Source organism: Aliirhizobium cellulosilyticum (genome assembly GCF_014198105.1).
GTDB classification, from domain to species: Bacteria; Pseudomonadota; Alphaproteobacteria; order Rhizobiales; family Rhizobiaceae; genus Neorhizobium; species Neorhizobium cellulosilyticum.
This window is the reverse complement of record NZ_JACIGW010000004.1, coordinates 57,436-288,121: the sequence shown is the minus strand read 5'-3', so window position 1 is coordinate 288,121 and position 230,686 is coordinate 57,436. Positions and strand designations below refer to the sequence as shown.

Genomic DNA, 230,686 nt, shown 5'->3' with positions numbered 1-230,686 from the left:
CCTTTTCGTCGGCCTTGGCTGGTGGCCGGCGATCATCGGGCTTTGATCGACAGCATTGCCGCGCTGGCGGCGGGTGTAACCTTTCTTAACGTGACGACACACCGGCCGCGCGTCTGATCGCTACGGTTCCTTCCGGATCATCCGCAGACATGTGCGGATAAAACGGAAAGGTGCCTCATGTACGGGATATCCCGATCAGTGCTGCCGCAACTGCGTCTTGCCGTCTCGGCATTGGTGCTGTGGCTGATCTTCTTCTCGGCGTCACAGGCTGAAAGCCAGACGCCGGTCACGGTCGTCGTCGCTCGAAAAGGCGAGGTGACCGAGAAGATCCCCGTTGTCGGTTCGCTTGTCGCCAGGGAAGAGGTGGAGGTTCGTCCTTTCATCGAGGGACGGGTGATCGAACACATCCTTGCCGAAATCGGGCAACGGGTCGAGAGAGGACAGCTGCTTGCGCTGATCGACACGACCGAGGCACGTATGCTGCTCGACAAGAATTCGGTCAGCATGCTGCGGGCAAGAGCCGCTGCCGAAGTGGAGGAAAGCAGGCTCGAGGTTGCCGCGGTCAGCGAGGCGGAGGCGCGCAAGGTGCTGGAACGCAGCCGGGCGCTGCAGCCGAGAGGCGCCGTATCGCAGCAGCTTCTGGACGAACATGAAAATGCCCATGCCCGCGCGGTGGCGGAACTGCGGCTTGCGCGTCAATCGCTTGCGCTGGCGGAAGCCGATGCTGAGCTGATTGCCCGCGAGCGGAAGGAGATCGAGCTGACGATCGAGCGCAGCACGGTTCGCGCACCCGATGCCGGGTTGGTGCTCAAGCGAACAGCGCGCATCGGGGCGATGACGTCTGCTTCCGCAAATCCGCTATTCGTCATCGCCAAGGATGCTGAAATCGAGTTTTCCACGCAGGTGACGGAAACGAGTTTTCTGCGGCTCGATGAAGGCATGCGGGCGCAGATCAGCCTGCCGGGATATGAGGGTCAGCTAGGTGGCAGGTTGCGGCTGAATGCAGCGCAGGTCGATCTTGTTACGCGCAGCGGCGAAGTGCGCATCGAACTGGATGAGGCGGATGGGCTGAAGCCCGGCGTCTTTGCCCGCGGAAGCATTAACGCTCCGGCGCGGCGTAACATTCTCCTACCCGGCAGTGCGGTGAATACCGCAAGCGGCGCAAGCAATGTCTTCGTCGTCAAGGATGGTGTCGTGGATCGTCGCGACGTGACTGTCGGCATCCGGCAGGAGGGCTTTGTCGAAATCATTGCCGGTGTCAGCGATGGCGAGATGGTCGTGCTGAAATCCGGCGGGTTTCTGAAAGCCCAGGAAAAGGTGCGGCCCGTCATGGCCATGTCGGAGCGGTCTGTTTCCGATCACATGGCCTCCGCCCTTGCCGTGGAAAGCAGGGAGATGGCGCGATGAACGGCAATATTTCCGCCTGGGCGATCCGCAATCCGCTTCCCTCCATCCTGCTTTTCGTCATCTTGACAGTTGTCGGCATCTACAGCTTTACCCGGCTACCGATCACCTATTTCCCGACGATCATAACGCCTGCCGTGAAGGTCACGGTCGAGCAATCCGGCGCCACGCCGGTCGAACTGGAAACCGAGGTGACGCGGCTTGTCGAAAATGCGATCGCCTCGCTTCCGGCGATCAAGGAATTGTCGTCGACGATCGGCGAGGGGCGTTCGGTCACCACGGTCGAATTCGAACTCGGCCTGGTTTCGCCGGATCGGGCGATGAACGATGTGCGAGATGCCGTGACAAGGATCAGGGGTGATCTGCCGAGCGCGATCGACGAGCCGATCATCGAACGGATCGAGGAGGAGGCGCAATCGATCGTCACTTATGCCGTCTCCAGCCAGGAGATGACGGTGACCGAACTATCCTGGTTAATCGATGACACGGTAAAACGCGACCTGCAGGGGCTCTCCGGCGTCGGGCGTATCGATCGGATTGGCGGGGCCGACCGCGAGATCCATGTCGAGCTCGATGCCGACCGCCTGCAGGCATTGTCGCTTTCGGTCAACTCGGTCAACGAGACGATCATGGAAACCCAGCTCGACCGTTCGGGCGGGCGCAGTGATATGGAGGGCCGCGAGCAGGTGCTGACGACAGCCGCCGCCGCGAGCACCGTTTCCGGCTTGGCGGAAACCCGCTTGTCGCTTGGTGGCGAAAACTCGGTCCGGCTGGCGGATGTCGCAACCGTCAGCGACACCTTTGCCGAACCGCGCGCGTTTGCGACTCTGAACGGTTCCGATGTCGTCGGTTTCTCAGTCTATCGGTCCCAGGGCGCAAGCGCCGTCACCGTGGCGAATGAAGTATTCGCTGCGGTCGAAAAACTGCGTCTCAGCCATCCCGGTCTTCGCTTCGAGATTGTTGATGACACGATTTCATACACGGAAGGAAATTATCATTCGGCGATCAATACCCTGCTCGAAGGTGCGGCACTTTCGATCATCGTCGTGTTCCTCTTCCTGCGCGATTGGCGCGCGACGCTGGTTGCGGCTGTCGCATTGCCGCTGTCGATCATCCCGACATTCTTTGCCATCGACATACTCGGCTTTTCGCTCAACATCCTCAGCCTGCTCGCCATCACGCTGGTGACCGGCATCCTGGTCGATGATGCGATCGTCGAGATCGAAAACGTCGTCCGACATCGCAACATGGGAAAATCCGCCTATCGCGCGGCACTCGATGCATCGGACGAAATCGGTCTGGCAGTGATTGCGATCTCGGCAACGATCATCGCCGTCTTTGCGCCTGTCGGGCTGATGAGCGGTGTCGTTGGGCTCTATTTCCGCGAATTCGGCCTGACAGTGGCTATCGCGGTGTTCTTCTCGCTTCTCGTCGCGCGGCTGATCACTCCGGTCATGGCGGCCTATATCATGACCGCCGCTCCGCCGGTCGAACCGAGAAAAGGAAAATTGTCGCTCGCCTACGAGTGGCTGCTGCGGCTGACGCTGCGGTGGAAATGGTTGACGGTCACAGCCGCTTTCGGCCTGTTCGCGCTGGCGATGATCTCGCTGATGTCGGTTCCGACCACGTTCCTGCCGGAAGAAGACACCGGCCGTCTGACGCTGACCGTCGAATTGCCACCCGGCACAAACCTCGACGAGACCCGTCAGGTCACCGACGGGATCGCCGCCACGATCGGCAAGCTCGCCGAAGTCGAGGGTGTGCTGGTTCGGGCCGGATCGAGCATGAGCGGCCAGCAGGATGTGCGTTATGCGGTCGTCTCGGTCGACCTCGTGCACAAGGCGGAGCGTAATCGGTCTTCCTTTGCAATCGAAGCGGAACTCGAAAAGGCGCTGGTCGATATTCCAGATGTGCGACTGCGCTTTCTCAACGATCGCGGCGGTCGCGACATATCTTTTTCCGTGCTGGGCAGTGACGGCGATGCCGTTCAGGCCGCGACCGATCGGATCCTTCGCGAGATGGCATCAGACAGCAGCTTTGTCGGCCCTTCGAGCGACAATGTCGCGATGCGGCCGGAGCTGCGCATGACGGTCGATACCGAAAAGGCGGCGACGCTCGGTGTCTCCACCGCAGCCATTGCCAGCACGATGCGGATTTCGACGATCGGCGATGTGGATTCGCGCCTGGCGAATTTTATCGAGGGCTCGCGGCAGATCCCGATCCGCGTGGTTCTCGATCGCGCCGCGCGAGGAAATTTGGCGGTCTTCGAGACGCTGAGCGTTCCGGCGGCAAATGGTGGACAATTGCCGCTGTCGGCGGTCGCCACCATCAGTCTCGATGAGACAGTTGCGGCGATCGATCGTTTCGAGCGCCAGCGCCGGATCGAGATCGGTGTTGACATGGCGAATGGCCTCACATCAGGCCAGGGGCTTGAGCGGTTGATGCAGCTCGAAAGCGTGAAGACCCTGCCGGATGGCGTGCGTGCCCAGGCGACCGGCGATTCGGATACGGAAGGAGAGATATTCGAGAGTTTTGCCGTTGCCATGGGTGGCGGCATCATGCTGGTGCTCATCGTGCTGATCCTGCTTTTCAAAAGCGTCCTGTCGCCTTTCACCATCCTGGCATCGCTGCCACTTTCCATCGGCGGAGTCGTCGCGGCGCTGCTTCTCAGCGGCTACCCGATATCCCTGCCTGTCGTGATCGGTATCCTGATGCTGATGGGTATCGTCACCAAGAATGCGATCATGCTGGTGGATTTCGCCGTCGAGCGGGAGGCGCATGGGCTTTCGCGCGGAGAGGCGGTTGTCGAAGCCTGCCGCGAGCGGGCGCGCCCGATCATCATGACGACGCTTGCCATGGTAGGCGGCATGTTGCCCTCGGCTTTCGGTATTGGAGAGGGGGGCGAGTTTCGGGCTCCGATGGCAATCGCGGTGATCGGCGGGCTGCTGGTTTCCACCATCCTCTCGCTGGTGGTGATCCCCTCCCTGCACCTGATCGTCTCCGCTGGCGGCGATCGTGCAGGCCAAATCTTCAGGCCTTTCCTCCAGTCGGCCGAAGCGGACCTGAAAGAGGTCCAGAAATAGGCGCGCCATGATCCGACGGCCCCCCAGGCCGATTCCCGGCGCGTCTGGACGGGGCCAGCTTCCGCAGGCTGGCCCCGTCATCCGTTTCTGCAGATTGTTTGGGAATGCGATATCCGCAAGCTGGAGCTTAGTGCGTCACCTATCCCGAGCTTGCCGCAGGCGAGGCGTGGCCTCGATACTTCAATAGCTGCGATCCACCAAAAGCATCAGGATAACAGGGCCGCCCAGAAGTGCACCGGCAAGAACTGCCGATATCAGTACCTGAAAAATCAAACGTGAGAGGGGGCTTCTAGGCATTCAAAGCAACCTGCATCGGATGAACGTCAAATTCCTTGGCGAAGCTGTGAGAAGAAAAGGGATGCAAAAACAGAGCCATGCCGAAAGGCATGGGCCTTTGCTTCCCGGCACGTAAATTCTCAAAGCCGATCCGTCCTGGCGTTCGCAGAGGCTTGCAGATGTCGGATAATGTCGCCGACCGTCAGAAACCGGTCGGCCAGGTCGTCATCGATGGTAAAGCCAAACTCTTCTTCGAAGGCCATCACCATCTCGGTGATCTCGAGCGAGTCCGCACCCAGATCCTGCGACAGGCTTGCGTCTTCGACGAGGAGCTCTTCGGGAAGATCAAGATAGGTCGCGATGATGCTCTTTACCCTGTTCGCCAGGTCTTTTGTGATGGGCTGGTGAGACCCGGTAAGGCGGGAATTTTCCATGGTGAAATCTCTTTGGCGTTGTCATGAAATAGGCCGCAGCCCGAAAGCTCGGGCTACGGCGCAGATGCGCGATATCGACATCGGTCGGGGTTTTCACACCGGGTACGCCTCACCATTCTTCTCGACAACAAATCGGACCCGCTGGACTTGGCGCAGCAGCAAATCCGCTGAGAGCATCACGATGGTGACGATGAGCATGGAGAGTACGACGTCGGAGAGATAATGCCCGCCGAACAGAATGCGGTTGAACGACAATGAGACGGCTAAAATGCCGAGCAGGGTCTGCACTATCCTGCGAATTGTCCTCTGGCCGGCCGGGAGGAGATAGACGAGAGACATCATCGCCATCGCGCCTGCTGCTTCTCCCGACGTGAACGAGCAGTTCGATGCACACGCCTGGGAAAATTCCCAGGCAGCGGACAGAGAATCCTCACCACCAAGCCCAAATGTGTCGCGCGGCCTTGCCCTTCCAAACGTGTTCTTCAGGACCATGTTCACGATAAGACCGACGCCCACGCCATAGGTGATCAGCGGAACAAATGTGCGGCCGAGACTGACACCAATCGCATTCCTCAGACGCTGCGAGAGCAGCAGGAGCATTGACGCACCTATCACGACCGTACCGGCCCAGAAATTCGCCTGCCGCAGTGTCTGCAGCGATCCATTATGCTGAGGGGGAATTGTTCGCCGTCAAAGAAATGCTGTGAAACGGTCATGTCGATGGATGGATTGAGATAGAATGCGATACTCGTAACCACCGTCGCCATGACGACGAGCGAAAGGTGGAAGCCTGCTTGCTTGTTGCGCGAGACTGGTAACGTCATAGGTTTGCTCCAGGTTTTCGGAGCAAGCTATTCCTGGCGACATGGCCGGTTCATTTTGTCTTGTTTCGTATTGTTGCGTGCCATCTCACAAAGCTTCTCGAAGGCTTTTCGGGCATGCAGAAATGCGTTAACTGCTTGTATTGTCGATTTCTTCCCAAACTTGGTAACAAAACTTAATAAAGCGAAACATATGCTCCCCGGCGGGCATGCGAAACGCGTGCAGTCAGGCGATCAAGGACGACAGCCGTGCAAGCAAACTCAGCCAATGCAAAGATCCTGATTGTCGAGGATGATCCCGAAATCGGCAAGCTGCTCGCGCTCGCCATTCAGGAAAACGGCATGGTGGCGACCGTTGCCGAAGACGGGCATGTAATGAATGCCCTCTTACGCAACAACGAATTCGACCTCATCATTCTGGATGTCATGTTGCCCGGTGAAGATGGTCTGAGCATCTGTCGACGCATCCGCTCGGAAAAGACGACGCCGATCATTCTTTTGACCGCGCTCGGTGAAGAGGTTGACCGTATCGTCGGGCTGGAGGTCGGTGCCGATGACTATGTCACCAAGCCGTTCAGCCCCCGCGAAGTCGTTGCCCGTATCCGCAGCTTGCTTCGGCGTGCATCCTACGGGCTGGTGAACACCGCGGTTCAGCGAAAGCTCCGCTTCGAAGGCTGGCAGATAGACCCCCTGCGCCGGCAGTTGCAGTGACGACGACGGAATTCGACCTGCTGCTTGCCTTCTGCCGCAACCCCGGCCGGGTTATTACGCGCGAAGAGCTTCTTTCGCTCACCCATACCGGCCTTGCCGGTCCGATCGAACGCAGCGTTGATGTCCATATCAGCCGTCTCAGACAGAAGATCGAGGCAGATCCGAAAAGCCCGGTTCTGCTGCAAACCGTGCGGCTCGGCGGCTACATGTTTACCGCCAATGTCGAACAGGCTTGAATGGCTGCGGTGCGCTCAGGAGCGGGTGCAATGCACCCGATAAAAAAGCCGGGGCAATGCCCGGCTTTCATCGTCTTTGACGCCCGTCTTCTTCAGAATTTGTAGCCGACGAATAGAGAAGCGGAGGGCTGTGTCTTTTCTTCCACGATCGGGCTGTCTGCAGCGTCTCCTGTCAGGAAACCAACGCCGGCTTCGCCGCGGATGAGCCAGTTTTCGCTCAACAGGTAGATCGCCGATGCCGAAACGTTGACGCGTTTCAGACCGGCTTCGGCCTTGTATTCCGCAAGACCGGATCTTGCCGCCTGGGCGGCGGTGACACCGAAATAGGATTGCATGTGCTTGTCGTTGGCCACCACGGCCTCGACGCCTGCGCCAAGGATCAGCCGTTCGCTGACCGGCGCCTGATATTCTGCGCCGAATGTGCCGATCAGGCTCTCGCTGCCTTCGATGGTCTGGTCGACGCTCGCATAAATCTCGAAGCCGTCCCATTTATAGGAGGCCTTGGCGCCGACGGTGGCTGCGAAGTCGATATCGCCCAACCCCCTCAGGCGGTCAGCGTCGTCTTCATCGCGTCCGCCTTCGTAACCGACCTTGGCGGCGAGTGCGAAACCGTTGTGCTCGAATGCAGTGATCGTCACGCCGCGCGGATCGATCTCCAGCCACTCGCCATAGGTGAAGACGACGAATGGTACGGGCTGGACCTTGAAGTCGCCGCTACCTTCATATTCCGGCTCGTAAATTCCACCGGCGCCGACGATGAGGCTCCAGTTGCGTTCCGGTTTTTCCTTGTTGAACCGCTCCTGGTCGAATGGCGGTTCCGGCGGCTGTCCTGCAAGGCCTGCATCGGCGGCGAGCGTGGTCGAAACCGTGCCGGCGATCGCGAGCGTGACGTATATGGCGCTTGCGAGAAGTCGCCGATCGGTCCGTTGGATAAAAGACATGGGTGCTCCAGTGAATTTAACACGGGCACCACCTCAAGGGCGAGCCGTGCATGCAACACGTCTGTCCTGTCACGGATGGATGCGGTGCAGCATGTCTTTGTGTTACGCTTTGTTGCGGGCTAGGCGGATTGGACGGCCTGGGTGCAAGGCAGGGTGCGATCGACACAAAACTTAATGTGGTTTTGCGGCGGATGGCCTTATCTTCAGGGCAATGGGCCTGCGATAAGGGCCGCAATGCAATCTGTACCGGGCGGAACGGCCCAAGGGGGCGTTTTGGGATTTCGGGTCTCCCGGTTGATTTCGACCATTCACGGCCAGATCACCGCAGTCATTTTCGCCTGCCTGATCATTGCTTTCATCATCGGTTCGACGCTCGAAAGTTGGGTCAGGGAGGAATACAGCGCTCCAGATATGGAAAGTATGTCGGCCCACGTGACCGCGATCGCTTCTGTGTTTGCGTCGGCAACGCCCAACGACAGAGATGTGATACTGGCGGCGGCTAATCACGAAGACGGGCGTCTGACATTGCAGCCGCTCTCGTATTCAGAACGTTTCACCACGTCCTCGCCTGACGAGCCGTTCCTCCAAGTCATCCTCGATCGCCTACTTCCTCCAGAAAACCACCCCGTACCATTTGGTGGCTGGAGGACATTTGCCGACGGCAGACGTGTGCTTGCCGCGCAAGTTGACCACGATACACTTCTCGTCATGGAATTGCCCGAAAGCTTCCTTCGCAACGATGCGCTGATATTCGGTTCGAACTATCTGGTGGCAACAGTCACGCTGCTCATCCTGTTTTCGCTTTTTGCAGTACGGGCGCTGACCAGCCCTTTGCGACGTATCGCTTCCGCGGCGATGAAAGCAGACATTTCTCTCGGCCCGGCGATCTTCGAAGAACGTGGAAGCTCTGAAATCGTCACACTCGCCCGGGCGCTGAACGGCATGCAGCGGCGAATCTCGACGATGGTGGAATCGCGAACAAGGATGTTGCGTGGCATCAGCCACGACCTGCGGACGCCGCTGACGCGTCTGCGGCTGCGTGCGGAAAGGGTGGGCGAAGAAGAGATCAGGGAAGGCCTTCTGGGAGATATCGAGCGGATCGACAGGCTGTTGAAGGAAAGCCTCGGTTATCTTCGCGACAACCACCAACGCGAAGTCTCGCAACGCGCGGATCTCGCTTCCATGCTGCAGACGACCTGTGATGAGTTCGCCGATATGGGGCATGACGTGCAGTATGATGGCCCGGCGCGGATGGTCACAAACTTCAAGCCGCTGGCGCTGACACGCGCGATTACCAACCTGTGCGAAAACGCGATCAAGTTCGGCACGCATGTGACTGTCGAGCTTCGCGCAGTCGATGGTCAGGCGATAATCGACATCAGCGATGACGGGCCGGGAATTCCCGAGCAATATCGCACGCGCGTACTGGAACCATTCTTCAAGGTGGATACGGCGCGCCAGGACACGGAAACCGGGTTTGGCCTCGGCCTTTCCATCGTTGCCGAAATCATCCAGGCGCATCACGGAAAGCTGGTTCTGCTGGATCGTCAGCCCAATGGGCTCGTGGCCAGGATCATCCTGCCTCTGGAGCACAAATAAAAAACGGCGAGCCGGTGGGCTCGCCGTAACTTTCTCGATCCCGAGCTATCAGGCTGCTACCAGCGCTCCGGCTTTCGCGTCATTCAGGTATCGAACGAGATTCTCGATGGTAATGACCAGCAGGCCGTTCTGTTCGGCGAAGATCTCGAGCTGTGGAAGACGGGCCATCGTGCCGTCTTCATTGGAAATTTCGCAGATGACGCCTGCAGGGGATTTTCCGGCCAGCCTGCAAAGATCGACTGCCGCTTCCGTGTGACCGGTGCGACCGAGAACGCCTTCCGGGTTTGCCCGCAATGGGAAGATATGGCCGGGGCGGGCAAAATCTGCAGGGAGGGCGGTCGGGTCGACAAGCGCCTTGACGGTCGCGGCGCGGTCGGCCGCCGAGATGCCGGTCGTGGTGCCCGGAATGTAATCGACGGATACGGTGAAGGCCGTTTTCATCGATTCCGTGTTGTTCGGCACCATGAGGGGAAGTTCGAGTTCGTCGATGCGATTGTGGTCCATGGCGATGCAGATCAGGCCACGGGCCTTGTTCATCATGAACGCGATCTTTTCGTTTGTCGCATCTTCTGCAGCAAAGATCAGATCGCCTTCATTTTCGCGATCCTCGTCATCGACAACGACAACCATTTCGCCGCGGGCGAAGGCTTCTACTGCATCTTCAATTCTGGAAATCGTCATTTCAAGTCTTTCAAGGGTTAAGCCGGTGAAGGCTGTTGCATCGGCTTTCGCCGACAAAACTTATCCCTTGGGCGAACAAGCGCCACGGGCAGCCCGGTCAAAGGCCGCCGCGGGTTGGTCTCTTCCATCCGGACTATAACCGTCGGCTCCGGCATCTCACCGGATCTGCTGACCTTCCTTTTGGGAAGCGCTCGCGGGCTCCGGGGGAGACCCCGATACCGCCGGTGGGGAGTTGCACCCCGCCCTGAGAACGGGCCAAGTTTATTTCAACAGACGCTTGAATTGCAACAGGCAAACGCACCCAGAAAATTCAGATAGGGATGAAAATATTGCGCAATCGCTGGAAGATGCGCTTTATTTTGCTATCAGAACCTCGATACCGCGCTTCTCGAATTCTTTCGCATCCCGGTCGGAAATCCCGTCATCAGTGATGAAGGAATTGATCACGTCCAGCGAGCCGAGACGGGTGAAGGACGAGCGGTTGATTTTGGTGCTATCGGCGACGAGATAGACATGCGCCGCGGCCTTGATCATCGCTTCCTTGAGCTGAAGGTCGGCAAAGCTCGGATAGGTGAGACCCGCATCGAGCGCCACGCCGGCGGTGGCGAGAAACAGCTTGCCGGCGAAGATGTTGCGGAAATACTCGACCGACTTGTCGCCCGAGAGCGACAGCGTCGGCGATTTGAACTGGCCGCCCGGCATATGCACCGCAAAGGTCGGTACCGAGCCCAAGATGATCGCGATGTTCAGCGCATTGGTGATCAGCGTCAGGTCGCGCCGGTTGGTCAGTCGGGTGGCGATTTCGGTCGTCGTCGTGCCCGCATCCAGGATCAGCGTCTCGCCGTCCTTGACAAGGCTTGCGGCAAGCGCGCCGATACGGCGCTTCTTGTCCATGTTCTCCTGGTGGTGGAGCGTCATCGTGCCGGTCGCGGGCGCTGCGGTGTTCAGATAGGCGCCGCCATGTTCACGGGTGATGAAGCCTTCGCTTTCCAGCCGCTCCAAATCCTGCCTGATCGTCGCTTCCGACACGCGGAAGGCGCCGGCGAGATCTCTCACCCGCGCCGACCCTTCTTCCTGTAGCCATTCGAGGATACGGCGCCGTCTCGGCTCGGACAGGAGGCCGATCATCGACTCCGAAGCATCCTGCTCTTCTCTCGCTTCCATTCCGGCCTGCCTAATCCTTTAATCGCAAACAATCGAAACCATTCGATTCACTTCCTATGGGATCATTACAGGAATGGCCTTGCGCTTTAAATCCTCAATTCGCGTTCTGCTGCAGGACGACACGAGCCTGCAGCTTCTGCTGCACCTGATCGACGACAACGGCGGCGATGATGACGAGACCTTTGATGACGGTCTGCCAGAAGGACGAAACGCCCATCATGATAAGCCCGTCGGCAAGAATGCCGATCACGAATGCACCAACAATGGTGCCGGCGATGCGGCCGCGTCCACCTGACATGGATGTACCGCCAAGAACGGCTGCGGCAATGGCGTTGAGTTCGAATGTCTCGCCGGTCGCCGGATGGCTGGCCTGCAGCTGTGACGAAATGATCAGGCCGACAAGTGCGGCGCAAACCCCGGAGAACATGTAAACGAACAGTTTCGTGCGGTCGACATTGACGCCGGAGAGTGCCGCCCCGCGCTCGTTGCCGCCGACAGCATAGATATGCCGGCCAAGCGGTGTGCGCGTTGCAAGATAGGCAGCGCCCAGTGCGACCACGACCATGATCCAGACGGAGACGGGCAGGCCGAAGAATGTACCCGAGCCGATGATGCGGAACGTGTCCGATCCGTATTCCGAATTGCCCGCGAGGTTGGGAAAGGTCCGGCCGTCGGAGAAGAGAAGCGCCGAGCCGCGGGCGACATAAAGGATGCCGAGCGTCGCGATGAATGGCGCGACATTCAGCTTTGTTATCAGCATCCCGTTTATCCAGCCTATGAATATGCCGACGACAAGGACGATGAGGCAGATCTCGATCGTGTTGAACTGGACGCTGTAGGCGACGCCGACAAAGCCGAGGTCGATTCCGTAGAGAACCAGATAACCGGCCACCATGGCGCAGAGGCCGACGATCGAGCCAACCGAAAGGTCGATCCCGCCGGCGATGATGACGAAGGTCATGCCGATCGCAAGGATGGCGTTGAGCGCCACATGCTTGGAGATGATCAGCATGTTGCCGGTCGTCAGGAAGTTCGGTGCCGCGATGGCGAAGAAGGCGAAGACCAGGATCAGCGCCACGAAGGTGCGCATGTGCAGAAGCAGCAGAAGCGCCGACGTTCTGGATTTGTGACCGCCGATCACGGTCTTGGCGTTGCCCGAGGCGTCGATGCTGCTCATTGTGTTTCAACCCTGTTCAGATTTGGGGTGGCTGCGGAAACGACCTCCGCAGCGCTTGCGCCGGCCGGAAATTGCCCGGTCAGCCGTCCATTCGCCATCACGAGTACGCGATCGGAAAGGGCGAGAACTTCTTCCAGATCGGATGTTACAAAGAGGATGCCCAGGCCATCCGCCGCGAGCCGGCGCATGGTGCGAAAAATCTCCGCCTTGGCGCCGATATCAATGCCGCGCGACGGCTCGTCCATCAGCAGTATTTTCGGCCTTGTCATCAGCGCCTTGCCGATGACGACCTTCTGCTGGTTTCCGCCGGAAAGGCTGGAGACCGGATGTTCGAGGCTGGCGATCTTGATGGCCATGCGCTTGACGAATTCCGCCGCCTTGGTGGCTTCCGCCTTCAGCGACAGGTGAAACCCGCGGGTGAAATCCAGAAGCGACGACATGGTCAGGTTTTCGCGGATCGTCATGATCTGCACGAGGCCGTCGCGTTTGCGATCTTCCGGGATGAGTGCCAGACCGCGACGAATGCGGCCGGACACGCTTTTCTCCTTCACCGGCTTGCCGCCGATGAAGATCTGGCCCGAGGAGTTCGGGTGCTGCGCCATGATGCATTCGAGAAGCTCGGAGCGGCCGGCGCCCATCAGGCCGTAGAGCCCGACGATCTCACCCTCGCGGACGGAAAGCGACATATGGTCCACGGCATAACCGCCGGCCGGGCTCGGAAGGCATACATTGTCGACACGGAACACTTCATTGCCGAGTTCATGGTCGCCGGTCTTCGGAAACTCCTTGGAGGCGCTGCCGATCATGTTGGCGACGATCCAGGGAATATCGACGCCCTGCATCGATCGCGATCCGGTAATGGCGCCGTCTCGCAGAACGGTGATGTAGTCGCCGATGCGGATCAGCTCTTCCAGCCGATGGGAAATGTAGACAATGCCGATGCCCTGCTTCTTCAGGTCGTTGATCACCCTGAACAGAACCTCGACCTCTGTGGCCGACAGCGCGGACGTTGGCTCGTCGAGGATCAGGATGCGGGCGTTTTCGGCAAGCGCCTTGGCGATTTCGACGATCTGCTGCTGGCCGATCCGCAGGTTTCCGAGCGGCGTATCCGGGTCGATATTCTGCTCGAGACGTTTCATCAGCGCCGCTGCGGCTGTTCTCTGCGCCTGGCTGTCGATATGGATGCCGGCGCGGGTCTTTTCATGGCCGACGAAGATGTTTTCCGCCACGGTCAGATTGGGGAACAGGTTGAGTTCCTGAAAAACGATACCGACGCCGTGTTTTGCGGCATCCGTCTTGTCGGCGAAGACGACCTGCTGGCCGTCTATTTCGATCGTGCCGCCGTTCAGCTGTTCGACGCCAGCGATGATCTTCATCAGCGTCGATTTTCCGGCGCCGTTTTCACCGACGAGAACGTTCACCGCTCCCATGCGCAGGTCGAAATCGACATTTTTCAGCGCCTGGGTGCCGGGATAGATTTTCGAGCCATTGCGGATCGAAAGGCCGATGGGATTGGCTTCCGTCATGGCGTGACCTCGATCGATACCGGCGTGATCAGCGGCTTTTCGCTGGCCGAACGGATGACCACGGCACCGACAAAATTCACCTTCTTGCCCTTCAGCTCGATATCGGCAGCGGGAAGCTTGGAGACGGCCTTGTCGTTCAGCGCGCGGCCGAGTTTCGCGTATTCGATCTGGTCGCGGAATGTCGAGAAATCGTAGAGATTGGTGGTGTCGCGCAAGGCGCTGCCCTTGACGACCGGGCCGAGCTGCAGCGTCGCATCAGCCTTTCCGTCGCCATCGACGTCGATTTCCGCAACGCCGGCCTTGGTGCTGGCGCGGGTATCTTCCAATACGGTGGCCGTGCCCTTGACCGGGAAATTCCAGCCGCCTCCGGCACCGCCAACACGGACGCCGTAGCTTTCGCCCGCCTTGTCGAGGCTTCTCTTGATCGCATTTTGCAGCGTTGCAAGGTCGGCCGCCTTTTCGGTCAGGGCCGGAACCAGCTTGGTGTCGAATGTCGTCTCGACGATCTCGGCGATTGGATCGGCAGCAGCTTCGCTATCACCGGTTTTCACCAGTTTGCAGCCGGAAACGGACGCGGCAAGAAGGCTTGCCACAAACAGGGTCGTGATTTTCATGGTACCCGCACTTCTTTAAGGCAAGAGGCACCCGGGACATATAGCATGTCCCGGGTGGGGATGGCGGTCTTATGGCTTCAGCGCGAAGGTCTCGAGCTTTTCGGCATTGGCGGCATTGATGAGAATGCAATCCATCAGCTGCTTTTCATCGAGGCCCGTCTTGCCGGTCTTGATGAACTTGTCCGCCTGTTCGACGGCGTTCTGCGCTTGCTGGTAGGCCGGCTGGAGAACGGTCGCCTTGATGCCGCCCTTCTTGATCGAGTCACGGACGTCGTTGGAACCGTCGAAGCCGACGACGATCACATCCTTGCGGCCGGCGGCCTCAAGTGCCGCATAGGCGCCCATGGCCATCGTGTCGTTGCCCGAGATTACACCCTTGATATCCGGATGTGCCTGCAGCATCGATTCCATCACGGTGTAGGCTTCGGTCTGTGACCAGTTGGCCGTCTGCTTGGCAACCAGCTTCATCTCCGAATACTGGTCGATGACATCATGATAGCCCTGCGAGCGAATGCCGGCATTGGTGTCGGATTCCTTGCCGAGCAGTTCGGCATAATTGCCCTTTTCGCCCATCAGCTTGACGAATTCTTCCGCCCCGAGCTGGGCACCCTGGTAGTTGTTGGAAACGATCTGCGAAACGGCAACGCCGGCCGTGGTGATCTCGCGGTCGATCAGGAACGAGGGAATGCCCTTGTCCTTGGCCTTCTGTACGGCGGCAACGGAGGCATCCGCGCCTGCATTGTCGAGAATGATGGCCTTCACGCCAGCTGCGATGGCGCTGTCGAAAAGTTCGCTTTGCTTGTTCGCGTCATCGTCGTGAACCAGAACCATGGTCGCATAACCCAGTTCCTTCGCCTTTGCCGCAGCGCCATCGGCTTCAGCCTTGAAGAATGGGTTGGAATGGCTCGGCGTGATGATCGCGATCGTATCGGCAGCAAGTGCCGTGCCTGACATGGCGCCGGCAATACCCAGCGCGACGACGGACATCAAAAGACGTTTCGTAAGCTTCATGATTACCTCCCGTTGAAAAAACACCCTCCCGTGGCGTCTATTGCGAACTATCGATCACTTTCGTTTAATGTCAATATGTTTTTGTTGTCTGCGCTTTTGTGCGTCAGTCACACCTTGTTGTTCTCGCTTATGTTGCAATGCGGCATATTTTTTAGACGGCATGCCGCCTGAAGTTCCAATAATTCACTTGAATGTTCTCTCGACGTATGTCAGTTATTTTGAAAACGAAAGAGATCGAAAGCAATCAAAAGTCTTTTGTTGGTTTGTTCGGGATGAACGCCTCATTCTGCGGAGGAAGGCGCATGGCGGCGCCATGAGCGCGCGGCATCATTCTTGAGATCCGATGGGGGCGATACGGAATAATCGGAGGAAACATTATGACTACACAACGTTTCGGCGCCGGAATCTGGCATTTCGCAACCTATCTCGACCGTTATGCGACGGATGGCTACGGCACGCCGCGCAGCGTCATCGAGGCGATCGATCTGGCCGGCCAGGTCAAGGATCTGTCGGTCGTCGATATCAACTATCCCTTCTTCGGCGGTGACTTTTCCAATGCGCAGGTAAAAGAGGCGCTCGATCGCAACAAGCTCGGTGTCATCGGCATCACGCCGGAAATCTACACGCGCGAATTCGTCAAGGGCTCCTTCACCAATCCGGATGCCGGCGTCCGCCGCCGCACCCATGAACTGGTGACCGAGGCCTGCGATCAGGTCCGTTATTTCGGCGCCGATTACGTCAAGCTGTGGCCGGGTCAGGATGGCTGGGATTATCCGTTCCAGGTGGATTACGGCACGCTGTGGAAGCATTCGCTTGATGGTGTCGGCCAGCTCGCCAGCGAAAACCCGGATCTGAAATTCGTCATCGAATACAAGCCGCGCGAACCGCGCGTTCGCATGAGTTTCGGTTCGGTTGCCCGCACGCTTCTCGGCATCGAGAAGATCGGCCTGCCGAATGTCGGCATCCTGCTCGATTTCGGCCATGCGATCATGGGCGGTGAATCAGCCGCCGACAGCGCCCAGCTCGCCATCGACTATGGCCGGCTGTTCGGCATGGATGTCAACGACAACTACCGTTCCTGGGATGACGATCTGGTCGCCGGCAGCCTGCATCCGATCGAAATCTTCGAGTTCTTTTATGTTCTGCGGAAGAACAGGTGGGAAGGCGTGTGGCAGCTCGACCAGTTCCCGTTCCGTGAAGACAGCGTCGCGACCGCAAATCACGCGATCGATTTCCTCAAAGCGGCCGACAAGGGGCTCGAGGCGCTCGATGTGGATGCATTGAAGGAAGCGCAAAGCCGTCACGATGCGATCGGTGCGCTGAAAATCGCGCAGAAGGCCCTGTTCGGCGCCATGTAGGCGCCGCTTGCGGCAACAGCCAGGTCCGGCTCAATCCGGCAATGAAAGGCCAATACCCATGTTGAAGAATGACCTCGTCGATACCATTCGCGAGAAAGCGTTGTGGATGCGCCGCAGGGCCTTCACGATGGTCCATGATGCCCAGCTCGGACATCCCGGCGGCGATTTTTCGGCGATCGACATCATTGCGACGCTCTATTTCGGCGTAATGCGGTATGACCCGAAAAAGCCGGATATGCCGGAGCGGGATCGCTTCATCATGTCGAAAGGTCATGCAACGGGCGCGCTTTACACCGCCCTTTGCGCTGCCGGCTATTACCCGGAAGACTGGCTGAAAACCTATATGCAGCCGCAGTCGAAGCTGAACGGCCATCCGAACCGCAATTATCTTCCCGGCGTGGAAACCAATACCGGACCGCTCGGCCATGGCCTGCCGGTGGCACTCGGTATCGCGATCGCCGGGCAGATGACCGGCAGCGACTACCGCACTTTCGTGCTGACCGGCGACGGAGAGCTGCAGGAAGGCTCGAACTGGGAAGCGGCGATGAGTGCCGGCAATCGCAAGCTCGGCAAGTTCACGCTGATCGTCGACCGCAACCGGCTGCAGCAGGGCATGGGAACGGAAGAGACCAACGGTCTCGATCCGCTCGACGACAAGTTCCGCGCCTTCGGCTGGGATGTCGAAGTGATCGACGGGCATGATGTCGGCGCTCTCGTCAACGCTCTGTCCGAACCGCCGGGCGGCCGCTCGAAGCCGCTCTGCATCATCGCCAATACGATCAAGGGCAAGGGCGTCTCCTTCATGGAAAACAAGGCGTCATGGCACCATGGCGTGCCGAATGCCGAACAATATAATACCGCCATGGAGGAACTGGTCTGATGGCTGCACCCGCCGCAAAACAGCAGGGTTTTTACGATTGTCGCGATGCCTGGGCACGCACGATCGAGGAGCTTGCCGAAAACGATCCGCGTATCGTCGCCGTCGTCAATGACTCCGTCGGCTCCTCCAAGCTCGGCGGCTTCCAGAAGAAGTTCCCGGATCGACTGGTGAATGTCGGCATTGCCGAGCAGAACATGGTGGGTGTCGGCGCCGGTCTTGCCAATGGCGGCCGCATCCCCTTCGTCTCGGCCGCATCCTGCTTCTTGACCGGCCGTGCGCTCGAACAGGTCAAGGCCGATATCGCCTATGCCGGCTTCAACGTGAAGCTTGTCGGTCAATCATCCGGCGTCGCCTATGGCGAACTTGGGCCGACACACCATTCGATCGAGGATTTCGCCTGGCTCAGACCGCTGAGCAATATCAAGGTCGTGGTTCCGGCCGATAGCTGGGAAACGGCTGAAGCGGTCAAATGGGCGGCAGCATATGAAGGCCCGGTCTATATCAGGCTGAGCCGCATGCCGGTGCCGGATCTTGTGGTCGAAAACCGGAAATTCCAGCCCGGTAAGGCGGAACTCGTCCGCAATGGTAATGACGTCACGATCATCGCCTGCGGCACCATGGTGCATCTGGCCGTCCAGGCAGCAGTAGAACTCGAAGCCGAAGGCATTTCCGCCCGTATCCTCAACATGGCGACCATTTCGCCGCTCGACGAGGCTGCTATTTCCGCGGCTGCCGGCGAGACGGGCGCGATCGTTACGGTCGAGGAAGCCAATATCCACGGCGGTCTCGGCGGCGCGGTTGCCGAGCACACCTCCGCCAATCTTCCGGTGCCGATCGAGCGGATGGGCTTTCCGGGCTTCGTGCCGACCGGCTCGGTCGAATGGCTTTTCGATCATTTCGGTCTGACAGCTTCCGGGATCGCCAGATCCGCACGCAAGGCGATCGGGCGCAAGCGGGGATGAGTGACGCCGGGAGGGGAGAATTCATCATTGCCGTTGACCAGGGGACGACGAATACCAAGGCGATCCTGGTCAATTCGGCGGGGGAGGTCGTCGCCAAGGCGTCTGCTCCCCTGACATCCAGCTATCCTCGCCCCGGTTGGGCGGAGCAATCGGCAGAGGATATCTGGGCGACGGTGCAGGCGGTCATCGCCGATATCGTCGGCAAGGCCGATGCCAGGATCGCCGGGCTTGCGATCGCAAACCAGCGCGAGACATTGGTCGTCTGGAATGCCGAGACGGGCAAGCCGATCGCGCCGGCCATCCTTTGGCAGTGCCGCCGCACGGCAAAGGCCTGCGAGGCGCTGATTGCCGAAGGCCGCGACCCGACGGTGGTCGAGGCGACCGGGCTTTCCATCAACGCGCTTTTTCCAGCCTCCAAACTCGCATGGGTGATGGAAAACGTGGCCGAAGCAAAAACGCTCGCCGCGCAGGGCCTGCTTCGTGCAGGCACGGTCGATAGCTGGTTGCTCTACAAGCTGACGGGCGGAAAGGAATTCGCCACCGATCATTCGAATGCATCGCGAACGCAGCTGTTCAATACCGGCACGCTGCAATGGGACGAAGGTCTCTGCGATCTGTTCGGCGTTCCTGTCACGGCCCTGCCCGAAGTCCGCTCGTCTGACAGCCGGTTCGGCGAAGTGGCCGAAGGCGCGACTGCACTCGATGCCGGTGTGCCGATCCTTGCGATGATGGGGGACAGCCACGCGGCACTCTATGGTCATCGCGTCCGTGCGCCGGGTCTTGTCAAGGCAACCTATGGAACCGGATCGTCGCTGATGACGCTGACGCCCGGACGGGTGTTGTCGAAAAACGGCCTTTCCAGCACGATCGCCTGGAGCGACCGGAACGGCATCGCCTATGCGCTGGAAGGCAATATCACCGTTTCCGCGCAGGCTGCCGCCTTTGCTGCCGAGATGCTTGGCCTGCCGGATGCAAAGGCCCTCTCCGCTCTTGCCCAGAGCGTTCCGGATGCCGCCGGGGTTGTCTTCGTCCCAGCTCTTGCCGGGTTGGGTGCTCCCCATTGGAACGATAATGTTTCGGGCACGATTTCCGGCATGACACTGGCAACGACCCGCGCTCATCTGGCGCGCGCTACGCTCGATGCCATCGTCCTGCAGATAGCGGACGTCTTTACCGCCATGGAAAAGGATCTCGGGGCAAGGCTTGATGGCTTGCTGGCCGATGGCGGTGCATCCTCGAACGATTTCCTGATGCAGATGCAGGCAGATGTTCTGGATCGGCCGGTCGCGAGGAGCGGTCAGGCTGAGGTCGGGGCGATCGGCGTCGCGATGATGGCGCTGACGAGCCTTTATGGGGATGCCCCAGGCACCGATGAAACCCGGAGCGAGTTCCGGCCTCAGCCCGACGCCAGTGCCTGGCGGCTGGAAGCGACGCGCGGCTGGCAGGCTCTGCTGAGGAGGTTGATTGCGCATTAGGATCGGCGAAAAGCGACACTGCCCGCAGCTGGCGGCGCTTCATTGCCGAGGCGGTAATCTGAAAGGCCGGCATGGCCTTTGGTTCGTGGCGGCCGGCCAGAGGATGTCGCTGGATGTTTCGACTACTTCCGCGAGTGGCTTTCAAATGAAAGCAACTTGGTTCTGAAATCAAACAAATCGGATAAATTCGAAAACATTTGACATGAAACGAAAATGATTTGATAGTCCTCGATCAGGACTTCAAGCGATCTTTGGGAGGAGATCTTATGAAAACGTTCGCAAGGCTTTTGGCTGCATCTGCACTGGCAACGGTGGCGACGGCAGCGCATGCAGAGGATCTGACCGTCTGGACGATCAGCTATTCTGCGGAATCGCAGGTGAAGGCGCTTCAGACTGCGGCCGAGAATTTTGAAAAATCCCATCCCGGTGTAAACGTCGAGATCGTCATGCGCGGCGTCGACGAGCACAAGACCGCCCTGCGTGTCGCGGCCGGGTCGGACAGAGGGCCGGATGTCTATATGAGCTGGGCAGGCCTCGGGCTTGGCGGTGAATATGTCAAGGCAGGTCTCAGCAAGGACATTACCGCCGATTACGCCAAATACGGCTGGAACGACCGTCTGACTGCCCCGTCTCTGGCATTCTCCAAGAGCTACGGTTCCGGCCAGCACGGCGTGCCTTTCCGCTTCTCCGGCGAGGGCCTGTATTACAACAAGGCGATGTTTGAAAAGGCGGGCATCACTCAGGAGCCGAAGACCTATGACGAATTGGTCGAGGCAGCCAAGAAGCTGAAGGCAGCCGGTATTCCGGCCTTCACTTTCGGCGGTTCGGTCAACTGGCACCTGATGCGCCTGATGGACGAAATCCTCGAGACCACCTGCGGCGCCGATGTGCATGACCAGCTGAAATCGATGAAGGCGGACTGGAGCAAGACCGAGTGCGCCACAAAGGCCTTCGCCGAGATGAAGATGTGGGGACAGAACTATATCCTGTCGCCGTTCATGGGCGTCGACCAGAAGCAGTCCTTCACCCTGTTCCTGGCAAAGCGCGCTGCGATGATGCTCGAAGGCGACTGGCTCGTCTCGCAGATCAAGGAAGGCGGTAACGTCGACGACTACGACGTCTTCCCGTTCCCCAACGGCACCGGCCGCCTCTATGGCTTTGCCGAATATTTCTACATCTCGTCGAAGACCAGCAAGGCGGATCTCGCCGCCGAGTTCATCAATTCGTTCACCTCGACCGAATTCCAGACCCAGATTGCCGGCACCTTCGGTGCGCTGTCCGTCAACAAGGAAGTGAAGCTGAAGGACGATGCGTCGGCCATGCACAAGGAATGGACGCAGATCTTCGCCGACGCGAAGGGCACGTTCGTCAACGGCGACCAGGCATTCCCGCTCGATGTGACGACCGAATATTTCCGCGTCATCAACGATGTCGCGGCAGCAAGGATCGAGCCTCAGGCGGCAGCGGCTGCAATGCAGACGTTTATCGGCAACCGCAAAAAGTAAATCGGGCCTCTGCCTGGTCTCTCCGCGGCGTCTTCGCCGCGGAGACTGTCGACCTGTGTCGCAGGTCAGGACTCGGGACAAACGGGTTTCCAATGTTCAATTCGAAAATCATGCAGTCCTCACGGGCGCAAGCCCTGATGCTTATCGGCCCGGCGCTGGCGGTTTATGCCACCTTCGCCATCTGGCCGATGATCGAAGTGGTGTTCTTGAGCTTCCAGCACTGGAACGGCCTCGATCCGCACCGGGAATGGGTGGGGCTTGAGAACTATCGCTACATTCTGACGAATGACGCGGTGTTCTGGGTTGCCCTGCGCAACACCATCACCTGGACAATTCTCGCCGTCATCTTCCCGCCCACGATCGGCCTGCTGCTGGCACTCGGCCTCAATCAGCAACTCTTTGGTCGGGTACCGATGCGCGCCGTCTATTATTTGCCGGTCATCATCGCACCGATCGCGGTCGCGACGATCTGGCGATGGATGTATGACCCGTTCTTCGGCCTGTTCAATCAGGTCCTCACCAGTCTGGGCCTGCAGTCGCTGATCAGCGACTGGCTGGGTGACCGCGAGATCGCTCTCTATTCGATGTTCGTCGCTTATACCTGGCAGTATGTCGGCTTTTCCATGGTGCTTTTCCTCGCCGGCCTGCAGAGCGTCGATCGTTCGCTTGTCGAGGCCGCACGCATCGATGGTGCGAGCCGCTGGCAGGTTTTCCGGCATGTGACGCTGCCGGCGCTGCGGGTAACGTTGGCGATCGTCCTCGTCCTGTCGACCATTTCCTCCCTCAAAGCCTTCGATATCGTCTACGGCATGACCGGTGGTGGCCCGGCCCAGTCGACACAGATGCTGGCTCTATGGGCCTTCATGCAGTCGATGCAGATCTTCGATTTCGGCAGAGGCTCGGCTATCTCGGTCATCCTGCTTCTGGTCACGCTGACCATTGTCGTTCCCTACCTGCGCTGGTCGCAACGTGATGAAGGAGCAGGCGAATGACTGCTATAGCACCCCGCCGCGAAGACGACGCCCTGCTGCTCAAGCCGCGCCGGGACCCGTTTCTGATCATCCTCTGGATCATCCTCGTTACCTTTGCGCTCGTCTGGATTGCGCCCGTCGTTCTGATCGCATTCACGGCGCTCAAGTCGAATGCCGAGGTTATGGCAACAAGCGCGTTCACGCCGCCGGAAGCCATCGCCTGGAACAACTTTTCCGGTGCCTGGGCGCGTGGCAATTTCGAGACGACGTTCAAGAACAGCGTCATCATCACCGTCATCAAGGTGCCGCTCGGCCTGATGTTTTCGGCGATGGCTGCCTATGCTCTGGCAAGGATCAGGCTGCGCTTCGGCAAACTGCTGCTTTTGTTCTTCCTCTTCGGTGCGATGATCCCGTTTCAGGTCATGCTGGCACCGATCTTCACCCTGGTGAACGGTTTCGGCCTGATCGATACCTATCCCGGCGTCATCCTGCCTTATCTCGCCTTCGGCGTGCCTTATCAGGTCTTCATCCTGCATGGTTTCTTCAAGGCGGTGCCGAAGGAGTTGTCGGAAGCGGCGCTGATCGACGGGGCCTCGCATGTCACCGTCTTCCGGCGGATATTCCTGCCGATCTCGCTGCCGGTGCTGGCTGCGCTGCTGATCCTCGATTTCGTTTCCACCTGGAACGAATTCGCCATGGCGCTGGTGCTGCTGCAGGACCGTCACATGTGGACCCTGCCGCTCGGCCTGATGTCCTTCCAAGGGCAGTTCTCGACCGATTACGGCCAGCTTAATGCGGCGATCGCCATGACCGTGTTCCCCGCCATCCTCGTCTACATGATCTTCCAGAGATACTTCGTCAGCGGACTGACCTCAGGCGCGGTCAAGGGCTGAAAATCCAATCATATTCAGGAGTTAGAAATGTCAGAACAAGTGAGCCGCTGGGATGTCTTCGAGTTCTCCGCCAAAGGTCCGGCAGGCGGCAATCCCTATCTCGACGTCAGTTTCGCAGCGACGTTCTCGCTCGGCAACCGCGATGTAACGGTTCCCGGCTTCTATGACGGCGACGGCGTCTACAAGGTGCGCTTCTGCCCGGAAACCGAGGGTGATTGGCGCTTCGTCACGACGTCGACCGACAAGGCGCTTGAAGGCCTGAACGGTCAACTCACCGTCGGTCCGGCCAAATTGGGCGTTCATGGCCCGGTACGGGTGCGCAACCAGTTTCATTTCGCCTATGCCGATGGCAAGCCATACCTGCCCTTCGGCACGACCTGCTATGCTTGGACGCACCAGACGGTCGAGCTGCAGGAGCAGACTTTCAAGACGCTCGAGACGGCGCCGTTCAACAAGATCCGCATGGGCGTATTCCCGAAGGACTATATCTACAACACCAACGAGCCGCTCTTCGACGTCTATGAGAAGCGCGCAGATGGCAGCCATGACATGGACCGGCCAAATTTCGAATGCTTCCGGCATTTCGAAACCCAGATCGGCCGCCTGATGGAAATGGGGGTCGAGGCCGATATCATCCTCTTCCATCCCTATGACCGCTGGGACTATTGCACGATGACGGAGGAGCAGGATTTCCGATATCTCCGTTATATCGTCGCGCGTATCGCCGCCTACCGAAATGTCTGGTGGTCGCTTGCCAACGAATACGATTTCCTTCTCGACACGAAGCCGATGGAACGCTGGGACCGCTTCTTCCAGATCATCGAGGAAGGCGATCCGCTGCGCCATCCGAAGTCGATCCACAATGGCGATGTGGACAAGAATTACGATCACCGCAAACCCTGGGTGGATCACGTCTGCATCCAGAACTGGGACGTCAAGAAGACGCTCGACTGGCGCGCCGCCTATGGCAAGCCTGTCGTCAACGACGAGCCGGAATATGAAGGCAACATCCCGAAGGAATGGGGCAATATCGACGCTCACGAGCTGATCCATCGCTATTGGCTGACCCTTTGCCGCGGCGGCTATATCGGCCACGGTGAAACATTCCTCGATGCCAATGACGAACTCTGGTGGGCAAAGGGCGGCGTGCTGCATGGCGAGGCGCCGGCGCGTATCGACTTCCTCCGCAAGATCTTCGAGGAGGATGCGGTCAATGGCCTGACCCCCATGCTGGAGCGGGGCACGACCTACAAGCGCGTATCCGCGGCGCAGGATGGCGACGTCCGTTACATCTATTTCGGCGAGCATCAGCCGGTCGAATGGGCGCTCGGCCTGCCGGAAGAGGATGGCGACTGGGAAATCGATCTCATCGATGTCTGGAACATGAGCATCACGCCGCTGGAGAAGGGGCCGCTGCCGAAGGTTCACCCGCAGCGCATTACCGGTGGTTCTCATATCACCAACCAGTTTGCCGCCGCGTTCGGGCTGACATTGCCGGGCCGGCCATATCTTGCCGTGCGCATACGCCCACGCAAGACGCATTAGAGAGGTATCATCATGGCGACGGTTCAAGTCTCCGATCTGCGCAAGAGCTTTGGTGCGCTCGAAGTGGTCAAGGGTGTTTCGATCGACATCCGGGATGGGGAATTCCTCATCCTGGTTGGCCCGTCGGGCTGCGGCAAGTCGACCCTTCTCAGAATGATCGCCGGCCTTGAGGACATATCCGCAGGGCGTATCGATATCGGCGGGCGTGTGGTCAACACGCTGTCGCCGAAGGAACGGAACATCGCCATGGTGTTCCAGAACTATGCGCTCTATCCGCAGATGACGGTTGCCCAGAACATGGGCTTTTCGCTGGAAATCTCCGGCATGAAAAAGGCCGAGATCGACAAGAAGGTTGCGGAAGCATCCGAAATTCTCGGACTGACCCCGCTCCTGCAACGCAAGCCGTCGCAATTGTCCGGCGGCCAGCGCCAGCGCGTCGCCATGGGCCGCGCGATCGTTCGCGATCCCGACGTCTTCCTGTTCGACGAACCGCTTTCCAACCTCGATGCCAAGCTGCGCGTGCAGATGCGCGCCGAGATCAAGGCGCTTCATCAGAGACTGGCGTCGACCATCGTCTATGTCACCCACGACCAGGTCGAGGCGATGACCATGGCCGATCGAATCGTCGTCATGCGCGGCGGCTGCGTCGAACAGATCGGCACCCCGCTGGAGCTGTACGACCGTCCGGATAACATGTTCGTGGCCGGCTTCCTCGGATCGCCTTCAATGAATTTTCTGCGCGGCAAGATCGAGGGCCAGTCCCTTCTTCTTCCGGGCGGAGAGCGACTGGCGCTGCCATCGCTGCCGAAGGGTGGAAGCAGTGGTGACGTCGTGGTTGGCATCCGTCCGCAAGGCTTTGCCGTCGGCACGCAGGATGGCGCCAAGGCGACGATCAAGGTGGTTGAGCCGACCGGCGCAGACACGCATGTTCTGGCCGATGTCGGCGGCACGGAAGTCACCTGTGTCGTCAACGACCGGGTGGATTTTGCGCCCGGTGAGGAGATCCGTCTGTCGATCAGTTCCGCCAAGGTCCACTTCTTCGATCCGACAAGCGAAGCGCGGCTCGACTGATCCCGCCAATGCAGGCACCGCGAGAATGCCATCCCGTTTCTCGCCGTGCTTGCATGACCCACTTGACCGGCCAACCGGCCTGTCATAGCCTCATCGCATTCACCAGGGGTGTCCCGGCAAGGGGCTGAGATTCTGCTATCGCGCGCAGTGACCCGTTGAACCTGATCCAGTTCATACTGGCGTAGGGACGGTGCAAAACGCTGCGATAATTCTCAAATCCGTAAACCGGATTCCGTGATCGGCGTTCTTCCATCTTTCCGGCTCTAGGACTGGGTCTCCAACCTTGAAACTTGGAGCCTCACGATGAATATTGCCGCCAAAAATCAAAGCCCGACCGTTACCTCGGGCGCGTTTCCGGCTTCCACCAAGATCCATGTTGCGGGCAGGGAGTATCCCGATCTCCGCGTGCCGATGCGCGAGATCGCGCTTCACCCGACATCCGGCGAGCCGCCGGTCACCGTCTACGACAGTTCCGGCCCCTATACCGATCCTACCCATATCGTCGCTATCGATCAGGGCCTTCCGCGCCTGCGCGAAAACTGGGTTATGGCTCGCGGCGATGTTGCCCGATACGAGGGGCGGCACGTCAAGCCGGAGGATAACGGTTTTGCCACCGGCGAGCTGCTGACGCCCGAGTTCCCCATCCGCAACATGCCGTTCAAGGCGAATGCCGGTCGTGCGGTTACCCAGCTCGCCTATGCCCGCGCCGGCATCATCACGCCCGAAATGGAATTCATCGCCATCCGCGAAAACATCGGCCGGCAGGCGGCGAAGGAAGCCCTTGTGAGGGATGGCGAGAGTTTTGGCGCGCATATCCCGGATTACATCACGCCGGAATTCGTCCGCCGCGAAGTGGCCGAGGGTCGCGCCGTCATCCCGGCCAATATCAACCACCCCGAAAGCGAACCGATGATCATCGGCCGCAATTTTCTGGTTAAGATCAACGCCAATATCGGCAATTCCGCCGTCACCTCGTCGATGGCGGAAGAGGTGGAAAAGATGGTCTGGGCGATCCGCTGGGGCGCCGATACGGTCATGGATCTTTCGACCGGCCGCAACATCCACAATATCCGCGAATGGATCATCCGCAATTCGCCGGTGCCGATCGGCACGGTGCCGCTCTATCAGGCGCTGGAAAAGGTCAACGGCATTGCCGAGGATCTCACCTGGGAGGTCTATCGCGATACGCTGATCGAGCAGGCGGAACAGGGCGTCGACTATTTCACCATCCATGCCGGCGTACGGCTTTCCTATATCCACCTCACCGTCAATCGCGTCACCGGCATCGTTTCGCGCGGCGGCTCGATCATGGCCAAGTGGTGTCTGCATCACCACCGCGAGAGTTTTCTCTACGAGCATTTCGACGAGATCTGCGACATCGCCCGCGCCTATGACGTGACCTTTTCGCTGGGCGACGGCCTGCGCCCCGGCTCGATCGCCGATGCCAATGACGCCGCCCAATTTGCCGAGCTGGAGACGCTCGGAGAACTGACGAAGATCGCCTGGGAGAAGGATTGCCAGGTGATGATCGAAGGCCCCGGCCATGTGCCGATGCACAAGATCAAGGAGAACATGGACAAGCAGCTGAAGACCTGCGGCGAAGCGCCGTTCTACACGCTCGGTCCGCTCACCACCGATATCGCTCCCGGTTACGACCATATCACCTCGGCGATCGGCGCTGCGATGATCGGCTGGTTTGGCACCGCCATGCTCTGCTACGTCACGCCGAAGGAACATCTGGGCCTGCCGGATCGCGATGACGTCAAGACCGGTGTGATCACCTACAAGATAGCAGCCCATGCCGCCGATCTCGCCAAGGGGCATCCGGGTGCGCAGATGCGCGATGATGCCCTGTCTCGCGCCCGTTTCGAGTTCCGTTGGGAGGATCAGTTCAACCTGTCGCTGGACCCGGACACGGCACGGAATTTCCACGACGAGACCCTGCCCAAGGATGCACACAAGGTGGCGCATTTCTGCTCCATGTGCGGCCCGAAATTCTGCTCGATGCGGATCTCCCACGACATCCGCGCCGAGGCGCAGAAAGAGGGGCTGGAGGCGATGGCGGCCAAATATCGTGACGGTGGCGATCTCTACATGCCGGTGGAAAATCCACTGGCAAATGCCGCGAGCCCAGTCTTGGGGAGTGAGGTCTTGGGGAGTGAAGCCTGATGTCTCTCTTTCTCGTTAAAGGGGCCGGCGTCGCCGGCCTCACGGTGGCTCTTGAGCTTCTGAGACGCGGTGAAGATGTCGATATCGTCGATTATCAGGACACGATTGGGCAGGGCGCATCGCATTTCGCCGGCGGCATGCTGGCGCCCTTTTGCGAGCGCGAGGCGGCAGAAGAGATCGTGCTGACGCTCGGGCTGGATGCCGCCGACTGGTGGGACAAGGCAGTGCCGGGCGCGGTCATTTGCAACGGCACGCTGGTCGTGGCGCAGCCGCGCGATCTGGCCGATCTTGTCAGGTTTGCTTCCCGCACACGCGGTCATGTCTGGCTGGATAAGAACGAAATCGCCGATCTCGAACCTGCGCTTGCAGGCCGTTTCGACAAGGCATTGTTCTTCGAAGGTGAGGCCCATCTCGATCCCCGTCGGGCATTGGCGGGATTGGCCAAGGCGATCCGCAACCATGGCGGAGAGTTCCATCTCGGCTGGGGGCCGCCGCCGAAGAAGAACTATACAGCCGTGCTCGATTGCACCGGCCCGGCGGCCATCCCGAACATTCCAGGTCTTCGTGGCGTGCGGGGCGAGATGCTCTATCTGGAAACCGCAGAGGTAACGCTGTCGCGGCCAGTCAGGATGTTGCATCCGCGCCATCCGATCTATGTCGTGCCGCGCGACGACCACCGTTTCATGGTCGGTGCAACGATGATCGAGACGGAGGATGACGGGCCGATCTCGGCGCGCTCTCTGATGGAACTGCTGAACGCCGCCTATGCGCTGCATCCGGCCTTCGGCGAGGCGAGGATGGTGGAAACCGGCGTCGGCATCCGCCCCGCCTTTGATGACAACGTTCCGCGGGTGGTGGAGATGGAAGACGGACTGGCGATTGCCGGCATGCACCGCCACGGCTTTCTGCTTGCGCCGGCCATGGCGAAAAAAGCCGCGACCCGTCTCTCCAACGGTTATGTCCTTCAAGAGGAGCTGATCCCATGAACCTCATCGTCAATGGAGAAAGGCAGTTTCTGCAGGCGTGTACGCTCGCAGACCTCCTCATGACTCTCGAATATGAGGGCGACTGGCTGGCGACGGCCATCAACGGCGATCTCGTCCATCGCGAGGATCGGGCGGATGCGCGTCTCGCAGAGGGCGACCGGATCGAAATCCTCTCTCCCATGCAGGGAGGCTGAACCATGCTGAAGCTTTACGATATCGAATTGTCCTCGCGCCTGTTGCTAGGCACCGCGCGTTATCCGTCGCCCGCCATTCTCTCCGAGGCGGTCAAGCGCTCGAGCGCGGGCATCGTCACCGTCTCGCTGCGCCGCGAGACATCCGGCGGCAAAACGGGTGGCGCGTTTTTCGAGCTGATCCGTCAGCTTGGCGTGCGCATCCTGCCCAACACTGCCGGATGCCACAGCGCATCGGAGGCGGTGCTGACGGCAAAAATGGCGCGGGAAGTGTTCGGCACCAACTGGATCAAGCTCGAAGTCATCGGACATCACGACAGCCTGCAGCCGGATGTCTTCGAATTGGTGGAGGCTGCGCGCATCCTCACCGACGAAGGATTTGAGGTCTTTCCCTATACGACGGATGACCTAATCGTCGGTGAAAAGCTGCTGGCCGCCGGCTGCCGGGTGCTGATGCCCTGGTGCGCGCCGATCGGTTCGGCAGCGGGTCCGCGCAATCCATCGGCGCTTGTCGCAATGCGGGCGGCCTTTCCCGAAATCCCGCTGATCGTCGATGCAGGTCTCGGCCGGCCGTCGCACGCGGCCACGGTCATGGAACTGGGATACGACGCCGTGCTGCTCAACACGGCGGTTGCCGGTGCCGGTGATCCGCCGGCCATGGCCGAGGCCTTTACGAAGGCGATTGAGGCGGGTCGCCTCGCCTATCTCTCCGGAATGCTGGAGCCGCGCGACATGGCAGTGCCTTCCACCCCCGTCATCGGCAAGGCGGTGTTTTCATGAGGCTCGATCCTTTCTATCTCATCGTCGACAGCGCCGATTGGATCGAGCGGCTGGTGCCGCTTGGCGTCAGGCTTGTGCAACTGCGCATCAAGGATAAGACCGACGCCGTGTTGCGCGCGGAAATCCGTCGCGCGAAGGCGATATGCTCGGCCCATGGCTGCCAGCTTGTCGTCAACGATTACTGGCAACTGGCGATCGATGAAGGCTGCGATTTCATCCATCTCGGCCAGGAGGATCTGGCGGAAGCCGATCTCGGTGTCATTCGCCGGGCGGAACTGAAGCTCGGGGTCTCGACCCATGATATCGCCGAACTCGATACGGCTCTTTCCGCAAAGCCGGATTATGTCGCGCTCGGCCCCGTCTGGCCCACCATCCTGAAAAAGATGAAATGGCAGCCGCAGGGCGTCGAACGCATCGCCGACTGGAAGCGGCGGATCGGCGATCTTCCGCTTGTCGCCATCGGCGGTATTACCGCCGAACGCGCGGCGCTTGTCCTCGAGCAGGGAGCGGAAAGCGCCGCCGTGGTGACCGACATTGTGCTCAACGAAAACCCGGAGGCCCGCACCCTCGAATGGCTGGCGGTGACGGCCGCGTGGCGGCAGGAGCTGGAAATACAGGTCGGATGAAGGTTTCATGACAGGGCCTGTGCATGCGTGTTCCTGTCAAAACCTGTCATGAAAGCGTTATGGGAGGACAGTAGAAACGGCGCCGATTGGTTCGCACTTGCACGGCTGTGCAGTCGCCGATCAGCGCCGCCTCCGGTCATATTTCGATTGAGTTGGCGGTTCCCAATTTTACTCGCCCGACTGAATCGGAGATAAAGATGAAACGCCGTACTTTTATGATGTCCGCAGCCGGTGCCGCCGCCGGTCTTGCTCTGGCTCCGCGCATGAGCTTTGCCGCCAAGGGCCAGATCGACTGGTACACCAGCTCGGACACCAACATTCTCGATTTCTGGACAAACATTGTTAAGCCCGCATTCGAGGCTGCCAATCCGGGCCTCAAGCTCAACCTCGTCGATGCAGGCGATGGTGCCGGCATCATCGCGATCGGCGAGCGCGCAATCGCCGCCAAGCAGACCAATGCCGATCCGCAGGCCGACTATTTCGAATCCGCCGACGCTCTTCTGCCGGCCGGCGCCATCAAGGCCGGCGTTTACACCAACATCAAGGCTGCCGGTCTTTCCAACTATTCCAAGGTCAATCCGCTTGCCATCGAAAGCGAATACAGCCTGCCTTACCGCGGTAGCCAGGTTCTGCTCGCCTATGACACGACCAAGCTGAAGCCGGCCGATGCGCCGAAAACCTGGGACGCTCTCGTCACCTGGATCAAGGCCAATCCGGGCCAGTTCGTCTATAACCGTCCCGACAAGGGCGGTTCGGGCGGCAATTTCGTCCGCCGCGCCATCCATCAGGCAAACGGCCTCGACCCGAAGGCATTCAAGGTCGACAACTATACCCAGGAATTCGGCGACGAAGCGCTCGGCAAGGCCTGGAAGCTGCTCGCCGATATCGCGCCGCATCTCTACGACAAGGGCGCTTATTCTTCCGGCAACACCCAGTCGCTGCAGCTGCTTTCCCAGGGCGTCGTCACCATGATCCCGGTCTGGTCCGACCAGGTTCTGCAGGCGATCGAACAGGGCGTGCTGCCGGCTGAAACCGGTCTGGTACAGCTGCAGGATCTAGCGCTTTGCGGCGGTTTCACCCGCTCCGTCGTCATCGAGAATGGTGCAAACCACGAAGCTTCGCTGAAGCTCGCCGATTTCATGCTGTCGGAAGAAATGCAGAGCGCCATCCTCACCGAACTCGGCGGTTTCCCAGGCGTTTCCTGGGATCACGTCTCGGCAGACCTGCGCAAGAAGTTCGCCGACATCATTCCGCAGTCGATCCCAACCTTCCCGGGCGGCAAGTGGGAAGCCGCCATCAATGACGGCTGGTATCGTCACGTGGCTCCGAACGTCGACCGCAAGTCGTGAGCGAATTCGTCGAAAGAGCGGTTTCGGTGCCCACTGAGACCGCAGCAGGCAGGAGGCCCATCGGCCTCCTGCTTGTCGCCATACCCGTTTTTCTGGTGATCTGGCTGGTCATCTGGCCGGCCATCAACGCGATCAGCCGCACCATCTGGCGCACGGATGCCGATGGTCATTCCAGTTTCGATCTGTCGAGCTACGCGTTTTTCTTTTCCGATCGCTACAGCCTCGACAACCTGGCCGTCACGCTCTGGACGACGCTTGTCTGCGCTGTCCTGCTTCTGGTCATCTGCCTGCCGATCGCGCTGTATCTGCGTTTTTCGCACGGTCGTCTGCCGGCCTATGTGCAGGCGCTCGCGATCCTGCCGATGTTCGTGCCGTCGATCATCCTGGCCTTCGCCTTCATCCGCGTGCTCGGCCCCAATGGCATGGTAGATATCCTCTTGAATGCAGTCGGACTGCCAAAGATCCGCACGCCCTATCTCACGCCATGGGGGCCGGTCATCGGTCTTGTGTGGGATAATATTCCGCTGACTGTCCTGATCCTGCTTTCGGGTCTCGGCAGTGTCGCCAACCAGTCCATCGAGGCTGCGCGCGATGTCGGTGCCAACACCATCCGGGTTTTCTGGCACATCATCCTGCCGCGCATTTCAAACTCCATCCTCGTGGCGCTTTCCTTTTCGGTGCTCGGTATCTTTTCGTCCTTCACGCTTCCCTATCTGCTCGGTCCGGCCTCGCCGGAAATGCTCGGCCCCTTCATGCAGCGCACGCTGCGCGATGTGCAGGACCCGATCGGCGCCATGACGCAGGCCGTCGTCGCCTTCGGCTTCTGCATCCTGTTCGGACTGTTTTATGTGCGCTCCGTCGCCAGAAACCGGGGGAAATGAGATGACCTCGCTTACGTCCAAGCGCGCGCGCATCGACTGGTCCGGCATCGCCTTCGCGGTCATTCTGACGCTGGTCATCATCGGGCCGCTCGTCGTCGTTGCCACCTGGGCCTTTACCGAAGTCTGGCGTTACCCCAACATCATTCCGCAGAAATTCGGCTTCCGTTTCTGGGGCCAGACGCTTGGACGACCCGACGTCTGGAACGCGCTGATGCTCAGCCTCAAGCTCTCGACGGTGGTGACGCTGCTGTCAGCACTGATCTGCTTGCCCGCGGCCTATGCCTTTGCGCGGATGAAGTTTCCAGGGCGCGACATCCTGTTCTTCTCCTTCCTCGCCGGTCATGCCTTTCCGAAATTCGGCCTGCTGGTGGCGATTGCCGCAATCTTCCTGCAGCTCAATCTCATCGGCACCTTCTGGGGCGTCGTGCTCATCCAGTTGGTCGGCACGCTGATGTTCATGATCTGGATCCCGGTCGCGGCCTTCCAGGCGGTCGATCGGCGCATGGAAGAGGCCGCCCGCGATGTCGGCGCAAGCCCCTTGCGGGTGTTCTGGTCGATCACGCTGCCGCAGGCAGGGCCGACCATCTTCGCCGCCGTGCTGTTGAGCTTTGTCGGCACTTTTTATGAAACCGAAGGTGCATGGCTGATCGGGGCTCCCGGCATCCGCACCATGCCTGTTCTGATGATCAGCTATATCAACAACCAGATGGTCATTCAGTATGGCGCCGTTCTTTCGGTGCTTCTCTGGGTCCCCTCGTTCATCGCCCTCATGTTCGCCCGTCGCGTCATCGGCGGCGGCGCATTTGCCCGCGGTTTCGGCGGTTAGGAAATATCATGTCTGTTCTTCATATCGCTGAGGTCACCAAGACCTTTTCCGGCGGCACCCATGCCGTCAACAGCTTCTCTCTCGATGTCGCCGATGGCGAACTCGTCTGCCTTCTGGGGCCTTCCGGTTCCGGCAAGTCGACGCTTCTGCGCATGGTCGGCGGCTTCGAACAGCCGACCAGCGGCCGCATCACCATCGATGGCGAAGACGTCACCCATCTGCCGCCAGAGCGCCGGCCTACCGGCATGGTGTTCCAGAGCCATGCGCTCTGGACCCATATGAACGTCTTCAAGAACCTCGCCTTCGGTCTCAAGCTGCGCCGCATGCCGGCAGGTGAGATAAGGGAAAAGGTCGAGGCCGTGCTCGAACTGGTTGGCCTCGCCGGTTATGGCGACCGCATGACGAACCAGCTTTCCGGCGGCCAGCAGCAGCGCGTGGCGCTTGCCCGCTCGCTGGTGCTTGAACCGAAGATCCTGCTTCTCGACGAACCCTTTGCCAGCCTCGACCAGCATCTGCGCGAGCGCCTGCGGGAAGAAGTGCGCGATATCCAGCAGCGGCTCGGCATCACCACCCTGTTCGTCACCCACGGCCAGGATGAGGCGCTTTCCATGGCCGACCGTATCGTCGTCATGGCCAACGGCAAGACCGAGCAGATCGGCCGCCCCGATGTCGTTTATCGCGACCCGAAGACGCCTTTCGTCGCCGGTTTCATCGGCACGATGAACCTCGTCGAGGGCGAAGTCCAAAACGGCCAGTTCGTTCGTTCGGATTTCACCTTCCCGCTGGCGATCGCGGATGGTCCGGCAACGCTTGCCATTCGCCCCGAGGTGCTCGATCTCACCGCCTCGGACACACCGAAGGCGACAGTGCATCGTGTGACCGACTACGGTTCGCACGGTCTGGTCGACCTCGATCTTGCCGATGGTACGCGGCTGAAATCGATGGTAGCCCATCCCGATCTTTTCCGGACGGGGCAGGGCGTCGATCTCAAGCCCCGCGCCGTCGCCGCCTATCGCAACAACCAGCAGATTTTCCGGAGCTGACCCGTGAGTGCACCCATCCATCTTGACCATGATGGCCACCGCACGGCCATCAAGTGGCATCGCGGCCGCCGCCGTATCTCCGATCCGGTCTTTACCGGCGGGCTTATCGTCGAGGCGATGCGGCTCGGTGCGAGCGTCGAAGTCGATCTCGTCGTTCACGGCGATCATGGTTTCGCGGTCCTGCATGACCTGACGCTGGAGCGGGAGACGACCGGTCGCGGCAATGTGCGCGACACATCCGCTGCCGCCCTGCGCGAACTTCATCTGCGCGGCAATGACGGTGAGGCGATCACCGACAGGGTTCTGCTTTTGGAAGATCTCTGCACGCTTCTAAGCCGAGAGGGCGTGCATCCGGATGCGCTGCTGCAGCTCGATTACAAGGAAGATCTTGAGGCGCTGACGCCTGAAGCCATCGCCAATTTCGGCAAGAGCGCCGCGCCGATCGCCGCATCGCTGATCCTGTCCGGCGGCGATTTCGACGCTATCCAGGCGCTGGCAAAGGCCGCTCCCGGCATCGCCACCGGATATGACCCCTGTTACGGCGAAAGCCTGGCGCGGCTGAAGGCAACGGGCGATTATTCGAGCTTCATCGAACAGGCGCTGAAAACGGCACCCGATGCCCGGATGATCTATCTGGACTACCGCATCGTGCTTGCCGCCGCAGACGCCGGTTTCGATCTCATTGCCCCCGTCCATGCAGTCGGCCGCCGCGTCGATGCCTGGACGATCAATCACATCACTCCTGAAACCATCCCTCAGGTCGAACGCCTGCTTAAGCTCAAGGCCGACCAGATCACCACAGATGACCCGGAAGGGTTAGCCAAGGCATTCAGTTCATGACAGTCAATTACAGCAAGATCCTCGATCACATGGTTGAAACCGCCCGTGAGGCCGGCGCTCTGACGCTCGAGCATTTCAAGCGCTTTCGCGATATCGAGATCGGCATCAAGGGACCGGGCGATTTCGTCTCCGATGCCGACAAGCAATCCGAAACGCTGATCCGCGAGCGCCTGCTCAGCCAGTATCCCTGGGGCCTGACCGGCGAGGAATTCGCGCCCGTCGAAGGTTCCGACAGCGAACATCGCTGGCTGGTCGATCCGATCGATGGCACGACGAACTTCATCTATGGCCAGCATTACACGATCACGATTTCGCTGCGCCGTGGCAACGAAACGATGTGCGGACTCGTCTACAATCCAGTTTCCGACGAGATGTTCACCGCGATCAAGGATGAGGGCGCTTATCTCAACGGTACGCGGCTCAATGTCAGCACCTCGACCGATGTGGCGCTGATGTGCGTCGGCACCGGCCTTCCAACGCCGAACCTGTCGCTGCACCCGGGCGCCTATCAGCGCCTTGACGAAATCCGTGCTCCGATCGGTGCGGTCCGCATCGTCGGAAGTGCGGCCAATTCCTGTGCCTATGTCGCCTGCGGCCGGCTCACCGGTTATTACGAGGAGACGGGTTTTGTCGATACGGCAGCCGGAATCCTCATCGTCCAGGAAGCCGGCGGTATCGTCACCGACTGGTGGGGGCGCGGCCCGGAAGTCTATGAAAAGACCGGCACGCTGATCGTCGCCAACCCGGCCACCCACGCCTATCTGCTCGAGCGCCTGCGCGGAGCACCGCCGAAAGATGCGGCCTGAATTCTTGCTCCATACCCGCCTTTAGGCGGGTATGGAGCTCTTGCCTCTCGCGATGTTCTCTCGTCTGGCAAACCTTATTGCCAACCTTCAAGCCGCCGCCCGTTCAAGGCAAATGCCGCGTGCAGCACTCGGCAGATATTTGCGACAGATCAAAAGATACCCTGCGGTTCATTGTAACAATGAGCCAAAGGACACGTCGAACATTTTCCGGTTTTCAAAAGGCGCTGGTGCCGTCTGATCAATGTTGATCTCATTGATCTTCTGACGTGATAAACTGCTATGGCGTCATTTGCTCACCGCCTTGTTCCAGATACAATTCGCGGCAAGATCCTCGCGATTTTCGGTGTCGCGGTCATTTTGCCGATGGTTGCTGCGGGCATCCTGATGGAGCGTGAGGGCAAGTCTGCCCTGCTGCATGAGAAAGAGCAGAAACTCTTCGGCATAACGAGAATTCTCGACCTCTATCTGGATGCCGATTTGAAAGATCTGCTTGCCGACAGACAGGCTTTGTCAATTGCTGCCAGGCAGGAACATCTCACGCAGCTGAACAACAGGCTTTCCTCCTTCACGGACATGGTTGCCGCTGCCAATCCGGGGATCGGCATCGGATATTATTCGAAAGCTCTGGATGCGATCGTTACCTATGGTCCGAGCAGGCAATATGGCCGCGCGATCGGAATGCCGATTGCTGCGGACCATCCGGGGCGGATTGTCATGAGAACCGGCCATGAGCGGATAGAGACCGGTCCGCAGGTCCGTGGTTCGATCATGAATGCGATGCGCCCGATCAAGCAAGGTGAAGAAATCGTCGGTTACATATGGGCAAACGAGCTGTCGACAGATGTCGAGCGGCAGACTTTCGCAATCGATCGGGCCGCCATATGGGTCTGCGGAACGGGTATTCTTCTTGGTACGGTCCTCGCCTTCGGCCTTTCCCGTGGCCTTGATCGCGATATCAAAAGCATCACGCGCGGATTGGCGCAGATGCGCACGGATCTGAGCGTCAAGATTCCCGAGCCGCGCGGGGAAATCGGTGCAATCGCGATCGAGATCAACGGGATGGCGCGCGCGGTTCTGGATGCGCGATCGGTCACCGAACGGATTTTACACAGCATCGCCGATGGGGTTGTCGCCGTGGATAGCTCCAGCCGGATCACATCGATAAATCCTGCCGCGCAGAAAATGCTCGACGTGACCGCGCAGGAGGCGATTGGTCATCCTTCCGATCTTGTATTCGGAGAGAATTATATCTTTTCACGATTGCTGCTCGATGCGCTGGATGCGGGAGAAGAGCATACGGATATTCCTGGCGAGATCGTTCTGCAGGAGCGCAGCCTGCATGTGGCAGTGTCCAGTAATGTGCTGCGTGACAGCAGCGTGAAAACGATGGGCGCTGTTGTCGTCATCAAGGATCTTACTGAGCAAAGCCGCCTTCGAACGCAGGTCATGAGGGCCGACAGACTTGCGGGGCTCGGCGAACTCATGGCCGGCGTTGCGCATGAAATCCGCAATCCGCTGACATCCATCCGCGGGTTTATGCAGTTCCTGGAAAGCTGCGACGACATCGAGGAGTGGCAGAAATATTCCCCCTTGATCATCCGCCAGGTCGACAGTCTCAACTCTATTATCGCTGAGCTCCTGGAGTTCGGAAAGCCGCGGCCACCTGCGATCCAATTCGTCCAGATCAACGATCTGTTGAGAGAAGTGCTGCTTCTGGCTTGCGGCAAGTCGAGCGTCCATGTGGTGCTGGACCTGTCGCCCGACCTGCCCCCCATCGAGGGAGACGGCGAATCCCTGAAACAGGCGTTTCTGAACATCATCATCAACGCGCTTCAGGCGATCGGGAGAAACGGCAGGATCGAGATTTCCACCTCGATGCAGACGAACAGCGTGGCACTGATCCGTTTCAGGGATGATGGCGAAGGGATTGCTGCCGAGGATCTCGAAAAGATCTTCGATCCTTTCTACTCCACCAAGCCGAATGGCACCGGTCTCGGCCTCGCCATGGTCCACCGCATCGTCGACGCGCATTACGGAACGGTGACGATCTTCTCGAAGCGAGGAAAGGGAGCTGAGGTCAACCTCCGGCTTCCCCAGTTACACCATAGAACCGATGAGTTGCCCGTATCATGAATAGATCCACCAGCACCGCCCTTGTCGTCGACGATGACGAGGCTATTCGTCAGATGCTCATAGCCGTGTTGACGAAGGCGGGTTATGTCGTCACCACGGCCCGTGATGGGATGGAAGCCGTTGCGGCATTTTCGACGCAGCGGCCCGACATCGTCCTGATGGATATCCGGATGCCGAACATGACCGGTCTTCAGGCTCTAGCCGAGATACGCCGGATAGATCGGGCGGCAACCGTAATCCTGATGACTGCCTATGCCGAGGTCGGCACCGCTGTGCAGGCGATAAAGGACGGCGCATTCGATTACATCATCAAGCCGTTCGATATCGAGGAGGTCATGCTCCTCATCGGCAGGTCGCTCCAGATGCGGACCATGCGCGACGATATCGCAGCGCTTCAGCGGGAGCTTTCTGCCAGCTACCGCATGGATCGCATCCTCACCAATAGTCCGAAAATGCTGAGCCTGCTGCAGATGGTGGCCAAGGTTGCGAGAAGCAATGCAACGGTACTGGTGACGGGAGAAAGCGGCACCGGAAAGGAAATGATTGCTTCGGCCATCCACTATAACAGCACGCGCAGCAACGGCCCCTTCGTCAAGATCAACTGCGCGGCCGTGCCTGAAGGATTGCTCGAAAGCGAATTCTTCGGCCACGAGAAGGGGGCCTTTTCCGGCGCGGTCTCTCGCCGGTCGGGACGCTTCGAGCAGGCGGATGGCGGAACCCTGTTTCTGGATGAAATCGGCGATATTTCCGCCAGCCTGCAGGTAAAGCTCCTGCGGGTCCTGTCGGAGCGGGAGTTCGAGCGTGTCGGTGGCGACAAGCTCATACCTGCGGATGTTCGCATTGTCGTCGCGACCAACAGGAACCTGGAGGAAATGGTCCGGCAGAACCTGTTCCGCCAGGACCTCTATTTCCGTCTCAATGTCGTTACGCTGCGAACGGTTCCGTTGCGGGAAAGACCGGAGGACGTCCGCCTTCTGTCCAGCCATTTCCTCCAGCGCTTCGCTTCCGAAAACCATATCGACGTCGATGGCTTCGATCAGAATGCCGTCGAATGCCTGATGCGATATTCGTGGCCGGGGAATGTCCGCGAGCTTTCCAATGCTGTGGAGCGCGCGGTCGTCATGAGCACGGGCGGCCTGGTTTTTGCCGAAGACCTGCCGGAAAATATCAGATGCGGCCTGGAAGAAGGCAGCGACCTGACCGTGACAACGGAGCCGGACGATCGGGACAAGGCGCTGCGCGACCTGATCTCGGATTATGAAGCCAGGGTCATCGCCGAAGCCTTGACGCGCAATGGTGGCAACAGGGTCAAGACGGCCCGGCAGCTTGGGATCAGCCGCCGCTCGCTGCTTTACAAGCTCCAGGAATACGAACTTACCTGAACCGCCCGGCTTTGCCGGATGTGGTGCGCAACGCTGTGCGCACTATGCAGGATCTTGCACCGATAACCTCTTCCCCAGCTATCAAACCGCAAGCCTGAAGCGCTCTTGGCGCTGAATGAAGGTGGCACGCTTTATGCAATTTAAATAGGCGAACCGCCTGAAAAGGTCTCTCGTGAAGCATTTTTTCCAGGCAGTTCAGGAGGATCAGTCCTGCCGGCGCCTATCCGCGTCGACAGGCAAATTCTCCTTCCCGTCAAGGAAAGGATGAATATTTCATGAGTAAATTGCGAAACCTGGAAGATGCCGTTGCGGCTATTCCCGATGGTGCGGTGTTGATGATCGGCGGCTTCATGGGCGCCGGCACGCCCCACCGTCTAATGAACGAACTCGTGCGGCAAGGCAAAAATGGCCTGACGGTCATTGCCAATGACACCGCCCGCCCGAATGTCGGTATCGGCAAGCTGATCGATGCGAAACTTGTAGCAAGGCTGGTAACCAGCCATATCGGCACCAATCCCGAAACACAGCGGCAGATGATTGCTGGAGAAACGCAGGTCGAGCTCGTGCCTCAGGGCACGCTTGCGGAGCGCATTCGCTCCGGCGGTTTCGGGCTTGGCGGCGTTCTCACGCCGACAGGCGTCGGCACGACCGTGGAGGAAGGCAAACAGACAATCGAGATCGACGGCAAAACCTATCTCGTCGAGAAACCGCTAAAGGCGGATTTCGCCCTGATCAATGCCAAGCGCGCTGATTATTACGGAAACGTCGATTACGCGCTAACGGCGCGAAATTTCAATCCACTGATGGCAATGGCGGCCGAAACCGTGATCGTCGAAGCCGCGGACATCGTTCCCGTCGGCGTTATCCCACCGGATGTGGTCGTCACCCCGAATGTGCTGGTGGACTACCTCATTGCTACGGAGAACCGTCATGGATGAAAAGACTTTGATCGCCAAGCGTGTTGCGCTTGAACTACAGGATGGTTTCCTGGTCAATCTGGGTATCGGCTTGCCGACGATGGTTGCCGCCTACCTGCCCAATAACTTGAATGTTTTCTTCCAATCGGAAAACGGCATCATCGGCATGTCGGCGCTTCCTGAACAGGGCTTTGCGCTCGGAGATCTGACCGACGCCGGCGGCGCTTTCATCGGCGCCCTGCCGGGAGCCTGCGCCTTCGACAGCGCCACGTCCTTCGGGCTTATCCGGGGCGGCCATCTCGATGTCACGGTCCTTGGCGGCCTGCAGGTCGATCAGTCGGGGCAACTCGCCAACTGGATGGTGCCGGGCAAGATGGTGCCGGGCATGGGCGGGGCGATGGACCTCGTTTCGGGTGCAAAGCGCGTGATCGTTGCCATGCAGCATACGGCCAAGGGCAAGTCTAAAATCGTGCAGAAATGCACGCTGCCGCTGACCTCGGTGCGCCGCGTCGATCTGATTGTCACGGACCTTGCCGTTCTTCAGCCAAGCGCAGAAGGCCTTATCCTCAAGGAGACCGCGCCTGGCGTCTCGATCGATCAGGTAAAGGCCGCAACCGACTGCGAGCTGATCATTCCCTCGAACGTTCCCGAGATGCAGATCACAGAGTGATCCTTCTCTCATTCAGAAAGAGATAAATCATGTCGTCCGTTCCCAGCGGGGAAACGAGCGCGAGCCGTTTCAACCCCATTCACGCCCTGACAAAGGGCCTTTCAAGCCTTGTAAGCCGTTACCTACCTGATCCACTGGTCTTTGCCATTCTCCTGACGATCATCACGTTCGCCCTTGGCGTCTTCCTGACGCAGTCCTCTGTGCTCGACATGGTGAATATGTGGGGCGACGGTTTCTGGAACCTTCTGGCATTCTCGATGCAGATGGCTTTGGTTCTGGTGACCGGCCATGCCCTAGCCAGTTCCGATCCCATCCACAAACTGATGGTGAAGCTGTCCTCCATTGCAAAGACACCGCGCCAGGGCGTCATGCTGGTCGTGTTTGCCTCGAGCGTTGCCTGCGTCATCAACTGGGGCTTCGGTCTGGTTGTCGGCGCCATGTTCGCCCGTCAGGTAGCGCGTCGTATTCCCGCAGCAGATTATCGCCTGCTGATTGCGTCGGCCTATATCGGCTTCATGACCTGGCACGGCGGCCTTTCGGCCTCTGTTCCGCTGGTCGCCGCCACTCCGGGCAATCCAATGGAGAAGTCGGTCGGTCTCATCCCGATTTCCGACACGATCTTCACCGGCTACAACATCTTCATCACAGTCGCCCTTATCGTCGTCCTGCCGTTCCTGTGCCGCTTCATGCACCCTGCCGAAAAGGATGTCGTCGCAATCGATCCCAAGCTCCTGAAGCCGGAAGAATCGACGAAACGTGTTCTGGGGCCGGATGCCACCTTTGCGGAACGCCTGGAAGAAAGCCGCGTCTTCGTCTGGATCGTTGCTGCGCTCGGTATTGTTTATCTGGTTCAGTATTTCCAGAGCCATGGCTTCAACATGACGGTCAACATCGTCAACCTGATCATGGTGATTGCCGGCTTGCTGCTGCACCAGACCCCGATGGCATATGCTCGCGCCATCAGCAATGCCGCCCGCGGAACGGCAGGGATCATGATCCAGTTCCCGTTCTATGCCGGCATTCAGATGATGATGGAGCATTCCGGTCTGGGTGGTCTGATCACCAACTGGTTCGTTGAAATAGCCAACAAGGACACATTCCCGGTTCTGGCATTCCTGTCGTCCGGCTTCATCAACTTTGCCGTACCTTCCGGTGGCGGACACTGGGTCGTTCAGGGTCCCTTCATCATGCCGGCGGCACAGGCTCTCGGCGTGGACAAGGGCATGGCCGCCATGGCGATCGCCTATGGCGAAGAGTGGATGAACATGGCTCAGCCCTTCTGGGCACTGCCGGCACTTGCAATCGCTGGACTCGGGGTCCGCGACATCATGGGCTATTGCGTGACCGCACTCATCGTCACGCTGCCGATCTTCCTTATAGGCCTCTACTGCTTCTGACATCAGCGCGCGCCGGCAAACCCCGGCGCGCCTGTTTCTCCTTTTGAAAATGGCCCAAAGTGCCGGAGTAAAAACCATGACCAATATCGTAATCGTTTCAGCCGCCCGCACTGCGATCGGCAAGTTCATGGGTGGGCTTTCCACCCTTCCCGCAAGCGAGCTTGGCTCGATCGTCATCCGCGAAGCTCTCGAACGGGCCAAGCTTGAAGCCTCCGCCGTTTCCGATGTCGTGCTCGGCCATGTGCTGAGCGCCGGCCAGGGCCAGAACACCGCCCGCCAGGCAGCCGTTGCCGCCGGCATCCCGATGAGCGCCACGGCACTCACCATCAACCAGGTCTGCGGCTCGGGCCTGCGTGCCGTCGCACTCGGCGCCCAGTCGATCCTTGCCGGCGACGCCGATGTGGTCGTTGCCGGCGGCCAGGAGAACATGAGCCTTGCCCCGCATGCCGCCGTGTTGCGCACCGGCATCAAGATGGGCCCGGCCGAGTTCGTCGATACGATGATCAAGGACGGATTGTGGGATGCCTTCAACGACTACCACATGGGCATCACCGCCGAAAACGTGGCGACCAAATACGCACTGACCCGTGAGGAACAAGATGCATTCGCACTCGCCTCGCAGACAAAGGCTGCCGCAGCAATTGCGGACGGTCGGTTCAAGGCGGAGATCGTGCCGGTGACGATCAAGACCCGCAAGGGTGACATCATTGTCGATACCGACGAGAACCCGCGCGCCACGACGCTCGACGTTTTGGCCGGACTCAAGCCCGCCTTCAAGAAGGACGGCACGGTGACGGCCGGTAATGCCTCGGGTCTCAACGACGGTGCTGCCGCCGTGGTGCTGATGCGCGAAGAGGAAGCTGCCCGCCGTGGTCTCACCCCGCTTGCCCGGATCGCCTCGTTTGCAACGATGGGTGTCGATGCGGCCATCATGGGCACCGGTCCTATCCCCGCCTCGCGCAAGGCGCTGGAACGGGCCGGCTGGACAATCAACGATCTCGATCTGATCGAGGCCAACGAGGCGTTTGCGGCACAGGCGCTGTCGGTCAGCAAAGAACTCGGCTGGGATCCCGCCAAGGTCAATGTCAATGGCGGCGCGATCGCCATCGGCCATCCGATCGGGGCTTCCGGTGCACGTGTCCTCGTCACGCTGCTGCATGCGCTGAAGGCCCGCAACGCCAAGAAGGGTCTCGCAACGCTGTGCATCGGCGGCGGCATGGGCATCGCGCTTTGCGTCGAAGCGTTCTGATCTCGTTTGGTCAGCGGCTGTTCCCCAAGGCCGTTGATCATCTCGCAGGCGTCTCTCCTCAGCGTCCCCGCGGGATATGTACCGGGCAACTCGATTTGGTAGGGTTGCCCGGTGCATCTGACCTCTGAGGGAAATACCTGCAGAAGTGGCTGGCGATTGGCTGAGCATATCGTCGTCGCCGTCTTCACACCCAAGTGTGTGGCTATTCAGCCCAATTTGCCTACGGGCTATTGCCTGTTTGCGAGAGATGCTTATCTCCGGGACATGGAGACAATCTCGATTACACAAGGCTCGATGACACAGGTGAAGTGATGGCTTTGGCCGCAGCCGTCGCGATCCTGTTGGTGGGGTTGCTGTTTCTCTTTAATCGACGCGCCGCCTATCCAGCATTGGCGCTGGTGGCGATCATCGGCGTCACTGTTGCTGTCGCAACTGCGCTGCAACCTTCAACACGCCAGAACACCAGGGAAGCGGTTACGGCAAAAGCGTCGGTAGACCCGGCCACTTGCACCGACCCGTCAAAACCCGTCGCGATCGAATTTCTCAATGGCAATGATGCGTCGGTTCAGCGGGTATCCTTCAGCCTCCTGGGGCGTCTGAAAGGACATTCGTCGGTCACCTATCGCGGCTTTATGCGGGACGATACGATCATCGAGCCGGGTCAGACTGTCGTCACCTGCCATGGCCTGCTTCCGCTCGGCTTCGCCTCGCCAAGACCAGCGATCATTACCCCCGAAGACTATAATTGGTTCGTCGATATCTCGCTGGTCGATTTTTCGGCGCATTAGTCTCCCCAGGCGGAAATCCGGGGAGACTGGTTTCGGTCAGTCGCCGAACACCGGCACGGCAATTCCTTCGTTGCGGAAAAGCTGCTCCAACTCCTGTATGTCGGGGCATTTCGGCGGGTTCTGCAACAGGTCCGCACCGAAATCGGCCTTCGGCAATGCGACGGCCGCCGTTGCAAGCACCGTCGTTCCGGTGGCGATCTCGCCGCGAAGCTGAGGAACCAGCGTCTTGGCGTGGATGAGATTGCTGTTGGCAATGGCGCTGATGGCGGTGCCGTTGCGCCTGAAGGCCGGCGACAGGTCGAAAATAGCGCTGCTATCCGTTTGGCCGTGCCATACGGCCTGCCCTTGGGATTGTTCTGCGATATCGACATTGAAGTCGGCCCGCGGGATAGCAAAGCCGCCTTCGCTGGTCTGCAGCGGGCGCTGTGTCACGATACGGTGCAAGCGGATATGCCAGGGATTGGCCGGCAGCAGCCAGGTCTCGACCGTAACATCTCCCCATGGCTTCCAGCGGGAATAGAGCTTGTCGCCGGCAATCAACGCCTCCTCCAGCGTCTCGCGCATACGGAAATGCACGCCATCGTCGGAAAGACCCAGCAGGCCATCGAAGCTTGCGGCAACAAAGTGTCGGTCGTTGAGTTCGATGTTGAAGCCATATCGCGTCGAATAGACGAATTTCGAATATTTCTCGTTTGCGCCGAGCATCTTGTCATGGCTCTGGCCGGAGGAAAGGATGACCGTGTTGCCGGGCGTGTGCATGGCCACCATGCCGGCTTCCTTCAGCGGCACCGGATCGACAAATTCGGGAGCATCGGTCTCCTCCGCCGCCCAGAACGGATGATCGGCGGAAAGCGCCAGCGGCAGGAAGAATTTCAGCGCCCAGTAGGGCGAGCCGGCGGAGTTATAGCTCTCGCTCATCATCAGGTTCGGATAGCCGTAGCCGATGGAGAGCACACCATCGCGCTCGGCGATCGGAAGCTCCGACCACCAGCGGATATGGCGCATGTAATAGCCCTTGATCTCGCTCCACGGCAGAGCCTCGACACCCGCAAAGGCGAGCGCACCCCAGATGCCGCCGCAGGCAAAGCGATAGGTCTGGCTGCGGCCGAAGGCGAGTGCTGCGCCGTCCGGTCCGAACCAGTGGCGGATATCCCTGGCAAACACATGTGCGCGCTCGCGATACGCGGCCGCTCTCTTCGCGTCGTGCTTGGCAATGACGGAATAGATCAGTGCATAGAAATGCAGGGCGAAGGGCACGTAATGGTCGGCGCGCTTCACCGGCCCGTCGCGATACCAGCCTTCACCAAGCCGGAACGCTTCGACCTCATCGAGATATTTTTCGGTCAGCGAGCGGTCGAAATCGATACCGGCGCGTGTTAGCCCCAGGTCGATCAGAACACGGAAGAATTTCCAGTTGTTGTCGACGAATTCCTTGTCGCGCGCCGAAATCAGATAGGCGGCAATCCTCTTCTTCTGGGCTTCGTTCAGCGGCTCCCAGATGAATTGCGGCACCATGGCAATGGCAAAGCCGATCGCCGCAAGCTCCACCTGCCGCTGGTCGGTGCGGGAAACATCGCCCCAATATTCCGGGTGGGAGGGATCCGTGCCGTTTGCCAGACCGCGCCGATAAAGCTCCCAATGTGGAAAGTCGTATCCGCCTGCGGCGAGCGGCACGATGCCCCAGAGCGGTCGGGCAAAACCTTCGAGATCGGCTGCGGCACGGTCGAAATGGGCGCCGGTTGCGCTGAGGCGCACGCGCGCGCCACCCTCGGAAAAGTAGGGAAGCAGCGGCTTGAACAGATCCATCACCGCTTTCGCGATGTCATCGCGCGTCTTGAGGGGATTGCCATGAAGCGGATTGGCGCGGGCGGGATCGTAGATCATCGGTCTTCCATTCAATCGGGCATGTGTTCGGTCAAAAGAAAACCCCGCGGCAACCAAGGTCACCGCGGGGGCAGGGAGTGTTACTTGATGGCCTTCACGCCATCGGTCATTTCCTTCAGACCGTCGTCGATCGAGATATTGTCGGTCATCAACGAGTCATGCGCACGGTTGAGGATGACCTCGATACGGGCTGCATTCGGCGTCACGGCCATTTCCAGATAGGACTTGCCGGGTTCCAATGCCGCCTTGCTGGTCGAGTCCTGCGGGAAGCCGTCGAGCGAGGCGATCTTGGCCGTCACTTCCGGCGTACGCACCGTCGGGATCGTGCCGGTCGATGCGATGATCGAGGCGCCTTCCGCACTTGTGACGAACTTGATGAAATCGAGAACCGCTTCCTTGTGGGTGGAATTACTGTTCACCGAAAGGCCGGAGATCTGTGCTGCGGTCGTGCCGGCAACAACACCTTCCGGATGCGGGAACTTGACGATACCCCAGTTCTTGCTCTTCGATTCACCCGACTTGACCTTGGCGATCTGCGTGCCGACGAACCATGTGCCCATCGGCAGCATGCCGATCGTGCCGTTGAAGAACGGACCCGAATAATGGGTGTTCGAGGTCTTCAGCGTTGCATAAGACGGGACGACGCCGTCCTTCTGCAGTTTGAGCGCACGCTCGTACCAGGGCTTCAGGAAGGAATAATCCGGGCCAGCCAGCGTGTTCTTGCCGTCTTGAATACCGGCCAGTTGAACCGTGGAGCGCCAGGTATGCAGAAGCGCACCATAGGTCTTGTTGACACCCATGCCGCCGGCGAGCTTGGTCGCCGTCTCGTCGAACTGTGCCCAGGTCATGTCATTGGTCGGGTACGGCACGCCGGCTTTGTCAAAGATGTCCTTGTTATAATAGACGACCCAGAAGTCCGAGCGGAACGGCAGCGAATAGATCTTGCCGTCTACCGTCATTTCTTCGGCCAGACCGCCGAAGGAGGCCGGGTCGATATTGGCTTCTTTCATGTAGGCCGAAAGATCCATGATCGAACCGGCGCGGATGAGGTTCGTGTAATTCGGCACGTCCTTGACAGTGACGATGTCGATGTCCTTCGAACCGCCAGCGAGCTGCGTGGCGATCATCTGCTGATAGTCCTGCGAGCCGAGGTCGATATGCTCGAACTTCACATTGGGTTTCTTGGCCTGATAGGCTTCGATCAGCGGCTTGTAATAGGCAACCTTGTCCCAGTCCCACAGCGCCCAGCGCAGCGTGACGGCGTCACCGGATTGCGCGAGCGCCGCACCTGCGGTGGAAGCCGCAAGGGCCAGGCCCGCCAGAGCGAGCTTCATGCCTCTCCCGAAAGTCTCCAAATACATCCTGTTTCTCCTTCCCTGGATTGTCTCTGGTTCAGATATGCTTTGCGGCTGCCGCCTCCGCCTGGAGGTTGGGCTGTGTCGCAACAGGCAGGGCAAGCACCATCATGGCGGCGCGGTGCGCCGCAAAGGTGATGGCAAACATGCCGATAGAAAAATTGAGTGTTGCCGGCATGAACACCGACACGGGATAAAATGCGATATGGGCGAGCCACAGGCCCGCCACGAAAAGCAGCGCCGCCATCACCGGCAATGGCCTGATGATCGAAGCGATAGCCGAAAGCTGCAACAGCGTTTTGGCCGGCATATCGCGCATCACCATCAGCACCAGTAGATGGCAGGCCATGAGGCTGAGGAAAACGGTCACGACAAAGGCAATCGCCAGCGGCACCGCCATCATCAGGTTATCGCGCGCTGCCGAGGCGTAGGTGCCGATTGCGTAGACGCCCAGACCGATGGCAACGGCAAAAAGCAGCCCCCAGATAGTCGCGCGCCAAAAATAGCGGCGCAGAGCCTCGAGGAAATCGCGCAGCAGATAAGTGTTGCGGTCCTCCACAAAGGCTACGCAGACAAAGGCCATGGCTGCGAGTGCGGCAGGCAGCGGGATGATAAGAAGGGCGGCCAGAATGAACAGGATGTTCAACTTGAGCATTTCCCACCATTCACGGGCAAATGTCTGGCCGAAAAGGGCAAGGCCGGTCTTTTTCGGCGCATTCTTCGGAATGCCCGGCCCTTCCTTCGTCCACATGTCCCGCAGCCACTGCATGGCCTTCCTCCAGACTCGATCTCCTCAATAGAGGATCGAGCGTTCCGTTTCCTTGTCGAACAGCTGCATATTGGTCGTATCGACAACCAGCTTTGCCGTTTCGCCCGTCTTCGCCTTGAAGCGCGGCGAGACACGAACGGTCATCGCCTTGTTTCCGGCGGTGATGTTGAGATGAATCTCGGACCCCATCGGTTCTGCAAGATCGACCACGGCGTCGAACGGCGCGATGTTGTCCGGGTTGATGTCGCCCGGCGCCAGTTCGTGAAAGTTTTCCGGGCGAATGCCGACGATGACTTCCTTGCCTTCATAAGGGGCGATGCGGGCCTTGTCGAAGCTTGCCGGGATCGGCAGCACGCGGCCATCGAACACGGCGACATAACCTTCGCCGCGCTTCTCGATCTTCGAAGGCAGCATGTTCATCTGCGGTGCACCTATGAAGCCGGCCACGAACATGTTGATCGGGCGATCATAGAGGTTCTGCGGCGTATCGACCTGCTGGATATGGCCGTCGGCCATGACGACGATACGGTCGGCCATGGTCATGGCTTCGATCTGGTCGTGGGTCACATAGATGAAGGTCGAGTTCAGCCGCTTGTGCAGCTTGGTGATCTCGGCGCGCATCGTGCCGCGCAGTTTTGCGTCGAGGTTGGAGAGCGGCTCGTCGAGCAGGAACACTTCGGGATTGCGCACCATGGCGCGGCCCAGCGCCACGCGCTGCCGCTGGCCGCCGGAAAGCGCCTTGGGCTTGCGGTTCAGAAGATGCGTGATGTCGAGGATTTTTGCCGCTTCCTGCACCTTCTGGTCGATGACCTCACGCGAGGCTTTCCTGAGCTGAAGGCCGAACGCCATGTTCTTGTAGACAGTCATATGCGGGTAAAGCGCATAGTTCTGGAACACCATGGCGATGTCGCGGTCCTTGGACGGCACGTCGTTGACCACATCGCCACCGATGATCAGTTCGCCGCCGGAGATTTCCTCGAGACCTGCGATCATGCGCAGCGTCGTGGATTTGCCGCAACCGGACGGGCCGACCAGAATGATGAATTCCTTGTCGGCGATTTCCAGATCGATATCATGAACAACGGTCAGTGCACCGTAGGTCTTGTTCAATTTCTTCAGTGAAATGCTGGCCATCGGTTTACTCTCTCACCAGTATGAAGACCACGAACGCGACAGGCGCGTCAGGGCTTCCATGTAATAATAGTCACCCCACGACACGCACTCGTCGACGCCTTCGCCGCGGCAGGTGTTATAGGGGGATTTTTTGGAATAGGTGCCGTGCAGGACCAACCCGTTCGAAATCGCGGGATCTTTCACGGCGTAATGATCGGCAAGGCTTTTGATCATCCGGCGGGCGAGATCGCGGTAACGATCGGCCGCCTCGCCACCGACAAGATCCGCCATTTCCAGAAGACCGCAGGCAACGATCGAGGCCGCCGACGTGTCGCGCGGTTCGTTGTCGCCGTCGGAAAACACCATGTCCCAATAGGGCACCATGTCCGCCGGAAGCTTGTTCAGGTAGAAGGCCAGAAGCCGGTCGAACGTGTCGCGATATTCGTCGATGCGTTCGTAACGATAGGAAAACGCCATGCCGGCTACGCCCCAGGCCTGACCGCGCGCCCAGAAACTGTCGTCTGCATAACCCTGTTTGGTGGCGCCGCGCACAGGCGCGCCGGTCTCCGGGTCCATATAGAATGTGTGGTAAGTGGAATCATCCGGCCGCACAGAGTTTTTCAGTGTCGTGCGAGCATGGATCAGCGCGATATCGCGGTATTTCTGGTCGCCGGTCTGTTCGGTTGCCCAATAGAGCAGCGGCAGGTTCAGCAGGCAATCGATAATGTAGCGGTATTCCTCCGCCACGCCCTTGCGGCCCCAGGCCTGAATGAACTGGCCGATCGGCTGGTAACGCTCGATCAGCTGGTCGGCGGCCAGCAGCGCTGCCTTGCGACCATCCTCATCCCCCACCAGTTTCCATGCGGCGATGCAGGAAGGCGAGTAGAGGAAGCCCATGTCGTGGTGGTCGGTTTCGATGCGGTTTTCGATTCGGTGCAGAAAGCTCTGCACCTGGATCTGCGCCGCATACTGAAAGGTCTTGTCGCCGGTATGCTCGAAGGCCAGCCAGATTTCGCCCGGCCAGAAACCGGCAGTCCACTGGTTGTTGGCAACGGGCGGATAGAAGTTGTTCACGCTCGAATGGTTCTGGGCGCTGTAGGTAAATTCCGGCAGATTGCGACGGATCTGCGCCACAGCGACGTCAAGAGCGGCTTTCACCTCTTCATCGGTAATCGGCTGCGGAGCGATGGAGGAAACGGCGTTCATGAACTTAACCCTTCAGACCGGAGGATGCGACGCCTTCGACGAAGAAGCGCTGCAGCGACAGGAAGACGATCAGGACCGGGATCAGCGCCACCACGGAGGCGGCCATGATCAGCCCGTATTCGGCCGAATATTGCGAGATGAACATGCGCAGGCCGATCTGGATGGTCTTCAACTCGGTCTTGGTCAGGTAGATCATCGGCCCGAGAAAATCGTTCCAGGTGGTGACGAAGGTGAAGATCGTCAGCGTGGAAAGCGCCGGCTTGGAGAGCGGCAGCATGATCTTTGCCCAGATCTGGTATTCGTTCATGCCGTCGATACGGGCTGCTTCGCAAAGCTCGGTCGGGATCGACATGTAGAACTGGCGCATCAGGAACACGCCGAAGGCGGTGAAGGCCTGAAGGCAGATCAGCGCCAGGTGCGTGTTGTTGAAGCCGAACTCGCGCATCAGTAGGAACTGCGGCACCATGTAGACCTGCCATGGCATGGCGATGGTGGCGATATAGCCCAGGAACAGCGCGTTCTTGTAGGGGAAGTCCAGCTTGGCAAAGGCATAGGCCGCGAAGCTTGAGGTGAACAGCTGCATCAGCGTGACGATGATCGTCAGCTTGGATGTGTTGTAAATGAACAGCGCCAGCGGGATCTTTGTCCAGATATCGACGTAGTTCTGCCACTGCGGGTTGGACGGGATCCATTCGATCGGGAAGACGAAGACTTCGCTGCTCAGTTTCAGCGAGGCCGACAGCATCCATGCGAAGGGAAGCAGCATGATTATGGTGATCAGGATCACCGTCACATAGATGGCGGCGAGTTTCCCGGTGAGTTTCTGGCCGGCAATACGCATGGCTCAGTCCTCCTTCTGGCGGCGGAACTGGATGACGGTGATACCCAGCACGAGGAAGAACAGGACGAGCGCGATCATGCTGGAATAACCGAGATCCCAGGAGACGAATGCCTCGTTATAGATGTGATAGACGAGTACGAGGGTCGAGGTGCCGGGACCGCCCTGCGTGATCATGTAGATCTGGTCGAACACCTTGAAGGACTGGATGGTCAGCATCACGGTGACGAAGAAGGTCGTCGGACCGAGCTGCGGTACGGTGACGTAAAGGAATTTCTGCCAGGCATTGGCGCCGTCCAGATCGGCGGCCTCATAAAGTTCGGAATTGATGCCCTGCAGGCCGGCCAGATAGATGACCATGAAATAGCCCATGCTCTTCCACACGCCGAACAGGATGACGGTGACCATCGCCCAGTGGCGGTCGGCGGCCCAGCCCGGCATATCCTTCGGGTCAAGCCCGAGCGTGTAGAGAAGCATGTTCACCGGCCCCATTTCGGGGTTGAAGATCATGTTCCAGACGACGGCCACAGCCACCAGCGAGGCGACGTAGGGGAAAAACATCGCGGTGCGGAAAAAGTCGCGACCGAGGATTTTCTGGTTCAGAAGGATGGCAAGACCGAGCGCGCAGGCAAGCGTCGCTGGCACTGAGACCACCGTATAGATGATCGTGTTCCAGAAGGCGGCGATAAACGCCTTGTCCTCGAAAAGTCGCCAGAAATTGTCAAGGCCAGCAAAGGTCATGGCATTGCTGCCGTCCCAGTGCATGAAGGCCAACACGAAGGCGAACAGGATCGGGCCAAGCGTGAAGACGGCAAAGCCTAGGAAATTCGGGGCAATGAAGGAATAGGCGACGAGCGCGTCCTGCACCCTGCGACGACGTCTGGACACGACCTTGCGTCGTCTCGTCACGATCGGCGTATCGCCGGCGGCAATGGTAGAGTTAGCCATCATACTCCTCCGAGAAAAGATGCCGCAGACAACGCTTCTTCGTGAGCCTATCCGCAGATGCACGGCAAAAAATTGATCTGCCTTCCGTGCCTCCTCCCACGATCGACATATCATATCCACGACATTGGTCAAACAACTTCTAAATGGATAATATGAATTCTGTAGAAAAGCCAAAATACATATGATAGGCGATGTCTCACGCGGTTTTGATGGCAGGAGGAAGCGATGTTTCGCGAGGCTGCAGCGCACATCCCTTCGGTTTTCCCAGAATTTCTCCCCGGTGCTCGGTTTGATGATCGAAATGCATGGCGGGGCGTCGCCGATGAATTGAAGGCGCATGTGCTCAAGGATGCCGAAGCGGCATCCGGTCGCAGATGGTCGGTGATCAGGGCGGAGGACTACCGGCAGTTTTCGATTACCGGCAACAGGGCGGATTTCGAGGCCCTGTATTTCTCCCGTCGGCGGATGCTGAACGATCTTGTGCTTGGCGAACTGGTCGAGGGCGCAGGCCGCTTTTTGCCGTCGATCGTCGATGGCGTCATTTTGATCTGTGAGGAAAGCGGCTGGCAGCTTCCGGCGCATAATTCCTATGAGCGCGGCGGTGTGCGCCATCCCCTTCCGGATGTCGAGCGTCCGGTCATCGATCTTTTCGCTGCCGAAACCGGTGCATTGCTCGCCACCGCGGCGGCGCTGCTTGGCGGACCGCTGGATGAGGTCAGCCCCGTTGTCCGACGCCGCATCGAGCATGAAGTGCATGTTCGAATTCTCGCCCCCTATCTCGGGACTCATTTTTGGTGGATGGGCAACGGTGCGGAGCGCATGAACAACTGGACAGCCTGGATTACCCAGAACGTTCTCCTCGCGACCTTCAGCCTCGATACCGATGATGAATTGAAGCGCCGTGTCGTGGAAAAGGCGCTCGGCAGTCTCGACTGTTTCATCAAGGATTATGCCGAAGACGGCGCCTGCGAGGAGGGCGTTGTTTACTACCGGCACGCCGCCCTTTGCATGTTCGGCGCGATGACGATCCTCGACACCGTCGCGCCCGGCTGCATGACGTCGCTCTGGGCAAAGCCCAAGATCCGCAACATGGCGGAATACATTCTCCATATGCATGTGGACGGCCGCTATTATTTCAATTTCGCCGATTCCGCTGCCGTCATTGACCCCTGCACAGCTCGCGAATACCTGTTCGGCAAGGCTGTCGGATCGGATGCGCTGGCGGCCTTTGCCGTAAGGGACCGCGCGGTGAGCAAGGCGCCGCATCTGCCGGAAGAATGGAACCTCTGGTATCGCGTTCAGGAACTGCTGACCAAGGTGCAACTGCCTGCAGGGGACGTGCTTCCCGCCGCGGATGCGTCCTATCCCGGCATCGGCCTCTACATCGCCCGTGACGATCGCTTCGCGCTTGCGGTCAAGGGTGGAAACAACGGCGAAAGCCACAATCACAATGATGTCGGCAGCGTCACGCTCTACAAGAACGGCCAGCCGTTCCTGATCGATGTCGGGGTCGAGACCTATACGGCGAGGACGTTTTCGTCCCGGCGCTACGAGATCTGGACGATGCAGTCCGTCTTTCACAATCTTCCGACATTCGGTGGTGTGATGCAGTCGGACGGCGCGGCCTTTGCCGCGCGCGACATGCAGGCGGAATTTTCGGCCGAAGTTGCGGAGATCTCGCTCGATATCGCCGCTGCCTATCCGCAAGAGGCAAGGCTGCGCGCCTATCGCCGCAACGTTTCTCTGCGCCGCGGCCATGGTGTGGAGATCGCCGATGTCCACGATGGAGACTTGCCCGCTGTCCTGTCGCTGATGACCCGCGATGAGCCGGTCCTTCGCGGCGGTTCGGTTCGTGTGGGCGAATTGGGCCGCATCGAGATCGAGGGGGGCGGGGAAGTCGATATCGAGGCGATCGAGATCGACGATGCTCGCCTGGCGATTTCATGGCCCTCGAAAATTTATCGGCTGCGCATTCCGCTTGTCGGCAAGCAGCTGAAATTGCAGATCGTCTGAGGAGGACGGAATGGAACTGAGACTGAAGGTAGTAGGCGCAAGCGGTGTTGTCCGTTGCGAGACGGCCAATACGGACGAGGCATTTCTCATTTTCCGTGACGCTTACGAAGATGGTGACCGGGTTGTGGTCGAGGCCTCAGAAGCCGGGCATGTCGTGCTTGCTCTCGATGATGCGATGAGCCCGACACTCGTCTACCTGAAGGGCAGGGATTACGCTCTTGCTGTTCCCTTCGATATCCGCCGTGCGCCCTATTCGCCGCGCGCTTTCGTTGGCGAACTGCATCGCCTGCATGTCCGCAAGGCTCGCGCCGAAGAGGTGGCGCAGCGCCGCAATCTTGCGCTCAATCCGTGGGACGACAAGGGCAATACGACGCTGTTCCCGCATGCGGAAGCAAATGTCCAGACCCGCGGCGAGACCCAGTTTGCCGCGCGAAACGCCATCGATGGTGAAAAGGCCAATGATGACCATGGGCGCTGGCCCTATACCAGCTGGGGTATCAATATGGACCCGGCGGCGGAACTGACGGTCGAGTTCGGCCGGCCCGTCAAGGTCGACGAGATCGTACTCTATCTGCGTGCCGATTTCCCGCATGATGCCTGGTGGAAAAATGCCAGCGTCACGCTCTCGAGCGGACAGGTACACAGCTTTTCTCTGGTGAAAACCGGCAATGCGCAGAGTTTCAGGATCGAAGAACAGCAGGTGGAGTGGGTCAAGCTGCATAGCCTGATCAAGGCCGAAGACCCTTCGCCCTTCCCGGCATTGACGCAGATCGAAGTATGGGGTCGCGATATAGGCTGAGCCTATCGTTAGTCCCGGTTGGTCAGCGAGGGTCAGCCGGGGATGGCACGCGAGTTGCGCAGCAGTTCGCGATAGCGGGCCTGGCTGCCTCTCAGGTGGTCGCGCATGGCGTTGCGTGCGGCCTCTTCGTCGCGATCTGAAATCGCCATGACGATAGCTTCGTGTTCCTTGTGTATCAGGCGGCGATAGGCGGTCTGCTCGGCAAAATCCGGGTCCGGCAGCGGGCGTGATTGAGGGATGACGGCGGTGCCGTGAAATTCCAGATGCTGGCGAAACAGTGGATTGTTGGTCGCCTCGGCGATTGCGACGTGAAGCGCCAGATCGGCCTCACGGATCGATTCATTTTCCTCGATGCAGCGCAGGACCTGCCTGTGACATTCGAAGATCGCCTCTTCCTGAGCCGGCGAGCGACGCGCAGCGGCAAGGCCGGCCGCCTCGATTTCCAAAGGTGCACGGACTTCCAGCACTTCGAGATCGGACGATACGCGTGCCTTGTCGACAATTCGGGCCGGTGTCATCTGAAAGGCTGGATCGAGCACGAAAATCCCTGCACCTTGCCTGACCTCGACAATGCCATCCGATTTGAGCGCGGCAACGGCCTCACGAATGACCGTGCGGCTCACCTTGTGGGTTTCGGTCAGCTCCACCTCGCTCGGCAATTTCTGCCCGGGCGAATACTGCCCGCTCGAAATGGCGTGCCGGAGGCTTGCCCCCACTTTTGAAACCAGTGATCCCGGTCCCTTTTGCCGAACCTTGGTCTGGACCGTCACAGCTGTTCCTCGCGATACCGCGGATAGGTCGAACCGATTTCCGGCATATCCGCATGCTTCCTAAATAGGTATGACAAATTTCAATTATTATCAATCGCAGAAAGATGATCTCCAGAGGTTTTGCGTCCAATTGACGCTTTTAAGTTGAGGGAAACGAAAGCTGGACGCAGGTATTTGTCTGCTGTATCTCTCGAAATCGAGCGCAGCCATTTTAGTCATATGATGACATGCGCGGCAGCATTTCGGGAGGATGCAGGCGTCATGGCCATGAATGACATTTTCGATCAGCGTCGTTGCGAACTCGGGGAGGGTGCCTTCTGGCATCCGCAGCGTCAGCAATTCTTCTGGTTCGATATCGTCAACAATCTGCTCTTGAGCCGGGAAGGCGACAAGCCGCTTGAATGGGCATTCGATGAGAACGTGTCGGCCGCCGGCTGGCTTTCCACCGATGAATTGCTGGTCGCGGGAGAAAGCGGCCTTTCGAGCTTCAATCTCGTATCCGGAAAATGCGAGCCCGTCGCCGCATTCCCGCATGATCCGATCCTGCGATCCAATGATGGTAGGGCAGACCCCCATGGTGGTTTCTGGATCGGCACGATGGGCAAGCGCTCGGAACAGGAAGCCGGAGCGATCTGGCGTTACTGGCGCGGCGAGTTCCGCATTGTCTTCGACAGGATCAGCATCACCAATGCCATCTGCTTCGATGCGGAGCGTTCGCTTGCCTATTTCTCCGATACCCGCCTGAAAAAGATCTGGCGTGTCCGGCTGGATGGGCAAGGCTGGCCCTCGGGTGAACCGGACCTGTTCGTCGATCTGACCGAGGTAGGCCTCAATCCCGATGGCGCAGTAATCGACGCCGCGGGTAACCTGTGGAGTGCCCAATGGGGCGCGCGCCGGGTGGCCTGTTACGCATGGGAGAGCGGAGAGGAAATCGCCGCCGAATATTTCGAGGCGACGCGCATATCCTGCCCGGCTTTCGGCGGTGCGGATATGCAGAGCCTTTTTGCCACCTCGGCCTGCCAAGGCATGGGCGCCGAGGCACGCGAGGCCGAACCGCTGGCCGGCATGACCTTCGAGCGCAAACTCTCCGTCCGCGGGGTTAGCGAGCCGCAGGTAATCCTCGGCTGATCCCTTGCTCCGGCAGACGGAACCCGATGCTGCAGGCATGAACAGGAAAATCGGATGAACCACGCAATGCAGGCAGACCCTGATACGGACGAGGCGGTTCTGGAGCGCAAGGCCCGGCTGGAGTTCATGACTTGGGAGCGCAAGCCGGCTGAAACCGACGGTGCTGACCAGAGGGCGTTGAAGCAGAAGCTTGCGCGCTCTGCCAATGCGCGGATTGCCGATACGGCCTATATCGCCGAGGATGCGCGCATCTTCACCACGTCGCTCATCGTCGGCCACCGTTCGTGGATCGCGGCCCATGCGCTGGTTCGCGGAGATATCGAACTCGGCTCGAACTGCTCGGTCAATGCCTATGCCTGCCTCTCGGGAAAGGTGCGTTTCGGGGACGGCGTGCGGATCGCCTCGCTGGTCTCGATCGTCGGCTTCAATCACGGTTTCGATGACCCCGACACGCCCATCAATGACCAGCCGCACGAGATCAAGGGCATCGTCATCGGCGACGATGTCTGGATCGGCGCCAATGCGGTCGTTCTCGATGGCGTGACGATCGGCAACGGAGCGGTGATCGCGGCAGGCGCGGTCGTCAACAAGGATGTGCCGCCGCTGGCGATCATGGCCGGCGTGCCGGCAAAGCTCATCCGCCGTCGCGGCGAAAAGCCGGTGGCTGCAAAGTCCCGCCGCGGCGAAGTGGAAAAAGCGCTTCGTTCGATCAGTGGCATGGCGGAAAGCCAGTGGCGGGATGTCCTGAACCATTATCGCCGGCCTGAAGGTTATGTCTCGCCGGATGCCAGCGGTGTCGCCAGCGAGAGTTCCCGGCATCAATGCGACGCGATCGAAATTGCCGCAGGTTTTGGTGCTCCGCCTTCCGGCGACGAGGCGAAGGCGATCATCGATCGCCTGCAATCGATGCAGGACTCGCAGACCGGGTTGTTTCCCGATCCCTACACACCCGCCGATCCGTCTCTGCCGGTTCTGGAGGATAACCTCTCTCTCTATAACGTGCTGGCAGTCGGCTATGCTCTCGAAATCCTCGGATCCAGACCGAAATACCGGGTCGCCAGTGCGGAAATGGATGCGGTCGCCCTATGCGACTGGCTGGACGCCTTGCCGTGGAAAAAGCGCGCCTGGCGTTGCGGCGATCGCATCGATGGCATCGCGACGGCGCTTTATTTCAATGCGCGCTATTTCGAAAGCGGCGAGGGGCGAGACAGGGGGCGTGAAGTCCTGTTCGGCTGGCTGGCAACCCATGCCGACCGCGCCACCGGCCTTTGGGGGCATCCGACCGCGGAGCAGGGGCTTCTCCAGCCTATCAACGGCTTTTATCGCCTCACGCGTGGAAGCTATGCGCAATTCGGCTTGCCCGTTCCGCATCCGGATGCTGCGATCAATTCGGTTCTGACCCACTACCGGAATTACGAGGGTTTTTCCGGCGAAAACTACACCGCCTGCAACCTGCTCGACACGATCCACCCGCTCCGGCTTTGCCTCAAGCAGACGGATTTCATGCGCGCCCAGGCAGAGCTCGTGGCTGAAGCCATCATCCTGCGCGCGCCGGAACGGTGGCAGGCCGGGACCGGTTTTGCCTTCGCGGATGGTCAGCAGGCCGGCCTGCAGGGCACCGAAATGTGGCTTTCGACCCTGCATCTCGCCGCCGACCTTCTAGGCCTCAAGGATCAATTCGCCTTCGTGCCGCAAGGCGTGCATCGCACCCGCGCTGCCGGGCTGGGCATTTAGGTCAGTCGGGGATCGCTCCTCAATCAAGCATGACCATGTAGGACGCCACCTGTTCCTCGAAAAATTTCGAGAAGGAGGCGATGCGCGGCGGCAGGGCCTGATAGGGCGGATAATAAAGCGTCAGCCAGAGTTCCGGCGGCGCCCAGCCCTGCAGCACATGAACGAGGCGACCGGTTCTCAAGTGTTCGGCAATGTGGAAGCCGGGCAGCATCGCAACGCCGGCGCCGTCGGCCGCCATGTCTGCAAGCACCTCGCCATTGTTGGCGCTGAAGGCGCGACCGGCCGAAATCGTCATGCTTGAGCCGCCATCCGAAAGCACCCAGTTCTCCCGCCGGCTCTCGCCGCTATAGGCAAGGCAATCGTCAGGCGAAAGCTCGCTCGGATGCTGCATGTCGACGAAACGGCTGCCGGGAGCGGCAACCAAAATGCGCGGCACAACGCGGATCTTGCGCCAGATGGTGAACTTGTCTGAGGGCTGGGACGAGATGCGGATCGCCAGATCGTAATCGTCGTCGACGATGTTGACGAGACCATCGGAGAGCGAGATCTCGAAGCTCATCTTCGGATAACGTTCCTTGAAGCCCGAAAGGATCGGCGGCAGCACCGCCTTGCCGAACCATGTGGGGGCGCTTATCCGCAGCCGCCCCTCATCGGTCTTGTGGGCGTTCATCACATCCCGGCGCGCATTTTCAAGCGCCTCTATGGCCGGCTGGACCTGCGCCGCAAAAACCGCACCGTCCGTCGTCAGTGAAACCTGCCGCGTGGTTCTGACGAAAAGCTGGACGCCAAGATCGGTTTCCAGCGCAGCGATGGCACGCGTCACCGCGGCCGGCGTCATGTCGAGTTCACGGGCGACCTGGGCGAAATTTCGCTTTTCGGCGGCAAGCAGAAAGATCCTGAGGGCTTTGTAATCGTTCATCTGATTATTTCAAAAATTGCAACTCAATCGAAAGCAATATTGCAATTCCGCGCGCTGATCAATCGGCCTAAATCTCTGTCCACGAACACAGACAACCGCCGAGAAAGAAAGGCACTCAGATGATCAAGGATATCAAGGGACTGCACCACGTCACGTCTATGGCGTCGGATGCCCGTCAGAACAACCGCTTCTTCACCGAAACGCTCGGCCTGCGCCGGGTCAAGCAGACCGTCAATTTCGACGATCCCAGCGTCTACCACCTTTATTACGGTGACGAAAACGGCTCTGCCGGCACGGTCATGACCTATTTCCCGTTCCAGCACATGATGCTTGGCCGCCCGGGCGTCGGCGAAGTCGGCGAAACCCAGTTTTCGATCCCCAAGGGCGGATTGAAGTTTTGGCAGGACCGATTTGCTGCACAGGGCGTCAGCGGGCTTGAAACCGATACCGTCTTCGGTGCCAACCGGTTGCGGTTCATGGGGCCGGATGGCGATGCGCTGGCATTGATCGAATCTGCCGATGACGGCCGCAAGCCCTGGCTTGCGGAAGGGATCCCCGATGATGCGGCGATCCGCGGTTTTGCCGGTGCACGTTTCAACCTGCACGACACGGCGGCGACGGAAGAACTGATCGGCTTCATGGGCTATCAGCGCGCCGAAACCGAAGGTGATGTCACCCGCTTCATCATCCCCGGCGGCAATGGCGCCGATACGATCGATCTGGTTTCCCTGCCGAAAACGCCCTTCGCCCGTCAGGGTGCAGGCTCGGTGCATCACATCGCCTTTGCCGTCGACAACCGTGAAAAGCAGCTCGAAGTCAGAAAAGCGCTGATGGATACCGGCTATCAGGTAACCCCGGTCATCGACCGCGACTATTTCTGGGCGATCTACTTCCGCACGCCGGGCGGCGTGCTGTTCGAGATTGCCACGAACGAGCCTGGCTTCAACCGTGACGAGGATACCGCGCATCTTGGTGAAGTGCTGAAGCTGCCGACTCAGTACGAGCCCTTCCGCGACCGCATTGAGGCCAATCTTGAGCCGTTGGCTGCGTAACGGCTGGTAGAACAACAAAAATTGAAACGCCGCGTGTCCCAGTGACCGCGGCGTTTCAATGTTGATGCCGGGAGCGTCCGTAGCGCTTGGCAATATGGGCGTTGAACGCCAGCGCCACATGCACAAGCAACCGGTCGCGCACATCATCGGCCATGTCGAAAAGCGGCATCAGGGCCGCGCCGATATTATGCACGGTGCGATCCTCGATCCCCCGACAGATCGCCAGATCCTCGACGCGCGGTTCGCCCGCCTCGTCGGCAAGCTCTGCCAGGTGCTGGCGCGGAATATGGAAGACAAGCGCTTCGAAGCCGCCGCGTATCGCAATGCCCGCTCCCTGTCTCAGGCTGATCAGGCAGATGGAGCCTTTCGGATAAGACTTTATCGGTGCCGCCGGCCTGTCCGGCCAGACATCGCGATGCTCGACATCTGTCAGATAGAGTACGACGAGAAAGGCGTCATCGGCCGGCAGGATAACCGGCTGGTCGACATCCTCGTAATTGCGCCAGAGATGGGTGATGGACAGTTCCGCCCGCCGCAGCGGCCTGGTCACCATCAGGCGGGCATTGTCCGTTCCGAAATATTCGGCAATCCTCTCGCCTACGGGCAATGCTTCACTCACATGCGTCTCGCTTGTTCCCGTTTCGGCAGCTTCTGTGCCGTTCGTGACGGGTATTGAGAAAGGTTGCAGGGTCCGGTTAGCCATTTCGACTGAAGCGGTATGGCGTAATCAATCATAATCGACAATCATGTGCGGTATAGAACGGAATAGACTAAATCTCGCAGCCATGGCATCAAATAGCGTGTCACCCATAAGCGGTTGAAAGAGAAAGTAGTGCCCCTTGCTCCGTAAATCCATTAGCGGGTCGAAATATTCTGCCGGCCAGAAAACCGACAGTTTCGGATGCCCTTTCGACAAACTCTACAAGGATCAATCTCTCCAGGGGGCGGATATCTCTTTTTTCCGCAAGGGCACGCGTGAGAACAGGATCGAGCAGGTCGTAACGCCTGCCAGCGATCGTGGTTTTGCCATCGGCATATCCACGCTTGCAGGTCACACACGCCGGATCTTCCACGAACATCATTCGACCACCCACGCCTTTGAAGAAAATTCGCTCTACATCCGCAATCTCGCCGAACCCTACAGGGCCGATCTCATCGGGGCATTTGACATGCTCCTGCTTGAAATCTCCCCGGCGTCGCTGAGAAAGATTGCCGAGGAGGCCGATTTTTCCGGCGTCGCAATGTTGGACGCGGAAACCGCGTCGATCGACCCGGTGCTTGCCAATCTGGTGCGCGCGCTGATCCCGGCGTTGGAGCGACCGGAGGAAGCGAGCAAGCTGTTCGTCGATCAGTTGGCAACGGCGATCGGCACGCATCTGGTCCAGCGTTACGGCGGCAAGATACAGCCACCCTTGAGCCGATCAAGGAAACTGTCGCGTGCACATGAGGCGCTTGCCAAGAATCTTCTTCTCGAAAACCTCGATGGAGACATATCCATTCTGGATGTCTCGCGTGCCTGCAATCTGTCGCGAGGCTATTTTATCCGCGCCTTTCGCGAAACGACCGGCGTGACACCCTATCAATGGCTCCTCAATGAGCGGATAATGCGCGCACGCGAATTGCTGAAAGGTTCGGAGGCGCCGCTTTCCGAAGTGGCCATCGCCTGCGGTTTTGCCGACCAGAGCCATTTTACCCGCGTTTTCACCAATGTCGTGGGAACGACGCCCGGGCACTGGCGGCGCAACGCCTGAGCGGAAGCCGCTGATTTAAACGCTATCGGCTGCCGGCGCAGAGGTCTGCAGCCCCGCGGCCGTTCTTGCCGTCTGTCAAACTAACGTTCCTAACGTTCAATCCGCAGGACTTTAAGACAAGACCCTTGCCGGTAATTAAGCAATTTTCCGCAGAGCGCCGAATGAGTGTTTGGCCACGGCCAACGATGCGAGCTGTAGAGAAGGTGCAACTACATTGTTTCGAAAATCGCAATTCATTCGAAATTAATATTGCAATTCCGTGAATTTCAAAATCGCTTTAGGTTCCTTCTCAGCAGCCAAGATGAACGAGAGTGAACGGAGCGGCAAAGCCTGAAAGGCTCCGAGAACTTGAGAACTTCCTGAAACGAGCGCCGACACCCCGGCGCCCGCGGGGTGCTGCTGCCAAGTCAAAACCTGCCGCATCAGCGGTTCAAAAAACGCACAGAGGAACCTTAAAATGTCCAAGCTCGAAGTCCTGACCCCGAAGAACAGCCAGCTTATCTTCATCGACCAGCAGCCGCAGATGGCTTTCGGCGTTCAGTCGATGGACCGCCAGGTGCTGAAGAACAATGTCGTCGGCCTCGCCAAGGCCGCCAAGATTTTCGACATCCCGACCACCATCACCACGGTCGAGACGCTCTCCTTCTCCGGCCACACTTTCCCGGAACTGCTGTCCGTCTTCCCTGAAAACGATATCCTCGAACGCACCTCGATGAATTCCTGGGATGATCAGAACGTTCGTGACGCGCTTGACAGGAACGCAGCAAATGGCCGTAAGAAGATCGTCGTTTCGGGCCTGTGGACCGAAGTCTGCAATACGACCTTCGCGCTGTCTGCACTGAACGACCGCTCCGACTTCGAAATCTACATGGTTGCCGATGCCTCCGGCGGCACGACGGCCGACGCCCACAAATACGCGATGGACCGCATGGTTCAGGCTGGTGTTATCCCGGTCACCTGGCAGCAGGTGCTGCTCGAATGGCAGCGCGACTGGGCGCACCGCGAAACCTATGACGCCGTCACCTCGCTCGCCAAGGAACATTCCGGCGCCTACGGCATGGGCATCGATTATGCCTACACTATGGTTCACGACGCTGCCGAGCGCGTCACCCACGGCAAGCGCATCGGCCCGAACCCCGCCAACAAGTAGGGCCTGATGAAACCGCTCCGATAGCCCCTGATCGGAGCGGTTTTCTGTCACCGAGGAGGTTTCCCCATGAAAGTCTATCTTCTGTCTCTTGGCGCCGGTCTTCTGGTCGGCATCGTCTACAGCCTGCTCAACGTTCGTTCGCCAGCGCCGCCGGTCATCGCTCTCGTCGGTCTGCTCGGCATTCTTGTCGGCGAACAGATCATTCCCCTGGCGAAAACCCTGTGGGCCAAGGAGCCCGCGGCGATCTCATGGATCCAGCAGATCAAGCCGCACATGTTCGGCCACATGCCCAAGGGCAATGAGCGCACTGCCGATCTCGCCGGTAGTCAGATCTCATCGACAAAGGAGCAAGGCTGATGCCGACGCGCCGAACCCTTCTCGGCGCGGCGTCCAGCCTCGCCTTTCCTTCGCTTTTTTCGTCGGCCCGCGCTGCCGATCCCGTCAAAACCGGAACCGATACGATGAATCCCGACACCATTCTCCATAACGGCCGGGTCACCACGCTCGACCGCACCAATCCAAATGCCACGGCCATCGCCATCAAGGATGGCCTGTTCCAGGAGGTCGGCACCGATGCCGAGATCATGGCGCTTGCCGGTCCCGACACGAAGATAGTCGATCTCAAGGGCAAGCGCGTCCTGCCCGGCCTGATCGACAACCACACCCACGTCGTGCGCGGCGGCCTCAACTACAATATGGAGCTGCGCTGGGATGGCGTCCGCTCGCTGGCGGATGCCATGGACATGCTCAAGCGCCAGGTAGCGATCACGCCCGCCCCGCAATGGGTGCGCGTCGTCGGCGGCTTTACTGAGCATCAGTTCGCCGAAAAGCGCCTGCCGACCATCGAGGAAATTAATGCGATCGCCCCCGATACGCCGGTCTTCCTGCTGCATCTTTATGACCGAGCGCTGCTGAACGGCGCTGCTCTTCGCGCCGTCGGTTACACCCGCGATACGCCGAACCCGCATGGCGGCGAGATCACCCGCGATGCCAACGGCAACCCGACCGGTATGCTGCTCGCCAAGCCGAATGCCGGCATCCTCTATTCGACGCTGGCCAAGGGGCCGAAACTGCCCTTCGACTATCAGGTCAACTCCACCCGCCATTTCATGCGCGAACTCAATCGCCTCGGCATTACCGGTGTCATCGATGCCGGCGGTGGAAACCAAAATTACCCGGACGATTACGAAGTCATCCAGAAGCTTTCGGATGAAAACCAGCTCACCGTTCGGCTTGCCTACAATCTCTTCACCCAGAAGCCGAAGGAAGAGAAGGAAGATTTCCTCAACTGGACGCAGTCGGTCAAATACAAGCAGGGCAACGATTATTTCCGCCACAACGGTGCCGGAGAAATGCTCGTTTTCTCCGCTGCTGATTTCGAGGATTTCCGTCAGCCGCGCCCGGAAATGGGCCCGGAAATGGAAGGGGAGCTGGAAGAGGTCGTGCGGGTTCTGGCCGAAAACCGCTGGCCTTGGCGCATGCACGCCACCTATGACGAAACCATCTCGCGCTCTCTCGATGTGTTTGAGAAGGTCAACAAGGATATCCCGCTCGAAGGCCTCAACTGGTTCTTCGATCATGCCGAGACCATCTCGGAACGCTCGATCGACCGCATCGCAGCGCTTGGCGGCGGCATCGCCACCCAGCATCGCATGGCCTATCAGGGCGAATATTTCGTCGAGCGTTACGGACACGGCGTTGCCGAAGCCACGCCGCCGATCCGCCGCATGCTCGACAAGGGCGTCAACGTTTCGGCCGGCACGGATGCCACCCGCGTCGCTTCCTATAATCCGTGGGTATCGCTTTCGTGGATGGTGACCGGCAAGACTGTCGGCGGCATGCAGCTTTATCCGCGCGCCAATTGCCTCGACCGCGAAACCGCGCTGCGCATGTGGACCGAAAAGGTCACCTGGTTCTCCAACGAAGAGGGCAAGAAGGGCCGCATCGAAAAGGGCCAGTTCGCCGATCTCGTCGTGCCGGACAAGGACTTTTTCTCCTGCGCCGAGGACGAGATCTCATTCCTGACCTCGGACCTGACTATGGTCGGCGGCAAGATCGTCTACGGCGCAGGTGAATTTTCCGCACTCGACGAAAGCAATATTCCGCCTGCCATGCCGGACTGGTCGCCGGTGCGCAAGTTCGGTGGTTACGCCGCCTGGGGCGAGCCGGAAGGCGCCGGTGCCCGCTCGTTGCGCCGCACGGCGATTTCGACATGCGGCTGCGCCAGCGACTGCGGCGTCCATGGTCATGACCACGCCGGCGCATGGACCTCGAAACTGCCGATCGCGGATATGAAGGGCTTCTTCGGTGCGCTCGGATGCTCCTGCTGGGCGGTGTGAGGCCGGGGCATAGGGCTGTCGGATAAGAAGCACCCCCCCCTCTGGCCTGCCGGCCATCTCCCCCACAAGGGGGAGAAAACCAACCGCAAGCGCCTGACTCGATTGAGCTTCGGCGGATCAGCTGGGTTAAGCCCTCACCCTTGTGGGGAGGGTGGGGAGGGGCCTTTCTGTCCTAGGTGACAGCCTATTCGATAGATTTAATTGCGATTTTCGCAATTAAATCTGAATTTTTACTGCAATTGTTGGCGGCAATCTTTCCGGCCAATATCGCTCCATCAACAGACAACAGCGCCGCTCGGCTCGACCGGCCAAACCCTAGAGGAGCAGACATGACCGATCATTCTCCAGCCGCAACGCGCCCGGGCACATTGCTCACCCGTGTAGTCACCGCCCCTGCGACGCGCTCAATCGCACTTCTGGCTCTTTGCGCTGCCTATATCCAGGGGCCGCTGACCAAGATCTTCGATTTCAACGGCGCTCTGGCCGAAATGGAGCATTTCGGCCTGCATCCGGCCGGCTTCTTCGCCGTTGCCGTCATCGCCTTCGAACTGACCGCCTCCGCCATGGTCGTGTCCGGCTTCCTGCGCTGGGCAGGCGCGCTTGCGTTGTCGGGCTTCACGCTTCTCGCAACCTTCATTGCCCTTCGCTTCTGGGAAATGGCACCCGGGATGGATCGCATGATGGCCACGAATGCCTTCTTCGAACATCTCGGCCTCGCTGGCGCTTTCGTCATCGTCGCCGCAATCGATCTGACTAAAGGACAAGGCAAATGAGCGCCGCAACATCCAAGTCTGGCGGAGGCAGCTTTGCCCCGCTCGCCCAACCGGTCTTCGCTGTCCTCTGGGCGGCCACGGTTCTCGGCAATACCGGCAGCTTCATGCGTGATGTCGCAAGCTCCTGGCTGATGACGGATCTTTCCGCATCGCCGGCCGCCGTTGCCATGGTTCAGGCGGCAGGCACGCTGCCGATCTTCCTGCTCGCCATTCCGGCGGGCGTACTCACCGACATTCTCGACCGCCGCAAATTCCTGATCGCGGTGCAGATCCTGCTGGCATCGGTTAGCCTCACGCTGATGGCGCTCGCCCATACCGGCCTTCTGTCGATCAGCTCGCTGATCGCGCTCACATTCGTCGGCGGCATCGGCGCGGCGTTGATGGGGCCGACATGGCAGGCGATCGTTCCCGAACTCGTGCCGCGACAGGATGTCAAAAGCGCCGTGGCATTGAATTCACTCGGCATCAATATCGCCCGGTCGATCGGCCCGGCTGCCGGTGGTCTCCTGCTTGCCGCCTTCGGGGCAGGTGTCACCTATGGTGCGGACGTTGCGAGCTATATCGTTGTCATCGCCGCTCTCGTCTGGTGGCCGCGGGCAAAGAACGCCAATGATGCACTTGCAGAAGGTTTCTTCGGCGCATTCCGCGCCGGCCTTCGATACACCCGTGCCAGCCGTCCGCTGCATGTCGTGCTTGTCCGTGCCGCGATCTTCTTCGCCTTTGCCAGTGCCGTCTGGGCGCTCCTGCCGCTGGTAGCGCGGCAGTTGCTTGGCGGTGATGCCAGCTTCTACGGCATCCTGCTTGGTGCGGTCGGTGCCGGTGCCATCGGCGGTGCGCTGATCATGCCAAAGCTTCGTCAGCGTCTCGATGCCGATGGTCTTCTGCTCGGTGCGGCGATCATCACTGCGCTGGTCATGGGAGCGCTTGCACTCGCCCCTCCGAAATGGCTCGCCATCGTCGTTCTTCTTTTCCTTGGCGCCGCCTGGATCACGGCTCTCACCACGCTCAATGGTGCTGCCCAATCCATCCTGCCCAACTGGGTGCGTGGCCGCGGACTTGCCGTCTACCTTACCGTCTTTAATGGCGCGATGACGGCAGGCAGTCTTGGCTGGGGTGCGGTCGCTGAAGCTGCCGGCATTCAAGGAACGCTGCTGATCGGCGCTGCCGGATTGCTCGTCGCCGGCGTGATCATGCACCGCCTGAAACTGCCGACTGGCGATGCTGACATGATCCCATCCAACCACTGGCCCGAGCCGCTTGTTGCGGAACCCGTCGCCCATGACCGCGGCCCTGTGCTGATCCTCATCGAATACCATGTCGAAAAGCACCACCGTACAGCCTTCCTGCATGCTCTCGACGAACTCTCCCAGGAACGCCGCCGAGATGGTGCCTATGGATGGGGTGTGACCGAAGACAGCGGCGATCCGGAAAAACTGGTGGAATGGTTCATGGTCGAATCCTGGGCCGAGCATCTGCGCCAGCACAAGCGGGTCTCGAATGCCGATGCCGATCTGCAGGGTAAAGTGCTCGCTTATCACAGCGGCCCGGAAAAGCCCGTCGTGCGTCACTTCCTGACAATTAACCGGCCCGGTACGGCTTGAGCAGAGACGGAGAGGCGGTGTCCGCCGCCTCTCGTGATAATTTCAAAAATCGCAATTAATTCGAAATTATTGATGCAATTGTTGGCTGCAATATTTTTCGACAATATTCGGTGCATCAGACACGCATACCTTGGCTTTCAAAACCACACGGACACCCCCGGAGTTCAAGATGACCAACACGATCCTCCCCCTCACTCGCCGCGGCGCTTTGCTCTCCGGAGCTGCCGTTGCTGCAACTCTCGCAATTCCAACCTCGTTCACCCTTGCAGACAATGCTGCATCCACCAAGCACCCCACAGAAGGAAACAAGACCATGGCTTATGTAACCACCAAGGACGGCGTCGAAATCTTCTACAAGGACTGGGGCCCGAAGGACGCCCAGCCGATCGTTTTCCATCATGGCTGGCCGCTGTCGTCGGACGACTGGGACGCGCAGATGCTGTTCTTCCTCTCCAAGGGCTATCGCGTCGTCGCCCATGACCGCCGTGGCCATGGCCGTTCTGCCCAGGTCTCCGAAGGTCACGACATGGACCATTATGCAGCCGACGCATTTGCCGTCGCCGAGCATCTGGACCTGAAGAATGCGGTCCATATCGGCCATTCTACCGGCGGCGGCGAAGTTGCCCGTTATGTCGCCAAGCACGGCCAGAAGGCCGGCCGTGTCGCCAAGGCGGTTCTCGTCTCTGCCGTCCCGCCGCTGATGCTGAAGACCGACAGCAATCCGGAAGGCCTGCCGATGGAAGTTTTTGACGGTTTCCGTTCTGCACTCGCCGCCAACCGCGCGCAGTTCTTCCGCGATGTTCCGGCCGGCCCGTTCTATGGCTTCAACCGTGACGGCGCCAAGGTTCAGGAAGGTGTGATCCAGAATTGGTGGCGTCAGGGCATGATGGGCGGCGCAAAGGCACATTACGACGGCATCAAGGCCTTCTCCGAGACGGACCAGACAGAAGACCTGAAGGCGATCACCGTACCGACGCTCGTCCTGCATGGCGAAGACGACCAGATCGTTCCGATCGCTGATGCGGCACTGAAGTCGATCAAGCTTTTGAAGAACGGCCAGATCAAGACCTATCCCGGCTTCTCGCACGGTATGCTCACCGTCAACGCCGACGTCCTGAACGCCGATCTGCTGGCGTTTATCAAGGGCTGAAATTGAACAAGGGCCGCGGCATTGCATTGCCGCGACCCTTTCTGTCTGCGCCGGATAAGGACGCAGTGAGATTTGTTCCTGTTTCATGACAATGATCAATCTCCCCCTGCTCTCGATGCTTTAGCCATTATTTCGATCCCCCGCCTCGGCGGACGGCATTTCGCAATGCCAGCCCTCAGGCGATCGAAATGAAACGTCTATGCGAAAGAGCCCGGTTCCCATGGCCCTTCCTCCCAGCTCCCGCCAGGTGCGCGCCTTTCTGGCCCTTGTGCAGCATCTGAAATTCACCCGCGCGGCCCAGGAACTGAACGTCTCCCAGCCCACATTGACGGTGCAGATAAACCAACTCGAGGAACAACTGGGCATCAAGCTATTCGACCGCAACAAGCGGCGCGTCGAGCTGACACCGGCCGGGCGCAACATCCTGCCGCTGATGGAACGCCTCGCCATGAACATGGACGAGATCCTGCTCGCGGCAACCGACCTCACATATGCGCGCAGGGGTATAGTCAAGATCGCCGCCCTGCCATCGGTTGCGGCAAGTTTCCTGCCGCGTGCGATCATGGTTTTCCGCGATCAGAACCCCGGCATCGAGATCAATGTCTGGGATGTCGTCGGTGAAGATATTATCAAGCTGGTAAAAGCCGAAGAAGTCGATTTCGGCATTGGCACGCGCATCAGTTCCGACCGGACGATCAAGGTCGAGGATTATGTGTCCGATAGCCTCTGTGCGTTCTTTCCTGTCGACCACCCGCTGGCCAATGCTGCGCCGGTTCTGCAGATCAGTGACTTTGCCTCCTATCCGCTGGTACTGACGCGAAAAAACAGCACCGTCCGGGTGCTTTTCGAGCGTTCGATGGAGCGTGAAGGCTGCGAGGTGAGCGTCGTCATGGAAGCCAACTACATGTCGACGGCGCTGAGCATGGTGCGGGCAGGGGTCGGCGTCGCCATTCTGCCGACCTCCGCCGTCGAGGCAGGGAATATGACAGGTCTTGCCTACAAGCTCGTGGATGCTCCCTGGTTCAATCGCCGGGTGGGCATTATCCGCAAGGCGGACCGTTCACTCCAGCCGGTCGCGCAGCGTTTTATCGAAACCATGCACAGCATGCCGGATCTTCGCACCGACGAAAGTTTCAAATCGGTCCGCAGGCTCGATAAGGTGCCGGCCAGAACATCAGGACCGGGGGGCGGCAGATCGGATGGTTTACTGGCCTCGGCTCCATGAGGGTCGGCCTGATCGGCCGCGGCCAGTCCCGCCGAACTGGCCTTAAATTGCACAAGCCTCTGCGTAGGATTGTAGCCTAACCTTAAGCGGCGGCGATTGCCTCGATCTCAAGCAGCCACTCGGGATCGTAGACATCCGTGATGATCGTCGAGAGAGCGACAAGATGCTCGCCCATCACCTCGAAGCGCACCTTTGCATTGATATCGCGGTCTTCATAACGCTTGAGGAAGGTCGTGACCTTGACCAGGTTAGACAGGCCCATTCCTGCGGCTTCGAGCTGGGCAATGACATTGGCCCAGCAAAGCCTTGCCTGCTCTTCGAAGCCTGCAGGCACCTTGCCGTCCTTGTCTGCCGGTATCTGCCCGCTGATGAACAGCAGCCTGCTGTGGCCGGATAGATCGACCGCCTGCGAATAGCGCCGATGCAGGGATTGCGGTGCGTTCTCGGCATTGACTGGTGTGATCTTCAGTTCGTCTGTCATGCAAAATACTCTTCATCATTGAGCCGGGACGCGCGCACATGGCATGCCGCCTGCTCCTGCATACCAACCTTGACGAGCGGCGGCGGCTCGCGTCGGCAGATCTCTTCGGCCAGCGGACAGCGGGTGACGAAAGAGCATCCGACCGGCGGATTGGCCGGGCTCGGCAGGTCGCCTGTCAGAATTATTCTTCTGCGGGCTCGTTGCGCGATCGGATCGGGCAGCGGTACGGCAGAAAGAAGCGCCTCGGTATACGGGTGAACCGGCCGCGCAAAAACCGCTTCCGTAGGCCCGGTCTCAACCAGTTTTCCCAGATACATGACCGCCACGCGATCGGCGAAGTGACGCACGACCGAAAGATCGTGGCTGATGAACAGGTAGGAGAGGCCGAAGCGCCTCTGCAGGTCGAGAAGCAGGTTGAGGATCTGCGACCGGATCGACACGTCCAGCGCCGAAACCGGCTCGTCGAGAATGAGCAGTTTCGGCTGCAGCGCCAATGCCCGTGCGATGACGATGCGCTGGCGCTGGCCGCCGGAAAATGCGTTTGGCCGCCGCTCTGCATGCTGCGGATGCAGGCCGACAAGCGAAAGCAGTTCGGCTACCCGCTCGGCCCGCGACTTCGCATCGCCCACGCCATGGATAGCCAGCGGTTCGGCAATGCTGTCGCCGACCGACATTTTCGGGTTGAGTGCCGAAACCGGATCCTGAAACACGGTCTGGATATCGCGGGAAAGCCGGATACGGGTCTGGCGTTCTCCATGCCTGACCTCCTCGCCGGCAAAGGAGATCGTGCCTGCGGTCGGGATCTGCATTCCAAGGACGGCCGCACCGAGCGTCGATTTTCCACATCCGCTTTCGCCGACCAGCGCCATGCTTTCGCCGGGAGCGATATCGAAATCGACGCCGTCCACGGCTTTCACATGACGGATATCGCGGCCCCACAGGCCTTTGTTGATGGGAAAATGGACTTTCAGTCCACGGACGGAGAGAAGAGGAGCCATCAGACAAGCGCCTCCACGCGATCGCTGTGCCAGCAGGCGGCGCGGCCGGTGTCGGGCCTTGGCGCAAGTGCCGGCAGTTCGCTCAGACACCTGTCGCCGGCCACCGGACAGCGTGGGTTGAAACGGCATCCGGCCGGCCATGAGCCGATATCAGGCACCGTGCCCTCGATGACCGGCAGTTCGGTCTTCGCTTGCCCGTCGAGCCGGGGGATGGTGGAAAGAAGAAGGCGCGTATAGGGGTGGCGCTGGCTGGTAAAGATCGTTTCGACCGGCGCCTCCTCGACGATCCGGCCGGAATACATCACCGCAACGCGGTCCGCCATATCCGCGACCACACCCATATCGTGGGTGATCAGCAGGATAGCCGTGCCCGTCTCGTCCCTCAGCCGTTTCATCAGTTCGAGGATCTGCGCCTGGATCGTCACGTCGAGCGCGGTCGTCGGCTCGTCGGCGATCAGGAGTTTCGGTCGACAGATCAGCGCCATGGCGATCATCGCGCGCTGGCACATGCCGCCGGAAAGCTCGAACGGATATTGCCGGTACCGCAGCTGCGGCTCGGGAATGCCGACCTCCGCCAGCATGTCGATGGCGGCGGCCTTGGCCTCACGGGACGAGACGCCGCGATGGATGATCACGCTTTCCTCGATCTGCCTGCCGATCGGCATCAGCGGATTGAGCGAGGCGACCGGTTCCTGGAAGATCATCGCCAGCTCAGCACCGCGAAGCAGCCGTCGCCGTTCCTCGCTGATGCTGACGAGATCGGAGCCGCCGAGCTCTACTCTGCCTCTGTCTATCTTCGCCACCTTGGGAAGCAACCCCATCACGGCAAAGGCCGTCATCGATTTGCCGCAGCCGGATTCTCCGACCAGCGAGAGGATCTCGCCCGCATCGATCGCAAGCGACACCCCGTCCACCACCGTATTGCCACGGATCGAGACAGAAAGATCGCTGACTTCGAGTAAAGGCCCGGTCATCGCACCTCCTCGGCCGTCGCAGCCCAAGGATGGTTCGGATGGGCCATGGCGACGAATTCATCGCCGTCGCGCATCACGGCGGAAGGGATGGCGAAGTTCACGGGATAAAGCGTGTCCTCGACGATCTCGACCGGAAACTCGCCGGACAGCCGGTTCGCGACATCGGCCCGCGCCCGGCGATCGACCATGATCGTCACCCCGCTCGCATCGATGCGCGGGCTCATGAATGCGTCTTCCAGAGACAGTCCGAAACAGGCCACATAGGAGAGAAGCTGCACGACTGCAGGCATGATCTGCCGTCCACCTGCGGCACCCAGCGCCATATATGGCCTGCCGTCGCGGGTGGCGATGATCGGGCACATGTTGGCGAGCGGCCGCACACCCGGTGCGATCGAATTCGGTTGTCCTTTTCGCGGATCGAACCACATCATGCCGTTATTCATCAGGAAGCCGGTCTGCGGCAGCACCACTTTTGAGCCGAAACGGGAGAGCAGCGTATTGGTCAGCGACACCATAGTGCCGGTAGAATCGACGACGCTGACATGGGTGGTGCAGCTTCCGCTGCCGGCATGGCCAAGGCTGCGCAGGCGGTGTTCCGATGCCCGGCGCAGCGCCCGCGCAAAAGCAAGCGCGCTCTTGCCGGACAGGGGATCTTCCGTCGGCAGGGTCTTGTCGAGTTCGGAAATCGCGTCGATCATCGTCGGCCCACCGGACAGCCCGCCCATGGCGTAGATGTCGAGGCCGCGATAACCGTGTTTCAGTGGTTCAAGCCAGCGCGGACGATAGCTCGCCAGATCCTCGGCCCCGATGGGCGATCCACCATCCTGCAGATCGGCAACGATCCTGCGGGCCGTCTCGCCCTCATAGAAGTCTCTCGCACCGGCCTTTGCCAGCCGCTCCAGCGTTGCAGCCTTTGCCGGCATCGGCAGAAAGGCGTCGACGCCGCGCTCGGGCGCACGCGGCGGGCGGCCATCGACCAGGAATATCTCGGATGAGGCGGGGAAACGCGAAAGCCCGGCAGCATCTATCGCCAGCGCCAGAACGGTAAACCAGTCGAGCCTGGTTCCCCGGCGCGCATGCTCGATCGCCGGCTGCAGAGCCTCTTCCCAGGTCAGCGTCCCGAATTTCTCCAGCGCTTCCGCCAGTCCCGCAATGGCGCCCGGCGTGCAGATCGAGGAATAACCGATGAGATTCCGGTCGCCGACGATCGATGGCCAGTTGAACCAGTCGCCATCGCGGCCGGCGGTCAGCGGATAATCTTCCGGATCAAGGTTCCCCGCCGAGATCACGTTGAAATCGAGCGTGTCTACAACGCCTGTAGTGCCATCCGCCCGTAGCATGAAACCACCGCCGCCGATGCCGGAAAGCCAGGGTTCGACGATGCTCAGCACGAGTGTCGTCACGACAGCCGCATCGACGGCGTTGCCCCCGCGCGAAAGCACGGCGGCGCCTGCTTCGGCTGCAAGTCGGTTCTGACAGGCGACCAGCCCGTTACGGCTGCGGGTCTCGCCCTTGCGAATGGTCCAGCTCTCGGTCATGCGTTCTTTCCAAATCGCCGCGCGCCGATCGGCTGTGGTATTCTTGCCTCGACGGCGAAGCGTTTTTGATTGGCAGAGCCCTGATGAAAACGGGCGATCTCGTCTGCGGTGGCCACCCAGGCCGCCGGCTCGGCCGCAATCTCCTGCAGCAGATCTTCGAGCAGCGCGATGCGCTGGGCGCGACCGGAAATCCAGTCATGTACGGTAAGGGTAAAAAGACCGCCGAAACGGTGCAGGGTGCGCCATTCGGATTTCCAGTCCTCCAGCACCATCCGGCCGGACTGCATGGGAAAACGATCCCGCCCGCCGCCTTCGAACTTGAAGAATATAGCGTCATCGACTGCCCATTGGACGGGGATTTCCGTCACGCCCTCGATCTCGTAAGGGTGGTCGAAGCCGGAAAGCGAGCTGTCATAGCTGAGACCGAGTCGCCTCACCTCGGACAGCATATGCGGCGTCATCTCCCAGGCGGGCGAGCGAAATCCGGTCGGGCGCTTGCCTGTCTGTTTGACAAACAGGTCGAGGCTCGCCTCGATCGCGCCGGTAAACTCGTCATCGGAAATTTCCGAGACGATCTCGTGGAAATATCCGTGCAGGCCAATCTCGTGCCCGGCATCCAGCAGGGCCGGCAGCATGTCCGGATGCTGTTCGGCGACATGGCCTGGCACGTAGAAACTCGCCTTGAAGCCGAACCGGGCGAAAAGTTCGACCAGCCGCCATAGCCCGGTGCGTGGGCCGAAATTGCGGATCTCGTGAGTGCCGAGCCGTTCCGGCGCACTGTCCCCTTGCGACCACAAAAAGGGAGAGTTGGCATCGACATCGACGGACAAAAGTACCGCGGACTGCTTTTCCTCCGGCCATTGATAGGCAGGGAAGGCGGAAAGTGGGGCAGCCGGATCGGGCTTCTCATCTGACATTGCGTCCTCCTCGGCCTAGAGGGCTTTCTTCTTGTCCTGGTATACGGCGAGCGATCCGATCGAATTGCCGCCATCGACGGCAAGCGTTGCGCCGGTGATGTAGGACGCGGCGGAAGACGACAGGAACAACACGGCATTCGACACGTCGTCGCTGCTTGATGCACGGCCGAGCGGAATGGCGTCGGTCACTGTCTTGATGTGTTCCTTGCTCAGGGCGCTGACGCTGCTGCCGGCCGCAAAACCCGGCTCGACGATGTTCACGCGAATACCGTATTCAGCAAGCTCGATGGCAAATCCCTTTGTCAGCCGATCGAGTGCGGTCTTGGAGGTCGAATAGGTTACGGCGGTGCGCCGCATCTTGCGGGCGGCACCTGAGGAAATGTTGACGATCGATCCCTTCACGCCCTTGCCGACCATCTGCCGGGCAAACAGTTTCGACAGATAGAAAGGCGCCCTGAGGTTCACGCCCATGATTGCGTCGAAATCGTCGATATCCATGTCGAGCAGAAAGCCCGAGGGATAGATGCCGGCATTGTTGACGAGAATATCCGGCGCACCCCATCGTTTGGCAATCTCGGCGGCGAAACGGTCCATGTCGGGCGAACTCATCAGGTTCGTCGTGATACCGAAAGCCTGATCTCCGTAGATGCCGACGGTTGCTGCCAGCGCTTCGGCGCGGTGGTCGGTGAGGCAGAGCTGCGCGCCGGCCTCCGCGAAGGCCTTGGTTATCCAGCCGCCGATGATGCCACAGGCACCTGTTACGATGACCTTCTTGTCGGCAAATTCATTCTTGAAATCCATGTCGGGATTACCTTGCTTTCGGATCGAGGCGGTCACGCACGTGGTCGCCGATCAGGTTGATCGATAAAACGAGAAGGAAGAGGGCAAGCCCGGGGAAGGTGGCGATCCACCAGGCCGTTGCCACATAGTTGCGGCCGGTCGAAAGCATCGCCCCCCAGCTTGCCGTCGGCGGCTGAACGCCGAGGCCGAGGAAGGAAAGCCCCGCTTCGAAAAGCACCATCAGGCCGAATTCGAGCGTCGCGACGACCGCAAGCGAGCCTGCAATATTCGGCAGCACATGCCGGCCGAGCAGCCGCAACCAGCTTGCGCCCATGAAATGCGACAGCCGCACATAGGGCATGTTGGCGACCGAAAGCGTCTGGCCATAGGCGACGCGCGCATAACGAGGCCAGCGGGTCAGCGCCAGCACGATGACCACGTTGACGAGGCCCGGCCCCATCACCGCAACGGTGATGATGGCAAACAGGATCGCCGGTACCGACAGCACGATATCGACCAGCCGCATGATGACGATCTCGACCCAGCCGCGATAAAAGGCGGCGATCATGCCCAATATGCTGCCGAGCGTGCCGGACAGGAGGACCGAAGAAAAGGCGACGAACAGCGAAATCCGTGCGCCGTAGATCAGCCGGCTCAGGACATCGCGCCCGAGTTCGTCCGATCCGAGAATATAGGTGACGCCGCGCGAGACAGTGCCGGGTGCCTTCAGCCGGGCAAGAAGGTTCTGCGTGTTCGGATCGACCGGCGCCACCAGCGGTGCGGCGAGCGCGAGCAGCACCATGGCTGTGATGATTATGAGGAAGGGCAGGGCAGCCCAGGGTATATTGGAGGACCGTGCCGGTTTGGTGGGCGCGACAGATTGTGGTTGCGCACTCATGAGCCGGCTCCCATGCGGATGCGCGGATCGATCAGGCTGTAAAGCAGGTCGGCAACGAGATTGAGGCCGATGGCCGTGATCGCGCCGAGCATAACCACACCCTGCACGACCATGAAGTCGCGGGCGGTGATCGCCTGTATGGTCAATTGTCCAAGCCCCGGCCAGGCAAACACCGTCTCGACAATGACCGCACCGGCCAGAAGATTGGCGATCTCCAGCGCCGAGACCGTCACGACCGGGATCGATGCATTGCGCAACAGGTGGCGGAAGATGATGCGGCGCATCGGCAGGCCCTTGGCGTGGCCGGTTCGCACATAATCCTTCTCCAGTTCGTCGAGCACGGCCGTCCTTGCAACGCGAGCGAACGTCGCCATCGACAAAAGGCCGAGCGCGATCGAAGGCATGACGATGCTCGACAGTTCACGCGCACCCGATGGCGGTGCCCAGCCGAGCCAGACGCCGAAGACCATGATCATCAGGATGGCGCTCCAGAAGGTCGGCATGGATTGTCCGGCAAGCACGAGGGCGGAAAGCAGCCGCGCGATCGGCCTGCCGCGGCGGATCGCAAGCGTGATGCCGACCGGAATGCCGATCCCGAAGGCCACCACCAGCGCACCGGCGGCCAGCATCAGCGTATAGGGAACGCGGGTCCAGATCAGTTCGGCGACCGGGATGTTCTGCACGTAGCTGCGCCCGAGATCGAAGAACATGAGGTTGCTGATATATTCGAGATACTGGATGGCGACCGGCCGGTCGAAGCCAAGCGCGATCCTCATCCGGTCGACATCCGCCTGCGAGGCATCCATCGGCACCAGCAGCAGAACCGGGTCGCCAGCCAGCCGCTGCAGGAAGAAAATCAGGGTCATCACGCCGAAGATGGCGATCAGCGCTTGAAAAAGGCGCTTGGCAAAGAAAATCGGCACTTGCTTTTCCGCTGGTTGGGAGGGCAGCGATCCGACGATTGCAGATCGCTGCCGGCTTCCATCAGTCGTTCCAGGACATACGGTTCAGGAACATGCTTTCGTTGGCGGTCGGCTGCCATTCAAGGTTTTTGGCTCCGCCGTAAAGAACGGCAGCTTCGTAGAGCGGTACCATCGGCACGTCGTCGGCGACAAACTTGGCGACGCCGTCATAGGCCTGCTGGCGTTCCTTGTCATCGAGCGTATTGCGGGCGGCGACAAGCAGCGCATCGATCTTCGGATCCCGCAGTGACGACCACGAGCTTGAGGAATGCAGAAGCGGGAAGAGCACGCCGTCGACATCCTGGCAGGCGCAGGACCAGCGGCCGAAGGCGAAATTCGCCTGCTGCGCCGGTTCGCTCTGGGCACGCTTCAGATACGCGGCCATGTCGGTCAGCTGGATATCGACATTAAAGCCGACATCGGAAAGCATCTGGGCGAGCGCCTGTACGATACGCTGGTCGAAGACAGGCGAGGTCGCAAACGAAAGCTTGGTCTTGCCGGCGCCTGTCTCCTCGACGATCTTCTTGGCGCCTTCCGGGTCGAATTCCACGTTCTTCAGGTTAGGCACGAAACCGAAATAGGTATCGTTCGCCATCTGGCTTGCCGGCTTGTCGAAGCCGCCAAGCAGGCCTTCGACAATGCCCTGCTTGTCGATCGCCATGGCGACAGCCTGGCGGACTTTCGGGTTGTCGAGTGGCGCGATTGTCGGGTTGAGCTTCAGATAGGCGATACGCTCCGTCAGCGCACTCAGCACCTTGGCCGAACCACTGCCTTCCAGCTGCTTTGCCTGGTCGGCATCGAGTGTCACGATCAGATCTGCATTGCCGGCCTGGAGATCGGCAAGGCGCGTTGCGGCATCGGGAACTGCGCGAAATTCGGCCTTTTCGAACGGTCCCTTATCGCCCCAGTAATCGGCATTGCGGGAAAGTGCGACCAGCGAGCCGCGGTCCCAGCGGTCGAACTTGTAGGGGCCGGAGCCGACGGGTGCCGCATTGAAGGCGTCGTCGCCGATTTTCTCGACCACATGCTTCGGCACGATCGACAGCTTTACCAGCTGCGCAAGCAGAACCGGATAAGGTCCGTTCGTGGTAATCGTGACCTCGTTCTCGCCTGTCACCGCAGCCGACTTGATCTTGTTGAACTGGCTGAGCTGCGGGCTCTTGAAGGCCGGATCGATGATCCGCGTGACCGAGAAGGCGACATCCTCGGCGGTCAGTTTCTCGCCGTCATGAAACTTCACGTCGCTGCGCAGCTTGAAGACGACTTCGGAAGGAGACTTGTATTCCCAGCTTGTTGCGATCTGCGGTGCGATCTTTCCCGCATCGTCGCGAGTGATCAGGTTGTCGAAGACGTTGCGGTAGACGTAATAGCTGTCGGGGTTCCACTGCTTCTGCGGATCGAGCGAGGATGGCTCGTTCACCAGATCGACGACGAACATGTCCTTGGCGCTCGCGGGGCCGCTAAGGAAAGTTGCTCCGCCCAGAGCGGCGGCAAGCAGAAGTGCCGAAGTAATACGTCTCAAACCTGGCATTGTCAGTTCGTCCTTGTTCGTTCCTGGTTCGGTTGAAATTCATTGGTCTCGGCCTTGGTCCTTGCGGCCCGCTTGCGGCGGGTGACCGGTTCGTTAAGGATGGCCGAAGATTCAAGAAAGCGTGCTGCAAGATAGGCTTCCAGCTGGTCGGTCGCTGCGGCGAAATGCGCCCTGGCGCCTTCGCTGTCGCCAGCAAGCATGCAGGCTCCAAGTGCCGCACGGTCGGCTCCCTTAAGCTTTGCCGTGCTGCGTGCCTCGAAGAATGTGACGAGCCGCGCCGAACGATCCCAAAGGTCGAAAAGCCAGCCGCTCACCGTCGGCATGTTGAGCCGTGTTGCCAGCAGTGAAAGCAGGTCGCGTTCGGCGCGCCGCAGCGTTCCCTGCAGATCGAGCGACGGGTCGCTGCGTCCGTGAAGGGCAGCATACATGTCGCACAGCTTGGCCACATGTGCCTGGTCCGCCTCGGTCAGTTTCACCTCCGCCAGAATGGCTTCCAGATGCCGCCGCCCGGCAACGATCTCGCGAATCTCGCCGGCAGAAACCGGGGCGACCTGCCAGCCGCTTCTGGGTGCCGCCGTCACAAGGCCGCTCGCCTGAAGGCGCTGCAGGGCCATGCGCACCGCACCGCGGCCGATGGCGAACTCATCGCAAAGCCGGGCTTCCGAAAGCACTTCGCCGGGCTTCAATACGCAATGCACGATTGCACTGCGCAGCGTCTGTTCGGCAGAGAGACCTTTGCCCAGACCGGGCACCGGCGACGAATAGGCATCACTATCAAGCATTCTGGTATCTCAATTCGTTATTCTGGCAGCCGAAATGGCCGTCCTCTGATCCCTTCATCGTCAGATTCACGAAACTTGTCAAAGCTGATTCCTGGAGCCGACCGTGTTCGGCCATACCCTCTAACCTTCAGCTCTTCCGGCTTTCTGGCATCAGGCTGTTCACCTCGACAATCAGGATTGCATAGCGAAATTTAAGATGTCAACATGAGTTTATGAAATGTCATTTATTTTAATTGACATCTCAGAATTAGAATAAAGTTGCATGACCTGTGCCGGTCTGCAGTTCAAGCTAAGGCGTTTCGAGAACTGATTTTCGCTGATAAGGGGAACAACTCATGCGATCACACAGGCATATTCTCGCTGGCATCATTTTCGCCGCAACCAGCATTGCATTACCGTTACAGGCTTACGCCTCTAAGGATCTTTTTGTCATTGATCTGCCGGGTGAGCCGTCGTCGCTTGACCCGCATGTCCAGTGGAATCCAGACAGCTACAACGTCTATCGCAACGTCTTCGACAACCTCGTCACGCGTGATGACGAGGGCAAGATCGTCCCGCAGATTGCCACCAGCTGGGACTATCTTTCCGACACACAGATCCGCTTCAAGATCCGCGATGACGTCACCTTCCATGATGGGACTAAGCTGACGGCCGAAGATGTCGCCTTCTCGGTGAAGCGCATCACCGATCCCGCCTTCGCCAGCCCCCAACTCGGACAGTTCAACCAGATCACCGATGCGGTCGCTGACGATCCGACGACGATGACGCTGACCACCAACGGCCCGTATCCGCCTCTCTTCGCGCAGTTGGTCAAACTGTCGATCGTGCCGAAGGCCGTGGTCGAGAAAGTAGGCAAGGACGCCTTCAATCTCAGCCCTGTTGGCTCTGGCCCGTACAAGTTCGAAAAATGGCAACGCGGCGTCGAGGTGACGCTCGCGCGCAATGAGAGCTATTGGGGTGACAAGGGAGCCTTCCCGAAAGCCGTCTTCCGCGCCGTGCCGGATGCCGCTACCCGCGTTGCCAATCTGCAGGCTGGTGCGAGTGATCTTGCGACCTATCTGAACGGCGACCTTGTTGCGCAGATCCAGTCGTCGGGCAAGGGCAAGGCGCTGGTCGGCAATACGGAGCGTGTCGCCTATCTCGGCATGAATGTCACCAAGGCGCCGCTCGACAAGCCTGCGGTTCGCGAGGCAATCGCCATGGCGATCGACAAGGTCGGCATTGCCGAGGGCATTCTCGCGACCGGAGAAAAGCCGGTCCCGGAAATCGCCTCACCCGCCCATATGGGCTGGGTCGAAGGCATCGAGGCGCCGCCTTTCGATGCGGCCAAGGCAAAGGAGATCATCTCTTCCACGCCCGGCGCGGACACACCCATCAAGCTCCTGACTTCGCCGGTCTACGACCAGCGCGTCGTGCAGGCGATCCAGCAGATGCTCAACGATGCCGGCATGAAGATCGAGATCGAGATGACCGACATGCCCAACTGGCTGAAGCAGATGCAGGGCGGCCCGAGCGTCATTCCCGCAATCGCCTTCAGCCGTTGGAGCTGCGGATGCCAGGATGCCGACGGAATTCTCTATCCGCTGCTGCATTCGTCGAGCGGCTGGTCGAGCATAAAGAATGCCGAGATCGATGCAGCGCTCGATCTGGCCCGCAAGTCGCTGTCGCAGGACGAGCGACTGGCCGCCTACAAAAAGGTGCATGAGAAGGTGAATGCGAAAAACCTCATCATCCCGCTCTATCAGGCCTCAGTCGTCTACGGCGCCGCCGAACAGGTCTCCTTCACGCCGACGCCGAACGAAAGCATTTTCCTCAACCGGATCGAATGGAAGGATTGAGCGTCGCCTCGTGGAGGAGGTTGTCTCGACCTCCTCCAGCGATATTTACGCTCCCCCGCCGAGCCGGGATTGGTTGGTGCGTGACGATCGACAAAAGTGCTCCGCGAAAAATCATTATATCCGGATAAATATAACGCTGGCCAAGGTGGCGCGTCTCGATATATTTGCCGGGATATTTCGATGATTGAGGGAGCCTGACAATGAAAATCGTTGACCGTCGCTGGATCAATAAAGCCGTAGTTGCGGCCGCAATGACCTTCACCGTCATGGCATCGGCCATGACGCCTGCCTCCGCGCAGGAAAAAGTCACCGTATTTGCCGCCGCCAGCATGAAAAACGCGCTCGACGCAGCCAACAAGGCCTGGAGCGCTGAAACCGCTAAGGAAGTGACTGCCTCCTATGCGGCAAGTTCGGCGCTTGCAAAACAGATCGAAAGTGGTGCGCCGGCAGACATCTTCATCTCGGCCGACCTCGACTGGATGAAATATGTCTCCGACAAGAAGCTGGTGAAGGAAGACACGAAGTCCAACTGGCTGGGCAACCGCATCGTGCTGGTCGCTCTGAAGGAAAATGCAAAGCCTGTGGATATCAAACAGGGTTTTGACCTTGCAGCTCTGCTCAACGGCGGCAAGCTCGCCATGGGCGCTCCTGACAGCGTTCCGGCCGGCAAATACGGCAAGGCGGCACTCCAAAAGCTCGGCACCTGGGCATCCGTTGAAAAGAGCGTTGCCGGTGCCGAAAGCGTGCGTGCCGCACTTGCACTCGTCTCCCGCGGTGAAGCGCCTTACGGCATCGTCTACGCAACCGACGCCGCCGCCGATCCGGGTGTTGCCGTCGTCGGCACCTTCCCGGAAGAAAGCCATGCTCCGATCATCTACCCGATCGCTATCCTGTCCGAATCCAAGGCGCCGGATGCTAGCGCCTATCTCGACTATCTGAAGTCCGCCAAGGCCGCTCCCTTCTTCGAGAAGGAAGGTTTTACGGTTCTGAAGTAACGTCTTGAACAACAGGAAATGGCGGCTTCCGCTTCAGCGGAGGCCGTTTTCATGCGGAGTGGATCGTTGGACTGGCTGGTATTGAGCGATGAGGAATGGGTGGCGATCAGGCTCAGCCTCTGGGTCTCCGGCATTGCCATGATCGTCAGCCTGCCCTTCGGCATCGTTACCGCCTATCTCCTGGCGCGGGGAAAATTCTGGGGCAAGTCGATCCTCAACGGCATCGTCCATCTGCCGCTGATCCTGCCGCCTGTCGTTACCGGTTTCATGCTGCTCGTGCTTTTCGGCCGCCGCGGCGTCATCGGCTCTTTCCTCAACGAATATCTCGGCATCGTTCTTTCCTTCCGCTGGACGGGGGCTGCGCTTGCCTGCGGCGTTATGGGGTTTCCGCTTATGGTGCGCTCCATCCGCCTGTCGATCGAGAGCGTCGATCACAAGCTGGAGGAGGCCGCCGGAACGCTCGGCGCAAGCCCTGCCTGGGTGTTTCTCACCGTCACGCTGCCGCTGATCCTGCCCGGCATCATCGCCGGCATGATCCTCGCATTTGCAAAGGCGATGGGCGAGTTCGGTGCGACGATCACCTTCGTCTCCAACATTCCGGGCGAAACGCAGACGCTGTCTGCGGCCATCTACACCTTCACTCAGGTGCCGGGCGGCGATCTCGGCGCCATGCGCCTCACCATCGTCGCGATCGTCATTTCCTTTGCCGCATTGCTCGCGTCGGAACTGCTTGCTCATGTCGTTGGAAAGAGGGTGAGCCCGCAATGACCCTTCTCGTCGAAGCAAGACAAAAGCTTGGCGCCTTCTCGCTCGACGCCGGCTTTTCATCCGAAGGCGGGGTCACCGCGCTGTTCGGCCGCTCGGGGTCCGGCAAGACGTCGATGGTCCGGATCATCGCGGGTCTTTCGAAACCCGACCATGGTCGGCTGGTGATCGATGGCGAAGTGCTGGTCGATACGGAAAAACGCATTTTCGTGCCCAAGCACAAGCGGCGTTTCGGCTATGTCTTTCAGGAAGGCCGGCTTTTCCCGCATCTCTCGGTCCGCCAGAACCTCACCTATGGCCGCTGGTTCGCGCCAAAGAATGCACAATCGGCCGAGTTCGACCGGATCATCGACATGCTTGGCATCGATGCGCTGCTGGAGCGGCGGCCCGGTGGCCTGTCCGGTGGCGAAAAGCAGCGCGTGGCGATCGGCCGTGCCCTGCTGTCAGCGCCGCGCCTCCTGTTGATGGACGAACCGCTCGCAGCACTCGACGAAGCCCGCAAGGCCGAAATCCTCCCCTATCTGCAGCGATTGCGCGACGAGACGGCAACGCCGATCGTCTATGTCAGTCATTCGGTTGCCGAGGTGGCGCAGCTCGCCGACAAGGTGGTGATGATGAAGGATGGCCGGGTCGAAGCAACCGGTACACCATCCGAAATTCTCTCACTGCCATCCACCGACCGACGGGAAGCCGGTGCGGTACTGTCCGGCACAGTTCAGATGGTGGATACCGCGCACGGCCTTTCAACGGTCAATCTTTCGGCGGCCAGCATGACTGTGCCGACCGCAAGGCTTGTCGCCGGCCAGAACGTGCGCATTCATATTCCCGAACGGGATGTGATGGTCGCGACGATCCGCCCGGAAGGCCTGAGCGCGCTCAATATCATCGAAGGACATGTGTATTCGATCGAGCCGGATGGCGAGGGAATGGCGCGTATCCATATCCGCTCAGGTGACGATATCGTGCTTGCCCGCATCACCAAGCTCTCGGTGGAGCGGCTGCAGCTTGCCGTCGACAAATCCATCTTTGCGGTCATCAAGACGGTCGCTCTGGAGCGATAGGATACACTGTCGGAAACTGAGGGTAATCGATTTTCGTGCTCGCCGAAGGATTGACCGAGGATTGATAGCGATCAATCTATAGGCGCAATACTGCTTCGGCTCGGGAGGACGATGCACAGCCATGTTATCCGAAGGCCGAAAGAAAAATCGCGTCACGCTGCTGGATGTTGCCCGTCATGCCAGCGTCTCGCGCGCAACAGCGTCGCTCGTCATCCGCAAGAGCCCGCTGGTCAGTACCGAGACCCGCGCCAAGGTCGAGGCGGTGATGCAGGAGCTCGGTTATGTCTACAATATGGGCGCGGCAAGGCTCAGGGCCGATCGCAGCCTGACGATCGGCGTCGTCATTCCAAACCTCGTCAATCCGTTCTTTACCGAATTGCTCGCCGGCATCGATCGGGTCATCGATGCGGCCGGCATGGTGGTGATCCTGGTCAATAGCGGAGACCTCGTCGCCCGTCAGGAAACATTGCTGACGCGCATGCGCGAACACGGCGTTGATGGCATCATTCTCTGCCCGGCCGCTGAAACGGAGATGTCGCTGGTCGAGAAGATGGTCGAATGGGACCTGCCACTCGTCCAGGTCCTGCGCCGCGTTACCGACGATTGCGATTATGCCGGTGTCGATTATGCTTTTGGCATGCGCCAGGCGGTGGATCATCTGGCGGAACTCGGGCATCGGGATATCGCTTTCGCCCTGCATGGTCCGGTTCATTCGGCCTACCAGGAGCGGGTCGACGGCTTTCGTGACGCAATGCAGGCGCGTGGGCTCGACCCCGAAAATGTCATCCGCGTGCCGCACCAGATTGCCGCAATCGCGGAGGCCGCCGGATTGTTTACCGAAGGTTCGCGTCGATCGAGCGCAGTCGTCTGCTTTAACGATGTCGTCGCTCTCGGCCTCTCTGCCGGGCTCTACGATCTCGGCATCAGCATTGGTCGCGATTTCTCGCTGGTGGGTTTTGACGATGTCGCGGATGCCGAGGCAATGCGCCCGCGCCTGACATCCGTTGCAACCTTTCCCGAAGCGATCGGGGAAGGAGCTGCAAAGCTGCTTCTGGATCGATTGGCCCAGCCGGATCTGGCGCCTCGCAAACTCGTGAAGGCACCGCAACTGCATATTCGCCAATCAAGCGCCATTTGGCGTGGAAGCAGCTTGGGAAGACAGCAAGAATCGGGTTGACGCTGTCGGACAACTGATTTAGATCGATCTAAATCGTCGCATGGAGGTGCGGCATACGAGCGCGGAGGAGCCCTTGTACACTTTCAATTTCGAGCCCGTATTGGCGGGTTTTGACAAGCTCCTGCTCGGCGCCTGGGTAACGGTGCAGCTGTCCTGCGCGGCGATGGTGATCGGCCTGATCCTGTCGATCCTCTGTGCCGCCGGCAAGACGTCGCGGGTTGCGCCGCTGCGCTGGGTCATCGATGCCTATATCGAGATCATCCGCAACACGCCCTTCCTGGTGCAGATCTTCTTCATCTTCTTCGGCCTGCCGTCGCTCGGCATCCGGTTGTCGCCCAACAGTGCGGCACTCGTCGCGCTGGTGGTGAATTTCGGCGCCTACGGCACGGAAATCATCCGCGCCGGCATCGAGTCGATCCAGAAGGGCCAGGTCGAGGCAGGTACCGCGCTCGGCCTCTCCAAGCTGCAGATCTTTCGCTACATCATCATGAAGCCGGCGCTCCGGACGGTTTACCCGGCGCTGACCAGCCAATTCATCTATCTGATGCTGACCTCCAGCGTGGTCTCCGCGATCTCCGCCGATGATCTGGCTGCTGCCGGCAATGACCTGCAGTCGGCGACCTTCGCCAGCTTCGAGGTCTATATCATCATCACGGCCATGTATCTCATCATGTCGATCGGGTTTTCCGCGGTCTTCTCGATGATTGAAAAGGCCGCCTTCAGATATCCGTTGAGCCGCTGAGGAGGGCCGGATCATGCTTATCAGACCTTTTGGCATCAACGAGTTCTGGATCATCGTCATGGCAGCGCAGTGGACGATTGCGCTTTCCGCAATCGCCTTTGCCGGCGGTGGTGTCGGTGGTCTGCTGATCGCGCTTGCCCGCGTCTCCGATGCGAAATGGCCGCGGCTGCTTGCCACCGGTTTCATCCGCGTCTTCCAGGGCACGCCGCTCTTGATGCAGCTCTTCCTGGTGTTCTTCGGCATGAACATTATGGGCTTTGCCATCAATCCGTGGATCGCGGCGGCCGTCGCGCTGACCCTGCATGCCAGCGCGTTTCTGGGGGAAATCTGGCGCGGCTGCATCGAGGCGATCCCGCCCGGCCAGCGTGAAGCGGCAACCGCCCTTGGCCTGCGCTATGTCAACCGCATGCGCTACATCATCCTGCCGCAGGCAAGCCGGATCGCGATTGCCCCGACGGTCGGTTTTCTGGTGCAGCTGATAAAGGGCACCTCGCTTGCCGCGATCATCGGTTTCACCGAGCTCACGCGTCAGGGCCAGATCATCAACAATGCGACATTCAGCCCGTTCATGGTGTTCGGCACCGTGGCTGCAGTCTATTTCATCCTGTGCTGGCCGCTGTCGCTGCTCGCACGTCGCATGGAAGTGAAGTTTTCCCGGTCGACAACGCGTTGACCGGTCCTTAGCCGGCGGGAGGATGCCGGTGGACAAGAAAGGGTAGGAACATGAGCATTTCGAGACGCATGGCAATGGCCGGCATCGGCGCCGCACTGGTCATAGGGGCAACCGCTTCGTTCGCATCGGCACAGACGGTCGAAACCATCAAGTCGGCCGGCACGGTCAAGATCGGCATGATGGTCGACTTTCCGCCATTCGGCATCATGAACACGTCGAACGAGCCGGACGGTTATGACGCCGACGTTGCCAAGCTGCTCGGCAAGGAATGGGGCGTCAAGGTCCAGATCGTTCCGGTCACCGGCCCGAACCGCATTCCCTACCTGCAGAGCAACCAGGTAGACCTGCTCGTCGCCTCGCTCGGCATCACCGAAGAACGCGCCAAGAATGTAGACTTCTCGCAGCCCTATGCCGGCATCTCGATCGGCGTCTTCGGCGCTTCCGACACCAAGGTTTCCAAGCCGGAAGACCTGTCGGGCAAGACGATCGGCGTCGCCCGTGCATCCACGCAGGATACGGCCGTCACCAAGGTCGCTCCGAAGGACGCCAAGATCCAGCGTTTCGATGACGATGCCAGCGCCGTTCAGGCACTGCTGTCCGGTCAGGTCGAACTGATCGGCGTTTCCAACGTCGTCGCCACCCAGATCGAGCAGGCAGCTCCGGGCCGTTTCGACCAGAAACTGCAGCTCAGCCAGCAGGTTCAGGGTATCGCCGTTCGCAAGGGTTCGGCTGAATTGTTGACCGCTGTCAACGCTTTCGTCGAAAAGGCCAAGGCGGATGGCGAGTTGAACAAGATCCACGAAAAGTGGCTCGGTTCGCCGCTGCCGGATTTCGTCGCCAAGAAGTAATTTAAGACTGAAGGAGTTCCTCGCATGACCGAGGCAAAAGCGAACGCAACAGCGGCGGCCGTGCGCGGGACTTCCGATCTGGCCGTGCATATGGAAGGCGTCAACAAGTGGTATGGCGCCTACCACGCCCTCAAGGACATCAACCTCGAGGTCAATCGCGGTGAGCGCATCGTCATCTGCGGGCCGTCCGGCTCGGGCAAGTCGACGCTGATCCGCTGCATCAACCAGCTGGAAATCATCCAGCAGGGCCGCATTGTCGTTGATGGTCACGACCTGACCGCCGGCGGCAAGAATGTCGATCTGGTCCGCCAGGAAACCGGCATGGTTTTCCAGAGCTTCAACCTCTTTCCGCATATGACCGTGCTCGAAAACTGCACGCTCGCGCCGATGAAGGTACGCGGCATTTCCAAGGCCGAAGCCGAGAAGACGGCGCGTCGGTTCCTTGAGCGTGTCCGCATTCCCGAACAGGCTGAAAAATACCCGGCGCAACTTTCCGGTGGCCAGCAGCAGCGTGTGGCGATTGCCCGCGCGCTCTGCATGAACCCGAAGATCATGCTGTTCGACGAGCCGACCTCCGCGCTCGACCCGGAAATGGTCAAGGAAGTGCTCGATACGATGATCGACCTTGCCAAGGAAGGCATGACCATGCTTTGCGTAACGCACGAGATGGGATTCGCGCGTCAGGTGGCCGACCGGGTGATCTTCATGGATCGCGGTGAAATTCTGGAAATGGGGCCGCCGGATACATTCTTCGAAAACCCGAAGAACGAGCGTCTGAAGAACTTCCTCGGCCAGATCGCCTGATCCAAAATCGATAAGGATACTGCAGATGAAACCGGACCTCCTGCTTCTCGAACAGATGATGAAGCCGATCGAGGAACAGCTCGATGCGCTCTACACCGTGCATCGCGCCTATGACCCAAGCCAGAAACAGTCGATCGAGGAAGCGCTGCCGCGCATCCGTGCGGCTGCAACCGGCGGCGGCGGCGGCATTTCCAAGGAGTGGATCGAAAAGCTGCCGAACCTCGGCGTTGTCGCCGTCAACGGCGTCGGCACTGATAAGATCGACCTGAAATTCGCTCGCGAGCGCAATATCGATGTCGCGACCACGCTCGGCGTGCTGACCGATGATGTCGCCGATGTCGGCATCGCCCTTATCCTCGCTACTCTCCGCCAGGTCGTTGCCGGTGATGCCTATGTCCGCAGCGGCAACTGGAAGAAGGGCGGTTTCCCGCTCGCCACCAGCCCCAAGGGCAAGAAGCTCGGCATTCTCGGCCTCGGCCAGATCGGCAAGGCCGTCGGCCGCAAGGCGGAAGCCTTCGGCATGGACGTTCGCTACTGGAACCGCTCGCCGGTCAAGGACACGAGCTGGAAAGCCTGCGCCACGCCGCTCGATCTCGCGAGCGACAGCGACGTTCTCTGCGTCGTCATCTCCGCCAATGCCGAGACCTTCAATATCGTCAATGCCGAGATGCTCGAAGCACTTGGTCCGAACGGTTATCTCATCAATATCGCCCGTGGCACGGTGGTCGATGAAGACGCGCTGCTTGCGGCCCTGACCTCCGGCAAGATCGCCGGTGCCGGCCTCGATGTTTTCGTCAACGAGCCGAATATCCGCGAGGAATTCTTCACCGCGCCGAACACCGTGCTTCTGCCGCATGTCGGCAGCGCGACGCATGAAACCCGCATGGGCATGGGCGAAATGGTCCTGAAAAACCTTGCTGCCTACTTCGCCGGCGAAAAGCCGCCGACCACCGTCAACTGAGGATCGCCAGCGATGATCATCCGTCAGGCATTTTTCGAAGGCTCGATCCATGCCGGCAAGGAAGGCGCCTTCAAGGCCTATGTCGCGGAAAAGCTGATGCCGATGTGGTTGGCTTTTCCCGGCATCCGCGAGGTCAAAGTCCTGTACGCCGTCGAACGGGACGAGGGCGCTCCGCCCTTTCCGATGGTGCTCTGGACCGCCTATGACAGCCGCGAGGCGCTTGCCGCCGCGCTGGATTCTGCGGTTCGCTACGAGAGCCGCGAGATGACCAAGGGCCTGCTGGAAATGTTCGACGGACATATCCATCACCACGTCTTCGATCTCGCGCACGGATAAGAAGATCACATAGCCCGGCTGGTTTTCGGCAGCCGGGCTATGAGCAATTCCAGCAAAAGTGGGAACCGGTTTTGCGTCCGGAATTGCGTTCAGAAAAAAAGTCGATAGAGCGGTTTCGCCTATCACGGAAAGGCGGAGCCGCTCTATCGCGTTACGGCCGGTCGATCGAGCCGTGACGAATTCGCGTATTGCCGAGCGGCCCGCGCGTAACCGATACGCCGCCGCATTTTTCCGGACCGCAGCCGCCGACAGCCGCCCGCCCGCCGCCATTCGGGCCTCTGGTCACGGCAGCCCCGCCGCAATTTCCATCATGGCAGCCACCGGCTGCGGCCCTCGCACCACCATAGGGACCACGCGTCACGGTGGCAGCGCCGCATCCGTGATCTCCGCAACCGGCAACGACCGAACGCGATCCGCCGCCGATGTAATAGCGATCCCAATGCCCGTACCAGGGCTGCGAATGATAATGCGCGTCCCAATAGGCGACGCTGAAGGCGACCGTGGCGATGCCGACGACCGGCGCGATCGATGCGGTCAGCACCGTCGGGCGGCCATTATAAAGGACCTGGATATAGCTTGCCGCCACCCAGCCTCGGGCGCCCGACCCGCTGACATCGCACCACGACCGGTCTCCGGTGCAGCCATAGACTGCAAGCGAGGCACTCTGCGGCATGACCATCACCACCGGATAGCGCGTGCTTGGCCCGGCGCGCAGGTTGACGCTGGTCACCGCCACGCCGTTGATCGCGGCGGAGGCCTTGTTGAGGCCTCCGCAGGAGAAAAGCACTAGCAGCGCCAGTATCGCAAGTGACGCGGCTTTGCGCATCGCGGGCATCGATTGGAGGGCTTCTGCCGCCCGGATGTCGTGTGAGAGGTAGATTGCAGACATGGAAAGGTCGGCTCCTTGTATTGAGGGGAGGGCTGCTGAAGAGGCCGCCATTGTCCCGCGCCGGTTTTGAAGCCCTGTTTCAGCTTTGCTACAGAAGTTTGCAGGGCGCATGCGGATCGAGCCTGCGTCCGAGCGGCGCTGCAACAAATTGCAACAAATCCGAAATCGTCTCGAAATCGCAGTCCTGTCTGATAGGCTCATACTTGGCTGAATAGGCCCGGTCGGGTGATGGAGCAGCGTAAAATGGATGAACAGTTGAAAATTCTGGTTGTCGAGGACGACCCGGAAATTCGCGACCTGCTCGATGAGTTTTTGACCGGCGAGGGCTATCTGGTGCAGACGGCCGACAGCCCGCCATCGGCCGACCGGCTGGTCGAGCGCCGCTGGCCGGATCTGATCATTCTTGACCTGATGATGCCGCGCGAAGACGGCCTGTCGTTCTGTCAGCGCATCCGCGCGCGGTCTCAGGTGCCGATCATCATGCTGACCGCCAAGACCGCCGAGATCGATCGCATCGTCGGGCTGGAATTCGGCGCCGATGATTATCTCGGCAAACCCTTCAATCCGCGAGAACTGCTCGCCCGCATGCGGGCCGTGATGCGCCGCACGACCGCGAAGGGGATTGCGTCGGATCCGGGCAATTCAGTCAAGCGCTTCGCCGGTCTCGTCGTCGATCCGCAGGCACGCAGCATCATGACTGAAGACGGTGCGAGCGTGCCTCTCACCACCACAGAATTCGATCTTCTCGCCTGTTTCCTCGAACGGCCGAAGCGAGTTCTCTCCCGCGACCAGTTGCTCGATTTTACCCGCGGATCGTCCGCCGAGACCTATGATCGGACGATCGACGTAACGATCTCGCGCCTTCGAACCAAGCTCGCCGCCTGCTTGCCCCCGGATGTCCGGGTCATCACCACCGTGCGCAATGTCGGTTATCTGTTCAACCCGACTGTGACGGACGGCTGAATGTTGTTGAGAAAGATCGGCATTGTCGCCCGTATTGCGCTTATCGTCACAGCTGCGCTGTTCGTCAGCCAGTTGTTCGTGGTGATCTCCTATCTGCATGGCGAGCGATCTCCACCGCCGCCTTTCGCCATCGCAAAGCGCATTGTCGCCGTCGTTCGACTGCTGGATGAAACCGAGATCCGTAACCGTGAGGATGTGCTTGCTGTGTCGAGCGTCTCCGGGTTCCAGGTCTCGGTGATTTCCGCCATGCCCGAAGGCTTCGAGGATGACTTCAGCCTGGGACGCATGGGCGTGCTTACCCGAAAGATGATCGATGATCTCGAGCCCGGGCGGGTCGTCCGGGTGGGCGCGGTCCGATCCGGCGAGCACCGGCGCAATTCATCGCTGATGACATTCGTCGTCGGGCTCAAATCCGGAGAGATCGCTCGGTTCTCGGTTTCCGACGAGACGACATTGCGGGTCTGGAACTTGCCGGTCGGTTTTCTCGCCGGTTTCTTCGGCATTGTCGTCGCGATCATCGCCGTCCTTGCTGTGGCGCGCGAAACGCGGCCGCTCGCGCGGTTGGCACGAACCGTCGATGAACTCGGAAACCGCATCGAGCCGGTTCAGGTGAAGGAGAGAGGGGCAAGGGAGCTTAGAACCCTGATCCGGGCGATTAATGCCATGCAGGGGCGCATCCTTGGCCTCGTCAACAACCGCACCCTGTTTCTCGGGGCGATCTCGCATGACCTCAAGACCTATCTGACGCGTTTCCGCCTGCGGCTGGAGATGATGCCGGCAGGCACCCATCGAGAAAAGGCCATTCATGATGTCGAGACGATGGAGCAGTTGCTGAACGACGTGCTTCTGTTCGCCAGTGAAAGCTCTGCCGGATCCGAGAAGGAGACGGTGGAACTGAATGCAGCGGTCGGCACCTCGGCCATGGAAGTCGCTCCCGCCGGAGATGCCGTTCACCTGGCCCTGTCTGCTGATCCCCTCAATGTCCGGCTGCCGCGAAAGGCGCTGCGAAGGGTGATCGACAATCTTCTGTCCAACGCTTTGCGCTACGGCACGCATGCCTGGATAAGAACCGAAAGATGTGATGGCATGGCCTGCCTGATCGTCGAGGATGACGGGCCGGGGATCGAGGAGAAGGATATGCCCTTCGTCTTCGAACCCTTTTTCCGCGCTGAACCGTCGCGAAACCGGAGCCATGGCGGCACTGGCCTCGGCCTTGCCATCGTCAGGCAAATCCTCGATGCGCATGGCGGCACGATCACGCTTGAAAACAGGAGGGCAGGTTCCGGTCTTGTCGCCACCGTCTGTCTGCCGGTCGAAGGAGCGGCGCGCTGAGCGGCGCGCGTTGATAATCGACGGCTACTTCAGGCGTCTTCGGCGGCATAGGCCTCCAGCAGGCGCGACGTATCCATTCTTAGCGCGTCATTGGCCTGCAATATGTCGGCAAGGCCGCGCTGAACGATATCCTGAAACGCTTCCAGATCCATGATCAGATCGTTCACGACGGCGACGCTCAGCCGCCCCGATTCCACCTTGCCCATGATGCGGATTGCCGCGAGGCCGGAGGCCAGCCGCTTCATCTCGGAAACCATCTGGAAGAAAATCTTCAACTCGTCCTCGATGCCGGTCAGGCTCTTTAATGCTTCGGCCTGATAGGTCGACTGCTGCTGGTCGAGAAAATTCTTCTCGGTCGCATGGTCTACCCCCTCGATGGGGACTTCATCTCTGAAACTGCAGGCGATCTCCCGCTGCACATAGGATGTGGCAAGCAGAAAAGCCCCGACACTAATTGTGTGTGACACGGTTCGGGCGGCTTGCAGAAAGCCGTCCAGCCCTCGCTCTATTTCCTCCGACAGCGTGTTGTAATTCGTCGAGATGGTTGCAATCGCCGCACCCGCTTCACCGATCTGGCCTGCATGAACCAGCAGGTTGAGCGGCACGAAGCGGTAGGTGAGATACCCTTCAGAGATCTGCTGGGCCGCGGTCAGCAGCCGCGCGGCAGAGGGCATCAGTCGTCCATAAAGCGCAAGTGTCTGCCGCGACTGTTTCTGCAGGTTCACGTCGCGCAGCGAGAATTCGGCAGAAAGGCTTGTTGCCATGAAGGCATCGTAGGTTTCGAAACCGAGAGCCGAAAGGCGCGTCATCAGTCGCGCCGCACTTTCCGCCGGTGACAGCTTTTCCTCTATCTCCATCCGGGCAAGGGCAGCATATTCCGCCTGAACGATACCGAAGATGGGGCTGCTCGGCTTGATGCGAACGGAAAGATAACCGCCTTCGCATGGGGTTATGATGGCATAAACCCAGTAGAACCGGCCGTCCTTGCTCTTGTTCTTTACATAGGCGCCGGTTTGGAGACCTTGTTTCAGACGATCCCACAGCAACCAGAATACGGCACGCGGCACGCCTTCATGGCGAATGATGTTATGGGGCTTCCCCGCAAGCTCGCTCCAGGAATAGCCGCTTATGCGCTGGAACACCTCGTTGCCGGACTGGATCTTCCCACGCGTGTCCGTTCTGGAGAAGAAGATCTCCGCAAAATCGAACGGGATTTCTATTTCGCGATATAATTGCGAATGATCGTGAAACTCTGAAACATCCATGAATTAAACTTTCGCCGTAAGAAATACCCTCCCTATTCCCTAATTGGGTTTCTTGCATCGAAATGAACTACTGTCATTCCGGATTTTGACCGAAACTGACGATGATCAAATCTGCGACAATGTTTCAAATTTTAACGATTGCGGCCTCGAGAAAAGCCGCGTTTTTCGCTTCCTCGGCATAGGTCTGAAAATGCAGCAGCAGTTTCTGCGCGTAGAGGGGAAGCTGCTGCTGATTTCTCACACAGACATAGAGTTCGCGTTCCGCCCAGCCGTCGGCAATCTCAAGCGTCCGAAAACCCATGTCACGGCCATACCGCCGGGCAGCACTTTCCGGTACGATTCCAAGGCCCGCGCCACATTCTACAATTCGGCAAAGCGACTCGAAGTTTTCGACCCGGATGCGGATATTCGCTCGTCTGCCAAGCTCGGTGGCTAGCCGCCGCAGGAATTGCGACAGGGCGACCGTCGTGTTCAGCGCGATCAGCGGATGATCCAGAATTCGCGCATAGGCAACCGGCCCTTCCAGAGCCCAGTCGCCCGGGACGATCAGCACCAGCCTGTCCGGCACGAAGCGCCAGCGCTCGAGACCGGTCATGTCCGCCGAAGATGCGACAATGCCGATATCCGCCTCGCCGTTTCTCAGCAGGTTGACCACTTCCATGCTCGGCTTGTCGGTGACGGTGACAAATATATCCGGGTTCTGCCGCAGGAATGATCCGAGCAACTTCGGCATGTGCTCGGAAAGCATGTTGGTGTTCGATAGCAGGCGGATCGTCCCGCCGCGGCCTTCCGAAAAGGCATCGAGTTCGATCTCCAGCTTTCGCGTATCATCAAGCACCTTGCGCGCATGGCCGACCAGTATGTCGCCTGCAAGCGTCGGCCTGATACCGCGCCCGGTCCGTTCGACGAGAGGAAGCCCGAATGAATCCTCCATTTTGCGCAACCGCGCGCTGACCGCCGCCACCACGATGTTGTTCTGCAAAGCTGCCGCAGTCAGGCTTCCGCCCTCGACGGCAGACAAAAAAATCCTGAGATCTGTGAGGTCGAATTTCATGGCTACAAGCTTTCACAATTGGTGAAGGCTGTTTGTACGACAAACCGACTACACAAGCTATCTTTTGCGGCGCTATGACACAAATCAAGTCGCGCCGCGACACATCGACACGCCTCAGGTTTAATCCTGAACCCGTTAATCAAGCTTTTTTGTTCAAGAATTGCTTCAATACGAGTGGCATTCTCCCGATGTGCCACCCCGGTTTGCGGCGATGAAGATCGGCCCTGCGTGTGGGAGGCACGTCTGGAACCGATATTGATTGTTCATGCTTGATGAAAGCACGGGGATATATGCCTAAGCCTCCTGTCTCGCCCGGTACGTCTTTCGGCGGCACTTTGTTTGCGCCGATTTCCGCATCGCTCCGCCCCGCAATTCTCTGTCTTTCCGCGCTGGTCGCAACGGCCGGCGCGAGCTTCGCAGATGAGACTTCCGATCTCGTGGCGCGCGGTCGTTATCTCGCGACGGCCGCCGACTGTGCCGCCTGTCACACCGCGCCGCATGGCGGTACGCCCTTCGCCGGCGGCTACGCCATCGACACGCCGCTCGGCAAAATCTTCTCGACCAACATCACGCCGTCGAAGGAAGATGGTATCGGCACTTACAGCGAAGAGGATTTTTCGCGCGCCGTGCGTGAAGGGGTCGCCAAGGATGGCAGCCATCTTTATCCCGCAATGCCGTACACGGCCTATGCCAAGATCACCGATGACGACATGAAGGCGCTCTATGCCTATTTCATGCACGAGGTGAAGCCGGACGACCACAAGCCGCAAAAGACCGAGCTGCCTTTCCCCTTCTCGATCCGCACCTCGATGGCGGTCTGGAACCTGCTCTTCCTCGACAAGACCCGCTTCCAGCCGAACCCGGCCAAGTCCGCCGAATGGAACCGCGGTGCTTATCTCGCCGATGCGCTGGAACATTGCGCCACCTGTCACACGCCGCGTAACGCCTTCATGGCCGAAGACGCGAGCCAGGCGCTTGCCGGCGGTTCGGTCGGTTCCTGGTATGCGCCGAACATCACCTCCGACAAGGTTGCCGGCATCGGCGGCTGGTCCGACGATCAGCTGATCCAGTATTTCAAGACCGGCAATGTCCCCGGCAAGGCGCAGGCCGCCGGCCCGATGGCGGAAGCCGTCGAAAACAGCCTGCAGCATCTCTCCGACGACGACCTCAAGGCGATCGTCACCTATCTCAAGGACGTGCCGGCGATCGGATCGGCTGAGACGACCTCGCGTGCCGATTTCGGCAAAGCTTCGGTCGAGGTTGAAGCTTTGCTGCGCGGCCTTCCCGGCCAGTCGCCGGAAGAAAACGGCTACCACATCTTCAGCGGCAGCTGTGCCGCCTGCCATCAGGTGGAAGGGCAGGGCAACGATCATTATCCATCGCTGTTTAACAACACCGCGACCGGCGAGGACCGTCCCGACAACCTCGTCTCGACCATCCTTTATGGCCTGCATCGCAAGGTTGGCGATCATGTCGCCTTCATGCCGGCCTTCGGTGCCGATGCGTCCTATACGGATCGCCTGTCCGACAAGGACATCGCCGATGTCAGCAATTATGTGCTGGAAAACTACGGCAATCCGTCCGTCAAGGTGGCGCCTGCCGATGTGGCACGCATCCGCGATGGCGGCGAGAAGCCTTTGATCGTCAAGCTCGCGCCGCTTGCGGCTCCCGCTGCGATCGTCGCTGCCGTCATCGTGCTTGCCGTGATCGTCTGGCTACTGTCGCGCCGTCGTCGTTCGCGCCCGGCGCTCGGCTGAGCCCTGCATCGCTTTTCCTTTTCGCATTGAACGCTCCCCCGGAGATCCTGATGCCTTTTGATCCTTCCTCCCCGGCCATGTCCGGCCCCAATCTCTCCCGCCGCAGCCTGTTGCGCGGCACTGCCGCCCTCGGTGGTCTGGCCGTTGCCGCAAGCTTCGCCGGCCCGATCTCGGCTTTTGCCGCTGACGACAGTGCCGCATCGTTTACCCAGCTGTCGGAATTCCTGACGGGCTACACGCTCGATCCGGTTCTCGGCGGCCGCTTTCTTGCGGCATTGAAGAAACGCGATGCCGGCCTGGATGCAAGCCTTACGGCGCTCTCCCAGCTCATCAAGCAATCCGGCGTGCCGAACATGGATGGTTTTCTGGCGCTGACTGGTACCGATCCGGCGCTTATGAAGACGGCCACCAAGGTGGTTTCCGCCTGGTATCTCGGCGTTGTTGGTGAGCCGGAAGATGCTGAGCTGATCACCTATGCCGATTCGCTGATGTACCGCCCGACCAAGGGCCTCCTTACCGTCCCGTCTTATGGTCCCGGCCCCAATGCCTGGGGACCGAAGCCCGGTAGCAAGATCTGACAGGAACAAAGACAATGGCTAACACATCCTATGATGCGGACCTGATCGTTATCGGCTCGGGCGTCATGGGCGGCATCGTTGCCGCCAATCTCGCCAAGGCAGGCAAAAAGGTGATCGTTCTGGAGGCCGGTCCGCGCGTCAATCGCCGCGAGATCGTCGAGACCTACCGCAATGCGCCGGTCAAGCTTTCGCTCGCCAATGCCAAGCTGCAGGGCGCAGGCTCGCCCTTCCCGAGCATGCCCTGGGCGCCGTCCACCTATGGCGACTATCTGCAGTATGAAGGGCCGGTGAAATACAACACCTCCTATCTGCGCGTCGTCGGTGGCACGACCTGGCATTTCGGGTCGGCGCTGTGGCGGATGATCCCCAACGACTTCAAGCTCCAGTCGCTTTATGGCCGCGGCCGGGACTGGCCGATCGGCTATGACGATCTGGAGCAGTATTACAACAAGGCCGAACTGGAACTCGGCGTGACCGGCACGGACGGCCAGGACGAGAGCGGACAGGGCGGCGGACCTATGCCACCCCGCTCCATGCCCTTCCCGATGAAGCAGCTCAACAGCAGCTACATGTTCGACACGCTGGCGGAAAAGCTTTCGGTCGGCGGCTTCAATCCGGTGCTCGAACCGCATGGCCGCGCCTCACGCCCTTACGGTAACCGCCCGGTCTGTGCCGGCAACAACAACTGCAATCCGGTCTGTCCGATCGGCGCCAAATATGACGGCTCGATGCATATCGACGAGGCAGAGCGCCATGGCGCCAAGCTGCTCGACAATTCGCCGGTCTACAGGATCGAGGCCGGGGACGACGGCAAGATCGTGGCGATCTGGTACAAGAAGCCTGACAATTCCGAACACCGGCTGACGGCAAAGTATTTCGTGCTGGCCGCCTACGGCATCGAGAGCGCCAAGCTTCTGCTGATCTCGACTTCGGAGAAATATCCGAACGGCATCGCCAACTCCTCCGATCAGGTCGGCCGTAACCTCATGGACCATACCGGTATCAGCATGAACATGCTGACCAAGGAAGACATGTGGCCGGGCGAAGGTCCGACCGAGCTTCTGGTCTATCTGAACCAGCGTGACGGCGAATTCCGCAAGGATTATCCGAGCTACAAGATCAAGGTGCGCAATACCGTTCCGACCGCGCAGATGACCGAGGGTTTCATCAAGAAGGGCATTCTCGGCTCCAAGCTGGACGAGCAGATCCGCAAATATTCGGCCCGCTCGCTCAACTGGGCGATCGATTTCGAGCCGCTGCCGCTGGCGGAAAATCGCGTCACGCCGTCAAAGACCAAGTTCGATGCGCTCGGCATCCCGGTTCCGGTCCTCTATTACTCGGTCACCGACTACTGGAATGCTGGCCGTGACCGTGGCCTGCAGGATCTAAACAAGATCGCCGAACTGCTCGATGCCGAAGTTCTGTCGACCGACGTCAAATGGCAGAACCGCCAGCACGTCATGGGCACGACCCGCATGGGCGACGACCCGACCGATTCCGTCGTCGATCGCGATTGCCGCACGCATGACCATCCGAACATGTTCATCGCCGGCACCAGCGTCATGCCTTCCGCATCCTGCATGAACCCGACGCTGACCGGGGCGGCACTCAGCGTTCGTATTGCAGAGCAGTTGATCAAGGAAATCTGACCTGCGCTGGAAGGCGGTCAGAGGACGAAGCCTGCACGATGACATGATGACATCGTGCAGGCTTCTAACCGCCATCATGGCGGCTGGAACAAACGGTGGATATTTGCTGCCGCGGCGTCAAATGAAGATTTTGTAATTCACAGTCATGTTCGGTTGAAGTGGCCTTGGGCTTCATCCACAGGAAGAATTAGAAAGTGCGAATATTGCATATTCGCTTGTGATGAGCTGAAACTAACGGGCAGAGAGCCGCAAAACAAAGACACCGAACAGATGCGTGGATCTGCTCGGTGCGAGAGAATAGCACGGGCGTGACGTCCGGGGACGTCACGAAGGATGTTTTCAGCCGGCCGGATGCGGAGCCGGTCCGCGATCGCCGTCGAGACCGGTGGCAACCACCGAGACGCGGAATTTTCCGTCGAGGTTGCGGTCGAAGATCGCGCCGACGACGATATCGGCATCGGCTTCTACCTCGTCGCGGATGCGGCTTGCCGCTTCATCGACTTCGAAAAGGGTCATGTCCGAACCGCCGGAAATCGAGATCAGCACGCCCTTGGCGCCTCGCATCGAGATGTCGTCGAGAAGCGGATTGGCGATGGCCAACTCTGCTGCTGCGAGCGCACGATTGTCGCCGGAGGCCTCTCCGGTGCCCATCATGGCGCGACCCATGCCGCGCATGACCGATTTCACATCGGCGAAGTCGAGGTTGATCAGACCTTCCTTGACGATCAGGTCAGTGATGCAGCCGACACCGGAAAAAAGCACACGGTCGGCGATCATGAAGGCGTCGGCAAAGCTGGTCTTGGCGTCGGCGATGCGGAAGAGGTTCTGGTTCGGAATGACGATGACGGTATCGGCCGCATCGCGCAGTTCCAGGATACCCGCTTCGGCCGTTTTCATGCGCCGCTGGCCTTCGAAGGTGAAGGGTTTTGTGACGACAGCGACGGTGAGGATGCCGGCGGCGCGCGCGGCGCGGGCGATCGCAGGTGCCGCACCCGTGCCGGTGCCGCCGCCCATGCCGGCGGTGACGAAGCACATATGCGAACCGGCAAGATGATCCATGATCTCGTCGATGGATTCTTCAGCGGCAGCCCGCCCGATATCGGGCAGCGAACCTGCGCCGAGACCTTCGGTGATCTGGGCGCCGAGCTGGATGCGGCGCGACGCCTTGGACGTCGCCAGAACCTGTGCATCGGTGTTTGCCGCGACGAACTCCACACCGCGGAGTTCCTCTTCGATCATGTTGTTGATGGCGTTGCCACCGCCACCACCGACACCGATGACGGTGATCTGCGGTTTCAGTTCGACCAGGCCGCTTTTCATATCCGTCAAGCTCAGGCTCCTTCAAATCTTCCTGTCGTCTCTCAAGGACGACGAATCGGCCGTCAAATTATCTGTCGATTGCGTCGGAAGCTAGAAGGAAGCGAGAGGTGAAACGACTATCTGATGGCGCGCATGGCCTCGATGAACTGCTTTGCCTTCGCACCGACCGCCTCAGCGCTGTCGCCGGGCTTGTAGAGCGAACCGCCGATGCCGAAACCGGCGGCACCGGCATCAACGAAAGCCTTCATGTTGTCGGGCGTCACGCCGCCGACGGCGAGGACCGGAATATCCTTCGGCAGCACGGCTTTCCAGGCCTTGATGACATAAGGCGGAATGGCTTCGGCTGGGAAGGCTTTGACGCCGGTGGCGCCTGCGCCGATCGCGGCAAAGGCTTCCGTCGGGGTGGCGACACCGGGCAGGCTGACCATGCCCTTGGCGACGCTCGCCTCGATGACTGACAGGTTGGCGTTCGGCGAGATGATGACCTTGGAGCCGGTTGCGGCGACATCGGCGACCTGGGCAGGCGTCAGCACGGTGCCTGCACCGATCAGCGCCTTGTCACCGAAAAGCTTCTGCAGCTTTTCGATGCTTTTCAGCGGATCGGGCGAATTGAGAGGCACTTCGAGAATGCGCCAGCCGGCCTCGATCAGCGTTTCGCCCACCGCCTCGACCTCTTCCGGCTTGATGCCGCGGAGGATGGCGATCAGGTTGCATTCTTTCAGCGCGTCGTGGAGGTTCATGGGAAACGTCCTTATTTCGTCAATTGCAATTGGCCGGCGATTAGCTGCACGCCGCGTTTGGCGGCATCCGCCGGGCTTGGGATCACGGTGAGATTAAAGAGTGGCGCGACACGACCGTAACGGCTGTTCAGCACATTGTTGCCGACAATGCCGATCGCTTCGCCGGGGATGAGCCAGCCGGCGGCGCGGGCCTGGCGAAATTCGGAACCGATGACGAGGCCGGAGACGTAATCGCCGATATCTTCGGCCTTCAGGACGCCGGCGAGTACGCCAGTACGGGCGGAAAAGACGGCGGACAGAAAGGCATCGGCGGCACGGGCATCACTTGCTGCAAACTCTGCGCCGAGATCGAAGGCAGACCAGACTGGTTCGGCTCCGGGGGCAGGTTCCAGCGCCTTGGCGATGAAGGAATGTTTGGTGAGAAGCGAAAAGACCTCGCCCGTCGCATAGGTCTGGAAACCGGCGATGCGGCCTCCCTCGACGCGTGCCCATTTGCTGTGGGTGCCGGGCAGGACAACGGTGCAATCCTTGTTCAGACCGAAACCGACGATCTGCGTTTCCTCGCCGCGCATGACGTCCGGAAACGGCTTTGCCGCCGGATCTCGCATGCCAGGTAGAAAGGTGACGGTTGCGCCGTTCTGAAGCGTCAGTTGCTTCGTACCAGCGGCAAGCTCCGCCAAGCCGGCAGGCGCATCCACGTAAGGAACTTCGATCCAGCCGTTGCGGCTGGTGATCATGCCCGATGCGATGACGGGAAGCGGGCCGTGAGAGGCAAACCAGCTGCCGACGGTTTCCATCAGTGCAGCCTCAAACGCGCCGTCCTTGACAAACTGGATGCCACCGCTCGTCGTGTCTTGGGTGTCGAGCGTCTCGCCCGTTTCCGACACGAGTGCTGCACGCAGCGAACTCGTGCCCCAGTCAAGGATGATCGACACAGGCTTAGGCATACCGGATTTCCTCCCGAGATTTATTGCGCCCTTCGATAGCGCGGGGGCGGTGCGGCTGTCGAGAACAATCGTCAATAAAGTCATACTTATCGGTATGATCTGGACAGGATGGACGCCTGGTTTTCTGCATACCTTCCAAAACGGAATAAGCCCTTGGTGATCATGAGATTTGTATCGTTGGCCTTGGCCAGAAGTCGGACGGGGCGCTGAAAGCTGCCTCGTAAATTAGTTTATAGGTGACACCTCTCAGCGCCCCGTTCGGCAGTTTTTATCCACGACTCCGATCCCTCTGCCGTTGCCTTGCCGGATGATGTTCGTCTGGCGCCACGAAACACGGACGGAACGACTTACCGCCAACACCTCGCTTTGCCGCCGCCGGGCTTTCCGTTTTCACGGACGGACTTTTAAAGCCCGGCGAAACCATCCTTGAGGCCACCATGTGTGCCGCACAGGCACATCCGACGCGCCGTTCGGGCATCAGAAGCGGCAGGCCGGTCCGAAAACCTTGCCGCTTCCCCCGTGTCGCCGGAGGGAGACCATTTTCCGCGGACCCCGGTGATGGAGAGTTACGTCCTCTCTCCACCACCAGCGCCGATCCCGCCTCGCCGGCACGACTGCCGGTGTATCCGTGACGGAACGGGGAGATTGTAGGCACGAGGCGAGGGGGCGGGGATGAAATTTGTCCAAGTGATTGAAATGATTGCAGGGAGGTTCGAAATCATCCCCGACCTTTTGCCGGATCTCAAGGAGACCGTCTTTCGGAACGCTTAGCCGGCATCTCGTTTGCTGAGGTCTTTGGCAGCAGTTGCCCGCGATGACCGGTATCGGCCCATTGCGGTCATTGGATCCGTGCACCTGGGCCTCGATCCCGTCCCGGGCCCGCAAGGTGGCACCAGCGTCCTGCAGGTTTGATTAACCGTGCTAATTTGCGCGATTGTAATGATGCGTATGTTAGAAGCCGCTCATCAGTTGATGGGCGAACTTATGAATATACACATTGCGTGGCGCGGTATCCGGAACTTCATGTCGGTGCAAAACGAGAACCCTGAGCTTCTCAAAGCTCAATATCGGGCCTTCACGCGACAAATGCCGATGATGTATTTCATCCTGCTCTCCAGTACCTGGGCGCTTGCTATGACGCACATGCGGATCGCGCCCGCGTGGTTGACACTTGGCGTGCCGGTGCTGCTTACGGGCTGCTGCCTGCTAAGAGTGATCTTCTGGCTACGAACCAGGAATTCAGATCCATCTCCAGACCTTGCACATGCTGCACTCCTGCGCACCAATCGGCTTGCGGGCGGCATTGCCATGGCTTTCACACTCTGGTCTTTCGCGCTGATCCCATATGGCGATGCCTACACCCGCTCGCATGTCGCCTTCTACATGGCCATTACCGTCATCTCTTGCATCTTCTGCCTGATGTATGTGCGTTCGGCGGCCTTTATCGTGACACTCATCGTCAATGGCGCATTTATCGCTTTCTTCGCCTCGACGGCACAGCCAACATTTGTTGCCATTGCGATCAACGTCTTGCTGGTTTGCACCGGCATGATGTCCATCCTGCTGACGAACTACCGAAACTTTGAAAGTATGGTGGTTTCTAAGCAGCAAAGCGAGGCTCTGAGCTGCGAGAACTTCAGGCTCGCCAACCTGGATAGCTTGACCGGACTTGGCAATCGGCGTGCGTTTTTTGCAGAACTGGAAACCGAACTGGCGAGGGCGCAAGCTGACGGAGTGCGGTTGGCTCTCGGCGTCATGGATCTCGACGGTTTCAAGCCCGTCAACGACCTTTACGGCCATTCGGTTGGTGATCGTCTCCTGGCAGAGGTTGCCGCACGCCTATCTATCACGCTGACGGCCAGCACGGCTTTCAGACTAGGTGGTGACGAATTCGCGATCATCGCTCCTCTACCGCCGGAAAATACACAGATGGTAATAAATGCCAACGCCATCGCGGCCAAGTTGAGGGAGCCCTACCGTTTACCGGAAGGTACGGTGCATATCTCGGCGTCAATGGGGATCGCAGTGTTCCCCGAGCTTGCGCTTAACTGCGAGCAGCTTTTCGAGCGCGCCGATTATGCGCTATACCACGCCAAGAAAAAGCAGCGCGGCGGCGCGGTGTTGTTCGACTCTGATCATGAATATCAAATCAATTTCGAGGCGAAGATAGAAAGCGCACTGAAGCAGGCCGATCTCGAAAACGAGCTGTCAGTGGTCTTCCAACCGATTATCGATGTCCGTGGCCCGCAGACGATAGGTTTTGAAGCTCTGGCACGCTGGGATAGCCCACAGCTTGGTAAAATCTCTCCAGCCTGCTTTATCCCTATAGCAGAACGAGCGGGAATCGTCGGCTCACTTACGAAGCCGCTCCTCTGGAAGGCGTTGGCCGCGGCCTCGCTGTGGGGACCATCTCTGCGCCTGTCGTTCAACCTGTCTGCCCACGACTTGAACTCCAACGACAGCGTCTTAATGCTGGTGGGCATCATTCAGAGAAGTGGCTTTGATCCCAAGCGCCTTGATCTCGAGATTACCGAAACGGCTTTCGCCCACGATTTTGAACAGGTCACGCAATCCGTCGAGACCCTTCGAAGACTGGGATGTGGGATCTCGCTTGATGATTTCGGAACCGGATACTCAAGCCTCACGCGCCTTCACGCCTTGCCGCTGACAAAGTTCAAGATTGATCGCAGCTTCGTCAAGGACCTGCATTTGCGGCCGTCCAGCTATAAGATCGTGAAATCTCTGCTGGCACTAAGTGCAGACATGGGGTTGGATTGCGTGATCGAGGGTGTCGAGACGGAAGAAGAGCTCGCGGCTCTCACAGCATTGGGCGGGACAAGTGTTCAGGGCTATCTGTTCGCTCCACCACTGCTGGAGCACGAGGCCGCAAAGTTCGCAGCCGAACCCAGTGGCGCCAACCTCAGGATTGCGGTCTAACGGCACCCTTTATAAAGCCGGCTGCTCCGGGCGACTTCCTTGACGCAAGAGAGAGTTTACCCGCGGCGCGGCCTCTCAAAAGCCCTGGAACAGAAAGTCGGTGGCTGCGGTGATTTCGGCCGAGTGGTGGGAGAGATCAAGGACGGACTCACCAATGAGCCGTTTCGGTACCGAGGCCATCGAAGGGATGAGGATGTAATAAGCTTGCCCTTCTATCTCGACGCGAGGACTCAATTTAACGAATACGGGTCCGATCTCGACGACAGGAACAAGGGGCGCGACAACACGGGTCTCTAAGGAGTCAAGAAGATCAGCCTGCAGATCCATGATAAAGCCATCACGGCCCTTGAGCTTGTGGATATGGAACCGGGTCATCAGAACGTGCGATATTCTTCGAGTGGCAGGCCGTTCTTCTCGACATATTCGTTGTAGACCCGGATCGCCTCGGCATTTTCTTCCAGCCAGCGACGTTCGCGCTCGGCCTTGACGGCCTTGGCGATGCCGTCTTCGGCGGCACGCGAGAGATTGATATCCAGCTCGCGCGCCTGGGCGAGAAGCGTGCTATCGAGCGAGAGGTTGGCGGCTTTGCGTGCGGGTGTCGGCATAGAGAACCTCCAGAATATACGCAGATTATATGCGCATATTTTCTTGATGCAACGCGTGGTCATTTCAGCCTGATGTCGCCAAACGAAAAAGCCCCTCGCTGGTTGGGCGAGGGGCCAAAGGCTGGAAAGTCAGATCGGAGCTCAGGTAACTCCGCCTTTATGACAGCATAGTAACATAAGCAAATCGTCACCCAAACAGGTGACGCAGTTGCAATAAGCGCCACATTCACCCTAGGGTAATGTAGGACAGCGGCAGAAATGCAATCGTGACCGCAAGGCAAACAATCGCAGTCCTGACGAGCCGTGCCCGGCGCGCCTTTCGAGCATCCCACTCGTAGACCATGTTTTCTCCCTTTTTATGCAGGAACCACAAGGCGAAGCCTCAATGGTATCCAGATGCCTCCATCTGCGTGAAGGCAAGGGACTACAATATTGACCGAAGCTTGCGCGGCGCAGGTTCAATCAGGGCGCGAAGGACGGCCTATTTCTCGGGAGCGAGAATGCAGCACTGCTCCGGCACTGGGACGAGAACCGCCTTGGCGCCGGGTTCGAACAGCTCCGAAAGGGCTCCGTTCGCGGTGATCTCGCCGGCGGCCGTCTCGCATTTGTACTGGTACGCGCGGCCGAGATAGGTGCGGGTGCCGAGCGTGGTCGGAATGCCTTCGCCCTGGCCGCGCACGACCAGACCATCGGGGCGGGTGGCGAGCACGAAATCGTCCTTGATCGGGCCGAAGACATCCTGCGACAGGTGCAGTTTCGCGCCGCCTGCGGCTTCCACTGTCACGATTGCACCATCGCGTGCGACGGTTTTCATCGGGATCAGGTTTTCGAAACCGACAAAACGGGCGACGAAGGCGTTGGCCGGCTTCTGGTAGAGCACTTCGGGCGTATCGAGCTGCATGATGCGGCCGGCATTCATGATCGCCACGCGGTCGGAGATCGAAAAAGCCTCTTCTTGATCATGAGTGACATAGAGCGAGGTCGTGCCATTGGCTTTCTGCAGCTGGCGGATCTCGACTCGCATGTCGACGCGCAGCTTGGCGTCGAGATTGGAGAGCGGCTCATCGAACATCAATAGCGGCGGTTCGATGACGAGCGCGCGGGCGAGCGCGACACGCTGCTTCTGGCCGCCGGAGAGTGCGCCGGGCAGGCGGTCGGCAAGATTGGCTAGGCCGACGCGTTCCAGCATGGCGGTGGCGCGCTTTGCCCGGTCGGCGGCGGAGATGCCGCGCTGCTTGAGGCCGAAGGCGACGTTTTCCTGCACAGTCAGATGCGGGAAGAGCGCGTAGTTCTGGAAGACGAGGCCGATATCGCGGGCATGCGCGGGGAGGGTGGTGAGGTCACGGTCGCCGAGCTTCACATGGCCGGAGGTCGGCTGCAGGAAACCGGCGACGATGCGCAGCGTCGTGGTCTTGCCGCAGCCGGACGAGCCGAGAAGCGAGACGAGTTCGCCGGCCGCGACCGAGATCGACAGGTCTTTGAGGACCTGAGTCTGGCCGTAATGGGCGGAGAGGTTTTCGATGGTCAGCGATACGGTCATGGGATCGGGGCGTTCTTGTCTATTTGGTCAGGAAGGTGAGGCCGAGGGTCATCTCGACGATGGCCATGACGCCGACGGTGACGAGCATCAGGAGCACAGACACCGAGGCGATGGTCGGATCGAAGAACTGTTCCATATGGGCCAGGATCTGGATCGGCAGGGTGGAAATACCGGGGCCGGTCAGAAACACCGAGATCGACACGTCGTTGATCGAGGTGATGAAGGCGAGAATGAAGGCGGCAATAACGCCGGCGCGGATATTCGGCAGAACCACGGTGAAGAAGGTCTTGAGCGGCGGGCAGCCGAGGCTGATGGCCGCCTCTTCGACGGAAAAGTCGAAGGAGGCGAGCGAGGCACCGACGACGCGCACCGAATAGGGCAGCACGAGCAGCGCATGGCCGATGATCAAGCTCGGATAGACGGGCAGGCCCATGCCGATCGTGACCGATTTTAGGAGCGAGAAACCGAAGACGATTTCCGGCACCAGGATCGGTAAAACGAACAGGGTGCCGAGCCATTTCGGCAGGCCGATACGGTAGCGGTTGAGCGCATAGGCTGCCGGAATGCCGATCAGGAGAGATAGGCCGGTGCCGAGGATGGCGACCTGGAAGCTGGTGATTGCCGTGTTTCGGAAGGCGGAGATTTCAAAGATGTTCCAGAACCAGCGGAGCGTCAGGCCCTGGGGCGGGAAGGTGAGGTAGGTCGTGTCGCTGAGCGAAGCGCCGATAATGATGACCAGCGGTGCGAGCAGGAACAGGAAGACCAGGATGGCGAAGGCGCCAAGCAGCGGGTGGATACGGGCTGTCATGGTCGTTACACCGCCATCGGGTTGAGACGCCGCGCGATGCGGCTCATGATCGAAACGATGGCAATGGTGATGACCACCATGATTGCCGCGATGGTGGAAGCGCCGACCCAGTCGAAAGTGACCATGGCGCGCTGGTAGAGAAGCGTGCCCATCATCATCATCTGCTCGCCGCCGAGGAGCTGCGGGGTGGCGTAGGAGGTGAAGCTGCCGGTGAAGACGAGGACCGCACCGACGATGAGGCCGGGGACCGCGAGCGGCAGGATGACCTGGAAGAAGGTGGCAATCGGCTTTGCGCCGAGCGAGGCGGAGGCTTCCACCACATCGCGCGGGATGCCTTCGAGTACGCCGGTCAGCGTCAGGATCATCAGCGGCACGAAGAGATAGACCATCGCGACGATGACCGAGCCTTCGGTATAGAGCATCGACAGCGGTTCGGAGATGATGCCGAGCGACAGAAGCGAGCTGTTGAGGATGCCGTTCTTGCCGAGAATGATCAACCAGGCAAATGAGCGTACCACGACGCCGGTCAGCAGCGGGAAGACCGCGGCGATGATGGCGATCGATTTCAGCCGGCCGGGCATCTGGGCGATGACGTAAGCCGTCAGGAAGCCGATGACGAGCGATATCGCCGTGGTGATCAGCGCGATCCTGAGCGTCCGGTAAAGGATGTTGGTGCGGAACCCACTGTTGAAAAAGGCGGTATAGGTGGAAAATACGCCCTTCGGCTCGCCGAATGTGGTGGCGATGGTGAGGACCACGGGAATGACGAGCAGCAGCACGACCGCAATCGTCGCCGGCAGTGTCAGTCCCCATTTGGCGAACTTGTTCATAAGTTTCGTCTCGATTTCGCTCGGCCCCTCATCCGCCTGCCGGCACCTTCTCCCCGCAGGCGGGGAGAAGGACGGGTGTCGCATCCGTTCTGCCACATTTAAACGTCGAGTAGGGCACGTTCCCTCTCCCCGCAAGCGGGGAGAGGGTTAGGGTGAGGGGCAATTTTACGCCGAGCTTACTGCGCGAACAGCTCGTTCCACTGGTCGATCCAGTCGGTCTTGGCTTCGTTCATCTTGGCATAGTCGATGCGCGACAGGCTGTTGACCTGTTCGGCGCCGTAGGTCCACATTTTTGCCTGTTCCGGCGTCAGCTCGACCTTGGTGTTGATCGGAGCGTCTACGCCCTGTTCGGCTTCCTTCTGCTGCACTTCCTTCGACAGCACGAAGTTGATGAACTGGTAGGCAAGCTCGACGTTTTCCGAACCCTTCGGGATATTGACCGTGTTGACGGTGGCGATGTCACCATCGGTAAGCTTTGCCCAGGTCATGGTCGGGACCGCTGCCTGCATGGAGGCGAGCGTGAAATCCTGGGCGATTGCGACGCGCACTTCGCCGGTGGAGATGAGGTTCACCAGTTCGGAACCGGTATTGTAGTTCTTCACGACGTTCGGCTTCAGTTCCTCGATCGCCGAGAATGCAGCTTCGCTATCCTCGAACGCATCCGTGCCGCCATGCTTGCCAGCCTGCAGCACGACCATCGGGCCGGCCGTGGTGGTGATGCCCGGCAGCGAGATCGACTTCTCCAGATCGGCGCGCCACAGATCGTTCCACGAGGTGATCGGCGGATTGACCTTGGCACTGTCGTAAACAATGCCGACGCGGCCAATCGTGTAGGCCGGGCCGTACTTGCCCTGCGGCTGGCGGCCGAGTTCGTAGATATCCGCAAGGTTCGGGATCTTGGCCGGGTCGATTTCGAGGAACTGGCCCTGTTCGATGCCGAGCTGCGAGAAACTGTCGGAGAGGTAGATGACGTCGACACCCTTGCCGTCGCGCAGGCGCAGCTTGTTCAGGCGGTCGGCATTGTTGCCGGTCTCGAAGACGATGTCGCAGCCACAGATCTTTTTGAAAGGCTCGATGATGTTGGCGTTCATCTTCTCGCCGTTATAGCCCCACCAGGAAATGGTGAGGGTCTTCGACTGGGCGCTGGCGGCGGACGCGCCGGCGAAGGAGGCGATGACGGCGACAGCCGACGCGCGAAGAAGACGGGAGACGTTCACGGGACGAAGACCTTTCGGAATACCGGTTGACCGGGAATACCCCCGGACTTTGGGGGCAATTCTATTTTTTGAGCGATCGGCTCGCAAGCCTGTTTGGCGGGCAGTCCACTTTTTTCAAGGCGCATTTACTGTGGTTTTTGCCGACAGGAGAAAGTTTTTCGAAAAAAGCCCCTTGCAGCTCTAGTCACTAGAGGTCCTAGAAGAACTACTCGAAGTTATGGCGGAGAGTGACATGTCGGATAGCCGGACGAAAGACGGAACCTCGCATCAGGCGCGCTACAAGGTTGGCGGCATGGATTGCGCCAGCTGCGCGGCGAAGATCGACACTGCGGCGCGGCGCATTGCGGGCGTCGAGGATGTTTCCGTCTCAGTCGCTGCCGGCACGATGACGGTGAGCCACGATGGCAGTGCCGATCTTGCCGCCATGGAGAAGAAGGTTTCCGGGCTTGGCTATTCGCTCAGGGCTTTGGGGAAGAAGGGCAGGGCAGAGGGGGGCGTGCCCTCCTCTGTACTGCCGGACCTCTCCCCCTCAGGGCGAGAAAATGCCCCGTCGCACGACCACCACGAGCATGGCCCGGGATGCGGCCACGATCATCACGGGCATGACCACGCGCGTCATCATGGCGGTGGACACGATCACGAGGATCACGACCATGATCACGCCGAAATCGAGGGCCTGCATGGTCACGATCACGCGCCGATGGATGGGCCATGGTGGAAATCGAAGAAGGGGCGGCTGACGATCGTCGTCGGGCTGGCGCTTGTCATCGCCTACGGCCTTGGACATCTCATTCCGGCTTATGACAGCTATATTTTCACTGCCGCGATGCTGATCGGTTTGGTGCCGATCGCGCGACGGGCGATCATGGCGGCTTTTGCAGGCACGCCGTTCTCGATCGAGATGCTGATGACGATTGCCGCTGTTGGTGCCGTCGTCATCGATGCCTCGGAAGAAGCGGCCGCCGTCGTTTTCCTGTTTCTGGTCGGAGAACTCCTGGAAGGCGTTGCCGCCGGCAAGGCGCGTTCCAGCATCCAGAGCCTGACGGCATTGGTGCCGAAGACAGCTTTGCTGGAGGAGGGCGGCAAGACACGCGAGGTGCCGGCCGAAAATCTTACCGTCGGCTCGGTCATTCTGGTGCGGCCGGGCGACCGGATTTCCGCCGATGGCATCATCGTTGCCGGGACAAGTGCGATCGACGAAGCACCGGTGACGGGCGAAAGCACGCCGGTTTCCAAGAGTGAAGGCGAGCAGGTGTTTGCCGGGACGATTAATGGCGATGCGGCTTTGCGCATCCGCGTGACGGCTGCAGCCGAGGACAATACGATTGCCCGCGTCGTGCGGCTGGTGGAAGAAGCGCAGGAAAAGAAGGCCCCGACCGAACGCTTCATCGATCGTTTTTCGCGTTATTACACGCCGGGCGTCGTGGTCGTGGCCGCACTCGTTGCCATTCTGCCGCCGCTCGTTGTCGGCGCAGACTGGAGTGAATGGATTTATAAGGGCCTGGCCATTCTTCTGATCGGTTGCCCCTGCGCTCTGGTCATCTCGACGCCCGCTGCAATCGCCGCCTCGCTTTCATCCGGTGCGCGCCGGGGCCTGCTGCTGAAGGGCGGTGCGGTTCTGGAAACGCTCGGCAAGCTGACGGCCGTCGCCTTCGACAAGACCGGGACGCTGACCTCGGGCAAGCCGCAGGTGACCGACGTGATCGCCTTCGGCCGCAATGCGGATGACGTGCTGCGGATCTCGGCGGCGCTGGAAACAGGTTCCAGCCATCCGCTGGCAATGGCGATCCTAGCAAGGGCTGCCGAATACGAACTGGACATTCCAGCGGCAAGCGCGGCGAAGGCACTGGGCGGCAAGGGCGTGACGGCAATCGTCGAGGGCGAAGAGGTGTTTCTCGGGTCGCCGAAGGCGGCGGTGGAGCGCGTGTCGCTGCCGATGGCGCATTCACGCCGAATTACCGCTCTCAATGATGAGGGCAAGACGGTTTCCGTGCTGGTCGTCGGTGGCGTTCTGGCGGGCGCGATCGCCATGCGCGATGAACCGCGTGCCGATGCCAAGGCCGGGTTGAAGCTGCTCTCCGATGCAGGTGTCAAGACGGTGATGCTGACCGGCGACAATGCCCGCACGGCAGGAGCGATCGGCAAGGATCTCGGGATCGAGGTGTGCGCCGAACTGATGCCGGAAGACAAAAGCCGCATCGTCGGCGAACTGCAGCGCGAGGGATTCGTTGTCGGCAAGGTCGGCGACGGGATCAATGACGCGCCGGCGCTCGCAGCGGCCGATATCGGCATCGCTATGGGCGGTGGCACCGATGTGGCGCTGGAGACGGCCGATGCGGCCGTGCTGCATGGCCGGGTTTCGGACATTGCAGCCATGATCGACCTGTCGAAGCGCACGATGCGCAATATCTGGCAGAACATCACCATCGCTCTCGGGTTGAAGGCCGTGTTCCTGGTGACCACCATTATCGGCGTCACCGGATTGTGGCCGGCAATCCTAGCCGATACGGGGGCGACAGTGCTGGTGACGATCAATGCGCTGAGGTTGCTGCGGCGATAGCTGGTATTTACGCGCTACGACGGATCACGACGGGGGCTATGGGCTCGGCTTCTGGCCGGGCAAGCTGGATATCACTCGAAAGGATCGCGCTGCCGCGATGGGACGCCTTGGCATAATAAAGTGCGGCGTCGGCTGCACCTAGCGCCGTATCGCAGGATGTCTCACCTTTTTCGACCAGTTTGATGCCGAATGAAGCCCCTATCGACACATCACCCTTAGATAGTCCGATCGGTTGCGTCAGCGAGTGCGAAAGATCCCGGCAGATGTTCTCGGCCTCACTTGCAGAAACCTCCGGCATGAGGATCGCAAATTCGTCACCCCCCAGGCGGAAGAGCCTGTCGGCCTGGCGGATGCCGGCACGTAGCCGAGATGCGACTATCTTCAACAAGTCGTCGCCCGCCGCGTGTCCGTAGGTGTCGTTGACCGATTTGAAGCCATCGAGGTCGAGGCAAATAACGGCGAGGGGTCCCTTTTCGCTCAGCGACCTGAATTCCGGCTGCAACAGCGCCCGATTGGCGAGGCCTGTCAGGAAGTCGTGTGTCGCGGCGTGGCGCATGCGTCTTTCGCGCAACAGCAGCGTGCGGGCGGCGTTTCTGGATATACGGACCGCGAATATGCCCGTGGCCAGCAAAAGTATGCCGACGGTGATGAGCAACGGAAGCGAGCGGTACATAAGGTCGGCGGCCGGACTTGGCGGGCGCCAGGACAGGACCTGCGGTTCGCCACCCGGGCCGACCGCGATCTCGACATGAGCGCGATCCGGCGCGACACGCGCAAGCGTCCCCATCCGTGAATCGTCGAGCAGGAAGCGGGTGCCGAAGAATTCCTGAATGGTGCCGGTGATTGGCATGGCGGTGATCAGGATCGGCGCGCGTTCGCCCTTCGGCCTGGCGGTTCCGAAATCCGGCTGAAACAGCGCAGCCGTCATCAGCACCGCATCGTCTCCCAGAACTTCGATCCGGCTGATGCTGACCGGTTTCGGGATGCCCTCGATGACGCGTCCAATTTCTCTGGATCGGACATTTGCAACCAAGGCAGCCGCATCCTTGACGACGGCAGGAATGCCGCGGGTGAAAAAGCCGCGATCCTTCACACTGTCGTCCGCACGGGAATAGATCAGCTGATCGTCGTGGTCGAGTACTGCGACAAAGCGGGTACGGGATGTTCCGATGAGAGAGGCGCCGATATTGCGGTCGGTCCATTCGAGATCGAAGCTGTTATCGATCTTGGAGATGGATTCATCCCATATGGTCCATGCGGTCAGCGAGAACTCGATGTCGCTGATCCACAGGTCGATATTGTGCTTGACCAGCGTCTCCTGTCGCTGGCGAAGATCCGCGTCGATCTGGGCAATGCCCACATAAGGGATTGTCGCCATGCCAGCGATGAGCACCGCCACCGCAATGATGGCCGGGCCAACCAGCCTGAAGTGAATGAAGCGCATGAGAGTGGAAACGCCGTTGGGAATTGGCTTATGTCAATAAGGCGAGTATCGGACGCAAGTTCTTAACAATGGTGTTACTATCGGGCCTGCCCACGCGATAATCATCGATTATTTTATTAGCTTCCGCTGGCGAATGCCGGCGAAGTGAACGACTCGTAAAGATTGCATTTAGGTTTTTTCGGTAACGTCCCGTTAGTCAAATCCCGTGTTGCGCCTGAAAACAGGCAGTCAGGGCGGGATCGGTGTTTTGCGTACGGGTCATCATGCGTTTTTCTGCTGCCACTTCGGCCATCATCGCCACCTGTATCGGCTTGTCCAGCTGTACCTCGTCCAGCACAGAGACAGCGCTGACCGTACCGCCCGCGTCAGTCAAGACCGCGCGGGTCGCGCCGTCACAGGCAATCGTTCCGCCGTCAATGCCGGCAGCGTCTGTTCCTTCAATCGATCCGACACCGGTTGCGGCGATCACGCCGCCGGCCGGCTTGAGAGATCCGCATGAGCTGGCTTGGAATGGCGGTGCACACGAAACACAGGCATTCGACGGCTTGGCAACCACTGTCGGCATGCCGGTGCCTGCCGAGCGCCCTGTCGCCTCGCTCAGGCCGGCACTCAATTCTTCACGCAGCCAGCCACCATATAGCCAGCCAATGCCGCCTTCTGCAGGTTTCCAGCGTCTGAAGGTTTACGGCCACCGCTTCAGTGATGCCAAGCCGATGAATTTCGGCCGGGTCGCGCCCCGACACTTTGCCGTGCATGGCGTCGACGTATCCCGCTGGCAGGCCAATATCGACTGGGCGAGACTGCGCACCCAAGGCGCCAACTTCGCCTATATCAAGGCGACGGATGGCGGTGACCATATCGATCCGATGTTCAGGACGAACTGGAACAGGGCTCAGCAGGCGGGCATCCGTCGCGGCGCCTATCATTTCTTCTACTGGTGCCGTACCGCCGGCGAGCAGGCCGACTGGTTCATCCGCAACGTCCCGCGCGATCCTGATGCGCTGCCGCCTGTGATCGACGTGGAATACAATCACCAGTCCGACTGCAAGATGCGGCTTTCGACCGAGCGGGTGCTCGAGAAGATGCAGGTCTTCATGGACAAGCTGGAACGCCATTACGGCCAGCGCCCGGTCATCTATACCGCACCGGATTTCTACAAGGATCACCTGCGCGGCCAGTTCCGTGACTATCCTTTCTGGCTGAGGTCGGTGGCCGCTCACCCGTCAAAGATCTACCCGGATCGCAAGTGGCTGTTCTGGCAGTATTCGGGATCGGGCCTGTCGCAAGGTGTTGAGGGCAAGATCGACCTCAATGTCTTCAATGGCGGCGTTGAAGGCTGGCATGACTGGGTGGAGCGATCCACCGGTGCCGGGAGCGCCGTCGCGCAGCGCTAAAAAAATAGACAGATAAGATGGAGAAAGCCCCGCGCCGGGATGCTGAACAGGGCGCGGGGCTTCTTTTTGTCCGGAAAGGGCGGGGCGGACTGACGAAAAGGTCAGTTGCCCTGTGCCAGAGCTGGTCCACTTTGCTGCGCGAGGTCAATGCTGGCAACGACCGACATGCCGGGGACGAGGCTATCGGTAAGTGGTTGGTTCGGCTCTATTGCGATCCGGACGGGAATACGCTGGGCGACCTTGGTGAAATTGCCGGTCGCGTTATCGGATTTGATGACGGAGAATTCGGAGCCGGTCGCCGGCGCGAAACGCTCGATACGGCCCTTGAGACTCTGGTGCCCGAGAGCATCAACCGTGAAGGTGACCAGCTGGCCGGGCTTCATTCCTTCGAGCTGGTTTTCCTTGTAATTGGCGACGACCCAGACATGATTGGGCACGAGCGATGCGATCTGTGTGCCGATCGAGACGTACTGGCCGAGGCGGCCTGTCACTTCACCGAGCTCGCCGTCCTGCGGGGCGGTGATGCGGGTGTTCTGCAGGTCTATATCGGCAAGCGCGACGGAAGCCCTGGCGCCCTCGACGGTCGCTTCCAGCGTCCGGCGGTTGACGACGATCGTGTTGAGGTCCTGCTCGGCGACGAGGACTGCCGCGTCTGCCTGGTGAACCGATGCCTGGGCCTGATCATAGGTCGCCTGGGCTTTTTCGAAATCGCTCTGGGTCGAGACATTGCTCTTTAGGAGCGACTGGGTGCGGTTATAGGCGGTCTTGGCCGCATCGAAGGCGGCGTTGGCACTTTCGACGGCTGCCTTGGCCGAAACGATCTTGGCGTCAGCCGACTTGCGGCTCTGCTCGGAATTGGCAAGCGAAGCCTCGGCCGATGCCAGGGTGGCCTTCGCCTGTTCCAGCTTCTGCGTGTAGATGCGGTCGTCTATCCTGGCAATCAGGTCGCCTTTTTTGACCCTCTGATAGTCCTGAACAGGCACTTCTACAATATAGCCGGCGAGCTGCGGGCTGAGCAGGGTAACCTGGCCACGCACATAGGCATCGTTGGTGGTCTCGATAGAGCCCTTGAACGGCGGCAGGTTCCAGACATAGAGCACGATGAGGACACCGGCGATGCCGACGGCAGCCGCGAGATAGGTGGCGAGAGAGCGAAATACGGATTTCATGGTCTTTGACTTGTGTTTTGGGCCAGGTTGCGAGCGTCAGGCAGTTTGTGGGGCGTCTGTGCTGTGCAGGAACCGGTGGCGGTTATTCCAGAGGATGTGGAGCAGCAAAAGGCCGATGGCCACTGCCGCGAGAACGAATGTCGCGAAGAAGGCGTCGTTATAGGCAAGCACATAGGCTTGCTGCTGGACCTGCTTGGCGAAGGTGCTGGTGCCCTGGATCGTGTGCTGCGTGGCATCCGAGCCGGTGCGGCTATAGGCGGAGACGTACTGGTTGATGCGCTGCACGACGAGCGGATCGGTGGGCAGGAGGCGCGAGGTCAGGATGGCGGAGTGATATTGCTCCCGCCAGGTGACGAAGCTGCCGAACAGGGCGCTGCCGATGAAGGCACCGACTTTCTGGGTAAAGAGAAACACAGCGATGAAGCTGATGATGTAGGTCAGGCCCTTCTTCAGCGCGGCGGCAAAGCCGACGGCCATGGCCGGAGGAAGGAAGAGGCCCGAGCCGAATGCGATCAGCGACTGGCTGAGCAGCATCTGGTCCGGACGCGTCAGAACCGTTGACTGGCTGTCCATGAAGGTACCGGCGGCAATCAGGATCAATGCGAGCAGATGGATGGCGGCCTCACGACCGGGCTTCATGAAGACCGCGCAGAGCAGGCCCGAGGCAACGCTCGCAATCAGCACCGCCCAATAGAGGTGAGCCATCTGCTCGTTGAATAGGCCGAGCTGGCGGAAGAAATTGATCGCGCCCGTCGACTGTTCGGTGAGCAGCATGCGGAAGACAAGCAACACGCCGGCGAAGTGGACGATCTCCCAGGAGCCTATCCAGCGCACGTCGATCAGGTTGTTCTTGCGATTGAGCTCCAGCATGATGCAGAGCGTGCCGCTGACGATGCCGGTGATCAGCACCCAGGCGAGCCAGTTGGCTTCCAGCCACCAGTAGAGGCGGCCCATGGTGAAGAAGACCGCAAGACAGCCCATCGACGTGGCGAGCAGGCCGTAGCTCACATAGTCCATCGATGAGATGACCTTGGCGCGGGGCGGGGATGTCAGCGGCAGAATGTAGATGAGGCCAAAGACGATCAGCGCCAGGGCGAGCTCGACGAGATAGAGGCCGCGCAGGTCGTGAATATCGAGAAGCGACGGCGAAATGAGGCCGGCGATCGGCGTCGACAGCGACAGGCCGATCAGGGCGAGGCAAAGACCGATATTGAGCTTCTTCTCCGGTGGAAAGATTTCCAGCATGTAGAGGAAGGCCATCGACGAGATCGGCGCTGCCGCCGCACCGGCGAAGAAACGAAGTGCGATGCTCAAGCCGAGATCATTGACCCACAGATGCGCAAGGCTGATGATCACGTAAGGGATGATCGCCAGCTCGCAGAACTGGCGGATGCCGTATTGGGTGCGGACCTTGAACAGGAACAGGCCGAGGCTGGCGTTCGGGAAGAGATAGGCTGCCATCAGCCATGCTGCTTCGTTCTGGGTCGCTTCAAGCGGTCCGGCGATCTGCTGCAGGTTGGTCGAGATCATCGCCGTGCCAAGCCCCTGCATGACGGCGGCCGTGAGTGACGTAATTGCATAAAGAAGTGCGATCGGTAACGGTTTCGGCACGAAAGGCGGTGGGCTTGCAGGAGCGGGGGCCGGCGGTGGCGCCTGCACGTCGGCTGCCGCAGTTTCCAGCCGCTCGAGCTGCGGCTCTTCGCTTCTCACAGTGGCCTCACGCGTGGACATCATCGACCTCCACATTGGAGACGTTTTCGGAGATCCGTTCCATCAACGCGATGGCTTGCCTCAGCTCGGCCTCGTCAATGCCCTCAAAGAACTGATGCCGGATCTGGTCTGCCAGCGCACGCACGAAAGCGGCCTGCTCTTCTCCGTGTTCGGTCAGGGCGATGAGCTTGACGCGCCGGTCGTTTGCATCGGGGCGGCGTTCGATCAGCCCGTTCTCTTCCATCCGGTCAAGCAGGCGCACAAGCGTTGCCTGTTCCAGCTCCAGATCGCAGGCGAGCTCCGTCTGGGTCATGTTCTGCTTTTTCGCCAGACGGAAAAGCGCACGCGCACGGGGATAAGTGAGCCCGTGGGCGGTCACCTTCTTGTTGAAAGTCGTGCGGATTTTGCGGCTGACCTTGGTCAGCTCCTCAAGGAATTCCGAGGCTGTTTGATCGATATAGGGCATTATGGTTAGCACACTAAGATTATCTATGGCATTAGTTAGCACCCAAAGTATTCAATTTCAATCCTTGACCATGCGCAAATCAGGCCTCCAGAATTTGCATAGGTCGCAAGAATTTCTGCCCGATCGCGCGTCAGCGAGCTTATAGGGTCAGCGCAAAAGTCCCTGACCACCATCGACATAGACCGGAGTTCCTGTGACATGCCGCGACTGGTCGGAGGCAAGGAACAGGATAACGGAAGCGACGTCCTCGCTTCGACCCGCCTTGCCGCCGGTGATGGGAATATCGCCGGTGGGGAACTCCACCGGAACGGCAGTCTCGTTTTCGCCACGCACTTTTGTGTTGTTATTGATGCTGGTCTCGATAGCGCCCGGGCAGACCGCGTTGACGCGAACCCGGTGGCGACCCAGTTCAAGCGCCAGTTGCTGGACGATGGCCACTTGAGCCGCTTTTGTCGCGACATAGGCCGTTGCACCCGGCGTATTGAAGGTGCGATTGCCATTGATGGACGATACGACGATCACCGAGCCGCCCTGCCTTTTCAGATGCGGGATGCTGGCATTGAGCGTCAGATAGGTGCCGCGCAGGTTGACGCGGATCGTCTGGTCCCACTCATCCGGCTTGAGATCATCAATCGGCGCCCAGACGCCGTTTATGCCTGCATTCGCCACCACCACATCCAGCCTGCCGGTCTCCGCGACCAGCGTTTCCACGGCGTGGTGCATGGCTATTTCATCCGCGACGTCGGCGTTCAAAGAAATGGCTCTGCCGCCGGTGACCTCGATCAATTCCGCTGTTTCGTTAAGTTCGCCGGGCGTGTGGCCCAGAATTCCCACGACAGCTCCGGCTTCTGCCAGCTTGATTGCAGAAGCGCGGCCGATGCCCGAGCCTGCGCCGGTGACCAGAGCGACTTTCGACTGAAATTCCATCGGCGATCCTTCCGTTTCGGGCAGTGGTCCAACCGCCGCAACGAAAGAGACAGGCCAAAGTTCCGGTCAAGCCGGATAGGTTTCACCGAGAATGCGAAGGCCTTCGGCAAATTTTCCGCCATCGCCGCCCATCTGGCGCATCTGAGCGAGATTGTCGGTGAGGTCGGCCCGTTTGACCGGGCGGGCCAAAGGGCTTTCGATCGAACGGCGGACGAAGTCGAAATAATCCTCGCCGTCACGCTTGCTCATCGCATCGACAGCATCGATGACCCTTTGTGAAAAACCTTCTTCGCGCAGCCGCTCGAAAGTCCAGCCGGGGCCTTTTTCGACGACGTCGTGAAGCCATGCGACCAGCGTTTCATCCTCTCCCGTTACATGCTCGGCCACACGCCGCACATGATCGATGAACGGGCCGCCCGTTTTGCTGGACTGCCCTTCATGCGCCTTCGTGGCGATGTCGATCGCTTTTTTCAGTTGTGCTTCATAGGTCATCGGGATCTCACCGTGCCATGTTTTGTGCTGGTGAGCAGGCATATCAAAGCAACGTACAAATAGCGATACGGATCAGATACGGTCTTCCTCGAACTGCTCGGCGCCATCCAGCGGTGACAGCCAGTCTTCACGGCGCTTGACCCATAATTCATAGGTTGGCTGGATATCGGTCGGAGCCATGTCCAGTGTGCCGACCCGGATCTCGACCTCATCCTCGGCTGGTTCGGAAAAGATGCGGGCGCCGCAGTTCACGCAGAAGCCACGGCCTTCATAATATCGAACCTCTCCCGATGCCTCGAAGGCATGTGCGGGCCAGATACCGAATGTGGCAAAGACCGAACCGCTTTCCTTGCGGCAATCCATGCAATGGCAAAGCCCGATGCGAATGGGGTCCGATTTAACTTTGTAGCGGACCTTTTCGCACAGGCAGCTTCCGGAGCGGATGATCATGATGCCTCCTCAATCCTCACAGGCTTGAGATAGCGTCTATGCGCGCAACGGCCAGAGGGGATTTCCAGACCTGCGGGCTCGACCTTATCTCGCCCTGGGATTTTTAACGGGAAGCCCAAGGCTACCGGATATTCAGCGCCATGCGTATGTCATCCTCGTTTTCCAGCCGCTGAACGACCACTCCATACCAGCCGAGACCGTCGTAATCTTCGTAACCGAGCGTTCGAGCATAGGCGACGATCGAGCCGTTATTGTCGTAATAGCTGCCGGATGCCTGGCCTCCCGGATTGACGAGTGCGAAATGCGTGAACAGCAGGGCGGGGTTTGTCGTTGCGATGACGCGGCTGTTTCCGTCGAGCAGAAGGACGGTGGTCTTGTCCGCCACATGCGGCGGAAGGTTTGCTTCCTTCTCGACAATCGACTGGCCCTGGTTTTCCCAGTCGAAATAGACGCCGAGTGTACCCAAAAGCTCACCGTCGACTTTGCCCCCGTCACGGATACCTGTTGCATAGACAAGGGCCGTGCGGTTGTCATGCGGACCGGAGCGCTTCACCTCATCGACGACATAATCGTCCCCCGAGGCACAACGGCGGGCGGCAGCGAACCACGGTTCATCCGACAGCGATGTACCAATCAGCTTTCGCTGGAATTTCGGGTTCGCCGAGGCGATCACCTTGCCGGAAAGGTCGGTCATGACGAGATCGAGATAGACGGTGTAAAAGCGGTTGATGACACCCAGGCGTTCCGCTGCGAATGTGCGGCGCTCGGCGGACGGATCATTGAGGGCCTGCCAGAGCGCCGTATCAGTCGCCCACCAGCGGACATCGGCAGTGCGTTCAAAGAGGTTGCGGACGATCAGTTGTACGAGCGTCTGCGCGAGATCCGTGAGCCTTATGCCCTCCATCTCGTGAACCAGAGAATCGGCCATGCTGCGTGTCAGTCCAATGCGGCCGAGCACATTGCTTTCGAATTTGGAGGCAATGTCGGAGGCGATCTGCGCCAGTCGCTGTACCTCGTTGGCGACGACGGCAAATCCCTTGCCCATCTCGCCGGCACGCGCTGCTTCGATCAGCGCATTGATCGCCAGAAGCTTGATTTGCTTGACGACATGAGTGTTGTCGGCGCTGAAACGCTCGAGATCGTTGCCGATGCCGTCGGTTATGACCTGCATTGAACGGGGCGTTGCTGCATGCTGCTGCTTTTCTGCCTGTGCCGGTATCATCTTGCAGATCCTGAACTGAAAAGTGGAGATGTGACAATGTGTCTATATTTTGCACGCCATGGTTTTTGCTTGGTTAATGCTCAGCTTATTTGCTGATAATAAATGCTGTGATTTCCCGTAGCCTCTAAAGCATGGCCGGGTCGAAGTCGGACTGCTGCCAGGCAAAGAATTGCGCAGTGGATATTCTGCTGACGCTCTGGCGGATTCTGGCTGCCGGGAACTTGTACTGAAAGTGAGCGTTAGGCCTGCATCTTTTGATGGAGGTTGTCATGCATGCGCAGTTCCTCGCAATTCTGACAGCAGCATTGGTCCTTCCAATTGGAATGGCCGGTTCGGCAACGGCCGCCGAAGGAGAGTTTTTGAAATCCATCGATGGAAAATGGTCAGGCAAGGGAACAGTTCTGACCCGGATCGGCGGAAAATCTGTTAATGTGAGCTGTAATGTAGATTTTTCTGCAGGCGCTGACGAGCTTGCGATGCAGGGTTCCTGTCGCGCGCTTGCTGTCGTCAGCCGATCCATCTCCGCAGCGCTGAAGGCCTCCGGTACGCGTTATAGCGGAACCTATACAGGGCCTTCGGGCCAGCCCTCTTCGCTTTCGGGAACCCGGCAAGGTGATTCTATAAATCTGGCCGTGCGCTGGGCGAGGAATATCAACGGCGACCGTAAGGCGACGATGACAATCGCCAAACTTGGCGAAAACCGACTGCGGTTGCAGACCATCGATAACGACCCGGCAAGTGGCAAGTCGGTCGTGACCAGCAGAATCGATCTGAGCCAGTAACCGCGTCTCACGCCATTCATTCCTTCGCTAGTTCCGCGATATGGGAACATTCCAGGCGGTTACCGTGCTGTCCGAATGATATCGACTGTCTTGATCTCAAACCATCTCCCAGCGTCAACTTGCCTCATGGCTGCGGCGGGTTGCGCACTTCCCGTCAAATCCAACTGATATATAAGTATACACATCTTGCATGAGATGAGTTCTCTCATCGACCTGGACCGCTTTTAGGGGAGGCGATTTTGGCGGGTGCAAGGCTTTGGGTTGACGCCCGCCTTTGCGGGCAGCGTGGGGAGACGCGCCGAAAATGTTTCAACAGGTTTACGATCCGGTGGCTCAGTCGCTCGGACTGAGTTCGCTCTTTGCGGCCCTGCCGCTTCTGACGATGTTCGTCATGCTCGGAGGGTTCAGGCTGTCGCCGCAGCTTTCCGGTCTATGCTCACTTATCGTCGCGATGGGTGTTGCCATCATCATCTACGGCATGCCGGTTTCGGTCGCCGCCAATTCCGCGCTTTATGGTGCGGCATTCAGTATTCTTCCGATCATCCTGATCATCATCAACGCCATCTGGATCCACAACATGATGGTGAAGTCGGGATATTTCGACATCCTGCGACGCAGTTTCGGGGTGATCAGCACCGACCTGCGTGTACAGTCGATCATCATCGCCTTCTGCTTCGGCGGCCTGCTCGAGGCGCTTGCCGGTGCCGGTACGCCGATTGCGATTGCCGGCGTGATGATGGTGGCAATCGGCATGGATCCGCTGAAAGCCGCACTCTGCGCGCTTGTGGCCGATACCGCGCCGGTTGCCTTCGGGGCACTCGGCGTGCCGATCACCACATTGGCTGCCGTATCCGGCCTGCCTTATGACGAGCTGGGCGCGATCATTGGGCGCCAGACGCCGATCCTTGCAATGTTCATTCCGCTGATCCTCGTCTGGATCGTCGACGGCGGCAGAGGTCTTCGCCAGACATGGCTGCCTGCGCTGGTTGCCGGTTTTGCTTATGCCGTGACGCAGTTCGTCAGCTCGTCCTGGATATCTGTGCCGCTGACGGACGTTCTCGGCGCGCTTGCCGGTGCTGCGGCACTGGTCGCCTTCCTGCAGGTGTGGAAGCCGAAGGAAACTGTCGAATGCGCCATCGTCAATGAAGGCGAAAACTCGAAAATCCCGTTCAACAGCCGCAGTGTTTCGATCGCCTTCCTGCCCTATGTCGCGATCATCGTGATCTTCACGCTGTCGCAGCTCGGGCCGATCGCCCAGGCTCTGTCTGCCGGAGTCAGCAAGTTTGCATGGCCGGGGCTTGCCATTGTCAATCCGACCGGCGGGGCTATCGGCACGTCGCTGTCACTGCCATGGCTGCCGGGTACCGCCACGCTTCTCGGCGTCGCCGGCCTGTTCTCGATGCCTTTCCTGAAGGTTTCGGGCGGTGAGGCGGTGCAGACTTACGGCGCAACGCTCAAGCAGCTCAAATGGGCCATTCCGACGGTTCTCTGCGTGCTCGCCGTCGCATTTGTCATGAACTTTTCCGGACAGACCATCACGCTCGGGCGCTGGCTCGCCACGACCGGACATGCGTTCGCATTCCTGTCGCCGGCCATCGGCTGGATCGGCGTGGCGATTACCGGATCCGACAATTCCGCCAACGCGCTCTTCGGTGCTCTGCAGGTCGCGGCGGCTCATGAAACCGGCCTGTCACCCTCGCTTCTGGCTGCGGCCAACAGCTCCGGTGGCGTGCTCGGCAAGATGATTTCACCGCAAAGCCTGACAATCGGCGCCGCTGCGGTCGGCATCATCGGACGCGAAGGGGATATTTTCCGCAAGACACTTCCCTGGAGCATTGCACTGACGCTCGTCCTTTGCGCGATCGTCTACCTCCAAACGACACCTGTGCTTTCGTGGATGCTTCCATAAAGCTTTGGAATTGATGGATAAATAGGAGAAATAACGATGGTTTACAAAGCAACCAACAAGTCGAAATACTGCTACACGATCGAGGATATTCCGCTGGTGCCGCTGACCGAACAGTCCAGCACGCGCTTCGTCGCTGCAGGCCCCGCCCTGCTCAGCTTCATCACCAACCCTCCCGGATGCGTATTTCCGATGCACAGCCATGAGGCCGTGCAGATCCTGGTCATTCTCGAAGGCACGGAAGAGCATACCTGCGGCGATGAAACCTTCCTGATGGAGGCCGGCGATGTCTGCGTCCATCCGTCGAATGTGCCGCATGGCGGCCGCACGACGACCGGCTTCCGTGGCATCGACATCTTCGTTCCGCCGCGGGAAGACTACCTGCAGCTGATGGCCAAGCATGGCCTTCCAATCGAGGGTCCTAAGTGATATATTAAAATTCAATAGGCTGTCTCTGGCGACCCCTAAGCGCTTTGATGGCTTGATCGGAGGAGCGGATACGGGCGGGGCTGATCACCTCTCCAACTCCGCTCCTTTGTCTTGTCCAAGACGTGGAATTGCCGGCGGCCTATTGGTTTTTGAAGAACGTAAAAGATATTGGAGTGACAAAGATGACGGGTTCGAATTGGAATTTCAGCTTGCCGACCGCGGTTCATTTCGGTTGGGATCGCCTGTCGACCCTACCCGATATGATTTCGAATTTGGGCGGCCGTCATGTGTTTGCGATGATTGGACGCAGCTTTCTCAACCGCGTCGGCGAGGCCGGATTGAAAGAGCTGGTCGGTTCTGCCGAACTCACCATCTTCACTGATATCGAGGAAAACCCGTCGATCCTGACGGTCGATACCGCCGCGGCCCATTGCCGGGACAGCGGTGCAGATGTCGTCGTTGCCATCGGTGGCGGCAGCGTACTGGATGCGGCCAAATGCGTGGCGCTGCTGCAGAAGAATGAAGGCTCCATCCGCGATTATCTTTACCGGGTGAAGAAGCCCGCAGGTCGCGGCCTGCCGCTGATTGCCGTGGCGACGACGGCGGGGACCGGCAGCGAAGTGACGCCGTTTGCCGTCGTTACCGACAAGGAAAAGAATGCCAAACCGGCGATTGCCTATCCGGAGTGCTTTCCGGATCACGCGATCGTCGATCCCGCGCTGACGCTCAGCATGCCGACGGCTGTGGCGGCGTCCACCTCGCTCGATGCGATGACGCAGGCGCTTGAAGGGTTCTGGTCGACCCGCGCCAACGACATGACGCGGGCGATGGCGTTTCGCGCGATCGTGCTGATCTTCCGCAATATCGAGGCGGCCTGCCTCGACAAGGACCGTGATGCGATCGAAAAGGTGACGCTCGGCAGCGTGATCGGCGGAACGCAGATGGCGATGATCGGCAACACGGCGCTGCATCCGCTCTCCTATCCGCTGACGCTGGATTACGATCTACGGCACGGACTGGCCTGCGCGATCTATGTTCCGGCCTTCCTGCGTTTCAACAAACCCGAGCTTGGGCCCTGGTTCGATGACCTTCTGACGGTTCTCGGTTTCGGGATGGTCGAGGAATTCGCGGACGCTTTCGAAGCGAAGATGGAGAAGCTCGGCGCGCCGACACGTCTCTCGGAGCTTGGCGTGACGCGCGAGGCGATCCCCGATATCGTCAAGAACGGCGTGGGCCGGTCGACGGATTTCAATCCGCGCACGCTGACCGCGGAAACCATGGTGGAAATCCTCGAAACCATGCTGTGATCTGAGCGCACCGCGCCTTTGACAAGCCAATCGCTGCCGGGCCATGCTCGGCAGCAAAGAGGGGCGGATTCGCAAGTGCGGCCCGCAATACCAAGAACAAGTGGTGAGAAGGTCTATATGGAGGATACCAATCCCCCGCAGGAGCAGCGAAAAAACCTGGCGAGCATACGCGACGAACTGGACCTGCGCAGTGCCAGCACCTCGGCGCTGATCTATCAGGTCCTGTGGAACGATATCGTGTCGCTGCGCCGTTATCCGGGCGACCCCATCCTGGAAAAGGAGATCGCCGCGCAGTTCGGTGTCAGCCGCACGCCGGTGCGCGAGGCGATCCTGCGGCTGTCGAACGAAAAGCTGATCGAGATCCTGCCGCAATCGGGAACGTTCGTTGCGCGTATCGCGCTCGATACGCTGCCGGAGGCGATCGTTGTCAGAAAGGCGCTGGAGGACGTGACGGTGCGGGCAGCGGCGGTGAAAGCCAACAGGACGCAGATCGCAACGCTGCGCGCCAATCTCGAATTGCAGAAGGTCCAGGCGGCGGAAGCCGATTACGAAGGGTTTCGCAGGACCGACGACCTGTTTCATACGCTGATTGCCGAGGCGGCCGGATATCCCGGTATATGGGAGATCATCAAGTCGGTGAAGATCAAGGTGGACCGTTATTGCCACCTCAGCCTGCCGAAGCCGGGCCGCATCGCGCGGCTGATCAAGGAACATACGGCCATCTTCAATGCCATACGGGACCACGATCCCGACCGCGCGGCAGATGCCATTCACGCCCATCTCGATGCCATCATGACGGGCGTCGAGATGCCGGAAAACCTTGCGGTCTTCACCGTGACGCGGTGAGATTGCCCGGCGCCTCGGCGCCGGGATCGCTGTCACGGGATGTGACGCAGCCACTCCTCGCGGCTAAATTTTTCGGCCGCAAGCTCTTCCGCCGCCGCGTATTCTTCTTCCGAAATCGTGCCCGGCGTGCCGCCGTTCAGCGAAACGAAGGTCTCCTTCATCCGGCGGATGATTTCCTCGCGCGGCAGGCCGGTCTGGCTGCGCAGCGGATCGACGCGCTTCACCGCACTGGTCGTGCCCTTGTCGCTCAGCTTTTCGCGGCCGATGCGCAGGACCTTGACCATTTTTTCGGCATCCATGTCATAGGCCATGGTGACGTGATGGAGGACGGCGCCGGAGGAAAAGCGCTTCTGCGCCGCGCCGCCGATCTTGCCCTTGGAGCTGGAGATGTCGTTGAGCGGCTTGTAGAAGGCGTCGATGCCGAGCGACTGCAGCGCTTTCAGCACCCAGTCGTCGAGGAAGGCGTAGGAATCGGCAAAGCTCATGTCGCGCACCAGCTCTGCCGGTGCGTAGAGCGAATAGGTGACGCTGTTGCCGGGCTCGACCAGCATCGCGCCGCCGCCGGTGACACGGCGGACGGTTTCGATGCCGAGTTCCGCCGTGGCTTCCATGTCCACCTCGTTGCGCAGAGACTGGAAACCGCCGAGAATGATGGCGGGGCGTTCCCATTCCCAGAAACGCAGGCAGGGGCCGCGGCGGCCGGAAGCGACTTCCTTAGCCAGAACCTCGTCCATCGCGAGATGCATGGTGGGGGTGAGCGCAGGCGTTTCGATGATCTGCCATTCGTAATCACGCCATGTGCCGGTGACGCCGAGCGCGCGACGGATGGCGATGGCGACGGCTTCCGGGCTGAAGCCGATCATTTCGGCGCCGGGACGAAGACCGGTGCGGACAGCGGCGATGATGTCTTCCACCGTGGCGGATGCGGAAAGGCCTTCGAGGGAGGCGCGGATGTCGTCCAGCGCTTCTGCCGGTTCGAGGAAGAAATCGCCCGAAACCTGAACCTGCGAGAGGCGTCCGTCGGCAATTTCGAGATCGACGACAACGAGCTTTCCGCCCTGAACCTTGTATTCACCGTGCATCTTCTGGCTTCCCAATCTGAAACTGTCTGCTTTTCGCCGCCCACTTACGGAAAGGAAACGAGGTCTCCGTAAAGCGAGCGAAGCTTTGCCTTTACAGCGTCAGAACCGCGGTAGATGTCAATGAATTTGCGCAGGCGCGGATCGTCGCGCATGTCGGGCCGGGTGACGAACTGGAAGGCGTAGATCGGGTCGTTTTCGAAGATCAGGCCGGAGGCCGGATCGAGACCGGCGAGCTTGGCGAAGGTCGGATAGGTGGCGGCGGCATCGACATCGTCAAGCGCGCGGGCGATCTGCGGGCCGTCGAGCTGGGTGATCTGCAGCGGCTTCACCCACTTGACGACGTCTTCGAGCGTGGCGCGATGGCCGGTACCGGGCTTCAGTTCAACCAGCTTGGCCTGCTGGAGGAGGAGGAGCGAACGACCGGTGTTGACCGCATCTCCCGAAAACGCGATCTGGGCATTGTCGGGCACGTCTGCCAGCGACTTGTATTTCTTCGAATAGAGGCCGAAGGGCGTGGCGTAGGCAGGGGCGACGGCGACGAGATCGCGGCCGCCGGCCTGGTTGGTGAATTCCAGATAGGGGATGTGCTGGAAGAGGTTGGCATCCATCTCGCGATCGGCGACGGCCATGTTCGGCGTGTTCCAGTCGTTGAACTCGGTCAGTTCGACCTTGAGGCCTTGGGCCTTCGCCTCCTCGACGGCCACTTCTGCCGCCTGATTGGAAATGCTGGTGGCAAGCGCGATGCGCAGCGGCTTGTCGTCCTGCGCCATGCTGGCAGAGGCGGTGAGGGAGGATGCGATGAGGATTGCTGCCGAGAGAATATGCCGGAGAGAGACCATGGATGTGCTCGCAAATGGGGTAGGCGCGGCGGCACTGTCACTGCACCGCAGTTTTGCGGTGCTTTACCTCTGTTTGGCGATGCAATCCATGGGGGAAATAAAAATTATACTCGTTGAGTCAAGTTTTTCGATGGGAGCGAAGTTGCCGACGCTTTTTCCGGTAGCCGAGGATTACTGCCAAAGCTGCTTTCGGGGAAGTTGGGTTGCCGCTCATGGTCCAAGCAAATCTCGGCGACACTGAACCGTAAGCCTTGCCAGTGATCTGGACTACCGACATTGCCGTCGGTAGTCGGTAGACGAAAAATCATAGGCCCATGGCCTTCAGCTCCTGCAGCGGCGGGATGGTGTCGAACATGTGCTGGTCGAGGCGATCCCAGATGATGCCGCAGGTCGGCTTGTGTGGGCCCGAAACGTTGATCGCGCGGGTGGGTGTGAAGATCACGTCGACGACGGTGTCGTAGACATCGGGGTTGAGCTTTTCCGACAGGACCTGGCAGTCGTGGACAACGGCGGCGCAGGGGGTTTCGACGGAAATCTTGCCGAGCTGGTAGAGCATGCCCCATTCGGCATCGAAGAAACCGTGACCCTTGCCGAAACGCACGCCTTCCAGATTGATCGCACCGGTGCCGGTGACCATGTAGTCAACATTCGGCAGCTTGGTCTGGATATCGGCAAGCGTCATGTGCTCACCAACGCGTTCCATGCCGTCGAGGGTCGAGGCATAGAGATAGATTTCCGGTGCGATCTTCTTCGGATCGAGAAGCCAGAAGCCGCGCTTGATCGAATAGGTGGTCATCAGCACCAGCTTGCCATCCTTCAGCGCCTGAAGGCGCAGGCGGTCGAGGCAGTTGTCGGGCGTGATGAAGATCAGGCGCGCGTCACGGTAATAGGGGTTGTCGAGTAAGCGCTCGACGGCCGCCTCACCGCCCTCGAAATCGGCGATGAATTCGCCGAAATCGAAATGAAAACGGCTGTCGGCGACGGCGACCTTGCGCAATTCGGTCCAGACCCGTTCGCGCACGGAAGACTTGTGATCGGCGATTTCAGCGTAATTGGACGTCTGAGAGGACATGGGGGTGCTCCTTTAAAACTTTAGGCGGCCGGCTGCATGCCGCGTTTGCGCAGCACCTGCCGTTCGATGACGATGACGATTTGATAGAAGAGAACCGAGATGAGGACCGAAACCACGGCGACCGTCCAGATCATGCCGTAGTCGAGATAACCTCGCGACTGGTTCAGAAGATTGCCGAGCCCGGTGCCGGTGGCGAGCCATTCGGCGATCATCACGCCTAAAAGCGCGCGCGGAACGGCAAGCCGCATGGCGGCGAAGAGATAGGGCAAGGATGCCGGGATGGAGACCAGCCGAAGCTGGGTAAACGGGCTTGCGCCATAAGCGCGCACCACATCGAGCGCCCCGCGCGACACCATGCCGAGGCCCTGCGCCAGCGTGACGAAGGCGGGGAAAAAGGTGACGGAGATGGTGATCCAGAGGATGACCGAGGGGCCACGACCGAGGAGGAGGACGAGCAGCGGTGTCAGGGCCACAAGAGGCATGGTCTGCGTGACGAGCGCCACCGGCATGAACGAGCGGACGATGCCGGGGCGCACGACCGAAGCGAGGGCAAGCGCGAAGGCGAAGGCGAGGCCGGCGGCCATGCCGATCAGCGTCATCGGCAGCGTCTGGCCGAGCGCTGCGAGAAGGCGGGTTTGCGCCGAGGTCGCGGAGGGGGCGATGAAGAGATAGTCGAAGACGCCAGCTGGAGTTTTGGCGATCATGGCCGGTGTGCCAAGGATTTTGAGCAGCAGCCACCAGACGATGAAGGGGAGTGCGATCGAGGCGAGTGTGATGGCGATTGTGGAAAGCCAGTTGCCTTCGGAACGGATGCCGGGCGGCGTTGCCGCGACGGTGACGGCGCGGGTGGAACGGGTGAGGCGGGCTTCTATGAGGGCGAAAATGCCGTAGGCGATCAGCGCGATGGCGGTGGCAGCAAGACCGATGCCCCAAAGACGGGCGGGATCGGCACGGCCGAGCGAGCCGATCAGATAGGCACCGAGGCCGAAACGGCCGCCGCCGCCGAATTCTGCCAGGATCGAGCCAAGCACGGCGGCGGGGGCCGCGATCCGCAAACCGGCGAGGATGGCGGGCAGGGCGGCGCGGATTTCAACGAGGTGCAGGAGGGCAAGACGGCCGCCGCCATAGGCGCGAACGACATCGAGCATGCGCCGGTCGGTCTGGCTGATGCCGGTGACGGTGGCGCTCATGGTGACGAAATAACAGCCGAGGGCCGCGAGCACGACGCGCGGCGTCATGCCGGAAAAGGTCAAAACCAGGATCGGCGAGATGGCGATCGGCGGCAGGGCGAAGATCGCGACATTGAGGCCGCGGCCGAGTCGTGCTGCGACCGGCGAGACGGCGAAGAGAATGCCGGCGAGGATGGCGAGGCCATTGCCGATCAGGAAGCCGAGGGATGCGCCCTGAAAGGTGGCAAGGATATGCAAGGGATAATCACCGCGATCCGACCAGAAGCGGATGAGGACTTCGGTCGGGGCAGGCAAAGCGCCGCCGGCGACGAGCTTGAAGCGGCCGAGAACTTCCCAGAGGACGAGCAGGATCGCCGCGTTTCTGAGTGCGGACCAGTGGCGGAAGCCGGGTTCGCCTTTGGCCTTCCCAAAGGGCGTTCCATGCGGTGTTTTCCTGCTGGTTCCGGAGGAAGCTCCAAGCGCCGTCTCAGTGGCCATCCAGAGCCTCCGCGACCTGATCTTCGAGCGCGTGGAATTCCGGTGTGGTAAAAATTTCCGGCAGGCGAGGGCGGGCGAGCGGGATATCGACAACCTTGCCGATGCGGCCCGGTCGGCTTTGCATGACGACGACACGGTCGGCGAGGAAGACGGCCTCGTCTATGCCGTGGGTGACAAGCAGCGTCGTTGCGCGGTTCTTCATCCAGATGCGCTGCAGCTCGATATTCATCTGGCGGCGCAGGATCTGGTCGAGCGCGCCAAAAGGTTCGTCGAGGAACAGGACTTTCGGATCGGTGACGAGGGCACGGGCAATCGCCACGCGCTGGCGCATGCCACCGGACAGTTCGCCGGGCAGCGACTTCTCGAAACCCTTGAGGCCGACGAGGTCGATCAGGCCGGCGATCTTTTCGGCAAAATCGGAGCGCTTGCGGCCGAGGACGTCGAGAGGCAGGGCGATATTGTCCTCGACACTGCGCCAGGGCATCAGGGCCGCGTCCTGGAAGGCGACGCCGGTGAGGCCGGCTTTTGCCGCCTGCTGCGGTTTCATGCCGGCAATGCCGATCTCGCCAGCGGTCGGCTCATCGAGACCGAGTGCGAGGCGCAGCATGGTGGACTTGCCGCAGCCGGACGGGCCGATCAGCGCGGTGAACGAGCCTGCCGGGCAATCGAGAGAAACATTGTCGAGCGCCTGAACGACAGTCCCGCGCCCCTGAAAGGAGCGCGAGACAGTTTCAAGCGTGATGCCGGTATTCGAGATCATCAAACTTCTTCGAGAACGGTGGTGTCGAAATATTCGCGCTTGGCGGTGATTCCGACGGCGGCGAGCGCCTCGATATTGGCGGCAATCGCTTCGTCGCTCATCGAGAAGATGCCGTTGGCGTTTTCGATCAGCGGCTTCTGCGCAGTGTTGAAATAGACCTCGTTTTCGATCGAACGGCCGGTGCCCTTGAACCAGGTGTCGGCAAAGGTCTTGGGGAAGGCAGCCGGGTCCTTGAGGTTTTCTTCCCAGCCCTTGCGGCTGGCCTTGACGAAGGCAACGATTTCCTTGCGCTTTGTCTTCAACACTTCTTCGGTGACGACGACGGTGTCGTTGAAGATGGTGAAGCCGAAGTCATAAAGCAGGAAGGAGGTTGCTTCCTCGCCGGCCTGTTTGATGGTGAAAGGCACGTTGGTGGTGAAGTCGACGGAAGCGTCGATCTCGCCCTTGATCAGCGGGGTCGGGTCGTAGGCGTAGGGCACGATGTTGACCTGCGCGCGGTCGATGCCGGAGATCTTCAGCATGGCTTCGACCGAGATGACGTTGACCGGCGGAACGGCGAGCGTCTTGCCGATCAGGTCCTTCGGCTCCTTGATCGGGTTCTTGGCCAGAGACACGATGCCGATCGGGTTCTTCTGGTACTGGGCGCCGATGATCTTGAAGGGCGCGCCCTGTTCGACGATCGCCTTGATCGTGGTGTCGGGCGTCGTCAGCGTCAGGTCGGCCTTGCCGGCGATTATCGAGCTTTCCGGGATGACGTCCGGGCCACCGGAAAGATATTCCAGCTCAAGGCCTGCTTCCTTGTAATAGCCCTTGTCGGCGGCGAGGAAATAACCAGCGAATTCGGCATCGTTGATCCACGAGGCCTGGAAGTTGAACGGGGTGGCGGCGGAGGCCATGTGGCCCATCATCGGCATGGTCGCGGCAGCGCCCATCAGGCCCATGAAATGGCGACGGTTGAGGGAAAGATGCATCGGGCTGTTCCTTATTGTCGGGGTGAAGTCTTGAAATCCTGGGTCAGGCGATGCCGCGCATGCGGGCAAGTTCTTTCAGCGGCGGCGTATCGGCGATCTCGTCACGCGTCAGCTGCTCCCACTTGATGCCGCGGGGGCGCCGGTTGTGGCGCTCGACCGTTGCAAGGCGGCTCGGGGTGGCGATGAAATCCACCTGGATGTCGGTTTCGCTGGGGCTCAGCTGTTCATCGACCACCTGCACGTCATGGACGATTGCCGCGACCGGCGTCTTTTCGTCTACGAGGCCCAGATCGGTGAACATGCCCCATTCGAGATCGAAATAGGTGTGGCCCTTGCCGAAACGAATGCCGTCCTTGGTCACCGCCGATGCGCCGGTGGCAAGCAGGTCGAACCGGCCGATCCCGGTCAGTTCCTCAAGGCTGATGGGGCGGGCAAAATACTCCATTCCATCCAGCCATGCCGCAAATGGAGCGGCTTCCGGCGGAACAATGCCGGGGGCCATGTAGAGAAAACCGCGCTGCATGTTGTAGGTCGACATGACGAAGGCTTTGCCCTCGACGATCAGCCGACGGCGCAACTCGGTCATGGAATTGTCGGGTGTGACGAAGGCGAGTTTGGAGTGGGCGAAGGCCGGCAGGGCCGTCAGCCGATCGGTCGCCTGCTCGACGCCTTCGAAATCGGGAATGAACTCGCTGAAGCTTAGATGGAAGCGCGTGTCAGGGCGTGCGACAGCCTTAAGGTTGTCCCATATTCTCTGACGGATGACGCGTGGTTGTGCCATCATGGCCTCTGTTTCAATGTTTCATAATTGTGAAACAATAGTTTCATTGTTGCAAGAGGGGTGCTAATCTTTTTATGCAGAGCGGCAAACCGGAGAAATCATGGCCTCGCGTCTCGTCTTGCGCATTCAGGAACGCTACCAGCGGCTGACGGCCGGTGAGCAGAAGCTTGCCCAGCTGATCCTCGACCGGCAGGACGATATCCTGACCCATTCGGCAACCGAGATCGCAGAGATGGCCGGAGTATCGAAGGCAACCGCCGCGCGTTTCTTCCAGCATCTCGGCTATGCGGATTTTAACGAGGTAAAGCTTCAAGCGCGTGAAGAGCGCAACCGCACGGAGCCATACGGCTATTCCGTGACGCAGTCGGAACAGGTGGCGCTCGGGCGGACGATCGGCGCGCATCTGGAACTCGAGTTGAAAAATCTCACCAAGACATTCGAGGAGATGCGCTCCGACAAGGTGCGACAGGCCGCCGAACTGATCGGTGCTGCGCCAAAAGTGTGGGTTCTCGGGCTTGGTGTGGAAGAGGGCGTGGCGCGCTATGCGCGGCTGGTCTTTTCGCGTCTCAGGCACAGCGTCATGATCCTCGGCATCAACCAGGGATCCTGGGCGGAAGATCTTGCAATGACCGGGCCGAAGGACGTACTGCTTCTGGTGACCTTGCCACCGCACCAGCCGATCCTGAAACCGATCCTCAGCCATGCTGCGACGAGCCGTCTCAACATCATCACCATTACCGACCGAAATTCGATGCTGGAAGCGCAGCGATATTCGAATGTTGTATTGCCTTGCCATGTGGCGAGTTTTGCGCTCGGCCCCTCGCATACGACTATTCTGAGCACAGTGAGGCTGCTGGCGCTGACCTATGCGGCGCATGCCGGGCGTTCGGCCCAGCAACGCGCCGAGATTATTTCGGCAATCCATGAAGAGCTTGGCGATCTTTACTGATCGAATGTTACGTTTTTGCTTCATGAGATCCCGCGCATCCTTACCAAGATTTAATCCGCAGGCCGCTGTGTTCGCTGGCTTTTCGCCGTTTTGAGCGCAATATCCTCCTCCACAGAGGCAAGGCCCTGATGGAGAACTACCGGCATGAAGAAGATCTGGATCGTGGCTTGTTTTGCCGTAGTGGCAGCTGCCGGATGGCATTTTCGAGCGCAGCTTCCCTTTCTCGATCAGCTCAATCCGCAAGCTTCGGCGGATAAGACGGCAGCAAACGAGCAATCGCAGGATGGTGGCCGGAACGGGCAGCGTGGGCGAGGCAATGGCCAGCCCCCTGTAGTCAAGACCGTTGCTGCCGTGAAGATGACTTTGCCGCTCGATGTCACTGCCACGGGCGCAGCCGTTGCCGATGAAAACACCACGATCGCAGCGCAGGAAGCTGGAACGGTGCTTTCCATCGCCGCGCGTGATGGTGATGTGGTCAAGGCCGGCGACCTGATCGCCAAGCTGGATGATCGCAGCCTCGTGGCGGCACTCGACAAGGACAAGGCACTGCTGGCGCGGGATCAGGCAACGCTGAGGGGGGCCGAGACCGCGCTTGCCCGGGCGAAAACGCTCGTCGATCGCAGTGCCGGCACGCAGCAATCGGTCGACGAGGCGCAGGCCACGCGCGATACCAGCGCCGCAACGGTCCAAAGCGACAAGGCAACGATCGCAGCCGATCAGGTCAATTTAGAGCACACCGAAATCCGCGCGCCTTTCGAAGGGCGTCTCGGCGATATCGCGGTCAGTGTCGGTGCCTATCTCGGGGTCGGATCCACCGTGGTGACGATCGAGAAATATGACCCGATCTATGTCAGCTTCCATCTGCCGGAAGGGTATCTCGGCGAATTGCGCCGGGGATTTTCGGGTGGTGAAATTACCGTCGATGCGCTGCCTCAGTCTTCGTCGGATGAGGTCGTTTCCGGCAAGCTCAGCTTCTTCGACAACACGGTGGACACGGCCTCGGGTACCATTCTGGCAAAGGCGCAGTTCAATAATCCGGGTGGAGAGCTATGGCCTGGCCAGTCCGTCAACGTGACGGTGCATTTCAACGGCGGTGAAGAGAATATCGTGGTGCCGACCGTTGCGGTCAATCCGGGTGCCGACACTCCCTTCATCTACACGATCGGGGATGACAGGAAGGCCCACAAGACGCTGGTGACGGTTTCCCGCTCCAACGGAAGCGATACGGCAATCACCAAGGGGATAGAGGACGGTGCTCACGTCGTCGTGGAAGGGCAGTCGCAGCTTGCCGATGGGGCGACGGTTCATGAGGATTTTTCGAACGCCGGCCGGGAAACTGCCTCGGTCAATAGCGTGATTGAACCGGGGGCAAGCAATTGATCTCCGAATTCTGCATTAGGCGTCCCGTCGCCACCACGCTTCTTGCCATCGGCGCGATATTGGCCGGTCTTGCCGGATACCGGATGTTGCCGGTCGCGGCGTTGCCGCAGGTGGATTTTCCGACGATCAATGTGTCCTCGTCGTTGAGCGGTGCTTCGCCCCAGACGATGGCGACGGCAGTTTCCACGCCGCTGATCAAGAAATTCGAGACCATTCCGGGCATCAGCGAAATCAGCGCGACCAACTCGCTCGGCAGTTCCTCTATCGTGCTGCAATTCGATCTGAGCCGCAATATCGATGCCGCCGCCGCCGACGTGCAGGCGGCGATCTCGCAGGCAAGCCGGCAATTGCCGGACAACATGACGACGGCGCCGAGCTATCGCAAGACCAACCCGGCGGATGCGCCGGTGCTGCTTCTGACCGTCAAAAGCGACAGCCTGCCGCCGAGCAAGGTGGACGAGATCGCCGAGAACGTCATCTCGCCGATGCTTTCGACACTGCCCGGCGTTGCCGAAGTGTCGATCTTCGGGGCGAAGACGTATGCCGTTCGTGTCGAGGTTGACCCGGACAAGCTGCAGGCGCGCGGGCTCGGTGTGCAAAGCGTGACAAACGCGATCGAGGCCGCCAACAGCCAGGCGCCGGTCGGCTCGCTGCAGAATGGCAGCCAGAAGCTGACGATCAATGCCGACACCCAGCGCACCAACGCGCAAGAATTCCGTTCGCTGGTGATCGCCTCGCCCAACGGTGCGCCGATCCATCTCGGGGACATCGCGCGGGTGGAGGACAGTGTCGAAAACCTCGATGCGGGCAGCTGGTATGACGGCCAGTCGGCCATCGTGCTTGCCGTGCAGCGCCAGCCGGATGCGAATACGGTTGCCGTCGTCGATGCGGTGAAAGCCAAGCTGCCGGCGCTGACGGCAGAGCTTCCGGCATCGGTGCAGCTCAATGTGATGAACGACTCGTCCGTTTCGATCCGTGAATCGATCTCCGATGTGCAGTTCACGCTCGGGCTGACGATCGCGCTGGTCGTGCTGGTGATCTATCTCTTTCTCGGGCGTGTTTCGGCGACGATCGTGCCGGCGCTTGCGGTGCCGCTGTCGCTGGTCACGACGTTCGGGGCCATGTACCTGCTCGGCTACAGTATCGACAATATCTCGCTTCTGGGGCTGACGCTTTCCGTAGGCCTCGTGGTCGACGACGCGATCGTGATGCTCGAAAACATCATGCGGCATATCGAGGACGGCATGCCGGTGCGGCAGGCGGCGCTGCAGGGGGCCGCGGAGGTCAGTTACACGATCGTCTCGATGTCTATCTCGCTGATTGCCGTGTTCATCCCGATCTTGCTGATGGGCGGGGTGGTCGGCCGGCTGTTCAATGAGTTCGGCATGGTGGTTGCTCTTGCGATCGTCGCTTCGGCCATCGTGTCGCTGACGGTGACGCCGATGCTCGGATCGCGGATGTCGGACCGGCATCACCGCCCGAGCCTGATCGTCAGGATATTCGATCGCGGTTTCGACAAGACGTTGCGCGGTTATGATCGCTCGGTTGGCTGGTGTCTCAGGAACCGGACGGTGATCATGCTGGTCTTCCTGGCTTCGGTCGGTGGCTCGATCTACCTGTTCAAGACGCTGCCGAGCAGTTTCTTCCCGACCGAGGATATCGGCCGGCTTTCGGTTTCGACCCGCGCGCGCGAGGACATTTCCTATACGGCGATGCGCGACCTGCAGGCGCAGGTCGTGGCTGCGATCCGCGCCAACCCGGCGGTCAACCACGTGACTTCTACGGTCGGCGGCAACAGCCGAAGCCCACTCAATAACGGCACGATCTTTGTCGAGTTGAAAGACCGCGACGCAAGACCGCCATTGCAGCAGACGCTGCAGGAACTGCGGCAGGCGACGGGCAAGATCGCCGGTATAAGAGCTTTCATCACGCCGCAGCAGAGCCTGCGTTTCGGCGGGCGCAGCACGGCCAGCCAGTACCAACTCGTCGTCCAGGCCCTGAAGGTGGACGATACGAATGAATGGTCTGGCAAGCTGCAGGATGCGATGCGCAAGGACCGGCAGCATTTCACCGACGTGACGTCGGATGCACAGAACAACGCGATCGAGGCCGATATCAAGGTCGATACGGAAAAGGCTGCCCGTTTCGGCATTACCGACGACACGTTGCGCAAGTCGCTGCAGATGGCGTTCGGCGGGTATAATGCTGCTGAAATCCAGTCGACGGGTGACAGTTACGAGGTGATCGTCGAGTTCGACACCAGCCGGCAGTGGAACGACCAGTTGCTGCAGCAGGTGCGGGTCATGTCTTCCAACGGCACGCTGGTGCCATTGTCGAACTTTGCCCATGTGGAGCGGAAAACCGCGCCGGTGACGATCAGCCAGACCGGCCAGCTCGTTTCAACGACGATTTCGTTCAACCTGCCGGAAAATGTCTCGCTCAGCGATGCGACGGCCGCGATCGACCAGATCAAGGCATCGATGGATATGCCGGCCGACGTGTTCACTTCATACGGCGGCACGGCGCAGATTTTCCAGCAGAGCCAGGGCAATACGCCGCTGCTGATCCTTGCGGCGGTTCTCACCATCTATGTCGTGCTCGGGGTGCTCTATGAAAGCTTTATCCACCCGCTGACCATTCTTTCAGGCCTGCCGGCGGCGGCGTTCGGTGCGCTTCTGGCGCTGAAATTGTTCGGTTTCGATCTCTCGATCATCGCATTGATCGGGCTTCTGATGCTGATCGGCATCGTCAAGAAGAACGCCATCATGATGATCGACGTGGCGGTGGAGACGATGCGGGAGAAGGGGGAGAGTGCCGCGGCCGCGATCCATGAGGCAAGTGTGCGGCGTTTCCGGCCGATCATGATGACGACCTTCTGTGCGCTGCTCGGTGCCCTGCCAATCGCGATCGGCGGCGGCGCGTCTTCGGAGCTTCGCCAGCCGCTCGGCGTCGCGGTGGTCGGCGGTTTGATCGTCAGCCAAGCGTTGACGCTGTTCATCACGCCGGTGATCTTCGTCGAGATGGACCGTTTCGGCCGGTTCCTCAGCCGCCTTGGCCGGCGGAAGGACGAGGATCGGACCGAGAGCAATGACGACCACCGTCCGGCAATCGCTGCGGAATGACTATCTGAGGAAACGTCTGAAACGGCGTAGCGCCAGCCAGAACAGCACGGAGCCGATGACCAGCAGCGCCAGAAGCTGCGGCCAGACGACGTCGAGCTGTGCGCCGCGGAACAGCACTGCCTGGGCGAGGATGACGAAATGCGTATTGGGGGCGAGAAGCATGATGTACTGGATGATATCCGGCATGCTTTCGCGCGGTGTCATAGCGCCCGACAATACCTGAAGCGGCAATAGCACGAGGATCAGCAACAGGCCGAATTGCGGCATGGAGCCTGCGACGGTCGCTAGAAATATGCCCATCGAGGTAGTGGCGAACAGGAAGAGCGCCGTGCCGAGCAGGAAGACGGCGGGCGAGCCTTCGATCGGGATTGCCAACAGCCCTTTGACGATGACGAACAGGGCGAAGCTGGAGGCCAGAAGCACGACGAGGCCCATCGACCAGATCTTGCTGATCATGATTTCCGTCGGCGTGACCGGCATGACCAGCAGATGCTCGATCGTGCCGTGTTCGCGTTCGCGGATGAGGGCGGCACCGGTCAGGACGATCGACAGCATGGTGATCGATGTGATGATGTTGGTGATCGAGCCGAACCAGGATTTGTCGAGCGACGGATTGAAGCGTGCCCGGAGCGTGAGATCCACCGGGACGCTGCTTGCGCCGCGGTAACGATTGAGGAATTCGCCGACCTCGTTTGAAACGATCGTCTGGATATAGCCGCTGCCGCTGAAGGCCTGGCTCATGCGGGTCGCATCGACATTGAGCTGGATGACTGGCTGCTGATTGGCCAGCACATCGCGCTGGAAATCCGGCGGGATGTTGAGCGCGAATGTGTCGAGACCGGCATCCATGCGGCTGTCCATCTCGGCGATCGAGATCTGTTTCGGGGGGACGAAATAGGGAGGCATGAAGGCGGTACTGATGCGGCCCGATAGCGGCGACTGGTCCTCATCGACAATGGCGACGGCGGCATTGTTGAGCGTCTCGGGCATGGCGCTCGAGCCGGTATAGATCTGCAGACTGAAGGCGTAGACGATCAGCAGAAGCAGCATCGGATCGCGGGCGAGACCACGCAATTCCTTGAGGCCGAGCTGAAAGATGTTGGACGAGAACATGGGTCAGCTCTCCTGCTTCTTGAGAAGCACCGCTCCGAGCGCGGCCAGAATGGGGATGGCGATCAGAAGCGGCACGAAGGAACCGGCCAGCCCGGCGAAATCGAGCGCCTTGGAGAATGTGCCGCGCGAGATCGTCATGAAATAGCTGGTCGGGTAGATCTGGCCGATCAGGGCGCCCGCACCCTGAAGCGACGAGACCGGGTCGGTCATGCCGGAATATTGGGTGGCCGGGATCAGCGTCAGAAGCGCTGTCCCGAAGATCGCGGCGATCTGGCTCGACATGAAGGTGGACATCAATATGCCGATCGAGGTGGCGATGATGACGTAGAGCAGCGCAGCCGTCGCATAGGTGATGAAACTGCCGGTGAAGGGCACGCGAAAAATCAGCGTGGCGAAGGCGACCAGCAGCAGGAAATTCAGCATGCCGAGGACGATATAGGGCAATTGCTTGCCGAACAGGAATTCCAGCCGGGTTACCGGCGTCACGTAGAGATTGATGATCGAACCCAGTTCCTTTTCCCTGACGACGCTGAGAGCTGAGAGCATGGCGGGGATGAGGATCAGCAGAAGCGGGATGACCGCCGGCACCATCGCGACGAGGCTTTTGACGTCGGGATTGTAGCGGAAGCGGGTTTCGATGGAGAAGGCCCCTTGCGTGGCCGCGGCCCCGTTGATCTCCTTCGCCTTGCGGTTCAGCCAGTTGGCATGCATACCCTGCACATAACCGCTGACGGTTTCGGCCCGCTGCGGCATGGCGCCGTCGATCCAGGCGCCGATCTCGACGGTGTCGCCGCGCAGCACGTTGCGGCCGAAGCCGGGCGGGATCTCGATCGCCAGACTGATCTCGCCTTCCCGCATCCGCTTGTCCATGTCGGCATAATCGCGGATCGGCTCCTTCTCGATGAAATAGCGCGAGCCGGCGATATCCAGCACATAGTCTCGGCTGATCGTACTGTCGTCGCGGTCGAGCACGGCAAATGTCAGGTCCTCGACATCCATGTTGATGCCGTAGCCGATGACGAACATCAGGATGACGCTGCCGAGCACGGCGAGCGTGGCGCGGATCGGATCGCGCTGCAGTTCCAGTGTTTCGCGTCGCGTATAGCTGAACATGCGGCGGAAATCGAAGAGGCGGCGCTTTTTCTGGGCGTGGGTGTCGTGCGAGAGGACCAGCTTTGCTGGAGCCGGATCAGCTTTCTTTTCAGTCTTGTCGGATGGCGTGATGCCGGAAGCCTCTTCCAGATAGGCGATGAAGGCTTCTTCGAGCGTTGCGGCATTGCGGCTTCTGGCGATCCCGTCCGGCGTGTCGCTGATCAGCACCTTGCCGGCATGCATGAGCGAGATGCGGTCGCAGCGTTCCGCCTCGTTCATGAAATGGGTGGAGATGAAGATGGTGACGTTATCCTTGCGGGAGAGATCGGCAAGGATCTGCCAGAAGGCGTCGCGGGCGATGGGATCGACGCCGGAGGTCGGCTCGTCGAGGATCAGCACATCCGGCGCATGGATCATCGCAACCGCAAGTGACAGGCGCTGACGGATGCCGAGCGGCAGGCCATCGGGCAGCGTTTCCATCACATCGGCGAGGCCGAAGCGGCTGGCCATCTCGTCGATCCGCGCCGGAATCTTGTCTTCCGGCAGCTTGAACAGGCGGGCGTGCAGGTCGAGGTTCTGGCGGACGGTGAGTTCGCTGTAGAGCGAGAAGGCCTGGCTCATGTAACCGACGCGGCGGCGCACGGCCATGTCGCTGGCATCGACCGTGCGGCCGAAGAGCTTTGCCTCACCTTCGCTGGCGGCCAGAAGCCCGGTCAGCATTTTCATCGTCGTCGACTTGCCGCAGCCATTGGAGCCGAGAAAGCCGAAGATCTCGCCGCGCGGGATCTGGAAGCTGACATTGTCGACGGCGGTAAAGCTGCCGAAGCGCATGCTGAGATGGCTGGCCTCGATGGCGTATTCCTCTGCACCGTCATGCTGGCGCGGCGGGATGACGACATCGACATGGCCGCGGCGCTCGGCTTCTGGCAGGAGTGCGATGAAGGCGGCGTCGAGATTGTCGGTGCGGGTGCGCGACAGCAGTTCGGCCGGCGTGCCGGTATCGAGTACCTTGCCGGCATTCATCGCGACAAGCCAGTCGAAGCCGGCGGCCTCTTCCATATAGGCGGTGGCGACGATGACGCTCATGCCGGGGCGGCCGGCGCGGATCGTATCGATCAGTTCCCAGAACTGTCTTCGGGAAAGAGGGTCGACGCCGGTCGTCGGTTCGTCGAGGATCAACAGATCCGGATCATGGATCAGGGCGCAGCAGAGGCCGAGTTTCTGTTTCATGCCGCCTGAAAGTTTTGCGGCAGGCCGGTCGGCGAAGGGGCCGAGGCCGGTGCTTTCGAGCAGTTCCCTGATGCGTGCTTCGCGCTCGGCCTTGTCCTGGCCGAACAGGCGGGCGAAAAAGTCGACATTCTCGAAGACCGACAGGGTCGGGTAAAGGTTCTTGCCCAGCCCTTGCGGCATATAGGCGATCTTCGGGCAGGTCGCATCGCGATGGCGGGCATCCGCCATGTCACCGCCGAGCACCTCGACCTTGCCCTTCTGGATCGCGCGGGCGCCGGAGACGAGCGACAGCAGGCTCGACTTGCCGACGCCATCCGGCCCGATCATCCCGACCATGCAGCCGGAGGGTATATCGATCGACACGTCATCGAGCGCGACCGTCTTCTTGTAGGCAAGCGATACCTGCTGCAGCCGGACGACCGGCTTGCTGTCGCTTGGGGCGTGTTTGTCGACGGCGTCCATATCGGCGCCGTCACTTCACGAGGTTGCGTTCGAGATTTTCCGGCCATGCAGCCTGCGGATCGAGCCGGACATAGGCCATGCCGGGCAGGCCGGTCTTGACGTACTGGATGTATTTCTGGAGCAGTTCCTGCGGGATCTGGGCGCGGACCCGGAAGGTCAGTTTCTGCCGCTCCTCTTCCGTTTCGACCGTTTTCGGGGTGAACTGCGCGACATCAGCGACGAAGGAGACTTTTGCCGGGATCGTGTATTGGGGCGCCGCGTCGAGGACGAGGCGGACGTCGGAGCCGATCGGGGTCTGGCCGGCCTGCGCGGTGGGCAGGAAGAAGGTCATGTAGACATCGCCGAGATCGACGAGATTGAGAACGCGGCCGCCGGCGGACAAAACCTCTCCCGGTTGGGCGACGCGGTACTGGACCCGGCCGTCGCGCGGCGATGTCAGCGTGCTATCAGCGATATCGGTATCGACGCTGTCAATCTGGGCCTTGGCTGCATCGACCGAAGCCTCTGCATCGACAACCTGCGCCTTAGCGGCGTTGATTGCCGCATCGGATGCCGCAAGCGAAGCTTCCGCGGAGGCGAGCGTGGCACGGGCCGCCTGTTCGGCCGCCTCGCTGTCATCGACCACCTGCTGCGAAACGGTATTGTTGGCGAGAAGCTGGCGCGAGCGGGCATTGGTCTTTTGCGCCGAGTCGAGCTGGGCCTTGCGCTGTTCGATGACCGCGAGGGATGATTTCCGTTCAGCCTCGCGCTGGGCGACGAGGCTGTGAGCGGTATCGACGGAGATCTCGGCGCGGCGAAGCTGCGCCTGCGCCTGACGCTTGCTGGCTTCCAGCTGGGCAGTATCCATCTGGGCAAGGGTTTGGCCCGCCTTGACGAAATCACCCTCGCGGACCAGCAGCTCTTTCAGTCGGCCGGCTGTCTTGGTGGAGATGTCGATTTCCACGGCTTCAATGCGGCCGTTGCTTGAGGTGAAGCCTGCCGGAAGGCTGTCGCTGCGGAAGACCGTCCAAGCATAATAGCCGATGGCAACCAGCACGACGGCGATAGCGCCCCAGACCCATCCCTTTGCGGATTTCGTCATCACTGCCCCCAGGCAATTGCAAATGTTCCCGTGACGATAGACTTATCGCGTCATGGCGAATTGACCACGGTCAATGCAACTTTTTGCTGAATCCCGTTTCCGGATTTCAGTGAGGCTGGTTTCCCCGGATAAAGACATCGATGCAGCGCCGCAGATGGCGGTTGCGATCCGCCCGGTCCTTCCAGTCGCGGCTACCCGGCCCGGCCATGCCGCCGAACAGGAGATCCATCAGCATCCGGGCACCGCTCAATGTGTTGTCGATCGCAATCGTCTTGCGGGCCACCTGAAGATCGAGCCATTCCGCGAGAAGCTTTCGTGATCGGTCGACACCCTCCCGGTGCAAAATATCGACCAGTTCGGGAACCTGCTGCGATTCCCGTATGACGAAGGAGATGAAGGCTTCGCGTTCCCGTTCCGCTACCTCATCGATGTCGATCATGAAGATATCTGCTAAAACTTCATCGACGGGCCTGTCTTCATCTTCGGGGCGCGGCAGAGCGAGCATCATCCGACGATGGGAGCCGACGACCGCGAGGAACAGATCCGCCTTGCTTTTGAATACCCGATAGAGGGTTTGCTTGGAGATATGACATCGCGCCGCCACGATATCGGTCGTGGTGCCGCGATAGCCGAGTTCGACGAAGGTGCGCTGGGCCTCCTCGACGATCGCCTGGCGGCGCTCGTCGTCGCTCTGCGTTTTCGGGCGTCCCCTTGAACGTTTGATTTCGGGCATCGTGTCGTTGTTATCCATCAACCGCAGTGTCGGCTGTTCGCCGGCATCACGCAAGAGCCGCCACCGGATCAAGCCGCGACGCGTTGCGTGCCGGAAGATAGCCGAAGGCGATGCCGATGAGGCAGGACGAAACGACTGCAAGAACGATGGGTGCAGTCGTGAACACAAGGCTGAAGCTCGAACCGAACAGGCTGAATGTCGCGCCGAACAGAAGCGCGAGCGCCACGCCGAGCACGCCGCCGATCAGGCAGACGAGCACGGCCTCGATCAGGAACTGCTGCAGGATATCCTGTCGTCTGGCTCCGACCGCCATGCGCACGCCGATTTCGCTGACCCGTTCCGACACCGAGACCAGCATGATATTCATCACACCGATGCCGCCGACGATCAGTGAGATGACCGCGATCGCGCCGATCAGCAGCGTCATCGTTTGTGTCGTGCTGGTGATGGTCTGGCGGATGTCGTCGGTATTTAAGACGAAAAAGTCCTTCGTGCCGTGGCGGCCGGTGAGGAAGGTGGTGACCGCCTGTTCGGCAACGCTCGTGTCGGCATCGTCGCTGATCCTGAGCGTGATGCTGCGCAGCGACTGGTCGCCGGTGAAACGGGTCTGAACGCTGGTATAGGGCAGGTAGATCGAGAGATTGTCGCTGGAGCCGAAACCGCCCTGCTGCGACGAGATCACGCCGATCACCCGCGACGGCACGCTTCCGGCCAGAAACACCTGGCCGATTGCCTTGGCTGTATCGCTGCCGAACAGGGTCTTTGCCGTGTTTTCATCGATGACCGCATCCTGTTCCATGGCCTGCACGCCGGCATCGTCGAAGAAACGGCCGGCGACGAGTTTCGACCCCTTGACCTCGAAATATCTGCTGCCGACGCCGTTGATCAGGGCGTTGGCTTCGGTTGCGCCGAAGCGTGCTGTGGTGCTGGTGGAGACCGTCGGCGTCGCGGCGGCGATATAGGGCAGTTTCGCCAGTGCATTGGCGTCGGAGACGACAAGGGTTTTCACCCGGCCGGAGCGCATGTCTCCGAAACCGGTGCCGGGAAAGACTTCCAGCGTGTTGGTGCCGAGGCTGCTGATATTGGCAAGCACCTTCTGCTGGCTGCCGGTGCCGAGCGCGACGACCGAGATAACCGAGGCGATGCCGATGATGATGCCGAGCATGGTCAGGAAGGAGCGCATGCGATGCGCTTTCAGCGCCTTGCAGGCCATCAGGAAGGCTTCGCGAAAACGGTCGAGGCCTGCGCAGACGCGGTTGGCAGGGGCGGGGGTTCGCGGCGCTGTTTCCTTTACCGGAGCGGGAAGCTCCCTGAAGCGGGTATCGGAAATGATTCGGCCGTCGGATATTTCGATGATACGTTCAGCGCGGGCAGCAACCGTCGCATCATGGGTGACGATGATGATGGTGCGGCCTTCGGCATGCAACTCGTCAAGGATGCGCAGGACCTCCTCGCCGCTTGCCTTGTCGAGCGCGCCGGTTGGCTCGTCCGCCAGGATCACGTCGGCATCGTTCATCAGCGCGCGGGCAATCGACACGCGCTGCTGCTGGCCGCCGGAGAGATGGCCCGGCCGATGCTCGGTGCGATCCGCCATGCCGAGGCGTCCGAGCAGGGCGGCTGCCCGTTCACGCCGCTGGCTGCGGTCGCGGCCGGCATAGACCGCCGGGATCTCGACATTGGAGAGCGCCGAGATTTCGTCCAGCAGATGATAGCGCTGGAAGATGAAGCCGAAATGCTCGCGCCGCAGTGCCGAGCGGTCGTCGTTGTCGAGGGCCGAGGTTTCGCGGCCGGAAATCTTGTAGGTGCCTTCGGTCGGCCGGTCGAGCAGTCCGAGAATGTTCATCATGGTCGACTTGCCGGAGCCGGAGGCGCCGATGATCGCGACCATCTCGCCTTTTTCGATGGTCAGGTCGACGTCTTTCAGGACGGTGATCGTGCCATCGCCGGAAGCATAGTCGCGGCGCAGGCCGGAAAGCGAAATCAGGGGTTCGGTCATCGCTTGCCTCCCAATCAGAACATCGGCGGCGGGCCGCCTCGGCGGCTGGATGCCGACGGCGTGGCGGAGCCTTCGCTGATCACAACCCGCTCGCCTTCGGAGAGGCCGGACTTCACTTCGGCGGTGATCTTGTTGTTGAGGCCGATCTCGACCTTGCGGGCCTCTATCTTGCCGTCCTTCTCGACGCGGACCTGAGCGCTGCCCGTCGCGGCGGTTTCCGGCAGGGCGGAGGATGGGATGGTGAGCACATCTGCTGCCGAACCGAGGATGATATTGACCTCCGCAGACATGTAGGTGCGGAAACGGCCGTCTTCGTTCGGGATGTCGAAGACGCCGATATAATAGATCGCCGAAGAGGATGAGGACGACGAAGATGACGAGCTGGTGCTGGACGTGGCGACGCTGCTGTCATCGACGATCGATTCCGGGGCAGGCTCGATTGCCGCAAGCGTTGCGTCATAGGATCTCGCCCGGTCACCGATGACGTTGAAGCGCACCTTCTGCCCGGCTTCGACGCGGGTGATATCGGCTTCCGAAATCTCGGCGCGGACGGTCATGCGGGTCAGGTCGCCAAGCGCAACGATGGTGGGGGCTGATTGCGTGGCGTTGACGGTGCGGCCTTCCTGGTTGACGATCGCGAGAACCGTGCCGTCCATCGGGGCGCTGATCCGCGTATAACCGACATCCGCCTGCGCCGTCTCGACGGCAACCTCGGCCTCTGTGATCTGCGCATCGAGCGCCTCTATCTGTGCCGTGACGACCTTCACTTCGGCTTCAGCGGTCTGCAGATCGGCGCGGGAGCCTGCTTGTTTCTCGTAGATCGCCTGCTGGCGAGCGAGGGTGAGGTTGGCGTTTTCCAGCTCTGCGACGCGCTCGTTGCGCTGCGCCTGAACATTGGCAAGTGCCGCATTGGCGGTTTTCAGCGCGTTGTCCTGCGTAGTGGAATCAATGAGCGCGATGAGATCGCCCGCCTTCACCGTGTCGCCGACGGCAACCTTCAGCGAGGTAATGCGGCCCGAGGCCTGCGAACCGACGGCGACAAGCCGCGAGGGCTTGAGCGTACCGGTTGCCAGAACCGTCGATTCCACATTGCCGCGCGCCACGGGCGTAGTCAGCACTGCCGGGGTGGAGGCCGATGACGACAGTGTAAAGGCGGTGCCGACACCTATGATGACAAGCGCGATAAGCAGGAGTGGCAGGGCCGTCTTGAGACGCATTCGAGATACTCAACCTTTGTAAAACCGATGAGTACCGATATTGTTTTTCGCCGCCGGCCTGTCAACGCAGCAAAGATTAAATGATGTTCATGCTGGCGCGGTACGGCATTCACCCGCAGTAAACTCCCTGCCCGTTTTCAAATTTGTGGCTGCTTCTCATCAAAACTATGTTAGATTGGTGGCAGGCTGTTGCATCGGGCGGCATGGCCATGTCCAATGCTATCGAGGCGATTGTATTCGCTCGATAATACCGATCAAGATAATGATTTCATTATTTTATTTGTCGATTTTTGGTTTTGCGGATCGCTTGGGCGGTAATGACGCATGTTTCTGCGGGTTGTCGCAACGCTTCTTGGTTGAGCAATTCTGGCATGCAGTGATATGCCCTTGCTCAACCTCTGTGATATTCAAAATCAACTTGCGATAATTTATATACGTATTAGTTTGTATGTAAATTTTCTCCCCCTTCAGTTGGAGCTTTCCGATGCAAAAGACGCCGCTGCGCGCTCTCGCACTTTTGTCTGGTCTCGCATTTCTGGCAGGGTGCCAGCAGGAGCAGCAGGGGCAGGCCCAGCAGGCGCCGCCGCCCAGCCCGGTCGGCGTCATGACGATTGCCGCTGAATCCCTGCCGATCATCAACGAACTGCCCGGCCGCATCTCTCCGACAAGGCTTGCCGAAGTTCGCCCGCGTGTCTCCGGCATCGTTGTCGAGCAGGTCTTCGAGCAGGGCTCGCATGTCAATCGCGGTGATGTTCTTTACCGGATCGATCCGGCCACTTTTCAGGTTCAGGTCGATAGCGCCAAGGCTACCGTAGCACGTGCCAAGGCAGCCCAGCTGCAGGCGCGCCAGACCTCCGATCGTCAGCAGCAGCTGCGTCGCTCCAATGTCGCCTCCCAGCAGGAATTCGACAACGCGATCTCCCTGCTGGCGCAGGCCGATGCCGAGGTTGCTGTGGCCGAAGCGGGTCTGGCGCAAGCAAATCTCAACCTGCAATATTCGCAGGTTACCGCACCGATCAGCGGCCGCATCGGCCGTGCATTGATCACCGAAGGTGCGCTTGTCAGCGCCAACAGCACCGAAAATCTTGCGACCATCCAGCAGCTCGATCCGATCTATGCCGACTTCACCCAGCCGGCTGCCGACCTGATCCGCCTGCGCAAGGCGCTCGAAGACGGCAAGTTGATGACCGGCGACAATGAGGCGGAAGTAAAGCTGCTTCTCGATGACGGCACCCCCTACGCCCAGACGGGACGCCTGCTGTTCTCCGAAGCCGCCGTCGATGAGACGACCGGCCAAGTGACACTGCGTGGCGAATTCCCCAATCCGGACGGCGACCTTCTGCCGGGCATGTATGTGCGCGTCCAGATCCAGCAGGGTGTCGAGAGGGAAGCCTTTGCGGTTCCGCAGCAGGCGGTTCAGCGTGATCCGGGTGGTCAGGCAAGCGTGCTTGTCGTCGGTGAAGGCAACAAGGTCGAACAGCGCCGCGTCAATGTCGGTCGTGCGCTCGGCGATCGCTGGGTCATCTCGCAGGGACTGAAGGCCGGCGACCAGGTCATCGCGGATGGCTTCCAGAAGACTGCACCCGGCGCAACCGTCAATCCGCAGCCTTGGAACCCGGAAAAGCCTGCGGCAGAAGCCGCAGGCGCAGCGCCGGCAGCACAGAAGTAAGGACTCGATCGTATGGCAAGTTTCTTCATCGATCGGCCGATCTTTGCGTGGGTCGTCGCGATCTTTATCATGCTGGCGGGCGTGCTCGCTATCCCGATGCTGCCGATCGCGCAGTATCCGAATGTCGCACCGCCGCAGATCTCCATCTCCACCAGCTATCCTGGTGCGTCTCCTGAAAACATCTACCAGAGCGTCACGCGTCCGATCGAAGACGAGCTGAACGGTGTTCCGGGGCTGATCTATTTCGAATCCACGTCCGAATCCTCCGGCCGTATATCGATCAACGTTACCTTCGCTCCCGGCACCAATATCGGTGAAGCGCAGGTCGAAGTTCAGAACCGCATCGCCCGCGCCGAGCCGCGTCTGCCGCAGGCCGTTACCTCGCAGGGTATCCGCGTCGAGCGCGCCGGCACGTCGTTCCTGATGGTCGTCTCTCTGACCTCGACGGACGGCAATACCGACGCAATCGGTCTTGGTGACTATCTGCAGCGTAACGTTATCGGCGAAATCCGTCGTGTCGACGGCGTCGGCAGCGCCCAGCTGTTTGCCACCCAGCGCTCCATGCGTATCTGGATGGATCCCGACAAGATGGTCGGCCTCAGCCTGACCTCCGCGGATATCGTCAGTGCCATCTCGGCGCAGAACGCCCAGGTTGCCGGCGGCCGCATCGGTGCGACGCCGAACCCGATCGGCCAGCAGATTTCGGCCACCGTCAATGTCCAAGGGCAGCTCACCTCGCCCGAGCAGTTCGGTGCGATCGTGCTGCGCGCCAATCCCGATGGTTCGTCGGTTCGTCTTCGCGATGTTGCCCGTGTCGAAGTTGGTGGTGAAAGCTACAATTTCTCCAGCCGCCTGAACGGTCAGCCGAGTGCCGCCATCGGTATCCAGCTATCGCCGACCGGCAACGCGCTTGCGACCTCGGAAGGCGTCAAGGCGGTCATGGAAGAACTGTCAGGGTATTTCCCCGCCGGCGTACAGTATGAGATCCCTTACGACACCAGCCCGTTCGTGGCGGTGTCGATCGAGAAGGTTATCCATACGCTGATCGAGGCGATGATTCTCGTCTTCGTCGTCATGTTCATCTTCCTGCAGAACATCCGTTACACCGTCATTCCGGCCTTGGTCGTTCCTGTTGCGCTGCTCGGCACCTGTGCCGTCATGTATGCGTCCGGATTCTCGATCAACGTGTTGACGATGTTCGCGATGGTTCTGGCGATCGGCATTCTCGTCGATGACGCGATCGTCGTCGTCGAAAACGTCGAACGCATCATGGCCGAGGAAAAGTTGTCGCCGAAGGAAGCGACACGCAAGGCGATGGGGCAGATTTCCGGCGCCATCATCGGCATCACGCTGGTGTTGACGGCGGTGTTCGTGCCGATGGCCTTCTTCCCGGGCGCCGTCGGCATCATCTACCAGCAGTTCTCGCTGACCATGGTCGTGTCGATCCTGTTCTCCGGCTTCCTCGCGCTTTCGCTGACGCCCGCACTGTGCGGCTCGTTCCTCAAGCCGATCAAAGAAGGTCACCACGAGAAGAAGGGCTTCTTCGGCCTCTTCAATCGCGGCTTCAACAAGGCGTCCCACGGTTATTCGAGCACTGTCGGCGGCATCATCAAGCGCTCAGGCCGCTTCATGATCATCTATCTTGCGCTGGTCGCGGGTCTCGGCTGGGCCTATATCCAGCTGCCGACATCGTTCCTGCCGAACGAAGACCAGGGCTTTCTGATCGTCGACGTGCAGGCGCCGGCAGAGGCCAGCACCGACCGTACGATCGACGTCATTTCGCAGATCGAGAAGATCGCCATGGCGGAAAAGGCTGTCGATCGCATCATCGCGATCAACGGCTTTTCGTTCTCGGGTTCCGGTCAGAACGCCGGTCTCGCCTTCATCACGCTCAAGGACTGGAGCGAGCGCGGACCGGAAGACAGCGCCAATGCGCTGGCCCAGCGGATCAACGGCAAGATCTTCGGCATTCGCGATGCGATCGCATTTTCGCTGTCGCCGCCGCCGATCCAGGGTCTCGGTAACTCGTCCGGCTTCACCTTCCGCCTTCAGGACCGTGCGGGCGTTGGGCAGGCCGCTCTTGCTGCCGCGCGTGACCAGTTGATGGCGGAAGCTCGCAAGAGCCCTATCCTTGCCGGCCTTCGTATCGAAGGCATGCCGGATGCGGCTCAGGTGAACCTGCTGATCGATCGCGAAAAGGCCAACACGTTTGGTGTGACCTTCGGAGACATCAACTCCACGATCACCGCAAATCTTGGCTCTTCCTATGTCAACGACTTCCCGAACGCGGGCCGTATGCAACGTGTGACGGTGCAGGCGGACGGCAATCAGCGCATGCAGACGGCGGATCTTCTAAAGCTGAACGTCCGTAATGCCAGCGGCGGCATGGTGCCGATGTCGTCCTTCGCAACGGTCGAATGGATGCGCGGCCCGTCCCAGGTCGTCGGTTACAACGGCTATCCGTCGGTTCGTATCGCCGGCCAGGCCGGTCCAGGTTATTCGTCAGGTGATGCGATTGCGGAAATGCAGCGCCTCGCCGGGCAGTTGCCGAGCGGCTTTGGTTACGAATGGACCGGCCAGTCACTGCAGGAAATCCAGTCGGGTTCGCAGGCTCCCGCGCTGATCGGGCTCTCGATCTTGTTCGTCTTCCTGCTTCTGGCGGCACTATACGAAAGCTGGTCGATCCCGATTGCGGTCATGCTGGTGGTTCCGCTCGGAGTCATCGGTTGCGTGGCCGCGGTGATGATCCGCAACATGCCCAACGACGTCTACTTCCTCGTCGGGCTGATCGCGATCGTCGGTCTGTCTGCCAAGAACGCGATCCTGATCATCGAGTTCGCCAAGGACCTGCGCGCCGAAGGCAAGACGACTTACGAGGCGACGGTGGAAGCGGCGCATCTTCGCTTCCGCCCGATCCTGATGACGTCGATGGCGTTTACCCTCGGCGTCGTGCCGATGGCGATTGCCACCGGCGCAAGTGCTGCCAGCCAGAACGCCATCGGTACAGGCGTTCTCGGCGGCATGATCTCCGCCACCGTTCTCGCGATCTTCTTCGTGCCGGCCTTCTTCATGTTTGTCATGAGGCTGTTCAGCAAGAGCGCCCGCGCAGAACCGATGGGCGGCAAGTACGAAGCCAAGAACGGCACGTCGACACATTAAGATTGTTGCCCCCGGAAGCTCAGCTTTCCGGGGGTAACCACCACCTTGGCCCGATAGCGTGGAGTATTCGGGCATGATGGAAAGGAGGAGGGATGAGACGAACCAAGGCAGAGGCCGCCGAGACGCGCTGCTCGATCCTTGCGGCGGCTGAAAAACTCTTCTTCGAGAAGGGCGTCGCTACCAGCACGCTTGATGAAATCGCGACGGCAGCCGGCGTGACCCGCGGCGCGATCTATTGGCATTTCAACAGCAAGAGCGATCTGTTTCTCGAGCTTTACAACGCGGCCGATCTTCCGCGTGTCAACATGGCGGATGTCGATGCGCCATGCGATGACGGCCGCGATCCGTTGTCTCTCGTGGAAAAGATGGCATGTGACTGGCTGCAGGTGCTGGCCGAGGACAGGCATCGCCAACGGCTGCTTTCCATACTGCTGCGGACCAATTTCACGGAAGAATTCCAGCCGGTGATGGACGAGCTGGACAAGCTCGATCGTGAACATACGGGCTATCTGGAGAGCATTCTGGAGCGAGCCGCGAACGACAGCCGGCTCGCCGCTGCGTGGACGCCACATTCGGCCAGCAAGACATTCAAATGGCTGATGAAGGGTATTTGCTGGGACTGGCTGCTTTACGGCCAGAAGTTCGATCTCAGCAAGGACGGCAGTGACAAGGTCAGGAGATTGCTGGCCAGCTTTCGCAGCAACACGGTCTAGAGTCTAAATAACCGAAAAGCTGCCGGCATTTGCGTTGATGGCGCCGGTATCAACTCCAGCGCGGTCCTGTTCCCCGGCCATCCGCCAACCAGGCGACGCTCACCTGCAAAACGCTCGCCATCATCTCGAGGCGGTCGAAGAGCGGTTCTGAGCGGTCGTTTTCCCAATCTGACCACGTTACGGGTTCAATCCCCAGGGTCTGCGCCGCCTCCTCTACCGAGATATCCCGCGCATCGCGCGCCAGGGAGATACGGCCCCCCAGTGTGTCGTCAATGCCGTAGGCGGGCTGGAATTTGCGATTGCTCATCAGGTGTCCCCACAGGTGAAGTGCGGCCGCTCGTCCGGCGAGCGGCCGCCGCTATTCAGCCTTCGTCGCCGACCCAGGCCTTGATCTGGTCCGGATGGTCCTCGATATACTTCGCCACGGCCTCGTCGTAAGAGGTTTCCTGGGCGTTGAACATGGCGGCCTCGAGGTCATCGAGCGGCACCTTCATGCGCGACAGGAATTCTGCGGCCTTCGGGTTTTCGGTCTTGAAATCCTTCGAGGCGAGAATGTCGACATGTTCGGCTTCACCGAGCGACTTCTTCGGGTCGTCGATGTAGCGCAGCTTATATTTGCCGAACATCCAGTGGGGGCTCCAGGACGTGGCGACGAACCACTTTTCGCCACGCATTGCGCGGTCGACCGTCGTCAGCATTCCGGCTTCACTGGAAATCTGCAGCTTGTAGTCGTCGAGCGCGTAATCCTTCACGGCCTGCTGCGAAAGGCGTGTCAGGCCGGCACCGGGATCGATGCCCTGGATCGTACCGGAGAGCTTTTTCTGCACGTCCGGCTTCTTCAAATCCTCGATCGAGGCGATCTCGCTTTCCGGAATATAGGTCGGGACGACCCAGCCCAGCTTGGCGCCGTCATACACTGTGCCGAGCGTTTCGACACGGTTCTTCACCTTGTCGTAATAGTCGGCATGGGTTGCCGGCAGCCATGCCATCATCATCGCGTCGATATCGCCACGGCTGACGCCTTGGTAGAGAGGCGCCACGTCGGTCTGGACCAGTTCGACCTTCTGGCCAAGCTTGTCGGTCATCAGCTTGGCTGCAAGCTTGGTGACGAATTCGGCGTCGGACCACGGCGCGAAACCGAGCTTAACCGTCTTGGCGTCCTGCGCCATGGTCGGCATGACAGAACCGCCGACGAGTGCCGCGGCAAGTCCGAGCGTTGCCGTAAGTGTCGCCCTGCGGGTTGTGGAAAATGACTTGAACATGGATGCTCCTTCTTGGGAGTTTGAATTCGCGGGTTCGGCACCCGCATGGTTCGGCGCGGGATCGGCTCAGGCGGTCGCCGTTGCCAGTTGCTCGCGCTCGGTCTTTTTGAAAAGCACGCTCCAGAAGGCGGCGCGGGGCTTTCCGAGGGATTGGGTAAGCCGGTCGAGGATGACGGCCAGGATGACGACGGCAAGGCCGCCTTCAAAACCGGTGCCGACGTCGAGACGCTGGATGCCGGTCAAGACCGTGTTGCCGATGCCGCCGGCACCGATCATCGAGGCGATCACCACCATCGAAAGCGACAGCATGATCGTTTGGTTGATGCCGGCCATGATCGATGGCATGGCGTTGGGCAGCTGTACCTTGAACAGAAGCTGTGTCGAGGTGCAGCCAAAGGCATTGCCGGCCTCGATGAATTCGGCATGCACCTGGCGGATGCCGAGATTGGTGAGGCGCACGACGGGCGGCATGGCGAAGATCACGGTGGCGATCGCGCCCGGTACGGCGCCGAGGCCGAAGAACATCGCAGCCGGGATCAGATAGACGAAGGCCGGCATGGTTTGCATCAGGTCAAGGATCGGGCGAACGATGGTTGCGACCGTATCCCTGCGCGCCATGGCGATGCCGAGCGGGAGGCCGATCAGCATCGCCATCAGCGTAGACGCGATGACCAGCGACAGGGTTTCCATCATCGCGCTCCACAGGCCCATGTGATTGACGAGCCAAAGGGCAACGCCCGTCAGAATGCCGAAGCCGAGACCCACTCTCCAGAGGGACAGAAGGACGAAGATAGCTATGCCAATCGACAAGGGGATGCCGACGAGAGCGTTTTGAATATTGCCGGTCACGAAACCGATCAGGCTGGCGATGAAGTCGAGGACGGGCGAAAAGTTGTCCAGAACGTAATTGACGGCGGCGTCGATGCCGTCTCCGATATCGAAATTCATAAGTCTGTCTCCGGTGGTTGGCCGGTTATTGGGAAAGGCTCAGGATCCTGCTTGGCGATCAACTGGCGCGGTCAAGCGTTTCGAGCAGCGTCGACTTGCTGATGGAGCCGAGATAGCGCTTGGTCTCGTCGACCACTGGAACCGGCCACGGACTTGCGGCGACCTTGCCGAGGACATTCGACAGGGGCTCGTCGGCCGGGATAGGCTCGATCTCGGACAGGAATGCGCCGCGATAGGGATCGGCCGCCTTGGCCCGCATCTTTTCGATCAGCGAGGTCTGGCTGACGACACCGTGATAGGTCTTGTCGCGACCGAGAATGATCGCATATTCGCGGTCATAATGCTTCATCCGCTCCAGCGCCGCAGCAGCCGTGGTGCCTTGGCGATCGATGATGGTGATCTGCGTCTTGCGCGCGACATCGCCGGCCTTGAAGACCTGGCTTACATCGACATTGCGGAAGAAGGATCGGACATAATCGTTGGCCGGGCTCATGACGATTTCGTCCGGCGTACCGACCTGGATGACATTGCCGTTCTGCATGATGCAGATCCGATCGCCGATGCGCATGGCTTCGTCGAGATCGTGGCTGACAAAGACGATGGTGCGGCTCTGCTCGGCCTGGAGGCGAACGAGTTCGTCCTGCATCTCCGTGCGGATCAGCGGGTCGAGTGCGGAAAACGCCTCGTCCATCAGAAGGATGGTCGGCTCGCTGGCAAGCGCGCGGGCAAGGCCGACACGCTGCTTCATGCCGCCGGAAAGCTGGTCGGGCATGCTGTCGGCATAACCATCGAGACCGACGGCCTTGAGTGCGGAGAGCGCCTTCTCCTTGCGCTCGGCTTCACCGACGCCGGCGACTTCCAGCCCGAAGGCGGCGTTGTTGAGAACCGTGCGGTTGGGCAACAGTGCGAAGGACTGGAACACCATGCTGATATCGCGACGGCGGACATCGATCAGTTCGCGGCGGGACATCTTGGTGATGTCGCGGCCATCGATCTCGATCGAACCGGCAGTCGGCTCTATCAGACGGTTGAGAAGGCGAAGAAGGGTGGATTTGCCGGAACCCGACAGGCCCATGATGACGAAGATTTCGCCGGCCTTGATGTCGAAACTGGCATTGTTGACGCCGACCGAACAGCCGGTCTGGGCGTGGATTTCCGATTTTGTCTTGCCGGCGCGGACCATCTCCATGGCCTTTTCAGGCCGTTCGCCGAAAACCTTGTAGACATTGTTGAGACTGATCTTGGTCGAAGCCGGCTCAGCCGACGCGTCATTTTCAGTTGCAAAAGCCATTCAATACTGGGCCCGGGCTCGATAGCGCGGGCATTCTCCTTTTGTGATTTCCCGAATGCAGCGCCAGCATGATCGGCGCTAAGGATATCAAGACAACAAAAAGCGGCGAAACAATATCGCCGCCGCGGATATGAGCTGCAGCCGATGCGACGAAACGCATCGAGAAGGCTGCGAAAAACATGTTTGGCGGATCGATCGGGTTTTACTCTCGGCAATACCTTCGATCGGCCAGCTACGTTTCGAAAGGTAGGGAGGAGGGGTGTAAATGTCCATAAAAAAACACAATTCTATTAAGTGGAAGCCTTTGCGTTGCTGCCTGAATGTGTGACGATGACCTTAAATGACAGGGGCTTGCGGCTGTTCGGCCATGGGCGCAAAATATCGATCACGAAGCCGTGATGTGGTCGATCGAACCCTCTTGGTCGCATGGAAATCATGCCCGGCTGAGACTAAGCGTCCCTTCGGCGCGACGATGAAGAATGTCATGGATGCTTATTTGATGAGCAGTCAGTTTGCTTGACACTGTTTTGTGCGCTGCCTACAGAATTGACCATGCAAAAAGAGGGGATTTCCGTCCATGACGCATGAATTCAAACTGTCCCGCCGTGCACTGATCGCGTCGGCTACCGCCGTCGGCGCAAGCGCCTTTCTTCCTTCCATCGCGCGTGCTGCTCCGCTGAAAGTGGCCGGCATTCACGGATCGCCGGTGGAAAACGCCTGGAACTCGGTTCTGCATGCAGCCCTGCAGGAAGCCGCCAAGGAAGGCGTGATCGAATATGTCTTCTCGGAAGGCGTTTCGGGCACCGATTACGGCCGCGCGATGCGCGAATATGCCGAACAGGGCAACAAGCTGATCATCGGCGAAGCCTATGCTGTTGAAAGCGAAGCCCGCGAAGTGGCCGGCGAATATCCGGAGACCGCCTTCGTTCTCGGCTCCAGCGGCAAGCAGGCCGGCGACAATTTCGGCGTCTTCGGCACCTGGAACCACGACGGCGCCTATCTCGCCGGCATGCTGGCCGGCAAGATGACCAAGAGCAACACGGTCGGCGCTGTCGGCGCCATGCCGATCCCGGAAGTCAATATGCTGATCAACGCCTTCGGTGAAGGCGTGAAGGCTGTGAACCCGAATGCCAAGGTGCTCGTCTCCTTCATCGGCACCTTCTTCGATCCGCCGAAGGCGCGCGAAGCGGGTCTTGCCCAGATCGACGCCGGCGCGGACATCCTGTTCGGCGAGCGTATCGGCACGGCGGACGCCGCCAAGGAGCGCGGCATCAAGGCTGTCGGCTCGCTGATCGACTACACGCCGCGTTACCCGGAAACGGTATTCGCCAACGCACTCTGGGGCTTCCGTCCGATCCTCAATGCGGCGATTGCCGATGTTGCGGCTGGCAAGCCGGTCGGCAAGGACTATACGGCCTTTGGTCTTCTGAAAGAGGGTGGCAGCGACATTGCCTTCGTCAAGGGCGTAGCGCCGGCGGATGCCGAAGCTGCAATGGAAGCCAAGCGCGCCGAGATCAAGGCCGGCACGTTCGAAGTGCCGCGCAACATGAACGAGCCGAAGTAAGCCGAACCGATGCATGCCGACGCGACAGCACTTGCCGAAGCGATCGGCTGCGGAGAAATGACGGCGCGGCAGGCGATGGAAAGATCGCTTGCCGCAGCCGACAAACACGAGGCGCTCGGCGCCATATGTTATCTCGACGCGGAGCAGGGGCTGGCATCGGCCGATGCGTTTGACGCATTGCCGGAAGCCCGACGCAAATCCATGCCGTTCGGCGGCGTGCCGACGCTTGCCAAGGATCTTGGCGGGCCGTTCAAGGGATTTCCCGTCAGTGCCGGATCGAAATCCCTGCCGAGGCAGGGCGGCGAGGCGGATTCCGATCTCGCGGCCCGTTATCGCGATGCCGGTTTCTGTCTGTTCGGCATTACCACGACACCGGAATTCGGCCTGTCGCTGGCAAGCGAGCCGCTGATCGGCCCGATATCGAAAAATCCGCTCGATCCATCGCTGACATCCGGCGGGTCTTCCGGTGGGGCAGCGGCAGCTGTTGCTGCAGGCATCGTTTCGATCGCGCATGCGACCGATGCGGGGGGCTCGATCCGGGTTCCGGCCGCCTGCTGCGGTCTGGTGGGGCTGAAACCCGGACGCGGGGCGATGGCGGCGGGGCCGCTGTTTACCAACCATCTCGGCGGGATCGCCAGCGAGCTTGCCGTCTGCCGCTCGGTGCGCGATGCGGAACGGGCGTTTTCGGCGCTCTCCGGCTCGGCGCGCGGGCCTTATCCGCCGGTCGAGCAGGCAGCAGTCAAGGCCGGGAAGCTCAGGATCGGGCTTTTGGCGGAGCTTGGATCGGATTTTGCGATCGATCCGGTTCGCGCCGAGGCGGTCGAGGATGCTGCCCGTGCCCTGGAGGCGGAGGGGCATGAGATCGTTTCGCCCAGGTGGGGCGATATCCGCGCGATCATCGAAGCGTCGGGCAAGGCGTTTCGCGATGTGATTGCCATCAATCTCGCAAGCCTGGCGAAGCTGCCGGATATCGATGCATCCCTTTGGGAACCGATGACGCAGGCGGTTGCAGATGAAGGCGCGCTGATGAGCGGCGTTGCGGTCTGGGATCTGGTGCAGGCGATGGTCTATGTCAGCCGCGATCTGCATGCACTGTTCGACCGTTTTGACTGTCTGCTGACGCCGATGCTCGCCTCTGCGCCAAGGCCGATCGGGTCTTTCCCGAGCGATCACCGCGATACCGACCTGCATTTTGCCCGCATGGGCTCTTTCGCTCCGCTTGCGGCGATCGCCAATAGTTCCGGCTTTCCGGCGATTACCCTGCCTTTCGGGGTGGATAAGGCTGGTCTGCCCTTGCCGGTGCAGATGATAGCTCCTATGGGGCATGAGGCGCTGCTTCTGGCCCTTGCCGCAAGGCTTGAGGGTGAAGAGCGCTGGTCGCACCCTTTCCCAATCACAGGCCTCGACCGATGACGGATACCGTTCTCGACATCAGAAATGTCAGCAAGCGTTTTGGCGATAACCTCGCCAATGACGATATTTCGCTGTCGCTCGCAAAAGGCGAGATCGTCGCGCTGCTCGGCGAAAACGGCGCCGGCAAGACGACGCTGATGAGCATTCTCTTCGGCCATTATGTGCCGGATACGGGGTCCGTTTCAGTGATGGGGCAGATGCTGCCACCGGGCAAACCGCGTGCCGCGATCCGCGCCGGTGTCGGCATGGTGCACCAGCATTTTTCGCTGGCGCCGAACCTGACGGTGCTCGAAAACGTCATGACCGGGACTGAAAGCCTCTGGTCTCTCGGTTCGAATGTCTCTGCCGGGCGGAAAAAGCTGATCGATATTTCGCGGCGTTTCGGGCTGAAGGTCGATCCGGATGCGCGGCTCGGCGATCTGTCTGTCGGCGAGCAGCAGCGGGTGGAAATCCTCAAGGCGCTTTATAACGATGCGCGCATTCTGGTGCTCGATGAGCCGACGGCTGTTCTGACCAAGCTGGAAGCCGAGACGCTGTTTTCGACCTTGAAGGATATGGCGCGGCAGGGCCTGTCGCTGATCTTCATTTCCCACAAGCTGGACGAGGTGATGGCGACGGCCGACCGTATCGTCGTGCTGCGCGGCGGCAGACAAGTGGCGGAGCGCAAGGTGGGCGATACCAGCAAGGCTGAACTTGCCGAACTGATGGTTGGCCGCAAGGTGACGCGGCCGATACGCGAGGCTTCGACGCCGGGTGAGATCGTGCTGGAGGCGGCGGGTATTACCGTGCGTTCGGGCGGCGTGGACCGCCTGAAATCCGTCGATTTCCGGCTGAGGGCCGGCGAAGTGCTTGGCATTATCGGCGTGTCCGGCAACGGGCAGGCGGTGCTGGCGCAGCTTTTGAGCGGCACGATCGGCCGCAGCGCCGGTGATCTGGTTCTGTTCGGCAAGGGTGTCGGCGACCTGACGGTGGCGGACGCCGTGTCTTCCGGTATCGGGCGCATTCCCGAGGATCGCAATCGCGACGGCGCGATCGGCGAGATGGCGATCTGGGAAAATGCGGTTCTGGAACGGCTGCCGGAATTTTCCAAGGCCGGGCTGGTCGATCGCAAGGCGGGGATCGCCTTTGCAACGAAGATCATTTCAGCGTTTGACGTGCGCGGTGGAACGCCGACCAGCCGTATCCGGTTGCTTTCCGGCGGCAACATGCAGAAGCTGATCCTTGGCCGCAACCTGATCGAGCACCCGAAAATACTGCTTGCGGCACAGCCGGCGCGCGGACTGGATGAAGGCGCGGTGGCGGCCGTGCATGAACGTATTCTCGAGGCGCGCAAGGCGGGCACCGCCGTGCTTCTGATTTCCGAGGATCTCGACGAGGTGATGGCGTTGGCCGACCGTATTCAGGCAATCGTCGGCGGCCGGTTGTCGCCTTCCGTCAATGCCGAGGATGTCGATGCACGAAGGCTCGGGCTGATGATGGCCGGGGAATGGGGAGGCGCTGCCGATGCGGTTTGAGAGGCGCGAACATCGCTCGACGCTGCTGGTCATCGCAACGCCGATCCTCGCCGTGATTGCAGCACTTGCCATTGCCGGGGTGCTGATCGCCGCTGCCGGTGCGCCGGTTTTCGAGGCCTATTGGAAGATTTTGACCAGCGCCTTCGGCTCGCGGCTTTCGGCCACCGAGACGCTGACCCGCGCTTCGCCGCTGATCCTGACCGGACTTGCCGCTGCCGTCGCCTTCCGTGCGCGGCTCTGGAATATCGGCGGGGAGGGGCAGTTCTATCTCGGCGCGATTGCTGCCGCTGCGGCCAGCGCGCATCTGTTTGCCGGCTTGCCGTCACTGTTGCAGATCCCGCTGCTTTTCATCGTCGGCGCGTTTGCCGGCATGGTTCTGCTGCTTGTGCCGCTTTGGCTGCGCCTGCGCTTTTCCGTCGATGAAGTGGTGACGACGCTGCTTTTGAATTTCGTCGCACTTCTGTTCGTCTCGATGCTGATCGATGGCGTGCTGAAAGACCCGGCGGCTTTCGGCTGGCCGCAGTCGGAAGCAGTGGATGCCGCCGCCCGCCTGCCGAAACTGCTTGCGCGCTCGCGGCTGCATATCGGCCTCGGCATTGCCGTGGTGATCGCCTTTCTTATCTATTTCGTCCAGACGCGCACGGTGTTCGGTGTTCAGTCGCGGGCTGCCGGCCTCAACCCATCCGGTGCCGTTTTCGCCGGTGTGCCGCTGGGGCGGACACTGGTGATCGTCGCGATGATTTCCGGTGGTCTGGCGGGTCTTGCCGGCACGATCGAGGTTCTCGGCGTCAAGGGTTATGTGACGACCGATCTTTCGCCGGGTTACGGCTATTCCGGCATCGTGGTTGCCATGCTTGCCAACCTTAATCCGCTCGGGGTCGTGCTTGCGGCGCTGTTTACCGCCACGATGTTCGTCGGCGCAGACGGGATGAGCCGCAGCATGGGCATTCCGACCTATATTGCCGACGTGACGGTGGCGCTGTCGCTGCTGTCCATGCTGGTCGCGGTGTTCTTCACCCAATACAGGATACGCCGATGAGCGCGCTTTTCGATATCCTCGCCTCTGCCGGTCTCTGGGCCGCTGTACTGCGCATCGCCACGCCGTTGATCCTTGCCACACTCGGCGCGCTGATTTCCGAACGCGCGGGCGTGCTGAACCTCGGCATCGAGGGGATCATGACGTTTGGCGCGATGTCCGGCTGGCTGGCAGTTTATAATGGCGCTGATCTCTGGGTTGGGCTGCTCGTAGCGGCACTCGGCGGGGCGATGTTCGGGCTGTTGCATTCGGTGCTGACGGTGACGCTCGGCCTGTCGCAGCATGTCTCGGGTCTCGGCGTGACGCTGTTTGCCTCGAGCTTTGCCTATTACGTCTTCCGGCTAATGGTGCCGGTGGCGGGCACGCCGCCGACGATTACCCCGTTCCAGCCGCTCGACATTCCGGGTCTTTCCGATCTGCCCTTCTTCGGTCCGGCATTCTTCACCCAGACTGCGCCGACCTATCTGGCGATCGGGCTGGCGATAGCACTTGCCTATCTGATTGCCCGCACGCCCATAGGGCTGGCGATCCGCATGACGGGCGAAAACCCGCATGCAGCGGAGGCGCAGGGGCTGAACCCGATGGCGATCCGTTATGGCGCGGTGATTTTCGGCAGCGCACTGATGGGCGTCGGCGGTGCCTTCCTGACGCTTTCCGCGTTCAACAGCTTCTTCCCGACTATGGTGCAGGGTCGCGGCTGGATCTGCATCGCGCTTGTCGTCTTCGCCTCGTGGAAGCCGGAGCGGGCTCTGCTTGGTGCGATCCTGTTTGCGCTGTTCGATGCCTTCCAGCTTCGGCTGCAGACGGTGCTGAGCGGCGTCGTGCCCTACCAGATTTTCCTGATGATCCCCTATCTGCTGTCGATTGCAGCGCTGGCTGTCATGGCGCGGCGTGCCCGTGTGCCGCAGGCGCTGATGCAGCCCTACCGGCGCGGCGAGCGCTGACCATCCAATTCCGAGGAGTTTTAAAATGTTCGATCTCATCATCAAGAGCGCCAATCTGCCGGATGGCCGCAAGGGCGTCGATATCGCAGTCTCTGGCGGCAAGATCGCTGCGATCGAGGCCAATATCGCAGGCGAAGCGCGGGAAACGATCGATGCGACGAACCGGCTGGTCAGCACCTCCTTCGTCGACCCGCATTTCCACATGGATGCCACACTGTCGCTCGGCCTGCCGCGGATGAACACGTCGGGCACGCTGCTGGAAGGCATCGCGCTCTGGGGTGAGCTTCGGCCGCTCTTGACGAAGGAAGCGCTGGTCGAGCGGGCGCTTGCCTATTGCGATCTCGCCGTCTCCCAAGGGCTCCTGCATATCCGGACCCATGTCGACACGTCCGATCCGCGGCTGGTGACGGCGGAAGCCATGCTGGAAGTGAAGGAGCGCGTTGCGCCCTATATCGACCTGCAGCTCGTCGCCTTCCCGCAGGACGGTTATTATCGCGCTGCCGATGGCGTGAAGTCGCTGGAGCGCGCGCTCGACATGGGCGTCGATATCGTCGGCGGCATTCCGCATTTTGAGCGCACCATGCAGGATGGCGCGGCTTCCGTCGAAGCGCTTTGCCGCATTGCCGCCGATCGCGGCCTGCCGGTCGATATGCATTGCGACGAGACGGATGATCCGATGTCTCGCCATATCGAGACGCTCTCGGCCCAGACCGTGCGGTTCGGCCTGCAGGGCCGGGTTGCCGGTTCGCACCTGACCTCGATGCATTCGATGGACAATTATTACGTCTCCAAGCTGATCCCGCTGATGGCGGAAGCCGAGATCAACGTCATTCCCAATCCGCTGATCAACATCATGCTGCAGGGTCGCCACGACACCTATCCGAAGCGTCGCGGCATGACGCGGGTGCGCGAGCTGATGGCGGCGGGCCTCAACGTTTCCTTCGGCCATGACTGCGTGATGGACCCCTGGTACTCGATGGGTTCCGGCGACATGCTGGAAGTGGGCCATATGGCGATCCATGTGGCGCAGATGTCGGGTGTCGAGGACAAGAAGAAGATCTTTGATGCGCTGACGGTCAATTCGGCGAAGACGATGGGGCTGGAAAACTACGGCCTGTCGGTCGGCTGCAACGCCGATCTCGTCATGCTGCAGGCAGAAGACGTGCTCGAAGCGCTGAGGCTGAAGCCGACACGGCTTGCCGTGATCCGTCGCGGCAAGGTGATCGCCCGCACCGAGCCGAAGATTTCGCATCTTCAGCTCGATGGCCGGCCGGAAACGATCGATATGGGCCGCAACCCGACCAATCGGGGTTAAGCGGTAATCATTTCCGGCGAATTCTGCGCTGCCGCCTGGCGGCGCAGGAGCATGCCGAACAGGTCGCGCGGCTCGTCGGGGTCGGCCAGAAGGTCGAGCTTTTCGAAACGGGTGCTGCCATTCAGCTTGTCGTAGACATAACGCAGAGCGGAAAAATCTTCCGTTGCGAAGCCGACGCTGTCGAACAGGGTGATCTGTGTATCGCTTTCGCGGCCGGTCGTCTGGCCGGTGATGACCTTCCAGAGTTCGGTGACCGGATGATCGGGGGCAAGCTGCTGGATCTCGCCTTCGACACGGGTCTGCGGCGGGTATTCGACGAAGATCGACGAGCGCAACAGGATATCCCGGTGCAGTTCAGTCTTGCCCGGGCAATCGCCGCCGACGGCGTTGATATGAACGCCGGGGCCGATCATGTTGTCGGAAAGGATCGTTGCGTTCTGCTTGTCGGCGGTGGCTGTGGTGATGATCTGCGCGCCCTCGACGGCTTCTTCCGCCGAGCGGCAGGCGGTGATGTTGAGGCCGAGATGCGAGAGGTTGCGGCGGCAGCGTTCGGTCGCGGCCGGGTCGATGTCGTAGAGGCGCAGGTTCTCGATGCCGAGAAGCGAGCGGAAGGCGAGCGCCTGGAACTCGCTCTGGGCGCCGTTGCCGATCAGTGCCATGGTTTTTGCGCCCTTGGGCGCGAGATGTTTTGCAGCGACCGCCGAGGTGGCGGCGGTACGCAATGCTGTCAGGATGGTCATCTCGGACAGGAGCAGTGGATAACCGCTATCGACATCCGACAATACGCCAAAAGCGGTCACCGTCTGGCGGCCGCTTTTCGTGTTCTTCGGATGGCCATTGACGTATTTGAACGCATAGAGCGCGCCGTCGCTGGCCGGCATCAGCTCGATCACGCCGTCCCGTGAATGCGAGGCGATGCGGGCGACCTTGTCGAACAGATCCCAACGTCGAAAATCCTCCTCCACATAGGCGGCGAGCTCCTTGAGGAATGTCTCCGTGCCTGTGGAGAGCACGAGATCCATCATGTTCTCGACGCTGATGAAGGGGACGATGTTGAGGTTCTGTTCGGCCGGCATCAGTAGCTCCTTGTCGGTCGGTCGAGGACGGTGCGTCCCATCAGGCTGGCTGTGAGATCGACGAGAAGCGTGGCGGTGCGGCCGCGCTCGTCGAGGAAGGGGTTGAGCTCGACCAGATCGAGGCTGGTGACGAGGCCGCTGTCATGCAGCATTTCCATGACCAGATGCGCCTCGCGGAAAGTAGCGCCGCCCGGAACGGTGGTGCCGACGGCCGGCGCAATCGACGGGTCAAGGAAATCGACGTCGAGGCTGACATGCAGCATGCCGTTTGCCGCCTCCACCTCATCGATGAAACGGCGCAAGAGAACCGCAACGCCGTGTTCGTCGATACTGCGCATATCATGAACGGTGACGGAATTGCGTTTGATAGTTTCACGTTCGGCGGGATCGACGCTGCGAATGCCGATCATGCAGAGATTGGCGGGATCGACGGCATGGGAAAGCGGCGGCAGGTAACCTTCGAAGCCGGGCTGGCCGGTGTAATAGGCGGCAGGAAGGCCATGCAGGTTGCCGCTTGCTGTCGAATCGAGCGTGTGGAAATCCGTGTGTGCGTCCAGCCAGAGGACGAAGAGAGGCCGGCCCTGTTCTGCGGCATGGCGGGCGACACCCGCGACGGTCCCGGCGGAGAGCGCATGGTCGCCGCCCATGAAGATCGGCATGCCCTTGCCGGCTTCACGATAGGCGACTTCGGTGAGGAGCTTTGTCCAGGCGGCGATCTGCGGCAGGTTGCGGACGGCCGGGTTGGGGTGGCGGACGTCGGGAAGCTCGCCGATAGTGACATTGCCGATATCGGTGACCTCGTGGCCAAGACCTTCAAGCGCGCCTGCGAGATCCGCGACGCGCAGCGCGCTCGGGCCCATTTCGCAGCCAAGCCGGGAAGCGCCGTCCTGAAGAGGAATACCGATCAGTCTGCAATGCATGTGTATACTCCGTTTATCTGAAAATGATCATGAGTTCGTGGCGGATTGAATGGATCGATTTGCCAAAATCGATAAAATGGCTTTCCATTTCGGCAGCATGATCTATCAATTTGTCCATGGATGAATTCGACCACAAGCTGGTGACGCTTTTGCGTCACGATGCCCGCCGCAGCATTTCGGATCTAGCGGCCGATCTCGGTACGTCGAGAGCGACGGTGCGGGCGCGCATGGAAAAGCTGGAGCGCAACCGCGACATTCTCGGTTACACGGTGATCCTCAGGGCCGATGCGGTGGAACTGCCGGTGCGTGGCATCATGATGGTGGAGATCGAAGGCCGCGTTGCCGACCGGGTGATCCAGACGCTTGGCGGATTTCCCGAGGTGTCCGAGATCCACACGACCAACGGTAGGTGGGACCTGATCGTCGAACTGGGGACGGCAACGCTTGCGGACTTCGACAATGTGCTGCGCCGCATAAGGCTGGTTCAGGGCATCACCGCCAGCGAGACGAACCTGCTTCTGGCGACGCCGCGCAGCACGCGGGCGCGGCTCTGAATATTTCGTGGCCGGCTTAAGATTCTGCCCGTTGACGGCCACAATCGACGCGCTTAGTCCTTTCGCCCTGCAATTTGATTTTCTTCAAGTCGAGACACCCTTCCATGAATTTCATCAGACCGGATATCAGCGCCCGCGCCGCGGCAGCACCACGCAGCGGCATCGGCGAAATCGTCACCTATGCAAGAGGTCGCGAGAACCTGATGCCGCTCTGGATCGGCGAGGGTGATCTGCCGACGCCGGATTTCATCACGAAGACGGCGGCGGATGCGCTCATTGCCGGTGAGACCTTTTATACCTGGACGCAAGGCATACCCGAGCTTCGCCAGGCGATCGTGAGGTATTACCAGCGCCATTACGCGACCGATCTTTCGGTCGAGAATATCTATGTGACCGGATCGGGCATGCAGTCGATCGTGCTGGCGATCCAGGCGACTGTCTCGGCCGGTGACGAGATCATCTATTTCTCGCCGTCATGGCCGAATGCCATGCATGCCGCTTTGGTGGCTGAGGTGAAGCCGAAAGCCGTTGGGCTGGATTTCGTCGACGGGCAATGGAAGATCGATATCGATCGTCTCGCCTCTGCGATCACGCCGAAGACCAAGGCACTGTTCATCAACTCGCCTTCCAACCCGACCGGCTGGACCGCGACGAAGGACGATCTGGCCGCCGTGCTCGATCTGGCTCGTAAACATGGTTTGTGGATCATCGCTGACGAGATCTATGGTCTTTATTATTTCGATGGCGCCCGCGCGCCATCCTTCATGGATGTGATGGACAAGGATGATCGGATCATCTTTGCCCAGTCGTTTTCGAAAAACTGGTGCATGACCGGCTGGCGTGTCGGCTGGATGGTGGCGCCGGCGGAAATCGGCCAGACGCTGACCAACCTCATCCAGTATTCCACGTCCGGCGTGGCGCAGTTCATGCAGAAGGGGGCGATTGCGGCACTCGATCAGGGTGACGATTTCGTTCGCACCAATATCGAGCGGGCGCGGACCTCGCGCGATATTCTCTGTGACGCGCTGGTGGCGACGAACCGGGTCGAGACCCGCCGCCCGCCGGGCGCGCTCTACGCCTTCCTGAAGATCGACGGCGTGACGGATGCGCGTGCGGAAGCCTTCAAGATCGTTGATGCGACGGGTGTCGGTCTGGCACCGGGAACCGCGTTCGGCACGGGTGGCGAGACGTTCCTGCGTGCCTGTTATCTGCGTGACCCGAAGCAGATCGAGGACGCGGCCGAGCGATTGAGCGGCTATATCCGCGCTCTTTAAAGCAAGACTTGCGCAATTCCGGACGCAAAACCGGTTCCCACTTTTGCCGGAATTGCTTCAATTCTCCAGCCAGCGGCGGCCCGAGGCGGTGAGATGTGAATGCATCGCCGCCTGTGCCGCCAGCGGGTCGCGGGCTTCCAGTGCGGCCAATATGGCGTGATGTTCTGTAAGCGCTGCCGTCCAGCTTTCTGCCGTCTCGAAATGGCCGCGGATGCCGGCAGATAGCGGGCTGTGGCGTTCGTCGAACAGGTTTTCGACGATCTCCGCAAACAGCGTGTTGCCGGTGCTTTCCGCGATGAGAAGGTGGAAGGCCCGGTCCTGTTCGATAGGTTTTCGTGTGTTGGCGATATCGTCCGCCATCGCATTGAGCGTTGCGCGCAGCATGACCAGCGTTTTTTCCGACATCGTTGCTGCCGCCTGGACAATGATGGCGCTTTCGATGACGGCGCGCGCCTGCATCAGCTCCGACGGGCTTTCCCCCAGGGATCGGCCGTTGCCGGCCGGTTTTGAAGTATTGAGCACATAGATGCCCGACCCCATGCGGATCTCGATCGTACCGTCGATTTCGAGCGCGATCAGCGCTTCGCGAAGCGAAGGGCGCGAGACGCCGAGCTGCTGGGCGAGTTCGCGCTCTGCGGGAAGGCGGGCCCCGGCCTGATAGTCGCCCTTGGCGATAAGCTGCCGGACGCGGTCCGCAGTCTGCTGGTAGAGGCGTCGTGTATCCGTCATTGAGGTCTGGCCAATTGCGTATTTATCAGGCAGTTCGCACTCACTTGGCGCTAAAAATTGGCAGGGCGCAAGAAAAAACTGCAAATTGGCTTGACCAAATGACGCAGCCGCGATTTGATAATCCGCAAGAGCCCTGGGAAGCTCTTGCGCGAAGAGGAGATCGCGATGGGAGGAGTGCCGCAACCTGCAGGCATGGCTGGTCATGCCCTAGGGCATGCCGTGCTGTTGAAGCTTGAGGGTGTGTCCAAGGAGTTTCCGGGCGTAAAAGCGCTGTCTGGCGTCAGTTTCGATCTGCGCGCCGGCGAGGTGCATGCCGTCTGTGGAGAGAACGGGGCGGGGAAATCGACGCTGATGAAGATCATCAGCGGCGTCTACCAGCCGAATTCCGGTTCGATCACCTTCAAGGGCGAGCCGGTGCAGTTTGCCTCGACGCTTCAATCGGAAGCCGCCGGCATCGCCATCATCCATCAGGAACTCAATCTCGTTCCGCATCTGACGGTGGCGGAAAACATCTATCTCGCCCGCGAACCGCGGCGCGGTTTTCTCGTCGACCGGAAGAAGCTGGTGGCGGACGCGAAGCGCTGTCTCGACAGGCTCGGCGTTGATATCGACCCGAACGTGCAGGTGCGCACGCTGTCGGTGGCCCAATGCCAGATGGTGGAGATTGCCAAGGCGCTGTCGCTCGATGCGACCGTGCTGATCATGGATGAGCCGACGTCTTCGCTGACCGAGCAGGAGGCGCAGCTTCTGTTCAAGGTGATCCGCGACCTGAAAGCCCAGGGCACCGGCATCATCTATATCTCGCACCGGCTGGACGAGATGGCGGAGATCGTCGATCGCGTCACCGTGCTGCGCGATGGGCGCTATATCTCGACCGATGATTTTGCCGCGCTGACAGTCGATGACATCGTCGCACGGATGGTGGGGCGGTCGCTGGAGGACAAGTTTCCCGAGCCGACGCGTGTGCCGGGCGAAGCGGTCATTTTTTCCGCAACCGGCCTGACCAGTCGCGGCGTGTTTTCCGACATCAATTTCGAGATCCGCCGTGGCGAGATCCTCGGCTTTGCCGGGCTGATGGGGGCGGGGCGCACGGAGGTGGCGCGTGCCATATTCGGCGCCGATCCGCTCGATGCCGGGACGATCACACTCGACGGCAGCGAATTGAAGATTTCCGATCCGCGCAGCGCCATCGAGGCAGGGATTGCCTATCTTTCCGAAGACCGCAAGGCGCAGGGGCTGGCGGTGAAAATGCCGGTCGATGCCAATCTGGTCATGGCGCGGATGGGCGCGGTCGCGAGCCGTTTCGGCGTGATCGACCGCAAGCGGCATCGCGAGGCGGGGCAGCGCTATGTCGATCTCCTGAACATCCGAACGCCGAGCCTCAGCCAGCCGGTTCGCCTGCTCTCGGGCGGCAACCAGCAGAAGATCATCATCGGCAAATGGCTGTTTCGCGAGCCGCGCATCATGTTCTTCGACGAGCCGACGCGCGGCATCGATGTCGGGGCGAAATTCGCCATCTACCAGATCATGGACGAGCTTGCGGCACGTGGCATCGGCGTCGTGCTGATCAGTTCGGAACTGCCGGAAGTGCTTGGCATGTCCGACCGCATCGCCGTCTTCCATGGCGGACGGATAACCGCGACGCTTTCGACGCGGACGACCTCCCAGGAAGAAATCATGCATTACGCGTCCGGCAGCGGCCGGCGCGGCGAACAGGGATTGTGAAAGCATGGCCGATATGACCAGCGAAAAACCGGCGCAGCAGCCGGCCCCGAAGGCCGCCGGTCAAGGGCGTCGCCTGAGCGAGCGGCAGAAGGATATCATCCAGAAATTTGCGGCCCTCGGCAGCCTGCTCGTGCTGGCCGCAGTGTTTTCCGCCACCAGCAGCGCCTTCTTCACTGTCGGCAACGGCATGACGATTGCGCTGCAGGTGACGTCGATTGCGCTGCTCGGCATCGGCGCGACCTATGTCATCATCACCGGTGGCATCGATCTGTCTGTGGGTTCGGTTCTGGCGCTGGCCGGCGTGGTTGCCGCACTTGCGGTGAAGGAACTGCAGCTGCCGATCTGGATCGGCATGCTGCTCGGTATCCTGACCGGCTCGCTCTGTGGGCTGATCAATGGTTTCGTCATCACCCAATTGAAGCTGCCGCCCTTCATTGCGACGCTCGGCATGATGCTGATTGCGCGTGGCGTGGCGCTACAGATCACCGGCGCTCGTGCTGTGTCCGGCCTTGGTGAGGCTTTTGGCGAGCTGGGTAACGGTTCTCTGTTCCGGATCGAATCCATCGACGACCAGGGATTTCCGGTCGTGACCTTTCCCGGCATTCCCTATCCGGTGGTGCTGATGATCGTCATCGCTTTCATCGCCGCCTTCGTGCTGAACCGCACGGTGCTTGGTCGCTATATCTACGCGATAGGCTCCAATGCCGATGCGGCGCGGCTCTCGGGTGTCAACGTTTCGCGCGTGACTGCCTTTACCTATGTCGTGTCGGGAACGCTTGCAGGGCTGACTGGCTGCGTGCTGATGTCCCGCCTCGTCACCGCGCAGCCCAATGAGGGCGTGGCTTATGAGCTTGACGCGATTGCCAGCGCCGTGATCGGCGGCACGTCGCTGATCGGCGGTGTCGGGACGATTTCCGGCACGATGATCGGTGCCTTCGTCATCGGCATATTGCGCAACGGATTGAACATGAACGGCGTCTCCGCCTTCACCCAGCAGATCATCATCGGCCTCGTCATTCTGGTCACCGTCTGGATCGATCAGCTGCGCAATCGCCGCTGAAGATAAGGGAACGGCCGGGGGCCGGGCCTGACTAAGGAAGCCACGGGGAGGGGAGGAGCCTTCCCTTTAAACGGACCTTTGAGGGATATCCCGGGGTCATTCGAGGAGGAAAGACATGCGTAGACTTGCAACGGTCCTGATGGCGTCGGCTCTTGCCTTTGCCGGGACGACAGCCGCGTCGGCCGGCGAAATCGCCGTCATCGTCAAGACGGTCAACTCGACCTTCTGGCAGAACGTGCAGAAGGGTGCGGAAGCCGCGATCGGCGGTGCCAAGGGCGAACACACGATGACCTTCCAGGGCCCGGCGGCGGAATCCGCAATTGCCGACGAGGTCAACATGGTGGAGAATGCCGTCAACCGTAAGGTGGCGGCGATCCTGCTTGCGCCGTCGGATCCGGATGCGCTTGTGCCGGCGGTGAAGAAGGCTTGGGAAGCGCGTATCCCGGTCGTCATTATCGACAGCCAGCTTTCCGCGGGGTCAGACAAATATTACCAGTCCTTCCTCGCCACCGATAACAGTAAGGCCGGCGAACTGGCGGCCAAGGCGCTGATCGAGAAGGTCGGCACGACCGGCAAGATCGCCGTCATGTCCTATGTCGCCGGTGCCGGCTCCGAAATCGGCCGCGTCGGTGGTTTCACCGACTATATCAAGGCCAATTCCAAGCTGGAAATCGTCGGGCCTTATTATTCGCAGTCGCAGATGGCGACCGCGCTCAACCAGACCACCGACGTTCTGGCCGCCAACAGTGACCTCAAGGGTATCTTCGGCGCCAACGAGCCGACGGCGATCGGCATGAGCCGGGCGATCAAGCAGGCCGGCAAGGCTGGCAAGGTCGTGGCGATCGGCTTTGACGGCAACCAGGATCTGCAGGAATTCGTGAAAGACGGCACGCTGACCGCAACCGTCGTTCAGGGCTCCTACCAGATGGGCGAAAAGGGCATCCAGACGCTTCTCTCGATCCTCGGCAAGCAGAAGGTCGAGAAGACCGTCGATACCGGTGTTGTCGTGGTGACGAAGGACAATATCGACAAGCCGGAAGCCAAGAACGTTCTCTACTAACCAAGCTGGCGCGCGGGTGGAGATCTCCCCGCGCGCTCCTTTTCGATCACGATCGGGATTTCAGAACATCATGAAGGTTTCGGACAGGCGCAAGCTGCGCAATCGCGACGTCTCGTTCACGCTCATGGGACTGGGCTGCGCCCAGATGGGCAATCTCTACCGGCTGACCCCCTATCAAGAATCGCTCGGCGCCTTCGAGGCTGCCTGGGATGCCGGCATCCGCTATTTCGATACGGCACCCTTTTATGGCTATACCCGCTCGGAACGTCGGCTTGGGACGATGGTGACGGATCGTGCGCGAGACGATTATGTGCTGAGCACCAAGGTCGGGCGGCTGATGCTGCCGGATAATACTGTCGGGCCGGAAGAGGATGCCTTCGTCGCGCCGCTGCCGTTCCGGCCGACCTATGATTACGGCTATGACGCGATCCTGCGCTCGTTCGAGGACAGCCGCCAGCGGCTCGGCATGTTTGCCCCCGACGTGCTTTTTGTTCACGATGTCGGCCGCGCCACCCATGGCGATCGTCACCAGCATTACTGGGACCAACTGACCAAAGGAGGCGGGTTCCGGGCGCTTGGCGAATTGCGTGAGGCAGGCCTGATCAAGGCGATCGGGCTTGGCGTCAACGAATGGCAGGCGATCGCCGATGCGATGGACGAGTGCGATATCGACGTGTCGATGCTGGCCGGGCGCTATACGCTCCTGGAACAGGAGAGCTTGGCCCTGCTCGACCGCTGTCACCGCGAAGGCGTCGGGATCGTTGTTGCGGGCGCTTTCAATTCCGGGCTTCTCGCAGGAAACCGCAAGTTCAACTATGCCGAAGCGCCGGCCGACATTCTCGCCCGCGTCGGCGAGATCGAGGCGGCCTGCGAGGCTGAAGGCGTTGCCATGCAGGCCGCGGCCCTCGCCTTTCCGGCACTGCATCCGGCCGTCGTCAGTGTCGTTTCGGGCGCACGCAATGCCGAGCAGATGAAGGCCAATGTCGGCTGGTTCGAGCAGGAGATCCCGGCCTCGTTCTGGAGCCGGCTGCAGGACAAGGGTGTGATCGTTGCCGATGCATCGGTTTCGGGTGGCTGAGACGATGATCATCGATGCCCACCAGCATTTCTGGCTGATGAAGGACCGCAAGGGCGGCTGGCCGCCGCCGGAGCTTGCCGCCATTCACCGCGATTTCTTGCCAGCCGATTTGGCACCAGAAATCCAGGCCACCGGCGTCGGTGGCACGATCCTTGTGCAATCGATGCCGAGCGTCGAGGACACGCGTTTCATGCTGGGCCTTGCCGAGAAGAGCGAGCCCATTCTCGGCGTTGTCGGCTGGGTCGATATGAAGGCGGCGGATGCGCCAGTCGTGATTGCCGATCTTGCCAAGGCACCGAAGTTGAAGGGGCTGAGGCCGATGCTGCAGGATATCGCCGATCCCGACTGGATCGACGATCCGGCGCTGGAGCCGGCTGTCGAGGTGATGATGGCGCATCATCTGGTGTTCGATGCGCTGGTGCTGGAGCCGCATCTTTCGGCCCTGCATGCCTTCGCCCGCCGTCATCCCGGCCTGCCTGTTGTCATCGATCATGGTGCCAAGCCGCGGATCGCTGCGGGGCATTATCGCGACTGGCGGCATGCGATGCTGCGGCTCTGCGAACTCGACAATGTTTGCTGCAAGCTTTCCGGCCTGCTGACCGAAGCGGCCGGGCAAAAGCCGGAGGCGCTGCGGCCTTATATCGAGACCATTCTTGAATTGTTCGGAGCCGACCGGGTGATCTGGGGCAGCGACTGGCCGGTCGTCAATCTGGCTGGAAACTATGCCGGATGGATCGCTCAATGCCGCGCGATCGTTCCCCAAGCCGATCACGATGCGGTGTTCGGCGGTAATGCCCAGCGCTTCTATCGATTGTGAGGAAATGAGATGCAGAGAATGGGGATGGTGATCGGTCTCGCGCCGGAAAAGGTCGAGGAATACAAGGCGCTGCATGCTGCCGTGTGGCCCGAGATCCTTGATCTCATATCGCGCTGCAATATCTCCAACTACTCGATATTCCTGCGCGAACCGGAGAACCTGCTGTTCGGTTACTGGGAATATCATGGTGCTGATTTCGCTGTAGATATGGCGAAAATGGCGGCAGCTGAGAAGAACCAGGAATGGTGGTCGTACTGTATTCCCTGCCTAAGGCCTTTCGCAACGCGAAAGGATGGGGAATGGTGGGCATCGATGGATGAGGTGTTCCATCTGGACTGAAAGGGAGAAGACATGACAGGTAAGCTAGGAGGCAAGGTGGTCGTGGTGACTGCCGCCGGTCAGGGGATAGGACGGGCCAGCGCATTGGCCTATGCCGAAGCGGGCGCACAAGTCTGGGCAACCGACATCAATGAGGAAGCATTGGCGACGCTCACCGGCAGCGCCAATATTGAAACGGCAAAGCTCGATGTGCTCGACAGCACTTCGGTAACGGCCTTCTTCGAGCGTATCGGCGCGGTCAATGTGCTGTTCAACTGCGCCGGTGTCGTGCATGGCGGCTCGGTGCTGGAGATGTCCGACAAGGATCTCGATTTCGCCTTCGATCTCAATGTCCGGGCCATGGTGCGCACGATCAAGGCCGTTTTGCCGGGCATGCTGGAGCGTGGCGACGGCACGATCATCAACATGGCCTCGATCGCATCGAGCTCCAAGGGCGTGCCGAACCGCTGCGCCTATGGCACAACCAAGGCTGCCGTGATCGGGCTGACCAAGGCGATTGCAGCCGACTACGTGACACGCGGCATTCGCTGCAACGCTATCTGCCCCGGTACGGTGGAAAGCCCGTCCTTGGAACAGCGCATGCGTGCCCAGGGCAATTATGAGGAGGCGCGTGCGGCCTTTATCGCCCGCCAGCCGATGGGGCGCCTCGGCAGCCCTGAAGAAATTGCGGAACTGGCGGTCTATCTCGCCGGCGCTACCTACACGACCGGTCAGGCCGTCGGCATCGACGGTGGCTGGTCGATCTGAGCCATTTTTGAAAAGCGAAGTTTGAATTGAAAGGACTATTCCGATGAAATTCCTGCGTTATGGCGCGCCCGGCGCTGAAAAGCCTGCGATCGTCGATGCCGACGGCAAGATCCGTGATCTTTCCGCACATGTCTCCGATCTTTCTGGTGCAGCGCTCTCCCCGGATGCGCTGGCGAAACTCGGCGCCCTCGATGCGAAAAGCCTGCCGCTGGTCGAAGGTTCGCCGCGTCTTGGCCCCTGCGTTGCCGGTACCGGCAAGTTCATCTGCATCGGCCTCAACTATTCCGACCACGCCGCCGAGACAGGTGCGACCGTGCCGCCGGAGCCGATCATCTTCATGAAGGCGTCTTCGGCCATCGTCGGCCCGAACGATGACGTCGTCATTCCGCGCGGTTCCGAAAAGACCGACTGGGAAGTCGAGCTCGGCGTCGTCATCGGCAAGACGGCGAAATATGTTTCGGAGGACGATGCGCTGGATTACGTCGCCGGCTATTGCCTGACCAATGACGTTTCCGAACGTGCCTTCCAGGCCGAGCGTTCCGGCCAGTGGACCAAGGGCAAATCCTGCGACACGTTCGGACCGCTCGGCCCCTGGCTGGTGACCAAGGACGAGATTCCTGATCCGCAGAACCTCGGCATGTGGCTGACGGTGAACGGCGAGAAGATGCAGGATGGCTCGTCGAAGACCATGGTCTACGGCGTCAAGTTCCTTGTCTCGTATCTCAGCCAGTTCATGTCGCTGCATCCGGGCGATGTCATCTCCACCGGCACGCCTCCGGGCGTCGGCCTTGGCATGAAGCCGCCGCGCTTCCTCAAGGCCGGTGATGTCGTCGAACTCGGCATCGAAGGCCTCGGCAGCCAGAAGCAGACCTTCGTCGCCGATATCTAAGACGATCGATCGGCGCGCCGGTTTGGAGGCTGGCGCGCCGATTTTTAGACCGAATAAGCCGGCAGAGGAGGCCGCAATGACCCGCATCACCAATCTTCGTGTTTTCGATCTGCGCTTCCCGACTTCGGCAAGCCTTGACGGGTCGGATGCGATGAACCCCGATCCGGATTATTCGGCGGCCTATGTCATCCTCGAAACCGATCGCGACGGGATCGAGGGCCACGGCCTGACCTTTACCATTGGCCGCGGCAACGACATCGTCTGCATGGCGATCGAGGCTATGCGCCATCTGGTGATCGGCAAGGACTTAGCCGAAATGCGCGCTAGCCCCGGCAAATTCTGGCGGCACCTGACGGGCGACAGCCAGTTGCGCTGGATCGGACCGGACAAGGGCGCGATGCATCTGGCGACCGGTGCCGTGGTCAACGCGCTCTGGGATGCGCTCGCCAAGGAGGCGGGCATGCCGGTGTGGAAATTCGTTGCCACCATGTCGCCGGAAGAGATCGCCGATATCGTCGATTACCGGTATCTGACCGACGCGCTGACCCGCGACGAGGCGATCGACATCCTGCGCAAGGCCGAAGCCGGCAAGGCGGAGCGGATCGCCATCCTCGAGCGTGAAGGTTATGCCTGCTACACGACCTCGGCCGGATGGCTGGGCTATCCGGACGACAAGCTGCGCCGGCTGGCGCAAGAAGCCGTCGATGCCGGGTTCAGTCACGTGAAGATGAAGGTCGGGCGTGATCTCGAAGACGATATCCGCCGGCTCACCATTTGCCGCGAAGTGATCGGGCCGGATCGTTACATGATGATCGATGCCAACCAGGTCTGGGATGTCGACCAGGCGATCGACTGGGTGAAGGCGCTGGCCTTCGCGAAGCCTTTCTTCATTGAGGAGCCGACCAGCCCGGACGATGTCGCGGGGCACAAAAAGATCCGCGAGGCGATTGCGCCGGTGAAGGTAGCGACCGGCGAAATGTGCCAGAACCGCATCATGTTCAAGCAGTTCATCGCCGAGGGCGCGATCGACATCGTGCAGATCGATGCCTGCCGAATGGGCGGGTTGAACGAGGTGCTGGCGGTGCTCTTGATCGCCGCGAAATTCGGCAAGGCTGTCTGGCCGCATGCCGGTGGTGTCGGCTTGTGCGAATATGTGCAGCATCTCTCGATGATCGACTACATCGCCGTCTCCGGTACGAAGGAAGGCAGGGTGATCGAATATGTCGACCATCTGCACGAACATTTCGTCGACCCTTGCGTGATCAAGGACGCCGCCTATATGCCGCCATCGCGGCCGGGCTTTTCGATCGAGATGAAGCCGCAGTCGATCGAAGCTTATCAGTTCGGACGGCCCAAGGCGGCGTGAGATTGGCGGGCGCGGAGTTTGCCGCTGCCCCTCACCCTAACCCTCTCCCCGCCTGCGGGGAGAGGGTTAGGGTGAGGGGCAGACCGCGGCGGCGGGACGATAACCTTCGAAGAAGGCGGGTAACTCGCCCTGGCACAAAGCATCCGGCGGGCCTGCCTCCACAGACATATCAAACCTCCAGAATGGCCTTGATCACGCCGGCCTTCGGTTTCGACCATTCGGAAAACAGCGCGACTGCATCGGAAAGCGGTGCACGATGGGTGTTAAGCGCGCGGGTCGGAACCTTGCCGGCCTCGATCTGGCGCACGACTTCGGCAAAATCATCCGGCTGGGCGTTGCGGCTGGCGATCAGCGTTGCCTCGCGCTTGTGGAATTCCGGGTCGGAGAAGGTGATGTCCTGGCGGACGACGGAGAGCAGCACGTACCGTGCGCCATGGGCGAGGAAATGAAAACCGCGCTGCATGGGAATGGCATTGCCAGTGGCGTCGATGACGACATCGTACCATTCGCCGCCGGTCTGCCGCTCGGCGACCTGTTCCGCGTCTGCATCGGCAAAGATCGTCGCGTCTGCGCCGAGTTTTTCGACGGCAAAAGTGAGCCGGTCCTCGCGCGTATCCATGACGGTGACATGGGCGCCGCGGGCTTTGGCAAAAATGATCGCCGACATGCCGATCGGGCCGGAGCCGGTGACGAGCACGCGGTCCTGCGCCGAGATCGCGCCACGCTTGACTCCATGGGCGCCGATGGCGAGAAACTCGATCATCGCGGCATCTTCGAGCGGAATATTGCCTGTCGGGATTACGTTCTCCTCGGGAACGCAGAGATATTCGGCCATGCCGCCATCACTATGGACGCCTAGGACGGAAATGTTGCGGCAGGCATTGCTGATGCCGCGGCGGCAGGCTTGGCAGGTGCCGCAGGAGAGATAGGGGACGATGTAGACGGGTTCGCCTTTTTTCAGGCTGCTGCTCGCCGGGGCTTCCTCCACCGTTCCGGAAAGCTCGTGGCCCATGACGCGCGGATATTCGAGAAACGGATGTTTTCCCGCAAAGATGTGAAAATCGGTGCCGCATATGCCGATATGGCGGATGCGGACTTTGACCTCGCCTTCGCCGCGTGCCGGTTCGGGACGGTCCTCCAGCGCAAGTCGGCCAGGCTCGATACAGACGAGCGCCTTCATGATGAACTCCTGGGGTGGTTTTTGGGTGTCTTGAAATTCTTGGTCAGCGCCATTTCGCGACCTCTGCGTTGACGAGATCGCGCCAGGCGCGCGACTGTGCGAGCGAAGGCGGAATGAGGCCGTCGATGGCGACGAAGCTTGCGGTGTAATCCTGCGGATTAGCCGTTTGCGCCGCCGCTAGAAGCTCGTCGCGGCGGGGATCGTTGCAGTCTTTGAAGCGGATGAGGGCGGCGATCCAGAGGCCGACGACGCGGGCGAAGCTTTTGCCATCCGACCCAGCGGCCAGTGCGTCCTTGGCCGGCGAAAAGATGCGCTGCGGCAGTTTCTGGCTGGAATCCATGGCGATCTGGATGTTTCGATGGGCGATCGCGCGATTGCTGAACCGGTCGAGCAGCTGGTCCATGTAATGGTCGAGATCAATGCCGGGGACCGGGTCGAGCGTGGCCGCTGCGGCGCGCATATGGTCTCGCGTCATCGCCACGAATTCCGGCACGGCCATGACGTCGCGCACGCATTCCAGCCCTTTCAAAAGGCCGAGATGGGCGATCATCGTGTGGGAACCGTTGAGCAGTCGGAGCTTCATCTTCTCGTATGGCTCGACATTTTCGACGAACAATGCGCCGCCGGCTTCCCAGGCGGGGCGGCCCGAGACGAATTCGTCCTCGATCACCCATTGCATGAAGGGCTCGGTATCGAGGGCAAGCGCATCGTGGACACCGAGCAGGCTTTTGGCACGGTTGCGGGTGTCGTCGGTCGCGGCGGGCACGATGCGGTCGACCATGGAGGAAGGGAACGTGACCTCCTGCTCGATCCATTTTGCCAGTTCCGGGTCGCGGCGTGTGGCCATGTCCAGAACCAGACGACGGACAACCTTGCCGTTGGAGGGCAAGTTGTCGCAGCAGAGAATGGTGAAGGGGCGCATGGCCTTTTCGCGGCGGGAAGCGAGACCGGCGACGAGATAGCCGATTGCGCCGACCGGGGCTTCGGGATTGGCGAGATCGTTGGCGACCGCGGGATGAGCCTCGTCGAGGCCGCCGGTCGTGGGATGCAGGCCATAGGCTTTTTCCGAGACGGTCAGCGTGACGACATGGATGAAGGGGCTGGCCAGATAGGTGAGCACACGCTCCCGGTCGGTTGCAGCGCAGAGCCAGTCGACGGTTGCGCCGACGACTTCGCTCGTGTCACCTTCGCTATCGCGCACGGTGATCGAATAGAGGCCGTCCTGCGCAGCCAATGCTTCGACCGGCTCGGGCGAGCGCAGGTTGACCGCGACGATGCCCCACGGGCCGAACTCGCTCTGCAATGCGCGCTGTGTATAGACGCCCTGATGGGCGCGGTGGAAAGCGCCGAGGCCGAAATGCAGGATGCCGGGGCGCAGCTCGGAACGGTCGTATCCGGGCTGGGCGACGTTTGAGGGGAGCTGCGTTTCCGCGGAAAGTGTTCTTGTCATCGGCCAAGTCCGAACTGGCTGTGGCTCAAGGCGCGCTCGATGCCGCGCAGTTCCGCCAGCCCTTTCAGGCGGCCGATGGCCGGATAACCGGGTTGAGCGCCGCGGGACAGATCGTCGAGAATTTCCTGGCCGTGGTCGGGACGCATCGGGATCTGATGGTCTTCACGGCCCTCCGCCTTGCGGCGTTTCTCTTCGGTCAGAAGTGCGGCGATGACGGCAACCATGTCGGTGCCACCTTCCAGATGCTCGTCTTCGAAGAAGGAGCAGGGCAGGGTGTCCTCGTCGCGGGTGACGTTGCGCAGGTGGACGAAGTGGATGCGGTCGGCAAAGCGGGTGGCAATTTGTGCCAGATCGTTATCCGCCCGTGCGCCGAGCGAACCGGAGCAGAGCGTTACGCCATTGGCGCGGCTGTCCACCTGACGGAGCATGTGAGCGTAGTCGTCGCCGGTTGAAAGAATACGCGGCAGGCCGAGCAGCGGCCATGGCGGATCATCCGGATGGGCGCAGATGTTGATGCCTACCCGTTCGGCCACCGGGGTGACTTCCGAGAGGAAGTCGATGAGATTCAACTGCAGTTTTTTCGCGTCGATGCCTTGATAGGTACGCAGTTTTTCGAGCAGCTGGTCGAGCGTGTAGCCATCGGCCGAACCGGGCAGGCCGGCGCCGATATTCTTGCCGAGCGCGGTGATGCGTGCGTCATCGAGTGAGGCGAAGCGTCTGGCCGCTTCTTCCTGCAGCCGTTCAGGATAGTCCTGTGCTGCACCGGGGCGTTTCAGGATGTGGATGTCGAAGGCGATAAAATCGGTGAGATCGAAGCGCATCGCCTTTGCGCCATGTCTGGTTTCCCAGCGCAGGTCGGTGCGGGTCCAGTCGAGCACCGGCATGAAATTATAGCAGACGGTTTTTATGCCGGAGGCGGAGAGGCGGTGGAGCGTTTCCTGCCAGTTCTTCACATGCTCGCGCCAGTCGCCGGTCTGGGTCTTGATCTCTTCGGAGACGGGAACGCTTTCAACCACATCCCAGAAAAGGCCACCATCGCGGATTGCCTGATGGCGTTTCTCGATTTCATCGACGGGCCACACAGCACCGGTCGGGATGTGATGAAGAGCGCTGACAATGCCCTCGGCGCCTGCCTGGGCCGCATCCCTGACCGTGACCTTGTCGACCAGTCCGAACCATCGCCATGTGTGTCGCATCTGTTTTTCCTTTCAGCTGAGGGCGATCTGGACCTTGCAGGCGGCGGTGCGGTCACCGGCCTGCAGGAAGGCGTCGAGCGCCTCGTCGATCGGGAATGTGTGGGAGAGGATCGGGCGGACATCGATGTCTCTCGCGCCGATCAGTTTGACGGCGCGGGCGAATTCCTCGTGGAAACGCTGCGAGCCGCGCCAGGTGATTTCCTTGCCGACCAGCATGTTGACCGGAACCGACAATTCGCCGGTGACGCCGACCTGCACGATCGTGCCGCGCGGCTTGACGCTCTGGAAAGCCGAGACGAGGGCAGGGCCGGCGGCCGAGCATTCGAAGACCACATCGAACGTGCCCTTGTCCTTTTGGTGAGGCGCAAGCGCATCGGGTCCGGAGACATTGATCGTTTCGTCAGCGCCCATCGCGGGGCCGCGGGAGAGTGCTGCATCGGCGAGATCGGTGACGGTGATCCTGCCTGCACCGGCGTGGCGGGCGGCCGCGACGACCAGCAGGCCGATCGGCCCTGCACCGGTGACGAGCACGTTTTTGCCGGTAAGATCGCCGGCCTGAGCAATCGCATGGAGGCAGACGGCAAGTGGCTCGGCGCAGGCGGCCTCGGCGGCTGACGCTTCGCCTTCTACCGGAAAACACTGGATCGCCGGGACGATCAGCTGTTCGCGAAACATCCCCTGCTCATGGGGAAGACGCATGGCCGAGCCCATGAATTTCATCTCGAGGCAATGGATCGGCTGGCCGATGTCGCAATAGTGGCAATGGCCGCAGGGCTGGGACGGGTTGACGGCGACGAGCATGCCGGACGTAAGTCCCGTGACGCCGGGGCCAACCGCCTCGATATGACCCGAGGCTTCATGTCCGGAAATGATCGGTTCGCGCACTCTGACCGGGCCGAAACCGCCATCCTGGAAATAGTGGAGATCGGAGCCGCAAATGCCGCCCCGGGCCATTTTTAGGCGGACTTCGCCGGGGCCGGGTTCGGGGCATTCCTGGGTTTCGACGTGCAAGTCCTGCTTGCCGTAAAGACGAACGATCTTCGTCAACATGTCTCATGCCTTCGATTGGAAAGGGGGCCCGCGCCGTCTGGCGGCGCAGGCGGATTATCGTCAGCGGATCAGGCCCATCTCGGTCGGCAGCCAGAGCGTGACGGCCGGGACGAAGGTGATGATGATCAGCGCGATGAAAAGCGGCACCAGCCAGGGCAGGATCGCGATCGTCGTGCGTTCGACCGAAAGTTTGGCGACGCGAGAGAGAACGAAGAGCACCATCCCGAGCGGTGGATGAAGCAGCCCGATCATCAGGTTCAGCGTCATGATCAGGCCGAAATGCACCGGGTCGATGTCGAACTGCAGAACCAGCGGCAGCAGGATCGGCACGAGGATCGTGATGGCCGCGATCGTATCAAGGAAGCATCCGACGAACAGCATCAGGAGGTTGACCAGGATGAGGAACACCCACTTGCTGTCGGTAAGGCCGGTGATGGCCGTCGAGAGCAGCTGGGCGGTCTGGCTGACGGTGAGCAACCAAGCAAAGACCGAGGCTGCAGCAACGATGAACAGAACCGAGGCCGTGGTTTCGACCGTGTCCATGGTTGCCTTGGCGAGGCTCTTGAAGGTCATCGTGCGATAGCGCACGAGGCCGAGGAACAACGACCAGAGGACGGCCGCAACCGCCGCTTCCGTTGGCGTGAACCAGCCCATCGTCATGCCGCCGATCAGGATAACCGGGGTCATCAGTGCCATCACGGCCGAGAAGTCGAAATACCAGTCGGCGGCGATGAGGACGATGAGGGCGATGCCGACCGCAAAGTTCAGCGAGAGGCCCATCAGGGTCAGGAGATAGATGCCGAGCGGCACCATCATGACGACAACGACTTCCAGCGAGGCGCCGAACAGGTTGCGGATGTTAAACGGCGTATCCGAACCCCAGCGTTTGATGAAGGCGAAGACGGCGACCGTGACCATCATCAGCACCGTCATGACGACGCCGGGCACGATGCCGGCCATGAACAGCGCGCCGATCGAAACGTTTGCCATCATGCCGTAAATGACGAAGGGGAGCGACGGCGGGAAGATGGGCCCAAGCGTTGCCGACGCGGCGGTGACACCGACCGCGGCTTCGACCGGATAACCGTGGTCCTTCATCGCCTTGATTTCGATTGTGCCGATACCGGCAGCATCGGCAAGCGCCGTGCCGGACATGCCGGAAAACACCACCGAGCCGATGATGTTGACCTGCGCCAGACCGCCCTTCATCCAGCCGACGAGCGCGACGGCAAAGGAATAGATGCGGCCGGTGACTCCGGCGACATTCATCAGGTTACCGGCAAGGATGAAGAAGGGAACGGCGAGAAGCGGAAAACTCTCGACGCCGGCGATAAGGCGCTGGGCGGCGATGATATCCGGCGCGACGTCGTAGAAGATGATGTAGGACACCGACGACACGGCCATCGAGATGGCAACCGGCACGCCGAGAAGCATCAGCGCCAGAAAAGAACCGATGAGAAGCAGCATATCTCAGCCCTCGCTCTGGAAGGCTTCGGGTCGCTCGAGCACCGAATAACCACGGCGCATATTGGCGATGAAGACCTGAATGGAACGGAACAGCATCAGAACGAATGCCGCGAGCACGGAATAGAAGATGATGTCGCGCGGAAGGTCGACGGTGACCATTTCCTCGCCGGCAACGACTTCCATGTAACGCCACATCAGCCAGGAGCCGTAGGCGAAGAAGCCGATGCGGATGATGTCGACAATCGTCGCCATGACGCGTGTCACACGGGCGGGCAGATAGTGGTAGAGCACGTCCACCTGGATGTGGCGCGCCATCCGCACACACATGACGGAGCCCAGAAACACCACGCCGATCAGGCAGTTGACGGCGATTTCCTCGGTCCAGGCATAGCTGTCGTTCAGGACGTAGCGAGTAAAGAATTGCAGGAAGACGCAGCCCGTCATCAGCCAAAACAGGCCGAGCGTGATCCAGTCTTCGAAGGCGTAGACCTTGAGATCGACTTCGGCGGGGGCCTCGTCAAAGGTATGCGCTATCTCCTCAGGAGTGACCTGAGTGTGAATTTCCTGTGCTGTCGACATGAGTTTGTCCCATTCAAGAGAAGCCGGCGCGGTCGTCTTTCGACCGCGCCGAACGGGATCATTTAATGGCGCGGATCGCTTCCCAATCGGACTTCTCGTAGCCGAAGTCCTCGAACTTGACCTTTTCGAGCACGTTCTTCTCGAAGTCGGCCTTGTCGACCTCGACGACGTTCAGGCCGCGTTTCTTGAAGTCGTCGACCAGAGCCTTTTCACGCTCCTCGATAATCTTCGTGGTCTTGGCGGCAGCTTCCTGCATGACGTCGCGGAAAATCTGCTTGTCTTCGTCAGAGAGGCTCGCCCAGCGGCTTTTGGAGATGACTGTGTTGAGGTGGTCGACGATATGGCCGGAGAGAACGATGTTCTTCTGAACTTCGAAGAATTTTTTCGCTTCGATCGTCGTCAGCGGGTTTTCCTGTGCGTCCACCGTGCCGTTCTGCAGCGCGAGATAGACTTCGGCGAATGCGATCGGCGTGGTGTTGGCACCGCAGGCGCGCGGCATTGCGAGATAGGCCGGCACGTCCGGAACGCGCATCTTCACGCCCTTCAGGTCGGAGCATTTGGTGATTGCTGTGTTCGAGGTCGTGTGGCGAGTGCCGTAATAGCTGACGGCGGTGATGACGTTGCCGGTCTTGTCCTCATACCCCTTGGCAAGGCGCTTGAAGACGTCGCTCTTCGTATAGGTGATCAGATGGCTAGGATCGCGGAAGATATAAGGGAAATAGGTGACGCCGATCGGCTTGAAATCGCGGGCGGCGAAGCTCGAACCCGAGATGATCATGTCGACCGTGCCGAGCTTGAGGCCCTGGTTGATGTCGGCTTCCTTGCCGAGCTGTGAAGCCGGATAGACGTCGATCTTGTAACGTCCGTTTGTGCGCTTGGCGATTTCTCCGGCGGCCCATACCGATTCCGTGTGGAAGGGTTCGGATGTCTCGTAGACATGCGCCCATTTCAGCGTTTCCACCGCGTGTGCCGACATTGCCGACGCCACGATGACTGCCGCTGCACCGAGCAGCATCTTCAATCTTGAACTCATTCTGTCCTCCCGAATTGTGTTCAGATTACTCCCCAACCGGCCGCCTCCTCGCGGTCTCGGTCACTCCTCTCTCATTGGCTCCTCTCCGAAGCTTTCCGAGAATCTCTTTTGCGACAGCGTCAAATGCATGCGCATCGCTTCGCGTGCCGCTGCCGGGTCTCCTGCCGCCAGCGCGTCGCGTATGATCCTGTGTTCATCCAGTGCTGCCCGCCATGTGTGGGGGCCTTCGAAATAGCTTGCCAGCTTTTCGAAGAAAGGCGAGGCGCGCTTGTCGTAGATCAGGCCGATAAAGACATTGAGCGACGAATTGCCGATGATGTCGGCGATTGCCGTATGAAAGGCGCGGTCCAGCGCCAACGCCCGCTCGGAATTTTCCAGTACGCCTTCCATCTCTTCCAGAATGACGTCGAGGCTTCGAATGCCTGCCTCGTCGACGCAACGTGCGGCCTCTTCCGCAATAGCGCTTTCGATGATGCAACGGGCCTGCAAGATTTCGAACGGGGCTTCGCTGTCGTCCGCGGCGAGAACCTTCGGCGCTCCTGCAGCCTTGGGGCTGACATATACGCCTGACCCCATGCGGATCTGCACCAGACCCTCGACTTCGAGAACGATCAGGGCTTCTCGCACGGTCGGACGGGATACGCCGAGCCGCTCGGCCAGCTCGCGTTCGGCAGGCAGCCGCTCCCCGACGGCGATCTCTCCCGACTGGATGAGTATACGAAGCTGTTCCGCGGCCTGGCGATAAAGCCGGCGTGGTTCAAGTGCGACAAACATGAAAACCTCCTGACGCGTCTCTCCTCCCGCGTCATGTGGTCAGATTGTCTTACCAATTATCATTCGTCAAGTAGCCTCCTTACAGAAACTTGTTCACGCCGGCATCGGCACGCTGTAGGTGCGCGACAGTTCGAGAAATGCCTCGTGCGTCACGGGATCCAGTTCGACACCCTGTGCGTCGCGGTGGCGCGCGACTTTCCATTCGCGATCACCCGGCGCCATGACCGATGCGTCTGCGCGGGCAGGCGATGTCCGCAATGTCTCGACATAGCGTTTCATGCCGGCTTCAAACGTTGCCCTGTCGACGAAGGCTTCGGGCTGAATTGCCATGACGAAAGCGCCAAGCAGGCGCGGGGTCTTGATATCTTCGCCCATCATCGAGGGGATGTCGAAGCTGAGCCGCATGCCGGTGAGCACGGCACTGAAGATTTCCGCGATACCGGCAAGGCCGGCACCCTTGAAGCCGAAGGCGCCACCCAGTGGGGCGAGCATTTCGGTCAGATGCGGGTCCGTCGTGTTGATGCCGGCTTCGTCAGACGCGACGCCCTCGGGCAGCCTTGTCTCGGTGCTGCGGTAGAGCAGGACACGATTGAAGGGGACGGCGCTGGTCGCCATGTCGAGGAACCAGGGATCTTCGCCGGCAATCGGGACGGCCATCGAAATCGGGTTGGTGCCGTGGAAGCGCGAAGCACCATCGTGCAGGCGAACGAAACTGTCGGAATTGCAGAAGGACAGGCCGATCATCCCATGTCTGGCGGCCTCGACCGAATAGGCGCCGGCCGCGCCGAAATGCGAGTTGTTGCGGACGCCTACGGCGCCGATGCCGAATTTGCCGGCGAGATCGATCGCCCGCGCCATCGCGGCATAGGCCGGGACCGCGCCTTGGGCGTGGTCGCCGTCCAGCGTTTCCACCGCACCGAAACCGGCGACTTTGCGGATGTCAGGGTTCTTGTTCAGGCGACCGCCTTCGAGAGCCTTGATGTAATGGGCAAGGAGGCGGACGCCGTGGCTGTCCACGCCGCAGCGCGTGGCGTGCATGAGGGCCCGCGTCGTCGCGTCAGCCGTCGCATCGTTGGCACCGCAAGCGGTCAGGACCTGACGGCAAAAGCGGTCGAGATCCGAAAGCGAGACTGTCTGATGAACAGCATCCATGGCATTTCCTCGAAATTATTGTCTTTTGTGTACACTAGACATTCTTGCTTGCGAATGTAAATGAATGAAAGACGATCGGTTGCGATTTTCGCCAGGGCGGCATCAGGGGACGGTGAAATGACGGAGGGGCCGGATGATGCCGTATCGGGGCGTTCGCCCAAACTTTACCAGCGAGCGCTTGCGGTGGTCGCGTCGGAAATCCGCTCCGGCGGGTGGCATGACGCCGCAAGGCTGAACGAGACCGCGATTGCAAAACGCTTCGGCATCAGCCGAGCACCGGCACGACAGGCTCTGGCGGAGCTGGAGGCGCTCGGGCTTGTGCGCAAATCCGAGGGACGGGGTTATCAGGTCGTTGCGGGGGCCGAATCTGCCGGCGGGGATCCCATCGAGCTAGCCAGTTCTGCCGGCCCTGACGACATGCAGCTTCATTTTCTGGCGAGCTGGGAGCTGATCTACCGGCAGGTGGAGCTGGAGATCGTTTCACGCACGTCGATCGCCAACTGGCGCATCAACGAGGTCGCACTGGCGAAATCCTTCGGCGTGAGCCGCACGGTTGCCCGCGAAGTGGTGGCGAGATTGCAGCAGCGCGGCATCGTCAGCAAGGATGATGCCGGCCGCTGGCATGCGCCGGCATTGACCGCAAGGCATGTGAACCAGCTCTACGAATTGCGATGGACGCTCGAACCGCTGGCTCTGGAGCAGGCCTTTGCGAATTTGCCGGATGATTTGCTGCCGGCCTTGTTCACCGATCTGCGGCAAGCGATCGACGCGGGAGATGCGGTGGATGGGGCAATACTGGACGCGGTCGAGCTGCAGCTTCACGGCCAGTTGCTCGGTTATTGCGACAATGCCCCGCTGATGCAGGCAATCAGCCTGCCGCAAGCCATTCTGGTCGCGCATCACCGGCTTTATCAGCCGAAGACGCCGCCGATCACCGACGAGCCGTTCCTGCTGGAACATGTCGAGGTTTTCGAGCGGCTGATGGCGGGGCGGGTTGCGGATGCCGGTGCGGCGCTTGCCAATCATCTGAAAATCTCGCGGGAGCGCGCCATGCTGCGCATCGCCAATGCCGCGCGCGGCCTGTCATTGCCGAATGTGGCCTATCTGGAGCGCCTGCGAGACGTCGAATTCAGTTTGTGATCATGATCATCGGGAGGAGCCGACATTGAAGATCAAGTCCCTGGAACCATTCATCCTTCATCTGCCGCTGACATCGGCGTCGATTTCGGATTCGACCCACAGCATCACCCATTGGGGCGTGGTCGGGGTGGCGATCACCACGACGGATGGGCTGACCGGCTACGGTTTTACCGGCACCCATGCGCATCTGGCATCCGACCGGCTGATCACGGCCTGCATTCGCGACTGCTATGCGCCGCTTCTGATCGGTGAGGATGCCAATGACCATCAGCGGCTCTGGACCAAGCTTGCGCGTTATCCGTCGCTGCAATGGGTCGGCCGGGCGGGGATCACGCATCTGGCGCTTGCTGCCGTCGATGTGGCGATCTGGGACCTGAAGGCGAAGAAGGCTGGCCTGCCGCTCTGGGCTTATCTGGGCGGTGCAAGGACTGACAGGCTGGAGGCCTATAATACCGATATCGGCTGGCTGTCCTTCTCGCTGGACGATCTTCTGTCGGGTTCTGCGCGTGCCGTCGAAGAGGATGGATTTACCCGGATCAAGCTGAAAGTTGGTCACGACGATCCGAATGCCGATGTCCGCAGGCTTGCGGCCGTGCGCAAGCGCCTGGGACCGGATATCCGCATCGCCATCGACGGCAACGGCAAATGGGATCTGCCGACCTGCCTGCGCTTTTGCGAACGGGCGCGCGATCTCGATATCTACTGGTTCGAGGAGCCGATGTGGTATGACGACGTGGAGAGCCATCGTCTGCTGGCGCGGTCCTCGACCATTCCGGTGGCGCTCGGCGAGCAGCTTTATACCGTCGATGCATTTCGCAGCTTCATCAATGCCGGAGCGGTCGCCTATGTGCAGCCCGACGTGACGCGGCTTGGCGGGATTACCGAATATATCCAGGTGGCCGATCTGGCGCTGGCAAACCGGCTGCCTGTCGTGCCGCATGCGGGTGAGATGAGCCAGGTGCATGTGCATCTGAGCTACTGGCATCCGGCATCGACCATTCTCGAATATATCCCCTGGATCAAGGATCACTTCGAAGAACCGGCGGATGTCGTGGATGGGGTCTACAAGCGACCTGAAAAGCCGGGTGCCGGAACGACGGTGCTGGCCGACAGTTTTGCGCGGTTCGGCAAAAGTCTTGGCTGACAGCCGGTGGTAAAAACAGATCTGCCGCCCGGAGGCGGCAGATTGGGGTGGGGGATCTCACCCCATCCAAGCCTTGGGAGGCTTATTCGGCGGGCTGCAGGTTGCCCGGCACGGTGACGTTGGAGCCCTTGGCGAGGGCGGCGTCCAGCATGTCCTTGTCGAGTTCGCCTTCCCAGCGTGCAACGACGATGGTGGCAACCGCATTGCCGACGAGGTTGGTCAGCGCGCGGCATTCCGACATGAAGCGGTCGATGCCGAGGATAAGCGCCATGCCTGCGACCGGAACGGACGGGACGACCGAGAGCGTTGCAGCAAGCGTAATAAAGCCTGCGCCGGTAATGCCTGCAGCACCCTTGGAAGAGAGCATTGCTACGAGCAGAAGCAGGATCTGATCGCCGAGCGAAAGGTCGATGCCGGTAGCCTGGGCAATGAACAGCGCCGCCATCGTCATGTAGATGTTGGTGCCGTCGAGGTTGAAGGAATAACCGGTCGGGATGACCAGTCCCACAACCGAGCGCTTGCAGCCGGCACGTTCCATCTTCTGCATCAGGTTCGGCAGGGCAGCTTCCGAGGAGGAGGTGCCGAGCACGAGAAGCAGTTCTTCCTTGATGTAACGCAGCAGGGCGAAGATCGAGAAGCCGTTGTATTTCGCCACCGCGCCGAGGATCATGACAACGAACAGGATCGCGGTGATGTAGAACGACAGGATGAGGAAGGCGAGGTTGGCAACCGAACCGATGCCGTATTTGCCGATGGTGAAGGCCATGGCGCCGAAAGCACCGATCGGGGCGGCCTTCATCAGGATCGCGACGAGGCGGAACATCGGGGCGGTGAGCGCAGTCAGGAAGTCGTAGACCGGCTTGCCCTTTTCGCCGACCATGCCGAGCGCGATGCCGAACAGGACGGAGAAGAACAGGACCTGCAGGATATCACCCTGCGAGAAGGCGCCGACGATCGTGTCCGGGATGATGTTCATCAGGAAGCCGGTGATCGTCGTCTCATGCGCCTTGGTGGCGTAGGCGGCGACTGCCTTGCCGTCGAGCGTTGCCGGATCGATGTTCATGCCGGCACCCGGCTGCAGCAGGTTGCCGACAATGAGGCCGACGATCAGGGCCAGCGTCGAGAAGGTCAGGAAGTAGAGCATCGCCTTGCCGGCAACGCGTCCAACCTTCTTGAGATCCGACATGCCGGCAATACCGGTGGCGACAGTCAGGAAGATCACCGGTGCGATGATCATCTTGACGAGCTTGATGAACGCGTCGCCGAGCGGCTTCAGGCTGGCGCCGAAATCAGGCCAGAAATGGCCGATCAGCATGCCGATGACGATAGCGGTCAGTACCTGAACATAAAGCTGGCGGTACAGCGGCAGCGGGGCACGCGGCTGCGTGGAATCGGGTATTGCAATCATTTTGTCCTCCATCGCACCACAACCAACCAGCTGGCTCTTCCCGGGCGCATTGATGTCGGAATGAAGGCAGCAAGAGGTGTGCCAGTTTGTCACCTGCGGCATAACGCCCTGATTGCAATCGATTAAATTGTGTTTAGTCATTTGCATGTCGATATTTGAGCGGATTTCCGCACGGGTACCTTTGCGTGATGTGCGGATTTGTGCTCAATTATCTCTATGTCGACACGTAAAACAGCCGAGCGCCTGCCGGCAATGCGCCGCACCTGGATTGTTTTCTGCCTGGTGGCACTCGTCGCCTGTGCCGCAGTTTTTTACGTCGCGGGTGTTTATGGACGTGCGACGGCACTTGCGGGACTGTCTTTGCAGGGCCGGACGGAGGCGAGTCTGAAAGTGGCGCTGTTGCAGGCCGTGCTCGAGCGGCCGCGCGCGCTGCCCCTGCTCTTGGCGCAGGACCGCGATGTGGTCGACACGCTGTCTTCCAACGATCCTGCTGCCAGGATTGCCCTCAGCCGCAAGCTTGAAGAGCTGATCGCGCCCACCAAGGCGGCGGTGATCTATGTCGTCGCAGCGGACGGTATCGCGGTTTCGGCCAGCAACTGGCGCGAGGAAAAGAGTTTTGTCGGCAACGACTATACATTCCGCAGCTATTTCTCCCGCGGCATGCAGCAGGGGGGAGCGGAACATTTTGCGCTCGGTTCCGTCAGCAACCGGCCGGGTCTCTACATTTCATACAGGGTAGGTTCGCCAGAAAAGCCGTTGGGCGTCGTCGTCGCCAAGATGGAATTCGATCAGCTGGAGGCCGATTGGGGCGATACGCAGCGACCGTCTTTCGTCACCGATAACAATCATGTCGTGCTGATTACGACCATACCCTCCTGGCGTTTCATGACGACGGAGCCACTTCCGCAATCGAGCCTCTCGTCCATTCGCGAAAGCCTGCAGTTCGGGGATGCACCGCTTCTCCCCCTACCGATGACGCGGCTGGAAACCCTGGCGCCGGATGCGGACATCATACGGGTTCTTCTGCCGGGAGGCGGGCAGATCCGCTATTTGCAGATCTCTGTCCCCGTTGCCTCGACCGGCTGGCATTTCCAATATCTCCTGCCGATCGACGGCGCCGTTGCTGCGGATATGCGTGAATTCCGGCTGATTGCTGCGCTGGGGCTCCTGGTCTTACTTGCCGTGACGGCGGTCTGGATCCGTCGCCGGCAGACGGCGCAGACACAGATCATCGGTGCATTGGCTGCGCGCGAAGAGCTTGAACGGCGTGTCGATGAGCGGACGCGCGACCTCAGCCTGACGCGTGACAATCTGCAGGCGGAAATTTCCAACCGAAAATCGACAGAGGTAAAGCTACAGGCGGTGCAACAGGATCTGGTGCAGGCTAACCGTCTTGCAATCCTCGGGCAGGTTGCCGCCGGTGTCGCGCATGAAATCAACCAGCCGGTGGCCACCATTCGGGCTTATGCCGATAATTCCAAGATTTTTCTCGAGCGGCAGCAGATACAGCCGGTGAAGGAAAATCTGGATCTTATCGCCTCTCTCACGGAGCGGATCGGCGCGATTACTGACGATTTGAAGGCTCTTTCGCGGCGCGGTCGCACCGCAGCCGAGCCGGTTTTGCTGGCAGAGGTGCTTGACGGTGCGGTGCTGCTGCTGCAGAGCCGGTTCACGGGGTCGCTTGACATGCTGACTATCGAACCGATTGCGGCCGATCTGGAAGTGATGGGAAGCCGGTTGAGGCTGGAGCAGATCTTCATCAATCTTCTGCAGAACGCGCTTGAAGCGGTGGAGGGACGCGAGACGGGGCGGGTTACCGTTTCGACGGTGGCGACGGATGAGAAGGTATCCGTCGGCGTGGCGGATAATGGTCCGGGAATCGCTTTCGGCATTCTCGCCGAACTGTTCCAGCCGTTCAATTCTTCCAAGGAAAAGGGGCTGGGACTTGGGCTGGTCATCTGCAAGGACATCGTGGCGGACTACGGCGGTCAGCTTGATGTAGAGACGGGTGATACCGGGACCCGATTTACCGTTCATCTGAAAAGAGCCTGAACATGACCGAAGCCGTTCCCGTTTTTCTTATCGATGACGACAAGGATCTGTTGAAGGCGACCGCCCAGACTTTGAGCCTTGCCGGTTTCGATGTCCGCTCGTTTTCGACGGGCATCGAGGCTCTGTCGCAACTCGGCGACGGCTTTCCCGGCGTGGTCGTCTCGGATATCCGCATGCCGGGGCTGGACGGATTGCAGCTTTTCGACCGGATCGCGGGCTTCGATCGTGAATTGCCGGTCATTCTGATGACCGGCCACGGCGACATACCAATGGCGGTGAAGGCTATCCAAAATGGCGTCTATGACTTCATCGCCAAGCCGTTTGCGACCGAGCGGCTGATCCAATGTGTCCGGCATGCCGCGGAAAAGCGGAGCCTCGTGATGGAAAATCGGCGGCTGCGGGCTGCTGGTGCCGAAGCTGACGACGGTTTGCCGCTGATCGGCCAGACGTCTGTCATGGAGCGGTTGCGTCATATGCTTCGCCAGATCGCCGATACCGATGTCGATGTGCTGGTAACGGGAGAAACGGGCAGCGGCAAGGAAGTGGTCGCGAGCATGCTCCATTCATGGAGCCGGCGATCGACCGGCAATTTCGTCGCGCTGAATTGTGGTGCTCTTCCCGAACAGGTGATCGAGAGTGAGCTTTTCGGCCATGAAGCAGGGGCATTTACCGGGGCACAGAAGAAACGGGTCGGCCGGATCGAGCATTCGAGCGGCGGTACGCTGTTTCTCGACGAGATCGAGAGCATGCCGCTTTCCGCCCAGGTGCAGATGTTGCGGGTCCTTGAAATGCGCGAGGTCACACCGCTTGGCACGAACGAGGTGCGCCCGGTGGATTTGCGCGTCGTGGCAGCCTCGAAGGTCGATCTCGGTCACCCTGACCAAAGGGCGGTCTTTCGCGAGGATCTTTATTACCGGCTGAATGTGGTGACGTTGACGATCCCACCACTCAGGGAACGGCGCGAAGACATTCCGCTCCTGTTCAACTACTTCACCAGAAAGGCCGGGCAGCGTTTCGGTCGCGAGGTTTCGGACCTGCCGCGCCAGGTGGTCGAGCATCTGCGGGATCATCCGTGGCCCGGTAATGTCCGCGAGCTTTCTCATTACGCTGAGCGATTCGTGCTCGGTCTTGAACCGTCTGTACCGCTGTCGGCGCCACTGGCCAAGGCCGAAGATGGTGCGGGCCTGCCAGAGCGGGTGGAGCGTTTCGAGGCTGATCTCATTCGCGAAACGCTGACCGAGTTCGGCGGTGACGTTCAACAGACGATCACAGCGCTCGGCATCCCGCGCAAGACATTTTATGACAAGCTTCAACGTCATGGAATCGTTCGAAGCGACTACGCGGAACGCCGCTGAAAGCCCTGTATTTGCGAGGTTTCTACCGCTCCGCCTCGCGGGTTTACGGTGTGGTCCAATCTTCGTTCGCTCTAAAATGATGCGGAAAAGACCGGTCTCGGAAACACCTGGTTAAGGTTTTCTTTTTATTAACAGGGACCGGTGTGATCACGTTGTTTGATGGTTTCGCGTACATGCATTTTCCGCCTTCCCGCAAAGACATTTCCCCAGTCGAAGACGCAAATTGGAGTGACGAACAGGAGTTCGTGGCCGCCAATGACGCGGAGCAGCCTCTGCCGTTGCCGGAGCCGATACCGGCGGTCGAGCTGGATCCGGAAAAGCTTCCGACCTGGCAGCGCGCTTTCATACTGGCGCCCAATGTGCGCTTTACCCGCACGCCCGGCCGCGGCCCTGCCAAGCAGGACGTCGTTACCGTCGAGGAGACCGGTCATGCTGAGAGCGCGGCTCCAGCACAGGCGCGGCAACCAATCGCCATCTCCATGCCCGCGGGCCAGTCGGCTCCACATCATGCAAATACAGGTTCCCAAGTGACTAATCTTCAGCGCCGCATCGGCCAGGCATTCGCACCATCCGCGCCTGCTGTTCCCGTTTCGCAGCCGATCGAGGCAGCCATGCAACGGGTCGTCGAGCAGCCGATCTATCGTCAGCCTGTCGCGGCCGCTCCTATGCCAGCCCCCATGCAGCCGGAGAGCACGCCTGCGCAAAATGCACCCACCCGCCGAGTGACGTCGATCCCGGATCATCTGATCTGGGAAATGATGAGCCTTGGTGCTTCGGAAAATATCGAGCAGAAAGCTCCGTCACGAGCATTGGCTGCCCCTCAGGTTGCTTCCAAACCGGTTCCTGCGGCGCTTAAGCCGACCGTCACCCGTTTCGTGCCGCCGGCCCCCGTGCATGCGCCTGCTCCGGCCGTTGTTGTGGCCGCGCCGGTTACTGTTCCCGCCGTTCAGGAAGCGCCGTCTGCGATCGATCTTTATCGCCAGATCGCGATCAGACAGGTTGCGCCTTCTCCGTTCGCCGCAGAGCCGCAGTCTGTGCCGTTTATAGAGCCCGCCGCTTATGCCACGCCGATCGAAGTGGTCTCTGAACAGCCAGTACTGGTGGCGGAACCGGTCGAAATTCAGCCCGCCGCGCCGGTTGCCGTTCGCAAGCCGCGTGTGCTGCAATTTGCCGAGGATTACACCTTCCCGGATATCGATCTCCTGCAGGTCGCCGAACCGCGTGAAGAGCAGACGATGAGCCAGGAGGCGCTGGAACAGAGCGCCGGGCTGCTGGAAAGCATTCTCGAAGACTTCGGCGTCAAGGGCGAGATCATCGACGTTCGTCCCGGTCCGGTCGTTACGCTTTACGAATTTGCCCCGGCTCCGGGTGTAAAATCCTCGCGCGTCATGAACCTGTCGGACGATATCGCCCGTTCGATGTCGGCTCTTTCCGCTCGTGTCGCCGTCATCCCCGGCCGCAACGTCATCGGCATCGAATTGCCGAATGTCGAGCGCGAGACCGTTTATCTGCGCGAACTGGTCGAGAGCAATTCCTATATCGGCACCGACTACCGCTTGCCGCTCTGCCTCGGCAAGACGATCGGCGGTGAGCCGGTGATCGCCGAACTCGCCAAGATGCCCCATCTTCTCGTTGCCGGCACGACCGGTTCGGGCAAGTCGGTCGCCATCAACACGATGATCCTGTCGTTGCTTTACCATCTTCGTCCGGAAGAATGCCGGTTGATCATGGTCGACCCGAAGATGCTGGAACTCTCCGTTTACGACGGTATCCCGCATCTGCTGACGCCGGTCGTTACTGACCCGAAGAAGGCGGTTCTGGCGCTGAAATGGGCCGTGCGCGAGATGGAAGAGCGCTATCGCAAGATGTCGCGCCTCAACGTCCGCAATATCGATGGCTTCAATGCCCGTGTTGCCGAAGCGCGCAACAAGGGCGAGACGATCATGATCAGCGTACCGGTCGGCTTCGACCGCTCGACCGGCGAGCAGGTGTTCGAGGAACAGGCTCTCGACCTGACGGCGCTGCCCTATATCGTCGTTATTGTCGACGAAATGGCCGACCTGATGATGGTCGCCGGCAAGGAAATCGAAGGCGCGATCCAGCGTCTGGCGCAGATGGCGCGTGCCGCGGGTATCCACCTGATCATGGCGACCCAGCGTCCCTCCGTCGACGTCATCACCGGCACGATCAAGGCCAACTTCCCGACCCGTATCTCCTTCCAGGTCACCTCGAAGATCGATAGCCGCACGATTCTGGGTGAACAGGGTGCGGAACATCTTCTCGGCCAAGGCGACATGCTGCACATGAAGGGCGGCGGGCGGATTGCCCGTGTCCACGGCCCGTTCGTCTCCGATTACGAAGTCGAGAAGGTCGTCGCGCATCTGAAGACGCAGGGTCAGCCCTCTTATCTCGGCAGCGTGACCGAGGACGAGGAAGAAGACGACATCGAACAGGACGAGGACGCAGCCGTCTTCGACCAGACGTCAATGGGTGCGGAAGACAATGGCGACGATCTTTACGAGCGCGCCGTGAAGATCGTTCAGCGCGACAAGAAGTGCTCGACCTCCTACATCCAGCGCCGCCTGTCGATCGGCTATAACCGCGCCGCTTCGCTGGTGGAGCGGATGGAAAAGGAAGGCCTCGTTGGTGCCCCGAACCATGTCGGCAAGCGCGAGATCCTCGGTCCGCAGCAGGTTCAACCGCGCACCACTGAAGAGTGAGATCTGTCGGAAAGCCGCCTAGGCGGCTTTCCATTTCGTCAGTGATCGCTCGACCATCGACAGAAGGTCGAAGACCAGGATCGCAAGGGCGGCGACGAGAAGTGCACCCTGCAGGATGAAGGCGAGGTTGTTCGACTGCAGTCCTGCGATGATGACTTCACCGAGTGTCTTTGCCGCCACCGTCGAGCCGATCGTGGCGGTGCCGAAGCCGATGACGGTCGAAATCTTGATGCCGCCGACGATCATCGGCAGGCTGAGCGGCAGCTCGATCTGCCGGAAAATCTGCAGCGGCGTCATGCCGTTGCCTTTGGCGGCATCGGTTATGTTCTGTGGCACGGTCGTCAGCGCCGTCATAGTGTTCTCGAAAATCGGTAGAAGCGCGTAGAGAAACAGTGCGACCAGCGTCGGCCCGTTGCCGAAACCCATGGCGGGGACGGCCAGTGCCAGCACCGCGACCGGCGGAAATGTCTGGCCGATATTCACCACCGTTCGGGCTAGCGGCAGGAATTCGGCACCGAACGGGCGGGTGACGAGGATTGCCAGTGCCACTGCAATGACGGTTGCGAAAAGGGTGGCGATGAACACCATTCGCACATGCAGCAGCGTCAGGGCGGCAAGATCGCCCTGATTGTAGATTGTCGGGGCATTGGTCTGCACCAATGGCCTGAAGGCGAAGTCGAAACTCTCTGGTGAGGCGAGAAAGCCGACCAGCAGGATCAGAAGAATGATGCGGGGTGCGAAGCGAAGCAGGCTCATTGCGGCCTGACCGCCTGGCGCAGCAATGTTTGCAGCCGCACGCGGCCGAGCGATTTTCCATCCGTCGAGGCGACCGGAAGCGCATCCGCGCCGCTCCACATCAAGGCCGCCAGCGCATCCTGCCGGGTTCTGGTCTCCTCGATCGGCTCTCCCTCTGCCTCTCCCGGTTCGATGACCCCAGCGAGAGTGTCGAGCGACAGAAGCCGGAACGGGCGGTCGAACGTGCCGACCAGACCTTCGACAAAGGATGTTGCCGGTGCCTTCAGGAGATCGATGGGGTGGCCGTATTGGAGGAGCCTGCCCTTGTCCATCACCGCTATCGTGTCGCCGAGATGAAAAGCCTCGTTGATATCGTGGGTGACGATGACGATCGTCGTGCCGAACCGTTTCTGGATCGCCAAAAGCTCGTCCTGCGCCTTGCCGCGCAAAACCGGGTCCAGCGCACCGAAAGGCTCGTCCATCAGCAGGATTTTCGGCTCGGCGGCAAGCGCGCGGGCAACACCGACACGTTGCTGCTGGCCGCCGGAAAGCTGATGCGGATAACGGGCGGCGAAAGCGGCCGGATCGAGCTGGAAGAGGTCGAGAAGCTCGGCAACCCTAGCGTCGATCCGCGATTTATCCCATTTGAGCAGGCGCGGCACGGTTGCGATGTTTTCGGCGACAGTACGGTGGGGAAACAGGCCATGGCCCTGGATCGCATAACCGATCCGCCGCCGCAGTTCGTGGCCGGGAATGTTGCGCGTGTCTTCCCCGCCGATCAGGATCGTGCCCTCGTCCTGCGAAACGAGCTGGTTGATCATCCGCAGAAGTGTCGTCTTGCCGGAACCGGATGTGCCAACCAGTACGGCAATCGTGCCCTCGGGGACGGCGAACGAGACGCTGTCGACCACGGCCTTGCCGCCATAACGCTTGGTGACGGACTGGATATCGATCATGTGGCGCGGACCTCGCTGCCGGGTGCTCTGCTGAAATCCACCAGCGCATCGAGGACGATGGCGGCGACGAATGACATAGCGACGGTCGGCAATGCGCCGAGCAGAACGAGGTCCATCGCGGACTGACCTAGCCCCTGGAAGACGAAGACGCCCATGCCGCCGCCGCCGATCAGCGCCGCAATCGTCGCCATGCCGATATTCTGGATCAGCACGATGCGGATTGCTGCAAGCAGGCTCGGGAAGGTCAAGGGGAACTCGATCGAGACGAGCCGCTGAAGGTCGGTCATGCCGGCGCCGCGTGCGGCATCATTGGCCTCGCGCGGCACGTTTTCGAGACCGGCAACCGTGTTGGCAACGACCGGCAGGAGCGAATAAAGCACGAGTGCGACGAATGCGGGTGCTGTCCCTATGCCGGAAATGCCGATTGCGGCGGCTCCGGGAATGTGCGCTGCCACCCAGCCAAGCGGCAGTATCAGCAGGCCGAACAGGGCAATCGATGGGATGGTCTGCAGGATATTGAGCGTATTGAGCGCCGCCGCACGCAGCCATGATATACGATGGGAGATGACGCCGAGCGGCAGACCGATCAGGAAGGCGACCAGCATGGAGCCGAGCGCCAGCATCGCATGACGCGACATCTCGGCCCAGAATGCATCCGAGCGGTTGGCATATTCCTTTATCACCGAGATATCGGCGAGGATGCCGGATCCGAATATGCCGCCGATCACAGCCGCCGCGATGACCAGCAGCACCAGTCGCGCAGCCGGCGAGAGCCTGAGCCTGGCGATGACATCCACCAGGGTGAGCGAGAGGCTGAACAGAAGAAGCCAGAAGCCGGAGCCGGGCGATACCCGGGCATAGGTATTGCTTGGTGGAAGTCCGGCATGCGCCGCTCCTCCGAGAGCCAGAATGGCGGCAAGCAGTCCGGCCGTCGCGATTGCCAGCCGCGCGAGAGGCGGCAGGCGAATGAGAAGGCAGACGGCCACGATTACCATGGCTGCGGCCAGCGCGATGCCGGAGACGGACGGGAGCGCTTCGATCAGCGAGCGTCCCTGTCCCTGCAGGATGCGGTTCGGTTTGACCACGATGAAGGGGAGCGCAAAGGTCGCAACCAAGATGAGGGCGCCCATCAGCACGCCTGTCTTTTCCAGCCCTTTGAGCAAGCAGCTGCCCTTTCTCTCGGTGTTAAAGCTATGCGGACTTACTTGAGGAAGCCGTTTTTCTTCAAAAAGTCCTCGGCGACGGTCTTGGCCGGCTCGCCGCCGACCTGAACGCGGCCGTTCAAATCCTGAAGGGTCACGAGATCCAGTTTCTCGAAGACGGGCTTCAGCAACTCGGCGATCTTCGGGTTCTTTTCGAGCGTTGCCTGACGGATGATCGGGGCCGGTTGATAGACCGGCTGAACCTTCTTGTCGTCATCGAGCACGACGAGGCCGGAAGGCGCGATGCCGCCATCGGTGCCATAGACCATTGCCGCATTGGCGCCGTTCGTCTGGTTGGCGGCTGCCGCGATCGTTGCTGCCGTGTCGCCACCCGAAAGCGTGATCAGCTGCTCCGGCTTGAGCTTGAAGCCATAGGTCGTCTGGAAAGCGGGAAGGGCTGCCGCCGAATTGACGAATTCGGCTGATGCTGCGAGTACGATCTTGCCGCCGCCGGCGATGGACTTGCCGAAATCCGAGAGCGTTTTGAGCTTGTTTTCATCCGCAGCATCCTGACGCACGGCGATGCCCCAGGTATTGTTGGCGGGTGAGGGTGTCAGCCAGACAATCTTGTTTGCGTCGAGATCGAGCTTCTTCACCGTGTCATAGGCTTGTACCGGATCTTTCCATGCCGCATCATCGGCTTTTTCGAAGAAGAAGGCGCCGTTGCCGGTATATTCCGGATAGATGTCGATCTCGCCGGCCGTAATCGCCTTGCGCAGAACCGGCGTCGCACCGAGCTGGATGCGGTCGGTCGCCTCGATATTGTTGGCCTTCAGCACCGACAGGATGATGTTGCCGAGCACGCCGCCCTCGGTGTCGATCTTCGACGAGACGACGACCTGTGCCGATGCCGCCGTGGCGGAGAGGGACAAGGCGAGTATAAAGCCCGCAAACTTAGTGGTGAGCGACATCGGAGCTTCCCTGGTTTCCTGGAACCGGCCGCAATGCCGGCACGTTTGATGAAGTGGTTCGCAGGAAAGCTAGAGCGCCGGTCAAAAGTGTCGAGGACGATTCAACTAACGAATGCCCGGAAGTAGAAAAACCTTCGTTTTTTTATCGAGTTAAGGCGAAAGGAGGTGCGCTGGAAAGTTGTTTGTCGAAATCCGTCACAATGTCGGCACTCAGGTCGCCGTTAACTTGACATGAGGTGGCTCCGGCATAATGTCGCACCTGGTTCGTTCTATTAGAATGGAGAAAAGTTCACAATGAATATGGACCTCTCGAGGCGCAGCTTTTTGAAGCTCACCGGGGCAGGGGTTGCGGCGACTTCCATGGGCGCGTTGGGTTTTAGCGAAGCTGAAGCTGCCGAAATCGCTCATGTGCGGCCATTCAAACTGGCCACAACCACGGAAACCCGCCAGACCTGTCCTTACTGTTCCGTCGCTTGCGGCATCATCATCTATTCCAAGGGTGATGTGCGCAAGGGTGACAATGCGGAAGTTATGCACATCGAAGGCGATGTCGACCACCCCACCAATCGCGGGACCCTCTGTCCCAAGGGGGCGGCGCTAAAGGACTTTGTGAAGTCCCCGACTCGCCTCCTCTACCCGATGCATCGCAAGCCCGGTTCGGACAAGTTCGAACGCATGTCCTGGGACGAGGCTCTCGACCGCATCGCGCGGCTGATGAAGGACGACCGCGACGCCAACTTTCTCGCCAAGAACGAGAAGGGACTGGATGTCAATCGCTGGACGACGACGGGCATGCTCGCGGCGTCGGCCACCTCCAACGAAACGGCTTGGGCAACTTTCAAGTTCGCCAAGTCCATAGGTATAGTCGGTTTCGATAATCAGGCACGCGTCTGACACGGCCCCACGGTGTCCAGTTTGGGCCCAACTTTTGGCCGTGGTTCAATGACGAATGCTTGGACCGACATCAAGAATACCGACCTCGTCGTCGTCATGGGCGGCAACGCGGCGGAAGCACATCCCTGTGGATTCAAATGGGTGACGGAAGCAAAGGCCCATCGCGGCGCCAAGCTGATCGTCGTTGACCCGCGCTATACCCGTACGGCCTCCGTATCGGATTATTATGCGCCGATCCGCCAGGGTTCCGACATCGCCTTCCTCAATGGTGTGATGAAATATTGCATCGATAACGGCAAGGTGCAGTGGGAATACATGAAGGCGTTCACCAACGCCTCGTTCATCGTGAAAGACGGTTTCGGCTACAAGGATGGCCTGTTTACCGGCTATGACGAAGAAAAGCGCGACTACGACAAATCCACCTGGGATTATGTCATGGGCGATGACGGCTTTGCCGTGACCGACCCGACGCTTGAGCATCCCCGTTGCGTCTGGAACCTCTTGAAGGAGCATCTCGCCCCTTACACGCCAGAACTGGTCGAACAGGTCTGTGGCACGCCGAAGGAGAAATTCCTGAAGGTTGCCGAGATGATCTCGGAATGCTCTACACCGACCAAGACAATGACGTCGATGTATGCGCTAGGCTGGACCCAGCATTCCAAGGGTTCGCAGAACATCCGCGCCATGGCGATGCTGCAGCTGATCCTTGGCAATATCGGTGTACGCGGTGGCGGCATGAACGCGCTTCGTGGCCACTCGAATATCCAGGGTCTGACGGACCTCGGCCTGATGTCCCATCTCCTCACCGGTTATCTGACGATGCCGACTGAGAAGGACACCGACTTCGAGACCTACATGTCGACGCGACAGTTCAAGCCGCTTCGTCCGGGTCAGACCAGCTACTGGCAGAACTACAAGAAGTTCATGGTCTCGTTCCAGAAAGCCATGTGGGGCGACGCTGCGACGGCCGAAAATGGCTGGGCGTTCAACTACATACCGAAACTCGACGTTCCGGCATACGATGTCCTTCGCATGTTCGAACTGATGAACAGCGGCAAGGTCAACGGCTATATCTGCCAGGGTTTCAACCCGATCCTCGCCTTTCCCAACCGGGCCAAGATCACGTCTTCTCTGTCGAAGCTGAAGTTCATGGTCACCATGGACCCGCTGGAAACCGAGACCTCGCGGTTCTGGGAAAACCACGGCGACTTCAACGACGTGGACACCGCATCCATCAACACCGAAGTGTTCCAGCTGCCGTCGACCTGTTTTGCCGAGGAAGACGGATCGCTCACCAATTCGGGCCGTTGGCTGCAGTGGCACTGGCAGGCAAGCTCGCCTCCGGGTGAAGCCAAGCATGACAGCTGGATCATCGCCCAGCTGTTCCTGCGCATGCGGGAATTGTATCGCAAGGAAGGCGGCGCGTTCCCCGATCCGATCCTCAACCTGTCGTGGGCTTACGAGGACGAGAACGAACCGACGGCGGAAGAGCTGGCGAAGGAGATCAACGGCCGCGCGCTGAGCGATCTCATGGACCCGACCGATCCGAACAAGGTTCTGGTTGCGAGCGGCAAGCAGGTGGTCAACTTCTCGCAGCTTCGCGACGACGGCTCGACCATGGCCGGCTGCTGGATCTATTCCGGCTGCTGGAACGAGCAGGGCAATAATATGGGTCGTCGTGACAACCACGATCCGGACGATACCGGCGCCTATCTGGGCTGGACCTTCGCCTGGCCTTTGAACCGCCGCACGCTCTATAACAGGGCGTCTGCGGACATCAATGGCAAGCCTTGGGATCCGACCCGCAAGCTGCTCGAATGGGATGGTTCCAAGTGGACTGGTTATGACGTTCCCGACATTTCGCCGACGGCGAAACCGCAGGATGTCGGCCCCTTCATCATGAACCAGGAAGGTGTTTCGCGTCTGTTCGCTCGCGGCATGATGCGTGACGGTCCGTTCCCTGCTCACATGGAGCCGTTCGAAAGCCCGGTCGAAAACGTCTTCAATCGCAAGATGCGCGGCAACCCGGTTGCCCGCGTGTTCAAGTCGGACGCCGAACAGCTCGGTACGTCGGCGGAGTTCCCCTATGCGGCGACCTCCTACCGTCTGACCGAACATTTCCACTACTGGACGAAGCACAACCGGGTGAACTCGGCGCTTCAGCCGGAATTCTTCGTGGAAATCTCGGAAGAGCTGGCTGCGGAAAAGAAAATCGAGCATGGCGGCTGGGTCCGGGTATGGTCCAAACGTGGTTCGATCAAGGCCAAGGCCGTGGTGACGAAGCGCATCCGGCCGCTCATCTGCGACGGAAAGCCGGTGCATATCGTCGGTATTCCGCTGCACTGGGGCTTTACCGGTTCGGCGAAGAAAGGTTTTGGCCCGAATTCGCTCGCCGCCTTTGTCGGTGACGCCAATATCGAAACTCCGGAATCGAAGGCGTTCCTCGTGAATATCGAACCTTCGACCGCACCCAAGGACAAGGAGGCAAGCGTCTGATGGCCAATACCATGGACAGCCCACGCACCGCCGTCAGCAATCCGCCGGTGCAACCGATGGAAACTAACCTCACGCAGCGCGACCTCATCCGTCGCTCTGCCACATCCGAGCTGCCGCAACCTGAGCGGCAGCTCACTCCCGTCGCAAAGCTCATTGACGTTTCAAAATGCATCGGCTGCAAGGCCTGCCAATCGGCATGCGTGGAGTGGAACGACACCAATCCGGCTATCGGCGAAAACGTCGGGGTCTACACGAACCCGCACGATCTTTCCGCCGACATGTTCACGCTCATGCGGTTTACCGAATGGGTGAACCCGGAGACCGACAATCTGGAATGGCTGATCCGCAAGGACGGCTGCATGCACTGTGCCGATCCGGGCTGTCTGAAGGCCTGCCCGTCGCCGGGCGCGATCGTGCAGTATTCGAACGGCATCGTCGACTTCGTGCATGAGAACTGCATCGGCTGCGGTTATTGTGTGAAGGGTTGTCCCTTCAACATTCCCCGCATCTCGAAGACGGATCACCGGGCTTACAAATGCACGCTCTGTTCCGACCGCGTTGCCGTGGGCCAGGGCCCGGCCTGCGCCAAGGCCTGTCCCACACAGGCGATCGTCTTTGGCACCAAGGAAGACATGAAGAAACATGCGGAAGGCCGCATCGCAGATCTGAAGTCGCGCGGTTATGCCAATGCCGGTCTATACGACCCACCGGGCGTCGGCGGCACGCACGTCATGTATGTGCTGCACCATAACGACAAGCCACATATCTATGCGGACCTGCCGGACAACCCTGCCATTTCCGCCGTCGTGCAGACGTGGAAGGGTGCGACCAAATATGCCGGTCTCGCAGTGATGGGGCTTGCTGCGGCAGGCACGATCCTGCATGGCCTGTTCGCCAAGACCAACCGCGTGTCGAAACACGAGGAACAGGAAGCGCAGGAAGCTGTTGATCACGCCGACAAGCGTGAGGAGGACGCCTGATGAGCAGTCTAGCGGATAACACCTCTGCCAACGTCGCAGCTGCCAAGGCGGGTGCCGAAGACACGATCCGACGTGGCCCGCCGGTCGAAGTCGTTCGCTACGGCGTCGGCAAACGCATCAATCACTGGGTCACTGCGATCAGCCTGATCCTGCTGCTGTTGTCCGGCCTTGCCATGTTCCACCCGTCGCTATTTTTCCTGACCGAACTCTTCGGCGGTGGGCAGATGACGCGCTGGATCCACCCGTGGATCGGCATCGTGCTGTTCTTCTCCTTCTTCATCCTGTTCGCGCAGTTGTGGAAGCTGAACCTGCCCAACCGGGATGACGTGAAATGGGCCTCGCAGATCGGCGACGTGATCGGCGGACATGAAGAGCGCTTGCCGGAACTCGGCAAATACAATGCCGGCCAGAAGTTCATTTTCTGGGGCATGGCGGCGCTCATTATCGTGCTGATTGCCACCGGCATCATGGCTTGGGAACAGTATTTTGGTTTGCTGACCAGCATACCGACCCAGCGTGTGGCACTCCTGGTCCACTCACTTGCCGCCGTTGCCATTATCCTGGTCTTCATCCTGCATGTCTATGCGGCGATCTGGACACGCGGCACGATCAGCGCCATGACGCGCGGAACTGTGACCGGCGGCTGGGCCTGGCGCCACCATCGCAAGTGGTTCAAGGACATGGCTGGACGCGGCAGGATCGATCCGGCAGAATAACAAGGAAGGGCGTTGCGCGCCCATGCGTGCGACGCCCCTTTAGGTTTCAACGACGCATCTGTTCTTCCGAGGCTGTCTGCCTTCGAAACAATGCGCGACAGGAAGCTGTGGCCGGTCGGCCCCGCGAGGTAGAATGTCCGTATCATCCCTACATCCCGATCCATCTATGATCGGGGGCATTTCCAAGGCGCCTTTTGCCCTGATGCCGCACCCGGCCCGCTTGTTCAAGGAACGGGCTACACGCTTCGAGGTGTTGGCCGAAACCAGCAATCTCGCTCCTTATCTCAAATTTCTTGCCGGTATCGCGCGCATTCAGGCCGATCTCGTTTCCGAGCTGGCGCCTTTAGAGCCGATCGAAACCGGGCAAGTTGCGCGTGCTCGCGAAGGTGCCATGCCGCCGATCGATCGTTCAGCGATGATCCTGTCGGACGATTATCGCAAGACCGTGAGGCTTTTCCTCGATCGTGCGCAGGCTCTGGAAATGCCGGCAGCTGCGGCGGAAGCGCTGAAAGCGGTTCGTTCCGCCGATGACGATACGCTTGCCTGGATGGCAGAGAACGTGATCACTGACAGCCTGCCGGTGGAAAGCCTTGCGCATCACCTCTATGTCGCCGCCGCGACGCAGGTTCATGCGGCACGCCTTGCCGCCACGCTTGATGGCAAGGCGCTGGTGCCGGTATCCGTCGGTGTCTGCCCATCCTGTGGCGGAAAACCGGCCGGATCCATGGTGATCGGAGTGCAGGGGGCGGAAGGAGCGCGTTACGCCTGCTGCTCCTGCTGCGCGACGATGTGGAACGAAGTTCGGGTGAAATGCCTCGCCTGCGGCTCGACCAAGGGTGTTGGCTATCGCGCGGTTGAAATCGATGGTGGCGAGGACGCCGTGATCAAGGCCGAAACCTGCGATAGCTGTAACAGCTGGAGCAAGATCCTCTATCAGAACAAGAACCCGACGCTGGAAGTGATTGCCGACGATGTTTCAAGCCTCGGCCTCGACCTTTTGATGAAGGAAACCGATTATCGCCGTGCGGGCTTCAATCCCTTCCTGATCGGATACTGAGCCGATGCCGGGATTAGCCGATCTTCGCCATCTGCCATCCGTCGACCGGATGATGAACCTGCCTTCAATTGCGCCTCTGATCGAGCGCCATGGCCGCGTCGTGGTGACCGACGAGTTGAGGGGCGTGCTTGTCGATATCCGGGAAGCGGTGAAGGCCGGCGCCGAGGTTCCCGATGAGGCGGGTGTGCTCGCCTCGCTCATCAGCCGCCTCGGGTATCTGGAAAAGTCCAATCTGCGGCCGCTGTTCAACCTCACAGGGACGGTACTGCATACCAATCTCGGACGAGCGCTGCTTGCAGAAGAGGCGATTGCGGCGGCCATCGATGCAATGCGCGATGCCGCGGCGCTCGAATTCGATCTTGATACCGGCAGGCGTGGCGAACGTGACAGCCATCTGCGCGAACTGCTCTGTGAACTGACCGGCGCCGAGGATGCGACGATCGTCAACAACAACGCGGCGGCCGTGCTGATTTCGCTCAATGCGATCGGTGCCGGGCGTCAGGCGATCGTTTCACGCGGTGAGCTGATCGAGATCGGCGGCGCATTCCGAATGCCCGACATCATGGAGCGCGCTGGCGTTGAGCTAGTAGAAGTCGGCACGACCAACCGCACGCATGCGCGCGACTATATCAAGGCGGTCGGGCCTGAGACTGCGCTGATCCTCAAGGTTCACACTTCCAACTACCGGATCGAAGGGTTTACGGCGGAGGTCGAGGGTGCCGAGCTTGCGAGGATTGCCAGGGATCTGGGGCTCGCGCTGCTGAACGATCTTGGATCCGGCACGCTGGTCGATCTTTCTCGCTACGGGCTCGCCAAGGAGCCGACCGTGCGCGAGGCTATAGTGGAAGGCGCCGATCTCGTGACGTTTTCCGGCGACAAGCTGCTTGGCGGGCCGCAGGCGGGTTTCATCGTCGGCCGCAAACATCTGATCGCCGAAATCAACCGCAACCCGCTGAAGCGGGCACTGCGGGTCGACAAGATCCGCATCGCAGCGCTTGCCGCAACGCTGAAACTCTATCGTGATCCGGACCGACTGGGCGAACGCCTGCCGACGCTGCGCATGCTGTCACGCAAGCAGCCGGAAATCCGGGCGCAGGCGGAGCGTCTGTTGCCACAAGTCACATCGCTGCTGCAGCGACAAGGTTACGGTGTCGAGATCTGTCCGTGCTCGAGCCAGATCGGCTCCGGGGCGCTGCCGGTCGATACTGTCCCGAGTGCCGGGTTGCGGATCACTGCCGCATCAGGCAGTGCGCTGGAAGCACTGGCATCACTGTTCCGCTCGTTGCCGCGGCCGATCCTTGGACGGTTGCAGGATGGCGCCATGGTGCTGGATCTGCGTTGCCTTACCGATGAAAATTCCTTCATCGCGAGCCTTTCCGAGGGGACCGGTCATGCGCTGGCTTGACCGGCTGCGCGGCAAGGAGGCGGAAACTGCGGCTGATACGGTTTCTGTCGAGATGGAGCGTGCTCTGGCTGCGGCCAATGCCGGCGATTACGAAACGGCGTTGGCGCTTTGGGAGCCGCTCGCTCGTGCGGGCAATGCCCGTGCCCAGAACAATATCGGGGCCTGTTTTGCCGAAGGTCTCGGTGTGGCATCCGACCGGCCGCTGGCGCTGAAATGGCTGACATTGTCAGCTGAAGCCGGCGATCCTGTTGGCCAGCGTAACTGCGCGGCCTTTTACATGCAGGGTTCCGACGCAATCGGGTCTGATGCGGATCCGGCAAGGGCAGCAAAGCTTTATCGCCTTGCCGCGGAACAGGGAGATGCCCCGGCTCAGGATATGCTGAGCTGGCTTCTGCTCGAAGGTGAGATCATCCCGTCCGATCCTGCAGAGGCAAAGTCATGGGCCGAACAGGCAGCCGAAGCCGGCATCGCGGCCTCTATGACCCGCCTCGGCATGCTCTACCACAATGCGCTCGGTGTCGACCGTGATCCGGCACAGGCCGTCTACTGGTGGCGCAAGGGAGCCGCGGGTGATGATGCGGATGCGCAGGCCATGCTGGGAGCTGCCTACCATATGGGTGCAGGAATGCCGGCCGACCGCGTTGCGGCACTTGCATGGCTGCTTCGTGCTATGGATGGCGGCAGCGCTCTGGCCCAGCCGTTTCTGAACGCGGCTCGCGAAAACCTCACGTTGGCGGAGACGACGGAAGCCGGACGCTGCGCGAAACTGCCGCTCTCGGAGATGATCGCTGCGCGAGGCAAGTCATGATCATCGGAACCGCAGGCCATATCGATCACGGCAAGACGGCGCTTGTTAAGGCGCTGACCGGTACCGACGCCGACCGGCTGAAGGAAGAAAAGGCGCGCGGCATCACCATTGATCTTGGTTTTGCCTATGCCAAGTTTTCAGGCGATGTCGTCACCGGTTTTATCGACGTGCCCGGCCATGAGCGTTTCATCCACACCATGCTGGCGGGTGCAGGTGGAATTGACTACGCGCTGTTGGTGGTGGCGGCCGATGACGGGATCATGCCGCAGACCCGAGAACATCTCGCCATTCTGGACCTGCTCGGTATCGACCGTGGTATCGTTGCGCTGACCAAGGCTGATCTGGCGGATGAAGAGCGGACCGCCACGGTTTCCAATGAGATCCAGGCCCTGCTTGCCCCCACGCGCCTGAGCGGTATCGATATCCTGCCGGTCTCTGCGCTGACGGGCCAAGGTATCGAGGAGCTTAAGTCGATCCTTGCCGAGGCCGAGCGGGCAACTGTCGAGACTGCGATTGACGGCCGCTTCCGTCTTGCCATCGATCGTTCTTTCACGCTTTCGGGTGCCGGCACCGTCGTCACTGGCACGGTTCTTTCCGGTTCGGTTGCGATCGGCGATGCGGTTACCGTCTCGCCTTCGGGCCTGTCGGCCCGTATCCGCTCCATCCACGCGCAAAACCAGAAGGTCGAGCGCGGGTTTGCCGGACAACGCTGCGCGCTCAATCTCGCCGGTGAGGCGATCGCCAAGGATGCAATCCATCGCGGCGACATGGTGGTCGACCCTCTCCTGCACGCTCCGACTGACCGGATCGATGCCGAGCTCTCGGTGCTGGCGAACGAGCCCAAGGCGATCGGCCAGTGGTTTTCGGCGCGTTTTCATCATGAAAGCGTCGAGACCGGAGTGCGCATAGTGCCGCTCGAAGGGCCGGTGGCGCCGGGCACGACCGCTCGCGTGCAGCTTGTGCTCGATCGTGCGATTGCAGCAGCGGTTGGAGATCGTTTCATCCTGCGCGATGTCTCGGCTCAACGCACCATAGGTGGTGGATCTCTCATCGACCTGAGGCCGCCCGCCAGAAAACGGCGCACGCCTGAGCGGCTAGAACAGTTGGCGGCCGCGAGCAGGCCCACTGCAGCCGAACAGCTTGCCGCATTGCTGGATACCGCGCCCTATCTGGTCGATCTCGACGCATTTGCCCGCGACCGTGCGATGGCACCACCGCAATTGACGACCGTGACGGACGCAGCCGGTATCGTGTTGGTCGAAGCTGGAGGTGTCGGTTACGCCATGTCGGCCGCCCATCGCGGGGCCTTTTCCACGCAACTGATCGAACTGTTGACGACCTTCCACGCAGAAAACCCGGAGTTGCAGGGCCAAGGCCGCGAGCGGCTGCGCATGGCTATGACGCCGCGCCTTCCAGCACCTGCTTTTCTCGCCGTCATGCGTGCCGAAGCCGCGATCGGCAATATCGTGCTTGAGGGCGCGTTTCTACGCTTGCCCACCCATGTGGCGCAGTTGGGGGAGGAGGAAGAAGCACTCTATTCCGAAATTCTGCCGTATCTAACCGGTGAAAACCGTTTCCGCCCGCCGCGCGTGCGCGATCTTGTCGAACTGATCGGCGTCGAAGAGCGCGAGATACGGCGTGTGCTGAAACTTTGTGCTCGGCTTGGTCGTGTAGACCAGATCCGCCACGACCACTTCTTCACCCGCGAAACTACGGCGGAGATGGTGCGGATCGTGCGCGAGCTGGCGGCCGTGGCGGAACATGGGGAATTCGTTGCCGGATCCTTCCGGGACCGGGTCAACAACGGTAGAAAGGTCGCGATCGAAATCCTCGAGTTTTTCGATCGCCATGGTGTAACCTTGCGGCGAGGTGATCTTCGCCGTATCAACCCGCATCGGCTCGACCTGTTCGGCCTGTCCGGTCCTGATGCCGAAAATGGAAGAGAATCGTCCCCGGTGGGGCGTCCGGACTTCAAATCCGGGTGGGGCAGCGAGGCTGTCTTGGGTGGGTTCGACTCCCATTCTCTTCCGCCATCAGGAGAAAGTCATGAGTAGTCCTCCCGTCGATAGCGATTTCGACGACTGGGTGATCGACACCTATGCCGAGACCGGCTCTTTCACCATGCTCTTCATTCTGGTCTCGATCACGGAAACCAAGGTGGAACTGCTGCGCTCCGCTTATCTGCATGTGGTGGGCGACGAGTTGCGCTGGCCCGATATGACGAATCTTTTTAAGGGCGCCGGTGTCAACTGGTCGGGCGCCGTGTTCTACCGTGCCGGCCGTGAGGGGCTTGTCGAAGATCGGGAGGCCAAGGCGCGTCTGGCTTCACTGGTGCGTAAGCTGGAAGAGGACCGTTCGTTGATCCGCGATGGCGAGTTTTTCAATGAAGATGGGCTTCGGCTGATGATTGAGGAAATCAAACCGCACTGATCGCAGCATACCCCTCCCATAAAAAGCCACCCGCAAAGGCGGCTTTTTATGGGATCAAACGACCAGTATCAGCCCGTGATTTCCTTGGAGGAAATCGAATAGGCGAATGTCTTCGGGCTCAGGCAATCCACTTCGCCACGCGATGTGAAGGCTGCGGGATACATGAAGAAATTCTGGCGGATTTCGTTGCCAGGCAGGGTGATGTCACGGGCTGTGTTGTAACCAATCCAGTTCATTTCCCAGTTCCCGAAAGCCTTCTGGCGGAAAGCCTGGACGGCATCGTTGTCGAGTGGCAATTTCTCCTCCAGCACAACCTTTCGGACATCTGCCGGGTCGACCGGAACCCAGCCCTGGCCTTCAAGATAGACTTCGGCGCGACAGTGCTGTGCACCGGTAATGTCGCCGGCGCGGCCGAGTGCCTTGAATTGTTCCGATGTCGCCACGCGAACACCAAAGACGTCACGGGCAGGAAGGCCAGCGGCACGGGCAAGCGCCGTGTACAGGCTGTTGATGTCGGCGCACTTACCGCCGAAATAACCGCTTTCCAGCATGTCTTTCACATTACCGACGCCGCAGCCGGCGACATTGGCGTCGCGGAAGGTGTTCTCGACAACCCAGTCATAGATGGCGCGGGCCTTGTCCTCGTCTTTCTCACGGGCGCCGACGATCTTCATCGCCGTATCCTTGACGATGCCGTCGATCGGCGCGCTCGGCGTGGCGACGAGAGCGGCATCAAGTTCTGCCTGTGATACCGCAACACCGTCGGCGATGCGATTGCGTGTCTGGACCGTCTGGGTGAATTCGATGCTTCGTTTTCCGTCAGCCTGCCACTCGACAGAAAGAATATCAGCGCCTGATATGGGATCCTTCTTGATTGCGATCTGCTTCGAATCGGACGTCCAGTGCGGCGCAGATGCCTTCTGGTATTCGCCAGCCGACTGGGCAACAGGCAGCCACAGCTTTGCCGGGCCTGTCGTGTCCGTGAGGTCTACCTTGGTTGTTACCTCGAATGTGCGCCATGCGGCGGTATCAGCCGCTTTGTCGGCAGCGAAAACCGGGCTGACGCCGCGGGAAACGAAAGCGGCGGCAAGAGAGGCTGTTGCGGCCTGGCTGAGAAAACGGCGACGGTTCAACATACTGGGTCTAACTCCTGTCGACTGCGCATCACGCTGACCCATAACGGTTTCAGTACGTACAATGCGCGGCGCAAATTGCGATATAATGTCGCTTGGACTTACGCCTTTGCAGCAGTCGGCGAAACAGGAATTGTAGTTTTCAAGCTTTTTTGAGCGGTTCCCTCAGAAATCAGCAACCCTGTCTGACCTCTGCAGCACCAACCGCGGGCTGCTCGCTGGGTACTGCCATGGCGAGATCAAGACCGCGCGCAGTTGGTGGCTGCCATGTTCTGGATTCGGGCAGCGCGCCTTGGGGATTGGTTCCCATGTGGGCGCCGCCTGTACCGCCGGTCCAGCCGGTCGAACCTATATTTCCGGGCGCGGTCCCATCAGCACTCCGGCGATCCGGCGCAGTTGCCGCTTCTGCCTTATTGGCTGAATTGCAGTTGCCCTTGCCTTCAAGGCTTTGGGCGGAAGGCGGAGAGCCGCTATTTGGTGTTTGGGCTGTCGCCGGAACAGTTGCCATCCCCAAGGCGGAGGCGGCGAGTGAAGCGAGAAATCTGGCGCGAAAAACGGGCATCATGGGAACTCCTTCCTTTGCCCACAACGCATGTGCACAAAGGCGAGTTCCCCTGGATAATCCGGTTGGATGACCGGATCAGACGAAGTCGATCAGCGGTTGACGACGATGCCGGCTGCACCGTCTTCTACCGTGCCGACAATGGTTGCGAGGGGATAACCCGCATCCCGCGCCTGATTTGCCAGCGCATCCGCCTTGTCGGCCGCGACGGCGACCAGCAGGCCGCCAGACGTCTGCGGATCGGCTAGCAACATCCTCTGCCATTCCGGCATATTTTCCGGCAGCGTAATCGCATCGCCATAGCTCGCCCAGTTGCGGACGGACGCCCCGGTAATGAAGCCCTGTTGCGCAAGTTCCTCGGCCTTCGTCAGAAACGGGATGTCGGCAAGGTTGAGCCTCAGGGTCAAGCCGGAGGCGCGGGCCATTTCCAGGCCGTGGCCGAGAATGCCAAAGCCGGTAACGTCGGTGATGGCGTGAACGTCAATATCGGCGGCAAGCGTTGTGCCGACCTTGTTGAGCAGTGTCGTCGAGGCGATCATCTCGTCATAAGCTTTTTTCGGCAAAGCATTCTTCTTGATAGCAGAGGAATAGATACCAATGCCGATGCCCTTGGTGAGGATGAGCTTGTCTCCGGCCTTTGCTCCGCCATTGCGCCGCACCTGGCTGGGGTGACAGATGCCGATCACGGCGAGACCGTAGATCGGCTCCACGCTGTCGATGGAATGACCACCGGCAACCGGGATGCCCGCTTCCGCGCAGATCGAGGCACCGCCTTCGAGGATTTTCGAGATCTTCTCCGGCTCCAGCTTGTTGATCGGCATACCTAGGATCGCAAGCGCTATGATCGGCTTTCCGCCCATGGCATAGACATCGGAAATGGCGTTGGTGGCGGCGATGCGGCCGAAATCGTAGGGGTCGTCCACCATCGGCATGAAGAAGTCTGTGGTGGCGATCACGCATGTATTGTCGTCGATCTGCCAGACGGCGGCGTCGTCGGACATCTCGTTTCCGACCAGAAGCTGTGCAAACGGCTGCGCGGCCGGCTGGCCTGCCAGCAATTTCTGCAGGACGGCGGGCGCAAGCTTGCAGCCGCAACCGCCGCCATGGGCAAGCTCGGTCAGACGGGGAGACGACATATCCATGGTATTCCTCCTTCGGAGCGTTCCGCAATTGCGGTTCGTGTGACATGGGTTATGGAGGTGATAACGCCTTGATAACCGCACGTCTATCACGTTAGGCCGATGTTACAATTCAATCACTGAGTGGTGAAAGAGCCGGGTGTGGGCCGGGCGAGACAGCCGGCATCCGGTTTGCCGACAGGATTGTTCTTACAGCACGCTTCATTCGCTATGATGATCGTAACGATTCTGGGATCGGTAAATAGCATGCGCTACAATTTCGCAGATCTGCCGTTGCATCGGCTGATGGAGCCGGTCTGCCGGGCGACTGCCGCGATCACGCGTCTTGATGAACGTGTCTTTCGATCGACGGTAGGGCAAGGTTGGATCGAACGTTCGCATTTCGTCGATTCGGTCGCGTCGCTCTGGATCGATGGCGAACTTGTACATCTGGAAGATCTGGTGTTGCACGATGCGGCGATGGGCATTCGCGCACCGACGCATGAGCTGACGATAGCCTACGATATCCTGCGCACCAGGCGGCGCATTATCGAAAACGAGCCCGGTTGGGCTCTGAGCCGGGAAGGGCTCAGCCAATTGCGGGGAAAGGCGGCAGAGCTTCAGCCTGCCATTCCGACCGAGAGCCCGCTCGAAACCAAATCCGCCGAGCTGCGGGATGAAGAGGATCCGCTGGCGCACTATCTGGCGGAGATCGACGCAGTCGTCGCTCGAAGCGAGGCCGCACTTTTGCAGGTCATGAGGCCATCCGAGCCGACTTACCCGAAGGAACGGGCCGCATTTCTTTATGAGCCGGATTGGGACGAGGATGAGCGGCTTGCCGAATGGCAGGATGTGGTTGATGCGAGCGTGAACCTGCCGCCGGTCCTCAGGGCTGTGCTTTTGCTGGATGCGTGGAACCGACTGCAAGTGCTTCAACACGCTCCATGGCTGGGTCGGTTGCTGGCCGCATCGCTTCTACGAAAGGAGGGTGTCACAACGGCGCATCTGGCGGCTTTCAATCTGGGACTGAAACAGGTCGGGCGAGAACTGAGGACAAGTCCCAGGCAGGAGGTTCGTATTCTGGCCTTTCTCGAGGCGATCACCGAAGCCAGCCTGACAGGCTTGAAGGAACATGACCGCCTTGTGCTGGCGCAGCAGCAGATGCAACACCGGATCGCCGGACGACGTCAGTCATCGAAACTGCCGCAACTTGTCGACCTCGTTTTATCCCGGCCGATGGTGTCTTCGGGCATGATTGCCAAGTCGCTTTCGGTGACGCCGCAGGGCGCGCTGAAGATCGCTTCGGAATTGCATCTGAGAGAGTTGACGGGACGAGGACGGTTTCGTGCCTGGGGCATCATCTGATGCCATATCCGGCCTGCCGGAAGGCTGGCGGCCAATGGCGTGGATCAAGGGCGCCGGTCAGCCGGCACCCTCGACACTTCGGTGTCATTTCAGAAAGTCGTTGGCGTAATAGCCCTTAAAATCCGGTTTCGCTTCGAGAGGCTTGCCGCCGGCGGCCTTAAGGATGCCGGCCTGATAGGCGTAAGCGCCGATCGCTTCGAATTTCGAAGGATCGATCGTGCCGATCACGCCCTCGGCGCTTTCCAGATATTTGCCGTCGATCAGCGCCTTGAGCGACGCGCGGATCAGGGCGCGATCGGTCAATGCATCCTTGTTGGCTGAAATCAGCAGGTCCGTTGCCTCATCCGGGTTTTCGATGGCGAACTGATAGCCCTTGCGGGTCGCCTGAAGGAAGGCTGCAGCCTGCTTGGGATTGCCATCCAGAAATTTGCGGCTGGAGCCGATCAGGGTCGTGTGCTCATCCGGCACGCCGAAATCGGCATAGCGGAACGCCCCTTGCTTCAGTCCCTCCAGCTCGGCCTTCACGCCTTCCCAGGTAGAGACTTCCAGGGTGAAATCGACGGCGCCGTTTTCCAGGGCTTGATAGGCGGAGGTGCCGAGCGTGATCGTCTCGAATTCCCCTTTGCCACCGTCATGGCGGATGATCGAGGATATCAGCGCATTTTCCCAGGCGGAGCCGAAACCGCCATAGGTCTTGCCATCGAGATCCTTCGGGCGGGTGATGTCGGAACGGCCTCCCTTGAACACCAGGCGGCCCGTTTCGGTCTGCACGATGGCATAGGCGCCGACGAGATCGGCACCCGCCGTGCGTTGGGTAAGAAGGGCGATCGAGCCGAGAATGCCGAAGTCGGCCACGTGATTTGCAACCAGCGTTCCGGCCGAGGTGTCCGTGTAGGGAAGGATTTCGACGTTGATACCCTCGTCCTTGTAGAAGCCTTTATCGCGGGCGATGAAAAGGCCGATGTGATTGGTGTTCGGGGTCCAGTCGAGGGCGACCGTAACCTTTGACGCGGCCTGGGACCGGGCGGGCAACGCCGGCACCGCGAGGGCGGCGAGTGTCGCGAGCGTGGCGCGTCGGCTCAGCAATAATTGGCTCATGGCAACAATCCTTCCGGTTCCCGGATCTGAGGAGAGAGGAGAAAATCGAGTATCGAGGTTTCTATGGCTGCAGCCTCGGCACGGGCCGTGGGGTGGCTGAAGCGTGCACGCGGCAGGGGAACCGCGATCGTCTGCTCAACGCGTGCGGGGCGCGGCGACAGCAGGTGGATCCTGTCGGAAAGCATCACGGCCTCCCGTACATCATGGGTAATCAGGATGATCGTCCAGCGATGTCTGAGCCACATGGCTTCGAGCCAGATCTGCATCTGATTGCGGGTGAGCGCATCCAGCGCCCCGAACGGCTCATCGAGCAGCAGGACCGGCCTTTCCTGAACGACGGTGCGTAGCAGTGCCGCGCGCTGGCGCATGCCGCCGGAGAGCGCTTGCGGGTAATGCTGCTCGAAGCCGCCGAGGCCGAATTCCTCAAACAGCGGCGCGACACGCTTTCGGGCTTCTTTCCTCGGCATTCCCTGCACTTCCAGGCCAAGCGTCGTGTTGTCGATGATCCGCCGCCAGGGCATCAGTGCATCGCGTTGCGGCATGAAGGCGAATGGTCGATCGGTCGGCAGAAGCTGTTTGCCGGCAAGGCGAATCTCGCCGCTATCGGCATTTGCCGCGCCGGTGAGAAGCTTGAAGGTGGTCGATTTTCCCGCCCCCGAAGGTCCGAGGATCGAGACGAATTCGCCGGGCATGACATCCAGCGAGATATCCCGCAGCACATCGATATCACCGTAGCCCAGCGAAACCTTGTCGAGGCGGAGCAGCGGTTCGGTCATGGGCGTCGCCCCGCTCCACTGTCGATCCACGGTGCGGCCAGCCGCTGCACGGCCCAGGTGGCGCTGAACAGAAGCAGTGTCAGAAGCGAACTGACCAGCACGGCGGCGAGCACGAGGTCCGGCCGGAAATTGTTCTTCGCATTGAGCATGTAGATGCCGAGCCCTCTGGCCGCTCCGGCATATTCCGCAAAGATGGCCGCGACGACGGCATAGGTGATCGAGATGCGCAATCCGGCGAAAAAGTAAGGGAGCGCCGAGGGCAGGCGGGCAAGCAGGAAGCGCTTCCAGCGGGATGCACCCATCGAGGCAAGTAGGTCTTCGACTTCTTTTTCGGTGGCGGCATACCCTTCGGCCAAGGCGACCAGCATCGGAAAGAAGGTGACGAGCGCCACGAGCAGGATTTTCGGCAAAAGGCCGAAACCGAACCACAGCACGACCAGCGGTGCGATCGCCACCAGCGGCAAAGTCTGGCTGGCGATGAAGATCGGAAAAAGCGCCCGCCGCATTAGGGTGGAGAAATCGATCGCCATTGATAGCAGGAACGCGAGAACCAGCGATAGCGAGAAGCCCAGCAGGGTGGCACGCAGCGTTGGCACGGTATTGGCCCAGAGGGCGTCGCGGTTGAGCCATGCCTGAAGAAGCACCTGGGATGGTGCGGGCAGGGTCGTCTCAGAAATGCCGGAAGAGCGGCAATAGATTTCCCATGCGAACAGCAGGCAGCTTACGGCAACGAGAGCCGGCAATGCCCGGAAGGCATGGGTGCGGAGCATACGTCCGCGCATGGGCGAAGTGCTCGACGACATCGGCTTGTCCGTAAGGGCGTTAGATGGCGCTCGGGCTGTTGGCTGAAACAGTCAGATCAATCGTCACATGGCCCTGCGGTGGCCCGAAACGAACGAAGGCCTCTCCCACGGTTGCAAAAACCGGAGCGGCATCGCCCCGCAGTTTCGTGCAGAAGTTTTTCGACTTTTCGAACACGCCGGACGACTTGATGAAATCGATGCAGCCGTAGATCTCGTCCATGTGCTGGCCGATTCCGAGCGTGTAGAGAGAGAACTGCGCGGCTGTCGACTGTCCTGCAAGCGGAATGGAGGAGACGGCAGTCAATGCCTGCGCCTTGCGCTCATCCAGCGGGGCGAGCGGCCCGGTCATCTCGGGAACATGGCAGATCGGATCGTCCGGCTCGCCGGGGCAGCCGCGCGACAGCGTCGCGTGCATGACGCAATGCTTGCCGGATTTTGCGGCGGCAACGAAGAGATCGCGCATCGCGGCCATGACGATATCGGGCGTGCCGACAAGAAGCGTCGAAATATCGTCGGTTTCGATCCTCAACTGATCCCGATAGGGATCAAGCGCCGACAAAGCGCCGAGAATGACGTCGACGAAATCGTCGGACATCGGGTAAAGGGAAATCTGCGCGCCGGAAAACATCTTGCACCTCGCTCCGCTGGCATTATCCAGATCAGCTTAAGGGTCCACGGTCATGACGACCGAATCTCAACCCCGGCAATACGGAGCACCCCTGTTCTGCCCCTGATAGATCAGATGATGCAGGACTTGCAAGAGGGCAGTGTTGAATGACCGTTTCAAGCGGAGTACGAGACGGGTATGAATTCGCTCCGGCCGGTGGAGCTCCGGAGTTTCGTTTCCATGTCTGCCAGACCGCAACAGCGCCGAAAAAACGATCCCGAACGAACGAAAGCGGACATTCTCGATGCTGCGACCGAGGAGTTCGCGACACATGGTTTGGCCGGTGGCCGCATCGATGCGATCGCCGAGAAGACGCGCACGTCCAAGCGGATGATCTATTATTACTTCGGCGGCAAGGAAGATCTCTACCTCGCTGTGTTGGAACGTTCCTACAGACAGATCAGAACGCTGGAGGCGGATCTTCGGCTTGATGATCTTTCAGCCGAAGATGCATTGCGCGTGCTCATTTCCGAAACGTTTGACTATGACGAAGCGCATCCCGATTTCATCCGCCTCGTCAGCAGCGAGAACATCAATTGCGCCGCTCATATGCGCAGGTCGGAAACGCTTCTCGATCTGAACATATCAATCATCGAGATGTTGGAAAAAATCATCGACAGGGGCGGGCGAGATGGTGTTTTCCTGCGCCGCACGGATGCAATCGATGTTCACATGCTGATCAGCGCCTTCTGTTTCTTCCGTGTCTCCAATCGCTACACGTTCGGCGCGATTTTCAGGCGCGATCTTTCCGAGGAGGGGTTGATGGCGCGCCACAAGCAGATGATTTCGGATGCGGTCGTCAGCTATCTGAAAACGCCGGACGTGTCTTCCGGCGAAGGCTGATCGATCAGCCTGTGGCATATCGGCCGCAGATATTGTTGATACGCTGCCGGTGTAAGTCTTCGCGCATTGACTCACTTTCTGGTGACCGATAATTCCTGATTTTATCATTCATATTTTTTTGGCTTTGCGTTTGATGCCGCGAAGCCTCTGATTTTGCTCGCATACGCTGAAGGAGCACTTTTATGTCTGGCTCTACCGTTTTCAATACTTTCGCAAAAAAGACCCGCAATCGCGGTCGTTTTCTCGTGCTTTTGTCCAGCTGCGCCATTGTTCTGCCGCTGCAAGCTTTTGCTCAGAATGCCGAAGAGACCGATGCCGGCACGATGTTGAAGCCGATTATCCTGCAGGGCGATGGTTCGCCGGTCGGGCCTGATTCGACGATCGTTGCAAAAAGCTCGCGCACCAGTTCGAAGACCGACACGCCGATCCTCGATTCGGCGGCAGCTGTTTCCGTGGTGACACAGAAGGAGATGGATGAGCGCGGCGTGAAGACGTTTGATGAAGCGCTGTCTTATACGCCGGGTGTTTCCACCGATATCTACGGTTCGGACAATCGTTATGACCACTATCTGATCCGTGGTTTCTACTCCACCGGGCAGAGCACGTTCAAGGACGGTCTACAGGTGCGTAGCGACAACTTCACCGGCAGCCGGATGGAACCCTATGGCTTGCAACGCCTTGAGGTTCTCAAGGGCGCGAATTCCACGCTGTTCGGCATGTCGCAGCCGGGTGGTGTCGTCAACGCGATTTCCAAGCGGCCGCAGGACTACAAGTTCGGCGAGGTCTATACGACATTCGGTGAAGACCATATCGAAACAGGAACCGATTTCGGTGGTCCAATCGATCCGGATGGGGTCTGGTCTTATCGTCTGACGGCCAAATGGCAGGATGCCAAGCAGGGTATCGAATACAGTGACGATGACCGCGTCTATATTGCGCCGGCGCTCACCTTCAGCCCATCTGCCGATACCGACTTCACTCTGCTGATGAGTTATAACAAGCGCAATGGCAGCACGTCGCATGGTACTCCCTACAGCCTGCGCGGCCAGATCGATTCGGAAACCTATCTGGGCGAACCCGATTTCGACAACATGGATACGATCGAGCGGAACATCGGCTACGAGTTCCGTCATGACTTTGGCAACGGTCTCGAGTTCAGGCAGAACGCTCGCTACACTGACCTCGACCTGACTTATGAAGGTGTCTTTGCGCCTTATGCGACGGGTATCGATGATTGGACAAGCATCGTCGGAAACAGAAATTCCCTTGCTATCTATGGGCATTCTCAACGTTTCGACGTGGACAATCAGTTGCAGTACGATGCGAGCTTTGGCCAGTTCGACAGCAAGACGCTGCTTGGCGTGAGCTATCAGAAAACCAAACTTGCAGAACGTCGTTATGACGGAAGTGATCCTACTAAGCCTCCAATAGGTATCGATCCTTTTGATCCGGCTTATAGTGGTCGTGACCCGGTTATCGACGCCTTCTATCGTGATTTCGATGATCATGGCTCGCAGGCAGCCAAAAGCGTCTATCTCCAAGAGGAATTAACGCTGGATGATCGCTGGATTGCAACGCTCGGCGCTCGATATGATCATGTGAAGACCAATTCACGAAGCCTTTTTACCCAGTATAGTCCGTCCTACATTTCTCTTTCAGACGACACATCGGTCGATGAGCAGTTCACCAAGCGCGCCGGTTTGACTTACAAGGCGACGAACGAATTGTCTCTTTATGCCAGCTACCAGGAATCCTTCCTTCCTGTAGGGGCAAGTCGCTCGTCTTATGTCAGTGAACCCAAGGCGCAGGAAGGCACCCAGTACGAGATCGGAGCAAAGTATCAGCCGGAAGGCATGGATGCGATGTTCACTGTGGCACTCTTCGACCTCACACAGACGAATGTTCCGCAGTATGATGCATCTTATGCGCAGTACCAAGTGGGCAAGATAAACGTTCGCGGCATCGAGCTAGAAGGCAAGATGGCGCTGACTGATCGTCTCAACCTTACGGCAGGATATTCGTACTGGGATGCGGAGATCGAGGACGACATTCTTTCAGAAAACATCGGAACACGTCCTGCGCTCGTTCCAAAGCACATGGCGTCGCTTTGGGCCGACTATACGATCCCCGGAAACGGTATTTTGGGTGACCTGACCTTTGGTCTTGGTGCACGATTTATCGGGCAGACATATGCCGATAACGCGACCCTGAGTCGCCCCGGAAAGTCGAACCAGATCTCGCTGCCGTCGCGCACCGTATTCGACGCTGCCGTCAAATATAACGTGACGGAAAGCACGACGCTGGCGGTGAACGCCACAAACCTGTTCGACAGGGAATATATCAGCCAAGTCGATAACTACAGCTACAGCGCCTATTACGGCGATCGCCGCAAGGTTTTGGCGACGTTGAAATATACCTGGTAAATTGGCTCAAGTTCAGGCATTCCTCGGCGCGGTCGAGGGATGCCTTTATTTTTGCGATGTGATTTTGGCGTTTACGCCATGGGGAACGATAACGTCGCGGCAGATGATGATAGGAAGAGCGATGCGAAAGGTCGGTTCTGGCGAAGGCGAGCTGTATGCCGGCAACGACATGAAACGCCGTCAATTCTTGACGCGCATGGCCGCAGGCGTATCTGGAGCGGTTGCTGTGAGCGCCGGTGTGACGCCGTTCGTCCTTTCTGCCCGTACGGCCTATGCCGCCGGCGAGGAATTGCATTTCGAACATGTTTTTGGCGAGACGGTTCTTTCGAAACCGGCTGAGCGTGTCGTATCCTTGGGATACAACGTCCACGACGCGCTTCTGGCGCTTGATGTCGTGCCTGTCGGCATCCGGCAGTGGTTCGGCAATCAGCCTTACGGTGTATGGCCATGGGCACAATCCCGTCTCGGGGATGCAAAGCCCCAGCTGATTTCCGGCGAAGTTTCGATGGAAATGGTGGCTAGCCTGCAGCCCGATCTGATCGTTGCTGTCGGGGCCGGCATATCTAAGGACGAATATGATGTCCTGTCGCAGATTGCACCCGTTCTGATGCAGCCAAAGGACAGGCCAGCTTATGGTACGACCTGGGATGAACTGACCCGGATGGTTGGCAAGGCCGTAGGTAAAACGGACCTTGCCGAACAACGCATTGCGGAGGTTGAAGCGAAATTTCAGACGGTGCGTGCCGCGCATCCTGGATGGAGTGGAATGACCGCGGTATGCGCCTATAATTTCGGTGGAGAGACCGGAGCCTTCATCGGTTCCGATACCCGCGCGACATTCCTGGCCGAGCTCGGTTTCAAGCCGACGCAGAAGATCCAGTCGCTTTCCGAAACGCAGGGTTTCTATGCACGCCTGTCGCCTGAGGATTTGTCGCCGCTTGATGCGGACCTGCTGATCTGGGTGTCTACCACGGACAAGGTGCCTGATATTCAAGCACTGCCGCTGCGCAAGAGCCTTCGTGCTCATATTGAGGGGCGCGAGGTCTTTGCCGGTGAAGTGATGGCCGCGGCGTTGAGCTTCGGCAGCATCCTCTCTTTGCCCTATGCTCTCGATGGCTTGAAGGATGATATAGTTCTGGCGCTCGATGGCGACGCGAAAACGCCGGTTGCCTCAAGTACTGCGGCGGGGCTGGCGCCTTGAAGGCTGTTGTCGGGCTTGCGCTCCTGTTGTTCATTGCGATGGCATTGACGCTGGTCGTGGGAGTTCGTGATGCCGGGATTTCCGATCTCTGGAATGCGTTTTTTGCTTTCGACGCCAACGATCCCACGCATGCCGTGATCCGCTCCGTTCGTGTGCCTCGCCTTGTTGCCGGTCTTATCGCCGGTGCAGGTCTCGGAATGGCGGGCACGGTGATGCAGGCCGTAACACGCAATCCGCTGGCTGATCCCGGCCTGCTCGGTGTCAATGCCGGTGCCGCATTCGCGGTCGTTGTCGGGGCGCTGCTGACCGGTTATGCCGACAGCGGCATGATGGCAGCCCTCGCCTTTCCGGGAGCCGCGATTGCCTCTGTCGCCGTATTCCTTGTCGGTGGCGCTCGAAGCGGCGCAGGCAGTCCCGTGCGCTTGACGCTGGCGGGCGTCGCGATCAACGCGCTGCTGCTTTCTCTCGTGTCGGCGATCATTCTTTCCCGCAACGAGACTCTCGAGATTTTTCGCTTCTGGGTTACCGGTTCGCTCGCGCAGGCGAATACCCGTCCGCTCGAAGCGATGTTCGTCGCGCTTGTTCTGGGCGCTGCCATAGCCGTGATCATCGCACCACGCATCGAAGCGCTTGCCCTCGGTTCCTCCCTGGCGCGCGGTCTTGGAACCAAGCCGGGCGCCGTGCAGCTTTGCGCGCTTTTGGCAATCATGCTGATGACTGGAGCTGCGGTGGCCGTAGCCGGGCCAATTGCCTTTGTCGGCCTTGTCGTGCCTCCATTGGCCAGGCGTATCGGGCGACACGTGCTGCGTCATGAGCTTGCCGTGTCTGCGGTTCTTGGAGGATCGATGATGCTGCTCGCGGATACAGCCGGTCGGCTCGTGGTTGCGCCTGCAGAAATTCGCGTGGGGATTATGACCGCACTCGTCGGGGCACCTGTTTTCATCTTTGTCGTACGCCGCCTTAGACCCGGAGCACTGACATGAGTGGCGAAGGTTCCGCGAGAAAGGTCGTGGGAGGATGGTTGCTGCTCGGCGGCCTTCTGGCTGTTGCCATTCTTCTGTCGCTGATGGTCGGACAGATCATGATAACACCGGCCGAGCTTCTGCGCGGGTTGATGACCGGAACCGGACCGGGTTCGCTGACGCTGAGAGTATTGCGCGGTCCCTCCACCTTGACAGCCGTTGGAGCCGGGGCGGTGCTGGGCGCGTCGGGAGCGATTTTCCAGATCCTGCTGCGCAATCCACTGGCAGCCCCGGATGTGATGGGCTTCATGTCCGGGGCAGGCTGTGCCGTGGTTGCGGGTGTTGCCTTCGGACTGCTCATTCCCTTGCCAATCCTTGCTGCAATCGGAGGGCTTGTCGCGGCTCTGCTGGTGGCTGGACTGGCGTTTCATCGAAGTGGCAGGCAGTCGCCGCTGACATTGATCCTGGTCGGTATCGGCATCGGTTTCTTTGCGTCGGCGGTGAGCAGTTTCTTGGTGCTTCGGATGCCGCCTCAGGAGGCCGCTGATGCGCAGCGTTGGCTCGCCGGTTCTCTGACGGCACGCAATTGGGGTCATGTCCTGCAGGTATTCGGGCTGGGGGCGCTGCTCTTTGTGGTGCTCGCATTGCAGGTTCGGGCCATGGCGCTTCTTGAGCTTGGCGATGAACTCGCCGCAGGTCTTGGTGCGCATGTCGAGCGAGCCCGATACGGGCTCATCTGCACTGGCGTTCTGCTTGCTGCTGTCGGCGTCGCAGTTGCGGGACCTGTGCCATTCGTCGCGATGATGGCCGGACCGCTCGGCATGCGGATTGCCGGTGTCAGACATCCGGCTTCGCGCCTAACGGCTGCAGCCATCGCGGGGGCCACGATCACGGTTCTTGCGGAGGTCATCTCACGTTCGGCAATTCCCGGACTGCAATTGCCCGTCGGCGTCATGACCGGAATAATGGGGGCGCCATATCTGCTGTGGCTCCTCTGGAAAGAAGTGGAGGCAGGAGAACTATGACCGGAAACGGGCTGACCACCACATCCCTCACCCTTGGTTATCGCGAGCGTGTGGTGATCCGTGAGCTTTCGATTGCGGTGCCCGATCAGCGGGTGACGTCCATCCTCGGACCCAACGGTTGCGGCAAGTCGACCTTTCTCAAGGCCCTCGCGCGGCTTATTGCTCCGGCTTCCGGTCATGTGCGTCTTTCAGGAGATGATATCGGCAAGATCGATACACGTACACTGGCGCGCCGTCTGTCCATCCTGCCACAATCGCCCAAGGCGCCGGAAGGTATTACCGTCTCGGATCTTGTCAGACGCGGCCGCACACCCTGGCGCGGGCTGCTTGCGCCATGGAGCGAGGAGGACGCCGCGATCTGCGCGCAGGCACTGGAACAGGTCGGGCTGAGCGATCTGGCCGAGCGGCCTATCGACGAATTGTCCGGCGGTCAGCGCCAACGGGCATGGATCGCGCTCGTGCTGGCACAGAACACGCCTTATCTCCTGCTCGACGAGCCAACGACCTGGCTTGATCTTACGCATCAGCTGGAAGTCCTTTCCCTGTTGCAAAAACGTAATCGCGATCATGGAACGACCGTTGTCACCGTGCTCCATGATCTTAATCTGGCCGTGCGGTTTTCAGACCATCTTGTTCTTTTCGGTGGGAATGGATTGGTGGCGGAAGGCACTCCGGAAGAGGTCATCACGCCGGACAATCTGCAAGCTGCTTTCGGGCTGAAAGCTTTGGTCATGCCGGATCCGTTAACCGGGCGGCCGATGATCGTGCCCTACTGATCCACGTCCCGGCTCACTGCTCAGGGGCAACGTCATTCCCGCGATAGTCGCGGTCGCGAAGTTTAGGAACCAAAGATGGTTTCGGGAATTCTGATACCTGAACGTGAGGGCTAGGCGGAATGTTACCTGCATTTTTTTCCGGGTCAGTGGG

General features: G+C 60.1%; 200 protein-coding genes, 1 tRNA gene, 2 pseudogenes and 2 riboswitches (2 of these 205 running past the window's edge). Of the genes and pseudogenes, 114 read left to right on the top strand and 89 right to left on the bottom strand.

Translation table 11 applies throughout. From position 1 onward, the window contains the following. From GGE33_RS18525 to GGE33_RS18515, 3 genes are all read left to right on the top strand, one after another. A protein-coding gene (locus tag GGE33_RS18525) for a 4Fe-4S binding protein (protein ID WP_183826357.1) crosses the window boundary here: on the top strand, positions 1-46 show its 3' portion. The gene continues 1,415 nt to the left of window position 1, outside the view; 46 of the gene's 1,461 nt are visible here — the last part of the coding sequence; its start codon lies off the left edge, out of view; it ends in the stop codon at positions 44-46. A gap of 131 nt (positions 47-177) precedes the next feature. Further along, positions 178-1,407: an efflux RND transporter periplasmic adaptor subunit gene (locus GGE33_RS18520; protein WP_183826354.1), complete on the top strand. Its 1,230-nt coding sequence runs from the start codon at positions 178-180 to the stop codon at positions 1,405-1,407. Continuing rightward, complete coding sequence (locus GGE33_RS18515) at positions 1,404-4,487, top strand: efflux RND transporter permease subunit (protein WP_183826352.1); 3,084 nt, start codon at positions 1,404-1,406, stop codon at positions 4,485-4,487. Before GGE33_RS18520 ends, GGE33_RS18515 begins: the two co-directional genes overlap by 4 nt. A gap of 416 nt (positions 4,488-4,903) precedes the next feature. Here GGE33_RS18515 and GGE33_RS18510 read toward each other — a convergent pair whose 3' ends face one another. Together GGE33_RS18510 and GGE33_RS18505 are read right to left on the bottom strand one after the other, a co-directional pair. Continuing rightward, positions 4,904-5,197 carry an acyl carrier protein gene (locus GGE33_RS18510; RefSeq protein ID WP_183685596.1) on the bottom strand — a complete coding sequence of 98 codons (294 nt, stop codon included), beginning with the start codon at positions 5,195-5,197 and terminating at the stop codon, positions 4,904-4,906. 93 nt (positions 5,198-5,290) lie between these two features. After that, entirely contained in the window at positions 5,291-5,797 is a 507-nt protein-coding gene (locus tag GGE33_RS18505; protein ID WP_183826348.1) for a phosphatase PAP2 family protein, read from the bottom strand. Positions 5,798-6,267: 470 nt separating this feature from the next. Between GGE33_RS18505 and GGE33_RS18500 the strand changes: the two are divergent. Next, positions 6,268-6,965: pseudogene (locus GGE33_RS18500) on the top strand (response regulator transcription factor). Positions 6,966-7,057: 92 nt separating this feature from the next. On the opposite strand, the gene GGE33_RS18495 reads toward GGE33_RS18500, so the two are convergent. Further along, positions 7,058-7,906, bottom strand: coding sequence for a MipA/OmpV family protein (locus GGE33_RS18495; RefSeq protein ID WP_183685601.1), 849 nt, complete (start codon positions 7,904-7,906; stop codon positions 7,058-7,060). A 294-nt stretch (positions 7,907-8,200) separates the two neighbouring features. Between GGE33_RS18495 and GGE33_RS18490 the strand changes: the two genes are divergently transcribed. After that, a complete protein-coding gene (locus GGE33_RS18490) occupies positions 8,201-9,505 on the top strand; it encodes an ATP-binding protein (RefSeq protein ID WP_246436245.1) in 1,305 nt (434 codons plus the stop codon). A gap of 48 nt (positions 9,506-9,553) precedes the next feature. Here the strand turns inward: GGE33_RS18490 and ribB are convergent, their stop codons facing one another. The 6 genes from ribB to GGE33_RS18460 all read right to left on the bottom strand — a co-directional run bounded on the left by ribB (position 9,554) and on the right by GGE33_RS18460 (position 15,678). Continuing rightward, positions 9,554-10,186 (bottom strand): 3,4-dihydroxy-2-butanone-4-phosphate synthase, encoded by a 633-nt coding sequence (ribB, locus tag GGE33_RS18485; protein WP_183826341.1) that lies wholly within the window; start codon positions 10,184-10,186, stop codon positions 9,554-9,556. A 112-nt stretch (positions 10,187-10,298) separates the two neighbouring features. Beyond that, positions 10,299-10,442: riboswitch (FMN riboswitch) on the bottom strand. A 98-nt stretch (positions 10,443-10,540) separates the two neighbouring features. Further along, positions 10,541-11,350 (bottom strand): DeoR/GlpR family DNA-binding transcription regulator, encoded by an 810-nt coding sequence (locus tag GGE33_RS18480; RefSeq protein WP_183826337.1) that lies wholly within the window; start codon positions 11,348-11,350, stop codon positions 10,541-10,543. Positions 11,351-11,444: 94 nt separating this feature from the next. Continuing rightward, positions 11,445-12,440 (bottom strand): ABC transporter permease, encoded by a 996-nt coding sequence (locus tag GGE33_RS18475; protein ID WP_246436268.1) that lies wholly within the window; start codon positions 12,438-12,440, stop codon positions 11,445-11,447. 83 nt (positions 12,441-12,523) lie between these two features. Continuing rightward, the gene (locus tag GGE33_RS18470; RefSeq protein WP_183826331.1) at positions 12,524-14,053 is read right to left on the bottom strand and encodes a sugar ABC transporter ATP-binding protein; all 1,530 of its coding nucleotides are present in this window, start codon (positions 14,051-14,053) and stop codon (positions 12,524-12,526) included. After that, positions 14,050-14,667 (bottom strand): DUF2291 family protein, encoded by a 618-nt coding sequence (locus GGE33_RS18465; protein WP_183826328.1) that lies wholly within the window; start codon positions 14,665-14,667, stop codon positions 14,050-14,052. Before GGE33_RS18465 ends, GGE33_RS18470 begins: the two co-directional genes overlap by 4 nt. Positions 14,668-14,736: 69 nt before the next feature. Further along, on the bottom strand, positions 14,737-15,678 hold the full coding sequence (locus GGE33_RS18460) for a D-ribose ABC transporter substrate-binding protein (RefSeq protein WP_148146921.1): 942 nt from the start codon (positions 15,676-15,678) through the stop codon (positions 14,737-14,739). 377 nt (positions 15,679-16,055) lie between these two features. Between GGE33_RS18460 and GGE33_RS18455 the strand changes: the two genes are divergently transcribed. From GGE33_RS18455 to GGE33_RS18325, 27 genes are all read left to right on the top strand, one after another. Then, the gene (locus GGE33_RS18455; RefSeq protein WP_183826325.1) at positions 16,056-17,036 is read left to right on the top strand and encodes a sugar phosphate isomerase/epimerase family protein; all 981 of its coding nucleotides are present in this window, start codon (positions 16,056-16,058) and stop codon (positions 17,034-17,036) included. 58 nt (positions 17,037-17,094) lie between these two features. Beyond that, positions 17,095-17,916: a transketolase gene (locus tag GGE33_RS18450; protein WP_183826322.1), complete on the top strand. Its 822-nt coding sequence runs from the start codon at positions 17,095-17,097 to the stop codon at positions 17,914-17,916. Continuing rightward, on the top strand, positions 17,916-18,878 hold the full coding sequence (locus GGE33_RS18445) for a transketolase family protein (RefSeq protein WP_183826319.1): 963 nt from the start codon (positions 17,916-17,918) through the stop codon (positions 18,876-18,878). The genes GGE33_RS18450 and GGE33_RS18445 overlap by 1 nt, the downstream gene beginning before the upstream one ends. Further along, positions 18,875-20,353 carry an FGGY-family carbohydrate kinase gene (locus GGE33_RS18440; RefSeq protein WP_183826316.1) on the top strand — a complete coding sequence of 493 codons (1,479 nt, stop codon included), beginning with the start codon at positions 18,875-18,877 and terminating at the stop codon, positions 20,351-20,353. The genes GGE33_RS18445 and GGE33_RS18440 overlap by 4 nt, the downstream gene beginning before the upstream one ends. Before the next feature lie 266 nt (positions 20,354-20,619). Further along, entirely contained in the window at positions 20,620-21,858 is a 1,239-nt protein-coding gene (locus GGE33_RS18435; RefSeq protein WP_183826312.1) for an ABC transporter substrate-binding protein, read from the top strand. Positions 21,859-21,950: 92 nt separating this feature from the next. After that, positions 21,951-22,850, top strand: a complete 900-nt coding sequence (locus tag GGE33_RS18430) for a carbohydrate ABC transporter permease (protein ID WP_148146933.1) — start codon at positions 21,951-21,953, stop codon at positions 22,848-22,850. After that, entirely contained in the window at positions 22,847-23,722 is an 876-nt protein-coding gene (locus GGE33_RS18425; RefSeq protein ID WP_148146935.1) for a carbohydrate ABC transporter permease, read from the top strand. The genes GGE33_RS18430 and GGE33_RS18425 overlap by 4 nt, the downstream gene beginning before the upstream one ends. Positions 23,723-23,749: 27 nt before the next feature. After that, positions 23,750-25,267, top strand: coding sequence for a DUF5060 domain-containing protein (locus GGE33_RS18420; RefSeq protein ID WP_183826310.1), 1,518 nt, complete (start codon positions 23,750-23,752; stop codon positions 25,265-25,267). Between the two features lie 12 nt (positions 25,268-25,279). Then, positions 25,280-26,338, top strand: coding sequence for an ABC transporter ATP-binding protein (locus GGE33_RS18415; protein WP_183826307.1), 1,059 nt, complete (start codon positions 25,280-25,282; stop codon positions 26,336-26,338). Positions 26,339-26,432: 94 nt separating this feature from the next. Then, positions 26,433-26,544: riboswitch (TPP riboswitch) on the top strand. A 97-nt stretch (positions 26,545-26,641) separates the two neighbouring features. After that, positions 26,642-28,507, top strand: a complete 1,866-nt coding sequence (thiC, locus tag GGE33_RS18410; protein ID WP_246436244.1) for a phosphomethylpyrimidine synthase ThiC — start codon at positions 26,642-26,644, stop codon at positions 28,505-28,507. Next, positions 28,507-29,493: a glycine oxidase ThiO gene (gene thiO / locus GGE33_RS18405; protein ID WP_183826304.1), complete on the top strand. Its 987-nt coding sequence runs from the start codon at positions 28,507-28,509 to the stop codon at positions 29,491-29,493. Before thiC ends, thiO begins: the two co-directional genes overlap by 1 nt. Further along, positions 29,490-29,687, top strand: a complete 198-nt coding sequence (thiS, locus tag GGE33_RS18400) for a sulfur carrier protein ThiS (protein ID WP_183826301.1) — start codon at positions 29,490-29,492, stop codon at positions 29,685-29,687. Before thiO ends, thiS begins: the two co-directional genes overlap by 4 nt. A gap of 3 nt (positions 29,688-29,690) precedes the next feature. Further along, positions 29,691-30,464, top strand: coding sequence for a thiazole synthase (locus tag GGE33_RS18395; RefSeq protein ID WP_183826298.1), 774 nt, complete (start codon positions 29,691-29,693; stop codon positions 30,462-30,464). Further along, positions 30,461-31,090, top strand: a complete 630-nt coding sequence (locus GGE33_RS18390; RefSeq protein WP_183826295.1) for a thiamine phosphate synthase — start codon at positions 30,461-30,463, stop codon at positions 31,088-31,090. Before GGE33_RS18395 ends, GGE33_RS18390 begins: the two co-directional genes overlap by 4 nt. Before the next feature lie 197 nt (positions 31,091-31,287). Then, the gene (locus tag GGE33_RS18385; protein WP_183685612.1) at positions 31,288-32,439 is read left to right on the top strand and encodes an extracellular solute-binding protein; all 1,152 of its coding nucleotides are present in this window, start codon (positions 31,288-31,290) and stop codon (positions 32,437-32,439) included. A 26-nt stretch (positions 32,440-32,465) separates the two neighbouring features. Further along, positions 32,466-33,320: an ABC transporter permease gene (locus GGE33_RS18380; protein WP_343062522.1), complete on the top strand. Its 855-nt coding sequence runs from the start codon at positions 32,466-32,468 to the stop codon at positions 33,318-33,320. 1 nt (position 33,321) lies between these two features. Then, positions 33,322-34,146 (top strand): ABC transporter permease, encoded by an 825-nt coding sequence (locus tag GGE33_RS18375; protein ID WP_183826289.1) that lies wholly within the window; start codon positions 33,322-33,324, stop codon positions 34,144-34,146. 8 nt (positions 34,147-34,154) lie between these two features. Beyond that, positions 34,155-35,189, top strand: coding sequence for an ABC transporter ATP-binding protein (locus GGE33_RS18370; RefSeq protein WP_183826286.1), 1,035 nt, complete (start codon positions 34,155-34,157; stop codon positions 35,187-35,189). Positions 35,190-35,192: 3 nt separating this feature from the next. Continuing rightward, the gene (locus GGE33_RS18365) at positions 35,193-36,029 is read left to right on the top strand and encodes a glycerophosphodiester phosphodiesterase family protein (RefSeq protein ID WP_183826283.1); all 837 of its coding nucleotides are present in this window, start codon (positions 35,193-35,195) and stop codon (positions 36,027-36,029) included. Beyond that, complete coding sequence (locus GGE33_RS18360; RefSeq protein WP_183826280.1) at positions 36,026-36,835, top strand: inositol monophosphatase family protein; 810 nt, start codon at positions 36,026-36,028, stop codon at positions 36,833-36,835. The genes GGE33_RS18365 and GGE33_RS18360 overlap by 4 nt, the downstream gene beginning before the upstream one ends. 279 nt (positions 36,836-37,114) lie before the next feature. Next, positions 37,115-38,968 (top strand): two-component system sensor histidine kinase AtoS, encoded by a 1,854-nt coding sequence (gene atoS, locus GGE33_RS18355; protein WP_183826276.1) that lies wholly within the window; start codon positions 37,115-37,117, stop codon positions 38,966-38,968. Beyond that, positions 38,965-40,350, top strand: a complete 1,386-nt coding sequence (gene atoC, locus GGE33_RS18350) for an acetoacetate metabolism transcriptional regulator AtoC (protein WP_183826273.1) — start codon at positions 38,965-38,967, stop codon at positions 40,348-40,350. The genes atoS and atoC overlap by 4 nt, the downstream gene beginning before the upstream one ends. A gap of 275 nt (positions 40,351-40,625) precedes the next feature. After that, complete coding sequence (locus GGE33_RS18345) at positions 40,626-41,288, top strand: CoA transferase subunit A (protein WP_183826270.1); 663 nt, start codon at positions 40,626-40,628, stop codon at positions 41,286-41,288. Continuing rightward, a complete protein-coding gene (locus GGE33_RS18340; RefSeq protein ID WP_183826267.1) occupies positions 41,281-41,937 on the top strand; it encodes a 3-oxoacid CoA-transferase subunit B in 657 nt (218 codons plus the stop codon). The genes GGE33_RS18345 and GGE33_RS18340 overlap by 8 nt, the downstream gene beginning before the upstream one ends. A gap of 29 nt (positions 41,938-41,966) precedes the next feature. Further along, entirely contained in the window at positions 41,967-43,334 is a 1,368-nt protein-coding gene (locus GGE33_RS18335) for a TIGR00366 family protein (RefSeq protein WP_148146968.1), read from the top strand. Positions 43,335-43,410: 76 nt separating this feature from the next. After that, positions 43,411-44,583 (top strand): acetyl-CoA C-acetyltransferase, encoded by a 1,173-nt coding sequence (locus tag GGE33_RS18330; protein WP_183826265.1) that lies wholly within the window; start codon positions 43,411-43,413, stop codon positions 44,581-44,583. Between the two features lie 311 nt (positions 44,584-44,894). After that, positions 44,895-45,371, top strand: coding sequence for a hypothetical protein (locus GGE33_RS18325; protein WP_183826261.1), 477 nt, complete (start codon positions 44,895-44,897; stop codon positions 45,369-45,371). Positions 45,372-45,407: 36 nt separating this feature from the next. Here the strand turns inward: GGE33_RS18325 and GGE33_RS18320 are convergent, their stop codons facing one another. The 7 genes from GGE33_RS18320 to GGE33_RS18290 form a co-directional block, all read right to left on the bottom strand. After that, a complete protein-coding gene (locus GGE33_RS18320) occupies positions 45,408-47,255 on the bottom strand; it encodes a DUF2264 domain-containing protein (RefSeq protein WP_183826258.1) in 1,848 nt (615 codons plus the stop codon). Between the two features lie 80 nt (positions 47,256-47,335). After that, the gene (locus GGE33_RS18315; RefSeq protein WP_183826255.1) at positions 47,336-48,616 is read right to left on the bottom strand and encodes an ABC transporter substrate-binding protein; all 1,281 of its coding nucleotides are present in this window, start codon (positions 48,614-48,616) and stop codon (positions 47,336-47,338) included. Positions 48,617-48,647: 31 nt separating this feature from the next. After that, positions 48,648-49,379, bottom strand: a complete 732-nt coding sequence (locus GGE33_RS18310; RefSeq protein ID WP_183826252.1) for a DUF624 domain-containing protein — start codon at positions 49,377-49,379, stop codon at positions 48,648-48,650. Between the two features lie 24 nt (positions 49,380-49,403). After that, entirely contained in the window at positions 49,404-50,513 is a 1,110-nt protein-coding gene (locus GGE33_RS18305) for an ABC transporter ATP-binding protein (RefSeq protein ID WP_148146979.1), read from the bottom strand. 12 nt (positions 50,514-50,525) lie between these two features. Beyond that, positions 50,526-51,698: a glycoside hydrolase family 88 protein gene (locus GGE33_RS18300; protein WP_183826249.1), complete on the bottom strand. Its 1,173-nt coding sequence runs from the start codon at positions 51,696-51,698 to the stop codon at positions 50,526-50,528. Positions 51,699-51,702: 4 nt separating this feature from the next. Further along, positions 51,703-52,539, bottom strand: a complete 837-nt coding sequence (locus GGE33_RS18295) for a carbohydrate ABC transporter permease (protein WP_183826246.1) — start codon at positions 52,537-52,539, stop codon at positions 51,703-51,705. A gap of 3 nt (positions 52,540-52,542) precedes the next feature. Next, complete coding sequence (locus tag GGE33_RS18290; protein ID WP_394353672.1) at positions 52,543-53,487, bottom strand: carbohydrate ABC transporter permease; 945 nt, start codon at positions 53,485-53,487, stop codon at positions 52,543-52,545. Positions 53,488-53,709: 222 nt separating this feature from the next. Between GGE33_RS18290 and GGE33_RS18285 the strand changes: the two genes are divergently transcribed. Then, positions 53,710-55,497, top strand: a complete 1,788-nt coding sequence (locus GGE33_RS18285) for a heparinase II/III domain-containing protein (RefSeq protein ID WP_183826242.1) — start codon at positions 53,710-53,712, stop codon at positions 55,495-55,497. Positions 55,498-55,507: 10 nt separating this feature from the next. Beyond that, positions 55,508-56,296 (top strand): discoidin domain-containing protein, encoded by a 789-nt coding sequence (locus GGE33_RS18280; RefSeq protein ID WP_183826229.1) that lies wholly within the window; start codon positions 55,508-55,510, stop codon positions 56,294-56,296. A gap of 32 nt (positions 56,297-56,328) precedes the next feature. On the opposite strand, the gene GGE33_RS18275 is transcribed toward GGE33_RS18280, so the two are convergent. Then, entirely contained in the window at positions 56,329-57,066 is a 738-nt protein-coding gene (locus GGE33_RS18275; protein ID WP_148146991.1) for an FCD domain-containing protein, read from the bottom strand. Between the two features lie 261 nt (positions 57,067-57,327). Between GGE33_RS18275 and GGE33_RS18270 the strand changes: the two genes are divergently transcribed. Both GGE33_RS18270 and GGE33_RS18265 read left to right on the top strand, forming a co-directional pair. Then, positions 57,328-58,194 carry an SMP-30/gluconolactonase/LRE family protein gene (locus GGE33_RS18270; RefSeq protein WP_246436243.1) on the top strand — a complete coding sequence of 289 codons (867 nt, stop codon included), beginning with the start codon at positions 57,328-57,330 and terminating at the stop codon, positions 58,192-58,194. 54 nt (positions 58,195-58,248) lie between these two features. Continuing rightward, a complete protein-coding gene (locus tag GGE33_RS18265) occupies positions 58,249-59,928 on the top strand; it encodes an acyltransferase (protein ID WP_246436241.1) in 1,680 nt (559 codons plus the stop codon). Positions 59,929-59,947: 19 nt separating this feature from the next. On the opposite strand, the gene GGE33_RS18260 is transcribed toward GGE33_RS18265, so the two are convergent. Continuing rightward, positions 59,948-60,847, bottom strand: a complete 900-nt coding sequence (locus GGE33_RS18260; protein ID WP_183685630.1) for a LysR family transcriptional regulator — start codon at positions 60,845-60,847, stop codon at positions 59,948-59,950. A 119-nt stretch (positions 60,848-60,966) separates the two neighbouring features. Here GGE33_RS18260 and GGE33_RS18255 point away from each other — a divergent pair, with 119 nt between their 5' ends. Then, a complete protein-coding gene (locus tag GGE33_RS18255; RefSeq protein WP_183685633.1) occupies positions 60,967-61,899 on the top strand; it encodes a VOC family protein in 933 nt (310 codons plus the stop codon). A gap of 55 nt (positions 61,900-61,954) precedes the next feature. On the opposite strand, the gene GGE33_RS18250 is transcribed toward GGE33_RS18255, so the two are convergent. Continuing rightward, positions 61,955-62,518, bottom strand: coding sequence for a hypothetical protein (locus GGE33_RS18250; RefSeq protein ID WP_183826226.1), 564 nt, complete (start codon positions 62,516-62,518; stop codon positions 61,955-61,957). 220 nt (positions 62,519-62,738) lie between these two features. Between GGE33_RS18250 and GGE33_RS18245 the strand changes: the two genes are divergently transcribed. The 8 genes from GGE33_RS18245 to GGE33_RS18210 all read left to right on the top strand — a co-directional run bounded on the left by GGE33_RS18245 (position 62,739) and on the right by GGE33_RS18210 (position 71,888). Further along, a complete protein-coding gene (locus GGE33_RS18245; RefSeq protein WP_210303767.1) occupies positions 62,739-63,650 on the top strand; it encodes a helix-turn-helix domain-containing protein in 912 nt (303 codons plus the stop codon). Between the two features lie 457 nt (positions 63,651-64,107). After that, positions 64,108-64,800 carry a hydrolase gene (locus tag GGE33_RS18240; protein ID WP_183826222.1) on the top strand — a complete coding sequence of 231 codons (693 nt, stop codon included), beginning with the start codon at positions 64,108-64,110 and terminating at the stop codon, positions 64,798-64,800. 66 nt (positions 64,801-64,866) lie between these two features. Continuing rightward, positions 64,867-65,157 carry a XapX domain-containing protein gene (locus tag GGE33_RS18235; RefSeq protein WP_183826219.1) on the top strand — a complete coding sequence of 97 codons (291 nt, stop codon included), beginning with the start codon at positions 64,867-64,869 and terminating at the stop codon, positions 65,155-65,157. After that, a complete protein-coding gene (locus GGE33_RS18230) occupies positions 65,157-67,139 on the top strand; it encodes an amidohydrolase (protein WP_183826216.1) in 1,983 nt (660 codons plus the stop codon). The genes GGE33_RS18235 and GGE33_RS18230 overlap by 1 nt, the downstream gene beginning before the upstream one ends. A 329-nt stretch (positions 67,140-67,468) precedes the next feature. Beyond that, positions 67,469-67,912 carry a DoxX family protein gene (locus GGE33_RS18225; RefSeq protein ID WP_183826212.1) on the top strand — a complete coding sequence of 148 codons (444 nt, stop codon included), beginning with the start codon at positions 67,469-67,471 and terminating at the stop codon, positions 67,910-67,912. Next, entirely contained in the window at positions 67,909-69,513 is a 1,605-nt protein-coding gene (locus GGE33_RS18220) for an MFS transporter (RefSeq protein ID WP_183826209.1), read from the top strand. Before GGE33_RS18225 ends, GGE33_RS18220 begins: the two co-directional genes overlap by 4 nt. Before the next feature lie 313 nt (positions 69,514-69,826). Continuing rightward, positions 69,827-70,663 (top strand): alpha/beta fold hydrolase, encoded by an 837-nt coding sequence (locus GGE33_RS18215; RefSeq protein WP_183685820.1) that lies wholly within the window; start codon positions 69,827-69,829, stop codon positions 70,661-70,663. Between the two features lie 220 nt (positions 70,664-70,883). After that, a complete protein-coding gene (locus GGE33_RS18210) occupies positions 70,884-71,888 on the top strand; it encodes a LysR family transcriptional regulator (protein WP_183826206.1) in 1,005 nt (334 codons plus the stop codon). Positions 71,889-71,970: 82 nt separating this feature from the next. On the opposite strand, the gene GGE33_RS18205 is transcribed toward GGE33_RS18210, so the two are convergent. The 10 genes from GGE33_RS18205 to GGE33_RS18160 all read right to left on the bottom strand — a co-directional run bounded on the left by GGE33_RS18205 (position 71,971) and on the right by GGE33_RS18160 (position 81,749). Then, complete coding sequence (locus GGE33_RS18205) at positions 71,971-72,369, bottom strand: RidA family protein (protein WP_183826203.1); 399 nt, start codon at positions 72,367-72,369, stop codon at positions 71,971-71,973. Further along, positions 72,366-73,370: an ABC transporter ATP-binding protein gene (locus GGE33_RS18200; protein WP_281388835.1), complete on the bottom strand. Its 1,005-nt coding sequence runs from the start codon at positions 73,368-73,370 to the stop codon at positions 72,366-72,368. Before GGE33_RS18200 ends, GGE33_RS18205 begins: the two co-directional genes overlap by 4 nt. Next, entirely contained in the window at positions 73,367-74,341 is a 975-nt protein-coding gene (locus tag GGE33_RS18195) for an ABC transporter ATP-binding protein (protein WP_183826186.1), read from the bottom strand. The genes GGE33_RS18200 and GGE33_RS18195 overlap by 4 nt, the downstream gene beginning before the upstream one ends. Continuing rightward, positions 74,338-75,879 (bottom strand): gamma-glutamyltransferase family protein, encoded by a 1,542-nt coding sequence (locus GGE33_RS18190; RefSeq protein ID WP_183826183.1) that lies wholly within the window; start codon positions 75,877-75,879, stop codon positions 74,338-74,340. The genes GGE33_RS18195 and GGE33_RS18190 overlap by 4 nt, the downstream gene beginning before the upstream one ends. Next, positions 75,876-76,796: a polysaccharide deacetylase family protein gene (locus tag GGE33_RS18185; RefSeq protein ID WP_183826179.1), complete on the bottom strand. Its 921-nt coding sequence runs from the start codon at positions 76,794-76,796 to the stop codon at positions 75,876-75,878. The genes GGE33_RS18190 and GGE33_RS18185 overlap by 4 nt, the downstream gene beginning before the upstream one ends. A gap of 15 nt (positions 76,797-76,811) precedes the next feature. After that, the gene (locus GGE33_RS18180; protein ID WP_183826176.1) at positions 76,812-77,597 is read right to left on the bottom strand and encodes an SDR family NAD(P)-dependent oxidoreductase; all 786 of its coding nucleotides are present in this window, start codon (positions 77,595-77,597) and stop codon (positions 76,812-76,814) included. Between the two features lie 7 nt (positions 77,598-77,604). Beyond that, positions 77,605-78,474, bottom strand: coding sequence for an ABC transporter permease (locus GGE33_RS18175; protein ID WP_183685652.1), 870 nt, complete (start codon positions 78,472-78,474; stop codon positions 77,605-77,607). After that, entirely contained in the window at positions 78,471-79,397 is a 927-nt protein-coding gene (locus tag GGE33_RS18170) for an ABC transporter permease subunit (protein WP_183826173.1), read from the bottom strand. The genes GGE33_RS18175 and GGE33_RS18170 overlap by 4 nt, the downstream gene beginning before the upstream one ends. Positions 79,398-79,458: 61 nt before the next feature. Beyond that, a complete protein-coding gene (locus tag GGE33_RS18165; RefSeq protein ID WP_183826170.1) occupies positions 79,459-80,967 on the bottom strand; it encodes an ABC transporter substrate-binding protein in 1,509 nt (502 codons plus the stop codon). 2 nt (positions 80,968-80,969) lie between these two features. Continuing rightward, positions 80,970-81,749, bottom strand: coding sequence for a GntR family transcriptional regulator (locus GGE33_RS18160; protein ID WP_183826166.1), 780 nt, complete (start codon positions 81,747-81,749; stop codon positions 80,970-80,972). 335 nt (positions 81,750-82,084) lie between these two features. Between GGE33_RS18160 and GGE33_RS18155 the strand changes: the two genes are divergently transcribed. The 11 genes from GGE33_RS18155 (at position 82,085) to GGE33_RS18105 (ending at position 91,949) form a co-directional block, all read left to right on the top strand. Then, entirely contained in the window at positions 82,085-83,587 is a 1,503-nt protein-coding gene (locus GGE33_RS18155) for an ABC transporter substrate-binding protein (protein WP_183826164.1), read from the top strand. A gap of 200 nt (positions 83,588-83,787) precedes the next feature. Beyond that, entirely contained in the window at positions 83,788-84,582 is a 795-nt protein-coding gene (modA, locus tag GGE33_RS18150; protein ID WP_183826161.1) for a molybdate ABC transporter substrate-binding protein, read from the top strand. Positions 84,583-84,633: 51 nt separating this feature from the next. Then, positions 84,634-85,350, top strand: coding sequence for a molybdate ABC transporter permease subunit (gene modB / locus GGE33_RS18145; protein WP_183826158.1), 717 nt, complete (start codon positions 84,634-84,636; stop codon positions 85,348-85,350). Then, complete coding sequence (modC, locus tag GGE33_RS18140) at positions 85,347-86,408, top strand: molybdenum ABC transporter ATP-binding protein (protein ID WP_183826155.1); 1,062 nt, start codon at positions 85,347-85,349, stop codon at positions 86,406-86,408. The genes modB and modC overlap by 4 nt, the downstream gene beginning before the upstream one ends. Before the next feature lie 121 nt (positions 86,409-86,529). Next, positions 86,530-87,585, top strand: coding sequence for a LacI family DNA-binding transcriptional regulator (locus GGE33_RS18135; RefSeq protein ID WP_183826151.1), 1,056 nt, complete (start codon positions 86,530-86,532; stop codon positions 87,583-87,585). 73 nt (positions 87,586-87,658) lie between these two features. Then, complete coding sequence (locus GGE33_RS18130; RefSeq protein ID WP_183826147.1) at positions 87,659-88,327, top strand: amino acid ABC transporter permease; 669 nt, start codon at positions 87,659-87,661, stop codon at positions 88,325-88,327. Between the two features lie 13 nt (positions 88,328-88,340). After that, positions 88,341-89,000: an amino acid ABC transporter permease gene (locus GGE33_RS18125; RefSeq protein ID WP_183826144.1), complete on the top strand. Its 660-nt coding sequence runs from the start codon at positions 88,341-88,343 to the stop codon at positions 88,998-89,000. A 50-nt stretch (positions 89,001-89,050) separates the two neighbouring features. Beyond that, positions 89,051-89,848, top strand: coding sequence for a transporter substrate-binding domain-containing protein (locus GGE33_RS18120; RefSeq protein WP_148147038.1), 798 nt, complete (start codon positions 89,051-89,053; stop codon positions 89,846-89,848). A gap of 24 nt (positions 89,849-89,872) precedes the next feature. Beyond that, entirely contained in the window at positions 89,873-90,652 is a 780-nt protein-coding gene (locus GGE33_RS18115) for an amino acid ABC transporter ATP-binding protein (protein ID WP_183685668.1), read from the top strand. Positions 90,653-90,677: 25 nt separating this feature from the next. Further along, the gene (locus tag GGE33_RS18110) at positions 90,678-91,613 is read left to right on the top strand and encodes a 2-hydroxyacid dehydrogenase (RefSeq protein ID WP_148147040.1); all 936 of its coding nucleotides are present in this window, start codon (positions 90,678-90,680) and stop codon (positions 91,611-91,613) included. 12 nt (positions 91,614-91,625) lie between these two features. After that, the gene (locus tag GGE33_RS18105) at positions 91,626-91,949 is read left to right on the top strand and encodes an EthD domain-containing protein (RefSeq protein ID WP_148147041.1); all 324 of its coding nucleotides are present in this window, start codon (positions 91,626-91,628) and stop codon (positions 91,947-91,949) included. Between the two features lie 151 nt (positions 91,950-92,100). Here the strand turns inward: GGE33_RS18105 and GGE33_RS18100 are convergent, their stop codons facing one another. Beyond that, positions 92,101-92,838, bottom strand: a complete 738-nt coding sequence (locus GGE33_RS18100; RefSeq protein WP_183826141.1) for an SH3 domain-containing protein — start codon at positions 92,836-92,838, stop codon at positions 92,101-92,103. A 243-nt stretch (positions 92,839-93,081) separates the two neighbouring features. Here GGE33_RS18100 and GGE33_RS18095 point away from each other — a divergent pair, with 243 nt between their 5' ends. Continuing rightward, positions 93,082-93,801, top strand: coding sequence for a response regulator (locus GGE33_RS18095; RefSeq protein WP_183685673.1), 720 nt, complete (start codon positions 93,082-93,084; stop codon positions 93,799-93,801). Next, positions 93,802-95,133 (top strand): ATP-binding protein, encoded by a 1,332-nt coding sequence (locus GGE33_RS18090; protein ID WP_183826138.1) that lies wholly within the window; start codon positions 93,802-93,804, stop codon positions 95,131-95,133. A gap of 29 nt (positions 95,134-95,162) precedes the next feature. Here the strand turns inward: GGE33_RS18090 and GGE33_RS18085 are convergent, their stop codons facing one another. Then, positions 95,163-96,398 carry a PAS domain S-box protein gene (locus GGE33_RS18085; RefSeq protein ID WP_183826135.1) on the bottom strand — a complete coding sequence of 412 codons (1,236 nt, stop codon included), beginning with the start codon at positions 96,396-96,398 and terminating at the stop codon, positions 95,163-95,165. Positions 96,399-96,522: 124 nt separating this feature from the next. After that, positions 96,523-97,452, bottom strand: a complete 930-nt coding sequence (locus tag GGE33_RS18080) for a LysR family transcriptional regulator (protein ID WP_183826132.1) — start codon at positions 97,450-97,452, stop codon at positions 96,523-96,525. Between the two features lie 290 nt (positions 97,453-97,742). Between GGE33_RS18080 and GGE33_RS18075 the strand changes: the two genes are divergently transcribed. Genes GGE33_RS18075 through GGE33_RS18065 form a run of 3 tightly spaced genes read left to right on the top strand, consistent with a single transcriptional unit; the run spans position 97,743 to position 101,436 of the window. Continuing rightward, entirely contained in the window at positions 97,743-99,209 is a 1,467-nt protein-coding gene (locus tag GGE33_RS18075) for a c-type cytochrome (protein ID WP_183826129.1), read from the top strand. 50 nt (positions 99,210-99,259) lie between these two features. Then, entirely contained in the window at positions 99,260-99,787 is a 528-nt protein-coding gene (locus tag GGE33_RS18070; protein WP_183685680.1) for a sugar dehydrogenase complex small subunit, read from the top strand. A gap of 14 nt (positions 99,788-99,801) precedes the next feature. Then, on the top strand, positions 99,802-101,436 hold the full coding sequence (locus GGE33_RS18065; RefSeq protein ID WP_183826126.1) for a GMC family oxidoreductase: 1,635 nt from the start codon (positions 99,802-99,804) through the stop codon (positions 101,434-101,436). Between the two features lie 339 nt (positions 101,437-101,775). On the opposite strand, the gene ftsZ is transcribed toward GGE33_RS18065, so the two are convergent. The 3 genes from ftsZ to GGE33_RS18050 form a co-directional block, all read right to left on the bottom strand. Continuing rightward, positions 101,776-102,756, bottom strand: coding sequence for a cell division protein FtsZ (ftsZ, locus tag GGE33_RS18060; RefSeq protein WP_373289484.1), 981 nt, complete (start codon positions 102,754-102,756; stop codon positions 101,776-101,778). A 116-nt stretch (positions 102,757-102,872) separates the two neighbouring features. Continuing rightward, positions 102,873-103,496, bottom strand: a complete 624-nt coding sequence (locus GGE33_RS18055) for a 2-dehydro-3-deoxy-6-phosphogalactonate aldolase (protein ID WP_183826123.1) — start codon at positions 103,494-103,496, stop codon at positions 102,873-102,875. 11 nt (positions 103,497-103,507) lie between these two features. Continuing rightward, the gene (locus GGE33_RS18050; protein ID WP_183826120.1) at positions 103,508-104,443 is read right to left on the bottom strand and encodes a 2-dehydro-3-deoxygalactonokinase; all 936 of its coding nucleotides are present in this window, start codon (positions 104,441-104,443) and stop codon (positions 103,508-103,510) included. A gap of 984 nt (positions 104,444-105,427) precedes the next feature. Here GGE33_RS18050 and GGE33_RS18045 point away from each other — a divergent pair. Further along, entirely contained in the window at positions 105,428-107,380 is a 1,953-nt protein-coding gene (locus GGE33_RS18045) for a putative bifunctional diguanylate cyclase/phosphodiesterase (RefSeq protein ID WP_183826761.1), read from the top strand. 75 nt (positions 107,381-107,455) lie between these two features. On the opposite strand, the gene GGE33_RS18040 is transcribed toward GGE33_RS18045, so the two are convergent. The 6 genes from GGE33_RS18040 to GGE33_RS18015 all read right to left on the bottom strand — a co-directional run bounded on the left by GGE33_RS18040 (position 107,456) and on the right by GGE33_RS18015 (position 112,338). Beyond that, the gene (locus GGE33_RS18040; protein WP_183826117.1) at positions 107,456-107,755 is read right to left on the bottom strand and encodes a CcdB family protein; all 300 of its coding nucleotides are present in this window, start codon (positions 107,753-107,755) and stop codon (positions 107,456-107,458) included. Next, positions 107,755-107,985 (bottom strand): type II toxin-antitoxin system CcdA family antitoxin, encoded by a 231-nt coding sequence (locus tag GGE33_RS18035; RefSeq protein WP_148148668.1) that lies wholly within the window; start codon positions 107,983-107,985, stop codon positions 107,755-107,757. The genes GGE33_RS18040 and GGE33_RS18035 overlap by 1 nt, the downstream gene beginning before the upstream one ends. 481 nt (positions 107,986-108,466) lie before the next feature. Further along, entirely contained in the window at positions 108,467-109,525 is a 1,059-nt protein-coding gene (locus GGE33_RS18030) for an ABC transporter ATP-binding protein (RefSeq protein WP_183826114.1), read from the bottom strand. A 19-nt stretch (positions 109,526-109,544) separates the two neighbouring features. Further along, complete coding sequence (locus GGE33_RS18025) at positions 109,545-110,333, bottom strand: ABC transporter permease (RefSeq protein WP_183685686.1); 789 nt, start codon at positions 110,331-110,333, stop codon at positions 109,545-109,547. Between the two features lie 5 nt (positions 110,334-110,338). Beyond that, a complete protein-coding gene (locus tag GGE33_RS18020) occupies positions 110,339-111,163 on the bottom strand; it encodes an ABC transporter permease (RefSeq protein WP_183826111.1) in 825 nt (274 codons plus the stop codon). Between the two features lie 176 nt (positions 111,164-111,339). Next, on the bottom strand, positions 111,340-112,338 hold the full coding sequence (locus GGE33_RS18015; RefSeq protein WP_394353674.1) for a polyamine ABC transporter substrate-binding protein: 999 nt from the start codon (positions 112,336-112,338) through the stop codon (positions 111,340-111,342). A 274-nt stretch (positions 112,339-112,612) separates the two neighbouring features. Here GGE33_RS18015 and GGE33_RS18010 point away from each other — a divergent pair, with 274 nt between their 5' ends. After that, complete coding sequence (locus GGE33_RS18010; protein ID WP_183826105.1) at positions 112,613-114,940, top strand: heavy metal translocating P-type ATPase; 2,328 nt, start codon at positions 112,613-112,615, stop codon at positions 114,938-114,940. A 7-nt stretch (positions 114,941-114,947) separates the two neighbouring features. Here GGE33_RS18010 and GGE33_RS18005 read toward each other — a convergent pair whose 3' ends face one another. Then, complete coding sequence (locus tag GGE33_RS18005; RefSeq protein WP_183826101.1) at positions 114,948-116,384, bottom strand: sensor domain-containing diguanylate cyclase; 1,437 nt, start codon at positions 116,382-116,384, stop codon at positions 114,948-114,950. 263 nt (positions 116,385-116,647) lie between these two features. Here GGE33_RS18005 and GGE33_RS18000 point away from each other — a divergent pair, with 263 nt between their 5' ends. Further along, positions 116,648-117,778: a glycoside hydrolase family 25 protein gene (locus GGE33_RS18000; protein WP_183826085.1), complete on the top strand. Its 1,131-nt coding sequence runs from the start codon at positions 116,648-116,650 to the stop codon at positions 117,776-117,778. A gap of 101 nt (positions 117,779-117,879) precedes the next feature. Here the strand turns inward: GGE33_RS18000 and GGE33_RS17995 are convergent, their stop codons facing one another. From GGE33_RS17995 to GGE33_RS27730, 7 genes are all read right to left on the bottom strand, one after another. Continuing rightward, positions 117,880-118,947: an HlyD family secretion protein gene (locus GGE33_RS17995; RefSeq protein WP_183826082.1), complete on the bottom strand. Its 1,068-nt coding sequence runs from the start codon at positions 118,945-118,947 to the stop codon at positions 117,880-117,882. Positions 118,948-118,983: 36 nt separating this feature from the next. Next, positions 118,984-120,678 (bottom strand): MFS transporter, encoded by a 1,695-nt coding sequence (locus tag GGE33_RS17990; RefSeq protein ID WP_183826078.1) that lies wholly within the window; start codon positions 120,676-120,678, stop codon positions 118,984-118,986. After that, positions 120,665-121,123, bottom strand: coding sequence for a MarR family winged helix-turn-helix transcriptional regulator (locus tag GGE33_RS17985; RefSeq protein ID WP_183826075.1), 459 nt, complete (start codon positions 121,121-121,123; stop codon positions 120,665-120,667). The genes GGE33_RS17990 and GGE33_RS17985 overlap by 14 nt, the downstream gene beginning before the upstream one ends. Before the next feature lie 147 nt (positions 121,124-121,270). Then, complete coding sequence (locus GGE33_RS17980; protein WP_183826072.1) at positions 121,271-122,050, bottom strand: SDR family oxidoreductase; 780 nt, start codon at positions 122,048-122,050, stop codon at positions 121,271-121,273. A gap of 66 nt (positions 122,051-122,116) precedes the next feature. Next, positions 122,117-122,542, bottom strand: coding sequence for an HD domain-containing protein (locus GGE33_RS17975; protein WP_148145126.1), 426 nt, complete (start codon positions 122,540-122,542; stop codon positions 122,117-122,119). Between the two features lie 72 nt (positions 122,543-122,614). Next, positions 122,615-122,992 carry a GFA family protein gene (locus tag GGE33_RS17970; RefSeq protein ID WP_183826069.1) on the bottom strand — a complete coding sequence of 126 codons (378 nt, stop codon included), beginning with the start codon at positions 122,990-122,992 and terminating at the stop codon, positions 122,615-122,617. A gap of 121 nt (positions 122,993-123,113) precedes the next feature. Beyond that, positions 123,114-124,214, bottom strand: a complete 1,101-nt coding sequence (locus GGE33_RS27730; RefSeq protein WP_183685689.1) for a methyl-accepting chemotaxis protein — start codon at positions 124,212-124,214, stop codon at positions 123,114-123,116. A gap of 269 nt (positions 124,215-124,483) precedes the next feature. Here GGE33_RS27730 and GGE33_RS17960 point away from each other — a divergent pair, with 269 nt between their 5' ends. From GGE33_RS17960 to GGE33_RS17940, 5 genes are all read left to right on the top strand, one after another. Beyond that, complete coding sequence (locus tag GGE33_RS17960; RefSeq protein ID WP_183826066.1) at positions 124,484-124,996, top strand: hypothetical protein; 513 nt, start codon at positions 124,484-124,486, stop codon at positions 124,994-124,996. A 304-nt stretch (positions 124,997-125,300) separates the two neighbouring features. After that, a complete protein-coding gene (locus tag GGE33_RS17955) occupies positions 125,301-126,905 on the top strand; it encodes an L-lactate permease (RefSeq protein ID WP_183826063.1) in 1,605 nt (534 codons plus the stop codon). Positions 126,906-126,941: 36 nt separating this feature from the next. Then, positions 126,942-127,331, top strand: coding sequence for a cupin domain-containing protein (locus tag GGE33_RS17950; protein ID WP_112458259.1), 390 nt, complete (start codon positions 126,942-126,944; stop codon positions 127,329-127,331). Positions 127,332-127,513: 182 nt separating this feature from the next. Further along, positions 127,514-128,638 carry an iron-containing alcohol dehydrogenase gene (locus tag GGE33_RS17945; protein WP_183826061.1) on the top strand — a complete coding sequence of 375 codons (1,125 nt, stop codon included), beginning with the start codon at positions 127,514-127,516 and terminating at the stop codon, positions 128,636-128,638. A gap of 117 nt (positions 128,639-128,755) precedes the next feature. Then, positions 128,756-129,484, top strand: a complete 729-nt coding sequence (locus GGE33_RS17940; protein WP_183826058.1) for a GntR family transcriptional regulator — start codon at positions 128,756-128,758, stop codon at positions 129,482-129,484. 32 nt (positions 129,485-129,516) lie between these two features. On the opposite strand, the gene lplAB is transcribed toward GGE33_RS17940, so the two are convergent. The 7 genes from lplAB to GGE33_RS17905 all read right to left on the bottom strand — a co-directional run bounded on the left by lplAB (position 129,517) and on the right by GGE33_RS17905 (position 136,656). After that, positions 129,517-130,566 carry a lipoate-protein ligase LplAB gene (gene lplAB, locus GGE33_RS17935; RefSeq protein ID WP_183826055.1) on the bottom strand — a complete coding sequence of 350 codons (1,050 nt, stop codon included), beginning with the start codon at positions 130,564-130,566 and terminating at the stop codon, positions 129,517-129,519. A 44-nt stretch (positions 130,567-130,610) separates the two neighbouring features. Then, complete coding sequence (locus tag GGE33_RS17930; RefSeq protein ID WP_183826052.1) at positions 130,611-131,405, bottom strand: MetQ/NlpA family ABC transporter substrate-binding protein; 795 nt, start codon at positions 131,403-131,405, stop codon at positions 130,611-130,613. Between the two features lie 304 nt (positions 131,406-131,709). After that, positions 131,710-132,477 (bottom strand): 5-formyltetrahydrofolate cyclo-ligase, encoded by a 768-nt coding sequence (locus GGE33_RS17925; protein WP_183826050.1) that lies wholly within the window; start codon positions 132,475-132,477, stop codon positions 131,710-131,712. Positions 132,478-132,497: 20 nt separating this feature from the next. Continuing rightward, complete coding sequence (locus GGE33_RS17920) at positions 132,498-134,144, bottom strand: ABC transporter permease (RefSeq protein ID WP_183826047.1); 1,647 nt, start codon at positions 134,142-134,144, stop codon at positions 132,498-132,500. Then, complete coding sequence (locus GGE33_RS17915) at positions 134,134-134,904, bottom strand: ABC transporter ATP-binding protein (RefSeq protein WP_183826045.1); 771 nt, start codon at positions 134,902-134,904, stop codon at positions 134,134-134,136. The genes GGE33_RS17920 and GGE33_RS17915 overlap by 11 nt, the downstream gene beginning before the upstream one ends. Continuing rightward, positions 134,904-135,875: an ABC transporter substrate-binding protein gene (locus GGE33_RS17910; protein WP_183826042.1), complete on the bottom strand. Its 972-nt coding sequence runs from the start codon at positions 135,873-135,875 to the stop codon at positions 134,904-134,906. Before GGE33_RS17910 ends, GGE33_RS17915 begins: the two co-directional genes overlap by 1 nt. A gap of 43 nt (positions 135,876-135,918) precedes the next feature. Then, positions 135,919-136,656, bottom strand: coding sequence for a 5-formyltetrahydrofolate cyclo-ligase (locus GGE33_RS17905; protein ID WP_183826039.1), 738 nt, complete (start codon positions 136,654-136,656; stop codon positions 135,919-135,921). 100 nt (positions 136,657-136,756) lie between these two features. Here GGE33_RS17905 and GGE33_RS17900 point away from each other — a divergent pair, with 100 nt between their 5' ends. The 3 genes from GGE33_RS17900 (at position 136,757) to GGE33_RS17890 (ending at position 142,107) form a co-directional block, all read left to right on the top strand. Next, positions 136,757-137,605 (top strand): MurR/RpiR family transcriptional regulator, encoded by an 849-nt coding sequence (locus tag GGE33_RS17900; protein WP_148145115.1) that lies wholly within the window; start codon positions 136,757-136,759, stop codon positions 137,603-137,605. Positions 137,606-137,749: 144 nt separating this feature from the next. Next, positions 137,750-138,985 (top strand): efflux RND transporter periplasmic adaptor subunit, encoded by a 1,236-nt coding sequence (locus GGE33_RS17895; protein WP_183826036.1) that lies wholly within the window; start codon positions 137,750-137,752, stop codon positions 138,983-138,985. Next, positions 138,982-142,107 carry an efflux RND transporter permease subunit gene (locus tag GGE33_RS17890; RefSeq protein ID WP_183826033.1) on the top strand — a complete coding sequence of 1,042 codons (3,126 nt, stop codon included), beginning with the start codon at positions 138,982-138,984 and terminating at the stop codon, positions 142,105-142,107. The genes GGE33_RS17895 and GGE33_RS17890 overlap by 4 nt, the downstream gene beginning before the upstream one ends. Here the strand turns inward: GGE33_RS17890 and GGE33_RS17885 are convergent, their stop codons facing one another. From GGE33_RS17885 to GGE33_RS17860, 6 genes are all read right to left on the bottom strand, one after another. Next, on the bottom strand, positions 142,108-143,220 hold the full coding sequence (locus GGE33_RS17885; protein ID WP_183826030.1) for an ABC transporter permease: 1,113 nt from the start codon (positions 143,218-143,220) through the stop codon (positions 142,108-142,110). Between the two features lie 3 nt (positions 143,221-143,223). Further along, positions 143,224-146,004: a ribosome-associated ATPase/putative transporter RbbA gene (rbbA, locus tag GGE33_RS17880; protein WP_183826027.1), complete on the bottom strand. Its 2,781-nt coding sequence runs from the start codon at positions 146,002-146,004 to the stop codon at positions 143,224-143,226. Between the two features lie 10 nt (positions 146,005-146,014). Next, positions 146,015-147,085, bottom strand: a complete 1,071-nt coding sequence (locus GGE33_RS17875) for an HlyD family secretion protein (RefSeq protein ID WP_183826024.1) — start codon at positions 147,083-147,085, stop codon at positions 146,015-146,017. A 106-nt stretch (positions 147,086-147,191) separates the two neighbouring features. Further along, positions 147,192-147,836 carry a TetR/AcrR family transcriptional regulator gene (locus GGE33_RS17870; RefSeq protein ID WP_183826756.1) on the bottom strand — a complete coding sequence of 215 codons (645 nt, stop codon included), beginning with the start codon at positions 147,834-147,836 and terminating at the stop codon, positions 147,192-147,194. Positions 147,837-147,864: 28 nt separating this feature from the next. Further along, positions 147,865-149,814 carry a MacB family efflux pump subunit gene (locus GGE33_RS17865; RefSeq protein WP_183826021.1) on the bottom strand — a complete coding sequence of 650 codons (1,950 nt, stop codon included), beginning with the start codon at positions 149,812-149,814 and terminating at the stop codon, positions 147,865-147,867. Between the two features lie 14 nt (positions 149,815-149,828). Beyond that, positions 149,829-151,031: an efflux RND transporter periplasmic adaptor subunit gene (locus tag GGE33_RS17860; RefSeq protein WP_183826018.1), complete on the bottom strand. Its 1,203-nt coding sequence runs from the start codon at positions 151,029-151,031 to the stop codon at positions 149,829-149,831. Between the two features lie 484 nt (positions 151,032-151,515). Here GGE33_RS17860 and GGE33_RS17855 point away from each other — a divergent pair, with 484 nt between their 5' ends. The 3 genes from GGE33_RS17855 to GGE33_RS17845 all read left to right on the top strand — a co-directional run bounded on the left by GGE33_RS17855 (position 151,516) and on the right by GGE33_RS17845 (position 156,572). Further along, the gene (locus GGE33_RS17855) at positions 151,516-152,700 is read left to right on the top strand and encodes an efflux RND transporter periplasmic adaptor subunit (protein ID WP_148145107.1); all 1,185 of its coding nucleotides are present in this window, start codon (positions 151,516-151,518) and stop codon (positions 152,698-152,700) included. A 12-nt stretch (positions 152,701-152,712) separates the two neighbouring features. Continuing rightward, positions 152,713-155,859 carry an efflux RND transporter permease subunit gene (locus GGE33_RS17850; protein ID WP_183685711.1) on the top strand — a complete coding sequence of 1,049 codons (3,147 nt, stop codon included), beginning with the start codon at positions 152,713-152,715 and terminating at the stop codon, positions 155,857-155,859. Positions 155,860-155,951: 92 nt separating this feature from the next. Next, positions 155,952-156,572 (top strand): TetR family transcriptional regulator, encoded by a 621-nt coding sequence (locus GGE33_RS17845; RefSeq protein WP_183826015.1) that lies wholly within the window; start codon positions 155,952-155,954, stop codon positions 156,570-156,572. Between the two features lie 49 nt (positions 156,573-156,621). Here GGE33_RS17845 and GGE33_RS17840 read toward each other — a convergent pair whose 3' ends face one another. From GGE33_RS17840 to proV, 4 genes are all read right to left on the bottom strand, one after another. Continuing rightward, positions 156,622-156,879, bottom strand: a complete 258-nt coding sequence (locus GGE33_RS17840; protein ID WP_148145104.1) for a helix-turn-helix domain-containing protein — start codon at positions 156,877-156,879, stop codon at positions 156,622-156,624. A 55-nt stretch (positions 156,880-156,934) separates the two neighbouring features. Then, on the bottom strand, positions 156,935-157,834 hold the full coding sequence (locus GGE33_RS17835; protein WP_394353671.1) for a glycine betaine ABC transporter substrate-binding protein: 900 nt from the start codon (positions 157,832-157,834) through the stop codon (positions 156,935-156,937). A gap of 66 nt (positions 157,835-157,900) precedes the next feature. Further along, entirely contained in the window at positions 157,901-158,782 is an 882-nt protein-coding gene (locus tag GGE33_RS17830) for an ABC transporter permease (RefSeq protein WP_183826012.1), read from the bottom strand. A gap of 58 nt (positions 158,783-158,840) precedes the next feature. Then, positions 158,841-160,073 carry a glycine betaine/L-proline ABC transporter ATP-binding protein ProV gene (gene proV, locus GGE33_RS17825; RefSeq protein WP_183826009.1) on the bottom strand — a complete coding sequence of 411 codons (1,233 nt, stop codon included), beginning with the start codon at positions 160,071-160,073 and terminating at the stop codon, positions 158,841-158,843. A gap of 577 nt (positions 160,074-160,650) precedes the next feature. Here proV and GGE33_RS17820 point away from each other — a divergent pair. The 6 genes from GGE33_RS17820 to GGE33_RS17795 are packed head-to-tail and all read left to right on the top strand — an operon-like array spanning position 160,651 to position 167,859. Beyond that, the gene (locus GGE33_RS17820) at positions 160,651-161,637 is read left to right on the top strand and encodes a BMP family protein (RefSeq protein WP_183826006.1); all 987 of its coding nucleotides are present in this window, start codon (positions 160,651-160,653) and stop codon (positions 161,635-161,637) included. A 9-nt stretch (positions 161,638-161,646) separates the two neighbouring features. After that, entirely contained in the window at positions 161,647-163,050 is a 1,404-nt protein-coding gene (locus GGE33_RS17815; protein WP_183826002.1) for an amidase, read from the top strand. Next, positions 163,047-164,564, top strand: coding sequence for an ABC transporter ATP-binding protein (locus GGE33_RS17810; RefSeq protein WP_183825999.1), 1,518 nt, complete (start codon positions 163,047-163,049; stop codon positions 164,562-164,564). The genes GGE33_RS17815 and GGE33_RS17810 overlap by 4 nt, the downstream gene beginning before the upstream one ends. Further along, complete coding sequence (locus GGE33_RS17805; RefSeq protein ID WP_183825996.1) at positions 164,554-165,603, top strand: ABC transporter permease; 1,050 nt, start codon at positions 164,554-164,556, stop codon at positions 165,601-165,603. The genes GGE33_RS17810 and GGE33_RS17805 overlap by 11 nt, the downstream gene beginning before the upstream one ends. Further along, complete coding sequence (locus tag GGE33_RS17800) at positions 165,600-166,544, top strand: ABC transporter permease (RefSeq protein ID WP_183825993.1); 945 nt, start codon at positions 165,600-165,602, stop codon at positions 166,542-166,544. Before GGE33_RS17805 ends, GGE33_RS17800 begins: the two co-directional genes overlap by 4 nt. A 25-nt stretch (positions 166,545-166,569) precedes the next feature. After that, positions 166,570-167,859 carry an amidohydrolase family protein gene (locus GGE33_RS17795; protein ID WP_183825990.1) on the top strand — a complete coding sequence of 430 codons (1,290 nt, stop codon included), beginning with the start codon at positions 166,570-166,572 and terminating at the stop codon, positions 167,857-167,859. On the opposite strand, the gene GGE33_RS17790 is transcribed toward GGE33_RS17795, so the two are convergent. Then, complete coding sequence (locus GGE33_RS17790) at positions 167,856-168,935, bottom strand: ornithine cyclodeaminase (RefSeq protein ID WP_183825987.1); 1,080 nt, start codon at positions 168,933-168,935, stop codon at positions 167,856-167,858. The two genes, GGE33_RS17795 and GGE33_RS17790, sit on opposite strands and share 4 nt — an antisense overlap. Next, positions 168,935-169,855, bottom strand: coding sequence for an arginase (gene rocF, locus GGE33_RS17785; protein ID WP_183825984.1), 921 nt, complete (start codon positions 169,853-169,855; stop codon positions 168,935-168,937). Before rocF ends, GGE33_RS17790 begins: the two co-directional genes overlap by 1 nt. 116 nt (positions 169,856-169,971) lie before the next feature. On the opposite strand from rocF, the gene GGE33_RS17780 reads away from it, so the two are divergent. Together GGE33_RS17780 and GGE33_RS17775 are read left to right on the top strand one after the other, a co-directional pair. Continuing rightward, positions 169,972-170,409 carry an Lrp/AsnC family transcriptional regulator gene (locus GGE33_RS17780; RefSeq protein WP_112458223.1) on the top strand — a complete coding sequence of 146 codons (438 nt, stop codon included), beginning with the start codon at positions 169,972-169,974 and terminating at the stop codon, positions 170,407-170,409. Positions 170,410-170,513: 104 nt separating this feature from the next. Next, complete coding sequence (locus GGE33_RS17775) at positions 170,514-171,683, top strand: pyridoxal phosphate-dependent aminotransferase (protein WP_183825981.1); 1,170 nt, start codon at positions 170,514-170,516, stop codon at positions 171,681-171,683. Positions 171,684-171,740: 57 nt separating this feature from the next. On the opposite strand, the gene GGE33_RS17770 is transcribed toward GGE33_RS17775, so the two are convergent. Next, positions 171,741-172,412: a FadR/GntR family transcriptional regulator gene (locus GGE33_RS17770; RefSeq protein ID WP_183825978.1), complete on the bottom strand. Its 672-nt coding sequence runs from the start codon at positions 172,410-172,412 to the stop codon at positions 171,741-171,743. Between the two features lie 165 nt (positions 172,413-172,577). Here GGE33_RS17770 and GGE33_RS17765 point away from each other — a divergent pair, with 165 nt between their 5' ends. The 9 genes from GGE33_RS17765 (at position 172,578) to GGE33_RS17725 (ending at position 181,493) form a co-directional block, all read left to right on the top strand. Beyond that, entirely contained in the window at positions 172,578-174,137 is a 1,560-nt protein-coding gene (locus GGE33_RS17765) for a sugar ABC transporter ATP-binding protein (RefSeq protein WP_183825975.1), read from the top strand. Positions 174,138-174,141: 4 nt separating this feature from the next. After that, a complete protein-coding gene (locus tag GGE33_RS17760; protein ID WP_183825972.1) occupies positions 174,142-175,197 on the top strand; it encodes an ABC transporter permease in 1,056 nt (351 codons plus the stop codon). A gap of 115 nt (positions 175,198-175,312) precedes the next feature. Then, positions 175,313-176,257, top strand: coding sequence for an ABC transporter substrate-binding protein (locus GGE33_RS17755; RefSeq protein WP_183825969.1), 945 nt, complete (start codon positions 175,313-175,315; stop codon positions 176,255-176,257). A 70-nt stretch (positions 176,258-176,327) separates the two neighbouring features. After that, the gene (locus tag GGE33_RS17750; protein ID WP_183825966.1) at positions 176,328-177,335 is read left to right on the top strand and encodes an aldo/keto reductase; all 1,008 of its coding nucleotides are present in this window, start codon (positions 176,328-176,330) and stop codon (positions 177,333-177,335) included. 4 nt (positions 177,336-177,339) lie between these two features. Then, a complete protein-coding gene (locus GGE33_RS17745) occupies positions 177,340-178,152 on the top strand; it encodes an amidohydrolase family protein (protein ID WP_183825962.1) in 813 nt (270 codons plus the stop codon). 9 nt (positions 178,153-178,161) lie between these two features. Then, positions 178,162-178,491, top strand: a complete 330-nt coding sequence (locus GGE33_RS17740) for an L-rhamnose mutarotase (RefSeq protein ID WP_183825959.1) — start codon at positions 178,162-178,164, stop codon at positions 178,489-178,491. Between the two features lie 12 nt (positions 178,492-178,503). Beyond that, entirely contained in the window at positions 178,504-179,238 is a 735-nt protein-coding gene (locus GGE33_RS17735; protein WP_183825956.1) for an SDR family oxidoreductase, read from the top strand. Between the two features lie 43 nt (positions 179,239-179,281). Further along, complete coding sequence (locus GGE33_RS17730) at positions 179,282-180,127, top strand: fumarylacetoacetate hydrolase family protein (RefSeq protein WP_183825951.1); 846 nt, start codon at positions 179,282-179,284, stop codon at positions 180,125-180,127. A 76-nt stretch (positions 180,128-180,203) separates the two neighbouring features. Continuing rightward, positions 180,204-181,493: an L-fuconate dehydratase gene (locus GGE33_RS17725; RefSeq protein WP_183825948.1), complete on the top strand. Its 1,290-nt coding sequence runs from the start codon at positions 180,204-180,206 to the stop codon at positions 181,491-181,493. 169 nt (positions 181,494-181,662) lie between these two features. Here the strand turns inward: GGE33_RS17725 and GGE33_RS17720 are convergent, their stop codons facing one another. From GGE33_RS17720 to GGE33_RS17680, 9 genes are all read right to left on the bottom strand, one after another. Further along, positions 181,663-182,673 carry a zinc-binding alcohol dehydrogenase family protein gene (locus GGE33_RS17720; protein ID WP_183825945.1) on the bottom strand — a complete coding sequence of 337 codons (1,011 nt, stop codon included), beginning with the start codon at positions 182,671-182,673 and terminating at the stop codon, positions 181,663-181,665. Between the two features lie 43 nt (positions 182,674-182,716). After that, positions 182,717-184,123: a mannitol dehydrogenase family protein gene (locus GGE33_RS17715; protein ID WP_183825941.1), complete on the bottom strand. Its 1,407-nt coding sequence runs from the start codon at positions 184,121-184,123 to the stop codon at positions 182,717-182,719. Further along, positions 184,120-185,319 (bottom strand): mannonate dehydratase, encoded by a 1,200-nt coding sequence (uxuA, locus tag GGE33_RS17710; RefSeq protein ID WP_183825938.1) that lies wholly within the window; start codon positions 185,317-185,319, stop codon positions 184,120-184,122. The genes GGE33_RS17715 and uxuA overlap by 4 nt, the downstream gene beginning before the upstream one ends. A 12-nt stretch (positions 185,320-185,331) precedes the next feature. After that, positions 185,332-186,369 carry an L-idonate 5-dehydrogenase gene (locus tag GGE33_RS17705; RefSeq protein WP_183825935.1) on the bottom strand — a complete coding sequence of 346 codons (1,038 nt, stop codon included), beginning with the start codon at positions 186,367-186,369 and terminating at the stop codon, positions 185,332-185,334. A 60-nt stretch (positions 186,370-186,429) separates the two neighbouring features. Further along, positions 186,430-187,836, bottom strand: a complete 1,407-nt coding sequence (locus GGE33_RS17700; protein ID WP_183825933.1) for a TRAP transporter large permease — start codon at positions 187,834-187,836, stop codon at positions 186,430-186,432. Positions 187,837-187,839: 3 nt separating this feature from the next. Next, positions 187,840-188,415: a TRAP transporter small permease gene (locus GGE33_RS17695; protein ID WP_183825930.1), complete on the bottom strand. Its 576-nt coding sequence runs from the start codon at positions 188,413-188,415 to the stop codon at positions 187,840-187,842. 58 nt (positions 188,416-188,473) lie between these two features. Next, entirely contained in the window at positions 188,474-189,448 is a 975-nt protein-coding gene (locus tag GGE33_RS17690; protein ID WP_183825927.1) for a sialic acid TRAP transporter substrate-binding protein SiaP, read from the bottom strand. Positions 189,449-189,508: 60 nt separating this feature from the next. Continuing rightward, positions 189,509-190,222, bottom strand: coding sequence for a FadR/GntR family transcriptional regulator (locus GGE33_RS17685; protein WP_183825924.1), 714 nt, complete (start codon positions 190,220-190,222; stop codon positions 189,509-189,511). 93 nt (positions 190,223-190,315) lie between these two features. Further along, positions 190,316-191,374 carry an Ldh family oxidoreductase gene (locus GGE33_RS17680; protein ID WP_183825921.1) on the bottom strand — a complete coding sequence of 353 codons (1,059 nt, stop codon included), beginning with the start codon at positions 191,372-191,374 and terminating at the stop codon, positions 190,316-190,318. A gap of 117 nt (positions 191,375-191,491) precedes the next feature. On the opposite strand from GGE33_RS17680, the gene GGE33_RS17675 reads away from it, so the two are divergent. Then, positions 191,492-192,514, top strand: a complete 1,023-nt coding sequence (locus tag GGE33_RS17675; RefSeq protein ID WP_183825917.1) for a GntR family transcriptional regulator — start codon at positions 191,492-191,494, stop codon at positions 192,512-192,514. A 25-nt stretch (positions 192,515-192,539) separates the two neighbouring features. Next, positions 192,540-193,658 carry a mandelate racemase/muconate lactonizing enzyme family protein gene (locus tag GGE33_RS17670; protein WP_183825914.1) on the top strand — a complete coding sequence of 373 codons (1,119 nt, stop codon included), beginning with the start codon at positions 192,540-192,542 and terminating at the stop codon, positions 193,656-193,658. 82 nt (positions 193,659-193,740) lie between these two features. On the opposite strand, the gene GGE33_RS17665 is transcribed toward GGE33_RS17670, so the two are convergent. Then, positions 193,741-195,066: a dicarboxylate/amino acid:cation symporter gene (locus tag GGE33_RS17665; RefSeq protein ID WP_183825911.1), complete on the bottom strand. Its 1,326-nt coding sequence runs from the start codon at positions 195,064-195,066 to the stop codon at positions 193,741-193,743. Between the two features lie 216 nt (positions 195,067-195,282). Between GGE33_RS17665 and GGE33_RS17660 the strand changes: the two genes are divergently transcribed. From GGE33_RS17660 to GGE33_RS17650, 3 genes are all read left to right on the top strand, one after another. Then, complete coding sequence (locus GGE33_RS17660) at positions 195,283-197,118, top strand: sensor histidine kinase (protein ID WP_183825906.1); 1,836 nt, start codon at positions 195,283-195,285, stop codon at positions 197,116-197,118. 2 nt (positions 197,119-197,120) lie between these two features. Then, a complete protein-coding gene (locus GGE33_RS17655; RefSeq protein WP_183825903.1) occupies positions 197,121-198,473 on the top strand; it encodes a sigma-54-dependent transcriptional regulator in 1,353 nt (450 codons plus the stop codon). Between the two features lie 245 nt (positions 198,474-198,718). Continuing rightward, complete coding sequence (locus tag GGE33_RS17650) at positions 198,719-201,193, top strand: DNA translocase FtsK (protein WP_394353670.1); 2,475 nt, start codon at positions 198,719-198,721, stop codon at positions 201,191-201,193. Between the two features lie 18 nt (positions 201,194-201,211). Here GGE33_RS17650 and GGE33_RS17645 read toward each other — a convergent pair whose 3' ends face one another. The 4 genes from GGE33_RS17645 to osmF form a co-directional block, all read right to left on the bottom strand. Continuing rightward, positions 201,212-201,949 (bottom strand): ABC transporter permease, encoded by a 738-nt coding sequence (locus GGE33_RS17645; protein ID WP_183825896.1) that lies wholly within the window; start codon positions 201,947-201,949, stop codon positions 201,212-201,214. After that, positions 201,946-202,884 carry an ABC transporter ATP-binding protein gene (locus tag GGE33_RS17640; protein WP_183825893.1) on the bottom strand — a complete coding sequence of 313 codons (939 nt, stop codon included), beginning with the start codon at positions 202,882-202,884 and terminating at the stop codon, positions 201,946-201,948. The genes GGE33_RS17645 and GGE33_RS17640 overlap by 4 nt, the downstream gene beginning before the upstream one ends. Then, positions 202,881-204,014, bottom strand: a complete 1,134-nt coding sequence (locus tag GGE33_RS17635) for an ABC transporter permease (RefSeq protein WP_183826752.1) — start codon at positions 204,012-204,014, stop codon at positions 202,881-202,883. The genes GGE33_RS17640 and GGE33_RS17635 overlap by 4 nt, the downstream gene beginning before the upstream one ends. A 71-nt stretch (positions 204,015-204,085) precedes the next feature. Beyond that, positions 204,086-204,997, bottom strand: a complete 912-nt coding sequence (gene osmF, locus GGE33_RS17630) for a glycine betaine ABC transporter substrate-binding protein OsmF (protein WP_183825890.1) — start codon at positions 204,995-204,997, stop codon at positions 204,086-204,088. Between the two features lie 294 nt (positions 204,998-205,291). Between osmF and fdnG the strand changes: the two genes are divergently transcribed. From fdnG to GGE33_RS17585, 9 genes and pseudogenes are all read left to right on the top strand, one after another. Beyond that, positions 205,292-208,387, top strand: coding sequence for a formate dehydrogenase-N subunit alpha (fdnG, locus tag GGE33_RS17625; RefSeq protein ID WP_183825887.1), 3,096 nt, complete (start codon positions 205,292-205,294; stop codon positions 208,385-208,387). Further along, positions 208,387-209,367, top strand: coding sequence for a formate dehydrogenase subunit beta (gene fdxH / locus GGE33_RS17620; RefSeq protein WP_394353669.1), 981 nt, complete (start codon positions 208,387-208,389; stop codon positions 209,365-209,367). The genes fdnG and fdxH overlap by 1 nt, the downstream gene beginning before the upstream one ends. After that, positions 209,367-210,083 (top strand): formate dehydrogenase subunit gamma, encoded by a 717-nt coding sequence (locus GGE33_RS17615; RefSeq protein WP_183825884.1) that lies wholly within the window; start codon positions 209,367-209,369, stop codon positions 210,081-210,083. The genes fdxH and GGE33_RS17615 overlap by 1 nt, the downstream gene beginning before the upstream one ends. 133 nt (positions 210,084-210,216) lie before the next feature. Further along, the gene (fdhE, locus tag GGE33_RS17610) at positions 210,217-211,140 is read left to right on the top strand and encodes a formate dehydrogenase accessory protein FdhE (RefSeq protein ID WP_183825881.1); all 924 of its coding nucleotides are present in this window, start codon (positions 210,217-210,219) and stop codon (positions 211,138-211,140) included. 4 nt (positions 211,141-211,144) lie between these two features. Then, the gene (gene selA, locus GGE33_RS17605) at positions 211,145-212,545 is read left to right on the top strand and encodes an L-seryl-tRNA(Sec) selenium transferase (protein WP_183825878.1); all 1,401 of its coding nucleotides are present in this window, start codon (positions 211,145-211,147) and stop codon (positions 212,543-212,545) included. Beyond that, positions 212,532-213,353, top strand: coding sequence for a tetratricopeptide repeat protein (locus GGE33_RS17600; RefSeq protein WP_183825875.1), 822 nt, complete (start codon positions 212,532-212,534; stop codon positions 213,351-213,353). Before selA ends, GGE33_RS17600 begins: the two co-directional genes overlap by 14 nt. After that, positions 213,350-215,263 (top strand): annotated as a pseudogene (gene selB / locus GGE33_RS17595) (selenocysteine-specific translation elongation factor); the annotation flags it as partial. The gene GGE33_RS17600 and the pseudogene selB, both read left to right, overlap by 4 nt. A 27-nt stretch (positions 215,264-215,290) precedes the next feature. Beyond that, positions 215,291-215,386: transfer RNA gene (locus GGE33_RS17590), tRNA-Sec, on the top strand. Between the two features lie 13 nt (positions 215,387-215,399). Next, a complete protein-coding gene (locus tag GGE33_RS17585; protein ID WP_183825871.1) occupies positions 215,400-215,783 on the top strand; it encodes a hypothetical protein in 384 nt (127 codons plus the stop codon). Positions 215,784-215,851: 68 nt separating this feature from the next. Here the strand turns inward: GGE33_RS17585 and GGE33_RS17580 are convergent, their stop codons facing one another. Both GGE33_RS17580 and selD read right to left on the bottom strand, forming a co-directional pair. Further along, positions 215,852-216,919 (bottom strand): transglutaminase-like domain-containing protein, encoded by a 1,068-nt coding sequence (locus GGE33_RS17580; protein WP_183825868.1) that lies wholly within the window; start codon positions 216,917-216,919, stop codon positions 215,852-215,854. Positions 216,920-217,570: 651 nt separating this feature from the next. After that, complete coding sequence (gene selD, locus GGE33_RS17575) at positions 217,571-218,620, bottom strand: selenide, water dikinase SelD (RefSeq protein ID WP_183825865.1); 1,050 nt, start codon at positions 218,618-218,620, stop codon at positions 217,571-217,573. 243 nt (positions 218,621-218,863) lie between these two features. Between selD and GGE33_RS17570 the strand changes: the two genes are divergently transcribed. After that, complete coding sequence (locus GGE33_RS17570; RefSeq protein ID WP_183825862.1) at positions 218,864-219,961, top strand: RHE_PE00001 family protein; 1,098 nt, start codon at positions 218,864-218,866, stop codon at positions 219,959-219,961. Positions 219,962-220,045: 84 nt separating this feature from the next. On the opposite strand, the gene GGE33_RS17565 is transcribed toward GGE33_RS17570, so the two are convergent. The 4 genes from GGE33_RS17565 to GGE33_RS17550 are packed head-to-tail and all read right to left on the bottom strand — an operon-like array spanning position 220,046 to position 223,266. Then, entirely contained in the window at positions 220,046-221,059 is a 1,014-nt protein-coding gene (locus GGE33_RS17565) for an ABC transporter substrate-binding protein (RefSeq protein ID WP_183825859.1), read from the bottom strand. Next, the gene (locus GGE33_RS17560; RefSeq protein ID WP_183825855.1) at positions 221,056-221,835 is read right to left on the bottom strand and encodes an ABC transporter ATP-binding protein; all 780 of its coding nucleotides are present in this window, start codon (positions 221,833-221,835) and stop codon (positions 221,056-221,058) included. Before GGE33_RS17560 ends, GGE33_RS17565 begins: the two co-directional genes overlap by 4 nt. Next, a complete protein-coding gene (locus GGE33_RS17555) occupies positions 221,832-222,638 on the bottom strand; it encodes an ABC transporter permease (RefSeq protein ID WP_183825852.1) in 807 nt (268 codons plus the stop codon). The genes GGE33_RS17560 and GGE33_RS17555 overlap by 4 nt, the downstream gene beginning before the upstream one ends. A gap of 19 nt (positions 222,639-222,657) precedes the next feature. Then, positions 222,658-223,266: a YkoF family thiamine/hydroxymethylpyrimidine-binding protein gene (locus tag GGE33_RS17550; RefSeq protein WP_183825849.1), complete on the bottom strand. Its 609-nt coding sequence runs from the start codon at positions 223,264-223,266 to the stop codon at positions 222,658-222,660. A 219-nt stretch (positions 223,267-223,485) separates the two neighbouring features. On the opposite strand from GGE33_RS17550, the gene GGE33_RS17545 reads away from it, so the two are divergent. The 7 genes from GGE33_RS17545 to GGE33_RS17515 form a co-directional block, all read left to right on the top strand. Next, entirely contained in the window at positions 223,486-224,148 is a 663-nt protein-coding gene (locus GGE33_RS17545) for a TetR/AcrR family transcriptional regulator (protein ID WP_183825846.1), read from the top strand. A gap of 182 nt (positions 224,149-224,330) precedes the next feature. Then, positions 224,331-226,571: a TonB-dependent siderophore receptor gene (locus tag GGE33_RS17540; protein WP_183825843.1), complete on the top strand. Its 2,241-nt coding sequence runs from the start codon at positions 224,331-224,333 to the stop codon at positions 226,569-226,571. A gap of 121 nt (positions 226,572-226,692) precedes the next feature. Further along, positions 226,693-227,772 carry an iron-siderophore ABC transporter substrate-binding protein gene (locus GGE33_RS17535; RefSeq protein ID WP_210303763.1) on the top strand — a complete coding sequence of 360 codons (1,080 nt, stop codon included), beginning with the start codon at positions 226,693-226,695 and terminating at the stop codon, positions 227,770-227,772. Then, positions 227,769-228,755, top strand: coding sequence for a FecCD family ABC transporter permease (locus tag GGE33_RS17530; protein WP_183825840.1), 987 nt, complete (start codon positions 227,769-227,771; stop codon positions 228,753-228,755). The genes GGE33_RS17535 and GGE33_RS17530 overlap by 4 nt, the downstream gene beginning before the upstream one ends. Then, the gene (locus tag GGE33_RS17525; RefSeq protein ID WP_183825837.1) at positions 228,752-229,759 is read left to right on the top strand and encodes a FecCD family ABC transporter permease; all 1,008 of its coding nucleotides are present in this window, start codon (positions 228,752-228,754) and stop codon (positions 229,757-229,759) included. The genes GGE33_RS17530 and GGE33_RS17525 overlap by 4 nt, the downstream gene beginning before the upstream one ends. Continuing rightward, the gene (locus tag GGE33_RS17520) at positions 229,756-230,535 is read left to right on the top strand and encodes an ABC transporter ATP-binding protein (protein ID WP_183825834.1); all 780 of its coding nucleotides are present in this window, start codon (positions 229,756-229,758) and stop codon (positions 230,533-230,535) included. Before GGE33_RS17525 ends, GGE33_RS17520 begins: the two co-directional genes overlap by 4 nt. Positions 230,536-230,654: 119 nt before the next feature. Further along, positions 230,655-230,686, top strand: partial view of a response regulator gene (locus GGE33_RS17515; protein WP_183825831.1) — the start only. The gene runs 379 nt beyond the window's last position; 32 of the gene's 411 nt are visible here — the first part of the coding sequence; it begins with the start codon at positions 230,655-230,657; the stop codon falls past the right edge of the window.

Coding starts and splice junctions, on each gene's coding strand:
- GGE33_RS18520 (WP_183826354.1), top strand. CDS start 178: ATGTACGGGATATCCCGATCAGTGCTGCCGCAACTGCGTCTTGCCGTC.
- GGE33_RS18515 (WP_183826352.1), top strand. CDS start 1,404: ATGAACGGCAATATTTCCGCCTGGGCGATCCGCAATCCGCTTCCCTCC.
- GGE33_RS18510 (WP_183685596.1), bottom strand. CDS start 5,197: ATGGAAAATTCCCGCCTTACCGGGTCTCACCAGCCCATCACAAAAGAC.
- GGE33_RS18505 (WP_183826348.1), bottom strand. CDS start 5,797: ATGCTCCTGCTGCTCTCGCAGCGTCTGAGGAATGCGATTGGTGTCAGT.
- GGE33_RS18495 (WP_183685601.1), bottom strand. CDS start 7,906: ATGTCTTTTATCCAACGGACCGATCGGCGACTTCTCGCAAGCGCCATA.
- ribB (WP_183826341.1), bottom strand. CDS start 10,186: ATGACGATTTCCAGAATTGAAGATGCAGTAGAAGCCTTCGCCCGCGGC.
- GGE33_RS18480 (WP_183826337.1), bottom strand. CDS start 11,350: ATGGAAGCGAGAGAAGAGCAGGATGCTTCGGAGTCGATGATCGGCCTC.
- GGE33_RS18475 (WP_246436268.1), bottom strand. CDS start 12,440: ATGCGCACCTTCGTGGCGCTGATCCTGGTCTTCGCCTTCTTCGCCATC.
- GGE33_RS18470 (WP_183826331.1), bottom strand. CDS start 14,053: ATGACGGAAGCCAATCCCATCGGCCTTTCGATCCGCAATGGCTCGAAA.
- GGE33_RS18465 (WP_183826328.1), bottom strand. CDS start 14,667: ATGAAAATCACGACCCTGTTTGTGGCAAGCCTTCTTGCCGCGTCCGTT.
- GGE33_RS18460 (WP_148146921.1), bottom strand. CDS start 15,678: ATGAAGCTTACGAAACGTCTTTTGATGTCCGTCGTCGCGCTGGGTATT.
- GGE33_RS18455 (WP_183826325.1), top strand. CDS start 16,056: ATGACTACACAACGTTTCGGCGCCGGAATCTGGCATTTCGCAACCTAT.
- GGE33_RS18450 (WP_183826322.1), top strand. CDS start 17,095: ATGTTGAAGAATGACCTCGTCGATACCATTCGCGAGAAAGCGTTGTGG.
- GGE33_RS18445 (WP_183826319.1), top strand. CDS start 17,916: ATGGCTGCACCCGCCGCAAAACAGCAGGGTTTTTACGATTGTCGCGAT.
- GGE33_RS18440 (WP_183826316.1), top strand. CDS start 18,875: ATGAGTGACGCCGGGAGGGGAGAATTCATCATTGCCGTTGACCAGGGG.
- GGE33_RS18435 (WP_183826312.1), top strand. CDS start 20,620: ATGAAAACGTTCGCAAGGCTTTTGGCTGCATCTGCACTGGCAACGGTG.
- GGE33_RS18430 (WP_148146933.1), top strand. CDS start 21,951: ATGTTCAATTCGAAAATCATGCAGTCCTCACGGGCGCAAGCCCTGATG.
- GGE33_RS18425 (WP_148146935.1), top strand. CDS start 22,847: ATGACTGCTATAGCACCCCGCCGCGAAGACGACGCCCTGCTGCTCAAG.
- GGE33_RS18420 (WP_183826310.1), top strand. CDS start 23,750: ATGTCAGAACAAGTGAGCCGCTGGGATGTCTTCGAGTTCTCCGCCAAA.
- GGE33_RS18415 (WP_183826307.1), top strand. CDS start 25,280: ATGGCGACGGTTCAAGTCTCCGATCTGCGCAAGAGCTTTGGTGCGCTC.
- thiC (WP_246436244.1), top strand. CDS start 26,642: ATGAATATTGCCGCCAAAAATCAAAGCCCGACCGTTACCTCGGGCGCG.
- thiO (WP_183826304.1), top strand. CDS start 28,507: ATGTCTCTCTTTCTCGTTAAAGGGGCCGGCGTCGCCGGCCTCACGGTG.
- thiS (WP_183826301.1), top strand. CDS start 29,490: ATGAACCTCATCGTCAATGGAGAAAGGCAGTTTCTGCAGGCGTGTACG.
- GGE33_RS18395 (WP_183826298.1), top strand. CDS start 29,691: ATGCTGAAGCTTTACGATATCGAATTGTCCTCGCGCCTGTTGCTAGGC.
- GGE33_RS18390 (WP_183826295.1), top strand. CDS start 30,461: ATGAGGCTCGATCCTTTCTATCTCATCGTCGACAGCGCCGATTGGATC.
- GGE33_RS18385 (WP_183685612.1), top strand. CDS start 31,288: ATGAAACGCCGTACTTTTATGATGTCCGCAGCCGGTGCCGCCGCCGGT.
- GGE33_RS18375 (WP_183826289.1), top strand. CDS start 33,322: ATGACCTCGCTTACGTCCAAGCGCGCGCGCATCGACTGGTCCGGCATC.
- GGE33_RS18370 (WP_183826286.1), top strand. CDS start 34,155: ATGTCTGTTCTTCATATCGCTGAGGTCACCAAGACCTTTTCCGGCGGC.
- GGE33_RS18360 (WP_183826280.1), top strand. CDS start 36,026: ATGACAGTCAATTACAGCAAGATCCTCGATCACATGGTTGAAACCGCC.
- atoS (WP_183826276.1), top strand. CDS start 37,115: ATGGCGTCATTTGCTCACCGCCTTGTTCCAGATACAATTCGCGGCAAG.
- atoC (WP_183826273.1), top strand. CDS start 38,965: ATGAATAGATCCACCAGCACCGCCCTTGTCGTCGACGATGACGAGGCT.
- GGE33_RS18345 (WP_183826270.1), top strand. CDS start 40,626: ATGAGTAAATTGCGAAACCTGGAAGATGCCGTTGCGGCTATTCCCGAT.
- GGE33_RS18340 (WP_183826267.1), top strand. CDS start 41,281: ATGGATGAAAAGACTTTGATCGCCAAGCGTGTTGCGCTTGAACTACAG.
- GGE33_RS18335 (WP_148146968.1), top strand. CDS start 41,967: ATGTCGTCCGTTCCCAGCGGGGAAACGAGCGCGAGCCGTTTCAACCCC.
- GGE33_RS18330 (WP_183826265.1), top strand. CDS start 43,411: ATGACCAATATCGTAATCGTTTCAGCCGCCCGCACTGCGATCGGCAAG.
- GGE33_RS18325 (WP_183826261.1), top strand. CDS start 44,895: ATGGCTTTGGCCGCAGCCGTCGCGATCCTGTTGGTGGGGTTGCTGTTT.
- GGE33_RS18320 (WP_183826258.1), bottom strand. CDS start 47,255: ATGATCTACGATCCCGCCCGCGCCAATCCGCTTCATGGCAATCCCCTC.
- GGE33_RS18315 (WP_183826255.1), bottom strand. CDS start 48,616: ATGTATTTGGAGACTTTCGGGAGAGGCATGAAGCTCGCTCTGGCGGGC.
- GGE33_RS18310 (WP_183826252.1), bottom strand. CDS start 49,379: ATGCAGTGGCTGCGGGACATGTGGACGAAGGAAGGGCCGGGCATTCCG.
- GGE33_RS18305 (WP_148146979.1), bottom strand. CDS start 50,513: ATGGCCAGCATTTCACTGAAGAAATTGAACAAGACCTACGGTGCACTG.
- GGE33_RS18300 (WP_183826249.1), bottom strand. CDS start 51,698: ATGAACGCCGTTTCCTCCATCGCTCCGCAGCCGATTACCGATGAAGAG.
- GGE33_RS18295 (WP_183826246.1), bottom strand. CDS start 52,539: ATGCGTATTGCCGGCCAGAAACTCACCGGGAAACTCGCCGCCATCTAT.
- GGE33_RS18290 (WP_394353672.1), bottom strand. CDS start 53,487: ATGATGGCTAACTCTACCATTGCCGCCGGCGATACGCCGATCGTGACG.
- GGE33_RS18285 (WP_183826242.1), top strand. CDS start 53,710: ATGTTTCGCGAGGCTGCAGCGCACATCCCTTCGGTTTTCCCAGAATTT.
- GGE33_RS18280 (WP_183826229.1), top strand. CDS start 55,508: ATGGAACTGAGACTGAAGGTAGTAGGCGCAAGCGGTGTTGTCCGTTGC.
- GGE33_RS18270 (WP_246436243.1), top strand. CDS start 57,328: ATGGCCATGAATGACATTTTCGATCAGCGTCGTTGCGAACTCGGGGAG.
- GGE33_RS18265 (WP_246436241.1), top strand. CDS start 58,249: ATGAACCACGCAATGCAGGCAGACCCTGATACGGACGAGGCGGTTCTG.
- GGE33_RS18260 (WP_183685630.1), bottom strand. CDS start 60,847: ATGAACGATTACAAAGCCCTCAGGATCTTTCTGCTTGCCGCCGAAAAG.
- GGE33_RS18255 (WP_183685633.1), top strand. CDS start 60,967: ATGATCAAGGATATCAAGGGACTGCACCACGTCACGTCTATGGCGTCG.
- GGE33_RS18240 (WP_183826222.1), top strand. CDS start 64,108: ATGTCCAAGCTCGAAGTCCTGACCCCGAAGAACAGCCAGCTTATCTTC.
- GGE33_RS18235 (WP_183826219.1), top strand. CDS start 64,867: ATGAAAGTCTATCTTCTGTCTCTTGGCGCCGGTCTTCTGGTCGGCATC.
- GGE33_RS18230 (WP_183826216.1), top strand. CDS start 65,157: ATGCCGACGCGCCGAACCCTTCTCGGCGCGGCGTCCAGCCTCGCCTTT.
- GGE33_RS18225 (WP_183826212.1), top strand. CDS start 67,469: ATGACCGATCATTCTCCAGCCGCAACGCGCCCGGGCACATTGCTCACC.
- GGE33_RS18220 (WP_183826209.1), top strand. CDS start 67,909: ATGAGCGCCGCAACATCCAAGTCTGGCGGAGGCAGCTTTGCCCCGCTC.
- GGE33_RS18215 (WP_183685820.1), top strand. CDS start 69,827: ATGGCTTATGTAACCACCAAGGACGGCGTCGAAATCTTCTACAAGGAC.
- GGE33_RS18210 (WP_183826206.1), top strand. CDS start 70,884: ATGGCCCTTCCTCCCAGCTCCCGCCAGGTGCGCGCCTTTCTGGCCCTT.
- GGE33_RS18205 (WP_183826203.1), bottom strand. CDS start 72,369: ATGACAGACGAACTGAAGATCACACCAGTCAATGCCGAGAACGCACCG.
- GGE33_RS18195 (WP_183826186.1), bottom strand. CDS start 74,341: ATGACCGGGCCTTTACTCGAAGTCAGCGATCTTTCTGTCTCGATCCGT.
- GGE33_RS18190 (WP_183826183.1), bottom strand. CDS start 75,879: ATGACCGAGAGCTGGACCATTCGCAAGGGCGAGACCCGCAGCCGTAAC.
- GGE33_RS18185 (WP_183826179.1), bottom strand. CDS start 76,796: ATGTCAGATGAGAAGCCCGATCCGGCTGCCCCACTTTCCGCCTTCCCT.
- GGE33_RS18180 (WP_183826176.1), bottom strand. CDS start 77,597: ATGGATTTCAAGAATGAATTTGCCGACAAGAAGGTCATCGTAACAGGT.
- GGE33_RS18175 (WP_183685652.1), bottom strand. CDS start 78,474: ATGAGTGCGCAACCACAATCTGTCGCGCCCACCAAACCGGCACGGTCC.
- GGE33_RS18165 (WP_183826170.1), bottom strand. CDS start 80,967: ATGCCAGGTTTGAGACGTATTACTTCGGCACTTCTGCTTGCCGCCGCT.
- GGE33_RS18160 (WP_183826166.1), bottom strand. CDS start 81,749: ATGCTTGATAGTGATGCCTATTCGTCGCCGGTGCCCGGTCTGGGCAAA.
- GGE33_RS18155 (WP_183826164.1), top strand. CDS start 82,085: ATGCGATCACACAGGCATATTCTCGCTGGCATCATTTTCGCCGCAACC.
- modA (WP_183826161.1), top strand. CDS start 83,788: ATGAAAATCGTTGACCGTCGCTGGATCAATAAAGCCGTAGTTGCGGCC.
- modB (WP_183826158.1), top strand. CDS start 84,634: ATGCGGAGTGGATCGTTGGACTGGCTGGTATTGAGCGATGAGGAATGG.
- modC (WP_183826155.1), top strand. CDS start 85,347: ATGACCCTTCTCGTCGAAGCAAGACAAAAGCTTGGCGCCTTCTCGCTC.
- GGE33_RS18135 (WP_183826151.1), top strand. CDS start 86,530: ATGTTATCCGAAGGCCGAAAGAAAAATCGCGTCACGCTGCTGGATGTT.
- GGE33_RS18125 (WP_183826144.1), top strand. CDS start 88,341: ATGCTTATCAGACCTTTTGGCATCAACGAGTTCTGGATCATCGTCATG.
- GGE33_RS18120 (WP_148147038.1), top strand. CDS start 89,051: ATGAGCATTTCGAGACGCATGGCAATGGCCGGCATCGGCGCCGCACTG.
- GGE33_RS18115 (WP_183685668.1), top strand. CDS start 89,873: ATGACCGAGGCAAAAGCGAACGCAACAGCGGCGGCCGTGCGCGGGACT.
- GGE33_RS18110 (WP_148147040.1), top strand. CDS start 90,678: ATGAAACCGGACCTCCTGCTTCTCGAACAGATGATGAAGCCGATCGAG.
- GGE33_RS18105 (WP_148147041.1), top strand. CDS start 91,626: ATGATCATCCGTCAGGCATTTTTCGAAGGCTCGATCCATGCCGGCAAG.
- GGE33_RS18100 (WP_183826141.1), bottom strand. CDS start 92,838: ATGTCTGCAATCTACCTCTCACACGACATCCGGGCGGCAGAAGCCCTC.
- GGE33_RS18095 (WP_183685673.1), top strand. CDS start 93,082: ATGGATGAACAGTTGAAAATTCTGGTTGTCGAGGACGACCCGGAAATT.
- GGE33_RS18090 (WP_183826138.1), top strand. CDS start 93,802: ATGTTGTTGAGAAAGATCGGCATTGTCGCCCGTATTGCGCTTATCGTC.
- GGE33_RS18085 (WP_183826135.1), bottom strand. CDS start 96,398: ATGGATGTTTCAGAGTTTCACGATCATTCGCAATTATATCGCGAAATA.
- GGE33_RS18080 (WP_183826132.1), bottom strand. CDS start 97,452: ATGAAATTCGACCTCACAGATCTCAGGATTTTTTTGTCTGCCGTCGAG.
- GGE33_RS18075 (WP_183826129.1), top strand. CDS start 97,743: ATGCCTAAGCCTCCTGTCTCGCCCGGTACGTCTTTCGGCGGCACTTTG.
- GGE33_RS18070 (WP_183685680.1), top strand. CDS start 99,260: ATGCCTTTTGATCCTTCCTCCCCGGCCATGTCCGGCCCCAATCTCTCC.
- GGE33_RS18065 (WP_183826126.1), top strand. CDS start 99,802: ATGGCTAACACATCCTATGATGCGGACCTGATCGTTATCGGCTCGGGC.
- ftsZ (WP_373289484.1), bottom strand. CDS start 102,756: ATGAAAAGCGGCCTGGTCGAACTGAAACCGCAGATCACCGTCATCGGT.
- GGE33_RS18055 (WP_183826123.1), bottom strand. CDS start 103,496: ATGAACCTCCACGACGCGCTGAAAGAATGCAACCTGATCGCCATCCTC.
- GGE33_RS18050 (WP_183826120.1), bottom strand. CDS start 104,443: ATGCCTAAGCCTGTGTCGATCATCCTTGACTGGGGCACGAGTTCGCTG.
- GGE33_RS18045 (WP_183826761.1), top strand. CDS start 105,428: ATGAATATACACATTGCGTGGCGCGGTATCCGGAACTTCATGTCGGTG.
- GGE33_RS18040 (WP_183826117.1), bottom strand. CDS start 107,755: ATGACCCGGTTCCATATCCACAAGCTCAAGGGCCGTGATGGCTTTATC.
- GGE33_RS18035 (WP_148148668.1), bottom strand. CDS start 107,985: ATGCCGACACCCGCACGCAAAGCCGCCAACCTCTCGCTCGATAGCACG.
- GGE33_RS18030 (WP_183826114.1), bottom strand. CDS start 109,525: ATGACCGTATCGCTGACCATCGAAAACCTCTCCGCCCATTACGGCCAG.
- GGE33_RS18025 (WP_183685686.1), bottom strand. CDS start 110,333: ATGACAGCCCGTATCCACCCGCTGCTTGGCGCCTTCGCCATCCTGGTC.
- GGE33_RS18020 (WP_183826111.1), bottom strand. CDS start 111,163: ATGAACAAGTTCGCCAAATGGGGACTGACACTGCCGGCGACGATTGCG.
- GGE33_RS18010 (WP_183826105.1), top strand. CDS start 112,613: ATGTCGGATAGCCGGACGAAAGACGGAACCTCGCATCAGGCGCGCTAC.
- GGE33_RS18005 (WP_183826101.1), bottom strand. CDS start 116,384: ATGCGCTTCATTCACTTCAGGCTGGTTGGCCCGGCCATCATTGCGGTG.
- GGE33_RS18000 (WP_183826085.1), top strand. CDS start 116,648: ATGCGTTTTTCTGCTGCCACTTCGGCCATCATCGCCACCTGTATCGGC.
- GGE33_RS17995 (WP_183826082.1), bottom strand. CDS start 118,947: ATGAAATCCGTATTTCGCTCTCTCGCCACCTATCTCGCGGCTGCCGTC.
- GGE33_RS17990 (WP_183826078.1), bottom strand. CDS start 120,678: ATGTCCACGCGTGAGGCCACTGTGAGAAGCGAAGAGCCGCAGCTCGAG.
- GGE33_RS17985 (WP_183826075.1), bottom strand. CDS start 121,123: ATGCCCTATATCGATCAAACAGCCTCGGAATTCCTTGAGGAGCTGACC.
- GGE33_RS17980 (WP_183826072.1), bottom strand. CDS start 122,050: ATGGAATTTCAGTCGAAAGTCGCTCTGGTCACCGGCGCAGGCTCGGGC.
- GGE33_RS17975 (WP_148145126.1), bottom strand. CDS start 122,542: ATGACCTATGAAGCACAACTGAAAAAAGCGATCGACATCGCCACGAAG.
- GGE33_RS17970 (WP_183826069.1), bottom strand. CDS start 122,992: ATGATCATCCGCTCCGGAAGCTGCCTGTGCGAAAAGGTCCGCTACAAA.
- GGE33_RS27730 (WP_183685689.1), bottom strand. CDS start 124,214: ATGATACCGGCACAGGCAGAAAAGCAGCAGCATGCAGCAACGCCCCGT.
- GGE33_RS17960 (WP_183826066.1), top strand. CDS start 124,484: ATGCATGCGCAGTTCCTCGCAATTCTGACAGCAGCATTGGTCCTTCCA.
- GGE33_RS17955 (WP_183826063.1), top strand. CDS start 125,301: ATGTTTCAACAGGTTTACGATCCGGTGGCTCAGTCGCTCGGACTGAGT.
- GGE33_RS17950 (WP_112458259.1), top strand. CDS start 126,942: ATGGTTTACAAAGCAACCAACAAGTCGAAATACTGCTACACGATCGAG.
- GGE33_RS17945 (WP_183826061.1), top strand. CDS start 127,514: ATGACGGGTTCGAATTGGAATTTCAGCTTGCCGACCGCGGTTCATTTC.
- GGE33_RS17940 (WP_183826058.1), top strand. CDS start 128,756: ATGGAGGATACCAATCCCCCGCAGGAGCAGCGAAAAAACCTGGCGAGC.
- lplAB (WP_183826055.1), bottom strand. CDS start 130,566: ATGCACGGTGAATACAAGGTTCAGGGCGGAAAGCTCGTTGTCGTCGAT.
- GGE33_RS17930 (WP_183826052.1), bottom strand. CDS start 131,405: ATGGTCTCTCTCCGGCATATTCTCTCGGCAGCAATCCTCATCGCATCC.
- GGE33_RS17925 (WP_183826050.1), bottom strand. CDS start 132,477: ATGTCCTCTCAGACGTCCAATTACGCTGAAATCGCCGATCACAAGTCT.
- GGE33_RS17920 (WP_183826047.1), bottom strand. CDS start 134,144: ATGGCCACTGAGACGGCGCTTGGAGCTTCCTCCGGAACCAGCAGGAAA.
- GGE33_RS17915 (WP_183826045.1), bottom strand. CDS start 134,904: ATGATCTCGAATACCGGCATCACGCTTGAAACTGTCTCGCGCTCCTTT.
- GGE33_RS17910 (WP_183826042.1), bottom strand. CDS start 135,875: ATGCATCTTTCCCTCAACCGTCGCCATTTCATGGGCCTGATGGGCGCT.
- GGE33_RS17905 (WP_183826039.1), bottom strand. CDS start 136,656: ATGGCACAACCACGCGTCATCCGTCAGAGAATATGGGACAACCTTAAG.
- GGE33_RS17900 (WP_148145115.1), top strand. CDS start 136,757: ATGGCCTCGCGTCTCGTCTTGCGCATTCAGGAACGCTACCAGCGGCTG.
- GGE33_RS17895 (WP_183826036.1), top strand. CDS start 137,750: ATGAAGAAGATCTGGATCGTGGCTTGTTTTGCCGTAGTGGCAGCTGCC.
- GGE33_RS17885 (WP_183826030.1), bottom strand. CDS start 143,220: ATGTTCTCGTCCAACATCTTTCAGCTCGGCCTCAAGGAATTGCGTGGT.
- rbbA (WP_183826027.1), bottom strand. CDS start 146,004: ATGGACGCCGTCGACAAACACGCCCCAAGCGACAGCAAGCCGGTCGTC.
- GGE33_RS17875 (WP_183826024.1), bottom strand. CDS start 147,085: ATGACGAAATCCGCAAAGGGATGGGTCTGGGGCGCTATCGCCGTCGTG.
- GGE33_RS17870 (WP_183826756.1), bottom strand. CDS start 147,836: ATGGATAACAACGACACGATGCCCGAAATCAAACGTTCAAGGGGACGC.
- GGE33_RS17865 (WP_183826021.1), bottom strand. CDS start 149,814: ATGACCGAACCCCTGATTTCGCTTTCCGGCCTGCGCCGCGACTATGCT.
- GGE33_RS17860 (WP_183826018.1), bottom strand. CDS start 151,031: ATGCGTCTCAAGACGGCCCTGCCACTCCTGCTTATCGCGCTTGTCATC.
- GGE33_RS17855 (WP_148145107.1), top strand. CDS start 151,516: ATGCAAAAGACGCCGCTGCGCGCTCTCGCACTTTTGTCTGGTCTCGCA.
- GGE33_RS17850 (WP_183685711.1), top strand. CDS start 152,713: ATGGCAAGTTTCTTCATCGATCGGCCGATCTTTGCGTGGGTCGTCGCG.
- GGE33_RS17845 (WP_183826015.1), top strand. CDS start 155,952: ATGAGACGAACCAAGGCAGAGGCCGCCGAGACGCGCTGCTCGATCCTT.
- GGE33_RS17840 (WP_148145104.1), bottom strand. CDS start 156,879: ATGAGCAATCGCAAATTCCAGCCCGCCTACGGCATTGACGACACACTG.
- GGE33_RS17835 (WP_394353671.1), bottom strand. CDS start 157,834: ATGTTCAAGTCATTTTCCACAACCCGCAGGGCGACACTTACGGCAACG.
- GGE33_RS17830 (WP_183826012.1), bottom strand. CDS start 158,782: ATGAATTTCGATATCGGAGACGGCATCGACGCCGCCGTCAATTACGTT.
- proV (WP_183826009.1), bottom strand. CDS start 160,073: ATGGCTTTTGCAACTGAAAATGACGCGTCGGCTGAGCCGGCTTCGACC.
- GGE33_RS17820 (WP_183826006.1), top strand. CDS start 160,651: ATGACGCATGAATTCAAACTGTCCCGCCGTGCACTGATCGCGTCGGCT.
- GGE33_RS17815 (WP_183826002.1), top strand. CDS start 161,647: ATGCATGCCGACGCGACAGCACTTGCCGAAGCGATCGGCTGCGGAGAA.
- GGE33_RS17810 (WP_183825999.1), top strand. CDS start 163,047: ATGACGGATACCGTTCTCGACATCAGAAATGTCAGCAAGCGTTTTGGC.
- GGE33_RS17805 (WP_183825996.1), top strand. CDS start 164,554: ATGCGGTTTGAGAGGCGCGAACATCGCTCGACGCTGCTGGTCATCGCA.
- GGE33_RS17800 (WP_183825993.1), top strand. CDS start 165,600: ATGAGCGCGCTTTTCGATATCCTCGCCTCTGCCGGTCTCTGGGCCGCT.
- GGE33_RS17795 (WP_183825990.1), top strand. CDS start 166,570: ATGTTCGATCTCATCATCAAGAGCGCCAATCTGCCGGATGGCCGCAAG.
- GGE33_RS17790 (WP_183825987.1), bottom strand. CDS start 168,935: ATGCCGGCCGAACAGAACCTCAACATCGTCCCCTTCATCAGCGTCGAG.
- rocF (WP_183825984.1), bottom strand. CDS start 169,855: ATGCATTGCAGACTGATCGGTATTCCTCTTCAGGACGGCGCTTCCCGG.
- GGE33_RS17780 (WP_112458223.1), top strand. CDS start 169,972: ATGGATGAATTCGACCACAAGCTGGTGACGCTTTTGCGTCACGATGCC.
- GGE33_RS17775 (WP_183825981.1), top strand. CDS start 170,514: ATGAATTTCATCAGACCGGATATCAGCGCCCGCGCCGCGGCAGCACCA.
- GGE33_RS17770 (WP_183825978.1), bottom strand. CDS start 172,412: ATGACGGATACACGACGCCTCTACCAGCAGACTGCGGACCGCGTCCGG.
- GGE33_RS17765 (WP_183825975.1), top strand. CDS start 172,578: ATGGGAGGAGTGCCGCAACCTGCAGGCATGGCTGGTCATGCCCTAGGG.
- GGE33_RS17760 (WP_183825972.1), top strand. CDS start 174,142: ATGGCCGATATGACCAGCGAAAAACCGGCGCAGCAGCCGGCCCCGAAG.
- GGE33_RS17755 (WP_183825969.1), top strand. CDS start 175,313: ATGCGTAGACTTGCAACGGTCCTGATGGCGTCGGCTCTTGCCTTTGCC.
- GGE33_RS17750 (WP_183825966.1), top strand. CDS start 176,328: ATGAAGGTTTCGGACAGGCGCAAGCTGCGCAATCGCGACGTCTCGTTC.
- GGE33_RS17745 (WP_183825962.1), top strand. CDS start 177,340: ATGATCATCGATGCCCACCAGCATTTCTGGCTGATGAAGGACCGCAAG.
- GGE33_RS17740 (WP_183825959.1), top strand. CDS start 178,162: ATGCAGAGAATGGGGATGGTGATCGGTCTCGCGCCGGAAAAGGTCGAG.
- GGE33_RS17735 (WP_183825956.1), top strand. CDS start 178,504: ATGACAGGTAAGCTAGGAGGCAAGGTGGTCGTGGTGACTGCCGCCGGT.
- GGE33_RS17730 (WP_183825951.1), top strand. CDS start 179,282: ATGAAATTCCTGCGTTATGGCGCGCCCGGCGCTGAAAAGCCTGCGATC.
- GGE33_RS17725 (WP_183825948.1), top strand. CDS start 180,204: ATGACCCGCATCACCAATCTTCGTGTTTTCGATCTGCGCTTCCCGACT.
- GGE33_RS17720 (WP_183825945.1), bottom strand. CDS start 182,673: ATGAAGGCGCTCGTCTGTATCGAGCCTGGCCGACTTGCGCTGGAGGAC.
- GGE33_RS17715 (WP_183825941.1), bottom strand. CDS start 184,123: ATGACAAGAACACTTTCCGCGGAAACGCAGCTCCCCTCAAACGTCGCC.
- uxuA (WP_183825938.1), bottom strand. CDS start 185,319: ATGCGACACACATGGCGATGGTTCGGACTGGTCGACAAGGTCACGGTC.
- GGE33_RS17705 (WP_183825935.1), bottom strand. CDS start 186,369: ATGTTGACGAAGATCGTTCGTCTTTACGGCAAGCAGGACTTGCACGTC.
- GGE33_RS17700 (WP_183825933.1), bottom strand. CDS start 187,836: ATGCTGCTTCTCATCGGTTCTTTTCTGGCGCTGATGCTTCTCGGCGTG.
- GGE33_RS17695 (WP_183825930.1), bottom strand. CDS start 188,415: ATGTCGACAGCACAGGAAATTCACACTCAGGTCACTCCTGAGGAGATA.
- GGE33_RS17690 (WP_183825927.1), bottom strand. CDS start 189,448: ATGAGTTCAAGATTGAAGATGCTGCTCGGTGCAGCGGCAGTCATCGTG.
- GGE33_RS17685 (WP_183825924.1), bottom strand. CDS start 190,222: ATGTTTGTCGCACTTGAACCACGCCGGCTTTATCGCCAGGCCGCGGAA.
- GGE33_RS17680 (WP_183825921.1), bottom strand. CDS start 191,374: ATGGATGCTGTTCATCAGACAGTCTCGCTTTCGGATCTCGACCGCTTT.
- GGE33_RS17675 (WP_183825917.1), top strand. CDS start 191,492: ATGACGGAGGGGCCGGATGATGCCGTATCGGGGCGTTCGCCCAAACTT.
- GGE33_RS17665 (WP_183825911.1), bottom strand. CDS start 195,066: ATGATTGCAATACCCGATTCCACGCAGCCGCGTGCCCCGCTGCCGCTG.
- GGE33_RS17660 (WP_183825906.1), top strand. CDS start 195,283: ATGTCGACACGTAAAACAGCCGAGCGCCTGCCGGCAATGCGCCGCACC.
- GGE33_RS17655 (WP_183825903.1), top strand. CDS start 197,121: ATGACCGAAGCCGTTCCCGTTTTTCTTATCGATGACGACAAGGATCTG.
- GGE33_RS17645 (WP_183825896.1), bottom strand. CDS start 201,949: ATGAGCCTGCTTCGCTTCGCACCCCGCATCATTCTTCTGATCCTGCTG.
- GGE33_RS17640 (WP_183825893.1), bottom strand. CDS start 202,884: ATGATCGATATCCAGTCCGTCACCAAGCGTTATGGCGGCAAGGCCGTG.
- GGE33_RS17635 (WP_183826752.1), bottom strand. CDS start 204,014: ATGGGCGCCCTCATCTTGGTTGCGACCTTTGCGCTCCCCTTCATCGTG.
- osmF (WP_183825890.1), bottom strand. CDS start 204,997: ATGTCGCTCACCACTAAGTTTGCGGGCTTTATACTCGCCTTGTCCCTC.
- fdxH (WP_394353669.1), top strand. CDS start 208,387: ATGGCCAATACCATGGACAGCCCACGCACCGCCGTCAGCAATCCGCCG.
- GGE33_RS17615 (WP_183825884.1), top strand. CDS start 209,367: ATGAGCAGTCTAGCGGATAACACCTCTGCCAACGTCGCAGCTGCCAAG.
- fdhE (WP_183825881.1), top strand. CDS start 210,217: ATGTCCGTATCATCCCTACATCCCGATCCATCTATGATCGGGGGCATT.
- selA (WP_183825878.1), top strand. CDS start 211,145: ATGCCGGGATTAGCCGATCTTCGCCATCTGCCATCCGTCGACCGGATG.
- GGE33_RS17600 (WP_183825875.1), top strand. CDS start 212,532: ATGCGCTGGCTTGACCGGCTGCGCGGCAAGGAGGCGGAAACTGCGGCT.
- GGE33_RS17585 (WP_183825871.1), top strand. CDS start 215,400: ATGAGTAGTCCTCCCGTCGATAGCGATTTCGACGACTGGGTGATCGAC.
- GGE33_RS17580 (WP_183825868.1), bottom strand. CDS start 216,919: ATGTTGAACCGTCGCCGTTTTCTCAGCCAGGCCGCAACAGCCTCTCTT.
- selD (WP_183825865.1), bottom strand. CDS start 218,620: ATGGATATGTCGTCTCCCCGTCTGACCGAGCTTGCCCATGGCGGCGGT.
- GGE33_RS17570 (WP_183825862.1), top strand. CDS start 218,864: ATGCGCTACAATTTCGCAGATCTGCCGTTGCATCGGCTGATGGAGCCG.
- GGE33_RS17565 (WP_183825859.1), bottom strand. CDS start 221,059: ATGAGCCAATTATTGCTGAGCCGACGCGCCACGCTCGCGACACTCGCC.
- GGE33_RS17560 (WP_183825855.1), bottom strand. CDS start 221,835: ATGACCGAACCGCTGCTCCGCCTCGACAAGGTTTCGCTGGGCTACGGT.
- GGE33_RS17555 (WP_183825852.1), bottom strand. CDS start 222,638: ATGTCGTCGAGCACTTCGCCCATGCGCGGACGTATGCTCCGCACCCAT.
- GGE33_RS17550 (WP_183825849.1), bottom strand. CDS start 223,266: ATGTTTTCCGGCGCGCAGATTTCCCTTTACCCGATGTCCGACGATTTC.
- GGE33_RS17545 (WP_183825846.1), top strand. CDS start 223,486: ATGTCTGCCAGACCGCAACAGCGCCGAAAAAACGATCCCGAACGAACG.
- GGE33_RS17540 (WP_183825843.1), top strand. CDS start 224,331: ATGTCTGGCTCTACCGTTTTCAATACTTTCGCAAAAAAGACCCGCAAT.
- GGE33_RS17535 (WP_210303763.1), top strand. CDS start 226,693: ATGCGAAAGGTCGGTTCTGGCGAAGGCGAGCTGTATGCCGGCAACGAC.
- GGE33_RS17525 (WP_183825837.1), top strand. CDS start 228,752: ATGAGTGGCGAAGGTTCCGCGAGAAAGGTCGTGGGAGGATGGTTGCTG.
- GGE33_RS17520 (WP_183825834.1), top strand. CDS start 229,756: ATGACCGGAAACGGGCTGACCACCACATCCCTCACCCTTGGTTATCGC.